General features: G+C 68.2%; 152 protein-coding genes and 1 tRNA gene (2 of these 153 only partly in view). 75 read left to right on the top strand and 78 right to left on the bottom strand.

Features of this window, described 5'->3' with window-relative positions:
- A protein-coding gene (locus KUV67_04655) for a PPC domain-containing protein (GenBank protein MBY6204157.1) crosses the window boundary here: on the bottom strand, positions 1 to 903 show its 5' portion. Its footprint begins 87 nt before the window's first position; 903 of the gene's 990 nt are visible here — the first part of the coding sequence; the start codon lies at positions 901 to 903; the stop codon falls past the left edge of the window.
- 446 nt (positions 904 to 1,349) lie between these two features.
- Here KUV67_04655 and KUV67_04660 point away from each other — a divergent pair, with 446 nt between their 5' ends.
- Both KUV67_04660 and KUV67_04665 read left to right on the top strand, forming a co-directional pair.
- Positions 1,350 to 1,568 (top strand): EF-hand domain-containing protein, encoded by a 219-nt coding sequence (locus KUV67_04660; GenBank protein ID MBY6204158.1) that lies wholly within the window; start codon positions 1,350 to 1,352, stop codon positions 1,566 to 1,568.
- 143 nt (positions 1,569 to 1,711) lie between these two features.
- Positions 1,712 to 2,953, top strand: coding sequence for a GGDEF domain-containing protein (locus KUV67_04665; GenBank protein ID MBY6204159.1), 1,242 nt, complete (start codon positions 1,712 to 1,714; stop codon positions 2,951 to 2,953).
- A 235-nt stretch (positions 2,954 to 3,188) separates the two neighbouring features.
- On the opposite strand, the gene KUV67_04670 is transcribed toward KUV67_04665, so the two are convergent.
- Together KUV67_04670 and KUV67_04675 are read right to left on the bottom strand one after the other, a co-directional pair.
- Positions 3,189 to 4,214, bottom strand: a complete 1,026-nt coding sequence (locus KUV67_04670; GenBank protein ID MBY6204160.1) for a hypothetical protein — start codon at positions 4,212 to 4,214, stop codon at positions 3,189 to 3,191.
- Positions 4,211 to 4,672, bottom strand: coding sequence for a GntR family transcriptional regulator (locus KUV67_04675; protein MBY6204161.1), 462 nt, complete (start codon positions 4,670 to 4,672; stop codon positions 4,211 to 4,213). Before KUV67_04675 ends, KUV67_04670 begins: the two co-directional genes overlap by 4 nt.
- Positions 4,673 to 4,891: 219 nt before the next feature.
- Between KUV67_04675 and KUV67_04680 the strand changes: the two genes are divergently transcribed.
- Positions 4,892 to 7,555: an EAL domain-containing protein gene (locus KUV67_04680; GenBank protein ID MBY6204162.1), complete on the top strand. Its 2,664-nt coding sequence runs from the start codon at positions 4,892 to 4,894 to the stop codon at positions 7,553 to 7,555.
- A 608-nt stretch (positions 7,556 to 8,163) separates the two neighbouring features.
- Here KUV67_04680 and KUV67_04685 read toward each other — a convergent pair.
- The gene (locus KUV67_04685; GenBank protein ID MBY6204163.1) at positions 8,164 to 9,045 is read right to left on the bottom strand and encodes a PhzF family phenazine biosynthesis protein; all 882 of its coding nucleotides are present in this window, start codon (positions 9,043 to 9,045) and stop codon (positions 8,164 to 8,166) included.
- 255 nt (positions 9,046 to 9,300) lie between these two features.
- Between KUV67_04685 and KUV67_04690 the strand changes: the two genes are divergently transcribed.
- From KUV67_04690 to KUV67_04700, 3 genes are all read left to right on the top strand, one after another.
- The gene (locus tag KUV67_04690) at positions 9,301 to 11,193 is read left to right on the top strand and encodes an EAL domain-containing protein (GenBank protein ID MBY6204164.1); all 1,893 of its coding nucleotides are present in this window, start codon (positions 9,301 to 9,303) and stop codon (positions 11,191 to 11,193) included.
- Between the two features lie 55 nt (positions 11,194 to 11,248).
- Positions 11,249 to 11,962 carry a hypothetical protein gene (locus KUV67_04695; GenBank protein MBY6204165.1) on the top strand — a complete coding sequence of 238 codons (714 nt, stop codon included), beginning with the start codon at positions 11,249 to 11,251 and terminating at the stop codon, positions 11,960 to 11,962.
- A 126-nt stretch (positions 11,963 to 12,088) separates the two neighbouring features.
- Positions 12,089 to 14,461, top strand: coding sequence for a tetratricopeptide repeat protein (locus KUV67_04700; GenBank protein MBY6204166.1), 2,373 nt, complete (start codon positions 12,089 to 12,091; stop codon positions 14,459 to 14,461).
- 8 nt (positions 14,462 to 14,469) lie between these two features.
- Here the strand turns inward: KUV67_04700 and KUV67_04705 are convergent, their stop codons facing one another.
- The 6 genes from KUV67_04705 to KUV67_04730 all read right to left on the bottom strand — a co-directional run bounded on the left by KUV67_04705 (position 14,470) and on the right by KUV67_04730 (position 27,958).
- Complete coding sequence (locus KUV67_04705; GenBank protein ID MBY6204167.1) at positions 14,470 to 16,191, bottom strand: NAD-binding protein; 1,722 nt, start codon at positions 16,189 to 16,191, stop codon at positions 14,470 to 14,472.
- Positions 16,192 to 16,210: 19 nt separating this feature from the next.
- The gene (locus tag KUV67_04710; GenBank protein MBY6204168.1) at positions 16,211 to 16,594 is read right to left on the bottom strand and encodes a hypothetical protein; all 384 of its coding nucleotides are present in this window, start codon (positions 16,592 to 16,594) and stop codon (positions 16,211 to 16,213) included.
- Positions 16,595 to 16,655: 61 nt separating this feature from the next.
- On the bottom strand, positions 16,656 to 16,832 hold the full coding sequence (locus tag KUV67_04715) for a hypothetical protein (GenBank protein ID MBY6204169.1): 177 nt from the start codon (positions 16,830 to 16,832) through the stop codon (positions 16,656 to 16,658).
- Between the two features lie 127 nt (positions 16,833 to 16,959).
- The gene (locus KUV67_04720; protein ID MBY6204170.1) at positions 16,960 to 20,019 is read right to left on the bottom strand and encodes a diguanylate cyclase; all 3,060 of its coding nucleotides are present in this window, start codon (positions 20,017 to 20,019) and stop codon (positions 16,960 to 16,962) included.
- A 140-nt stretch (positions 20,020 to 20,159) separates the two neighbouring features.
- A complete protein-coding gene (locus tag KUV67_04725; protein MBY6204171.1) occupies positions 20,160 to 25,439 on the bottom strand; it encodes a VWA domain-containing protein in 5,280 nt (1,759 codons plus the stop codon).
- An 86-nt stretch (positions 25,440 to 25,525) separates the two neighbouring features.
- On the bottom strand, positions 25,526 to 27,958 hold the full coding sequence (locus tag KUV67_04730) for a hypothetical protein (GenBank protein ID MBY6204172.1): 2,433 nt from the start codon (positions 27,956 to 27,958) through the stop codon (positions 25,526 to 25,528).
- Positions 27,959 to 28,133: 175 nt separating this feature from the next.
- On the opposite strand from KUV67_04730, the gene KUV67_04735 reads away from it, so the two are divergent.
- Entirely contained in the window at positions 28,134 to 29,273 is a 1,140-nt protein-coding gene (locus tag KUV67_04735; protein ID MBY6204173.1) for a hemolysin family protein, read from the top strand.
- Positions 29,274 to 29,312: 39 nt separating this feature from the next.
- Here KUV67_04735 and KUV67_04740 read toward each other — a convergent pair whose 3' ends face one another.
- Both KUV67_04740 and KUV67_04745 read right to left on the bottom strand, forming a co-directional pair.
- A complete protein-coding gene (locus KUV67_04740) occupies positions 29,313 to 32,381 on the bottom strand; it encodes an efflux RND transporter permease subunit (GenBank protein ID MBY6204174.1) in 3,069 nt (1,022 codons plus the stop codon).
- Positions 32,378 to 33,472, bottom strand: coding sequence for an efflux RND transporter periplasmic adaptor subunit (locus tag KUV67_04745; GenBank protein MBY6204175.1), 1,095 nt, complete (start codon positions 33,470 to 33,472; stop codon positions 32,378 to 32,380). Before KUV67_04745 ends, KUV67_04740 begins: the two co-directional genes overlap by 4 nt.
- Positions 33,473 to 33,651: 179 nt before the next feature.
- Between KUV67_04745 and KUV67_04750 the strand changes: the two genes are divergently transcribed.
- Positions 33,652 to 34,299, top strand: a complete 648-nt coding sequence (locus KUV67_04750; protein ID MBY6204176.1) for a TetR/AcrR family transcriptional regulator — start codon at positions 33,652 to 33,654, stop codon at positions 34,297 to 34,299.
- 68 nt (positions 34,300 to 34,367) lie between these two features.
- On the opposite strand, the gene KUV67_04755 is transcribed toward KUV67_04750, so the two are convergent.
- Positions 34,368 to 37,577 carry an EAL domain-containing protein gene (locus KUV67_04755; GenBank protein MBY6204177.1) on the bottom strand — a complete coding sequence of 1,070 codons (3,210 nt, stop codon included), beginning with the start codon at positions 37,575 to 37,577 and terminating at the stop codon, positions 34,368 to 34,370.
- Positions 37,578 to 37,761: 184 nt separating this feature from the next.
- On the opposite strand from KUV67_04755, the gene KUV67_04760 reads away from it, so the two are divergent.
- Complete coding sequence (locus KUV67_04760) at positions 37,762 to 39,252, top strand: NAD(P)/FAD-dependent oxidoreductase (protein MBY6204178.1); 1,491 nt, start codon at positions 37,762 to 37,764, stop codon at positions 39,250 to 39,252.
- 50 nt (positions 39,253 to 39,302) lie between these two features.
- Here the strand turns inward: KUV67_04760 and KUV67_04765 are convergent, their stop codons facing one another.
- Together KUV67_04765 and KUV67_04770 are read right to left on the bottom strand one after the other, a co-directional pair.
- Positions 39,303 to 39,749, bottom strand: a complete 447-nt coding sequence (locus KUV67_04765; GenBank protein ID MBY6204179.1) for a hypothetical protein — start codon at positions 39,747 to 39,749, stop codon at positions 39,303 to 39,305.
- A gap of 138 nt (positions 39,750 to 39,887) precedes the next feature.
- On the bottom strand, positions 39,888 to 40,802 hold the full coding sequence (locus KUV67_04770) for a winged helix-turn-helix domain-containing protein (protein ID MBY6204180.1): 915 nt from the start codon (positions 40,800 to 40,802) through the stop codon (positions 39,888 to 39,890).
- Between the two features lie 201 nt (positions 40,803 to 41,003).
- Here KUV67_04770 and KUV67_04775 point away from each other — a divergent pair, with 201 nt between their 5' ends.
- On the top strand, positions 41,004 to 41,552 hold the full coding sequence (locus tag KUV67_04775) for a DUF1543 domain-containing protein (GenBank protein MBY6204181.1): 549 nt from the start codon (positions 41,004 to 41,006) through the stop codon (positions 41,550 to 41,552).
- Between the two features lie 16 nt (positions 41,553 to 41,568).
- On the opposite strand, the gene KUV67_04780 is transcribed toward KUV67_04775, so the two are convergent.
- Positions 41,569 to 42,072: a DUF2165 domain-containing protein gene (locus KUV67_04780; GenBank protein MBY6204182.1), complete on the bottom strand. Its 504-nt coding sequence runs from the start codon at positions 42,070 to 42,072 to the stop codon at positions 41,569 to 41,571.
- 200 nt (positions 42,073 to 42,272) lie between these two features.
- Here KUV67_04780 and KUV67_04785 point away from each other — a divergent pair, with 200 nt between their 5' ends.
- Positions 42,273 to 42,893, top strand: a complete 621-nt coding sequence (locus KUV67_04785; GenBank protein ID MBY6204183.1) for a CIA30 family protein — start codon at positions 42,273 to 42,275, stop codon at positions 42,891 to 42,893.
- Here KUV67_04785 and nei read toward each other — a convergent pair.
- The 4 genes from nei to KUV67_04805 are packed head-to-tail and all read right to left on the bottom strand — an operon-like array spanning position 42,844 to position 45,423.
- On the bottom strand, positions 42,844 to 43,662 hold the full coding sequence (gene nei / locus KUV67_04790) for an endonuclease VIII (protein ID MBY6204184.1): 819 nt from the start codon (positions 43,660 to 43,662) through the stop codon (positions 42,844 to 42,846). The two genes, KUV67_04785 and nei, sit on opposite strands and share 50 nt — an antisense overlap.
- 4 nt (positions 43,663 to 43,666) lie before the next feature.
- Positions 43,667 to 44,083 carry a DUF423 domain-containing protein gene (locus tag KUV67_04795; GenBank protein MBY6204185.1) on the bottom strand — a complete coding sequence of 139 codons (417 nt, stop codon included), beginning with the start codon at positions 44,081 to 44,083 and terminating at the stop codon, positions 43,667 to 43,669.
- 31 nt (positions 44,084 to 44,114) lie between these two features.
- The gene (locus KUV67_04800) at positions 44,115 to 44,546 is read right to left on the bottom strand and encodes a hypothetical protein (protein MBY6204186.1); all 432 of its coding nucleotides are present in this window, start codon (positions 44,544 to 44,546) and stop codon (positions 44,115 to 44,117) included.
- A gap of 16 nt (positions 44,547 to 44,562) precedes the next feature.
- Entirely contained in the window at positions 44,563 to 45,423 is an 861-nt protein-coding gene (locus KUV67_04805; protein MBY6204187.1) for a hypothetical protein, read from the bottom strand.
- A gap of 199 nt (positions 45,424 to 45,622) precedes the next feature.
- Between KUV67_04805 and KUV67_04810 the strand changes: the two genes are divergently transcribed.
- The 3 genes from KUV67_04810 (at position 45,623) to KUV67_04820 (ending at position 52,331) form a co-directional block, all read left to right on the top strand.
- Positions 45,623 to 48,286 (top strand): PD-(D/E)XK nuclease family protein, encoded by a 2,664-nt coding sequence (locus KUV67_04810; protein MBY6204188.1) that lies wholly within the window; start codon positions 45,623 to 45,625, stop codon positions 48,284 to 48,286.
- Positions 48,283 to 51,651, top strand: a complete 3,369-nt coding sequence (locus KUV67_04815) for a UvrD-helicase domain-containing protein (protein MBY6204189.1) — start codon at positions 48,283 to 48,285, stop codon at positions 51,649 to 51,651. Before KUV67_04810 ends, KUV67_04815 begins: the two co-directional genes overlap by 4 nt.
- Before the next feature lie 188 nt (positions 51,652 to 51,839).
- The gene (locus KUV67_04820; GenBank protein MBY6204190.1) at positions 51,840 to 52,331 is read left to right on the top strand and encodes a hypothetical protein; all 492 of its coding nucleotides are present in this window, start codon (positions 51,840 to 51,842) and stop codon (positions 52,329 to 52,331) included.
- A 155-nt stretch (positions 52,332 to 52,486) separates the two neighbouring features.
- Here the strand turns inward: KUV67_04820 and KUV67_04825 are convergent, their stop codons facing one another.
- A complete protein-coding gene (locus KUV67_04825; GenBank protein ID MBY6204191.1) occupies positions 52,487 to 52,969 on the bottom strand; it encodes a DUF427 domain-containing protein in 483 nt (160 codons plus the stop codon).
- A gap of 183 nt (positions 52,970 to 53,152) precedes the next feature.
- Between KUV67_04825 and KUV67_04830 the strand changes: the two genes are divergently transcribed.
- Positions 53,153 to 55,261 (top strand): alpha/beta hydrolase, encoded by a 2,109-nt coding sequence (locus KUV67_04830; protein MBY6204192.1) that lies wholly within the window; start codon positions 53,153 to 53,155, stop codon positions 55,259 to 55,261.
- An 84-nt stretch (positions 55,262 to 55,345) separates the two neighbouring features.
- Here the strand turns inward: KUV67_04830 and KUV67_04835 are convergent, their stop codons facing one another.
- Positions 55,346 to 56,422, bottom strand: a complete 1,077-nt coding sequence (locus tag KUV67_04835; protein MBY6204193.1) for a GGDEF domain-containing protein — start codon at positions 56,420 to 56,422, stop codon at positions 55,346 to 55,348.
- A gap of 179 nt (positions 56,423 to 56,601) precedes the next feature.
- Here KUV67_04835 and KUV67_04840 point away from each other — a divergent pair, with 179 nt between their 5' ends.
- On the top strand, positions 56,602 to 58,857 hold the full coding sequence (locus KUV67_04840) for a M36 family metallopeptidase (GenBank protein MBY6204194.1): 2,256 nt from the start codon (positions 56,602 to 56,604) through the stop codon (positions 58,855 to 58,857).
- A gap of 96 nt (positions 58,858 to 58,953) precedes the next feature.
- Here KUV67_04840 and KUV67_04845 read toward each other — a convergent pair whose 3' ends face one another.
- The gene (locus KUV67_04845) at positions 58,954 to 59,934 is read right to left on the bottom strand and encodes an MBL fold metallo-hydrolase (GenBank protein MBY6204195.1); all 981 of its coding nucleotides are present in this window, start codon (positions 59,932 to 59,934) and stop codon (positions 58,954 to 58,956) included.
- A gap of 210 nt (positions 59,935 to 60,144) precedes the next feature.
- Here KUV67_04845 and KUV67_04850 point away from each other — a divergent pair, with 210 nt between their 5' ends.
- Positions 60,145 to 61,242, top strand: coding sequence for an EAL domain-containing protein (locus KUV67_04850; GenBank protein MBY6204196.1), 1,098 nt, complete (start codon positions 60,145 to 60,147; stop codon positions 61,240 to 61,242).
- 34 nt (positions 61,243 to 61,276) lie between these two features.
- Here the strand turns inward: KUV67_04850 and KUV67_04855 are convergent, their stop codons facing one another.
- Positions 61,277 to 63,547 (bottom strand): protein kinase, encoded by a 2,271-nt coding sequence (locus tag KUV67_04855; GenBank protein ID MBY6204197.1) that lies wholly within the window; start codon positions 63,545 to 63,547, stop codon positions 61,277 to 61,279.
- 352 nt (positions 63,548 to 63,899) lie between these two features.
- Here KUV67_04855 and KUV67_04860 point away from each other — a divergent pair, with 352 nt between their 5' ends.
- Positions 63,900 to 66,191 (top strand): S8 family serine peptidase, encoded by a 2,292-nt coding sequence (locus tag KUV67_04860; GenBank protein MBY6204198.1) that lies wholly within the window; start codon positions 63,900 to 63,902, stop codon positions 66,189 to 66,191.
- 10 nt (positions 66,192 to 66,201) lie between these two features.
- On the top strand, positions 66,202 to 67,905 hold the full coding sequence (gene asnB / locus KUV67_04865; protein MBY6204199.1) for an asparagine synthase B: 1,704 nt from the start codon (positions 66,202 to 66,204) through the stop codon (positions 67,903 to 67,905).
- A gap of 46 nt (positions 67,906 to 67,951) precedes the next feature.
- Here the strand turns inward: asnB and KUV67_04870 are convergent, their stop codons facing one another.
- Together KUV67_04870 and KUV67_04875 are read right to left on the bottom strand one after the other, a co-directional pair.
- Positions 67,952 to 68,515 carry a hypothetical protein gene (locus tag KUV67_04870; protein ID MBY6204200.1) on the bottom strand — a complete coding sequence of 188 codons (564 nt, stop codon included), beginning with the start codon at positions 68,513 to 68,515 and terminating at the stop codon, positions 67,952 to 67,954.
- Positions 68,512 to 69,108 carry a hypothetical protein gene (locus KUV67_04875; protein MBY6204201.1) on the bottom strand — a complete coding sequence of 199 codons (597 nt, stop codon included), beginning with the start codon at positions 69,106 to 69,108 and terminating at the stop codon, positions 68,512 to 68,514. The genes KUV67_04870 and KUV67_04875 overlap by 4 nt, the downstream gene beginning before the upstream one ends.
- A gap of 83 nt (positions 69,109 to 69,191) precedes the next feature.
- Here KUV67_04875 and gltB point away from each other — a divergent pair, with 83 nt between their 5' ends.
- From gltB to KUV67_04895, 4 genes are all read left to right on the top strand, one after another.
- The gene (gltB, locus tag KUV67_04880; protein MBY6204202.1) at positions 69,192 to 73,709 is read left to right on the top strand and encodes a glutamate synthase large subunit; all 4,518 of its coding nucleotides are present in this window, start codon (positions 69,192 to 69,194) and stop codon (positions 73,707 to 73,709) included.
- 784 nt (positions 73,710 to 74,493) lie between these two features.
- Positions 74,494 to 75,933: an FAD-dependent oxidoreductase gene (locus KUV67_04885; GenBank protein MBY6204203.1), complete on the top strand. Its 1,440-nt coding sequence runs from the start codon at positions 74,494 to 74,496 to the stop codon at positions 75,931 to 75,933.
- 235 nt (positions 75,934 to 76,168) lie between these two features.
- Positions 76,169 to 78,163: a tetratricopeptide repeat protein gene (locus KUV67_04890; protein MBY6204204.1), complete on the top strand. Its 1,995-nt coding sequence runs from the start codon at positions 76,169 to 76,171 to the stop codon at positions 78,161 to 78,163.
- Positions 78,160 to 78,594: a hypothetical protein gene (locus KUV67_04895; protein MBY6204205.1), complete on the top strand. Its 435-nt coding sequence runs from the start codon at positions 78,160 to 78,162 to the stop codon at positions 78,592 to 78,594. The genes KUV67_04890 and KUV67_04895 overlap by 4 nt, the downstream gene beginning before the upstream one ends.
- A gap of 24 nt (positions 78,595 to 78,618) precedes the next feature.
- On the opposite strand, the gene KUV67_04900 is transcribed toward KUV67_04895, so the two are convergent.
- The 6 genes from KUV67_04900 to KUV67_04925 form a co-directional block, all read right to left on the bottom strand.
- The gene (locus KUV67_04900; protein ID MBY6204206.1) at positions 78,619 to 79,701 is read right to left on the bottom strand and encodes a hypothetical protein; all 1,083 of its coding nucleotides are present in this window, start codon (positions 79,699 to 79,701) and stop codon (positions 78,619 to 78,621) included.
- Positions 79,702 to 79,791: 90 nt separating this feature from the next.
- Positions 79,792 to 82,110, bottom strand: a complete 2,319-nt coding sequence (locus tag KUV67_04905; GenBank protein ID MBY6204207.1) for a beta-propeller fold lactonase family protein — start codon at positions 82,108 to 82,110, stop codon at positions 79,792 to 79,794.
- 2 nt (positions 82,111 to 82,112) lie between these two features.
- Positions 82,113 to 90,656: a hypothetical protein gene (locus KUV67_04910; GenBank protein ID MBY6204208.1), complete on the bottom strand. Its 8,544-nt coding sequence runs from the start codon at positions 90,654 to 90,656 to the stop codon at positions 82,113 to 82,115.
- Between the two features lie 47 nt (positions 90,657 to 90,703).
- Entirely contained in the window at positions 90,704 to 92,431 is a 1,728-nt protein-coding gene (locus KUV67_04915) for a hypothetical protein (GenBank protein ID MBY6204209.1), read from the bottom strand.
- 4 nt (positions 92,432 to 92,435) lie between these two features.
- Positions 92,436 to 93,443 carry a peptidyl-prolyl cis-trans isomerase gene (locus KUV67_04920; protein ID MBY6204210.1) on the bottom strand — a complete coding sequence of 336 codons (1,008 nt, stop codon included), beginning with the start codon at positions 93,441 to 93,443 and terminating at the stop codon, positions 92,436 to 92,438.
- Positions 93,440 to 107,074, bottom strand: a complete 13,635-nt coding sequence (locus KUV67_04925; GenBank protein MBY6204211.1) for a beta-propeller fold lactonase family protein — start codon at positions 107,072 to 107,074, stop codon at positions 93,440 to 93,442. Before KUV67_04925 ends, KUV67_04920 begins: the two co-directional genes overlap by 4 nt.
- 387 nt (positions 107,075 to 107,461) lie before the next feature.
- Between KUV67_04925 and KUV67_04930 the strand changes: the two genes are divergently transcribed.
- Complete coding sequence (locus KUV67_04930; protein MBY6204212.1) at positions 107,462 to 108,451, top strand: serine/threonine protein kinase; 990 nt, start codon at positions 107,462 to 107,464, stop codon at positions 108,449 to 108,451.
- 18 nt (positions 108,452 to 108,469) lie between these two features.
- Here the strand turns inward: KUV67_04930 and KUV67_04935 are convergent, their stop codons facing one another.
- The 5 genes from KUV67_04935 to KUV67_04955 form a co-directional block, all read right to left on the bottom strand.
- Positions 108,470 to 110,755, bottom strand: coding sequence for an NADP-dependent malic enzyme (locus KUV67_04935; protein ID MBY6204213.1), 2,286 nt, complete (start codon positions 110,753 to 110,755; stop codon positions 108,470 to 108,472).
- A gap of 187 nt (positions 110,756 to 110,942) precedes the next feature.
- Positions 110,943 to 111,965, bottom strand: a complete 1,023-nt coding sequence (locus KUV67_04940; GenBank protein MBY6204214.1) for a fructose-bisphosphate aldolase class I — start codon at positions 111,963 to 111,965, stop codon at positions 110,943 to 110,945.
- A gap of 105 nt (positions 111,966 to 112,070) precedes the next feature.
- Positions 112,071 to 113,816 (bottom strand): hypothetical protein, encoded by a 1,746-nt coding sequence (locus KUV67_04945; GenBank protein MBY6204215.1) that lies wholly within the window; start codon positions 113,814 to 113,816, stop codon positions 112,071 to 112,073.
- Between the two features lie 90 nt (positions 113,817 to 113,906).
- Positions 113,907 to 115,376: a pyruvate kinase gene (gene pyk, locus KUV67_04950; protein MBY6204216.1), complete on the bottom strand. Its 1,470-nt coding sequence runs from the start codon at positions 115,374 to 115,376 to the stop codon at positions 113,907 to 113,909.
- 168 nt (positions 115,377 to 115,544) lie between these two features.
- Complete coding sequence (locus KUV67_04955; protein MBY6204217.1) at positions 115,545 to 117,314, bottom strand: hypothetical protein; 1,770 nt, start codon at positions 117,312 to 117,314, stop codon at positions 115,545 to 115,547.
- 304 nt (positions 117,315 to 117,618) lie between these two features.
- Here KUV67_04955 and KUV67_04960 point away from each other — a divergent pair, with 304 nt between their 5' ends.
- The 3 genes from KUV67_04960 (at position 117,619) to KUV67_04970 (ending at position 122,073) form a co-directional block, all read left to right on the top strand.
- Positions 117,619 to 118,956: a hypothetical protein gene (locus KUV67_04960; protein MBY6204218.1), complete on the top strand. Its 1,338-nt coding sequence runs from the start codon at positions 117,619 to 117,621 to the stop codon at positions 118,954 to 118,956.
- A gap of 107 nt (positions 118,957 to 119,063) precedes the next feature.
- On the top strand, positions 119,064 to 120,005 hold the full coding sequence (locus tag KUV67_04965) for a hypothetical protein (GenBank protein MBY6204219.1): 942 nt from the start codon (positions 119,064 to 119,066) through the stop codon (positions 120,003 to 120,005).
- On the top strand, positions 119,989 to 122,073 hold the full coding sequence (locus tag KUV67_04970) for a protein kinase (protein MBY6204220.1): 2,085 nt from the start codon (positions 119,989 to 119,991) through the stop codon (positions 122,071 to 122,073). Before KUV67_04965 ends, KUV67_04970 begins: the two co-directional genes overlap by 17 nt.
- On the opposite strand, the gene KUV67_04975 is transcribed toward KUV67_04970, so the two are convergent.
- Positions 122,070 to 122,459 (bottom strand): MAPEG family protein, encoded by a 390-nt coding sequence (locus KUV67_04975; GenBank protein ID MBY6204221.1) that lies wholly within the window; start codon positions 122,457 to 122,459, stop codon positions 122,070 to 122,072. The two genes, KUV67_04970 and KUV67_04975, sit on opposite strands and share 4 nt — an antisense overlap.
- Positions 122,460 to 122,565: 106 nt before the next feature.
- On the opposite strand from KUV67_04975, the gene KUV67_04980 reads away from it, so the two are divergent.
- The 8 genes from KUV67_04980 to KUV67_05015 all read left to right on the top strand — a co-directional run bounded on the left by KUV67_04980 (position 122,566) and on the right by KUV67_05015 (position 133,708).
- Positions 122,566 to 123,162 carry a sigma-70 family RNA polymerase sigma factor gene (locus KUV67_04980; protein MBY6204222.1) on the top strand — a complete coding sequence of 199 codons (597 nt, stop codon included), beginning with the start codon at positions 122,566 to 122,568 and terminating at the stop codon, positions 123,160 to 123,162.
- Positions 123,152 to 123,895 (top strand): anti-sigma factor, encoded by a 744-nt coding sequence (locus KUV67_04985; protein MBY6204223.1) that lies wholly within the window; start codon positions 123,152 to 123,154, stop codon positions 123,893 to 123,895. The genes KUV67_04980 and KUV67_04985 overlap by 11 nt, the downstream gene beginning before the upstream one ends.
- 102 nt (positions 123,896 to 123,997) lie before the next feature.
- On the top strand, positions 123,998 to 125,449 hold the full coding sequence (locus tag KUV67_04990; GenBank protein ID MBY6204224.1) for a DUF4331 domain-containing protein: 1,452 nt from the start codon (positions 123,998 to 124,000) through the stop codon (positions 125,447 to 125,449).
- Between the two features lie 71 nt (positions 125,450 to 125,520).
- Complete coding sequence (locus tag KUV67_04995; protein MBY6204225.1) at positions 125,521 to 126,774, top strand: hypothetical protein; 1,254 nt, start codon at positions 125,521 to 125,523, stop codon at positions 126,772 to 126,774.
- A gap of 54 nt (positions 126,775 to 126,828) precedes the next feature.
- Positions 126,829 to 127,944 carry a glutamate 5-kinase gene (gene proB, locus KUV67_05000; protein ID MBY6204226.1) on the top strand — a complete coding sequence of 372 codons (1,116 nt, stop codon included), beginning with the start codon at positions 126,829 to 126,831 and terminating at the stop codon, positions 127,942 to 127,944.
- Positions 127,945 to 128,105: 161 nt separating this feature from the next.
- A complete protein-coding gene (proB, locus tag KUV67_05005; GenBank protein ID MBY6204227.1) occupies positions 128,106 to 129,239 on the top strand; it encodes a glutamate 5-kinase in 1,134 nt (377 codons plus the stop codon).
- On the top strand, positions 129,236 to 130,516 hold the full coding sequence (locus KUV67_05010; GenBank protein MBY6204228.1) for a glutamate-5-semialdehyde dehydrogenase: 1,281 nt from the start codon (positions 129,236 to 129,238) through the stop codon (positions 130,514 to 130,516). Before proB (KUV67_05005) ends, KUV67_05010 begins: the two co-directional genes overlap by 4 nt.
- Positions 130,517 to 130,705: 189 nt before the next feature.
- Positions 130,706 to 133,708, top strand: a complete 3,003-nt coding sequence (locus KUV67_05015; GenBank protein MBY6204229.1) for a diguanylate cyclase — start codon at positions 130,706 to 130,708, stop codon at positions 133,706 to 133,708.
- 31 nt (positions 133,709 to 133,739) lie between these two features.
- Here the strand turns inward: KUV67_05015 and KUV67_05020 are convergent, their stop codons facing one another.
- Positions 133,740 to 134,618: a DMT family transporter gene (locus KUV67_05020; protein ID MBY6204230.1), complete on the bottom strand. Its 879-nt coding sequence runs from the start codon at positions 134,616 to 134,618 to the stop codon at positions 133,740 to 133,742.
- 126 nt (positions 134,619 to 134,744) lie between these two features.
- Positions 134,745 to 135,080 (bottom strand): YegP family protein, encoded by a 336-nt coding sequence (locus tag KUV67_05025; GenBank protein MBY6204231.1) that lies wholly within the window; start codon positions 135,078 to 135,080, stop codon positions 134,745 to 134,747.
- Positions 135,081 to 135,545: 465 nt separating this feature from the next.
- Between KUV67_05025 and KUV67_05030 the strand changes: the two genes are divergently transcribed.
- Positions 135,546 to 136,991, top strand: a complete 1,446-nt coding sequence (locus KUV67_05030) for a beta-lactamase family protein (GenBank protein MBY6204232.1) — start codon at positions 135,546 to 135,548, stop codon at positions 136,989 to 136,991.
- Positions 136,992 to 137,083: 92 nt separating this feature from the next.
- Positions 137,084 to 137,851: a hypothetical protein gene (locus KUV67_05035; GenBank protein MBY6204233.1), complete on the top strand. Its 768-nt coding sequence runs from the start codon at positions 137,084 to 137,086 to the stop codon at positions 137,849 to 137,851.
- 10 nt (positions 137,852 to 137,861) lie between these two features.
- On the opposite strand, the gene KUV67_05040 is transcribed toward KUV67_05035, so the two are convergent.
- The 3 genes from KUV67_05040 to KUV67_05050 all read right to left on the bottom strand — a co-directional run bounded on the left by KUV67_05040 (position 137,862) and on the right by KUV67_05050 (position 142,968).
- Entirely contained in the window at positions 137,862 to 138,197 is a 336-nt protein-coding gene (locus KUV67_05040; protein ID MBY6204234.1) for a hypothetical protein, read from the bottom strand.
- 181 nt (positions 138,198 to 138,378) lie between these two features.
- The gene (locus KUV67_05045) at positions 138,379 to 141,519 is read right to left on the bottom strand and encodes an Ig-like domain-containing protein (protein MBY6204235.1); all 3,141 of its coding nucleotides are present in this window, start codon (positions 141,517 to 141,519) and stop codon (positions 138,379 to 138,381) included.
- 447 nt (positions 141,520 to 141,966) lie between these two features.
- Positions 141,967 to 142,968: a hypothetical protein gene (locus KUV67_05050; GenBank protein MBY6204236.1), complete on the bottom strand. Its 1,002-nt coding sequence runs from the start codon at positions 142,966 to 142,968 to the stop codon at positions 141,967 to 141,969.
- Between the two features lie 126 nt (positions 142,969 to 143,094).
- Between KUV67_05050 and KUV67_05055 the strand changes: the two genes are divergently transcribed.
- A complete protein-coding gene (locus tag KUV67_05055) occupies positions 143,095 to 143,298 on the top strand; it encodes a DUF3185 family protein (protein MBY6204237.1) in 204 nt (67 codons plus the stop codon).
- Between the two features lie 53 nt (positions 143,299 to 143,351).
- On the opposite strand, the gene KUV67_05060 is transcribed toward KUV67_05055, so the two are convergent.
- Both KUV67_05060 and KUV67_05065 read right to left on the bottom strand, forming a co-directional pair.
- Complete coding sequence (locus KUV67_05060) at positions 143,352 to 144,494, bottom strand: hypothetical protein (GenBank protein MBY6204238.1); 1,143 nt, start codon at positions 144,492 to 144,494, stop codon at positions 143,352 to 143,354.
- 25 nt (positions 144,495 to 144,519) lie between these two features.
- On the bottom strand, positions 144,520 to 145,374 hold the full coding sequence (locus KUV67_05065) for a right-handed parallel beta-helix repeat-containing protein (GenBank protein MBY6204239.1): 855 nt from the start codon (positions 145,372 to 145,374) through the stop codon (positions 144,520 to 144,522).
- A gap of 272 nt (positions 145,375 to 145,646) precedes the next feature.
- Here KUV67_05065 and KUV67_05070 point away from each other — a divergent pair, with 272 nt between their 5' ends.
- From KUV67_05070 to KUV67_05080, 3 genes are all read left to right on the top strand, one after another.
- Positions 145,647 to 147,104: a hypothetical protein gene (locus KUV67_05070; protein ID MBY6204240.1), complete on the top strand. Its 1,458-nt coding sequence runs from the start codon at positions 145,647 to 145,649 to the stop codon at positions 147,102 to 147,104.
- A 99-nt stretch (positions 147,105 to 147,203) separates the two neighbouring features.
- Positions 147,204 to 147,728 (top strand): cupin domain-containing protein, encoded by a 525-nt coding sequence (locus KUV67_05075; protein MBY6204241.1) that lies wholly within the window; start codon positions 147,204 to 147,206, stop codon positions 147,726 to 147,728.
- 136 nt (positions 147,729 to 147,864) lie between these two features.
- Positions 147,865 to 148,914, top strand: a complete 1,050-nt coding sequence (locus KUV67_05080; protein ID MBY6204242.1) for a zinc-binding dehydrogenase — start codon at positions 147,865 to 147,867, stop codon at positions 148,912 to 148,914.
- Positions 148,915 to 148,971: 57 nt separating this feature from the next.
- On the opposite strand, the gene KUV67_05085 is transcribed toward KUV67_05080, so the two are convergent.
- Both KUV67_05085 and KUV67_05090 read right to left on the bottom strand, forming a co-directional pair.
- Complete coding sequence (locus KUV67_05085; protein ID MBY6204243.1) at positions 148,972 to 149,766, bottom strand: phosphatase PAP2 family protein; 795 nt, start codon at positions 149,764 to 149,766, stop codon at positions 148,972 to 148,974.
- Between the two features lie 81 nt (positions 149,767 to 149,847).
- Positions 149,848 to 150,864, bottom strand: coding sequence for a metallophosphoesterase (locus KUV67_05090; protein ID MBY6204244.1), 1,017 nt, complete (start codon positions 150,862 to 150,864; stop codon positions 149,848 to 149,850).
- Positions 150,865 to 151,063: 199 nt separating this feature from the next.
- On the opposite strand from KUV67_05090, the gene KUV67_05095 reads away from it, so the two are divergent.
- From KUV67_05095 to KUV67_05105, 3 genes are all read left to right on the top strand, one after another.
- Positions 151,064 to 152,134 (top strand): DUF2183 domain-containing protein, encoded by a 1,071-nt coding sequence (locus KUV67_05095; GenBank protein MBY6204245.1) that lies wholly within the window; start codon positions 151,064 to 151,066, stop codon positions 152,132 to 152,134.
- A 70-nt stretch (positions 152,135 to 152,204) separates the two neighbouring features.
- The gene (locus tag KUV67_05100; GenBank protein MBY6204246.1) at positions 152,205 to 152,411 is read left to right on the top strand and encodes a hypothetical protein; all 207 of its coding nucleotides are present in this window, start codon (positions 152,205 to 152,207) and stop codon (positions 152,409 to 152,411) included.
- The gene (locus KUV67_05105; protein MBY6204247.1) at positions 152,408 to 152,728 is read left to right on the top strand and encodes a hypothetical protein; all 321 of its coding nucleotides are present in this window, start codon (positions 152,408 to 152,410) and stop codon (positions 152,726 to 152,728) included. Before KUV67_05100 ends, KUV67_05105 begins: the two co-directional genes overlap by 4 nt.
- Positions 152,729 to 152,958: 230 nt before the next feature.
- On the opposite strand, the gene KUV67_05110 is transcribed toward KUV67_05105, so the two are convergent.
- Both KUV67_05110 and KUV67_05115 read right to left on the bottom strand, forming a co-directional pair.
- Positions 152,959 to 154,155 (bottom strand): EAL domain-containing response regulator, encoded by a 1,197-nt coding sequence (locus tag KUV67_05110; protein MBY6204248.1) that lies wholly within the window; start codon positions 154,153 to 154,155, stop codon positions 152,959 to 152,961.
- Positions 154,148 to 157,258, bottom strand: a complete 3,111-nt coding sequence (locus KUV67_05115; protein ID MBY6204249.1) for a hypothetical protein — start codon at positions 157,256 to 157,258, stop codon at positions 154,148 to 154,150. The genes KUV67_05110 and KUV67_05115 overlap by 8 nt, the downstream gene beginning before the upstream one ends.
- Before the next feature lie 365 nt (positions 157,259 to 157,623).
- Between KUV67_05115 and KUV67_05120 the strand changes: the two genes are divergently transcribed.
- Positions 157,624 to 158,322 (top strand): hypothetical protein, encoded by a 699-nt coding sequence (locus tag KUV67_05120; GenBank protein ID MBY6204250.1) that lies wholly within the window; start codon positions 157,624 to 157,626, stop codon positions 158,320 to 158,322.
- Between the two features lie 76 nt (positions 158,323 to 158,398).
- On the opposite strand, the gene KUV67_05125 is transcribed toward KUV67_05120, so the two are convergent.
- The 5 genes from KUV67_05125 to KUV67_05145 form a co-directional block, all read right to left on the bottom strand.
- Positions 158,399 to 159,226, bottom strand: coding sequence for a hypothetical protein (locus KUV67_05125; protein ID MBY6204251.1), 828 nt, complete (start codon positions 159,224 to 159,226; stop codon positions 158,399 to 158,401).
- 163 nt (positions 159,227 to 159,389) lie between these two features.
- Entirely contained in the window at positions 159,390 to 159,899 is a 510-nt protein-coding gene (locus tag KUV67_05130) for a peptidylprolyl isomerase (GenBank protein ID MBY6204252.1), read from the bottom strand.
- Between the two features lie 174 nt (positions 159,900 to 160,073).
- The gene (locus KUV67_05135) at positions 160,074 to 161,129 is read right to left on the bottom strand and encodes a hypothetical protein (protein ID MBY6204253.1); all 1,056 of its coding nucleotides are present in this window, start codon (positions 161,127 to 161,129) and stop codon (positions 160,074 to 160,076) included.
- A gap of 4 nt (positions 161,130 to 161,133) precedes the next feature.
- Positions 161,134 to 161,349: a DUF2945 domain-containing protein gene (locus KUV67_05140; protein MBY6204254.1), complete on the bottom strand. Its 216-nt coding sequence runs from the start codon at positions 161,347 to 161,349 to the stop codon at positions 161,134 to 161,136.
- Between the two features lie 36 nt (positions 161,350 to 161,385).
- Positions 161,386 to 162,852 (bottom strand): beta-lactamase family protein, encoded by a 1,467-nt coding sequence (locus KUV67_05145; protein MBY6204255.1) that lies wholly within the window; start codon positions 162,850 to 162,852, stop codon positions 161,386 to 161,388.
- Between the two features lie 292 nt (positions 162,853 to 163,144).
- Here KUV67_05145 and KUV67_05150 point away from each other — a divergent pair, with 292 nt between their 5' ends.
- Genes KUV67_05150 through KUV67_05160 form a run of 3 tightly spaced genes read left to right on the top strand, consistent with a single transcriptional unit; the run spans position 163,145 to position 164,452 of the window.
- Positions 163,145 to 163,477 (top strand): hypothetical protein, encoded by a 333-nt coding sequence (locus KUV67_05150; GenBank protein MBY6204256.1) that lies wholly within the window; start codon positions 163,145 to 163,147, stop codon positions 163,475 to 163,477.
- 11 nt (positions 163,478 to 163,488) lie between these two features.
- On the top strand, positions 163,489 to 164,100 hold the full coding sequence (locus KUV67_05155) for a sigma-70 family RNA polymerase sigma factor (GenBank protein MBY6204257.1): 612 nt from the start codon (positions 163,489 to 163,491) through the stop codon (positions 164,098 to 164,100).
- A complete protein-coding gene (locus tag KUV67_05160) occupies positions 164,081 to 164,452 on the top strand; it encodes a hypothetical protein (GenBank protein MBY6204258.1) in 372 nt (123 codons plus the stop codon). The genes KUV67_05155 and KUV67_05160 overlap by 20 nt, the downstream gene beginning before the upstream one ends.
- A 21-nt stretch (positions 164,453 to 164,473) precedes the next feature.
- Here KUV67_05160 and KUV67_05165 read toward each other — a convergent pair whose 3' ends face one another.
- The gene (locus KUV67_05165; GenBank protein ID MBY6204259.1) at positions 164,474 to 167,017 is read right to left on the bottom strand and encodes an autotransporter domain-containing protein; all 2,544 of its coding nucleotides are present in this window, start codon (positions 167,015 to 167,017) and stop codon (positions 164,474 to 164,476) included.
- A 34-nt stretch (positions 167,018 to 167,051) separates the two neighbouring features.
- Entirely contained in the window at positions 167,052 to 168,563 is a 1,512-nt protein-coding gene (locus tag KUV67_05170) for a caspase family protein (protein ID MBY6204260.1), read from the bottom strand.
- A gap of 202 nt (positions 168,564 to 168,765) precedes the next feature.
- Between KUV67_05170 and KUV67_05175 the strand changes: the two genes are divergently transcribed.
- Positions 168,766 to 169,614, top strand: a complete 849-nt coding sequence (locus KUV67_05175) for a hypothetical protein (GenBank protein MBY6204261.1) — start codon at positions 168,766 to 168,768, stop codon at positions 169,612 to 169,614.
- Between the two features lie 39 nt (positions 169,615 to 169,653).
- On the opposite strand, the gene KUV67_05180 is transcribed toward KUV67_05175, so the two are convergent.
- Positions 169,654 to 171,219 carry a serine/threonine protein kinase gene (locus KUV67_05180; GenBank protein MBY6204262.1) on the bottom strand — a complete coding sequence of 522 codons (1,566 nt, stop codon included), beginning with the start codon at positions 171,217 to 171,219 and terminating at the stop codon, positions 169,654 to 169,656.
- A gap of 151 nt (positions 171,220 to 171,370) precedes the next feature.
- On the opposite strand from KUV67_05180, the gene KUV67_05185 reads away from it, so the two are divergent.
- Both KUV67_05185 and KUV67_05190 read left to right on the top strand, forming a co-directional pair.
- Positions 171,371 to 172,033 carry an HAD family hydrolase gene (locus tag KUV67_05185; protein MBY6204263.1) on the top strand — a complete coding sequence of 221 codons (663 nt, stop codon included), beginning with the start codon at positions 171,371 to 171,373 and terminating at the stop codon, positions 172,031 to 172,033.
- Between the two features lie 423 nt (positions 172,034 to 172,456).
- A complete protein-coding gene (locus KUV67_05190) occupies positions 172,457 to 181,036 on the top strand; it encodes a hypothetical protein (GenBank protein ID MBY6204264.1) in 8,580 nt (2,859 codons plus the stop codon).
- A 242-nt stretch (positions 181,037 to 181,278) separates the two neighbouring features.
- Here the strand turns inward: KUV67_05190 and KUV67_05195 are convergent, their stop codons facing one another.
- Entirely contained in the window at positions 181,279 to 182,259 is a 981-nt protein-coding gene (locus KUV67_05195; GenBank protein ID MBY6204265.1) for a DUF3466 family protein, read from the bottom strand.
- Between the two features lie 562 nt (positions 182,260 to 182,821).
- On the opposite strand from KUV67_05195, the gene putP reads away from it, so the two are divergent.
- A complete protein-coding gene (gene putP, locus KUV67_05200) occupies positions 182,822 to 184,312 on the top strand; it encodes a sodium/proline symporter PutP (protein ID MBY6204266.1) in 1,491 nt (496 codons plus the stop codon).
- 173 nt (positions 184,313 to 184,485) lie between these two features.
- Here the strand turns inward: putP and KUV67_05205 are convergent, their stop codons facing one another.
- Positions 184,486 to 185,406 (bottom strand): M14 family metallocarboxypeptidase, encoded by a 921-nt coding sequence (locus tag KUV67_05205; protein ID MBY6204267.1) that lies wholly within the window; start codon positions 185,404 to 185,406, stop codon positions 184,486 to 184,488.
- 152 nt (positions 185,407 to 185,558) lie between these two features.
- On the bottom strand, positions 185,559 to 186,944 hold the full coding sequence (locus tag KUV67_05210; GenBank protein ID MBY6204268.1) for a hypothetical protein: 1,386 nt from the start codon (positions 186,942 to 186,944) through the stop codon (positions 185,559 to 185,561).
- Between the two features lie 151 nt (positions 186,945 to 187,095).
- Between KUV67_05210 and KUV67_05215 the strand changes: the two genes are divergently transcribed.
- The gene (locus KUV67_05215; GenBank protein ID MBY6204269.1) at positions 187,096 to 187,434 is read left to right on the top strand and encodes a GIY-YIG nuclease family protein; all 339 of its coding nucleotides are present in this window, start codon (positions 187,096 to 187,098) and stop codon (positions 187,432 to 187,434) included.
- 122 nt (positions 187,435 to 187,556) lie between these two features.
- Here the strand turns inward: KUV67_05215 and KUV67_05220 are convergent, their stop codons facing one another.
- Both KUV67_05220 and KUV67_05225 read right to left on the bottom strand, forming a co-directional pair.
- Positions 187,557 to 188,147, bottom strand: a complete 591-nt coding sequence (locus KUV67_05220; GenBank protein ID MBY6204270.1) for a hypothetical protein — start codon at positions 188,145 to 188,147, stop codon at positions 187,557 to 187,559.
- Positions 188,144 to 190,321 (bottom strand): hypothetical protein, encoded by a 2,178-nt coding sequence (locus KUV67_05225; protein ID MBY6204271.1) that lies wholly within the window; start codon positions 190,319 to 190,321, stop codon positions 188,144 to 188,146. Before KUV67_05225 ends, KUV67_05220 begins: the two co-directional genes overlap by 4 nt.
- A 586-nt stretch (positions 190,322 to 190,907) precedes the next feature.
- On the opposite strand from KUV67_05225, the gene KUV67_05230 reads away from it, so the two are divergent.
- Positions 190,908 to 193,718, top strand: a complete 2,811-nt coding sequence (locus tag KUV67_05230; GenBank protein MBY6204272.1) for a DUF2339 domain-containing protein — start codon at positions 190,908 to 190,910, stop codon at positions 193,716 to 193,718.
- Positions 193,719 to 193,791: 73 nt separating this feature from the next.
- Positions 193,792 to 194,649, top strand: a complete 858-nt coding sequence (locus tag KUV67_05235; protein MBY6204273.1) for a DUF4238 domain-containing protein — start codon at positions 193,792 to 193,794, stop codon at positions 194,647 to 194,649.
- Between the two features lie 177 nt (positions 194,650 to 194,826).
- Here the strand turns inward: KUV67_05235 and KUV67_05240 are convergent, their stop codons facing one another.
- The 3 genes from KUV67_05240 to KUV67_05250 form a co-directional block, all read right to left on the bottom strand.
- Positions 194,827 to 196,101, bottom strand: coding sequence for a hypothetical protein (locus tag KUV67_05240; protein MBY6204274.1), 1,275 nt, complete (start codon positions 196,099 to 196,101; stop codon positions 194,827 to 194,829).
- 316 nt (positions 196,102 to 196,417) lie between these two features.
- Positions 196,418 to 197,587 carry a phosphoglycerate kinase gene (locus tag KUV67_05245; protein MBY6204275.1) on the bottom strand — a complete coding sequence of 390 codons (1,170 nt, stop codon included), beginning with the start codon at positions 197,585 to 197,587 and terminating at the stop codon, positions 196,418 to 196,420.
- Positions 197,588 to 197,866: 279 nt separating this feature from the next.
- Positions 197,867 to 198,625 (bottom strand): hypothetical protein, encoded by a 759-nt coding sequence (locus KUV67_05250; GenBank protein ID MBY6204276.1) that lies wholly within the window; start codon positions 198,623 to 198,625, stop codon positions 197,867 to 197,869.
- A 345-nt stretch (positions 198,626 to 198,970) separates the two neighbouring features.
- On the opposite strand from KUV67_05250, the gene KUV67_05255 reads away from it, so the two are divergent.
- A complete protein-coding gene (locus tag KUV67_05255; GenBank protein MBY6204277.1) occupies positions 198,971 to 199,519 on the top strand; it encodes a helix-turn-helix domain-containing protein in 549 nt (182 codons plus the stop codon).
- 568 nt (positions 199,520 to 200,087) lie between these two features.
- Here KUV67_05255 and KUV67_05260 read toward each other — a convergent pair.
- The 3 genes from KUV67_05260 to KUV67_05270 form a co-directional block, all read right to left on the bottom strand.
- Complete coding sequence (locus tag KUV67_05260) at positions 200,088 to 201,107, bottom strand: hypothetical protein (GenBank protein ID MBY6204278.1); 1,020 nt, start codon at positions 201,105 to 201,107, stop codon at positions 200,088 to 200,090.
- 1,115 nt (positions 201,108 to 202,222) lie between these two features.
- Positions 202,223 to 203,230 (bottom strand): type I glyceraldehyde-3-phosphate dehydrogenase, encoded by a 1,008-nt coding sequence (gap, locus tag KUV67_05265; GenBank protein ID MBY6204279.1) that lies wholly within the window; start codon positions 203,228 to 203,230, stop codon positions 202,223 to 202,225.
- A gap of 555 nt (positions 203,231 to 203,785) precedes the next feature.
- Entirely contained in the window at positions 203,786 to 205,156 is a 1,371-nt protein-coding gene (locus KUV67_05270) for a Do family serine endopeptidase (GenBank protein ID MBY6204280.1), read from the bottom strand.
- Between the two features lie 250 nt (positions 205,157 to 205,406).
- Between KUV67_05270 and KUV67_05275 the strand changes: the two genes are divergently transcribed.
- The gene (locus KUV67_05275) at positions 205,407 to 205,967 is read left to right on the top strand and encodes an HNH endonuclease (GenBank protein ID MBY6204281.1); all 561 of its coding nucleotides are present in this window, start codon (positions 205,407 to 205,409) and stop codon (positions 205,965 to 205,967) included.
- Between the two features lie 580 nt (positions 205,968 to 206,547).
- Here the strand turns inward: KUV67_05275 and KUV67_05280 are convergent.
- Positions 206,548 to 207,036: a GNAT family N-acetyltransferase gene (locus tag KUV67_05280; GenBank protein ID MBY6204282.1), complete on the bottom strand. Its 489-nt coding sequence runs from the start codon at positions 207,034 to 207,036 to the stop codon at positions 206,548 to 206,550.
- A gap of 80 nt (positions 207,037 to 207,116) precedes the next feature.
- Here KUV67_05280 and KUV67_05285 point away from each other — a divergent pair.
- Positions 207,117 to 207,193, top strand: a tRNA-Arg gene (locus KUV67_05285).
- Between the two features lie 249 nt (positions 207,194 to 207,442).
- On the opposite strand, the gene KUV67_05290 is transcribed toward KUV67_05285, so the two are convergent.
- Positions 207,443 to 208,957: an NADP-dependent isocitrate dehydrogenase gene (locus tag KUV67_05290; protein ID MBY6204283.1), complete on the bottom strand. Its 1,515-nt coding sequence runs from the start codon at positions 208,955 to 208,957 to the stop codon at positions 207,443 to 207,445.
- Between the two features lie 251 nt (positions 208,958 to 209,208).
- Here KUV67_05290 and KUV67_05295 point away from each other — a divergent pair, with 251 nt between their 5' ends.
- The 6 genes from KUV67_05295 (at position 209,209) to KUV67_05320 (ending at position 214,295) form a co-directional block, all read left to right on the top strand.
- Positions 209,209 to 210,180, top strand: coding sequence for a LysR family transcriptional regulator (locus tag KUV67_05295; GenBank protein ID MBY6204284.1), 972 nt, complete (start codon positions 209,209 to 209,211; stop codon positions 210,178 to 210,180).
- Positions 210,181 to 210,237: 57 nt separating this feature from the next.
- On the top strand, positions 210,238 to 211,338 hold the full coding sequence (locus tag KUV67_05300) for a hypothetical protein (protein MBY6204285.1): 1,101 nt from the start codon (positions 210,238 to 210,240) through the stop codon (positions 211,336 to 211,338).
- Positions 211,339 to 211,437: 99 nt separating this feature from the next.
- The gene (locus KUV67_05305; GenBank protein ID MBY6204286.1) at positions 211,438 to 212,088 is read left to right on the top strand and encodes an RNA polymerase sigma factor; all 651 of its coding nucleotides are present in this window, start codon (positions 211,438 to 211,440) and stop codon (positions 212,086 to 212,088) included.
- Positions 212,085 to 212,459: a hypothetical protein gene (locus KUV67_05310; protein ID MBY6204287.1), complete on the top strand. Its 375-nt coding sequence runs from the start codon at positions 212,085 to 212,087 to the stop codon at positions 212,457 to 212,459. The genes KUV67_05305 and KUV67_05310 overlap by 4 nt, the downstream gene beginning before the upstream one ends.
- On the top strand, positions 212,459 to 213,196 hold the full coding sequence (locus KUV67_05315; GenBank protein MBY6204288.1) for a DUF3106 domain-containing protein: 738 nt from the start codon (positions 212,459 to 212,461) through the stop codon (positions 213,194 to 213,196). Before KUV67_05310 ends, KUV67_05315 begins: the two co-directional genes overlap by 1 nt.
- A 610-nt stretch (positions 213,197 to 213,806) precedes the next feature.
- On the top strand, positions 213,807 to 214,295 hold the full coding sequence (locus tag KUV67_05320) for a hypothetical protein (GenBank protein MBY6204289.1): 489 nt from the start codon (positions 213,807 to 213,809) through the stop codon (positions 214,293 to 214,295).
- Between the two features lie 604 nt (positions 214,296 to 214,899).
- Here KUV67_05320 and KUV67_05325 read toward each other — a convergent pair.
- From KUV67_05325 to KUV67_05345, 5 genes are all read right to left on the bottom strand, one after another.
- Entirely contained in the window at positions 214,900 to 215,460 is a 561-nt protein-coding gene (locus KUV67_05325; GenBank protein ID MBY6204290.1) for a M20/M25/M40 family metallo-hydrolase, read from the bottom strand.
- Between the two features lie 69 nt (positions 215,461 to 215,529).
- Complete coding sequence (locus tag KUV67_05330; protein ID MBY6204291.1) at positions 215,530 to 216,210, bottom strand: amidohydrolase; 681 nt, start codon at positions 216,208 to 216,210, stop codon at positions 215,530 to 215,532.
- 428 nt (positions 216,211 to 216,638) lie between these two features.
- Positions 216,639 to 216,962: a heavy metal-binding domain-containing protein gene (locus tag KUV67_05335; GenBank protein MBY6204292.1), complete on the bottom strand. Its 324-nt coding sequence runs from the start codon at positions 216,960 to 216,962 to the stop codon at positions 216,639 to 216,641.
- Entirely contained in the window at positions 216,962 to 217,213 is a 252-nt protein-coding gene (locus KUV67_05340) for a hypothetical protein (protein MBY6204293.1), read from the bottom strand. The genes KUV67_05335 and KUV67_05340 overlap by 1 nt, the downstream gene beginning before the upstream one ends.
- The gene (locus KUV67_05345; protein ID MBY6204294.1) at positions 217,206 to 217,490 is read right to left on the bottom strand and encodes a hypothetical protein; all 285 of its coding nucleotides are present in this window, start codon (positions 217,488 to 217,490) and stop codon (positions 217,206 to 217,208) included. Before KUV67_05345 ends, KUV67_05340 begins: the two co-directional genes overlap by 8 nt.
- 34 nt (positions 217,491 to 217,524) lie before the next feature.
- On the opposite strand from KUV67_05345, the gene KUV67_05350 reads away from it, so the two are divergent.
- Complete coding sequence (locus tag KUV67_05350) at positions 217,525 to 218,082, top strand: gamma-glutamylcyclotransferase (GenBank protein MBY6204295.1); 558 nt, start codon at positions 217,525 to 217,527, stop codon at positions 218,080 to 218,082.
- A gap of 207 nt (positions 218,083 to 218,289) precedes the next feature.
- Positions 218,290 to 218,973: a glutathione S-transferase gene (locus KUV67_05355; protein ID MBY6204296.1), complete on the top strand. Its 684-nt coding sequence runs from the start codon at positions 218,290 to 218,292 to the stop codon at positions 218,971 to 218,973.
- Between the two features lie 10 nt (positions 218,974 to 218,983).
- On the opposite strand, the gene KUV67_05360 is transcribed toward KUV67_05355, so the two are convergent.
- Positions 218,984 to 220,006 (bottom strand): TIGR00341 family protein, encoded by a 1,023-nt coding sequence (locus tag KUV67_05360; GenBank protein ID MBY6204297.1) that lies wholly within the window; start codon positions 220,004 to 220,006, stop codon positions 218,984 to 218,986.
- Between the two features lie 145 nt (positions 220,007 to 220,151).
- On the opposite strand from KUV67_05360, the gene KUV67_05365 reads away from it, so the two are divergent.
- From KUV67_05365 to KUV67_05400, 8 genes are all read left to right on the top strand, one after another.
- A complete protein-coding gene (locus KUV67_05365) occupies positions 220,152 to 220,973 on the top strand; it encodes an EAL domain-containing protein (protein ID MBY6204298.1) in 822 nt (273 codons plus the stop codon).
- Positions 220,974 to 220,975: 2 nt separating this feature from the next.
- Positions 220,976 to 221,845: a hypothetical protein gene (locus KUV67_05370; protein ID MBY6204299.1), complete on the top strand. Its 870-nt coding sequence runs from the start codon at positions 220,976 to 220,978 to the stop codon at positions 221,843 to 221,845.
- Positions 221,842 to 223,476: a hypothetical protein gene (locus KUV67_05375; protein MBY6204300.1), complete on the top strand. Its 1,635-nt coding sequence runs from the start codon at positions 221,842 to 221,844 to the stop codon at positions 223,474 to 223,476. The genes KUV67_05370 and KUV67_05375 overlap by 4 nt, the downstream gene beginning before the upstream one ends.
- Before the next feature lie 217 nt (positions 223,477 to 223,693).
- Entirely contained in the window at positions 223,694 to 224,467 is a 774-nt protein-coding gene (locus tag KUV67_05380; protein ID MBY6204301.1) for a sulfotransferase family protein, read from the top strand.
- Positions 224,464 to 225,480: a sulfotransferase gene (locus tag KUV67_05385; protein MBY6204302.1), complete on the top strand. Its 1,017-nt coding sequence runs from the start codon at positions 224,464 to 224,466 to the stop codon at positions 225,478 to 225,480. The genes KUV67_05380 and KUV67_05385 overlap by 4 nt, the downstream gene beginning before the upstream one ends.
- 125 nt (positions 225,481 to 225,605) lie before the next feature.
- On the top strand, positions 225,606 to 226,925 hold the full coding sequence (locus KUV67_05390; GenBank protein ID MBY6204303.1) for an EAL domain-containing protein: 1,320 nt from the start codon (positions 225,606 to 225,608) through the stop codon (positions 226,923 to 226,925).
- A 111-nt stretch (positions 226,926 to 227,036) separates the two neighbouring features.
- The gene (locus tag KUV67_05395) at positions 227,037 to 227,519 is read left to right on the top strand and encodes a YajQ family cyclic di-GMP-binding protein (protein ID MBY6204304.1); all 483 of its coding nucleotides are present in this window, start codon (positions 227,037 to 227,039) and stop codon (positions 227,517 to 227,519) included.
- A gap of 11 nt (positions 227,520 to 227,530) precedes the next feature.
- Positions 227,531 to 229,042, top strand: a complete 1,512-nt coding sequence (locus KUV67_05400; GenBank protein MBY6204305.1) for an alkaline phosphatase family protein — start codon at positions 227,531 to 227,533, stop codon at positions 229,040 to 229,042.
- Positions 229,043 to 229,094: 52 nt separating this feature from the next.
- Here the strand turns inward: KUV67_05400 and KUV67_05405 are convergent, their stop codons facing one another.
- A complete protein-coding gene (locus KUV67_05405) occupies positions 229,095 to 229,301 on the bottom strand; it encodes a dodecin family protein (GenBank protein MBY6204306.1) in 207 nt (68 codons plus the stop codon).
- Positions 229,302 to 229,385: 84 nt separating this feature from the next.
- Between KUV67_05405 and mutM the strand changes: the two genes are divergently transcribed.
- Positions 229,386 to 230,201, top strand: a complete 816-nt coding sequence (mutM, locus tag KUV67_05410) for a bifunctional DNA-formamidopyrimidine glycosylase/DNA-(apurinic or apyrimidinic site) lyase (GenBank protein ID MBY6204307.1) — start codon at positions 229,386 to 229,388, stop codon at positions 230,199 to 230,201.
- Between the two features lie 331 nt (positions 230,202 to 230,532).
- On the opposite strand, the gene KUV67_05415 is transcribed toward mutM, so the two are convergent.
- Positions 230,533 to 230,686, bottom strand: partial view of a hypothetical protein gene (locus KUV67_05415; protein MBY6204308.1) — the final stretch only. The gene runs 590 nt beyond the window's last position; the window shows 154 of its 744 coding nt (coding positions 591-744); the start codon falls outside the window, past its right edge — the gene reads right to left on this strand; it ends in the stop codon at positions 230,533 to 230,535.

Raw genomic sequence — 230,686 nt, forward strand, 5'->3', positions numbered from 1 at the left:
CACGATCAGTTCGCTGTTGGTGCCGTCGTTGCCGTCGTCGTTGCGGCCGAGGTTGGTGCCGTCGGGGTTGGAGACGTAGACCACGGTGTCGAAGTCGTCGGACTCCAGGGTCACCGACAGCGTATCGCCGGCTTCGCCGTCGACTTCGTAGACGTCGAACAGCTTGCCGTCGTAGGCGCGCTCGTCGCCGGCGCCCAGGCTGCCGTCGTGCTGGGCGACCTGCTCGCTGTCCAGGCCCTCGACGCTGAACTCGTAGCGGCCTTCGGAGCCGCCGCCGAGGCTGCCGGCGGTGACGGTCACGGTGCCCGCTTCACGGAAGTGGTACTGCAGGCGGCTGTTGTACCCCTCGTCGCCGCCGTCGTCGTCGCTGATCTCGTTGCCGTCGGCGTCGACCAGGGTCAGGTAGGCGTCGAAGTCGTAGGACTTCAGGTCGATGATCACGCGCTGGTCGGCCTCGCCGGTGATCTGGTAGCGATCGCCGCCGCCTCCGGTCAGGCGCCCGGTGACGCTCTCGCCGATGGCCACGTCGGCCGCCGGCGGCAGTTCGCGCACGACCAGGGTGTAGCTGCCGGTCTCGCCCGACGACAGCGGGCGGGCTTCGACGACCACGGTGCCGGCGCTGCTGAAGGTGCGCACGAAGCCGGCGTCCAGGCCGTCGTAGTCGTCGTTGTAGTAGCTCTCGCCGTTCGGCAGCTGGGCGTTGAGCGCGGTATCGACCCCGTCGCCGCGGACGATGACCTCGATGGTCTGCCCGGCCTCGACATCGAAGGCATGCCGATTGGCTTCGTTCGGGGCGCCGGTTTCGAAGGTGCCGTCGACGCTCATGATTTCGGTCTGCGCAAAGGCACTCGCGGAAACCAGCAGGCCGATGGCGGCCAGCGAGGACTTGGAAATTCGGTTCATGGTGTGCTCCCGGTGGTGGACTCCAGCGAAAAGTATACGCCGCCGCCGGTGCCGGCCGAGGCCCGGGTCGACGAGGTCGCCGGCTCCGCCTTTCCCTGTCGTCCAGCACGTGATGCGGGACCCCGGGCCTTTCTTGATCCACACCCGAAGTCACTGGACCCCGAATCGAGTGCGGGGCGACTAAGCAATTTCAACGTCGCCGGACACGCTTCGAGTGCGGGCGACGAAATCTGCAGTTCCGCTGCGTCCCGTCTCGGATGCCGGGACGACAGCAAGACCCTCTGCGCTCCTCACGTTCTCACCGCGTGCCCGCACCCCCCTCGTCGCCCCGCACTCGATGCGGGGTCCAGCGCCTTCCTTTCCAATCGATCAGGGTTCCACCGGTCGCCTGCAGGGCCGCGCCTGTCTGGGTATCATCGATATCCTCACCGCGAGGGAGTGCAGCGATGGATCGCCGGGAACTTGTTCAGGCCCTGTTCGAGGAATTCGACACCAACAACGACGGGGTGATCTCGCGCGCCGAGTTCGTCGACCTGATCGACTGCCTGCTCGGCAAGCACGGGGTGAAGACCCGCAACGAGATCTTCGACGAATTCGACGCGAACCACGACAACGTCATCTCGCGCGACGAACTCACCGACCTGATCATCGAATACGCGATCTGATCGGCCGCGTGACCCCAGGTCGTCCGTCGACGACCGCATACCCGCCTCGAAGCCCCGGAGCCGCCGCGCCGTAGCGAATTGCGGCATGTCCGATCGCTCTCTATACTGGGCTGCGGTTTCAAAGGCCACGAGCCGGAGTACGATTGGACTTCCTGGCCAGCATCGACACCCCTTCGGTCGCAGCCGCGATCTTCCTGATCTCCTTCACCCTGGCGGTCGGGATGACCTCCTTCTGGCAGGTCGGGCGAACGGAACCGGGGTTCGGCTACTGGGTCGCGGCGCAGTGGGCGCTGTCGCTGGGCCTGGTCATGCTGTTCGCGCGCGGCATCGTGGCGTTGCCCGTGTCCGTAGCCTGCGGCAACGGGCTGTTCTTCCTGACCCTGATCCTGGTGCGCATGGGCATCGGGCGCTTCCGCGAGCGGACGATTCCGATCTGGCCCGACGCGTCGATCGCCGCGCTGATCGTGGTCGCCATCACCATCAACGCCGCGAGCGGCGGCCAGATCGAAACCCGCACGGCCCTGATCGGCGCCACCCTGAGCCTGCTTGCACTTCGCTGCGCCAGCGCCCTGCATGGCCTGAGCGGACTGATGCGACCGATCGGCCGGTTCACGCAGCGCGGTCTGCTGCTGGTGAGTTTCCTGATGCTGCTTCGCGGCGTGATCGCGGTGTTCTCGACCCGGGGCGATTACCCGCTGTTCCAGCCGGGCCTGGTCAACACGTCGCTGTTCCTCACCATCGCGGTGGCCAGCGTTGCGCTGCCGTTCGTTCTCGTGGTGCTGAACAACGCGCGCACGATGCAGCAGCTGCACCAGGCCCGGGAAGCCGCCGAAAGCGCCTCCGAGACCGATGCACTGACCGGCCTGATGAACCGGCGTGGCCTGTTCCGGTCGATCCGCGACTTCGATCGGACCCAGCTGATCGGCGTGTGCTTGATCGATCTCGATCATTTCAAGCGGGTCAACGACAACCACGGCCACGACGTTGGCGACCGGGTGCTGATGGAACTGGCCCGCTTGCTGCAGGAAGAGGCGTCCGACTGCCTGATCGCCCGCATGGGCGGCGAAGAGTTCCTGATGGTGGTGCCGGATGCGGATCACAGGAAAACGCTGGAAACCGCCGAGCGGATCCGCGTGGCCATCGCGCAGCGTCTCGGCCCGAAATCCGGTCTGAACACGCTGATCACCACCAGCATCGGCACCTGTTCGGGACCGCGGCTTCGCTTCGACGAGCTGCTGACCAGCGCCGATCTCGCGCTGTACCGGGCCAAGAACGCCGGCCGCGACCGGGCGCTGGGCTCCGCGCCGGGCGACGCCGCCCTCACCCCCAGCGGCCGCCAGGTCCGTTACCGGACCGTTCGTCATCCCGAGCGGTCGAGGAGCTGATCCGGGCTCGAGAGAGCGGATGGGTTCGGCGATCGTTCTTCGCCCGCAAGCGGCCTCCAACAGGTGCTTCGGTCGATGTAGGCGAGGCGACCGTTCGCTCGCAAGCTGACTCCCACAGACTCCCTGTTGTCGTGGCCGTTCGCTCGCACGCTCGCTCCCACAGGCACCCTGCTGTCGTCCCGCACTTGATGCGGGATCCAGCGACGTTGATCGATGAGGGAGTGAAAGCGCCGTCCTAGGGCAGCGCCACCCAGACCAGTGCGCCGGTGGCGGCCAGGATCGCGCCGATGATCCACCACGCGGCGGGCCGCCCGAAGTTCAGGGTGTAGCCGACGCCGAAGCGCTTTTCCAGCCACAGCGCGGGATCGTCGGGGTTGTAGTAGATCAGCCCCAGCTTCCAGGCTGCATCGGGCGAGCGATCGCCGTCGTCGGGTCGACCGGGCCGGGCGAAGCTGCCGGCGCGCCACATCACCACCGGCACGAGCAGCACCGCCAGCGTACAACCCAGGTTGACGGCCACGCCGAGCGCGCCGCCGATCCAGGCCTCGCCGTACAGCACGGCCAGCGCGTTCCACCCGCCGAGCAGGCCCAGGAACAGCATCATCCACAGCACCATCCGGTTGATCGCCTCGACCCGGGAGCGATGTCCGGGAAGGCGGCGGATCAGGAGCCCGAGCGGCATGATCAGGTGCATGAGCGCCAGCGTCGCCAGCATCAGCAGCGGCAGGCCGTAGACCACGGCCGGGTCGATCGGCGCGGACGCGGATTCCGGGCCGACCGGCGCCCCGATCCGGGCGGCCAGCCAGGCCATCGCCGCCACGACCGGAAGGTACGGCACGGCGTGGATCCACAGGGGACGGGGCACGATATCGCGCAACCGATCCGGCGGCATCAGCTCGATCCTCCGCTCGGCGGAACGGTCCCGGCTGTAGGCCATCGCCCGCTGCCGGCAGACAACGAAGACCGCGATCGCACCGAAGCTCACGCCCAGCGAACCGATCGTGCAGGCCACCGCCAGCGCGGGCTCGGGGTCCAGCCACCGCCACAGCGGCGTGATGGCCGCCAGGCTGAGCAGCAGCGCGGCCAGGGTCCCGAAGCGGTAGGTGCGCCGGATCGCCCGTCCGGCCGGAGACTCCGCGAAGCCCGCCGGCACGGTGACGGCGAAGAACGTGCTGCCCCGGCCCAACCGGGGCATGGCCAGCATCAATCCGCCGAGGGCGGTGGGCAGCAGGTAGGCAAAGGCAAGCATCCAGGCGTTCATTCTTCATCTCCTTTTCCGGCCGGCGTCCGTGCCGGCGCGCGTTCCGAAGTGCCGGATCGATCCAGCACCTCGTCGATCCGGTCCTCGAGGTCGGCGCGGTCCAGGCCGCGGGCCTCGTAGCGGGCCAGCAGGTCGTCCAGCGCAGCGCCGAAGCGGCGGGCGAGCCGCTCTCGCTCGCCGACGCCGGGCCGGGGCGCGCGACGCTCGACGACCACCGTGCCGGCGCGGCGCCGGAGTTCGAGCCATCCCTCGGCCTCGAGCTCGCGATACGCCTGCACCACGGTGTTGAAGTGCACCCCGAGGTCGCGGGCCAGTGCGCGCGACGACGGCAGCGCATCGCCGGGGCGAAGGTCGCCGTCGAGCAGGCAGCGGCGCAGCCCGCCGGCGATCTGCTGGACCACGGGCACGGAGCTGTCGAGATCGACCACCAGGGTCGGCGAATTCTTTTGTACGGCCATCGTGTACAAAGAATACGCCGGGCCGACCCGGACGTCAATGTATGCGGCCACCATACAAAGTTCGGCGCCGCGGGGACTGCGACACCGGTCACGGAAACCAGGGCGAATCCGCAGGCGCGCCACAATGCCGGCCGAACGGCGCTGGCATATGGCTCGGTTTCCGTGGCATGCTTCGTGGTTTGCGGCCTCGGCCGCTTCCCGGGGGTTCCCGTTCCGTTCATGAATCTGCCGCGCCGTTCGTCCCTGGCCCTGACGCTGATCGCGCTCGTCGGCGTGACGGCCAGCACGTGGGCGGCCCTCTGGCTCCACGAGTCGGAGCACCGGCGCAATCGCGCCGAGCTCTCGGAGCAGATGGAGCAGATCGCCGGCACCGTCGCCAGCCAGTTCGCCAAGTACGAAACGCTGCTGCTCGCCGGGCGCGCGCTGTTCGCCGGGTCCGACTTCGTGACCCGTCCCGAATGGGCCCTGTTCACAGCGGAAGTCATCTCGGGCCAGGCCCTGCCCGGCCTGCTCGGCCTGGCCTGGGCCCCCTACGTCGACGATCCGATCGGCCTGGACCTGCTCTCCGACCAGCGCGCGGAAGAGGGGCTGGCGCCGCTCGAGGTCCGACCGGAGGGCGAGCGACCGTTCTACTGCCCGATCTTCTACAACGAACCGCTGGAAGACAATTCCTCCTCGATCGGGCGCGACATCTGCGAAGTCGCACCGCTGCACGACGCGCTCCGCCTGACCCGGGAGACCGGTTCGGCCCTGCTGTCGGCGCCGCTGGACTTCCGCACCGAGGACGGCGAATCCACGCTCGCCGGCTACGTGCTGCTGATCTGGGTGTCCGAGAAGTCGGCCAGCCACACGGGCTGGATCGCCGCGTCGATCGCCAACGAAGACCTGTTCGGTGCACCGACGGCCGCGCTGTCCGGCCTGCACTTCGCGGCCACGGACGTCACGGACCGGCCCGAGGTCATCTACGGGGCGACGCCGCCGCCGAACGACGACTGGCTGCATCGCGAAACCCGCGTCGAACGCGAGATTCCGGTGGCCGGCCGGACCTGGCGGCTGGAACTGGTCGAACCCCCGGTCCCCCTCGGCGCGGCGGCGCTGGTGCTGGTCGGCGGGCTCACGCTGACCGGGCTGCTCATCGCCTACCTGCTGGCCCTGTTCCAGACCCGAGGCCGGGCCGAACACCTGGCCCACCGGATGACCGAGAAGCTCAGCGAGAGCGAGCAGCTGCTGGCTTCGATCACCGACAACATCTTCGAGGGCATCTATCGAGGGCGCGCCGAAGAAGGCCTGATCTATGCCAACGAGTCGTTGGCGAAGATGTTCAACTACGACACGCCCGCGGAGATGATCGAACATGCCGGACCGATCCTCTATGCGCGCAGCGAACAGCGCGACGAACTGCTCGAGCTGCTCAAGCGCGACGGCTACTACCGGGACATCGAGGTCGAGTTCGTCCGCTCCGACGGGACGCGGTTCATCGGGGTGAACAATGCCGTGGCCACGCGCGACGACGACGGCAACATCCAGTACTTCGACGGCGCCATCTACGACATCACGGCACGCAAACGGGCCGAGGAACAGGTCCACCGGCTGGCCCACTACGATGCGCTGACCGGCCTGCCCAACCGAGCCATGCTCGACCGGCGGCTACGCCAGGCGATCAACCATGCACGCTCGTCGAAGCAGTCGCTGGCGATGCTGTTCATGGATCTCGACCACTTCAAGACGATCAACGATTCGCTGGGTCACAGCCTGGGGGATCAGCTGCTGGTCCAGGTCGCCAAGCGCCTGGGCGGCGGGCTTCGCAGCGACGACTCGGTCAGCCGCCTCGGCGGCGACGAGTTCCTGATCCTGCTGTCCGACGTCAAGAGCGAAGGCGCTGCACGGGGCGCGCAGCGCATCCTCGGCTTGTTCGCCGAGCCCTTCGACCTGGAGGGCCACGAGCTCCGCGTCACGCCGAGTATCGGCATCTCGATGTTCCCCAACGACGCGATCGACGCCGAGACGTTGATCCGGAACGCGGACGCCGCGATGTACGCCGCCAAGGAGAAGGGCCGGGCGAACTACCAGTTCTTCACGCCGGAGATGAACGACCGCGCGCGCGAGCGCCTGACCCTGGAAAGCGACCTGCGCCAGGCGCTGAAGACGGGGCAGCTGTCGATGCACTACCAGCCGGTCGTGCGGCTGGCCGATCGCCGCATCGTCGGCGCCGAGGCGCTGATGCGCTGGAACCATCCCGAGCACGGCAACATTCCGCCGTCGCGCTTCATTCCCATCGCCGAGCAGAGCGGCCTGATCATCGAGATCGGCGACTGGGCGATCGCCGAGGCCTGCCGCCAGCTGGCCGTATGGATGAAGGAGGGCTTCGAGCCGCTGCCGGTGGCGGTCAACGTCTCGGCCCTGCAGTTCTGGCGCGGCGGCCTCGTCGACCAGGTGCGATCGGCGCTCGACGCGAACGCGCTCGACGCCGAGTGGCTGGAGCTCGAGCTCACCGAAAGCGTGATCATGCGCGACGCCGACACCGCCAGCCGCGTGATCTCCCAGCTCAACGGGCTGGGCGTCGGGCTGTCGATCGACGACTTCGGCACCGGCTATTCCAGCCTGAGTTACCTGAAGAAGTTCTCGATCAGCAAGCTGAAGATCGACCAATCCTTCGTCCAGGATCTCGGCCACGATCCCGACGACGCCGCGATCGTTTCGGCCGTGGTCAGCATGGCCGCGGACCTCGGCCTGCAGGTCGTCGCCGAGGGCGTGGAAACCGAAGACCAGCGCTCGATGCTGATCGCCCGCGACTGCGAACTGGCCCAGGGCTTCCTGTTCGATCGGCCGATGCCGGCCGACGCCTTCAGCGCCCGCCTCCGCGCGGTGGCCACCGAGGCCTGAGCCGGCTCGTACGTCCTGCCGCGGCCCTTCGCTCGCAAGCTCGCTCCCACAGGCGACTGGATCGAGGGCGCCGGATGGCTCTCCGCCCGCGAGCGGTCTGCAACAGGCTGGGTTCCGATTGGAGCCAGAAGCCAGAAGCCTGGAGCCAGGAGCCTGTAGGAGTGAGCTTGCGAGCGAATCGATCCAGTCCGCCCACCCTCCGCCCGCGAGCGGTCTCCAACAGGCTGGGTTCCGATTGGAGCCAGGAGCCAGAAGCCTCGAGCCTGTGGGAGTGAGCTTGCGAGCGAAGGGCCGGGTCAGAAAAGCGTTCGCCCGAAAGCGGCCTCCAACAGGTGCTTCGGTCGGCGTATGTGGGGCGGCGGGGAACTGCGAATACACTGGGCCCTGAGTCAAGCTCAGGGCAACGGGGGAAGCAGGCTCTTTCTCGCTTCGGCTTTTCCTCCGCGTCTTCGCGCCTCTGCGGGAGAACGCTTTTCGCCGTTCCGATTCGAGAACATCGCGTCGAGTGCGGGGCGACGGAGAGAGTCTGCTTGTTCGCCTGCAGGCAAGCTCCCAAAGGCGCCTTGTTCGCGGACTCAGGAGCGACCGGTTCGGTCGTGATGCGGCGCTCAGACCTCGATCGTTCCGTTCATGACCGGCACCGCGTGGCCGCCGACCCGGAGGGCGCGCGGAACGCCGCCGTGGACGGTGAGTCGCACGAAGATGCGGCTCGGCCGGCCCATCACCCGGCCCTGCTCGATCGACCATTCGTGGCGGCCGTCGTCCAGCGCGCCGGCGGCGACGAGGTGGGCCGGCAGACCGGCCGCGGCCGATCCGGTGGCCGGATCCTCGGCCACGCCGATATGCGGCGCGAACATCCTGGCCGAAAACGCCCCGCGCGCCGGGTCGTCGCTGCTCCATGCGAACACGCCGCAGGCGTTCCCCAACGCCAGCGCGTCCCAGGACGACGTATCCAGGCGCGCCGAATCGAGCGCTTCGCGGTCGACCCGGGCATACAGGAAGTCGATGCCGGCACCGGCGAAGCGCGGCCGGTAGGCTTCCCTTGCAACGCTGCCCTCCGCCAGGCCGAGCGCCTGCTCGATCGCGGCCGGATCGGCCGTCCGCTCCAGCAGCCGGGGCCGATTCGGATTCTGGAACTCGGCGTACGGTGCGCCGTTCCGGCTCAGTCGAATCGGGAACCGACCGGCGGCCAGGTCGAGCTGGAGCGCGTTGCCGCCGCCGCGGGCTCGGGCGAGGGCACAGGCCGCACCCACGGTCGGGTGGCCGGCGAAGGGAAGCTCCCCGGTCGGGGTGAAGATGCGGATCCGCGCATCGACCTCGTCGTCGTCCGGCTCGAGCACGAACACGCTTTCCGAATAATCGAACTCGCGGGCGACGCACTGCATCTCCTCGGTCGACAGGGCGTCTGCACCGAACACGACGGCAAGCGGATTTCCGGCAAATCGACGGTCGGTGAATACATCCCAGGTTTCGTACGCAAGTCGGCGCATGGCGATCATCTCTTCCCGGGTTCCGATTCCTCATGGTACTCAAAGGTCGTCGATCCACTCTTGACCCTCGGAAAACGTCCCGGCCTTCCGCGTGCCGTAATGGAATTCACAGGCCTGGCGTATGGTCCTGAAGACCTCGGACCATTGCAACAGGGTCCGCGTCCCCGTCCCCTGCCGAAACGATTCCCGGTGGAGATGCGGCAGTCGAGACCCGGGTGATGGCACCGGTGGTAGATCGCAGTAGAGGGAACGCCCTTGACCGAATCGCCCGACAGCCCCGCGCGAGACCTGCTCGACGCGCTTTCGGATCTCGATGACTCGGGCTGGACGTCCCTGGGCGATGCGTTTCCCGATGGGTATCACCGGCTGATCGACGTGCTCCGCGGCGAGGTGCCCGGCGCGCTCCAGGCGCTCGACGCGCCCGGCGACGCCCGTCCGCATTCGACCCGATCGCTGGACCATGCGCTGCTGCGCTTGCAGGCGATCTACGATGTCCTGCCGGTGGGAATCACGATTCTCGACGAGCACGGCGACATCGTCGACTGCAATCGAACCGCCGAACACCTGCTCGGGATGTCCCGGACCGAACACCTCTCGCGCAACTACGCCGAGGGCTGGGAGATCTACGACCGGGACGGCGCCCGCATGCGCCCGGACGACTACGCCGGAGGAATCGCACTGCGGACCGGGGAGACCGTCCGCGACCAGATCACGCAGGTCGAGACGCCGAAGGGCCGGATCTGGCTGTCCGTGAGCGCGACGCCGATCCGGGCCGGCGGACTGGGCGTGGTCATCGCCTACGCCAATATCACGGACCTGGTCCGTGCGCAGCACCAGATCGAGGCGCTGGCCTTTTTCGATGTCGTTACGGGCCTCGCCAATCGTTCCCTGTTCATGGATGCGCTGCGTCGCGCGGTCGCCGACCGCCGGGCCGGGGCGGCCCCCGATTCTCGATCCGTGGCTGTGGTGCTGATCGACCTGAAGGGCTTCGCGGAGGTCAACGAGGCCAACGACCACTCGATCGGGGACGAGCTCTTGCGCGCCGTAAGCCGCCGGCTGAGCGACGCGCTACCGGCCACCTGCAGCCTGGCGCGGATCTACGCCGACGGCTTTGCCGCCATCGTCGAGGGGCCTCCCGACGCGCTGGCCGATCGTGCGCTTCGGGCCATCCGGCATCCGATCGAGGCCGGGGGACGCACGTTCCGGCTCGACGCACGCGTCGGCATCGCACAGTACCCCGCCGATGGCAACTCCGCGGAACTCCTGCTGAAGAACGCCGAGATCGCGCTCTGGCGCGCCAAGCAGACCGGCCAAGCGGTGCGGTTCTACGACCAGGCACTCGGCGATCGGCTGGCCCGCAAGATCGCTCTTGCCCATCGGCTCCAGCAGGCGCTTCGCGGGGACGGACTGGCCCTGTGCTACCAGCCGCAGTTCGAGCTGGCCGGAGGGCGGCTGGTCGGTGCCGAGGCGCTGCTTCGTTGGACCGATCGCGACTACGGTGTGATCGCGCCCTCGGAGTTCATCGGCATCGCCGAGGACCGCGGCATGATGCCGCAGCTCGGTCGATGGGTGCTCGAGGCCGCCTGCCGCCAGCTGGCGCGATGGGACGAGTCCGGTCTCGAGCTGCCGGGCCGGCTCGGCATCAACGTGTCGCCGCTGCAGCTCGATCGGCCGGAATTCGTCGACGACGTGCTGGGCATCCTCGAACGGATGGGGACCGACCCCGGGCGCATCGAGCTGGAGATCACCGAGAATGCGGTCGCCAGCGACCCCGTACGCGCGGTCGAGGTGCTGAACGCGCTGGCGGAAGCGGGTTTCGCGCTGGCGATCGACGACTTCGGCGTCGGCTACTCCTCGTTGTCCTACCTGCGCCGGTTTCGCCTGGACAAGCTGAAGATCGACCGGTCGTTCATCGCCACGATGACCGAGAACGAAAGCGACCGCGTGATCGTGGAGACGACGATCGCCATGGCACGGAGCCTCGGCCTGGACACCATCGCGGAAGGCGTGGAAACGCGGGAACAGGTCGAGGCGCTGCTGGCGATGGGCTGCAAGGAGGCACAGGGGTTCCTGCTCGGCAAGCCGGTTCCGGCCGACGAGTTCGTGCGGCACTGGCTTTCCGACAGCCGAGCATTGCGAGCTCGCTAGCCTTCCCCGGACCGGCCGTGTTGCGGAACGCAGGGCTTGACTGCATCATCGTCGGATGGACGAGTCCTCCCACCGCACCCCACCGGACGCGTCGGCCGATGCCGGCGGCTCGTCGGACCGGGTTCCCGAACACGTCCACCTGGTTCGTGCCCTGGCCAGCCTGGCGCTGGATTATCTGCGCTGGACCCAGCTGGTGCCGATGCTGTTTTCCTGGACCTTCCTGCTGCTGATGGTCGCGGCGCTGCTGCTGACCAATTTCCAGGACGCGTCGTTCGCGCTGCTGGAACGCGGCATCGGGGTCTACGAGCGCGTGGTCGGCCCGCTCGACCTCGGACCGCCAGGCGCGACGGATGACGGGGCAACGAGTGCCACGGGGGCCGCGCCCGGTGCCGCCGGCGGTGCGGAAGACCGCGATGAAGCCGCACCGGCGATGACGTTCACGGACGAGGACATCCTGCCGGTGGTGCTGCGGGCCTGGGCCCTGCTGGCGCTGGTCGGCTGGCTGTTCGGTGTCCTCCGCTCGATGCTGTTCGGCCCGCGCGAACCGCGCCGGCTCTGGCCGAAGCTGCGGATCGCGCTGTACGTCGCGATCGGCTGTTCCGGCCTGATGTGGATCGCCTACGCGCTGGGCACGAGCACCTTCAACGGCGGCATCGCGGGCTGGGCCCTGCTGTTTACCGGCATCCCGCTCGGGGTCTGGCTGGTCAGCGCCTGGAGCCTGACCTTCGGCCACCTGGTCGGCCGGCTCCAGCGCCACCTGCACGCCTGAGCCGTCGATCGTCGATTGCCGAATGTCGATTGCCGGGCGCCCATCGTCGAGCGAATGACGAATGGCGGTCGGCCGACGACGGTCGCGCCCGTATAATTCCGACCACCGATCCAACGGGATGGTCCAATGGCGGCCGAAGGCAAGGGCTTGATTTCCGAACTGTTCGCGCGCCGCGTGCCGCAGATCCTCGGCGTCTACATCGGCGCCTGCTGGCTGATCGTGGAGATGGGCGAATGGGCCGCCGAGCGGCTCGGAATGGCGCCGGGTCTGGTCGCCTACGTCTTCGTCCTGATGATCGCGCTGCTGCCGAGTGTGGCGGTGCTGGCCTGGAACCACGGCTCACCGGGTCGGGACCGGTCGCCGCGTTTCGAACGCGTCTTCGTCCCGGCCAACCTGGTGTTCGCCGTCATCGGCGTGGTCGCGTTCTTCGGCTACGCACCGCCGGGTGCGCCCGGATCGGCGATCGGTCCGGCCGAGAGCGCCACGGTCGAACGGACCGTGATCGACGAAACCGGCGAGCAGCAGACCTTCACCGTCGCCCGGGAAGGCTTCCATCGCAAGGTCCTGACCTCGTTCTGGACGCTCGAGGACGACCAGGCGGCCCCGGACTGGCGCCAGTACGCCGTTGCGTGGCTGCTCGGCGTCGAGCTCAACCGGGACCCGCTGATCTCGATGTTCACGCCCTACTCCGCCAACGTCGGACGCGCGTACGCCGAGGCCGGCTATGCCGGCGCGGTCGGCGAACCGCGCGCGCTTGCGGTCCGCCAGGCCCAGCGCATCGGCGCACGCTATCTCGTTCGAGGCGCGCTCGCCGACGGCGAGGACGGGGTGCGGCTGACGGCGCAGATCATCGATGCGACGTCGGGGTCGGTGACCGACGAGGTGGAGGCCACCGGCGCGGATGTCATCGAAGCGACCGCGCGGCTGGCCGAGCGCATCGCGCCGCGGGTCACGCCGACGGCGGCCGACGGCGAGCAGCGCTTCACGCGCATCCCGTTGGCCGAAGCCGCTACCGCGTCGACCGAGGCGCTGCAGGCGGCGATGGAGGGCTTCAACGCGCTGCATCTCCGCACCGACTACGAAGCCGCCGAGGCGGGTCTCGGCCGCGCGCTGGAGATCGACCCGACCTTTGCCCTGGCCGCGGTCTGGCTGCACCAGATGCACCGCGCCAACAACAACCTGCCGGCGTCGATCGAAGCGCTGAACCGGGCGATGGACCTCGAGTACAAGCTCGATTCGCAGACCCGGTTCGCGATGAAGGCCAATCGCCACGCGCTGGCCGGCGACTACGCCACCGCCATGCGCGTGCTGGCGATGTGGACCGAAGTCCACCCGGACAGCTTCACGGCCTGGACCACGCTGGCCCAGAACCAGATCACCATGGGCGACGTGGAGGGGGCGGCAGAATCGCTGCGCCAGGCCCGCGCGCTGGATCCGGGCAGCGTGGACGTGCTGCGCCAGATGGCCGTCGTCGAGCAGCTGGCCGGCGACTACCGCGCGGCGGCCGATCGCCTGCGGGCCTACATCGACGAGGCCCCCGACGACGTGGCGGCGCGCATCGAACTGGGCCAGGTACTGACCCGCTCCGGCCAGGCCGACGAGGCGCTGGAGGTGTTCGATACGGCCGCCCTGTTGGCCGACGATCCGGCCATGGCGCGTTTGAATCGCGCGCTGGTGCTGTTGCGCGAGGGCCGCTTCGACGACGCGGGGACGATTCTCGATGCGCTCCAGAACAGCACGGTCGACAGTTCGATCGAGACCGAGGTGCTGAAGGTGCGGTTGGGCATGCTGGCCTCGACCGGCCGCTACACGGCGATGCTGGAGGAGCTGACGGCCAGCGAGGACCGGGTCCGCCGCACGGTGCCGCCGGCCCAGTTCTGGAACACCTGGGCGGAGTTGATGCTGAAGCACCACTACGCGTTCGAGGACTACGCGGCAGCACACGCCACGCTCGATCGCGCCGAGGACGCGCTCGGCGAACCGTTCAATCGCTTTCTCGCCCTGGACCGCATGCAATTGCTGATCGAACAGGGGCGCCCGGTCGACGAGGTCGAGGCCCAGCTGGAACGCCTGCGCTTTTTCGAACAGCAGTTCTCCTTCGGCGGGGTCCTGGCCATCGTCCAATGGGGCAACGCGCTGGCGGCCGCCTATGCCGGAGATACCGAGCGGGCCGTGGAGACCATGCGCGAAGCCCGCGAGCAGTTCCGCGCCTCGGGGCTGTCGCTGAACATGGAAGCGATGGAACACTTCGATCTCGCCCTGGCCGAGCTGTTGATCGCCGACGGCCAACAGGCGGAAGCGCGCCGGCTGCTCGACGACCTGCTGGAGCGCCACCCGGCCTTCGCCTCGGCGCGCTGGGAACGGCTGCAGCTGGCGGTCTCGACGGACCGCGACGCCGCCGCGCGCGAAGACCTGGACGTCCTGCTGGCGCAGTGGTCGGACGGTGATGCCGGGTTCCTGCGCCTCGAGAAGGCGCGGGCGCTGGACGCGACGCTGTAGCCTGCGCCTCAGCCCGCCTGTTCGCCCTGGTCCCGTTTCTGCTGCCGTCGACGCTGCAGCCAGTCCCAGAACCAGCCCTGCAGGATCTCCTCACCGGTCAGCGCGTAGGCCAGCGCCTGGTCGTTCTCCATCAGGTTGATCACGCGCTTCGCGACCCCGGGTCGGCCGGCCAGCAGCAGGCGATCGCCCGATCTAAGCGGCGTGGATTCGTCCGGGAAGACGAGCTGCTCGTCGTCGCGGGCAATCATCAGCACCGAGAGCGGGAGCCGGCGCTCGCGGTTGCCGGGGTCGCGCAACAGCACGCCCACGGGAACCGGTCGGTCGTCGGCCAGCACCCGCGCCACGGCCGGTGCGCGGCGTGCACTGATCCGCCCGGCGGAGATTTCGGGCGGAGCCTGGGTCCCGTGACAGCTCAGGGTTTCCAGGACGGCGCGCGCGAAGCCGTCGTCGGCCTCCAGCAGGTGGTCCAGGAAGTCGCCCATCAGCGACGAGCGGATCCGGCTGAGGATGGTGCCGGCCACCACGGTGCTGGGCTGGCCGATGAAGTCCGGAGCGGCGGCGCGGAACAGCTCGTGGGTCGAGAGTCCGTTCTCGAGCGCGCCGAGGAACAGGTCCTCGTTGAGGGCACGCGCGGTCACGATGATCGACAGGTTGTCCGTGTCGTCCGACGTGGTCGCAAGGATGCCGACCGCATCCTCGATGCCGGCGTCCTGCAGGTCCTCGGCCTGGGTGCCGACCGCGTCGACGAAACCCGGCGGCGGATCCTGCGCATCGGGCGCGATCACCGTGACCTCCATCGCCAGATCCCGAAGTGCGGCGTGCATCGCCCGGCCGGTCCGGCCGAAGCCGCACAGGATCCACCGACCGGCCGGCGGGTGGCGCGTATCGGGAATCCTGGCCCACGGACCCGACGCCAGCCAGTGGTACAGGCGGAACGCATGGGGACGTTCGATGGCGAGCTTCATGCGCCGGACGAACTCGGTCACCGGCTTGATCACGTGATCGGTTTCGAAGGACCGCATGTTGTTCGCGGTCTCCTCGAGGTCGGCACGGGCATGCACCGCCGCCTTGTGATTGAGGAGCTTGGCGGAAATCGCCACCCTGAGGTTGGCGCCGTCGTCGCCGGTCACCGCGAGCACCCCGACGCACCAGCGGCTGCGGATGCCGGCCTCCACCAGGTGGTCCGGCTGCCGGGCATCGGAATGGAACGGAATGACCTCGGCGACGAACTCCTCGATCGACAGCCGCTCGACCTTCTCGGCCTGGTGCTCGATGACGACGACCGGATGGCCCTGGTCGGTCAGGGCGCGGGTCAGCATCCGGCCCGTGTCGCCGTAGCCGCAGACCAGGTAGAAGGGCTCGTCCAGGCCGCGCACCGAGCGCTTGCGCTGGGAATGCTTCAGCGCGCGGGAATAGGCCGGGTCCTGGAGCAGCGACACGATCGATCCGATCGAGAACAGCCACGCGATCACGGTCACGTAGATGCTGACGATCGTCCACATGCGCTGCGCCGGCGAGAAGTCGTAGGGCACCTCGCCGAAGCCGATCGTGCTGCCGGTGTAGCTGACGACGTAGAAGGCCTCGAACAGCGACATGCGCCACGGGTTGCCCTGGTCGTCGACCCCCGGAATCAGGGTGAAGCCGACGGTCGCCAGCGAGTAGGCCGAGATCAGCACGATCAACGGCACCCGCATGCGCCGCAGGAACAGGAACAGGAAGGACTCGTTCATCGCGGACCGGGCGGCGGCTTCAGCGCGCCATGCCCGCGGTCTCGAGCGTCAGCAATACCACCGAAAGCAGGTTGGCCAGCAGGGCGCCGCCCGACAGGGAAACGATCGACGCCATGACGGCCGGAGTCAGCCCATCGGCGGTCATGTGGGCCGCGATCGCCCAGACCAGTGCCGCGACGATCAGCTGCAGGGTGGCGACCAGGCTCGACGCGAGCAGCACCGCCCCCATGTGCGATCGCTCGCCGAACTTCAGCACCGTGGCGATCACGCCCACGATCAGCGCCGCGAAGAGTTCGTAGACGTTGTGATGGTCGGGGTTGTCGATGTCGCCGAGGAAGAACCCGAAGTTCAGGGTCAGGGCCAGCAACACGAAGAAACCGAAGACGACCTTGCTCATGTTCATCGAGCGATCTCCTGCACGCGAGTTCGGGCGTCATTATGCACGGCCCGTGCGTGGCGAGCGTTCAATCGGGCCGAGGCAGGTCGCTGTCCTCGCCGGTCTCTTCGATGACTACGGCTTCGCCGGGAGGGCCGATGGATCGCTCGATGAGAACGCCGATGACGATGCCCCCCGCCACCACGGCGGTTGCGAATGCCAGCGCGCGAACGACATCGAGGAGGGTTTCGTTGCGTCGGGCCATCGTCACTTCGGTGCGCTCGTCGGGTACGGGTCACTGGCCAGCGGCCGTCGCGGACCGCAATGGATGCCTGCGAGGATAGCAGAGCGCTTCGGCGGTTCGCGCGTGGTTTCCCGGCAGGGGCGCGCGGTCAGGTTTCGCTCCAGCGATGCACGCACCAGTGCTCGTCGTCGAGCGCGGCCAGGGCTTCCCGCGTGGCTTCGACGCTGCCGGTGTCGAGCACCCGGCGCTGGACCTCTTCGGATGCCAGGCTGATCCAGCCGTCCCGCCCGGACCGCTTCATCCGGTACAGGCTCGCATCCGCGATTTCCAGCGCGGCTTCCCAGTCGGCCGTGGCTTCATCGCCCATCGGCAGTGTCGACAGTCCGATCGAACAGGTCAGGTGGATCGTCGACCCGTCGGGCAGCTCGAAGGGGTGATCGTGCAGTGCATCCAGCAGCCGCGTTGCGAGCTGCTGCTGGCTGTCGAGCGTCGCGATCGGCGAGACCACGAGAAACTCCTCGCCGCCCCACCGGATGCAATAGTCCGAACTGCGGACCACCGTCTGGAGCAGGTCGGCGAACTCCACGAGCACCGCGTCGCCGGCCGAGTGACCGTGCTCGTCGTTGACCTGCTTGAAGCGGTCGAGGTCGAGCAGTGCGACGCCGGCAGCGCGGGACCGGCCGTCTTCGCGCATGCGGCGCTGGAGATAGGCGATGTGACGCGGCAGCTGGTGGGCGATGAAGCGCCGGTTCTTCAGTCCCGTCAGCGCGTCGGACTCGCTCAGTTCTTCCAGCCTCCGATTGCTCGCATCGAGCTGTTCATTGGCGCGCCGCAGTTCGTCGGTTCGAGACGCCACGATCTGTTCGAGCTGTTTCTGGCGGCGCCGAAGGATCCGGGTTCGTGCCCAGTAGGCGGCCCAGAGCGCGACCAGTACGACCACGGCGACGAGTCCGCGGAACCACGCCTCTTCGTGCACGTAGGGCGGAACGACCAGCGTTAGCGAAGCCGGCTCGGGGCTCCAGACCCCGGCGTTGTTGGTCGCCATCACTTCGAACACGTAGTCGCCGGGCGGCAGGTTGGTGTAGTTGGCCGAGCGGGTCTCCGTGACCTCTCGCCAGTCGTCGTCGAAGCCGTCCAGGCGAACCCGGAACCGCATGCTGTCGGGGTCGCGAAAACTCAGTGCGGTGAAGCGGAACCGCACATCGCGCTCGCCCAGCGGCAGGCTCACGGACGCACCCACCGAATCGTACTGCCGGGTGCGCGTTTCGATGCGCGTGATGTGGACCTCGGGCGGCGTCCGGTTGGGCTCGATCCGGCCCAGCGGAACTTCGATCATCCCGTCGAGCGTCGGCAACCAGAGGCGGTTGTCGATCAACACGCCCTTGGCGGTCCCGGCGCCGTTGCAGCAGCGCGAGTTCTGCGCACCGGCGTGGCGGCTTCCGTTGGACAGCACCATCGAACCGGAGGTCAACGGTGCGTCGCCGGCCGCGAACAGCTCGTCCAGGCGGATCCGGAACAGGCCCTCGTGGCTCGTGCCCCACAGCCAGCCGTCATCGACGACGAGGTAGAACGCGGTGTCCGACGGCAGCCCGCGCGACGGCGGCACGTGGCGCCAGGCGCGGTCGCTCCCGCGGACCAGCAGGCCCTGCTTCAGCGTGCCCGCGATGATCCTTCCTTCACCGACGTCGGCGAGCACCGTGAAGAAGGCACTCTCGGCGACCGGGGGACCGTCGACCGGTCGCGCGCCGGCGTCGTCGAGCCAGAAGAGGCCCCGCTCCGTCGCCGCCCAGAGACCGTCGTCCTCGGCCAACGTGTAGCGCACGCTGAGTCGGTCGAGCGGTTCGATCGGCGGGAGGGCGTGCGGACGGAGATCCCGGAGATGGAACAGGCCCTGCTCCGTGCCGACCCAGACCCTACCCGGCGACGGTTCGCGCAGGCTGTAGACCGTTCCGGTCGCGGGAAAGCCATCGACCGGTCGTGCGCCTTCCGGAGTCAGCACCGCCAGGCCGGCCTCGGTTCCGATCAGCAGATCGCCGCGCGCGGTCTCCAGCAGTGTGTAACTCGAAGGGTTCGGCAAGTCGCCCTCGTCGACGACGGTTCGGAAGCGCCCGTGTTCGAACCGGTCGACGCCGGTCTTCATTCCGATCCAGAGACCGCCGCCTCGAGCCGGCGCCATGGACCAGACGAAGGTGTCGCTGAGCCCCTCGCCCTGGCTCCACTGGTTGTACCAGCCCGGCCAGGCGCGATACAGGCCGTTGGTCGCGCTCCCCATCCAGACATTGCCCTCGTGGTCCTCGGCCAGCGCCAGGATCCACGGGAACCAACCGAGTTCGGCCTCGCCGATCACGTCCCATCGGTCGCCGTCGAGCCGCCGCAGCATGCGGCCGTAGGTGCTGATCCACAGCGTGTCGTGGCGATCGACGTAGAGCCGCGACCCGCCCGGCAGCGGTGCGCCGTCCGGCCCGGTCGCGGCCTCGAAGCGACCCTCCGAGAAGGTCAGCGTCGCCTGGTCGGTCATCACCCAGAGGCGGTCGCGATGCCAGGCCAGCGATTCGATCGGCTGGTCGACGTAGGCCGGCGGCAGCGGCCAGGTCTCGACCGCGGACCCATCGATGATCCGGACCAGCAGGCCCTGGCCGCCTGCGTACAGGTCCTTGCCGGCCGCGGCGACGCTGCGGACCTGGACGCGCGGAAGCAGGTGGCGCGCTTGCCCGTCCTTGTCGAGCAACGGCAAGCCGGGCGCGGCGGCGGCAACGCTGCCGTCGGCGAGCTCGGCGAACCCGTACACCGGCCCGTCGAAGTCCGGTCCGAGGTCGTGGAACCGGTCGTCTTCGAAAACGCTGACGCCGTTGTGGGTCCCGATCCACAACCGGTCACTCGAGTCCAGGAACAAGGCGTGGGTGTAATTGCCCGCAAGGCCGGGCGTGGACCCGGTCACGAAGGTCTCGTAGCGCACCCCGTCGAAGCGGGCCAGGCCGACCTGCGTACCGACCCAGAGATAGCCGTCCGGCCCCTGCTCCAGCGCACTGACGTGACTCTGCGGCAGTCCGTCCTGGATCGACCAGCTGCGCGTTTCCCAGAAGCGGAACGGCTTGTCGTACTGCGCCTGGGCGACGTCGCCGACGACCGCAAGCAGGCACGCGGTCCACAGGCCTCGCCAGCCGGCAGGCAGCATCCAGCGGATGAACGATCGGGGTGCGGCAGTCACCATCCAGTCGCGATGAAACGGTCGTGTCGAGCGTGACAGTACCAGAATGAACCGGCGCTGCGAAGCGCCGGCGACAAGGGTTCGCGACCTGCACCGGGCCTTTTGTTGCAGGGATGTGACGCCGATCGCGCGTCCCGCGATCAGTCGTCCAGCGATACCACGCGTTCGTCGCCCGGCGCCAGCTGCAGGTCGCGCACCCAGCGATCGGTCGCCGCGCGGATACGCACGCTGTACTCCCCCGCCGGCACTTCGACCGGTGCTTCACCGACGAACCCGCGGGCGACCACGTCGCCGGACGCATCGACGACGTCGAAGGGGATTTGCAACGACTGCTGCAGTGCGTCGTCCAGCGCTTCGGCCTCGTCGGCGTCGAGGTACTCCCCGCCGCCGAGCTCGGCCCAGGACCGGAACTCGTTCTTCAGCGCCTCGTCGTCGATGGCGAAGCCGACGATGTTGACGCGCACGTCGACCCCCTGCTCGCCCAGCGCCTCGATCGCCGCGGCCGGATCGCCGTCGCAGGTTTCCTCGCCGTCGGTCAACAGGATCACGAGACGGCGGCCTTCCGCATCGGCCAGGTCGGATGCGACCGCGGCCAGGGAATCGGCGATCGGCGTACGGGCCAGGTTGATCGCCTGGATGCTCGCCACCGTGTCGAGGAACGCGGCCTTGTCCAGCGGCGCCAGCGGGACCTCCAGGTCGGTCCGGCAGCTGCCGGCCTCGCGATGGCCGTATACGCGAAGCGCCAGCGGTATGCCGTCCGGCAGCGCGTTCTGAACCGTGTCCCGGATCGCGGCCCTGGCGATCTCGATCCGGCGCATACCGTTCATTCGCTTCAGCATGCTGCCGGACGCGTCGAGGATGATCCCCACCGCGCCGCGCGCCTCGGGCGCGATGCCGGCCTCGCCGGCCTCGACCGCGATCGTTGCCGGCGACGGGTCCTCGACCGTCTCGAAGGCCACCTCGACCTCGAAATCGACCGGCCGCTTCAACCAGGCCACCGCGCGATCGAAGCCGCGGCTCAGCGCACCGAGCCCGGTGATGTACTCGAAGTGACCGCCGCGGACCCGGGCCCAGTCCTGCATCAGGTCGAGTTCGACATCCGGCTTGCTGCTGAACGCACCCTCGGAGGTCAGCTTCATCGCGAACACCTGCGGCCGACCTTCGCGCAACGCCGGCCACAGCGCGGCCGAGGTGCTGGTCGCCGCGTCGGTCAGCAGCAGCACGGCCTTCTTGCCGGGTCGACCTACCATCTCGCGCGCCGCGACCGCCAGCGTGCCCTCGGCGTCGCTGGAACTGGTTTCCTGCGGGTTCGCGGCCAGCATGCGCATCAGCGGGTACGGGTGTCCCTGCCAGTTGTCGAGCAGCGGGGCGCCCAGACCGAAGGGCAGCAGGTTGACCTCGTCGCGGCCGGGCTTGATCGTCTCGGCGTAGGTCAGCAGTGCGTTGGTGATCGTCGGCAGCCAGGCCGCCACGCTGCCGGACGTGTCCCAGCTGAAGATCACCGAGCGCGGCGGTTCGCGGACCTCGAGAAAATACTCGGCACCCGGCTCGATCCAGGCCTCCCAGCGCGCCTCGACGCCGTCATTGTCCAATGGGTACAGCGCCACGTCGTCGCCGGCCACGTCGATCAGGCGCGGCGCGCCCTCGATCGTCGGCCGGCCGGTCAGGGTCAGCTCCAGGCGATTCTCCGTGCCGGTCGAGGCCAGGCGGTACCACGACGCGTACTCGTCGAGCAGGGCCCGCCCGGGTTCCGGCGACCCCGGCTGCAGGCGGACTGCGGTGGCCCGCGAATCGTTGTCCGGCCGGGTCGCCACCGCCGGCGGCTGCGGCGGATCGGCGGCCTCGAAGGGGCCGACATGTGCATAGTGCCCCCACTCGCCCAGCACGCTTTCGCCCGGCGCTTCGAACACGCGGATGCGGTCCGGGTACCTGACCGAGCGCGATCCCTCGGGCACGTCGAACTCGAACTTGACGTAGCGCGCCCAGCGCGGCGCGTCGAAGGAGAGCTCGACCGGCTGGTCCGCCAGCTCGGCCTCGGCGCCTTCGACCGCGGTCCACGGCCCCAGCGGCGAGCTGGTGGCCACGGCCACCCGGACCGCGACCGGATTGGTGCCGCCAGACACCTCCGCGGCCATCGGCTCGATGGCCACGGCTTCGATGCGTGCGATGCGTGCGTGCTCGAAGCCCACGACCACCGTGGCGACCTCCGCGCTCCGCATCGGCGGCGCTGGCGATTCGTCGTCGGAGGCGAACAGGTGGCGCTCGCCGCCGCTGGCCCGGACCCAGGGGTCGGCCCAGACCAGGTGGCCGCCGTTGACCGGGTCGGCCAGGTCGTAGGGCGCGCCCGGCGGATGCCAGTCGTCGGCGGCGATGACCTTGAACTCGCCGAGCTTGAGTTGCTGCAGCTGGCGCGTGTCGCCGAGGCTGCCGGTGATCGGGATCAAGCGCGCGTAGCGGGCCGGCACGGGTGAATCGAGGACGAAGGCCTGCTCGGCGTTCTGCGCGGCGAGCTCGCCGCGCAGCACCGGTTCGAAGACCTGGCCGTCGAGCGACAGCGCGATCTCGAACTCGCGCAGGATCCGGTTCGGGTGGATGGTCGAGGTCGGGTCGAGCAGGAAGCCCTGCACCGGGACCGGCGCCTCGCCGGCCAGGCGCACGGTCGGCTGCTGGTGCGAGTCCGGACCGTGGGCGCCGGTGCGGATCGAGGTCTCGGTCCAGCGCCCGTAGCGGGTCAGGCCGTCGAACAGGGGATGGAAGTCGTCGAGATCGTCGTCGTCGATGTTCGGGCTGGCCACGACCTCCGCGCCGAAGCGGAGCGCGGCGGCATTGAACCCGCCGCGCAGCGGCTCGTCCAGGTCCCAGTGGAACGCAGGGGCCACGGCCGCCGCGTCGAGGTCGGTCTGCACGGTCGCGATCGCACCGGCGCTGGCGATCCCGTCGAAAGCCCGCACGGACACCTGCACATCGGGGCGCTCGACCGCGTCGGGTGCGATCCCCAGGATGACAGGAAGCTCGGTCGACTCGCCCGCTTCGAGGCGAATCGAGGCCGGCAGCCCGGACAGCGTCCATTGCCGTGCGGTGACGTGATGAGCCAGCCGGAAGGTCGCGGCCGCATCGGACGGATTGCGCACGGTGACCGTGCCGCCGATGCGCTGGGACCAGGGTGAAAAGGCCTGGACCGCGACGTCGTCGATCGCCAGCTCGACCTCGGGCTCCACGCCCGCTTCCGCGGTGGCCAGCGAGGTCAGGTCGATGTCGTAATCCAGGTTGCCGCTGATCTCGAGGCGGTAATCACCGCCGGGCTGCAGTTCGGCACGCTCGACGCCAGCTTCGCGGTCGAAGTCGAAGAGGTTGTCCCCCGACCGATCGCCGTCGTAGAGGCGGACGCGCAGTCCGCTGACCCGCGGCACCGCGATCGGCGTCGGTTCATCGACCGACGGCAGCCGGTACCAGTCGGCACTGGCCCGGGAGTTGCCGACCCGGCCGATCAACCGACCGTCGGCCGGAAACGGTGCGGCCAGGGCCTTCCAGTCGTTGGGCTCCCGGTCGGCGACGCGTTCCAGCCAGTCACCGCGCTCGAGGACCACTCGATACTCTGCATCGGACACCTCGTAGGGCGAAAGGAAGACGCCGTACTCCCCGGGCGGCAGGTAGCCGGTCCATTCCGAAACCGCGCCCGGCTCGCGATTGCGGCGCAGCTCGATGAAGGTCGTGGCATCGTCGCCCGTGGTCAGGCGGGTTCGAATCGTGCCGTCGGCCGGGGGCGAAACGCGCAGGCGCACCTTCTCGTGGCCGAGCAGCGTGAAGCGGTACACGTCGGTGTCGCCGTCCTCGGACAGCAGGCCGAAGTACTCCTGGCCGAAGCGCATCCTGCGCCCATCGGACAGATCGTTGTTCGGCTCGAGCTCCATGCCTTCGGGCGGGGGGCCGAGCGGCTGGACGCGGAGCGTGTAGTCCGCGTCTCCCCCGCTGACGGCGAGCAGGTACTCGCCGGGCAGCAGGAACTGGTTTTCCAACCGCACCCGGGCCTGGCCCGGGGCCGCGCGTTCCTTGGCGATCGTCGCGCCGCCGATCTTCTTCAGGTACAGCTCGTGCAGGCCTTCGCCCTGCATCTGCAGGCGCCAGAGCTGCGGCTCGCCGGTCACGTTGAAGCGCCAGTGATCGGTCTCGTGGCCGTCGAAGCGGCCGCGTCCGAAGCCGCGATCGTGCAGCGGCGCCGGGTGGTCGTGGTGGTCGTTCGGCTCGACTTCCTCGCCGGGCCGGATCGGTCCGAGGTCGGTCCAGGTCAGCTGCCAGTCGACGCCGTCCGGGCCGCTGTCGGACAGGCGCAGCACGTACTCGCCGGGGGCGAAGCCCAGGGCGAACTTTTCCGTGCGCTGCTCGCCCCGGTTGCAGTGCTGCAGCCGCTTCATCGCATGGCGCATCAGGCAGACCTCGATCTTCGACTCGGGCCCGGCTTCGACGGCGAGGTTCCAGCGCTTGCCGGCGGCCTCCTCGTCGACCTCGAAGCGCAGCAGGTCCGTGTCGCTCTCGTCGAAGCGGCCCTGGATCGTCTCGCCGAAGGGAACGGTAGTCGGCTCGCGGTCGTTGGGCTCGGCTTCACGCCCGTCGGTGCTGACCGGCGTGCCGCGCGGCAAGGCGACCCACTGGACGCCGGCCTCGGCCTGTTCGGTGCGGATGCGGTAATCGCCGGCCGGCAGGCTCAGGCCCGGGCGCACCACGGGGCCGGTGCCGTCCGAGGCCAGCGACAGCAGCACTTCGCCGTCCGCGTTCTGCAGTTCGGCGGTCGCCCGATGGCCCAATGCGCTCTGGAAGGTCAACCCCCAGGCCCGCGCGGCCTCGTCCTCGTCCAGGTCGAAGCCGATCCAGGCCTCGCCCTGGGTCCAGACCACCTGCTTGCCGTTCGGCGACATTGCCACCGGGTCCTCGACGCTGTTGTCGTCGTCGAGGACCCGGACCGTGCCGTAGTCGCTCTGCTCGAGCTCGACCGTGTAGGCCCCCTGCCCGTCCGACTGCGACACGCCGAGGATGTAGACCCCGGGCGGCAACAGCACCGCTTCGGCCTGTACGGCGCGCCCCCCGTCGAGCGCATTGAGGGTCAGGGGATTTCCGGGCCGCTCGGAAATCGTTTCCGGAATGCGGCCGCGGCCGTCGGCGACGGCGGTGAAGTCGAAGACATCGAGCTGGGTCAGGGCTCCGGCCCGGCCGGTCAGACGCAGGTTGAAGCGCCGCCCGGCATGGTCCTCGTCGACGATCAGACGATACGCATCCTGGTCCCCGGGCTCGAGCTCGCCCATGATGCGAAGCACGTCCGACCCGTCCGGCAGGGAGATCGTGACGGCCTGCTGGGGGGTGTCGTTGGGTTCTGCGTCGTAGGCGAGACTTGTTGTGGCCTCAAGCGCCGTCGCGCGCAGAAGCATGTGGCCAAGCGCGCATGCAGCGAAAAGCAGGAATGCTGCCGATCGCGCGCCTCGGCCGCGAGCCTTGATTTTTCTCGCCGCGATCTTCATGGCGTTGCAGCCACGAGTTCCGCGCACCGTGGCAGCGTTGATCGAAAACACGCGCGATAAAGAGGCTGCTCAAGAGCTCGGAGAGCGGGCGCGATCAGAGCCCCACCCGCTTGCGCAGCCGCGGCGAGAGTGGCACAGACCGGCTGGTCCGGTCCGATTCCTTCAGTGAACAGGAGCATGATGGCCTCGCACGCAACGATGGCTGCTGGACCGCCCCCACTCATAAAGGCGTTCTGCAACGCGGCAATCGCCAGCTTCGAATTGGCTCGGCAACCGACATTGATCGCCATGACACAGGTGATTCCAACGGTGACCTTGTCGAGCACAACGCGGGCCGGCAGATCAGCAGCGAATATCACACCACCACCCCAACCGTTCGAGGTCACCCCGAGGAGTTCTCCACTGCTTGGATCAAAATCCCACCAGCTCTGACTCTGCCGACCTGCCAAACTGCGGCCGATCAGGACGATACGTGCCTCGCTCAAAACGGCGCCCATCCGCGCACGTGCCGCATCGCTTACTCTGACCGACGACAGCTCGTCAGAACTCCTGATCACCTGAAGTCGCGGAACTTCACCTGAAAGCAATTCCGCCGCAGCGGTTTCACCATTGTCGGTCTGCGCATTGACCCAGCGATCTTCCGCGAGCGACTCCCAGGCACCTGCGGCGAAGGTAGTGGAGCGATCTAAAAGCAATTCACCTGTATGGGAGGCCGAAAAGGAACGTCGTGAGTTCCGGACGATATCAATACCGGCTGGTGACTCCGATTCGGCTGACAGGTTGCGATGTATCAGAATCAACATCGGCTCATCGAAGAAGCTTGCCTTTCCCGACGCGGTTCGGAACTCGGAAAACTCGCCAAAAAGTGTGTTTCCTCCGAGGGCTTGCCAGTTACGGCGCTCCTCTCGTAGCACAGGGATTAGCGCTCCATAAGGTTCATCGGCGGACATCGCCCGGTGCTGGGCAAGAGAGGTTTCGATGAGCCCCAGATGCAGACGTAGCTCACGATCGAGCCTGCGGGCCAGCGCTTGAACTCCGAACATGACAACGGGCTCGATTGATTTGAGCAGGTCTGCCGGTTCAATCGGACTCGTCGGTGCGGAACGGGCGATCCAGCGTTTGGTCGAGTACCCTTCACCCTGATTCGGGATGTCGATGCCAATTTCTAGCCAGACGCTCTCAAGTGCCATCGCCGTCTCAGGTGCTTCATCGCTTGCGGCTCCAAGCCCCATCAACGCCGATACTCCTTCGGCGCCTGCGCCACTTACAGATGCGAAGACTCCGGCCATGTTGGACATCGCAGCGTCGCTGTCCAAAATCAAACCATTCAAGGTGAAACCCTTCGCGCCCGGCGCCAGGGAATCGCCAAAGAACACGACGAAAATCTCGTTGCTGCGACTGTCTTCCGCGCTTTCTTCCTTGATCGGTTCGGAACCGAATGCGCCTTTCGAAACAATGCGGATCGGCATTACGACGTCGAGAAGATTCGCGGCTGGTCGTTCCCAACGGCCGGTCAAATCAACTTCTTCGACGGAGTTCCCGATTCGGCGCTGCGCACGCACCTGAAGCCAGATTCTTTGCTGAAATTCCACAGGAACGCTACTCGCCAGATATTCCTCGGGTTGAATCGACGCGAAGGAACGTGGCTCAACTTCAAAAGCCGGGTGCACCGACCTCCATTCATCGCCAGGACCCATCCGATGCTGCACCCAGAAGTAGTCGCTCGCCTCCATTCGAATACGATCCGGCATCGCGACGGGATCCATCGAGATTCCGCTTGCGGTCAGCGCTCTCGACAGCGAATCCCGAATCTGCGACGCGCGGCCCCGCAGCTCGCTCTCCGCTTCCTCGACTCGAGCACGGCCAGCCGCGACGTCACTCACTCCAGCCAACTCGGCAAGCCGGCGGATCGCTTCGAAGGCGCCCTCACGGAAAACGATCTGTCTTGCTTCAGGGCGTAACATCTGACCAAGCAGGTCATTTACCTGGTGATCATTCAGCGTTCCTCGAACGATGCGGGCCTCTGCTCCCGCGTCGCCGAGGAGCTTGGCCAGCAATACTGCCTGGTCCAGCGCGTTGCCCGCACGAACTGCCAACGTGCCGCGCGGACCGCGCATCAATCCCGGATACTGCTGAAAACGAATTCCGGTGCGGACGAATTCAATCAGACTTTCCGAGTCGAATTCATGGGCAAAAACCAGGTCGCCGACGGCGAGTTCCTCTTTGTAGAGATGATCGTGCACGGAACGCACCCCGCCCATCCAAGTATGCAATTGTTCGACCGCGCTGGACGCGCTGACGGTTTCTGATTCAGCCGGAGCATCCTCAGCAACAGCATTCGAGAAAACGTTTAGCAATATTCCGACAATGCCGCAGAAGATCAGCCTCAAGGAATCGGCGGAGAGCAGGAATCGTCGTTGTACTTTCATGGTCTAGCTCCGGAAAAGGGGGCGGGCTGCCGACTCGGCGGCGAGCCAGGCTGACTTCCACTATCCTCTACTACGCAGTTTGAGCACAAATCACGCAACCTTTGCCTGCACGGGGCGACACGTCGAGTGGTCGACAGGCCTACCCCGCAGCTGACTTTCGAGAGAATCCTCAAGAATGACCCTGCTCGTCTTCTACCTCTTCCTCGCCATCGGCGTGTCGTTCCTGTGCTCGATCCTCGAGGCGGTGCTGCTGTCGATCACGCCGTCGCACATCGCGGTGATGAACGAGCAGGGCCACGGGTCCGGCAAGCTGCTGCGCTCGCTGAAGCGCGAGATCGACCGGCCGCTCTCGGCGATCCTGACGGTCAATACCTTCGCTCACACCTTCGGCGCGGCCGGGGTCGGGGCGCAGGCGCAGGTGGTCTTCGGCCAGGCGTGGCTGAGCGTGATCTCCGCCGTGGTGACGCTGGCGATCCTGATCTTCTCGGAGATCATCCCGAAGACCCTGGGCGCGACGTACTGGAAGCGGCTGGCGCCCTTCACCGCCCACACCTGCCGCTGGCTGATCGTCCTGACCTGGCCGCTGGTGAAGCTGTCGCAGTACATCACCCGCTGGCTGGGCAAGGGCAAGAAGGGACCCACCGTGTCCCGGGAGGAGCTCAGCACCCTGGCCCAGGTCAGCCGCGACGAGGGTGAACTCGACGAGGAAGAGGCCGGCATCTTCGCCAACCTGATCCGCTTCGGCGCGATTCGGGTCGAGGACATCATGACCCCGCGCGTGGTCGTGGCCCGCTTCCAGCAGGACGTCACCCTGGACGACGCGCGCTCCCGCGACGACGGGCTGACCTTCTCGCGCTACCCGGTGTTCGGCACCGACGACGAGGACATCACCGGCTACGTGCTGAAGGCCGACATCATGCAGGCCTTGGCCGACGGCCGCGGCCACCTGCCGCTGAAGGCACTGAAACGCGAGGTGCTGTTCCTGCCGGAGTTCCTGTCCCTGCGCGTGGCGTTCAGCCAGCTGCTGACCGACCAGGAGCACTTCGCGGTCGTGGTCGACGAGTACGGCGGCTTCACCGGGCTGGTCACGATGGAGGACGTGCTCGAGACCCTGCTCGGCATGGAGATCGTCGACGAGAGCGACACCACCGAGAACCTGCGCAAGCTGGCCCGCGAGCGCTGGGTGCGGAGGGCCAGGAAGATGGGCCTGGAACTGCCTCACACGGTGATGGCGAACCGGGACGACGCGACGGAGGGCGGACCGGACGATGCGAAAAAGGACCGCAAGGACGACACCACGACCGACGCCGGCTGAAGGGCGGCGGGCAGAGCGCGCGGCCGGGGATCCCGTCGATCAGGTGCGGCGTTCGGGGCGCATCCACAGGGCGTACAGCGCCGGCACGAACAGCAGCGTGATCGCGGTGCCGACCACGACGCCGCCGATCAGCACGTAGGCCAGCGGCCCCCAGAAGCTGTCGAAGGTCAGCGGCACGAAGGCCAGCGCGGCGGCCAGCGCGGTGAGCACGACCGGCCGGGCGCGCCGGACCGAGGCCTCGACGATCGCTTCGAACGGCACCATGCCCTCGGCCAGGTTGTCGCTGACCTGCTGGGTGAGGATCAGCGTGTTGCGCATCAGGATGCCGGCCAGACCGATCAGCCCCAGCAGGGCGACGAAGCCGAACGGCTGGCCGAACACCAGCAGCGCGAGCACCGCCCCGATCAAGCCCAGGGGCGCGGTGGCCACGACCACGAAGGTGCCCGAGAAGGACCGCATCTGCAGCATGATGAAGATCAGCATCAGCGCGACCATCAGCGGCATCAGCCGGTTGATCGACGCGTCGGCCTTGCCCGACTGCTCCACCGCACCGCCGATATCGAGGCGGTAGCCGTCCGGCAGCGAGGCACGCAGGTCTTCCAGCTCGGCCCAGAGCTCGTTGGTCACGTCGTTCGGCTGGGCGCCGGCGATGTCGGACTGCACCGCGACGAAGGGCTGGCGGTTGTAGCGCTTGATCACCGGCGGCTCGAAGTCGACGACCAGGCGCCCGAGCTGGGCCAGCGGCACCTTGCGCCCGTCCCCGGTCTTCAGCTCCAGGCCCATGGGGTCGACGGGCCCGCCGTCGACCTTGCCCCGGACCCGCAGCTGCACCGTGCGGATGTCCTGGCGGATCGCCCCGACGGCCAGCCCGTGGCTCTGGAACTCGAGCTGCTCGGCGACCTCGCGCGGCGTCAGACCGATCCGGCGCAGGCGCTCGGCGTCCATCTCCAGGAAGGCCACCGGCACGCGCTCGTTCCATTCCAGGTGCGGATCGAGCGTGGCGGGGTGGGCGTCGACGATGTCGCGGACCCGGTAGGCGATCTGCCGCAGGCGGTCCGGGTCGTCGCCGACCACCCGGAACACCACCGGCCAGATCACCGGCGGGCCGAAGAGCAGCTGCGAGACCCGGATGCGCGCCTCCGGGAACTCGCCGTCGGCGATGTGCCGGTTCAGTTCGGCCATGACGCGGTCGCGCGCGTCGTCGTCCTCGGTCACGGCCACGATCTTGGCGAAGGCGGGATCGGGCTGCTCGGGGTTGGCCGAGATGAAGAACCGCGGCGCACCGGCGCCGACCCAGGCCGAGAGCGAGCGCACCTCATCCATGTCCTCGAGCAGCGCCTCGACCCGTTGGGCGGTCGCGTCGGTGTTGCCGATGGCCGACCCCGGCGGAAGGAACACGCTGACCAGCACTTCCGGCCGGTCGGAGCCGGGAAAGAACTGCTTGGCCACGGGGCCGGCCATGCCGGCGACGGCGCCGATCAGCAGGCCCACCGTGGCCACGACCACGATCACCCGGTGCCGCACGCAGGTCTCGACCAGCCGGCGAAGGCTCCGGTAGGTCGGTGCATCGTAGGGGTCCCGCTCGTGTCCGGCCGCCGTTCCGCGCGACAGCAGTGCCGCGCCGAGCCAGGGGGTGAAGGTCACCGCCACCAGCCAGGAAATCAGTAGCGCGAAGGCCAGCACCCAGAAGATGTTGCCGGCGTATTCGCCGACCCCGGACCGGGCGAAGCCGATCGGGACGAAGCCGGCGACCGTGACCAGCGTGCCGAACAGCATCGGCGCGGCCGTGGCCCGCCAGGCGAAGGCCGCGGCGTCGATCCGCTCCAGCCCCTCGGCGATCTTGACCAGCATCATCTCGATGGCGATGATCGCGTCGTCGACCAGCAGGCCCAGGGCAATGATCAGGGCACCCAGCGTGATCCGGTCCAGGTTCATGCTGGCGGCGTGCATCAGCAGGAAGGTCAGGCCCAGGGTCACGGGGATCGCGATACCGACGACCAGGCCGGCGCGGAAGCCGATGGCAAGAAAGCTGACCGCCATGACCACCAGCACCGCGATCAGGAACTTGACCTGGAACAGGTCGACGGCCTGGGCAATCGCGTCGGCCTGGTTGGTCAGCACCGACAGTTCCATCCCCAGCGGCAGCCGGGCGCGCTCGCGCTCGACGAAGGCATCGAGCCGTTCGCCGAGCTCGAGCCCGTTGGCTCCGTCGGCCATGACCACGCCGAGCACCAGCGCGTCCTCGCCGTCGGCACGGACCAGGAAACCCGGCGGATCCTCGTAGCCGTGACGGACCGTGGCGAGGTCGCCGAGCGTGACCACCCGGTCACCGCCGGCCGTCGGCGCGACGATCGGCGCGGCAATGGGAATGGCACGCAGCTCGTCGAGGTCGTCGACCCGGTTGTCGAGCCGAAGATGGACCCGCGGCCCGTCGGTCTCCACCTGGCCGGCCGGCGTCAGCGCGTTCCACGCATTGATCGCGTCGAAGATCTGCGCCGGCGACAGGCCGAGGTTGACCAGGGCGGCGTTGTCGAACTCGACGAACACGCGCTGCGGCCGTTCGCCGATCAAAAGTGCCTTGTTGACGCCCTCGACCCGGGCAAGGCGGTCGCGCACCTCCTCGGCGACCCGCGTCAGGTCGCGCATCGGCAGCCCGGGAGCGGTCAGCGCGAGCAGTTGGAAGTAGACATCGGCGAAGTCGTCGTTGACGATGGGGCCGACGACGCCGGCCGGCAGCCTCGGCTGCTCGTCGCGCATCCGCTTGCGGACCTCGTAGAACAGCCGCGGCAAGTCCTCGCTGGGCGTGTAGTCGTGGAACTCGACCTGCAGGTCGGCTCGCCCGGGGCGGATCGAGGTCTCGATGCGATACAGGTTCTCGACTTCCTGGATGCGCTGCTCCAGCCGGTCGACGACCTGGTCCTGGAGTTCATCGACGGTCGCCCCCGGCCACTCGGCCGAGACGACCAGCACGCGGACGGTGAACGCGGGATCCTCGGCCCGGCCCAGGGCCAGGAACGCGTACACGCCGCCGAGGACCGACAGGAGCAGGAAGAACAGCGTGACCGAGCGCTGCTCCACCGCGATTCGCGACAGGTTGGGGATGCTCACGGGGCGTCGTCGCGATCCAGCGCCCGCACCGGCATGCCCGATTCAAGCAGGTGGGTGCCCAGCGCGATCACTTCGTCGCCGGGCGCCAGGCCGTCGGGCGTCTGGTTGCCAAGGATGCGGGCGTACTCCGTGTCGATATCGACCAGGGTGACCCGCAGCGGTTGGGCGCGGCCGTCTACGATCCGCCAGACCTGCGGCCCGAGGCCGCGTTCATTGATGGCGCCGATCGGCACCCGAAGCATCGGCGCGCTGCGGTCGGGTGAGGCATCGAGACCCAGCTCGACCCGGACCACCGAACCGAGCCGGGGGGATGGATCCGGGTCGACCAGGGCATAGCGCGCCGACCAGGTGCGGGTGGTCGGGTCCGCCGCCCCCGCGACCTCGCGCAGGCGCAGTTCGGCGCCGGCGTCCGGCCCGGTGAGGAGCCGACCCGTTGCCGGTTCACCGACCGCTTCGGGAAGGTCGACGGCGATCTCGCGCGGGCCATCGAGCGCCAGCCGGGCCACCGCTTCGCCGGCTGCGACGACCTGGCCGGCTTCCGCCAGCACGTCGATCACCACGCCGCCTTCGCGCGCGGTCAGGGTCGCGTAGTCCAGCGCGTTCGTCGCCTGTTCCAGCCGGGCCCGGGCCGCCTCGGCCCGTTCCCGGGCAGAGGCTTCGGCCAGTTCGAAGCGCTCGAACGCCTGGGCGCTGATGAACTCCCGTTCGAGCAGGTCCCGGTTGCGCCGCGTCTCGCCGGCGGCGGTCGCCACCTCCGCTTCGGCCGCCTCGAGATCGGCCCGGGCCACCTCGACTGCCTGGGCGAGGTCCCGGGGATCGAGCTCGAACAGCACGTCGCCGGCGGCCACGCGCTGGCCGGCATCGATCAGGCGCCGCTCGATCCGGCCGCTGACCTGGAACGCCAGTGGAAGCTCGTGGCGGGCCCGAACGACGCCGGACAACTGGACGCCCCGACGTTCGGCCGACTCGACCGGTGCCGTGAGCACCCAGCGCGGGGCGGAGTCCCCCGGCGAGGACGACGGCTCACCACACCCGGCCAGCAACAGCGAGAGCGTCACGGCCGCAGCGAACGCACCCGGAATCCAATGCATTGACAGACGCACCGCGGCCACCCAGACTATTTGTGAACGGACCCGTATCGTAATAGAACCGGGCCGCGATGTGTAGACTCGACGCGATGCCCGCGCAGAATCCGGGCGGGCGTTCTCCAGGAGACCGAACCGCATGAGTTCCCCTCGACACGGGCCATCGAACGACCGGCCACGCCGCCATGGCTGACGCCCGTTCGGCCCATCCCGCGCGGACGCGCGGCGTCGGTCGGCCGGTCGACCCGGCCAAGGACCGCGAGATTCTCGCCGCCGGGCGGCGGCTGCTGTTCGGGGTCGGCCCCGAGGCCATCACGATGGAAGCGGTGGCGCGCGAGGCCGGGGTCGCCAAGCCGACGCTGTACCGGCGTTATGCCAACCGCGACGAACTGATCGCCGCGGTAGCCGAAGCCGAGGCGGAGCGGATGGCGGGCCGTTTCGAGGTGGTCCCGGGCAGCATCGACGACCTGCGCTCGGCGCTGGTCGATTTCGGCTGCACCTTGACCGGCTTCCTGCTCAGCGCCGAGCATCTACGCTTCGTCCACGCGCTCGGTGCCTCGGACCGGATGCCTCAATCGACCCGGGACTCGATCTACACCCACGGCCCGCGCGGCACCCACGAGCGGCTTGCCGGCTGGCTGGACACGGTCCGTCGACGCGGCCTGCTCGACTGCCGCGACCCGGTGTTCGCGGCCGAGCAGTTCCTCGGGATGCTGATGGGGCTGGACCTGGTGCGAACGCTGTATCACGTCCCCCTGGTTCGCGATGCACGCGCGACCGAATCCCGGGTCAGCCGGCTGGTCGACGACTTTCTGCGCCTGCACGCGGCCTGACGCGCGCCGACGCTCGCGCCTGCTCATCCGGGAAGGACCACCCGCGCGGGGGCCGCGCCGGGTCGGGCTCAGCTGCGTTCGGCCTGCGCCTCGATCAATCGGCCGAAGTCCTCGGCCGAGCCCGGGCGGCCGAGGTGGTATCCCTGGGCCAGGGGGCAGCCTTCCTCGTCGAGGATCGCCATCTGGGACTCGGCCTCGACGCCTTCGGCGATGACGTCCATGCCCAGCGACTGGCCAAGGCGGACCGCCGAGACCACGAGCTGCAGATCGGCCGGGTTGTTCTCCAGGCCGTGGAGAAAGCGGCGATCGATCTTGAGCGCGTCGAAGGGGTAGTCGCGCAGGTAGCCCAGGGACGAGAATCCGGTGCCGAAATCGTCCATCACCATGCCCACGCCGTTTTCCCGCAGGGTCCGCATGGTGCTCAGCACCGATTCGGCACCGCTGAGCAACACGCCCTCGGTGATCTCCAGGCTGATCGACGATGGGGGCAGCCCGTGTTCGCGGATCGCCGCGAGCAGGTCGTCGGCCAGCGCTTCGTCGCGGAACTGGCGCGGCGAGACGTTGATCGACAAGCGCAGGTCCGTATGGCCCTCGGCGTGCCAGGCGGCCAGCTGGCGCAAGCCGGTCTCGATCACGAACGCGCCGATCCGGTCGATCAGACCCACGTGCTCGGCCAGCGGGATGAACTCCGACGGGGAGACGTCGCCGAGTGCGGGGTGCTCCCACCGAAGCAGCGCCTCGGCCCCGACCACGCGCCGGTCGTTGACCCGGACCACGGGCTGGTAGACCAGCGAGAGTTCGCCGCGACCGAGGGCCGAGCGCAGCGCCTCCTCGATCTCGAGCTGACGCGAGATGTCTTCGTTCATCGCCGCGGTGAAGAACTGGAAGCCGTTGCGGCCCTCGTTCTTGGCGTGGTACATGGCCGTATCGGCGTTCCGCATGAGGTCGTCGGCCGAGTCCCCGTCCTGGGGAGAGACCGCGAGGCCGATGCTGGCGGTGAGCATGATCTCGCGGCCCTCCAGCGAGAACGGGTTGCGAAAGGCGTGCAGCAGCTTCTGGGCCACCGTCGCCACGTTGCGCTCGTTGACGCGGTCGTCGATCAGGATCAGGAATTCGTCGCCTCCGATCCGCGCCACCGTGTCCTCTTCGCGCAGTTCGCCGACGAGCCGCGTGGCGGCCTGCTTGAGAATCCGGTCGCCGACCGCGTGACCGAGCGTGTCGTTGACCTTCTTGAAATGATCCAGGTCCAGGAACAGCACCGCCACCGGGGCGTTGATGCGCCGCGCGTGACGCAGGCTCTGGTTCAGCCGATCGAGCGCCAGCACGCGGTTCGGCAAGCCCGTCAGGCTGTCGTAGTGGGCCAGCCGGAACAGCGCTTCGGCGTCGCGCTTGCGTTCGGTGATGTCTTGGGCAAAGCCTCGCAGCCGGGGCACCGAGTCGTCGCCTTCGTAAAGGTCTGCGTAGACCTTGATCCAGCGCAGTTCGCCGTTGTCGGGCCGGATGATGCGGTGTTCGATGCTGTAGGGCTGGCCGGTCTCGACCGTCTCGCCCAGCGTGGCCTCGACCCGGTCCCGTTCGCCCGGCGGCGTCAGGGCCAGCACGCTGGAGCGGGTCAGCGCACGGTCGCCGACGCCGAAGACCTTTCGCCATTCGTCCGAGGCCTGGAAGCGTTCCGAACCGACTTCCCATTGCCAGCTGCCCAGCCCGGCCAGGGCTTCCGCGTGGCGGCGCAGGGCCTCGCTGGCCCGCAATCGGGTCTCGACCTCGTTGCGATCGATCGCCGCCCCGACCAGGTCGCCCAGCACCTGCAGCAAGGACGCTTCGCGGTCGCTCCAGATCCGCTCGCGACGGACCGAGTCGAACCCAACCAGCCCGATCAGGCGTTCACCCGCCACGACCGGCAGCGTGATCAGCGAACGGATGTCCTCGTCGTCGAAGATCGCCTTCTCTTCGTGCCATTCAGGGCCCAGTTCGGCCACGCTGGAAATCACCACGGCCTCGTGGCGCTTGAGCTGCTCGAGCAGGCGGGGAATGGTGCTCGAGGGCATGTCCTGCAGGTTGTGCATCTCCGGGGAGATGCCGTCGGCGACCCATTCGTGGGTGTTGGTGTAGCGGGCCAGGTCGTCGCTGAAGCGGATCAGGTAGGCCCGGTCGACGTCGCACCATCGCCCGATCCGTTCCAGCGTCTCCGACATCACCCGGTCGAGGCTCGACTGGCTCGACTGGATGAATTCCCTGGACGCATCGACCATCAGGCGCTGCAGGCCGATCGCGTATTCGAGCCGCTGGTTGGCCAGGTGCTGTTCGGTGACGTCCAGCAGCGCGCCGACCAGTCGGTCCCGGCCCTCCTCGTCGCGGATCACGTTGACGTTGTCGCGCAGCCAGACTTCCGTGCCGTCGCGAGCCAGCATCCGGTATTCCATGGTGTGCGAGCGCCGCGCACGCGCTTCGCGCTTGCAATACGACACCACCCAGTCCCGGTCCTCCGGGTGAATGTGATCCGGCCAGAAATCGGGATCGGCCAGCCACTCCTCCGCGGTGAACCCCAGCACGCCCTCGATTTCGGGACTGACGAAATCGAACTCCAGCGTATCGGCGTCGGCCTCCCAGAGGACGGCCGCGGTCGACTCGACCAGCGTGCGATAGATCGCCTGCGAACGAGTCCTTTCTTCGGCTTCGTCCTTCAGCTGGATTCGTCCGCTGATCAGGCGACGCGTGCTGCGCGCCAGGCGGATGCTGACCGCGATCAGCGCGAGGCTGTACAGGGCCAGAGCGAGGAGAATCCAGTCGTCCGACGGCGTATCGGAGGACAGCAGGCGATGCATGAACGGCAGGATCGAGCCGGCCAGGAAGCCGACGGCGACCGGCCAGCTGCCGGCGAGATTGACCACGCCGCCGGCCACCATGCCGGCGATCACGAACAGAAGAAGGCCCTGCTCCGGTCCGGCCTCGGGGCGATACAGCACCCAGGCGGTGCTGCCCCAGACCAGGCCGCCGAGCACGGTGGCGATCGCGAACAGCACCAGCCAGCGGCCCGGACGATGATAGTGATCGCGGGTCCGGCGCAGGGAAAGAAGCAGACCGATGCGAAGGGCGGAGACGCCCAGGAACAGGGCGATCCACGCCAGCAGGGGGCCTTCGGGCCGGATCGGGAAGTGGACCGATGCAAGCAGGGCGACGACCGCGGCGCCGAGGATGACCGACAGCGGCACGCCGTTGAACAGCGCCCGGACCTGCTCCACCCGGATCCGGTGGGCCAGTGAGTGCCGTCGATCCATCTGCTGATCCACCAACGTCGGTCCCCTGCAGCGAACAGAACGGAGCCATCGCGCGGTCCGGTCCGCGCGAATCAAGCCTTCCCAGTCAACCCCAGGGTCAAGGCTAGGGGAAGCGGCCGCAAAAGGCAAACTCCGCGCTCTGCCACACTCTAGACTGCCGGGCAGCCCTCGTTGTGAACTGCCGATGCCTCGATCGAATGCCTCGCACCTCGATGTCGCCGTTCTCGGGGCCGGATTCGGCGGCCTCGGGATGGCCTGCCGGCTGCGCGCCGAGGGGGTCCGGAATTTCCGCGTCTTCGATGCGGCCACGGGCGTCGGCGGCACCTGGTGGGTCAACCGCTACCCCGGCTGCGCCTGCGACGTGCCGGCGCACCTGTACTCGTATTCCTTCGCGCCGAAGCCCGACTGGACCCGCCGCTTCGCGCCCCGGGCGGAGATCCAGGCCTACCTCGAGCAGGTCGCCCGCGACCGCGACCTGGACCCGCACCTCGAACTCGGATGCAGGATCGAGCGCACCCGCTGGGACGAGGGGCAGGGCCTGTGGCGGCTGGACGACGTTCACGGCCGCCGGTGGACCGCCGACGTCGTCGTCTCCGCGCTCGGTGGCCTGTCGCGGCCGCTGCGGCCCGACCTGCCGGGCCTGGACGAGTTCGCCGGGCGGATCCTCCACACCCAGGCCTGGCCGGACCGCCTCGACCTGGCCGGCCGGCGGGTCGCCGTGATCGGCACCGGCGCGACCGCGGCCCAGGTGGTGCCCGAGATCGCGCCCGACGTCGAGCACCTGGACGTCTACCAACGCACGCCGAACTGGATCCTGCCCCGGCCCGACCGGCCGATCCGACCCTGGCAACGCCGGCTCTACCGGCGCGTTCCGCTGCTCCAGAAACTCGTCCGCTTCTCGATCTGGCTCGGCTCGGAACTGCGCGTTCCGGGCCTGGCCTGGTCGACCCGCCTCGCCGCCGGGCACCGGGCGCTGGCGCTCTGGCACCTTCGCCGCCAGGTGCCGGACCCGGAGCTGCGACGCGACCTGACCCCCGACTACGCGATCGGCTGCAAGCGCGTTCTGCGCTCCAGCGACTACTACCCGGCGCTTGTGCGCGACAACGTCGACCTGGTCACCGCGCCGATCCGGCGCGTGGAGCCCGATGGCCTTCGCAGCGCCGACGGCCGGCTGCGGCGCGCCGATACGCTGGTTCTCGCCACCGGCTTCCGCGCCACCGCACCGGTTCCGGGGGGCTTGTTCATCGGCCGCGGCGGCGTCGACCTTGCCGAGACCTGGGCCGACGGGCCGTCCGCCTGGCGGGGGGTGGCCGTCCACGGGTTCCCGAACCTGTTCCTGCTGATGGGCCCGAATACCGCGCTCGGCCATAACTCGGTCGTGCTGATGATCGAGGCCCAGATCGGCTTCGTGATGAAGGCACTGGAGGCGCGCCGCGGCGACGTGCTCGAAGTCCGCGCCGATGCCCAGCGTGAGGACAACGCCCGGCTGCAGCGACGGTTGGCCGGGACGGTCTGGAACTCGGGGGGCTGCAGCAGCTGGTACCGGCACCCGGTGTCCGGGCGCAACGCCACGCTCTGGCCGGGCTTCACCTGGACCTACCGGAATCGGCTGCGCGGATTCCGCCCGGCGGCCTTCGACCGGCGCACACCGGCCGGGCCGCAGGCCGCGAAATGAAAACGCCGGCGCGGGGCGCCGGCGTTGCAGAGGCTCCTGCGACCGCGCACTTACGGCGTGTCGTACACCCGGTGCAGCACGGTCAGGTACCGGGTCGGTTCCCGGTCATCGACGTACTGCTGGAGGATGTGATAACTCTTGCCGGCCTCGACCACCAGTTCGATGGTGTTGTAGTCGGTGTCCCGGCGCGAGCGCGGGTTTCTCCAGTCGAGACCCGGCGGTCGGCGGACCTTCGACCGGACCGTGATCTCGTACCGGCCGGGCTCGAGCCACAGGACATCCCGGTCACCGACGATGTTGCGGCCGTCGATCATGATGAACGTGACCTCGTAGAGCTCGTTGGCCGGGTAGCCGGGAAACCCGACGATCTGCGCGGCGTCGGGGCCGGGCTGGGTCAGCGGAAGCGCCTGGGCCGGCGACGCGGCGATCGCCGCCAGGGCCGCGAACAGCGTGCCCGCCAGCGCGGCGTGGAAGGATGTGCGGAAACGAGTCGTCATGGCGAATCTCCTGTCTGGATGGACGTCGATGGACGTGGAGTCAGAATGCGTCGCGCCTGCGGTGAAGTCGATGGAACGGACCTGAAATTGTCCGGAAATCGGCGTGAACCAGCCTGAAGGGCTTTCGATACAGGCCGTTCAGAATCCTTCGGCACGGAGTTCCGGCCAGCGCGCGACCAGGTCGGCGACCAGCGTCTCGGCCACCGCACCGGCCGACACGGGCGCGCCGGGATCACCGACCGCGGTGCCGGTCCAGACCACCTCACCGCGCGGCAGGCGCAGCAGGCGGGCCTCGATCCGCCAGCCGTCCCGGTCGTTCAGTCGGTCCGGGATCAGGCTGCCCTCGAGCACCAGCGACGCGCCAAGCTCGGCGGCCACGAACTCCGTACGATCGCGGCCGGTCAGCGCATCGCCCATCGACGTCCGGCCGATCAGCACCAGGCCGTCGAGCTCGGCCTGCCAGAGCGCCGCCAGCAGCGTGTCGGCCAGGACCAGGTCGAGGTTGGTCGCATCGACCGCGGGGTCGCCGAGCATCTCGAACGGCACCACGGCCAGCCGGGGCACCGGATCCGCGGCCTCGTCGCGGTCGATCACCCACCACGCGAGCAGCGCCGCCATCCCCAGCACGATCACCAGGGCGGCGGCCCGTCGCCGGCGCCGCCCCATCGGCGGCTCCGACCCGCCCGGGTCCGGCGGCGCCGACCCGCTGGCCGCCGGGCTGGGGTCGGCCGGTTCGGTCCGGGGGTCGGCGTGGAAGCGGTAACCGCGGCGCGGCACGGTCTCGAGCAGCTCATCCGGGGCGCCGGTGGCGCGCAGCGCGTGACGAAGCTCCTTGACCAGCGCGGACAGGCCGGACTCGAAGTCGACGACCCGGTCTTCGCCCCAGACGGCCCGGCACAGGGACTCGCGATCGATCACCTGTCCGGGACGGGCGAGAAAGGCCTCGAGGAGCGTGGCCACCTGCGGCCGGAGCGTCTGTGCGCCGCCCCCGGCGCCTTGCAGCGAACCGTCGGAAGGATCGTATTCGAGCCCTGAAAAGCGAATCTGCGCCATTGCCTCGTGCCTCGCCGGGACGTCCGACGACCATTCTGCCGAACGCGCTGGAGAGAACCATGGAACGAGCCTGAATCTTCCCTGAAACGCCGCGGAAATGCGAACCCGTCATGCCCGACCGCCCGGCCCGCTAGACTTCGCGATCGGACCGGCCGCCGCAGCGCCGGTCGTACCCTGCGAAACCCCAGCCGGAGAGCCCGCATGACCGAACCCGCCCTCTACGCCGTCTGCCTCGGGGGCCGCGCCCCGGGCTGCAACGTCGAACTCCACGACGTGGTATTTGCCGTCGGCAGCTCCCTCGAGGACATCCACGGGCAGTTGCTCGATCGCTGGTTCGGCGAACCCGGCCGGGTGCACGTCGACGCCTGGGCCCGGGTCGACACCGTACCGGGCTACCGGGTCCACCTGCAGCGCGCGCCGTCCGACGGCGGACCGCAGCTCTACTTCGTCAACATCGGCGGCTACGCGCCCGGCGAACTGCTCGAACGCCACGCCTACGCGCTGTATGCCGGCGAATCGGTGGCCGAAGTCAAGGCGAAGGCGAAGGCCGAACTGCTGGCCGGCAGGGACTCGGTGCATCGCGACGACCTCTACGACATCGACGACCTGCTGGCGATCGACCGGGTCGATGGCTGGCACGTGGCCCTGGAAGCCGATCCGGACGCCGGGGCGCCAGAGATCGTCAACGGCTACTTCCCGCTGCCGCGCGCGACGATCGAGGCCTGGAAGCGCGAACGAGGACTCGACTGAGCCCCCGCGCGGGCGATCAGCGATGCGGATCGCTCTCGGGCTGGTTGACGAACAGCAGCACCACCGCCGAGGACACGGCATACATGAATGCCCCCTCCAGCGAGGCCAGCCCGATCTCGGTCTGCCACATCTGGTAGAGCGCACCGCCGAAGGCCATGAACAGGCCGATCCAGAGCAGCAGCGCCAGGCCGCAGCCGAACACTGCCAGCGTCCGTGCCCGGGCGAACTCGGCGACGCCGCCGGCGCGGGCGTTCCACATCTTCACCGCGCCGACGAAGCAGAGCACGCCGATCGCGCTTTCCGTGGCGATGACCAGAGCCAGCGCAAGGCCGACCAGCACCGGTGCCGTGACCGGCGGCAGGACGGGCTCGTCGTAGATCGCCTGGTCAGCCATCGACAGCACATAGCTCACTGCGGCGAACGCTCCGTCGATGTTGACCAGGTTGCTGATCGCGTAGAAGCCGGCCTGCAGGCCCACGGCCAGGACCAGCAGAGTCTTCAGAATACGGATGGCTTGCATGTCTCCCTCCGGCGCCCTGCGCCTTCGAGCCCGCTTCGATCCCGCTGACTGCGCTCCCCGCGCGTCAGCCTAAAGTGCCGCCGAGGCCGCGCGCAAGCTGCGTGGTGCAGCGAGCGCCGGAGGTTCCGGCGACGGACATGCCGTTGACGAACATGTTGTTGACGAACATGTTGTTGACAGACGGGGGGCATGCTGCGCAGATGAGGCACCCGATCCACAACCTGTCCATCCTTCTGATCCTCATCGGAGTCGCCGCCGTGGCCAAGGGCGAGGAACGCCTGCTCGATGATTTCAGCCGCAACGACGGCCGGTCCGCGTTCGGCACGTCCTGGACCGGCTTCACGGACCGTGTCATGGGTGGCCGCTCCGACCTCGCGGCCGGCTACGTGGTGACCGGGACCGGCCCGGCGCTCCGGATGCGCGGCACGGTCCGGCTGGACAACAACGGAGGATTCGTCCAGCTTCGACTGCCGCTGGTGCTGGGCCGTCGGCCGCTGGATGCGTCCGCCTTCGATCGCTTCGTGGTCGAGGCACGGGGCCGGCCGGGCCCCTACTACCTGCACCTGCGCACCCCGCAGACCCGTCGGCCCTGGGCCTACTACCGGGCGCGACTGGATATCGGCACGGACTGGCGGCGGATCGTGGTGCCGCTGAGCGAGTTCGATGGGGTGTCGATCGACCGACCCCTGGACGTGTCCCGCCTGCTCTCGGTGGCGCTGGTGGCCTACGGCGAAGCCTTCGAGGCCGACCTGGTGGTCCGCCGCATCTCGCTCATGGGTCCGGCTGACACGCCGGACAGCGATACAGCCGACGGCCGCTGACCTCGATCTTCTCGACCGCCCCGTCGCAGGCGAAACAGGCCTGGTCCGCGCGCGAGAATACGTAGTGCCGGTAGTCGCGCCGCCTCCAGCCGGCCTTCTTCAGCTGCTCGGCCCGCTCGGGGTCGTTGGTGATGCCGCCGGTCTCGACCGAGCGCCACATCAGCGTGTGCACGGCCTCGGCCAGATCGCGGCGTTGCTCGTCGTCCAGGTCCAACGGTCGGTGCTTCGGCGACAGACAGGCCTCGAACAGGATTTCCGAGCGCAGGTAGTTGCCCACGCCGGCGAGGAAGCCCTGGTCGAGCAGCAGGTGACCGAGCTGCCGGCGGCGGAATTCATCGCGCCCGATCCAGCCGGCGATCCAGTCGACGCCGGCCCCGCTGGACAGGACATCCAGGCCGGCGCGCTCGAGAAACGGGTGCGTCTCGCCGGGGTCGATCCATGCGATCTCGGACGCGCTGTAGAGCAGCGCCGACTTCCGTTCCGTCGACAGCACGAGCCGCAGCTGCCGACCGGTGTCCGGGCGGCGATCCGGGTCGCTGAAGATCCAGCGACCGTAAAGCTGGTTGTGGGTGTAGACCCGCGCGCCGTCGTCGAAGGCAAGCAGCAGCGCCTTGCCCAGGGTCGTGACCTCCGGCGGCGGTCCGCCGACGCGAACTGCCAGCGCGCGATCGACATCGGGAAACGCGCAGGCGGCTTCGGTCAACGGCCGGCGACCGAGCGCACGCTGGATGCGCCGGGCCACGCGGTACATCTCCGGACCCTCGGGCATCGGGTCAGGCGTCGGAGCGGTGGCGCGAAGCGCCGGTGGCCAGCGCGGCCCAGGCCACCGCCAGCCAGGCCAGCATCAAGGTGGTGCCTCCGAACGGGGTCAGGTAGGTCAGCGCTTCGATGTCGGTCAGCGCCGCCGCGTAGATGCTGAAACTGAACAGCACGGTGCCGGCGATGAACAGCCACCCGGCCAGTGCGAGGCGCCGGCCTGGGGGCGAAGCGGAACCGGGCCCGCCGGCCAGCACGACCGCCAGCGCGACGACCAGCGCGGCAAGGGCGCCGACCTGGTGGTAGCGGATCGCGGTCAGGACCCAGCGCCAGGTTTCCCCGTCGAGGCCGGGGCGGAGTACGTGTTCGGCGGCCGCGCCGACGGCGACGGACAGGAACCCGAGAAGCGCAGCGGCAAGCAACAGACGATTCATGGTCGAGCCGGAACAGTGGAGGAGCGGGCGATTATCCGTCGCCGGGGTCACGACCACGCGACGACCCGGAGCGCCGCAGCACGGCACGCAGGGCGACGGCCAGCCAGAGCATCACCGACAGGAGCGGCAGGCTCAGCGTGACCGGCCACCAGGCCTCCGGGGCATCGGAAAAGTTCAGGCGCAGGTTTCCGGCAAGCAGCGCGGACACCGGCAGCCAGCACAGGTTGACCAGCACCAGCAGGCCGGCGACCACCCGCAAACCGCCCGGCGCCAGCACGTCGAAGGCCAGCGCCGGCAGGATCACGAAGCTCGCCGCGGTCGCCAGGGTGCCGAGCGGCAGGTCGAACCCGGGCAGCGACCACTCGAGCCAGCCGGCGCCGGTAGCCAGGCCGGCCAGGGTCAGTGCGACGACCAGCCAGCCTGCGGCGTGCAGCGGAACGCGGTGGGTCCGGGGGCGTTGCATCGTTCGAGGCGCGCGGCTAGCGGAAGCGCGTCCGGAAGATCACGTCGAAGCGCTCTTCGAAGTAGCCCTCGAACTGGTTCAGGACGATTCCGTCGTAGCCCTCGGCGCTGAGGTGGAAGCAGTCGTCGCCGTCGAGCCGCAGCGCCTGGGTCGGGCTGGGCAACGCGGGATCGCCGGGAGGCGCCAGCTGGCCCGGCGGGATGCCGTCGTCCGGGAAGCCGAAGCGCCACTGCATCTGGCCGAGATGGCTGACGTGATGGATCCGGGGATGCGCTGCGGCAAGCCCCGCCATCGCCGCCTCGAAGGTCGTCGAGGCCGAGTTCAGCTCCAGCGGACTCGGCTGGCCCAGGTCGTTCCACAAGGGCTGGCAGACGAACAGGCCGACGATGCCGTCGAGCGTGTCGACGAAATTGGGATAGTCGTAGAAGCTCAGCAGGACCTCGACGTCGGGGCGGGCGTCGAGAATGAACGCGGTCAGCTGCTCGAGGTCGCCATGGACCGCGTCGGTCAGGGCCTGCACCTGGCCGGGCGCCAGCGCGGTGCTCCAGGCGTTCAGGAAATCGTTGCCGCCGAGCGTGACCTGGACGACGTCGACGTCGCTGCGCAACGCCAGCTCGTCGGCGAGCGCCTGCAAGCGGCCCGGCGCGACCCAGTCGGCGGCGGTGGTGCCCGATTCGGTCGTCGCCGCTCCGTAGACCTGCACCGCGCCGAAGCCCAGCGCATCGAAGGCCAGCGCATGGGCCTGGTCGGTCCACTGCTGCTCGGCCCAGCTGTCGCCGATCAGCAGCAGGCCGTCGACGGCCCGCGCCGGAAGCGCGACGATGCCGAGCAGCAGCGCCAGCGTCACGCCGCACGGCCGGTTCCTGATCCAGTCCATCGGTCTCGCCTCGTCCCCGTGCCCGTTGTTCTCCAGCGGATTCATCCTACTCCACCGGCGCGCGCCTTCGCGTGGCGGGCGCTGCGCGTAGCGCGGGGGTGCTCCGGCTCGGCACTCTCGGGTTCTGAGAATCCTTTCGGCATAATCGGCGCTCATGATTTCCCGTCCCGACGCCCGCCCCGGACCGCCCCCGGGCCCATTGGTCCTCACACCGACCTCCCGCCTCGCCCGGGCCGAGCGGAAGCGACTGGCGGCCGAGGCCTCGGCGCGCGGCGAGACCGCCTGGCGGACGCCCGAAGTGCTGAGCATCCCGGCATGGCTGGCCCGGCTCCGCGACGACGCGCTGCTGGTCGGCGCGATCGAGGGCGTGGTGATCGGCGACGACGCGGCACGCGAGATCTGGCGGGAGGCGATCGACAGCGAAGTCTTCATCGGCGAGCCGCGGGTCGTCGAACTGGCCCAGCGCGCCTGGCGCACGGTGCATGAACATTGCCTGGATGCCCCGGAGGACTGGCCGGAGGTGCTGCTGTCCGAAGACGCTCGCGCCTTCCAGCGCTGGGTGCGGCGCTTTCGATCGATCGCCCGCGAACGGGACGTGGTCGACGAATGGACCTTCGCCGCCGCGCTGCCCGGGCTGATCCGGACCCGTGCGCTGCCGCTGCCCGGCGCGGTCCGCCGGGTCGGCTTCGAACTCGAACCGGTGCCGCTGGTCCGGGCCCTGTTCGAGGCAATGGCCGACGCCGGTATCGCGATCGCCGACCCGCACGGGGGCCGCGGCGCCGAGCCGTCCGAAGCCGCGACGCCGACCGTGCGGGCCTATGCCGACGACGACAGCGAGCTGCGCGCCGCAGCCGCCTGGGCTCGATCGCGCCTGGCCGAGCAGCCCGAGGCACGGCTCGGCATCGTCGTGCCCGATCTCGCCGCCCGCCTGGGCGCCGTCGAGCGAATCTTCTCCGCGGTCTTCGACCCTCCAGGCTTCGCCCTGGACGACAGCCGCGAGGACCGGGGCGACGCGGCCTGGCACGTGTCGATGGGGCCCGCACTTTCCGACTGGCCGCTGGTCGCCGATGCACTGCTGGTGCTCGGCCTGGGTCCGAACCGGATCGAGCAACCGCGCGCCGGTCGGCTGCTGCGTTCTCCCTGGCTGATCGATCACGAACTCGAGCAGCGTCCTCGCGCCGAGGCCGAGGCACGGCTGATGCGATGGGCGCCCTACGCCCTGACGACCCATGAACTGGCCTTCGAGCTCAAGGCCGCCGGCGCCGTCCGCCTGGCCGAAGCGCTGGAGCGCTGGCGGGCGACGACGATCGCGCATCGCGATGCGGCCTGGCCATCGGGCTGGACCGAGCGCTTCCAGACCGAACTGAGCGCGCTGGGCTTCGGCCGCGGGCGAGCCCTGAACAGCCGCGAGTTCCAGGTGCTGCAACGCTGGCACGACCTGCTCGAGGCCTTCGCCGCGCTGGACGGAACGGTGGCGGGCCCGCTGTCGCGATCGCAGGCGCTGATGCGGCTGGCCGAGCGCGCCAGGGGCGTGACGTTCCGGGAAGCCGACCCGGGCAGCGCGATCGAGATTCTCGGCGTCCAGGAAGCCCTCGGCGCCCGCTTCGACGCCGCCTGGTTGACCACGCTGGACCGCGACGCATGGCCGGCGGCGGCTCGCCGTGACCCGCTGATTCCGGGTCCGATCCAGCGGGCCGTGCCGTCGAGCACCGCCGAGGGCTGCCGTGCCCGTGCCCGGGCCGAGCTGGCCGGCCTGGCCCGGATCGCACCCGAACTGCACGGCAGCTTCGCCCGCGGCGACGACGAGATTCAGCGCCGCTGTACCCCGCTGCTGGACGCAGACCCGATTCAGGAGACGATCGAGACGACGATCGAGACGACAATCGAGGCGACCGACGAAGCCGGGGCCGCCGCCCCGGTCGAACTCGAGGTCGTCGCCGAAGACCGCAGAGCGCCTCCGCTGGAGCGGGCCGAGATCCGGGGCGGCACCGCGGTCCTGCGTGACCAGTCCGCCTGCCCCTTCCGCGCGCTGGCGGTCCATCGCTGGGGCGCCCTCGACCTGGCGCCGCCACGCCCGGGCCTGGACGCCCGGCTTCGCGGCACGCTGCTGCACCGGGCGCTCGAGGCGTTCTGGCGGAAACTCGAAGACCGAGACGCGCTGCTCGCCCTCGACGCCGCCGATCGCGCCGCGCGAATCGAAGACGCGGCCGCCGCTGCGCTCGACGGCGTGCTGGAGAAGCACCGGCTGACCTTGAGCCGCGCCGGGCGCGCTCTGGAACAGCGCTGCACGGAGCGCCTGCTGGACCGGTGGCTGGACCTCGAGCGCGATCGCGGTCCGTTCGAAGTGATCGCGCGCGAGAAGAAGATCGCCCTGCGCTTCGGTCCGCTGACCCTGTCCGGCACCATCGATCGCATCGACCGGACCCCGGCCGGCCCCCTGCTGATCGACTACAAGACCGGCTCCAGCGGCCGCAACGCCTGGCGCCCGAGCGCCCGGATCGACGATCCGCAGCTGCCGGCCTATGCCCTGAGCATGGACGAGCCACCGGCCGCGCTCGCCTTCGCCCGGCTGCGTCCGGACGATCTCGGCTTCGACGGCCTGGCGCGCAACGATGTCGGCGCGCGCGGCGTGGCCGAGCTCGCCGGTCTCGGCGGGGCGTGGAAAGGCGTCGACGATTTCGATGCCCTGCTCGCCGACTGGAGAACGGCGCTGGATGCGCTGGCCGAGGACTTCGCCGCCGGCGCGGCGACCGTGGACCCGCGCGAGGCCAAGGTCTGCGGCGACTGCCACCTTCACGCCCTGTGCCGCATCCACGAACGCGACCCGCTGGCCGGGAGCGCCGATACGGAGGGCGCCGAATGAGCGATCGCGAACAGCGCCGCCACGCGGTGCGGCCCGACCGGTCGGTGATCGTGCAGGCGCCGGCCGGCTCGGGGAAAACCACGCTGCTGGTCGAGCGCTTCCTGGCCCTGCTCGAGACCGTCGACGCGCCGGAAGAGATCCTGGCGATCACCTTCACCCGCAAGGCGGCGGCGGAGATGAAGCAGCGCATCCTGCGCGTGCTCGAGCCCGGCTTCGCCAGCGACGCACCCCACGAGCGGGGCCTGGTGGCCTGCGCGGAGCGCCTGCGCGACCGGGTCGTCGAGTGGGACCTGCTGGCCAACCCGCAGCGCCTGATGATCCGGACCATCGACTCGTTCAGCCACTACCTGGCGCGCAGCATGCCGGTCGCCAGCCGGCTCGGCCCGGTGCCTGCACCGGCGGAAGATACCCAGCCGCTGTACCGGGAGGCGGCCCGCCGCGTGCTCGACCGGATCGGCGAGAACACGGGAAGGAAGAGCGACTCGGGCGACGAGGGGGACGGACTGGCGGCCGCGCTGGAACGGGTGCTGCTCTGGCGCGACCATCGCACCCAGGACGTCGAAGACCTGCTCGTCGATCTGCTGAAGCGTCGGGAGCAGTGGCTGCGTGCCCTGACCGTGACCGCGCCGGAACGCGACGCACTGGAAGCGGTGCTCGACGGCCTGGTCCGCGAGCGCCTGCACGCGGCGCGCGACGCGCTGGACGACGCCCTCGCCGCCGTCGGCTGCCCGCCCGAGGACCTGGCCGCGCTGCTCGACTTCGCCGCCGGACAGCTGCGCGCCGACGATGGAGCGGGCGGCTTGCGCGAGTGGCCCGGGGGCGGCCTGCCGGACCCCGAGCCGGAGGCCCTTGCCGGCTGGAGAGCGCTGGGCGATGCGCTGCTGACCCAGGCCGGCAGCTGGCGCAAAAGCGTCGACAAGCGCGCCGGCTTCCCGCCGAAAACCGAAGAAAAGGACCGGATGACCGCGCTGCTCGAGGACCTGCGCGAATTCGACGCCGTGGCCGAACGCCTCGATGCGGCGCGCACGCTGCCGCACCCCCGGTACGACGACCGCGAGTGGGCCGTGCTCGAGGCACTGATCCAGGTCCTGCGCCAGGCCGCCGCCGAGCTGGCCGTGGTGTTCGCCGAGCGTGCGCAGACCGACTTCACCGGGCTGTCCGGCGCCGCGCTGACGGCGCTGGGCGACGACGAGGCCGGCTACACGGACCTGGGCTTGTACCTGGACCGGCGGATCCGGCACATCCTGGTCGACGAGTACCAGGACACCAACTGGGCCCAGTTCCACCTGCTGGAGAAACTGACCCACGGCTGGGAACCCGATGACGGCCGCACGCTGTTCCTCGTCGGCGATCCCATGCAGTCGATCTACCGCTTCCGCGAGGCCGAGGTCGGGCTGTTCATGCGCACCCGCGACCGCGGGATCGGCGACCTGGTGCTCGACGACGTCCGCCTGACCCGCAACTTCCGCTCGCGGGCCGAAGTCGTCGACTGGGTGAACGAACGGCTCGGGCCGGTGTTTCCCGATCACGAGGACATCGCTGCCGGCGCGGTGGCCTACGCGCCGTCGGAGGCCGGCCGTGGCGCCGGCGGGCGAGTCGAGCTGCACGCCCTGCCCGACGACGCCGCGGAAGCCGAACGGATCGCCCGCCTGCTGGGCGAGGCGATCGACGCCCACCGTGACGACGCGAACTGGCGCGCCGCGATCATCGTCCGCTCGCGCAACCACCTGCAGGCGATCCTGCCGGCCCTGAAGCGTCACGGCCTGCCGTTCCGCGCGGTGAAGCTCGACCCGCTGATCGCGCGGCCGGTGGTCCAGGACCTGCTGGCGCTGACCCGGGCGATCCGCCTGCCCGCCGACACGGCCGCGCTGCTGGCCGCGCTGCGCGCGCCATGGTGCGGCCTGCGCCTCGCCGACCTCCACCGGCTGGCCGGCGACGGCGCCGACCCGCACGCCGCCGATGCCATCCTCCGCCTGGACGGCGACGCGCGAGCGCGTGCGGAGCGGGTCTACGCGGCCCTGGAGCGGGCTCGGGGCCGGATCGGGCGGCGGCCGCTGCGCGCGCTGGTCGAAGGAACCTGGCTTCGGCTGGGCGGCCCGCACCTGCTGGAACACCCGGACGCCGACCGCGCCGATGCCGCGCAGTACCTGGACCTGCTCGAGAGCGCCGAAGCCGACGGACTCCTCGACGACCTCGGTGCGTTCGAAGAGCGACTCGCGGCCGGCTACACGGCAGGGGCCACCGTCCGAGATCCGGCGGCCGATGGCGTCCGGCTGGAGATCCTGACCATGCACGGGGCCAAGGGCCTGGAGTGGGATCTCGTCGTGCTGCCGCAGCTCGATCGCGGCACCGGCGGCAGCCAGCGCGACCTGCTCTACTGGCTGCCCTTCACCCGGCCCGACGGCGACGAGGCCGTATTGCTGGCGCCCCTGCGCGCGGCCGATCAGCCATCCAACAGTCCGCTGATCGACCTGATCCGGAACGAGCAGCGACAGCGCGAGGACTACGAAAGTCAGCGCCTGCTCTACGTGGCCGCCACTCGCGCCCGCGAGCAGCTGGTCCTGACCACGGCGCTGGATCCGGACCGCAAGGGCGGGCCGAAGCCCGGCCGCGGCACCCTGCTCGAGCGACTCTGGCCGGGGTGCGGGACGGACTTTCTCGACGCACTGGCGGCGGAGGCCGATCCGCCGGCTTCCGCCGCGCCCGGGGTCGCGACACCGGCGGTCCCGGACCTCAGGCGCGCTCCCGAGGGTTGGCGCCCCAGGCGGGACGAGGCGCTGGCCTGGGCGCCGGACCTGCCGCCGCGCGAGCGCGAGGTCGAGATCGAGTTCAACTGGGCCGGCGCAGAAGCCCGTCGGACCGGCCAGGTCCTGCATCGCCTGCTCGAACACGTCGGGCGGATCGGTGTCGAGGCGGTCGTCGACGACGATCGAGACGGATTGATCGCCCGCATCCCGGCGCTGCTGCGGGCGATCGGGACCGGTCCCGAGGCGCTGCCGGCCAGTCGTACGCTCGTCCGCGAGGCCTTCGAGCGTACCCTGGCCAGCGAAACCGGCCGCTGGATTCTCAGCGGCGACCATCCCGAGTCGGCCTGCGAGCTGCCGCTGAGCGGCGTCGTCGACGGCCGCCTGGTCAATGCCGTGATCGATCGCACCTTCGTCGATGGCGACGGCGTCCGCTGGATCATCGACTACAAGTCCGGCTACCACGCCGGCGGCGACCTGGAAGGCTTCCTCGGCGAAGAGGCCGCCCGCTACGACGTCCAGCTCGGCCTGTATCGGCGCTTGTTCGAACAGCTCGGCGAGACCGGGATCCGCACGGCGCTGTACCTGCCGCGGCACGACCGGCTGGTGGAGACGGGCTAGAAACGGGGCGAGGGGCTCGGGGGCAGCGACTCGTAAAACCCGCGGTTTCGGCGCCGGGGTTACTTCTACTTGCCCCTGATCCCTGTTCCCTGTTCACTCGCCCCTCGTCCCTGCCCCGACGTCCCGGTTCAGAAAGCATTCAGCCGTCGCGGGAAACAATGGCGCCTGCAATGAACCGGAGAACCGCGATGATGCGCCGATTCCTGATCTCGATTCCGCTTGCCGGGATGCTGTTCCTGAGCGGTTGTGCAACGACGGCGGGACCGCGCGAGCAGAACGGCGCGGTCCTGGGCGCCGCCCTGGGCGGGCTGTTCGGCGCTGCGGCCAGCTACTCGCGCCACAACGACTACTACCACGGCGGCGACGGCTTCAGTACCGCCGCGATCGTGATCGGCGCGATCGCCGGGGCCGCGATCGGCGGCGCGATCGGACGCAGCATGGACGAGCGCGATTACGCCCACGCGAGCTACGCGATGGAGCATTCGCGCACCGGCCAGCCGACCCGGTGGCACAACCCCGATACCGGCTACGACTACTCGATGACGCCGACCGATACCTACTACGGCGAAACCGGCCCCTGCCGGGAATACGTCATGGAAGCCACGATCGGAGGCCGGCCGGAAACCGTCTACGGCACGGCCTGCCGCCAGGCGGACGGCAGCTGGAAGATCGAGGATTGAGGCTGAAAGGCAGGGGCCAGGGAAGAGGGGTCAGGGACGAGTGAAAACCGGTGCTGACGACGAAGGGTTTTCGCTGTTTCACTAGCCCCTAGGCCCTAGCCCCTCGCCCCTGGTCCCTTTCCCCTTTCCCCTTTCCCCTTCCCGCTGCCGTCCGGTCACCACCCCCGCGTGCCGGGGCCGCCCTTGAACGGCCCCTTGACCCAGCTCAGGATCCAGCCGCCGTAGAAGTCCCCTTCCTGCGGCTGGACGCGCTCGCCGGCCACGAAGCACGCGCTGACCCTGCGGGCGTAGAACGAGACGTGGCCCTCGAGCCGCTGATCGGTCGGGTCCGGGTAGGCCCAGCAGGCATCGTCGATCCGGCCCGTGCGAGTTTCCAGATGCCAGTACCGCGCCTGGCCCTTCCACTCGCAGAACGTCCGCGTGTCGCTCGGAACCAGGCGGTCGAAGTCCACGTCGTCCGGCGGGATATAGAAGCACGGTGGGTGGGAAGTCTCCAGCACGCGAACCGCGTTGCGGGTGTCCGCGAGCACATGGTCGCCGTGTTCGACGCGGATCGGCCAGTCGATCGCCTCGATTCGCGGCGGACGTGGGTAGTCCCAGACGGACTCGGCATCGGGTAGCGGGGGATTCAGGTCCATGCAGGCAGCCTAGGGGGCCGCCGTCGACCCGTCGTCAACAACCCGTCCTCGATATCCCGCCCGAGGCAGCTCGCCGCTGCGGGGCCTGCGCCTCGAACAGGGCGCGCGCCAACCAACGGCACATGTCCTGCGCCGTCCCGGGGGCGATACTCGGGCCTCGACTCTTCCTGCAAGGACCCGCCCATGCATTGCCGGCTCGCGATCCGACGTCTCCTTCTCTCGGCCGTACTGGTCGGGCCCATCTTCGCTCTCGCCCAGGAGGACCTCGCCGAGGCCGCGACCGGGCCCACCGCAACGCCGGCAGCGGCGAGCAGCGATACCGAAGACACCGCGGCACGCGACTTCGAATGGCTGCGCGAACCGGGCTTCGATACGGTCGTCTGCCCGTTCCGCGGTGCGATCGACTACGACCCGGGCCGGATCGAATGCGGCCTGATCCGGGTTCCGGAGAACCGCGAAGTCGACGACAGCCGGACGATCGAACTCCTGTTCGCCCGCATCAAGGCAACCGGCGAGGACAAGGAAGGGGAACCGGTCGAGATCCGCGACGACCCGATCGTCTACCTCACCGGCGGGCCCGGCGTGTCGATCCGCACCTACGTCGATCGCTTCAAGGATCACACGGTGATCCAGCAGCGCGACCTGATCGTGCTCGAACAGCGCGGCATCGCCAACTCGGGCGATTTCTGCCCCTTCTGGGGCGCCCGCAACCGGGCCGACCGGATTCGGCCCGAATTCAAAGACGCGCAGCGCGCGGCCCTGGACGACGCGCGCGAATGCATCGAACGCGCGCGCGGCGCCGGCATCGACCTATCCGGCTACCACACCTTCGAAAACGCCCGCGATGTCCGCGCCCTGCGATTGGCCCTGGGCCTGGACTCGTGGAACGTCTGGGGCATTTCCTACGGCTCCGTGCTCGGCCAGGCGGTGCTGCAGGTCGACCCGGACGGCGTACAGGCCATGGTCATCGACGCGATCGTGCCGCTGGACCTCGAAGCACTGATGCGCCTGCCGCACTGGTACGCACGGCTGCTCGATCGATTCTTCGAGGCCTGTGCCGCGCAGGACGGCTGCGCAGATGCCTATCCGGACCTGGAGGCGCGCTATCGCGACGCGATCGCGACCCTGCTCGAGCGTCCCGTGGAGGTCGACGTTCCGGCCGGCGAGCTGTATCCGGACGGACGCGCCTGGATCTTCCAGGACGTGATCGCCGGCCTGCCGTTCGGCGTTGCCTACGAGCAGAAGACCCACGCGGCGATCCCCGCCCTCATGGACGGCCTGGCCCGCCAGGTCGAGCAGGGCAACGAGGCCTTCTTCCGGGCCATCGCGCTGGCGGCCGACGACGGCATGGGTATCTCGGTGAGCATGGGCATGGCGGCCGGCGTGCGCTGCCTGGACGGCTACTTCGAGAAGAACGCCGCCGAGGCGTCCCGTGACGAAGCCGAGCATCCGCTGCTGAGCGCGGCCTTCGGCGGCGCCGAGTTCCGTCGGGAGGCCGCCGACCTGTGCCGCGAACTCGGCCTGGCACCGCGCGACGCCTCGCAGTACGCGCTCCGCGACACGGATGTGCCGCTGGTGATCGCCAACGGCGCCTGGGACCCCATCACCCCACCACCGCTGGCGCGCTACGTGGCCGAGAAGATGCCGTCGGCGCGCTACGTCGAGTTCCCCCATGCCGGCCACGGCCCGACCCGCTCGATCGAGTGCGCGGGCGGCTTCATGAATGCGTTCTTCGACGATCCCGGCGCCGAACTGGACATGGACTGCGTCGAGGACGGCGAGGAAGCCGCCGAGTACATCACCGCCTACCTCGCCACGGACGCCGCGCAGCACGCCTTGATCCTGGCCGAAACCGACGAGAAGCGCCTGGCCATGCACGCCGGCTGGATCGGTGCATCCCTGGCCGGGACCCTGGTCGGCCTGCTGGTTCTTCCCACGGCATGGGCATCGCGGCGCCTGGACCGGAGGACCGTCGCCCGCGCCGGCCGGTCCCGCCTGTGGACCGGCCTGGCGGCGCTCGCCGCAGTGCTCTTCGTGGCCGGCCTCGGCATCGGCGGCGCGCTGACCGCGAAAACGACCCCGGTCCTGCTCCTGTTCGGGATCGCCGGGCCGGCCCCGTGGACCGCGTGGTTCGGGCCCCTCGCCGCATTGATCGGCCTCTGGGCGCTGGTCTCGGTGATCCTGTACCGGAAGGCGCTACCGCGGGCCACCACGCTCGGCCTGGTGCTGACCGCTTCGGCATCGATCAGTGTCGGCGTGTTCGGGTGGGCCTGGGACTTGTGGCCCTTCTGACGCTTCTCCGATTCAGGGAGCGGAATACCGGTGCCGAGGGCTCGCGCCGGGGGATCCACCCCGGCCGCCCGCTCCCGCCTGCGCCTACTCGCTTCCGAGATTGAGCCGGTCGGTCTTCGGCGAGATCGGAACGGGGCGGACGCCGTCGCCGGCGTCGGCGACCTCGATCCGGTCGCGGCCGGCCTGCTTGGCGCGGTACAGGGCCCGGTCGGCGCGGGAGACCCACGCCGGCCAGTCCTCGCCCGGCTGCAGCATGGCGACACCGGCCGAAAAGCGGAGCACCTCGCCGCCGAAGGCCAGCCGGCCCGAGACCCTGGCATGCAGCCGTTCGACGGCGCGCCGGGCCGAGTCAGCGTCGTCGCCTTCGAGCAGAACCACGAACTCCTCGCCGCCGAAGCGGTAGAAGCCGTCCTCGGCCCGCAGCGTGGCGCGGACCGCGTCGGCGAAGCTCTGCAAGGCTTCGTCGCCGGCTTCGTGACCCTGCTCGTCGTTGATTCGCTTGAAGAAATCCAGGTCGAGCAGGACCAGCGTGAACGGACGCCCGGTGCGCCGGTGGCGCGCGATCGCGGCATTCAGGTCGCGGCGCATCATCCGCCGGTTGCCGGCAAAGGTCAGCGGGTCCTGAAGCGCCAGCAGTTCGAGCTGGTCCTGGTAGCTGGCCAGGCGGTGGGCGAAGATCCATGCGAAGGTCGTGACCAGCAGCGCAGTGACGACATAGGTCACGCCTTCGAGGGTCGACTCGAACAGGCTGGTCTCGATGATCAGGACCGTGGTCAGGATCAGGTTGGCGACCAGCGCGAAGCGACGGGAAGTCAACAGGAAGTTGACCCAGAGCACGACATAGCCCCACAGGATGCCGGTCCGGCCGAACATGGCGGTCGACGCGATGCAGGCCACGACCGTGGCGGCGCAGAAGAAGATGCCGGCGCGGCGGGTCCGGCCGGACTTCAACGCGTAGACCAGGACCAGCAACATGCTGATGACGATCATCAGGTTGACGGTGCCGCCGAAATAGAACCCGAACGCGTAGCGATAGATGACGAAGCCGGTGACCACCAGCGAGGCCAGCAGTCCGAACAGCACGATCATCGAGAACTGGTAGTCCTCGCGGAACTGCTTGCGCACGCGCGACCAGTCGATACGGCGGCTGGATTCGGTCATGGCGTCGAGTCTCCGGACTTCGACCGCTGGGTGAGAAAAGTGTACGCCATCGCCGGCGCCGCTCGATGCGCAGGGGACCGACCGGCCCGGGCCGGTCGCGCCGGACATCGCTTCGTGCCAGAATGGTCGGCGGGGGACGCACCGATTTCCACGATCAATACCCGAGGGATAGCACCGTCATGAATTCGATTCGACACGGCCTGCTGCTGGCCGCGCTGGGGCTCTGCGTTTCCGTCGCCGCTGCGACTTCACCGGAACAACGGGCACTGGTCGCGCTGGCCGAACGGGCCAATGCGCTGGATCTGCGCGCCGGCGATCTCGCCGACGTCCGCATCCGCGATGCCTACACCAGCCGCCACAACGGCATCACCCATGTCTGGCTCCAGCAGTACGTCGACGGGCTTCCGGTGGCGCTGGGCGTGGCCAACGCCAACGTCGGGCGCGAGGGCGACGTCCTCAGCCTGCACAGCCGGATGAGTTCGAACGCGCTCGCGCGCACGGCGCGGCGTTCGCCGACGCTCGACGCGGTCGAAGCCGCGCTTCGCTACGGGCGCGAACGCGGTCTCGACGGCTCGGTTCCGCCGCAGGTCATCGCGCGCTCCAGCGACGAGGACCTGCTTCTGTCGGGCGGATCGCTGGCCGAAGGGGAGATTCCGGCACGCCTGTCGTGGTACGAACACAAGGGCGATCTCCGGCTCGTCTGGGACCTCGCGGTCGACCATCGCGGCCATTCGGACTGGTACAACGCGTTCGTCGACGCGCACAGCGGCGAGATCCTGTTCGCGGTCAACTGGACGCAGGAGGCGAGCTACCGGGTCTTCCCGGAGCCGCTCGAGCACCCCGGCGAAGGTCCGGACCAGGTGGTCGTGGATCCGCACGACCCGGACGCCTCGCCGCTGGCCTGGCACGACGACGGCAGCCAGACCTACACCGACACCCGGGGCAACAACGTCCGCGCGCAGGAAGACACGGATGCCAACAACAGTGGCGGCCGACGGCCGGACGGCGGGGCGGCGCTGGTGTTCGACTTCCCGATCGACCTGACCACCCAGCAGCCGAACGAGTACGAGGAGTTCGCGGTCACCAACCTGTTCTACTGGAACAACCGCATCCACGACGTGCTCTGGCACTTCGGCTTCGACGAGCCGGCCGGCAATTTCCAGGTCGACAACTTCGGCAACGGCGGCCTCGGCAACGACCTGGTCATTGCCGATGCGCAGGACGGCTCGGGCACCAACAACGCCAACTTCTCGACCCCGCCGGACGGTTCGCCGGGCCGGATGCAGATGTTCCGGTTCACCGGGTCCAGCCCGGCCACGCTCACCGTCGACGCGCCGGCCGCGAGCGCCGGTGACTACGTCGCGGCCGCCGCCGGCTTCGGCGCCGCCGTTCTCGATCCGGGCACCAGCGGCACCTTCGAACGGGTCTCGGACGGCTCGGCCATCCCCGACGAAGGCTGCGGCCCGCTGACCGGCTTCACCGCCGGCAACATCGCGCTGGTCCGGCGCGGCAATTGCCAGTTCGGCACCAAGGCGCTGAACGCCGAGAACGCCGGCGCCGCGGCCGTGGTCGTGATCAACAACAACGGTGGGAACGACACGCTGACCATGTCGGCCGGCAACGACGGCGGCCAGGTGACGATTCCCGTGGCGATGATCGGCAACCAGGACGGCGACGCGATCGTGGCCGACCTGGGCGGCACGGTCACCGGACGGCTGTACAACGACAGCGGCGCCGGCCTGGACCGCGACTCCGATCTCGATGCCGGCATCATCGCCCACGAATACGGCCACGGCGTCTCCAACCGCCTGACCGGCGGCCCGTCGGCGGCGTCGTGCCTGTTCGGCAGCCAGCAGGCCGGCGAAGGCTGGAGCGACTTCCTGGCCCTGTGGTTCACCGCCAAGGTCGGCGACTCGGCCGAGGACCTGCGCGGCATGGGCAGCTGGGCGACCTTCCAGGACAACGTGCCCGGCGCAGGCATCCGCCCCTGGCCCTACACGCGCGACATGAGCGCCAACCCCGCGACCTACGAATCGATCGGATCGGTCAGCGTGCCGCACGGCGTCGGTACGGTCTTCAATACCGTGCTGTGGGACCTGTACTGGAACCTGGTCGACAAGTACGGCTTCGACCCCGATTTCATCGACGGCAACGGCGGCAATCACGTCGCGATGCAGCTGGTCCTCGACGGCATGAAGCTGCAGCCCTGCGGTCCGACCTTCCTGGATACGCGCGACGCGATGCTGCTGGCCGACCAGCAGACCTACGGCGGCGCCAACCAGTGCGAGATCTGGCAGGCCTTCGCCCGCCGCGGCATGGGCGTGGACGCCGACGACGGCGGTGGCCCGACGTCGCTGAGCGTCACCAACGGCTTCGAAATGCCGGCGGCGTGCAACGAGAACTTCTTCTCCGACGGGTTCGAAGCATCGCGCTGACGCGCTGACGCGCCGACGAAGATCGACACGGGCGGCCGGTCCGACCGGCCGCCCTGTCGGTTGCGTGGTTCGAAAGTGCGGGTCGCGGGACGCGCGTCAACCGCCCTTCATGCCCCGGACGTTCAGTTCGACCCAGCGTTCGGGGCCGATGAACCCGCCGCCCCAGAAATCGTCGAAGTCCGCCGTCGGCGCTTCGGCCTGGATGGCGTCGAGTTCGAGACCGGCTTCGAGGTGCTGCTGGAGTCGCCGGAGCACGGTGGCCAGCATGTCGCGGTATTCGCGGACCTGCTCGCGCTCCAGCACCGGCCCGCCGTGCCCGGGGATGAACCGGGTCTCGTCGTCCGCCATCGCCAGCATTCGATCGACGGCGTCGACCATGCCGGTCAGGCTGCCGCCGGATCCGTAGTCGATGAACGGGTACATGCCGTAGAACACGATGTCGCCGGTATGGATGACGTTGGCTTCGCGGAGATGAACCACCGCGTCGCCGTCCGTATGGGCACCGGGCAGGTGGATGGCGTGGACCGTGTGTCCGCCGAGATGGAACGTCACTTCGTCGTTGAAGGTCACGACCGGAAGCGCCGCGTCCGGTGCCGGCGGCACGTCCATGTCGAAGAACTCCATGAACTGGCCGGCCGAGAGACGTTCGCGCACGTTGTCGTGGGCCACGATCAGGGAACCGGACTCCGCGAGGTTCTCGTTACCCCCGGTGTGGTCGCCGTGCCAGTGGGTGTTGAAGACGAAGCGCACGGGCGCATCGGTGATGCCGGCAACGGCCGCTCGAATCTTCTCGGTCAGCGGCGCATACTGGTCGTCGATCAGGAACGCCCCCTGCTCACCGACGACCAGTCCCAGGTTGCCGCCCGCGCCTTCGAGCACGTGGACACCGTCCACGATCGCGGTCGCCCGGATCTCGACTTCGGAAAAATCGCGCTGGGCCGCGACCGGTGCCGCCAGCGCGAGCAGCACGGCGAGGGTCGTGACGAGTAGCGGCGCGGACAGGGAACCGGGCCGGCGCATCGGCAAGCCGGCCGGAGGATTCACGGCGCTGGAGCGCCGATGGGAGGGGGTCTTCATGGTCGATCTCCTGGCCTGGGCCATGCTGCACAAAGGTCCAATATAGCCCCTTGCCGGAATTGCGCGAAGATGGAGGTGCGTGCCGGAGCGGTCGAGCCCGGGTGGGCAGAACGACGACCGGGCCGGCGTTCGGCGATGGATGCGAAGTTCTCTCGCGTGCGCGATGGATGTAGTATCGGGCAGGCTGTGCGAAACGATGGTGCTGACTGAATGGCTCGGAGTGTGTATCTCGAAGGCTTCGCCGGCCGAGGCCGGCCGCCCAAGCGCTTCGACCTGGTCTCGTTCCCGGCCGAGATCGGGCGGCACCCCGATTGCGCGATCCAGCTCAACGTGGCGCGCGTGTCGCGCCGCCACGCCAGCATCGAGCGGCTGCGCAACGGGCTCGTGATCCGCGACCTCGGCAGCACCAACGGCACCTTCGTCAACGGCGAGCGAATCAATGCACCGACCCCGATGGGCCACGGCGACGTGGTGCATATCGGCGACCAGGAATTCCGCCTGATCGAGGACGAGGCCGAGGACGGACCCGCGCCCGACGAGGCCACCCGGGTCGGCATCAGCGCCCTGCCGCACGATTTCCCGACCCGCGTCCGCGAGTTCAACGAGCTCCTGGACAAGGAAATGGTCTGCGCATTCCACCAGCCCATCGTCCATGCCGACGGCCGCCTTTTCGCTCATGAACTCCTCGGACGCGCGGTGCACCCGGCCTTCGAGGCCGCTCCCGGACCGATGTTCATGCTGGCCGAAGCGATCGGCGAGCAGGTCCGTCTGAGCGAACTGTTCCGCCGCCGCAGCTTCATGGAAGCCGAGGCACGTGGGCTCGACACACCGCTGTTCTTCAACATCCACCCGGAGGAATGCCGCGACCCGGGGCGGCTGCTCGGCGAGCTGAAGGCGCTCCGGAAGAAGCATCCCGGCCTCGACCTGGTGTTCGAGGTGCACGAAGCCGCGGTCACCGACCTGGACGTCATGGCGCGCATCCGCGAGACCCTCACGGACCTCCGGATCGGCCTGGCCTACGACGACTTCGGCGCCGGCCAGGCACGCCTTCAGGAATTGATCGAAGTACCGCCCGACGTGCTGAAATTCGACATCGCGCTGGTCCAGGGGCTGGAAGGCCCGGAGTCGCCGAAGTACCGGCTTCTCGAATCGCTGAACACGCTGATCCAGGATCTCGGCGCGAAGACCCTGGCCGAGGGCGTGGAAACCGAGCAGCAGGCCGAGGCCTGCCGCGCGATCGGCATCGACTACATCCAGGGCTTCTACTTCGGCCGACCCGAACCGGTGATGCCTTCGTCCGAGGCCTGACCCTCCGTCTCGGGAGGCCGGGCCCGCCCGGGCATCAGCCGGCCGCCGAGGCCGCCCCGGCGCGCAGGGCGCGCAGCCGGGTGATCACATCTCGAACCACGGACCGGGACGCCTCGCGGGCCTTGTCGTCGGCGTTCAGGCCCACGTACTCCAGCCGCTCGCGCAGCATCGGTCCCAGGTTGCGACGCTCGTGCAGCACCACCACCCGCACCTGCAGGTTGGCCAGGTACTGGTAGTCGGTGCGGCCGTAGAAGTTCAGCTCGCGCTCGCCGGCCGGCACCACGTCGGCGAACACCAGGATATCGGCGCCTTCGTCGGAGGCCGCGCGGACGATGTCGGGCAGCGATTCCGCGTAGCTCATGCCGTCCATCAACTGCTCGTCGAGCAGTTCGAAGGACGCCCGGTTCAACGCCCGCTCGAGCTCGTCCTCGATCGCCGAAGCGACCGCCGGGTCGCCGGCTGCCATGACCACGATGCGGGGGGCCGCCGGGTTCCAGGCGCGCGGCCGCTCGTTCCTCGCCGGCGACGTGACGCGCGCCACGGCCTGCTCCGTGTCGAGGGCGGGCGTTTCCAGTTCCGCCGGCGGCTGCTCCGACGCTTCCGCCGCGAACCCTGCATCGCCCGATTCGGCGCGACCGGCCACTGGGTTCATCGACGAGGCGGTCGAAGCCACGACGCGTTCGGTTGACGCCGGAGCCGCGCCATCGGCGCCGACCGCATCGCCGGCATCTGCCGTCGAGCCGCTCGCCGACGGCCGATTCGAAGCGATCGAATCCGCGTCGTCGGACGACGCCTCGCTCGCCGGCTCGACCGCGAAGCGGAAGCCAGCGCCGTCGCTCGATGCAGCGGCATTGTCCACGGCCGAATCGATCGTGGACTCGCCTTCTGAGCCGGAGGCCACGCCGACCGGCTCGGAGGATCCCGTCGCCGCAGCGGCCAGGGCCGCCGAATCATCGGGCCCGGAGGGTTCGGCGTTGCCGGCCCCGGCAGCGGTCACGGACTCGTTCATCGAATCGTCCATCGCGTTGCCCATCGATCCGCTGGCTTCATCGGCCGGACGACCGACCGCCGTCCCCGACGCGGCCAGGCTGCGAGCGTCCGTGCCGCTCGGCTCGGCCTCGATCACCGCTTCCGGACCGTCCTCGCTCCCGCCGAACCAGGCCAGCAGGGGCTTGTCGCTGCCGGCCAGCAGGTACCAGGTCGATGCGGCCGCACCGCTGAGCACCAGCAGGAGGAACAGCGCCGCGACGGCCAGGCCCTTGCGCGAACCGCCCCCGGCAGGGAAGGCTTCCGTGGTCGCCGTCGGCGGCGCGGTGCGGACCGTCGGCGGCCCTCCGCTGCCCTCGCCCGTCCGTGCCGGCATCGGCGTGGTCGCGGCCACGGTCGCGGCGTTCGTCGACGCCTCGTTTTCCGCGGCCGCACGGGTCGCGGTCGGTCCGGTGGTCTCGACCGCGTCGTCGAGGACCACGGTCTTGGCCCAGCGCGGCTCGCGTCCGGCCCGGTAGTCCTCGATGTCGCTGATCAGTTCGTTGCAGTGCTGGTAGCGCAGCTTCGGCCGCTTGGCGATCATCTTGGCGAGGATCTTCTTGATGCCCTCGTCGACGTTGGGGTTCAGTTCCTTGATGTCGGGAATCTTGGCTTCGACCACCTTGGTCATCATCTCGAAGGGACTGTCGGACTTGAACGGGATGTCGCCGGTGAGCATCTCGAACAGCACGACGCCCATGGAGAAGATGTCCGAGCGCTGGTCGACCTCCTGCGACAGGCAGACCTCGGGCGACAGGTAGCTGGGTGTGCCCATGCCGATGCCGGTGGTGGTCAACCGCGTCTCGGCGTTCTCGTCGCGGGCGATGCCGAAGTCGACGACCTTCACGCCGCCGTACTTGGTCAGCATGATGTTTTCGGGCTTGATGTCGCGGTGGACCACGCCCTTGTCGTGGGCGGCAGCGAGGCCGTTGGCGGCTTCCTGTAGGATCTGCAGCGCACGGACCGGCTGCATCTGGCGCTCGCGCTGGATCAGCGCCTTGAGCGAATCGCCCTCGACGTACTCCATGACGAAGTACGGCTGGTCCTCGTGCCGGTCGACCCGGAAGACCTGGACCAGGTTCGGGTGGTTGAGGTCGGCGACCACGCGCGCCTCGCGCATGAACCGTTCGGAAACGGCCTCGTCCTCGAGCAGCTGATTGCCGAGCATCTTGATCGCCACGTAGCGCTGCAGGCTTTCCTCGCGCGCCTTGTAGACGACACCCATGCCTCCGCGTCCCAGTTCGGAGACGATTTCGTACGGTCCGATCTTCTTGGCCATGCCACCCTCCCTTCGGATGGTCGTTCGCCCGGTTCGGGCGTTCGATGATCATACGCCGCTGGACCCCCGGTTTCGAGGCGGGCCCGGCGGCGGTCCGGGGCCCGGAACGGGTCCGCTGCCCGTACGCTTCCGAAGGGGTCGCGTCGACGCGGATTGCCCGTTGTCGTGGTTCCAGTCTCCACGTACGCACTGAACCCCGACTGAACGACACGGGACGACGGAATTCCGGGCCCGGAGACCCTTTCCGGCCGCAGCGACCGGCCCGATGCGCGCAATCGCTCGCGCCGGGCGGCAAGTTTTGCTACCGTTCCCGATGCCGCTTCGAAGGCGGCGTCGACCAAGGTACGAATCCATGCGGAACGTTTTCTTCGCGGCCGGCCTGGCGCTGGTCCTGTCCCCCTACGCGCTCGCGGGCGAGACCTGGCTGCGCATCGACCGCCCGGACGCGTCGCTGCGGGCCGATCTGCCGGCCGCGGCCATCGAGTATCCGGGCTTCGTCTGGCTGCCGGATGACACCGGCGCGTTCCGGCACCAACGTGCCGGCGGGCGGCTGCACGCGGTGGCCGACCCCTTCGCCATGCGGATCGACGGCCAACGGGTCGACCCCCGGCTGGCCTTCGGGCCCGCAGCGCAGGGCGCATGGCGCGGCACCGCGCGAACCGAGGCCGATTTCCGCCTCGTCCAGTTCCAGGGCCCGATCAAGGGCGAGTGGCTGGAGGCCCTGCGCGGGGTCGGCGCCGAGCCGATCCAGTACATCGCGCCGTTCGGCTACATCGTCTGGGCCGACCAGGACGCGGTCGCCCGCGCCGCGACCCTGGCGCGGGTCCGCTTCGCCGGGGAGTTCCCACCGGTGCTGCGCGTGCCGGTGCAGGCCCGCACCGACGCCGACCCGCACCCGTACGCGATGGCGTTGATCCACGCCGGCACCGCCGAGCGCGTGCTGGCCGCCCTGCGCGACGCGGGCGCCCGGACGACCGATGCGGTGCAGCGGATCGACCCGAACCTCGCGACGGTCCAGCTGCACGCGTCGCCCGACCTGTTCGAATCCCTCGGCCGGGTACCCGGCGTGCTGTCGATCCAGCAGATCGGCCAGGACGCCGGTCCGCGCGGCGAGATGAGCCAGCAATCGGTGGTCGGCGGCTGGGACGCCGGACTGCTGATCCAGCCGGGCTACCTCGACTGGCTGACCCCGACCGGCCTGGACGGCAGCGGCGTCACCGTCGGCATCGTCGACGGCGGGATCCTCCAGACCCACCCGGACCTCGTCGACAACATCGTCCCCTGCGTGCCGGGGGGGATGGGCGCGAACAGCTGCAGCGACGCCAGCGACAGCCACGGCACCCACGTGGCCGGCGCGGTGGGCGGCACCGGCGCCTCGGGAACGGTCGATGCGGCCGGCTTCCTGCGCGGCCAGGGCGTGGCGCCCGGCGCGTCGCTGGTCGAACAGCGCTACGGCCCGTTCCTCGGCGGCGGACCCGGCGGCATGGCGCCGAACGGCATGCTGACGATCTATGCCGACTCGGAGGCCAGCGGCGCCCAGCTGACCAACAACTCCTGGGGCCCGACCGGCACACCGCAGGGCTACGACATTCCGACCATGGAGATCGACATGATCAGTCGGGACGCGGACCCGGTCGAGCCGGGTCAGCAGCCGGTGCTGGCGGTCTGGTCGATCATGAACGGCAACGGCGATTCGGGCGGCGCCTGCGCGCCGAGTTCGCTGGGCTCCCCGGACGAGGCCAAGAACCTGTTCGCGGTCGGCTCGACCCGGCTGCAGTTCAGCAACGGCACCCAGGACCTGGATTTCTTCAGCGTCTCGGGCAACAGCGCTCACGGCCCGGCCTGCGACGGCCGCCAGGTACCGCACATCGTCGCCCCCGGCTGCCGGACCGACTCGACCAGCACCGGCGGCTCCGGCTACGGCCTGTCCTGCGGCACGTCGATGGCCTCGCCCGTGGTCTCCGGCAGCGTCGCCCTGTACTGGGAGCACTACCGCAATCTCCATGCGACCGACCCCAGCCCGGCGCTGATCAAGGCGGTGTTCACCGCGGCCGCCACCGACCTGGTCGGCAATCTCGATGCCGACAACGGCACCCTGGGCCACCGGCCCGACCGCAAACAGGGCTGGGGACGGCTGGACCTGGACGCGGTGATCAACCCGCCGCAGTCGGTCGTCACCTTCGACCAGCAGACCGTGTTCGACGCCACCGGCCAGGACTGGAGCATCGTCCTCACCCCCGAGGATCCGGCCGAACCGGTGCGGATGATGCTGGCCTGGACCGACGCGCCCGGACCCGGCACGGGCGGCACGTCGCCCGCCTGGGTCAACGACCTCGACCTGTCGGTGACCGCCTCGGCGGGCGCCTACCTCGGCAACGTGTTCGGCAGCGACGGCTTCTCGGCCACGGGCGGCGGCCCGGACCCGATGAACAACCTCGAAGGCATCCACCTGCGGCCCGACCAGCACAACGGCCAGCCGTTCACGATCGAGGTCCTCGCCGCCAACATCGCCGAGGATGCGCTGGACGTGCACGACCCGCAGTCGCCGCGCCAGGACTTCGCACTGGCCTGCTACAACTGCCTGGCCGAGCTGCCCGAGGACCTGTTCGCGGACGGCTTCGAATCGCCGGCCGGCGCGCCCTGAGCCGACCGCCGTGTGCGCCATCTTCGGCATCCTCGGCCCGATCGACGGCGCCGGCCTGCGCGGCGATGCGCTGGCCCGCTCGAAGCGCCAGCGCCATCGCGGGCCCGACTGGTCCGGGGTCCACGAGGACGACGGCGCGCTGATCTGTCACGAGCGGCTGGCGATCGTCGACCCGCTCAGCGGCGCCCAGCCGCTGTATTCCACGGATCGCGAGCGGGTGCTGGCGGTCAACGGTGAAATCTACAACCATGCCGCGCTGGAAGCCGAGCACGGCCTGGCCGACCGGCTGCAGACCGGCTCCGACTGCGAGGTGATCCTGCCCCTGTCGTGCGTCCTCGACCCGGTCGAGCTGTGCCGGGCGCTGAACGGCATCTACGCGTTCCTGCTGTGGGACCGCCGGCACGACGACGGGCGCGGCCGCTACCTGGTCGCGCGCGATCCGATCGGCGTTATGCCGCTCTACTGGGGTCGCGATGCGGACGGTCGCCGGGTGGTGGCCTCGGAACTCAAGGCCCTGCACGACCTGTGCGAGGACGTCGAGGCGTTCCCGCCGGGCCACGTCTACGACTCGGCGACCGACACGCTGACGCGCTTCTTCGACCCGGCCTGGCGGCACCGCATGCCGACCGCGGGCGACGACGCCCTCGACGATGTGATCGACGGAGAGGACGAGGCGGTCGCCGCGCTGGCGGAAACGCTGGAGGCCGCGGTCACCCGCCAGCTGATGTGCGACGTGCCCTACGGCGCGCTGCTCTCCGGCGGCCTGGATTCGTCGATCATCGCCGCCCTGGCCGCGCGCCACGCCGCACGGCGGATCGAGGCTGCCGAGGCCGAGCCGGCCTGGTTCCCGCGCCTGCACACGTTTTCCGTCGGACTCGAAGGCAGCCCCGACCTCGCCGCCGCGCGCCTCGTCGCCGACCATATCGGCTCGGTCCACCACGGCTTCGAGTACACGCTCCAGGAAGGGCTCGACGCGCTGGTCGACGTGATCGCCCACCTCGAGACCTACGACGTGACGACGATCCGCGCCGCCACGCCGATGTTCCTGATGGCGCGCCGGATCAAGGCCATGGGCATCAAGATGGTGCTGTCCGGCGAGGGCGCCGACGAACTGTTCGGCGGCTACCTCTATTTCCACAAGGCGCCGAACGCACGCGAATTCCACGAAGAGACCGTGCGCAAGGTCGACGCCCTGCACCGCTTCGACTGCCTGCGCGCGAACAAGTCCACTGCCGCCTGGGGCGTCGAGGCCCGCGTGCCGTTCCTCGACAACGAGGTGATCGCCACGGCGATGCGGATCGACCCGGCGCTGAAGATGGTGGGCCCGGGGCGCATGGAGAAGCACCTGCTGCGCCGCGCCTTCGCGCACTTGCTGCCCGAGTCGGTGGCCTGGCGGCAGAAGGAGCAGTTTTCCGACGGGGTCGGCTACGGCTGGATCGATGCCCTGCGCGACCACGCCGAACAGCGCGTGGCCGACGCGGAGCTGGCCGACGCGGCGGCGCGCTTCCCGATCAACCCGCCGGCAACGAAGGAGGCCTGCCTGTACCGGTCGATCTTCGCCGAACTCTATCCGTCCGACGCCGCCGCCCGCACGGTACCCGGCGGCAAGTCGATCGCCTGCTCGTCGGAAGCCGCGCTGGCCTGGGACCCGGAGTTCGCGAACCGCGCCGACCCGTCGGGCCGGTCGGTGGCAGGGGTTCACCGCGGAGAGTGATCGCCGTCGCTGCCGGCAGCCTGCCCGGCAAGGCGATCGCACGGCTTCAGGAACCCGCGTGCTTCCTGTGCCGCCATCTCGCAAGGCCGCCCCGGAGCGGCACGCCGATCAGCAGCAACGCCATCGGCACGAAGATCCACGGGTTCAGCGAGGAGTCGGGTTGGAGCGCAGCCCACAGCATCCAGGCACCCCCGCCACCGAACACCAGGAGCCCGAGAAAAACGAGTTCGGGCTCGCGCTCGGCCGCCTGCTTCGCACGCCATTCGTCGAGTCCGGACGACGCGCGATCGACCAGTTCGAGATGGTTCGCATGGCGAGCGACCCAGATGGCGTCCAGCCCGGCAACCACCAGTGAGTTGACGAGAACGAAAGCGAACGCGTACAGCGCCTCGACCGCATCCGGCGACCCGAGATGCGGAGCGAAAACGACCGTCAGCAGCAGCGCGAAGCACCCGAGTCTGGCCCACTCGAGCGCCTGGCGCGATTCCACCAGCCGCTCCCAATTCCCGGTCACGCGATAGACGGGGCCGAACGGCAGGCTCGGCTCGACGACGCGCAGGTCCTCGATCATCGACCGGGTCCTGCGCCCGGTGATCGCCGGGCGACTCATGCCGAACACTCCCGGTTCGAGCGCTCGTTCTCGCGGCGGGCGCGGCGCTGGCCGACGCGCAGGTGGACGAGGGCCTGGACCGCGAACAGCGCGGCCAGCGGACCGAAGACCCGCGGATACGCGCCGAACGGCCCCAACGCGATCGCCACGAACAGGATCGCGCTGAACGAGGCCAGCGCGGCCTGGAGACGAAGCTGGCCCGGCGTCCCCGGCCCGGCTGCGGCATCGAGGCGATCCGCCGCGCCGACCGATCGCCAGGCGACCGGGTTCGATTCACCGCGGTGCCGGGCGACCCAGGCCGCAGCGACGCCCCATCGCAGCGCCAGCAGCAGGCCCACGCAGCCCCAGAACAGGACCGGCGCTTCGAACAGCACGAAGCCCTCGCGCCCGGCCGAGACCACTGCGGCCGTGATCAGGATCAGGACACCGGCACCCACCGTCGCAGCCAGCTGCCACAGCGCAAGGTGGCGGAGCCTCCGGTCACGATCCGTCCTCGATGGCGCGGCGAACACCGGGCCGAACGCACCCATCGGTAGCAACAGCCGGTCGGTCTCGCCCGCTCCGGAACGGCACCCGCTCGCAGTCTCGTTCATGAAAGGAATCCCCATTCCCATACGCCATCTTCAGGATAGCCAGACCGGGCGCGAGGCTCAAGGGGGCGCGCCGCGCCATGACGATGGATTCCCTCGAGGGCTTCGGAATTGGCTATGCTGAACGGCCTCCATACGCCGGAGTACGGTCGTTGGCCACGCTGTACCACCCCGACTTCGAGCACGACGCCTGCGGCTTCGGCCTGATCGCCAGGCTCGACGGCCGCGCCGAGCACCGCACGGTCGCCGACGCGGTCCGGGCCCTCGACCGGCTGACCCATCGTGGGGCGGTCGCACCCGACGGGCGGACCGGCGACGGCTGCGGACTGCTGGTCGGGCTGCCGGAGCGCTTCCTGCGCGCGATCGCGGCCGAGAACGGCCTGGACCTGACCGAGCGCTTCACCGCCGGCCAGGTGTTCCTCGACCGCGACGCCGGGCGGGCGGCCGACCAACGAGCGCGCCTCGAACAGCGACTTTCCGAGCAGGGGCTGCCGGTGCTCGGCTGGCGCGTCGTGCCGACCGACCCCGCCCAGCTCGGTGAACGCGCCCGGGCGAGCTGCCCGCGGATCGAGCAGGTGTTCGTCGCCTCGCCCGGCGAACTGGACCCGACGGACTTCGATCGACGACTGTTCCTCGCCCGCCGTCGGCTCGAGGCCGAGACCGGTCCGGAAGACTCGTTCTACGTCGCCTCGCTGTCGGCGGCCACCCTGTCCTACAAGGGCATGGTCATGCCCGCCTGGTTGCCGGCCTTCTTCCCGGACCTGGCCGACCCGCGCTTCGAATCCAGCGTCGCCCTGTTCCACCAGCGCTTCTCGACCAACACCCTGCCTCGCTGGCGCCTGGCCCAACCGTTCCGGATGCTGGCCCACAACGGCGAGATCAACACGATCCGCGGCAACCGCAACTGGGCCCGGGCCCGGCGACACCTGCTGGCCTCGCCGCGGCTGCCGGAGATCGCCGAACTGGATCCGCCGGTCGACCTGCACGGCTCGGATTCGTCGTCGCTGGACCAGATGCTCGAGCTGCTGGTCGCCGGCGGCATGCCGCTACCGCAGGCGCTGCGGATCCTGGTGCCGCCGGCCTGGCAGACCGCCGACAACCTCGACGCCGACAAGCGCGCCTTCCACGAGTTCTTCGCCTTCCACCAGGAGCCCTGGGACGGTCCGGCCGGGCTGGTCATCACCGACGGCCGCTGGGCGGTCTGCGGCCTGGACCGCAACGGCCTGCGCCCCGCGCGCTGGACCCGAACCACAGACGAACGTCTGATCGTCGCGTCCGAGACCGGGGTGGTCGACGTGCCGATCGACGAAGTCGTCGCTCGGGGCCGCCTCGGCCCCGGTGAGCTGCTGGCCGCCGACCTCGCGACGGGCGAACTGCACGACGCCGCGGCAATCGACGAGCGGCTCAAGGCGCTTCACCCGTGGCAGGCCTGGCTGAAGTCCGGCGTGCGCTACCTCGACTCCGAGCTGGTCGACGTTCACATGGCCGCCGAACCCTTCGATGACGCCACCCTGGCCACCTATCAGAAGATGTTCAACCTTTCGCGGGAGGAACGGCGCGAAGTCGTCCAGGTGCTCGCCGAGACCCAGGCCGAGGCGGTCGGCTCGATGGGCGACGACACGCCGATGCCGGTGCTGTCGACCCGCATCCGCTCGCTCTACGACAGCTGCCGCCAGCAGTTCGCGCAGGTGACGAACCCGCCGATCGATTCGCTGCGCGAGAACATCGTGATGTCGCTGGAAACGGGCCTGGGCCGCAAGGGCAACGTGTTCGAGCCGAACGAAACGATGGCCGAGCGCGTGGTGTTGAACTCGCCGGTGCTGTCGCAGCGCAAGCTTCGCCAGCTCGTCAACACGCCGCAGTTCGGCCTGCCCTCGGTGCTGCTCGACCTGTGCGTCGCCGAGGACACGCCGCTGGAGCAGGCGCTGGACGACCTGTGCCGGCAGGCCTCGGAGGCGGTGCGCGACGGCAAGCTTCTGCTGATCCTGTCGGACCGCTACCTCGAGGACGGCAAGCTGCCGGTCCATGCGCTGCTGGCCACCGGCGCGGTCCACCACCACCTGCTGGTCACCGGCCAACGGCCGGACTGCAACCTGATCGTCGAGACCGGCACCGCCCGCGACCCGCACCACTTCGCCTGCCTGATCGGCTTCGGCGCCACCGCGGTCTATCCCTACCTGGTCTACCAGACACTCCAGGCCATGGTGACCTCGGGCGAGATCGAGCACCCGCGCGACCGCGCGCTCCAGCTCGGCCGATCCTACCGCCGCGGCATCCGCAAGGGCCTGTACAAGATCCTGTCGAAGATGGGGATTTCGACCATCGGTTCCTACCGCGGCGCCCAGTTGTTCGAACTGGTCGGGCTCGCCGACGAGGTGGTCGATACCTGTTTCCCGGGCGCGGTCTCACGGCTCGGAGGCGCCACCTTCAACGACCTGTGGGAGGACCAGAAGGCGCTGGCCCGCTGGGCGCGCGATCGCCGGATGCCGATTGAGCACGGGGGCCTGTACCGCTACGTCCACGGCGGCGAATACCACGCCTGGAACCCGGACGTGGTCACCGCCCTGCGCACCGCCGCACGCACCGGGCGGCGCGAGGACTATCGCCGCTACGCCGCCCTGGTCGACCGGCGCGAACCGGCGATGTTGCGCGATCTTCTTCGATTGACCAGCGATATAGATCCGATCTCCGTCGATCAGGTCGAATCGGTCGAATCCATTGTCAAGCGCTTCGATTCCGCCGGAATGAGTCTGGGTGCCCTGTCGCCGGAAGCCCACGAGGCGCTGGCGATCGCGATGAACCGGCTCGGCGCGCGCTCCAATTCCGGCGAGGGCGGCGAGGATCCGGTGCGCTACGGCACGGAGAAAGCATCGAAGATCAAGCAGGTCGCTTCGGGCCGCTTCGGGGTGACGCCCGACTACCTCGTCTCGGCCGAGGTCATCCAGATCAAGATCGCCCAGGGCGCCAAGCCCGGCGAAGGCGGCCAACTGCCCGGCCACAAGGTCGACGACCTGATCGCCAGGCTGCGCTTCGCCACCCCCGGCGTCGGCCTGATCTCGCCGCCGCCGCACCACGACATCTACTCGATCGAGGACCTGGCCCAGCTGATCTACGACCTCAAGGAAGTCAACCCGCAGGCCCTGGTCTCGGTCAAGCTGGTCGCCGAGCCCGGGGTCGGGACGATCGCCGCCGGCGTGGTCAAGGCCTATGCGGACCTGATCACCGTTTCCGGCTACGACGGCGGCACCGGCGCCAGCCCGCTGACTTCGGTGAAGTACGCCGGCGCACCGTGGGAAACGGGCCTGGCCGAGGTGCGCCAGGTGCTGCGCGCGAACGGCCTCCGGGGGCAGGTACGGATCCAGGCCGACGGCGGCCTGAAGACCGGGCTGGACGTGCTCAAGGCCGCGGCCCTCGGCGCCGAGAGCTTCGGCTTCGGCACGGCGCCGATGATCGCGCTGGGCTGCAAGTACCTGCGCATCTGCCACCTGAACAACTGCGCGACCGGCGTGGCGACGCAGAACCGGGTGCTGCGCGAGCAGCATTTCGTCGGCCTGCCCGACATGGTCGTCAACTATTTCCTGGGCGTGGCCCAGGACGTGCGCGAGGGCCTGGCGGCGCTGGGCCTTCGATCGCTCGACGCGCTGATCGGGCGGACCGGGTTTCTCGAGCGGATCGACGGGCTGACCGAGCGGCAGAACCGGCTGGACCTGCAGCCGCTGCTCGACGATGACGGCGTCCCCGACGCGGTCGAGCGGTTCTGCACCGTCGATCGCAATCCGCCCCACGACCCGGGCCGGCTGGCCGCGCGGATCGCCGACGACACCGCGGAAGCCGTGGCCTCCGGCGAAGGCGGCGAATTCCACTACTCGATCCGCAACCACGATCGTTCGATCGGCGCGCGGCTGTCCGGGGCCATCGCCCGTGCGCACGGTCCCGACGGCCTGCGCGACGCGCCCTTGACGCTGAAGCTCGACGGGACCGCCGGGCAGAGCCTCGGCGCGTTCAACGCCGCCGGGCTGCACATCGAACTGATCGGAGAGGCCAACGACTATGTCGGCAAGGGCATGGCCGGCGGCCGCATCGTACTGCGACCGCCGAACGGCATCCGCTATCGAGCCGCCGACACGCCGATCCTGGGCAACACCTGCCTGTACGGCGCGACCGGCGGCGCACTGTTCGCGGCCGGAACCGCCGGCGAACGCTTCGCCGTCCGCAACTCCGGCGCCGTCGCGGTGGTCGAGGGCGCAGGCGATCACGCCTGCGAATACATGACCGGCGGCGTGGCCGTGGTTCTCGGCCGAACGGGCATCAACTTCGGCGCCGGCATGACCGGCGGCTTCGCCTACGTCCTCGACCTGGACCGCGGTTTCGTCGACCGTTACAACCACGAACTGATCGACATCCATCACATCGCGCCGGAAACCATGGAAAGCCACGTCCACCACCTCCGGGGCCTGGTCCAGCGGCACCACGAGCACACCGGCAGCGCCTGGGCGGCCGAGATCCTCGACGACTTCCGCCGGATGCTGCCGAAGGTCTGGCTGGTCACGCCGAAGGCGACCGACCTCGAGAAACTGATCCGCGGCCTGCGGGAGGCGGCATGATGGTCGGGGATGGATTGTCGAAGGGGTTCGACGCTTCGTCTTGTCGTGCTCGCGCGGCGCGCGGCCAGCGCGCAAGCGAGCATCACGCGGCGTCGAGATCGCAGGCAGCAACTTCAAAAGCGTTTCGCGCGCCTGCTTCGCAGGCTTCCGCGAGGTACTTTTGTGGCGTCAAAAGTACCCAAAACCGCTGCGCGAACATCGCCGCCGGGGCTACGCCCCGGTGCCCTGCGATGCTCGGTGCGAGCGGGGCCAAAAGAACTCGCTGCGCTCGGACAGCTTTTGGCCTCTTTCCGCTCGCCCCTGCGCTTCTCGGCGGCGCTGACGGCGGGGAACGTCAAGAGCCGACCCGCGCCGGATTCGAAGGCTTGTCTCTTCCCGTCGCCCCGGGCTTGAACCGGGGCCCGGCGACTTCGATCGAAACCCGGAACGTCACTGGACCCCGGCGCTCGGGCCGGGGCGAGGGGTTGGAGGAGGCGATGGATCCTTTCTGCCTGGAAGGCGCCGAGACTCGCAGGTCCGCGCGGAACGAGGGATTCCGCATGTCTGAGCGAAAGGAGCGTAGCGACTGCAGCGAGTTCGGAATCCCCCGCGCGGACCGAGAATCGAGGGAACCCGCGCAGCGGGCGCCTTCCCGGCACGAGCATTTTTGGTTCCTTTTGTTGCGACAAAAGGGACTCGCATCAGCTCGCGCAGCGAGCGGCGAAATGGGGTTGATGCCGCGCCATGCCATTCGCAAAAGCGGTCGTGCGCCCGCTGCGCAACGAGGAGAAGAGGAAGCAACCCGATGAGCAAACCATCGCACCTCCACTTCCTCGAAACCCCCCGCCAGGACCCGAAGGAAACCCCGGTGCCGATCCGGGTCCGCGACTGGAACGAGATCTACGGCCAGTACGACCCGGCCGGGGCCGCCGACCAGTCGGCGCGCTGCATCAATTGCGGCAATCCGTACTGCGAATGGGAATGCCCGGTGCACAACTACATCCCGGACTGGCTGCGGCTGGTCCGGCAGGGCCGCCTGTTCGAAGCGGCCGAGCTCTCGCACCGGACCAATTCGCTGCCTGAGATCTGCGGCCGGATCTGCCCGCAGGACCGGCTCTGCGAGGGCGCCTGCACGCTCAATGACGGGCTCGGTGCGGTGACCATCGGCTCGATCGAGAAGTACATCACCGACGAGGCCTTGAAACAGGGCTGGCGGCCGGACCTCTCGCAGGTGGTTGCGACCGGCCGGCGCGTGGCGATCGTCGGCGCCGGGCCGGCCGGGTTGGCCTGTGCCGACGTGCTGGTCCGCAACGGGATCGAAGCGGTGGTGTTCGACCGCAACGCCCGGATCGGCGGCCTGCTGACCTGGGGCATTCCGCCCTTCAAGCTCGACAAGGACGTAGTCGAGACCCGGCGCGAGGTGCTCGAGGGGATGGGCGTGTCCTTCCGCCTCGGCACGGAAGTCGGCCGCGACGTCGATCCGGACGATCTGCTGGCCGAGTTCGACGCGGTCTTTCTCGGCCTGGGCACCTATCGCTACGTCACCGGCGGGTTTCCCGGCGAGGACCTCGACGGCGTGGTCGAGTCGCTGCCCTTCCTGATCGGCAACGTGCACCGGGTCCTCGGCTCCAGCGACGAGCGCTTTCCCTACGTCGATGTCCGGGGCAAGCGCGTGGTCGTGCTCGGCGGCGGCGATACGGCGATGGACTGCGTGCGCACGTCCATTCGCCAGGGTGCGTTCTCGGTGACCTGCGTCTATCGGCGCGACGAAGCCAACATGCCCGGCAGCCGCCGCGAGGTGAAGAACGCGCGCGACGAGGGCGTGGAATTCCTGTTCAACCGGCAGCCGGTCGCGATCCGCGGCAGCAACGCGGTGGAGGGCGTGGCGCTCGTCGAAACCGCGCTGGGTACACCGGACGCCGGCGGGCGACGCCGGCCCGAAGCGGTGCCGGACAGCGAGCATGCCCTACCCGCCGATGTCGTCATCGTGGCCTTCGGCTTCCGCCCGGACCCCCGCGACTGGATGACCGGAGCCGGCATCGCCGTCCATGCCGATGGACGGGTCCGGGTCGGCGATCCGGCCGGGGGCGGACCGGCCCTTCCGTTCCAGACCTCGCACCCGCGCGTGTTTGCCGGCGGCGACATGGTCCGCGGCGCGGACCTGGTGGTCACCGCGGTGTTCGAGGGACGTGAGGCGGCGGCGTCCATCGTGCGCTCCTTCGATCGCGACGGGCAGGCGCGCTAGGACCCGCCCCCGGGGGGCGCGGATCGACCGTGCGCGGAGCCTGCCGCAACCCGTTCGGCTAAGCGCCCGATACCGTCGAACGGATCACGCTCCGACGCCGCGACCATGATGGATTGCGCAAATCAGGATGTATACTCGATCCATCGGGTCGTTGATCCGCACCTCCCGGGGGTTCGGATCGGGTCGCGAAGCCGTTTGCGGCCGCCCGGGACCGGTGAACGGACACGACTTCCGAATGCGCCAGCGAACCCTTCCGCTTCAGTGGTGGTTGTACGAGCTTCGCCGGCGTCACGTGTTCCGCGTCACCGGCGGCTACGTGGTCGCCTTCTGGGTCGTGCTGCAGGTGGCCGACGTGGTACTTCCCGCGCTCCAGGCGCCGGCCTGGTCCATGCCCCTGTTGATCGCGCTCGGCATCGCCGGCATCCCGGTCGCCGCCGTGGCGAGCTACGTCTGGGACATCACGCCCGACGGCGTCCGGCGGACCGATGAATTCACCGGAGCCCACGAAAGTCCGCCCAGCGTCGCTCCGCGCTGGATCGACTACCTGATCATCGCCGCCTTGCTGGTGGTGCTCGCGTTCGTCCTGTTCAACCGGCCCTCGCCGGCACCGCTGACGCTCGGCAACTCGGTCGCCATCCTGCCGTTCAACGACCTCAGCGAAGACCAGGCGAATCGGCACCTGGCCGACGGGATCGCCGAGGCGGTGATGGACCGCCTGACCCGGGCGCCCGACATCGTCGTCGCTGCACGGACATCGTCCTATGCGATGCGCGATTCCGAGCTCGACGCGCGCGAGATCGCGCAACGGCTGGACGTCGACGCACTGCTGGAAGGCAGCATCCAGCGCGCCGACGGCCGCATCCGGATCAACGCGCGCCTGATCGACGGCCGGCGCGGCAACCAGGTGTGGAGCCAGCGCTACGATGCACCGGTCGCCGAGGTCTTCGAGGTCCAGGACGAGATCTCGCAGGCCATTGCCGAAGTCATGCAGGTGCAGCTGCTGACCATCGGCGGCTCCGCGCTCGAAACCGAGAGCACGGAAGCCTACGACCTCTACCTGCGCGCTCGCAGCGATCTTCGGGTGGCAAGCACCGACGAGGCGATCGTGCGCGCGATCGATCGCTTCGAACGAGCCATCGCGCTGGACCCGGAATTCGCCCCCGCTGCGGCCGGATTGTGCCGGGCGCTCTGGGAGCGCTACGAGTGGACCCGCGATCCGGACACGGTGCAGCCCGCCACCGAGCAGTGCGAGGCGACCCGGGCGGCGTTTCCCGACAGCGTCGAGACCCGGATCGCACTCGGTGAGCTACGGCTCGGCACCGGTCGACCGGCCGAGGCCGAGCGCTCGTTCCGCGATGCGCTGGACCGGGAACCGAACAACGCCGAGGCCCGTTTCGGGCTGGCCCGGGCGCTGCGCGACCAGGGCCGGCTGCTCGAGGGCGAGGAGGCAATCCGCGCGGCGATCGCGCTGGACCCTGCCTACTGGCGATTCCGTCGGGAGCTGGGCATCAACAAGACCTACCAGGGCGAGCTGGCCGAGGCGATCGAGTCGCTGACGGTCGCGGCCCGGCTGGAGCCCGATTCGCCGGAGACCCTGTACAGCCTCGGTGCGGCCCATTTCCTGAACGAGGACTTCCTGCTTGCCGGCGATGCCTTCGAGCGCTCGATCCGCATCGAGCCCAATGCCCGCGCCTACGCGAACGCCGGCACGAACTACTTCATCGGACGCGAATTCAGCCGGGCCGAGGCGATGTTCCGGCGAGCGACCGAACTGGCACCGGACGACTATCGATGGACCGGGTTCCTGGCCTGGGCCCTGAGCGAGCAGGGTGACCGGGACGACGAGGCGGCCCGGTGGCACCGGGCCACGGTCGAGGCCGCGGCGGACCGGCTGGTGGTGAACCCGGCCGACGACGAAGCCATGGCCGCCCGGGCGCTCCACCTCGCCGCACTGGGCGAGCGCGAGGCCGCCCAGCTTGCGCTCGGCGGCCTGCCGGCCGTCGACGAGATGAACGACAACGCCCTGGTCGAGACGGCCTTCGCCTACCTCTACCTCGATCGGACCGAACAGTCGGCCGAGCTGTTCCGGACCGCGCTCGATCGCGGGGTCCCGCTGTTCCTGTTCGAGAACGAACCCCGACTCGACGGCGCCTGGGACGACCCGGTCTTCGCCGCCATCATCCGCTCGGGATCGGACCCGAGCTCCACTCCCGAGGAGAAGTCATCATGAGCCGATCGATTCCCCCCCGCTGTGCGTCGGCCGCAGTCGCCGTGAGCGCCCTGCTGCTGCTTGGCGGCTGCGCGCTGTTCCAGCCCGGACTCGTCAACTGTCCCGGCGCCTGCAGCATCGACCTCGACTTCCCGGCCGACCCGGGCAGACCGCCGGAAACGCCGAATCCCTATGTTCGGGTCGACGCCGGTGAGCAGGTCGAATTCCGCTCTTCCCAGGATGCGATCGTCGTGTTTCCCAAGGACACACCCTTCGTCGACGGCAGCGGCGATCCGGTCTACTGGTTCAAGTTCACCGGCTCGACCACGCTGACGGTCCGGAACGACCGGTCCACGACCTGCGTCTACGGAAACGGATGCAAGTACATGGTCATCGACGCGGCCAACGAGGATCGGCCGGTCCTCGACCCCTACATCATCATCGACCGCTAGCCGGGCCGGTCCGATGGCGGGGGGCTAGCGCCCCCGGTAATGATCCAGCGGCGGCTCGTCGCCGTGGCGCGCCCGGCGCTGCCGGCGGCTGGCCGAGTCCTCGAACTGGACTTCCAGGGTCAGGATGAAACGCAGGTCGGAGCGGCGCTCGCCGCGCTGCTCGTCGTAGGGCCAGGCGTATTCCGGCTGCAGCTCGTAGAACAGCCAGTCGCGCAGGAACGAGCGGCGGAAGCGGAAGTTCACGAAGATTTCCTCGGCCCGGAACTCCGGCCGGGTGTAGCCGAAGGCCCCGAGCTCGCTGCGAATGGCGGTGCGCCGGTTGAGCTGTCGGAAGCCGATCAGGCCGGATCGCCAGTCGACGCCGTCGGACGCCTCGGAAAAGGTCCCTCGACCGGTCAGGCGGACCAGCGTCAGGCGGTCGGGCAGCCACTCCCAGTCCGCCCGGGAAATCGTGCCGAAGCCGTCCTCGCGCTCCCAGAACGCGGTCTGCGTGAAGCGCGCGAGCGTGTTGTCGGTCAGGCCCCAGGTATGGCGTCCGCGACCCCGGATCCGGGGATTCAGGCCGCTGGTATTGACCTTGACCGTCCCATCCAGGTCGAACTGCGTCTGGCCCGTTTCCGACAGCAGGAACCGCAGCCCCAGGCGGGTCTGCTCGTCTTCGTTTCCGCGCAGGTCGTCGAAGCCCTCGTCGCCGTCGACCGAGTCGGTACTGCTGACCAGCAGACGGACGCGATCCGAAATGCGCGGGAGCGAGAGATTCGCCGAGACCCGGATGTCGTGCTCCAGGCCTTCACTGTCGTCCCAGATCAGCGAGTTTCGAATGCGGAAGAAGCTGCCGACGGGGGTTTCCTCGGCCGCGCGCGACGAACCGAAGAAGCCGTCGAACCAGGCGGCAGGTTCACACAGCTTGCGGCTGAGGTAGGCGTGGGTCTGGTCGAGCCAGCTTTCCGGCCGGTCCTGCGCATCGCGGCAGGACATTTCGGTGATCTCCTCGATCTCCTCGCGGCGATCATCGGGATCGCGCTCGGGCGAGTCCTCGTCGGCGGCCGCCGGTCCGGCCAGTTGCGCGGTCAGGACCGCGAACAACAACCACCTGGAAACACGCATGGAAACAGGACGCTCCGTACGACAACCCAGAGCGGAGCATAGCGTAAAGCGGAGGCCTGCCGCGCCCCGCGGCGCGGCAGGCGCGCGGGATCAGGGGTCTTCCATACCGTCGAAGAACACGATGTCCAGCGAGATCCGGCTCAGGACGAGCAACGCGTTGTCCTCGTTGGCGACGACGTACAGGAATTCGTTGTCCGCGCTGGCGTCGACGTCCGTCGGCCCGGCCATGTGCAGTACGCTGCCCTGGTCATCGAACAGCGTCTGGCGAACGACCAGGTCGCCCGGTTGCAGGCCGTCCTCTTCTTCCGTCAGGCGGCGGAAGATCGTCAGGCTGTCGTCTGCGAATCCGGTGACGAACACTTCGAGACCGTCCGGCGACATCGCCAGGCCCTGCGGCCCGCCCAGGCCCGGCACCTCCGGCACCTGCTTGGCGATGACCCGGCGCAGCGTCAACGCGCCGGCCGCGTCGCGGTCGAACACGGTCACCGCGTTGTCGTTCTCCGCGGTCACGTAGAGCTGGTCGCCGTCCGGGCTGATCACCAGGTCGAACGCGCCGTCCAGCCCGGTGATGCCGGCCAGGCCGTCGCGCAGGGCGGTCACGTAGTTCAAACGGCCGTGATCCGGACTGCCGAGGGCGGTATCGCGCTCGAACACCTGGACCGCGTCGCCGAAGCGCGATGCGACATAGACCTGCTCCCCGTCGGGCGACTCGACGATGCCCGAGGGCCGGCTCATCGCTTCGACGACGCCCCCGGCGTCGTCGGGATCGTCGACCCCGCTCACCTCGGCCTCGAGGAAACTCAGGCCGCCCGTGACCCCGTCGCGGGCGAACACCGCGATGCCGTTGGCGTCGGCGCCGGCGGCATAGACGTGATGGCCGTCGGCCGAGACCAGCAATCGACGGACGCCGGCCAGGCCGGCGTTGGCCTGGGACGCCGACGGTGTGCTCATCTGCCCGTCGACCTGGTTCTCGACGAAGCTCAGGGCGCCGCTGCCGGCATCGCGCGCGAACACCGCCACCGCGTTATCTGTGCGCGAGGCCACATACACCGACTCACCGTCCGGGCTGACGCGAACATCCAGCGGGCCGCCAAGCAGCACCTCCTCGAAGCCCGGCGTGCTCGTCGAATACTGGGTGCCCAGCGTGAGTTGCCCGCTGAACTCGTTGCGAACGAACAGCAGCACCGTGTCGAGCGCCTCGCTCACCACGTAGGCGTGCTGGCCATCCGGGGACAGCGCCAGCGCCGTCGGGTCGGCCAGGCCGGTCACGTCCTGCTGGTTGACCACCGATTGCTCGACCTGCACCGCAGGACGGAACGCCCGGTCGATGATCAGGCCAAGGCCGCGGTCGTCGTCGATGAGCAGGTTGAACGGATTGTCGAAGGTCAGGAAGAAGCTCCTCGGCGGCAGGGCATTCGGCGCGTTCAGCACCGGCACCTGGATGACCGCCTCGAGATCGCCCGCCGGGATCGTGATCGAGCCGCTGACCGGCGTGTAGTCCACGCCCGGCACCGCGTTCAGGGGCACGGTCTGGTAGTCGACGCGGGCCTCGAAGTCCGAGTTCTTCGACAGCCTCGGGCGGAACACCGCCGCGGCGGTCTGGCCGGCGGCCGGTTCGATCACCGTGACGTCGGCGATCTGCAACGTCGGCACATCGTCGTCGTCGATCAGGGTCGCGAAGGCCTGGGGACGCGTCGGCACACCGTTCTGCACGCCCACCACGTCGAGGATGAAGCGCTCCGTGTCCTCGATGCGCGTGTCGCCGCAGACCACCACACCGATCTGGGCCTCGGTCTGGCCGGGGCTGATCACCAGCTGCCGGTTGGATTCGCTCAGGTAGTCGGTCACGCCGTCCGCGCAGTCGACGCCGCCGGTCGCGGTATCGTCCAGGGTCTGCCAGAACAGCACCACGTCGTTGCCGTCGGTGGTGTTCAGGGTGACGTCGAACACCGCGGTCTTGGTCCCGGCGTTGCCTTCGAACAGGGTCTGGTCGGAGATCGAAAGGCTGGGCCCGGTGCCGAGATTCTGCGGATCGATATCCAGCCGCACGGCGGTTCCCTCGTCGCCGACCGTGGTCTCGGCGGCCAGTTCACCGGCAATGTAGATCTGGATCGGGTCGCCCGGGCGGGCACGGCCCTCGACCCGCGGATCGACGGCGTCCATCGGGATGCGCAACGCGTACTGGTCGCCGAGCCGCTGGTCGCGACCGAGCTCGTAGCGGACCAGGACCTCGCCGGTCGCGATCAGGTGCAGCTCGATCAGGTTGCCCGGCGCCGCCGGATTGCCGTAGAGCGAGGCGTTGCCGTAGATCACGTGGTCGGGCGCATCGATTCGCGCGTCGGCCGGCGTGACCAGCAGGGGCGTCGCGAGCGCGGTCGTCAGGATCGCTTTCAGGATCGTCGATTTCATGATCACAGCCCCGAGTAGGCGTAGGTCTTGAAGAAGATCAGGATGTCGCTGACACCCTGCCCGTCGCGCTCGTTCGAGCCCGGAACGAGCTGGCCGTTGATGAACGTTTCCAGCCCTTCCTCCGGATCGGCCAGGAACGTGCCGCCCGGAATGATCAGCAACCAGCGGCGGTTCCATACAGAGCGTCCGACCAGCCGGCTGTCGGCGACCACCTGCGAGTCGTCGAACGGCTCGGTGAAGTGGTAGGCCGGGAAGCGGCCGTAGCGGCGGATGTCGGTCGGCGAGCCGGAAATGTTGTCGACGATCGGCAGCCAGTCGAAGCGTTCCAGGTCCTGCTGACCGACCGGGAACGGGATCGGGATCACCTGGTCGACCACCTGCCACTCGCGGGTCCGGAAATCGTCCGCGGACGGCGCGCGAAGCACGTCGGCGCCGGACGGGAACAGGTAGATCCGCGGCGTCTGGGCCAGCGGCAGGTCGGCGTAGTCGCCGAACCAGGTGCCGACGGAACGGATCCGGGTCGCGAACTGGCTGGAGTCGTAGCTCGAATCCCCCGAGCCCAGCTCCCAGCCGAAGAAGTTCAGGCCGAAGGTGACGTTGGTCGTGAACTCGAGCACCAGGGCGGGCTGCGGCCCGGCCGACTGCGGCGCGAAGGGGCGCGCGTACTGGCGGAACTCGGGCACGGTCCACAGGTCGTCGACCCGCGCTTCCTCGAGCTTCCTCCGCCACAGGGCATCGCCCTCCGGTCCGTCCGGGATCCGGAACAGTTCGCGACGGAGGGAGAAGCGATTGGTCTCGACCTGCGGGTTGTTGAAGCCCATCTGGCCCTTGAGCACATCGAAGTTCAGCTGCAGCTGGGCGATCGAGTCGGCCAGGCCCGGCGTGCCGGGCATCGGCTCACCGCCGATCAGCTGGCCCAGGTTGCGCTGGCGCACGATGTCGGTCAGGAACTGCTGACCGGCCTGGTTGTCGGTGCCCAGCAGGTTGGTCTCGTAGTCGTAGGCGGCCGCGGCCAGGTACACGTAGCGTGCGGCCAGGTCGAAAGCGGCCCGGTACTTCTGCAGCGCGTCGTTGCGGAAGATCCGGAACGCCAGGTCCTGGTAGCGGTATTCCTGGATCTCCGCCGCGCCCTCGCGACGGAAGGTCAGCAGGCTGTCGTAGGCGCGCAATCCTTCCGCGAGGGTCGCCTGGTAATCGCCGACCAGCTGCTTGATCGCCTCGACCCGGGCGAAGACTTCGGCGCGCGCCAGCGGCTCCTTGCGGATCAGCTCGTCGATCACGCCCTTGGTGTTGAACAGGTCGAGATTGGTGTCGTTGATCTGCGTGCGGATGCCGGACAGCTGTTCGACGTCTTCCTTCGAGGCGTCGGTCGCGCTGGCGGCAATGCTCAGGCCGTCGGCGACCGATTCCAGGGTGAACGCGGCGACGTCGCCGGTCAGACGCAGCGGGCAGGCCGCGGCCTTGGCCGCATCGGTGCCGACGGCGAGACCGCCGATGAACAGGGTCGGGATGCACTCCGCGGTATTCGATGCGAAGCGGTTCAGGAATGCCGCCGCCCGGTTGGCCACGGTTGCCACCCCGTTCATGGTCTCCGTGGCGATCGTCAGGTCGCGCAGCGTGCCCCGCGTGTCGTTGGCGATGTTGAGATTGCCCTGCGCGATGTCGAAGGTCGCCTGGACCGTGTCGATCTGTGCCTCGATCTCCAGCCTCAGCTGGTCGTACTCCAGCATGGCCTGGCGCAGCGCGATCCGCGCCTGCAGCATCTGCTGCAGGATCTGCTGCAGACGTCCCGGGGCGCGCCGCTGGCCGGTCCAGCTCTCGGGCTTGGTGAACCACAGGCCGATGTCCGGCGACTCGATCGTGGTGTATTCGACCTCGAGACTGTCGGCCCCGGAGATATCGAGCTCGCCCAGCGCGCAGCCGGCGGCGAAGGCGTCGAATTCGCAGGGGACCCCTTCGTTGCTGACGTTCGGCGTTCCCGGCGGGGCCGGCGCCATGTCGAAGAAGTTGATGCCGTTCGCGGCCGGCTGGTACACGCCGGTGAACTGCTTGACGCGCGCGATGTTGCGGTTCTCGAGGCCGCCGTCGAAGTCGAACAGCGTGCCGGCCAGTTGCGGCACGTCGACGTACATGTAGTGATACAGGTCCGGTCCGTTGTAGCCGGCCGGGTACACACCGCCGGGACCGATGTCGTCGGCGTAGGGGTAGCCGAAGATCTCGATCAGCTGGTTCGAGAAATCGGACTCCTGCCCGCTCGCGGCACGCGCGAGGTCGTCGACCTCGTTCTGGTTGCGCCGCATCTGGTTGGTGAGCTGGTTGGCGTAGTCCCAGACGTTGACCGCGTTCTCCAGCGCGGCCAGCGCGCGATCGGCCACCTGCTCGAACTGGGTCTTGTTCTGTCGATCCAGCACCGAGGGATCGATGTCGAAGGGCACGACGCCGGTCGCGAGACCCAGCGGGTTGAGGCCGGCGTCGGCTTCGTCGACCTGGCCTTGCACGGCCTGGTAGTTGGTCGCGATCTCGCCGAGTTCACGGATGGTCGTCCGGTCGATGCGCTCGATTCCGACCGCCGACGGGTCGTCCTCCTCGCTCGGCAGGATGGAATTCGCGGTCACCCAGTCGAAGTACGCGCCCATGCCGGCGCGGCGGCCCCATTCGGACAGGCCCCAGGCCCGCTCGGCATTGGTGTCCGTATAGCCCTGGTACTGGCCGGCCGGATCGTCGACGTAGCGCGACCGATAGGTCAGGTCGACCAGCTCGGCGCCGGCCTTGGCCTTGGCGGCCGCGGTCTTGGCGAACTGCCGCTCGTCCTCGTAGTCGACGTTGATCGCCACGCCCGCGACCAGCAACGACTCGATGCGAGGATCCCAGGTGTAGAACGGGTGACGCAGCAGGTCGTAATAGATCTTGTTCGCCGTCAGGTAGTGCCCCCAGGCGTCGCCGTGGCCCTGCGGGAACATGATCCGGGCGTCGAACTCGTCGATGACGCCGTCGAAGTTCTGGTCCGAGATGTTGTAGCTCTGCTGGTAGGCGACCTCGCCGTCGCCCTGGGTGAAGTTCCAGAACAGGCGGTTGTAGACCGGCGACGCGGTGACGGGACCGTTCGTGGTGTCGCGACCGCGCAGCAGGACCAGTTCCTCGTCGAGCAGGGAAGCGAGCTGGTTCTGGAAGTTGTAGATGCTCGGCGCCAGCGAGAAGCTGCCGTCATTGGTCGTGATGCCGATGGTCGGGTCCTGCGCGTCGGCGTAGGCCTCGTTGCCGAGCAGCGTGTAGAACTCGACCAGGCGCGAGGCGACCAGCAGGATCGCGTTGTTGGCCGGCCCGTAGTTGACCGGCGGCGTGCCGTCGACGGACAGCTGGAGCGCACGGCGCATCACCGTGGTGTAGGCCTCGATCAGGCCGATCGAGTTGAGGTTGTCCGGATCGTTGTTCAACGCGATCGGGCCCTCGTAGCGCTCGCCGAGCTGGATCAGCATGCTGGCGAAGTTGTTGGTCGCCGCCTGGGCGAAGTTCTGCACCCGGGCTTCGAAGGGATTCAGGCGACCCAGAACGCGCTTGACCCAACCCTCGGCCAGCTGGGCCAGCGGCTCGGCAGCGGTCCCGCCGGGGCTGCCGGACCACAGGCTCCACTCGGTCTGGTTCTCGCAGCCCGGCAGGCCGCGGTAGCGGGCCAGGTACCAGTTGTCCGAGAGCGTCTGGATGTTCGCGCCCTGGATGGAGATTTCCACCGCGCCCTGCGGGTCGTCGACGGGGAACTGGATCCAGCCGTTGAGCTGACCGGTCTCGGGCACCGGTACCTCGGTCGGCGGGCTGCCGGTGACGTCGGGGGCGAAGAACCACTCGAACTCCAGCGCATCGGGATCGCCGCCGAAGTCGCCGCTGTGGCGCAGCACGAGCTGCTCGTCGAAGATGTTCTCCGGCGCCAGGACGTTGACCTGGCCGAGATACGGAGCCGGCCCGATCTGCGGCGGTCCCTCGGAGAACAGGCAGCCGACCTCGATCACTTCGAGGCTGACCGGCAGCGGCGCCAGCGCGGGGTCGTTGTTGAAGGCCACGGTCATCAGGCCGCTGCCCTGGGCGGCGCCGGCGGTCAGCGCCGGGTTGACGCCGCTGGCCTGGAACGGCACGAGCACGCCGTTGCCGGCCGGGTCGTCGTAGCCGATCAGCACGTCGCCCGCGTTGACCGCGCGCGACTGCTCGCAGACGCGGTTGCGGTCGATGTCCAGGCGCGAGATCAGGCAGATCTGCTCGATCCGCTGCGGGTTGCGCGAGAGGCGGAACAGCGCTTCGACGGCCTGGTCCCAGGTGCAGCCGGAGCCCGGCGTCAGGCAGTCGTTGGTGTAGGCCTGGGCTTCGAAGCCGTCGCCGCCGTCGAGGGTCTTCAGGATCTGTCGGTCGCGGCGCGACAGGACGTTGAGCAGCAGGAAGGGCTCGCCGGCACCGGTCTCGTCGAACAGGCCGGTGAGGATCAGGCGCTTGTTGATCGGGTCGTAGCGCAGGCGGTCGCGGATCGACACGGGCAGCTTGATCTCGCCGTCGAGCGAGCCGACGATGGCTTCGCTGCCGTCGGACTGGAATTCCTTGGCAACGTTGGACGGGATGGCCGGCAGATAGACGATGCGCGGGTTCAGCGGGTCGATCAGCTGGGCCAGCGTATTCGAAGGCAGCGGGTTGACCGTGGTTTCCTGGATCTGGTCGTAGACGACTTCGACGGCCGCCTGGTTGTAGATGTCCGGCAGGCCGCGCTTCGGCGTCAGCAGCGTTTCGCCGGCGGTGAGCAACGGCCGCTCTTCCGGCCAGCTGATCTCGTAGGTCACGCTGATCGGATCGCGCGACGACGGCGTGCCGCCCTGGTCGGCGGGCAGGCGGGCCAGCCAAGGCACGCAGGCCTGGCCGACAATGTCGTTGACGTCGTTGTTGTCCAGGTCCGAGAAGAACCCGGGCTGCGCGGGGTAGTAGTACTGCACCGCGCCGGTGCCGGCGGACTTGGCCCAGAGCTGGGCCGAGTAGTCCTGGAAGAACGGCGGCGGCGGCTGCTCACCGGCGGCCTGGCCCTCGACGAAGGTCTCGGGGCAGTTCGGCAGCAAGCGGACCGGGTACGGCGGCGACACGGTGGTCGCGGCCGTGCCGTTGAAGCGGAATTCCGAGAAGCCGGCACCGGTGGCGTCGACGCGGAACACCCGGAAGCGCCACTCGAGCAGCGACTCGTCGAAGAACTTGTACAGCACGTACGGGTCGGAGGCCGCGGCCTGGTCGCTCTCCAGGTTGGCGCCGAAATCGGAGCGCAGCGCAAACGCCGCGTTGACGCCGCTGCCGATCGCCGACGGGGCCATGAAGGCATGTTCGTCGTTCGGGTTGTAGCCGGGCTGCGCGCGTTCGTTCTGGATGTAGATCCGTCCGGAGGGATAGAGCAGCGGGTCCAGCGGCTGCTGGCCCAGCACTTCGCTACCGAGCTGGCTGGCGATGATGATCCGCTCGGGATCGAAGGGCCAGCGCGGTTGGTAGCGGACGGTCTTGGCCGGCCAGTACACACCCTTGGCGTTGGCGCGATACCAGGCCACGGCCAGCTCGCGGCCGGCGTCCTGCGGACGCGAACGACTGACGCGGTTGACGGGGATGATCGGACCGGTACGGCCGGTCCGGTTGTAGGCCGCGTCCGGCCCGAAGCCGTCGTAGTAGGCCAGTTCGTTGACCACGAAACCGTTGCGGTTCGGCTCGTTGTGGAACGGGTCGGTGATCGGCTGGCCGATCTCGGCATCGACGCCGTCGATGAACAGCGGAACCGCCTGATACGGCAAGGTGCGAACGACCTCGACCACGGTCGGGTATTGCAGCGGATCGATCGTCGGCCCATTGACGTAGACGATCGACGCGGTCCCGGACTGGGTGGCCGAGAACTGCCCGGCATTGTTGCTCGGGTTGCTCGACCCGGAGGCCGGCGAGACGACCTCGAGCACCTTGTAGTCGCCCGTCGCCGGCTCGGCCTCGACCGGCGCACCGACCACGTGGACCTGGAAGCAATCGCTGGTCACGATGTCGCTGCACGGCTCGGGCGGCCAGGCGATCGCACCGAGGCTGACCACGCGGGCGTCGCTGCCCGGCGGCTGGCCCTGGATGCGCCAGTGGACCTCGATCGAACCGAAGGGCTGCAGCGGGATCAGGCGCGCGTCCTGGCCCTGGGCGCGGGTCCAGGAGAAGATCTTGTTGCCGATGGCGTCGAAGGACACGCCGTCGACGAAGAAGTCCGGGGGCAAGGCGACGTTGTCGACCAGCGCATTGGGCGGCGGCGTCAGCGGCGTCCCGGCGAACCAGGCCTGCTCCTGGAAGAATCGCCCGTCCGTGCCGAGGTTGACCGCAAAGCCGTCCGACTCCTGCTGCGCGACCAGGCTGTCGACGGGACCAAAGCGCGCGACCGACTCGAAGCGACCCGCGACGTAGAGGGTCGAGAAGCCGTCGGTCGAGATGTCCAGGCCGGCATCGCTGCCGCTGCCGCCGGCATAAGCGGGAATGCCGAAGTTCGGATCGCTGTCGTCGTCGTTGACCTCGCCGCCGCCGGTCGCCCAGCGCAGCGGGGTCCCGCTGGGCGGATAGCTGACGATGAAGGCATCGCTGCTCGGATTGCCGCTGGCATCGAGGGTCGAGTTCAGCCCGCTATCGACCGTGAAGTCGATCCGGTCGGTGAATTGACCGGTGGCGTAGATGTTGCCGGTGGCATCGACGGTCAGGCCTTCGCCGCTGCCGCCGTCGGCGGTCTGCGCCCAGGCACAGCCCAGATCGTTGAAGCGCAGCGACGCGACGTACATGCCGCTGCCGGTCAGCGTTCCGCAGGCGCCGAGGACCGGCGAGCCCGAGCGGGTGCCGGTGATCACCACGCGGTCGTTGGCCTGGTCGATCACCATGTCGCCGATCGTCAGGCCCAGCGTCAGGTCGTTGGAGGTATCGAAGGTCGGGCCGGACTCGCTCAGGACGTCGTTGACCGGCAGCAGGAAGGGCTGGCCCAGGGGCACGGTCTGGACGCGCACGTCGTCGACGTGCCACCACGGAACGCCCGCGTCGTCGTACTGGTAGTTGATGCTGCTGCAGCTGCTGGTCGTGGACGTGACGATGCCGTTCCAGATCGTCTGGGTCGTCGTGCAGCTGTACGAATAGGACGGCACCGTGCCGCCGCCGCCGTTGAAGTAGAAGCGCAGCCGGAATCCGGGGTGGAACGCGTCCGGGTCATCGAGCACGAACGCGTTCTCGTCCTGGAAATCGAAGCGCTGGCCCGCGGCGCCGATCGCCGGCAGACGGTTGCCGAGGCGGATCCAGTCCCCGAAGCGGTCCAGGTACTGGACCTCGAACCACTGGCTGCTGAAATAGGGGGCGTAGGAATAGACGGCGCCGGCGTCGTAGTCGACGGAGGTCGTGGTGGTACGGACGATGCAGGTAAAGATGATGCAGGGCACGCTGACGTCCGAGGTGGACGTGACCACGCTGAAATCGCTCGGGTAGTTGGCGCCGCGGTAGGCATCCAGCTCGATGATCAGCGATTGCGCCGTGCTCGTATCGACGATCTCCGAGAACGCGGAGACCGCGTTCTGGCGCAGACCGAGCATCCGCGAACCGCTGAGCACGTTGTCGGGATCACCGCGGGTGATGGCATCGTAGGGGAAGGTGTTGTCTGAGCGGGTCCAGCCGCTCGGCAACGAGGTACCCGACGTACTGTTGAAGTCCCGATTGATCACGGTCTGCAAACCGCCGACGACCTGCGATCCTGCCAGGATCACCTGGTTCTGGTCGTTGACCGCGAGCTCCGTGACCTCTTCGAAGCCGGTGGCGTTGCTGCCGCGGTCGGCGGCATAGACCGTCGCGCCGTTGCTGGCATCGAAGCGCGCGAGGTAGAGATCGGAGCGGCCCGGGAAGCAGTCGCCACGAGACAGGGAGACGACCGTGCCGCCCGCATCCTGGCCGAACGAGGCGTTGCACTCGTAGACGCCCCCGACGAGAACCGACTCGGGCACCGGCGGAAACACACCGGAGTCGCCGGGAAGGGCCAGGACGCTCGTGGCGCCCTCGATGCCGGTACCGGTGATCGCGCGGGACCACTTCCAGAGGCCCTGGCTGTCGATCTTGGCAACGTAGCCGTCGACCAGGCCGGCCGGCCCGAGCGTGCCGCCGCCGACGCCGATCGTTCCGGTGAACGTGCCGACCACGTAGGCCGCGTTGGCCGCGTCGAGCGACAGATCGACGACCTCGTCCTGCAGTGGGCCGCCGAGCGATTCGATCCAGAGCACGTCGCCGGCCTGGCTGATCCTCGCGACATAGACATCCTGGAGCCCCTCGCTGACGACGTTGCCGCCGGCGGTTTCCAGCGTGCCGCTGAAGTGACCCGCGACGAACACGTCGCCACTGGCCGAGGCCTCGACCACGACGACTTCGTCGAAGCCCAGGGACCCGAACGCGACCGGCCACTCGGCGTGGCTCGTGCTGGGTAGGGCCGCCGCGAGCGCAACGACGCCGGCAGCTGCCAGGGCCCGGATCGGAGTGTTGGAGTGCGGATTGCTCATGCCAGGGGTCCTCGAACGGCGGTGTCGTTGCTCATAGGAGTCTCGGCTCACTGATTGAGCACCGGCACGGCGGAGATGCGCCGCAGCCGGAACTCGCCGGATGTGAAGATGGTGTTCTTGTGCAGGCCGGTGATCGATTCCTCGAATTCCCCGCCCACCAGCGTCTGACCCCAGCCCGGCGGCGTGCTGCCGGTCGGATCCTCGACCAGGAAGTTGAGGCGCATTTCGCGAACCACCTGGTAGGCCTCGATGCGGGGGTTCAGGAACTGGGCGTCCTTGTTGTCGTGGTCCGGGTGGTACCGGTGCAGGAACGGGTTGGTCGGCAGGTCGGACTCGATCACCAGCGTGGTGGTGATCTGGTTGCCGGGCCCGAACTCGCCGTCGAACAACAGGCTGTCGGACGGGAAGTCGTAGGCCACGGTGCTGAAGCGCTGGCCGACCGATCGCCCGCCCCGGTTCACCGCGCCCGTGTACAGGCCGATCAGCGCGGGATCGGTGATCAGTACGTAGCGGCCCGGCTCGTCGACCTCGAGCATCGAGGGATCTTCGTCGCTGGGAATCAGCGTGCCCTCTTCCCACATCTGGATCACGTCCTTGAGCAGTCGGACCTGGCCGCTGCTGTCGACGTGGATCAGGAATCGCTGGGTGAAGGTCTGCGGTGCATCCGTGGGCGTCACGCCGCCGAGCTGCGATTCGCTGACCGCATCCACTTCCACCTCGCCGATCCAGAGGCCGGCCAGGCTCGGCGCGCCGCTGCCCTTCGCGTCGCGCACGGGCGCGACGAAGGGCTGCAGCGTGTTGCCGCCCACGTGCAGGAACATGCGCTCGCCGAACTCGTCGGTGATCTCGAGAATCTCCTCCATCCGGCTCGCGGTGAACTCGCGCCGTACGGCACCGAGGGTCAGGAAGACGTCCTCGCGCCCGTCGGCGGTCAGCGGCAGCACGGACGGCAGGAACGGCCAGCCGACCTCGCCCGTGTCCGGGTCCTCGTTGCGGAACGACAGCGGCATGCCGACCCCGCCGACCCGGCGAACGAGGAACGACCCGGGCAGGTCGCTGCGGTTGCGGACCACGATGCGGATCTCGTCGAGCGCGGCGGCGAATTCCATCGATTCGCCCTGGTCGAGCACCACGTCGAGACGCCCCTGGTAGCGCGAATTGCCCCGGGTGAAGATCCAGTAGGCTTCGCCGGACTCGATCACCGTCGCCGCCGGATCGACCGGCTGCCAGCGGCCGTCGTCGTCGAGCTGGTAGATCGGCTGGCCCGCGTGATTGCCGGAGTTGGAGAAGAACTCGGCGAAGGTCGGCGGATCGACGTCGGCGACCGGCAGCCCGGTCAGCGTGAAGGAATCGGTCTGCCAGCGCAGGGGGACCAGGACCGGACGACCGACCAGGTCGATCTGGTGCGACTGGCTGCCCTCGATATGGACCAGGTACGCGGTGTTCGCGTTGATCCGGAACAGGTTGGTCAGGAAGGCTTCGGGCCGCGGTTCCGGGAACCAGGCGAACCAGCCCTCGATGTTTTCCAGGCCGTCGGCCGGGTCCTCGACGAAGCGCGCTTCCGCCCCGGTCGGCAGCCAGCGCCAGACGCTGGCGACCGGGATATCGGCGAACACCGTGGCCATGCGGTTGTCCTGCGGCTCGATCTCGACGTGGATGGCGTTCCATCCCGGCTCGAGCGTGAGGGTCTGGGTACGCGTGGCCACCTGGGCGACCGCGGCGGTGCCTGCAACGAGCAGGGCCAGCGCGACGAGGGTCTTCATTCTCACGGACATGGCTTCAGTTTCCTTCGGACCCGGAGCCGGGCCGGCTCGGCGGTCGTGGGGTTTCGGGTTCGCGGACCGGCTCGCCGGTGGCCTCGAGCAGTTCGCGACCGCGCGCATTGAGTTCGATCGATGCCGCGGCCAGGACCTCCTCGCGGAAGTCGCGCTCGACGTTGCGGAAGCGATCGCGCAGCAGCCGTTGGCGAATGCCGTCGGACAGTTCGTCCAGCGGCCGGGTGCGCTCGGGCTCGAAGTCGACGAGGCGGACGATGTACAGCCCTTCTTCGTCTTCGACGATGTCCGAGATGGCGCCTTCTTCGGTCATGGCATTGACCGTCTCGACCACCACCTGCGGGTGGCTGTAGCGCGACGGGTCGCCCTCGCCGACCCAGCCCAGCACGCCGCCGCGGTAGCGGCTGGCCTGGTGGGCGGAATGCTCGCGCGCCAGGTTGCCGAAGCCCGGCATGGATTCGGGCAGCGCCTGCGCTTCGCCGAGCACGTCCTCGGCGGTCGCGCGCACCCGGTCACGGGTCTCCTCGCTGGCTCCGGCGCCGAGCTCGAAGTGGATCATCGCCACGCGGCGGCGTGCCGGAACCGTGTACTCGTCGGCGTGCTCGGCGTAGAACGCCTCGATCTGCTCGGGCGTGATGTCCGCGGACTCCTGGCGAGGCCGCAGCTCGGCCTGGAGCAGCTGATTGATCAGGATCTGGTCCAGCGAGCGGCGCACCTCGGGCCGGTCATCGATGGCCGTTTCCTCGGCCCGCTCGACCAGGGCACGGCGATACAACAGCTGATCCATCAGGGCCTGGCGCTGCTCGGCGCTCTCGAACATCCCGGGCCGCGCCCCGGCGCGCATGCGAACTTCCGATTCCCAGTCGCCGCGGGTCACGTACTCGTCGCCGACCCGGGCCACCCAGTCGTCCGGCGGCGCCTCGATCTCGTCGGCATCGACGACAAGGCGCAGCAGGTAGCCGAGCACGACGCCCAGCAACAGCACTCCGGCGATGGAAAGTGCTCGACTCATCGCGCCGCCTCCTCACAGGCCCGCCAGGCCAATGGCGGCACCGGACCGGCCCCGTCGATCGCGGCGCGCTCGAGCGCGCGGATCGGTGCCCGGAGCCCCGACGTGCCGGCGATGTCCCGGCCGCCGACCGCCACCTCGACACGACGCCCATCGATGCTCAGGCGGAGCGGATCGCCGGCCGCGCCGGCCAGGCGCCAGTCGCCCGCGCGCAGATCGCGCAGATCGCGCGTAGCGAGGCGGAACCAGGCGTCCCGGCCGCGCACGGTGCGATGCAGATCGAACAGCACCGAACCGTCGAGGGCGCGACCGGTGAATACGGCCGAATCGAGCACGCGGTCTCCGGAGGCCAGGGCCAGGTCGACCTGGATGCAGCCGTGTTCGGCCGGCGGCAGCGCGAGTTTCGCCGCCGGGGTTCGGACCGGGCTTTCGAAACCGTCCTCGAACATCACCAGCCGGACTTCGTCGTCGTCGACGGCCAGGTTGTTGGCCGGGTTGATGTCGGCGCTCGGCGGCGACGACTCGGCCAGCGCGCTGATGACGACCGACTGCGGCACCGACAGGTCCAGGGCCGGGTCGACGGTGGCGACCAGCGTGTAGGTCACGCGACCGCCCGACGGGATGTCGGCGACATCCGTGATCGAACCGCTCCCGGACGCGGTGCAGGCGGCGGAGCCGTCGGCCACACACGTCCAGGTCGCGCCGAGCAGCTCGACGGGGACGCCGGCCGAAACGTCGACCACCGGCGCGTCCACCGAGCCGTAGTTTCGGATGTCGAGGGTCCAGGTCGCGACCTCGTCCGGCGACAGCCAGGTCCGGCCGTTGTCGAGTTCGACCACGAGGTCGACGCCGGACAGCAGCTCGGTGCTGGTCGAATCCGAGTTATCGGCCAGGTTCAGGTCCTCGCCGCTGGTCGAGACCAAGCCATCGATCACGAGCGTTCCGGGCGCCGGCGGCAGACCGGTGAAGGCCAGCGAAACGGTGCGCACCTCGCCCGGAGCGAGCGGCGCCTGCTGACAGGTCACCGTATCGCCGGTCGGCTGCACGCAGCCGCCGCTGGCCAGCGTGAGGTTGGCCGAGGCATCCAGGTCCAGGACCACGTCCGGTGCCACCGAGGGGCCCACGTTCGACAGCGTGGCGACCAGCGGGAAGTCGAAGGGACTGCCCGGGTCGAACGGATCGAGCGGATCGTCGAGCGTCAGCGCGATGTCCGAGCGGATCACGATCGGGTCGGTCACCGACGCACCGTCGTTGCCCGGTACGGGGTCGGTCGCCGGGGCCTGGACCGTGGCCGCCGCCGTATTGACGAGGCTGCCCGTGGCGTCCGGTGCCAGGTCGCCGCCCACGGTCAGCTCGATCGAGCTGCCCGGCGGCATGGTGATCGTGACGTCCGGATTGCCGGCGCCGGACGGCGGACAGGTCGCGCCGTCGAAACCGGTGCAGGTCCAAACCGTCGCGGTCAGCACCGCCGGCAGCGTATCGGACACCTGCACATCGGCCTGGCTCGGGCCGCCGTTGAAGACCGCGACCAGGTAGCTGACCGGCAGACCGGCCACGACCGGATCGGTCAGCGTGTCCTTGGTCGTCGAGACGTCGGCCTCGGCGCGGACGGTGGTGATCCACTCGGCGCGCTGGTCTCCGGGCGTCGGATCGGTCGCTCCGGCCTCGGGGGTCAGCAGTACGACGTTGATGAGGTCGCCGATGAAGGCCGGGTCGATCATCGCCTGCAGGGTGATGTCGAGCTGACCGCCGACCAGGACGTCGGCCGTGAAGTCCGGCGCGGTCGTGCCCGAAGCCGGACAGGTCGAGCCCAGCGTGGGCGTGCAGGTCCAGTCGAAACCGGACAGTTCGGCCGGCGCGAGGTCGGCGACCTGGATGCCCAGGGCGTCGCTCGGACCGGCATTGGTCACGGCGATCGAATACGTGATCACGGTACCGGCCACGGCGTCCACCGGTCCGGTCTTGGTCACGCCGATGTCCGAGACCACGGTGATCGGTCCGCTGACGGTCGAGCTGTTGTTGCCCGGGTCGGGGTCCGTGCCGCTGCCCGGAGCCACGTCCACCGTGTTCTCCAGGGTGCCGCGCGCCGACGGATGGACCGTGGCCGTGAAGTCGTAGTCGGAGCGGCCGCCGACGCCGAGATCGACGGTCGTGACCAGCTCGTCCGCCGTGCCCTCGGTGGCCGCGCAGCGCGACAGGGCGAGCTCGTCGAAGCGCAGGAGGTCGGGTCCGTCCCCGCCGACGAGCAGATGCTTCAACGGCGCGTTCTGCAGCAGCGCGGCCGGCACACCGCCACCGATCGGCTGGGTGAACCAGAACTCGAGCGAGCCGTCCGCCCAGTCGCGGCGCAGCACGTGGATGACCGGGCTGCCGAGCTCGGTCGCCAGCAGGTAGGCGCGCGAGCCGGCGGCGTCGACGGCCATCGCGATCGCGTCCGCCGTCCCGCCGTCCGGATCGAACAGGCCGTCGTAGGCCAGGCTGCCGTCCTCGGCGCGGGCGAAGATCGCGATGCCGGCGTCGGTCAGCACATAGAGGTGCGTATCGCCGGGCGCTGCGGACAGGTCCCGGGTCCCGGTCATGTCGGGCACCCCGCCGCCGGCGCGCAGCACCTGCTCGAAGGTCAGCACACCGGTGTCCTGGTTGATCGAGAACCTCGATACGGCATCCGAATCTTCGGCCACCGCGTACAGGTCGGAACCGAGGATGGCCGGATGGAGTGCCGATACGCCGCGGATGACGTCGAACTCCGGCACGATCGTGCCGATGCCGTCGGCGACGCGTTCGACGAAGGTCAGTTCACCGGTGGTCTCGTCGCGCTGGAACACGGCGATCGCGTTGGATTCGGAACCGGCGACGAACACGAAACGCTCGTCGGGCGACAGGGCGACGGACCGCGCGCCGCGCAGGCCGGGAATGCTGCTCCCGCCCGGCGGACTCTCGGTGGTCTGCGACTGGATGTACTCCAGTGGATCGCCGACGTCTTCGCGGGCGAACACCACCACGCTGTCACCGGTCTCGCCCGTCGCGTAGACGTGCAGTCCACCCGATGCCGCGACCACGTCGGATGCACCGGCGAGCCCGGTCACCTCGAGGTCGGGCTGACCTCCGTCCTGCGGGAAGACGTCGCCTTCGCGGATCACGAGCGGCGCGCCGGGCGCTCCGCTCGCATCGAGCGGGAAGGCCAGCAGCGCATCGCTGTCGGCGCTGGTGGCGTAGAGCCAGCTGCGCTCGGGATCGATGGCCAGCGACGAGATCGACTCGGAAGCCGGGTAGAGCGCGGGCGCCGACAGCGGGGCGTTGGCGTCACAGGTCCAGCTGCCGCTGCCCGTGAGAATGCCGTCGGGGTCGACCGGGAAGATCGGCGGCCGGTCCGTGACGAGCGCCCCGGCGGCGTCGCTGAGTCCTGCGTTGGTGACCTCGATCGACCAGTCGACCGGCAGACCGGCGACGATCGGGGCGGTCTCGAGAAGCTTCACGGTCGCCAGGTCCGGCGCCGGCTCCAGCAGGTCCGAGTCCGTCGCGCTGTTGTCGGACGGGTCCAGCTCCTGGCTGGCACTCGGGTTCTCGACGGTCACCGTGTAGTCCAGCGTGCCCGTGGCGTTGGGCTGGATCGTGCCTTCGATACGGTAGGCAAGCTGGCCGCCGGCGACGAGATCGACCTGCTGACGGCCGAGGTCGCCGGTCCCGGCAAGCGGGCAACGCGAGCCGCGTTCGCGGGCCCAGCTGCCGATCTCGGCGGTCGTTTCCGTGCCGAAGGTATGCAGATGGCGCAGCGCGGGCCCCAGGGCCAGGGCGGACACGCCGCCGAGCACGGCATGGTCGGCAACAAGGTAGCGCTCGACGACCACCGGCGATTCGCCGAACAGGTTGAGCAGGAGCAACTCGTCGATGCCGGTCACGTAGAGCCGCGCACGGTCCGGGTCGAAGGCCATCCGGCCCGGCGCCACGAACGACTCGCCCAGGACCGTCGCATCGATGGTGCCGATCGCACTCGGCAGGCGACGGTCGACGTCGTCGACGGTCACGTCGCGGAATTCGAAGCGGGTGATCCGGTCGCCGGTCGCGGAGGCGACCAGCAGCTCGTCGTCGGCTTCGATCAGGTCGCTCGCGCCGAGAAGGCCGTCCTCGAACGCCCCGCCGAGCAGGTCGTCGTTGAACAGGATGCCGACGAAGGTCAGGGCCCCCGTGGCCGGATTGCGATCGAAGGTCGTCAGCGACTGGTTGGCGTCGGCGGTGACCATCAACAGCGACGCGTCTTCGGCGAAGCCGATGTCGGTGATGCCGTTCAGGCCGTCGATGCCGTCGACGCCCTGGGCGAACACGGCAGCCTGGCTCAGCGCGCCGTCGACGCCGCTGATGCCGAAGACCGCGATCGCGTTGTCCTGGGCGCCGGCCGCATACAGCCAGTTGCCGTCCGGCGAGACCAGCAGCCGGTTGACGCCGCCCAGGCCTTCGACGCCGCCCAGGCCGTCGAACCAGGCGTTCTCGAACTCGAGTTCGCCGGTGGACGTATCGCGGGAGAACAGTGCGATGGCGTCCGAGCTCGCCCCGGCCACGTACAGGAACCGGCCGCCGCCGGTCAGCACGACGTCAGCCGCACCCTGCAGGCCGGCGATGCCGTCGGCGCCGTCGGCGTAGACCTCGTCCGGCGTCAGCGAGCCGGTCAGCGGGTCGCGCCGGAAGGCCTCGACGGAAGCCCCCGCGGCGACATAGGCCCAGCGGCCGTCCGCGGAGATCGCCATCGCCGTCGGCAACGAGATCGTATCGGCCTCCAGCGGCGCGTCCAGCGTGCCCGGCGACGGCGTGGCCACACAGCTCCAGACCGTATCGAACATCGCCGGCGGGAAGTCGTCGTCGACGAACACGCCGCGCACGGACGACGGGCCGAGGTTGGACACGACGACGTCGTAGGCGACCGGCGCACCCGGGATTGCACGGTCCGGGTCGTCGATGCCGTTGTCGACCGTGACCACCAGGTTGGCAGCCGGCGACAGCACCGTGTCGTCGTCGGTCGCGCTGTTGTTGGATAGGTCCGGGTCCTGGACACCCAGCGCGGTGATCGTCGCGGTGTTCACCAGGCGACCGGTCGCCTCGGCAGAGATCGTGCCCTCGGCCCGGATCGTGGCCCGGCCACCGACCGGCAGCGAAACCTCGGCGTCGACATCGCCGCTGAACGGGCCGAACAGGCAGCCGGCCATGGTGCCGCCGTCCGCCGAGCAGGTCCAGGTGACCGAATCGAAGCCGTCCGGGAACGGATCCTGCACGCGGGCCTGCGGCACGTTGCTCGGACCGAGGTTCTCGACCACGATCTGGTACACGACGGTGGTGCCCGGGGCGACGCCGCCGAGGCCGTCGATCAGGATCTGCTGGAAGCCGATGCCGGCCGGCGTCGCGTCTCGCTGCAGCGCCAGGACCGCACCGCGTCCGGAGCCGGCGGTGTAGAGGTGCCGTCCGTCGGGCGTCGCGAACAGGCCCGTCGCACCCTCCAGACCGAACACCGACCCGCCGGTCAGCGGGGCCGGATCGCCGTTGGCGAGAAGGCCGGCGAAGTCCAGCGCACCTTCGAGTGCCGGATCGGCATCGTCGCCGACGTCGAAGCGGACCACGGCCTCGGCGGCCGCGCCGGAGGCGAACAGGCTCGCCCCCGCGTCGTCGAGCAGCAGGCGGCGGGCGCCGGTCAGGCCTGTAGTGCCCGAGGTCCCGTCCTGCTTGAAGTCGCGGAAGGTCAGTTCACCGGTGGCCGGATCCCGGCTGAAGCGCGCGATCGTGCCCGTGGCCTGGCCGAGCGCGTAGACGATATTGCCGTCAGCGCTGATCGCCAGGTCGCGGATGCCTTCGAGGCCGGCCACGCCGCCCACGTTCTGCGTGTAGTGCGTGACGTACTCGATCAGCCCGTAGCCGGCGCTCGCCGGCAGGCGGTTGCGCTCGAACACCGCCAGCGTGTCGTTCTCGGCGCCCGCCACGTAGACATGACGTCCGTCCGCGGAAACGACCAGCGCGGTCGCCTCGCCGATCCCGGTCACGCCGCCGACGCCGTTCTGCTCGAACTCGAGGAAGGTCAGATGGCCGAATTCGGGCAGGCTGTCGTCGAACTGCCGCTCGAACACGGCGACGGCGTTGGCGAACGCGCCGGTGACGTAGACGTGTGCATCGTCCGGGCTCAGGGCGAGCGCGCTGGCGCCGGAGATGCCGCTGACGCCGTCGATGCCGTTGCGGGCCACGTCGGCGAAGGTCAGCGTCCCATCGTCGTCGGACCGGTCGAAGGTCGTGATCGCGTTGTCGACGGGGCTGACCGCATAGACCTGCGCACCGTCGGCGGATACCGCCAGATCGACCACGCCGCTGATGCCTTCGTTGCCCCCCTCGCCGGATCGCAGCGCCTGCAGGAAGGAAAGGTCGCCGTCGCAGAGTTCCTGCGGCGGAGTGGGCGGGCAATCGCCGCCCGGGTCGAGATTGCGGGCGAACACGCCGATGGCGTTGTCGTCGGGTGCGGCGGTGTAGACGTTCAGGTCCGTTCCGGCCAGGCCCAGGGCGCCGGCCAGGCCGTCGAGTTCGCGCTCGCCGTCGTCCTTGGTGATCGCCAGATCGGCGATGGTCGAAACCACGTTGGATTCGGTCGAGGTCTGGACCGGGTTGTCCGGATCGCGCGCGGCGTTCAGCGTGGCGACGTTATCGACCACGCCGGTGGTGCCGCCGGCCACTTCGACCTCGATCGTGAAGATCACCGTGCCGCCGGCGCCGATGTTGAAGCCTTCGCCGTCCAGTTCGCCGGAGCCGCTGGCCGGGCAGAAGGAATCGGAGGTGCGCTGGAAGCGAGCGATCGCGCCCTGCGCGGTGCCGGCCACGAAGACCTGGTCGAGCAGTGGGTCGGCGACCACGCCGGTCGCACCGCCCAGGCCGGTGACTTCGTTGCCCTCGTTGCCGCGCAGGCCGCCGAAGGTCAATGAGCCGTCGTTGTCGTCACGGATGAACCAGGCCACGCTGCTGCCGACCGCGGAGGTGGCGTAGACGTGGACCCCGTCCAGCGAGACCGCGAGCTGGCCGACGCCGCTCAGGCCGTTGACGCCGGCCACGCCCTGCTCGACCGCGGAGCGGAAGGTGAGCTCGCCGTCGGTGCCGCCGCCGCTCGTGTCGCGCTCGAGCACCAGGATTCGATTGGAATTGGTCGCCGCGACGTACAGGAAGCGTCCGTCGCTGTCCATGGCCAGGTCCGCCGCACCGTCGAGCGCCACGCCCAGGTCGAGCTCGTCGTAGCTTCGCCGCCAGGTCAGCGCGCCGCCGGCAGAGCGGTCGAACAGCGCGACGCTGCCGGAAGTCGGCGAAACCGCGTAGAGGTGGTCGCCGCGGACCAGCAGCGACGTCACGTCCTCGAGGCCGTCGACACCGCCGACGCCTTGCTGGACCGACGAATCGTGGGTCAGGAGCCCGGTGACCGGATCGCGATCGAACACCGCGATGGCGTTGTCGTTGGCCCCGGCGACGTAGAGGGTCGGCTGACCGGGAGAATCGCCCAGCACGAGGTCGACGGCCTGGTTCAGGCCCGTGAACCCGGTGACCGGATTGGTGCTGGGATCCCCGGCCAGCGCCAGCACGGGCGCGCCCGAGCCGTCGTCGGAAATCGAGAACACGGTGATGCTGTCGGACACGCGGCTGGCGACATAGAGGAACGCGCCGTCGGCGCTCACCGCGACGGCCTGGGCGCCGTCGAGCGAATCGACCGGGGTTCCGCCGAGCATGTCGCCGCTGGCCACGCGGAACTGACTCAGGAGTTCGCCGGTGACCGGATCGCGCTCGAAGATCGAGACCGAATCGTCGAGCACGCTGCTCGCGACCAGCCAGAGCCCGGGCGAGCCGGGCACCAGGGCCAGCCGGCTGACGCCGTTCAAGCCGTCGAAGGGTCCGCCCGTATCGTCGCCCGGGTCGCCCGGGTCGCCGATGTCGAGGTCGAACTCGGCCTCGAGGAACGACAGCGAACCGGAACCGGTCGCCTCGCAGGTCCAGGTCGCGGAGCCGGCAACGAAGGCGGGATTGGAATCGAGCAGGTCGCTGACGGTCAGCGGGAAGCCTGCCTCGTCGACCAGGCTGGACGGCCCGGCGTTCTGGATCTCGATCCGGTAGGTCGCGGTCTCCCCGGCGACCAGGGAAACCTGCTCCGAGGTCTTTTCGATCGAAAGCGACCCTTCCGGCACCAGCGTGGTGGTTTCCGTGTCGCAGAAGTCGGCGCCGCCGGTGCAGCTGCCCGGGTTGTTCGCGGTGAAGTTCGGCGGGAGGCTCACCGAAACGGTGTTGACCAGCGGCTCGGTCGCCCCGGGACGGACGATCCCGGTCGCGCGGTACTCGATCGACCCTCCCCGACCGATGTCCACCACGTCCTCGATCACGCCGCTTCCGCCTGCCGTGCACAGGGAGCCGGTGCCGAGCCGGAAGCTGGCCACCGCCCCTTCACCGAAGCCCGCGGTATAGACCCAGCGGGAGTCGCGGGTCAGCGCAAGCGCGCGGACCTGGCGCAGCCCGTCGACGCCGTTGACGCCGTCGCGCCGGGTCTCGACCGCACTGGCGAAGCCGTAGCGCGAACTGAAGGTGTTGAGGTCGCGGTCGAAGACCACCACCGCGTTGGAGAATTCGGCCGCCACGTAGATCCGCTTGCCGTCGGCGCTGACGCGGACGTCGCGCGGTCCGTTCATGAACTCGGGCCCGTCGTCGACGCCGGACTCGATCAGCTGGACCGGCTGGACCTGGCCGAACGCACTGCTGGTGCTGTCCAGGACCCGACGCAGCACGGCCAGGGAGTTGCTGTTCTGGCCGACCACGTAGACGTGGCGCCCGGCATGTTCGCCGGAACCGCCGGGGATCTCGACGGCCATCGGACGATCGCCGATGCCGCTGACGACCGACTGGACGAACGCCAGCGCGCCCTCGTCGGCGCCCGCCGCGGTCTCGCGATCGAACACCACCAGCGCATTGCCGACCGTGCTGACCGCCATCAATTGCGAACCGTCGGGCGCGATGGCCAGATCGCGCACGCCGTTCAGACCGACGACGCCGTCGGTGCCGGACACGACCCGGCGCTGCCAGGTCAGCGAGCCGTCCGCCTCGCGCTCGAACTGGGCGATCGACGATTCGAAGGACCCGGCCACGTAGAGATGCGACGAGGTCGGATCCATGACCATGCCCTGGGCGCCGGACAGGCCGTCCACGAGGCCGCCGCCGTCGACCTGGACCTCGACGAAGGTCAGCTCGCCGTAGTCCGGGGATTCGGGATCCGCGTCGCGCTTGAAGACCGCGACGCTGTTGGCCTGCTCGCTGGACACGAACACGCTTCGGCCATCGGGGCTGACCAGCACCCGGCGCGGCTGGACCAGGCCCGAGATCGTTGCGCCGACGTCGTCGAGACCACCCTCCTCGTAGCGCTGGGCGAATTGCAGGTGCATGCCGAGGCTGTCGTCGTCCAGGCCCAGACGGGGGAAGCGATCGAAGCGGATCAGCGAATTGTCGGGCAGGCTGACCGCATAGACGTGGTTGGCGTCGGCCACCGCGATGTCGTTCGGCGCCTGGAGCCCGGACACGTCGGCGTCCGTGTTGCGCTCCTGCTCGACGAAGGCGAACAGGGGGTCTGGGGCACGGCGCGAGTAGACCGTCAGCGGCGGGTTGGTCGCCGGCGGCACGGCGATCGGATCATCGGCCCCTGCGGCGATCAGAAGGTGTCGGCCGTCCGGCGCATGGACCAGGTCGGCGGCCTCGCGGAGTCCGCCGTTGACGCCGGTGGAGGGCTGATCGACGACATCGATTTCCTGGAAGACCAGATCACCGGAGCCGGGGTCGCGGCGGAAGGTATAGAGGGCGGACTCGTCGGCGCTGACACCGGACAGGTGCTCGCCATCGGGCGCGATCGAGATCGCCCCCGGGCCGAGCAGCGGGTCCGTCACGCCCCCCGGCAGCGTCATGTCGCCGGCATCGAACACGAACCGTGCCGACAGCGCCGGGTCGTCCATTGCATCGAGGTAGTCGACGACCACCAGGCGGCCCGCACCGCCACTGCTCGATCGCGCCACCAGCTGCGCCAGGTCGGGCGCCATGGCCATGCCGAACAGGGCATCGCCGTCGCTGAGCATCGAAACGGCCGTGAGGCGGCCCGCCGGTACGCCGGGCTGTGCATCGTCGATGGTGTACATGCGCAGCTCGTCGCCGCCGGCGAACAGGAACGCTTCGGCGGCATCGACCGCCAGGTCCCGCACGTTGGCCGGCACCTCCGCGGTGCGGGCGGAATCGAACACGGGCAGCGACGACACCGGGTCGCGGGAGAAGATCGTGATGATCGGGTCGCTGTTGCCGGGGGTCGCCTCGGGATCGGGGTTGCCGAGACCCGCGACGTAGACCCGATCGCCGGTCACCGCCAGCCCGGTCGGGTCGGTCGGAAGATCCGCCGAGACCGCGCCGAGGAACGTCAACTCGCCGAAGGTCGGCGCCACCGGATCGGTGACCCGGGAGAAGGCCGCCAGCGAAGCGCCGTCGACGGCGTCGTGGGACAGCACGTAGAGCACGCGTCCGAGCGGGTCGAGCACCAGGTCGAGCGGGCCGTTCATTCCGGTGACCACGCCGCCGGCATCCCCGCCGTCGTCGATACCGTCGGTTTCGGTCTCGATCAGCGTGACGTTGCCGTAGCCCGCACCCGGGGTGGCCGTTCTGTCGTAGGCGAAGACGCTGTCGGGCTCGGTGCCGATCACGTAGATGTGCCGTCCGTCGCCGCTGACGACGACCGCGTCGCCGGCCGTGTCCGGCGCGCCGGCGGTCTGCAGCGGTTCGATGTCACCCGGCACCGGCGTGGTGGCCTGGCAACTCCAGGTCAGGCTGTCGATGGGCAGCGGGAAGACGTCGGAGACCTCGGCCCCGAACACGTCGTCGGAAGCGTCGGTGTTGCTGACGGTGATGACGTACTCGATTTCCTCGCCGGGCGCGACCGGACCGCCGCCGACCACGCGCTTGTCGACGATCAGTTCGGCTTCGCCGATCAGGCTGGTGGTGACCGAATCGGCGGTCACCACGCCGTTCTCGTTGGTGGCCTGGGCCGTATTGGTGATGGGGCCGCTGGGCGCTGCGATCGTATCGACCGTGATGTCGAAGGCAACGCTATCGCCGGTGGCGAGGTCGAACGTGGCGCTGAGCGCGCCGCTGCCGTCGGCATCCGCGGCGGTGCAGGGAATGATCGGCGGATCGGTCTCGGCGCGCTGGCACCACTGTGCGGTGGCGGTGTCGAGGTTCGGGTGGTCGAGCGGGTCGGCGACGACCACGTCCGATCCGTAGCTCGGGCCGGTGTTGGTGACGACGACGGTGTAGGTCAGCGTGAACGGTCCGGTGCCGGTCGGCGCCGCGACCGACTTCTCGACCGTGAGGTTGGCCTGGCGGACCAGGTCCGTGTCGTCGTCCGTATCGGTGTTGTTGGCCGGCTGCGGATCGTTCAGGCCGGCCGGCAGGGTCAGCGATGCGGTGTTGTCCAGCGTGCCCGACGCGCGCGGGTCGATCCGGCCGGTCACGGTGAACTCGACCCGGCTCTGGCCCGGCAGATCGACCGCGTTGGCGATCACGTCCTCGAACTCCGGCGAGGTCGGCGTACCCACGCCGCAGTTGCTGCTGTTGCTGTTGCAGCACGCGCCGTCGAACGCCCGACACTGCCAGGAGATGCTGCCGGGAACGAAGCCGGCGCTGACCAGCGACGGATCCGAAAGAAAACCGGGTTCGTCGAACAGCGGCAGGGTGTCGTTGACGACCACGCCGTTGGCCGACACGAAGCCGGTGTTGTCGACCACGATCGTGTAGCTGATCTCGTTGCCGGAAACCGCGGCGGTGAGGCCGTCGTCCTTGCTGATCGCGAGGTCGCTGCTCTCGTCGATGGTCACGGTGACCGAGTCGGAATCCGCGCCGCCGCCGCTCGTGAATTCGCTGACGACCGGTGCGGTGCCGGTTGCACCGAGGGCCACGGAGGCGGTGTTGGACACGGATCCGGAATCGCCCGCACGGACGCTGGCGACGAGCGTGGTGGTGCTTCCGGCCTTGAGCACGATCGGGAGATTGGATATGTCGCCCCCGAGCACCAGCGGCGGCGTCGGGCAGTTTCCAGCGGTGTAGTCGCCAACCACGCCGTTGTCGTCGGCACACACGGTCCAGCACGGATCTTCCGGGTTGGCGCAGGACGTTCCTCCGTCCAGCTTGGTGTCGTCGAAGTCGTCGGTCAGCAGGATGCCTTGCTCACCGCTGCCGTCGATCGGGTCCGGGCCGACGTCGCTGGGCCCCAGGTTCGCGATCTCGATGTCGTAGGTGAACGAGTCGTCGGGGTTGACGACCGGAGCGCTGGCGGTCTTGGTCACCTGGATGTCGGCCCGCCGGTCGACAGCCAGGGTCAGGGTGTCGTTGTCGTTCGACGACGTCGGGTCGGTCTCTCCCGCGCCGGCCGTGATGAACGGGACGATGTCGAGGGCGTCGCGCGCCCCGGAGTCGAAGTCCATCGTGGCGTCGAACGTGGCGCTCGCGCCGGCGGCCAGATCGACCGAGACGGTCGACTCCGCAATGGTGCCCGACGACGGCGTGCAGGCCGCCGCAGGCGTACAGCTCCAGGTGACCGCGGACACGGCGCTGGACCAGGCCAGCGACAGGGTCGCGTCGCTGGCGTCCGACGGTCCGGCGTTGGCGAGGGTGTAGGAGATCGCGGTGCCGGCCGTGCCGGGGATGAACTCGGTCGGCATGCCGACCGCGGGGAAGGCCACGGATAGATCCGCCTGGCCATCGCGAGCCAGATCGACGCCGCTGCTGTGGTCGCCGCTGTCCGGGTCGTTCAGCGCGGCGGGTACGGAGACGTTGGCCGTGTTGGTGATCGGGTCGGTCTGCAGGTCGGACGCGAAGGCCGCGGTGATCTGGTAGGTGGCATTTCCGCCGGCCGGTAGCGCCAGGGTTTCGTTGAGGTTGCCGGAGCCGGAGTTGCTCGGGCAGTTCGCCGCCGGCGAACAGGTCCAGCCGGTGAAGGTCACGCCGGTCGGCGCCGAGTCGGTCAGGACGATGCCCGACGCGTCGCTGGGCCCGGTGTTGTTGACCGAAACCTGGTACGTGCTCGACGCACCCGGCGTGTAGGTGCTGCCGGTCGAGGTCTTGCTGACGGAAATGTCGGCCACGCGCTGCAGCGGGCTGCTGACCTGCGGCGAGGACGACTGTGCGGCGACGCTGCTGGTGATCGTTGCGGTGATGACCAGCGGGTCGATGGCCATGCTCGATGCGTAGGTGACATCGAGATCGAAGGTCAGCGAGCCCCCGGCGGCGATCTCGAGACCGGTCTCGTTCAGGTCGTTGCCCGTCTGGTTGGTCCCGCAGACGCTGCCCGTGCCCACCGGCGTGCAGGCGAGCGTGTCGAGCGTGACGCCGGCCGGGAAGTTGGTCGAGACGTCGACATCGCTCTCGGCCACGTCGCCGACGTTCTGGACCACGATCTGGTAACTCGCGCTGTTCCCGGGCGTGTAGTTCGCCGGCCCGTTGAAGCTCGAGTTCAGATCGATCTGCGCGTGCAGCGAGGTCGAAGCGAGGAGGGCTGCACCGACGGCCAGGAGGCCGGTCAGCGCAGGACGGAAACACTTCAGGATTTGACGGTTCAACGCACCAGTCTCCCTCGGTCCGAGTGCTTGCGCGACGGAGTGCCTCCGACGCTCGACTGCCGGGTCTCCATCCCGGCGTCGCACCGCTGATCGCGACGCGGTGATTCGGAACACTCAGCCAGGACGGCGGCCGCGGTGGCGGACTTCGCTCGAGTGGGCGTTTCGATTCACGTTCGCTTCGGTCGTGCGCCCCGCGCTGATCTGCAAGGCTCCCCTCGCGCGGCATCGCTCGACTCGAAGCGGAGGGTTAAGCTACCAGAACATTCCAGAAAAATCACCCCATACTGTGATGTTTTTCACACTTTTACACCAGGAAGCTCCGTTCTCCGCGTTTCCCGCACGCACGAAGGACGCCGAACGACCCGCGCCTCCGACCCGGAGAATCCGATGACCGACACCGCCCTGCACCCGTTCGAATCGCTGACGCCAGACTGCGTTCTCGACGCCGCCGAGGCCGCCGGCCTGGTCACCGACGGACGCCTGCTCGCGCTCAACAGCTACGAGAACCGGGTCTGGCAGATCGGGCTGGAGGACACCACCCCCGTGGTCGGCAAGTTCTACCGGCCCGGTCGGTGGAGCGACGACGCGATCCTCGAAGAACATGCGTTCAGCGCCGAACTCGCCGATGCCGGACTCTCGGTCGTCGCCCCACTCTCCTTCGACGGCCGGACCCTGCTCGAACACGCGGGGTTCCGCTACGCGCTGTTCCCACGCCAGGGCGGACACGCGCCGGAACCGGAGCACGAAGACACGCTCAAGGCCATCGGCCGGGCCCTGGGTCGAATGCACACGGTCGGCCGGGCGCGCGCGTTCGACCATCGGGAAACCCTCAGCCCCGCCGCGCTGGGCCGGGAGCCGCGCGACTGGCTGCTGGAGAATCGGTGGATTCCGATGCACCTGGAGTCGGCGTTCAGGTCATTGACCGACGATGCGCTGGCCCACGTCGAAGCCGCCTGGGCCCGGATCGGCGAGATCCGTTCGATTCGCCTCCATGGCGACTGCCATCCGGGCAACATTCTCTGGAGAGACCAGCCCCACTTCGTCGACCTCGACGACTGCCGCACGGGTCCGGCGGTGCAGGACCTCTGGATGCTGATCTCGGGCGATCGCGAGGCGCGCGAGCGCCAGTGGAGCTGGCTGCTCGACGAGTATTCGACCTTCTGCGATTTCGACCCCCGCGAGCTGGCCCTGGTCGAGCCCTTGCGGGTCCTCCGGATGATCCACTACCAGGCCTGGCTGGCCCGCCGCTGGGACGACCCGGCCTTTCCGATGGCGTTCCCGTGGTTCGAGGACGACCGCCACTGGGAGACGGTGATCGATCAGCTTCGCGAACAGCTGTCCGAACTCCAGGAGCCGGCGGTGACCTGGCACCGCTAGCGTCGCTGGCCGGGCCCGTCAGTCGTCGCGCGCAGCGGCCTCCATCTGCGCATCGAACACCGCGATCGCGGTCATGTTGACCACGCGCCGGACCGTTGCCGAGGGCGTCAGCACGTGGGCCGGACGACCGGCGCCCATCAGGATCGGGCCGACGTTGACGCCCTTGCCGATCACCCGGGCCATGTTGAAGGCGATGTGAGCCGCATCCTGGTCCGGCATGACGAACAGGTTGGCCGGGCCCTTGAGCATCGAGTTGGGAAAGATGCGCTCGCGGATGTTCGGCATCAGGGCCGCATCGGCACGCATTTCGCCCTCGACCTCGAGGTCCGGGGCGCGCTCGCGCACCAGGTTGAGCGCGCGACGCATCTTGGACGCCTGCTCGTTGACGTGACTGCCGAAGGACGAGTGGGACAGCAGCGCGACCTTGGGCGTGATGCCGAACATCCGGACCTTCTCGGCGGCCATCAGCGTGAGGTCCGCGATCTGCTCGGCGGTCGGATCCGGGTTGACGTGCGTGTCGCAGACGAAGTAGGTGCCGGATTCATTGGTCATCGCCGACAGTGCGCCCATGGTCTGGCAGTCCGAGCGCATGCCCAGCACCTCGGTGACGTACTTCAGCTTCTTGTGGTACTGGCCGACCACGCCGCAGATCAGCGCGTCGGCCTCGTTGCGATAGACCATGATCGCGGCGATCACCGTGTTGCGCGTGCGCACGATCGCCTTGGCCGAGTCCGGGGTCACGCCGCGGCGCTCGGTGATCCGGTGGAAGGTCTGCCAGTAGTCCTTGAAGCGCGGATCCGATTCCGGGTTGACCAGCTCGAAGTGTTCACCGGCCCGGATCCGCAGTCCGGCCCGCTCGATGCGCATGTCGACCACCGCGGGCCGGCCGACCAGGATCGGCAGCGCCAGGCCATCGTCGACGATGGTCTGGACCGCGCGCAGCACGGTCTCTTCCTCGCCCTCGGCGAACACCACGCGTTTCGGGTCCTTGCGCGCGGCGTCGAAGACCGGCTTCATCAGCAGCCCGGTGCGGAACACGTACTGCATCAGGCGCTCGCGATAGGCCTCGAGGTCCTCGATCGGCCGGGTCGCCGCCCCGGACTCCATCGCCGCCTTCGCCACCGCCGGCGCCAGCTGGACCAGCAGCCGGGGATCGAAGGGCTGTGGAATCAGGTAGTCCGGACCGAACTTGGTCGCAGCCCCGCCGTAGGCCGCGGCGGACACGTCGCTGGCCTCCATGCGAGCCAGTTCGGCGATCGCGTGGACGCAGGCCATCTTCATCTCGTCGTTGATCACGGTCGCGCCGACGTCGAGCGCGCCGCGGAAGATGTACGGGAAGCACAGGACGTTGTTGACCTGGTTCGGAAAGTCCGAGCGTCCGGTCGCGATCAGCGCGTCCGGGCGCGCCTCGCGCGCCACGTCGGGCATGATTTCGGGGACCGGATTGGCCAGGGCCAGGATGATCGGTTTCTTCGCCATCCGCTCGACCATGGCCGGCTTGAGCACGCCCGGCGCCGACACGCCGAGAAAGATATCGGCCTTGTCGATCACCTCGTCGAGGGTGCGTGCATCGGTCTCGATCGCGTAGCCGGCCTTGCGGTCGTCCATGTCGGCCTCGCGACCGACGTAGACCACGCCCTCGCGGTCGCAGACGGTTACGTTTTCCTTCTTCAACCCCATGGTGACCAGCAGGTCGAGGCAGGCCATCCCGGCCGCGCCGGCCCCGGACGCCACCAACCGGACCTTTTCGATCTTCTTGCCGACCAGGTGCAGGCCGTTGATGATGGCGGCTGCGGTGATGATCGCGGTGCCGTGCTGGTCGTCGTGGAACACCGGGATGTTCATCCGCTCCTTCAGCGCCTCCTCGACCTTGAAGCACTCCGGGGCCTTGATGTCCTCGAGATTGACGCCGCCGAAGGTGGGTTCGAGGCTGGCGATGATGTCGATCAGCTTGTCCGGGTCCTGCTCGTCGATCTCGATGTCGAACACGTCGATGTCGGCGAACTTCTTGAACAGCACGCCCTTGCCTTCCATCACCGGCTTGGCCGCCAGCGGCCCGATGTTGCCGAGACCGAGCACCGCGGTCCCGTTGGAAATCACCGCGACGAGATTGCCCCGCGCCGTGACCTCTCGCGCGGTCAGGGGATCGTCGACGATCTCGTGGCAGGCCGCGGCGACCCCCGGCGAATAGGCCAGCGCCAGGTCCTTGGCGGTGGTCAGCGCCTTGGTCGGCACCACCTTGATCTTGCCCGGCGTGGGCTGGCGGTGGTATTCGAGGGCCTGTTCGTTGAGTTTGTCGGTCATGGGGCTTGGGTCTAGGGGAAAGGGCCTAGGGGAAAGGGACTAGGGGAAAGGGACTAGTGCAGATGGACCACGGACCAGGAAAAGGGGCGAGTGGATGCCGGAGCCAGGGACAGACGGGAGCATGGGACCGGGGCGGGGTTCGTTTTCACTAGCCCCTGACCCCTAGTCCCTGGCGCCTCCTCACCGGTCAGCCTTCGTCGGCCTCGTTCCACTCGCCCAGCGCAGCCAGGCCGTTCATGCGTGCGCGGTGGTGCAGGATCTTCTGCGCGCTGGCCCGCTTGGCCTTCGGGTCGGAGGCCCATTCCTTGAGTGCGGCGGCCTGCAGCGCGCGGCCGTAGGAGAACGACAGCGGCCACGGGAGGTCGCCGAGATTGTTCATCGCGTTCAGATGCGCCGTGGCTTCGACGTCGCCCTGGCCGCCGGACAGGAACACGATGCCGGCGGTCGACGCCGGCACCGAGTTCAGCAGGCAGTCCACCGTCGCCTCGGCGACCTCGTCCACGTTGGCGCGGTTGTCCGCGTCGCTGCCGGAAATGACCATCGAGGCCTTCAGCACGGTCCCCTCGAGCAGCACGTTGTGCTCGTAGAGCTGCGCGAACAGGGTCTTCAGGGTCGCCTCGGTGACGTCGAAGCTGGTGTCGAGGTCGTGGCCACCGTCCATCAGGACCTCCGGCTCGACGATCGGCACCAGACCGGCTTCCTGGCAGAGCGCGGCGTAGCGTGCCAGGGCGTGGGCATTGGCTTCGATGCAGGTGCGCGAGGGAATGTCGTCGCCGATCGTGATCACCGCCCGCCACTTGCAGAACTTCGCGCCGAGCTCGACGTACTCGGCCAGGCGCTCGCGCAGCCCGTCCAGCCCCTCCGTGACCTTCTCGTCGTCGAAACCGGCCAGCGGCTTGGCGCCCGTATCGACCTTGATTCCCGGGAGGATGCCGGCCTGATTCATCACCTCGACCAGCGGCGTGCCGTCGGCCATCTTCTGGCGGATCGTCTCGTCGTACAGGATCGCGCCTGAAATGTAGTCTCCGAGACCCTCGGTGGTCAGCAGCATCGAGCGGTAGTCGAGGCGGTGCGCTTCCGTGTTCTCGACGCCGACCGACTTGAGCCGCTTGGCGATCGTGCCGGTGGATTCATCGATGGCCAGGATGCCCTTGCCCGGGGCGACCATGGCCTGGGCGGTGGTAACGAGTTGTTCGAGATGGTCGGTCATGAATGGCTCCTGAAGACGGCAGAAAGCTGCAGCTGCGGCGATCCGGCCGCAGCCAACGGGAATCCGACGTATTGTACTGGAACCGACGCGCCACCCGCCCGGCGATCAGGGCACGAAACCCGCCTCGAGGCCGTCGCTGAACAGGGCGTCGGGATCACGGACCAGCAGCCGCAGCGGTGCCGAGACTTCACGCGTGGCCATGCTCGTCGTATCGCGCAGCAGCGCGGTGACGGTCAGCGGGTGATCTCCCGGAGGCAGGTCGGAGCCGAGATCGAGCTCCAGCGTGAACAGCCCATCGACGTCCGGCCCGACGCCGAACGGCAGCCCGCCGCCGAAGAAATTCTGGTAGCTGTCGATCACCGGACCGTAGCCGCAGCCCGCGGGCTCGGGTTCCGCGTAGGGCCCGAGACCATCGATGAAGATGCCGGCGCCGATCGATCCTTCCTCGTAGTGCGGCACGCCGCAACCGGCGTCCGGAGCATCGATCACACCTCCGCTGGCCCGGGCCAGTCCGACCAGGGAATCCTCGGTCAGGTCCGGCGACAGGTCGCCGACCAGGACGAAGCCGGAACGCGCCACCCCGGAAAACGAGCGGAACTCCATGCCCGCCGTCTGCCCCGTGACGTCGACCGAGTCCACGATCTCGTCGGGGCCGAGGCCCTGGGCCCAACCGGTGAACTCCTGGTAGATGCCCGCTTCGACCACGCGCACGGGTGCGAACAGGGTCAGGTGGCTGGCCAGCGAGTACGCCGGCGCGGGCGTGCCGTTCCAGTAGGCGGTGTAGGCGGCCCGGAACGCTTCGCGGAAGTCGATGGTCGCTTCGACGAATTCGCCGGCATCCATGTGCTGGCGGCCTTGTTCGAGCAGTGGGAGTGACGCGGCCCCGCCGTCGAACCCGACGCTGGACTGGTAGACGAAGTAGACCGCGGCCACTTCACCGAGGCTGGCCAGGGTTTCCGCGATCGCCAGCCGGAACTGCCGGATCTCGTCGTCGGCCGACTGGCCGCCCCGGTCTTCGCGCTGGATCGTCGGAACTTCGGCCAGCCCGGCGAGGATCAGTGGATAGATGCCGTCGACCGCCGTGGTCGGATCGACCGGCTGGGGCGGCTGCAGCGGGCCCCGGGCGCACTCGATCGCCACGTTGGCCGACTGCACCGAGTTGTCCGAAATCACGATGCTGCCGCCTCCCCCACTACCCGCCAGCTGGAACTGGTTCGCACCGAGGTTCAGTTTCTTCGCCTCGATCTTGCCGAGGTCCTCGACGCCGCTGCCCAGCCACTTGAACAGCGCACCGGAGAGCGCGCCCGCGACGCCGCCGGCCACTTTCGCCGCCAGTGCGGCACCCGCCGCGGCGCCCGGCCCGGACGGCGCGAGCACGGTTGCGACCGTGATGCCCACCGCGATCCCCGCGCCCGTCGCGAGCACGGTTTCGAAATTGTTGAGCATGTCGCTTTCGGCCAATCGGGCGTTGACGAAGATGAAGTCGCCCTCGTCGCATTCGACCGTGCGAAGCTGCTGGGCCAGCCCCAACCCGCCGAGTTGGGCGTTCGAGGCATCCCAGTTGTGATCGATCTCCATGGTGGTCGTTTTCTGGGTCAGCACGTCTCGCTCTTCGTCGAGGTGGACCCATTCGACGGTCAGCGAGATCTCGGCATTCCCGTCGAGACCGTCGTCCTCGTCGTTGACCAGCAGCAGTCCGTCCGCGTCGCCGCGGACTTCCCAGTCCTGGCCAGCCCGTGGTTCGGCCCCGACGGCGAGCACCAGAACGAGGGGAACCAGGAGCGCAGCGGCCCGGGTGGCGGCAGCCCTTCGAGGCGGCAGTGACGAGGCGATCTCCGAATAACCGGTCATGGCGTTCCTCCTGGTGGGGTCCCGCTGGCCGGACCGACCGGCCTCCACCCAGGAGATGCGCCAACGGCAAGAGAATCCTGCCAACGCCGTTCAGAGATTCTCGAACTCGCCCTGGACCTCGCCGTCGTCGCCGACCTCTCCGGCGGTCACGATCTTCATCGTGTTGGTCCCGCCCTCCAGGCCCATCTCGTCGCCCAGGGTCAGGATCACGCGGTCGCCGGGATCGATCAGGCCGGCCCGCAACACGTGCTCGACGGCCTCGCGGCCGGCGACCGCGCCCTCGGACTCCTCCGAAGCGAAGAACAGCGGCTGGACGTGCTGGTAGAGGCGCATCCTTCGCAGGCTGGCGCGGTTCGGCGACAGCGCGATGATCGGCACCGGCGAGCGCACCCGGCTCAGCCAGCGCGCGGTCGAGCCGGACTCGGTCAGCGCGACCAGCGCCCGCACGGGAACGTTCGCGGCCAGGATGCTGGCCGCCATCGCGATCGCCTGGTCCGTGCGCTCGGGCTTCACGTTCAGGCGCCGCTGGGGGAGCATGGCCTGGACGTGGCGCTCGGCCCCCTCGCAGATCCTGGCCATGGCTTCGATCACGCGCGCCGGGTGGCGGCCGACCGCGGTCTCGGCCGACAGCATCACCGCATCGGTGCCGTCGATCACGGCATTGGCCACGTCCAGCACCTCGGCGCGGGTCGGTACGGGGCTCTCGACCATCGACTGCATCATCTGCGTGGCGGTGATCACCGGGCGGTTGTGCTCGAGCGAGCAGGCGATGATCCGCTTCTGCAGACCCGGCAGTTCGGCCTCGCCGATCTCCACGCCGAGATCGCCGCGGGCGACCAGCACCGCGTCCGAGGCCTCGATCACCGCGTCGAGGTTTTCGATCGCCTCCGTGCGCTCGATCTTCGAGACGATGTGCGCTTCGCCGCCGGCGCGGCGCAGCAGGGTCCGGGCCTGCTCGATGTCCTCGGCCGACCGCGGGAAGGACACGGCCAGGTAGTCGACCTGCCAGTCGGCGGCACGGCGGATGTCGGCTTCGTCGGCCTCGGACACGCCGGGCAGCGACAGGCCGCCGCCGCGCAGGTTCAGCCCCTTGCGGTCGTAGAGCCGCCCGGCGGTCTGCACCTCGCAGTGGATTCGCGTGTCCTCGACGCCGACGACGCGCATCGCGATCAGCCCGTCGTCGAGCAGCAGCTCCGAGCCCGGCTCGACATCGCCGGGCAGCCCCAGATAGACCACGCCGACCCCGGTTTCGTCGCCCGGCGGGGGCGGGTCCTCGGCGATCAGGGTGAACGACTGGCCCTTTTCCAGCTCGACCGAGCCGTCCCGGAACCGGTCGATCCGGATCTTCGGCCCGGCCAGGTCGGCCAGGACGGCGACGTCCGTATCCAGTTCGCGCGCCGCGGCGCGAACCATCCGGATGCGGCGGCCGTGGGTCTCCGCGTCGCCGTGCGAGAAATTGATCCGGACCACGTCGCAGCCGGCGCGGATCAGCGCTTCGAGGGCTTGCGGATCGTCGGTGGCGGGGCCCAGCGTGGCCACGATCTTGGTGCGTCGATTCATGGCCGCAGTCTACCGAATGCCGCCGCCGTTGCTGCGATGCATGTGGACCCGCAGGCCGCACGCGGGCGTGGCAAGACGCCGGACCGCAAGGCACGACGCTCCGGCGGGCCGGGGCGTCGTGCCTTGCAATCGACAGGCCGCACTCGGCGCCGGTCGATCAGCGCCGATTCAGTCGAAGGCCGAATCCCAGGACCGCGGGTTTCCGTGCTCATCGACGACCCGCGAGGTCGTGCCCTCCGGCAGCACCTGCAGGGTCTTGAGCATCTCGATCACCGAGTCCTTGTCGTAGTCGTCCAGCGCGGCCCAGGCGGTGTAGGCATCCATGGCTTCCCCGCGGTGCGCATTGATCGCCTGGCGCATGGTCGAATAGAGGCCGTGGTGGAAGTACGGCGGCTCGTTGGCCGCGCCCCAGAGGCGCTTGGTCAGGAACTCGCAGTTGCCGCCGTGGAACTCGTCGGACCCGCCGGGGAAATGCATGTTCAGCGTCTCGCAATTGGGGTCGTCGGGCCCGGAGGTGATGTCGTGCACCTTCATGTCGGTGAATGCGGGCACCCAGGTCGAGTCGGTCTGCGGGTCGACCGCCAGGCGCGGCGGATCCAGGCGCGGGTCGTTGAGATCCATGACCCAGTCGGGCGCATCACCCGGCTGCAGGTTGCCGTCGGGGTTGTACGGATTCGGTTCGACGAAGTTCCAGCCGCCGTCGGTCAGCGGCAGCGCCGGCACATGGCAGCCGCCGCAGCCGATGTCCATGAAGACCTGCTCGCCGTTCGACACGGCGGCTTCGATCGCCGGATGGCGCGGGATCACGCGACCGGGGACCGCGAGCTGGGCCTGCCAGGCCGCGGTCGCCGTGATGTCGGCGACGCTCAGGTTGTTGTCGAATCCGTCGCCGTCGTGGTCGCCTTCTCCGAAGCGCTCGGCGGCCTGCATCCCGTGGTGGTGATTCATCGCGTTGTTGGTGAACTGGCGCAGGGAAACCACCGCAGACGCCTGGTGGAAGGGACGGATGATCAGGTTGGGCGGCGAATCCGGGCCGGCCGAGGCCACGCTCGGCGGCACCAACCCCTCGACGCCGGAGGTGTCCCAGCTGCCGTCGGCTGCGCGAGCCAGCGTGCCGAACGAGACGCCCTTGCTGATCAGGTCGGCCGATCCGCCGGCCGGGATGTCGTCGCGGATGGCCTGCAGGTCCGCGGTCATCTGGCGGGCCAGCATCTCGATATAGCCCGAGCCGAACATGCCCAGCGTGGCGCGCGAGTTCGCGATCGTGTCGAGACCGACCGCATCGCCGCGTTCGTCGAAGGCGCCGCGGGTCGAGAACCCGGTCTCGCCCTCATCGAGCGCATTGAAGGTCGCGAAGTCGAAGCGCTGGCCGAGGACGAACACGTTGGTGACGAAATCGCCGCCGCCGCCCGAGCGCGGGATGTTGTGGCACGCGCCGCAGGACCCGGCATCCGGGGCCGAAATGCGGTTCATGTTGCGCGGGAAGTGCAGCGGCGAATCGGGGTCGGCCAGCGGCGCACCGGTGCCGGTCAGACCGGGCCGTCCGCCGCCCTCCTGCGCCGTGAAGACCGCGTCGAACAGCAGGCCGCCGTGGGCGATCACCATCTCGAGCGGGAGCATGAACTCCTCGCCGTCTTCCAGGTTGCGCGGCACGGCAACCTCCCGTCCGATGACCGGGTCGGGATCGAAGGAGCATTCCGGCCGATCGATGCCGATCATGCCGAGCACGATGCACAGCGACTGATCGATCGTCGTGCCGGACTGCGCGGCCAGTGGCGAGGTGCCAAGCCCGGCGGCCAGCGCGACCGAACAGGCCGCGGCGGTGAACCCGCCCCGACGCGATGGCGCAGCGAGTGGCTCGGTGCCGTGCTTTCGAGCGTCGTCGGCGGATCCGACGGGTTGACGTGCGCCGGACGCGGCGCGATCGCGGTTCTTCATCGAGATTCGACTCCCTTTGTGATGCGGTTCCGGGCGGAAGTTCGCTTTTGCCGCCCCCCTCATGATTCCGACCCATTCACCGCTTCGGCACTTCGAATCCAGGCTCCCGGCGTGCATTGACGGCATCGATCGATTCGGTAGGCGCAGTCTATTCCGATCCACGATCCGGACGCAAGAACGCGTGACGGGCGTCACGCTTCCGCTCGTCTCGATGGCCGCGGTGAGGCGTCGCCGGTGTGGATGGCCGTGTGACACGGAGTCCGTTACAGTAGCCACGGTACACAATCGAGCAAGGGGCAGAACCGTGAACCCGATCCTGAAAGCTTCCGCCGCCGGCGGACTTGCACTGTTCGGCGCGGCCGGTCCGGCCGTCGGCCAGAACGACGGCGGCTGGCAGGCCGACCTCGACTTCGAAGTCAAGGCGCACTACCGCGACAGCGACGACAACCGCTTCCCGGTCAATTTCCCCTTCACGCCGACGATGTTGCCCCCGGGCGAAACGGAGGGATCGTTGCGCACGGTGGAGCCGGGCGGACACTTCGAGGTCTCGGTACTGAGCCTGATCACCGATCTTCGCTACGGGGATTCCTTCGTCGGCCGCGCCAAGGTCGATTTCTTCGATCGCTACGACCGCAATCCGACGTCCGGCGACCGCCGGGTGGATATCGACGAACTCTGGCTGCAGTGGGGGTCGGACGCGCCTCCGGCCGTGGTGCCCGCCGAACCGTCGGGCTTCGTCCGCGTCGGCAAGTTCGCGAAGTTCGAGCGCCAGGACGACCGCCACCTCGAGAGTTACGGCCTGGTCTCGACCGCCTTCAATCGCTTCGAGGACATCGGCATCGCCGGCGGCCTGGACATCGGGCGAAACCTCTACCTTAAGGCCTCGATCACGCAGGGCAATCCGCTGTTCTTCCGCGATCCCAACGCGCTGGCCGGCGACAACGGCACCGACGCGTTCCTGGTGCCGAATCCCGAACCGAACCTGAACAGCGGCATCCCGATCTTCTACGACGCCGAGATCGAGGGGCTGGATACGGGCACGGGCCCGGAGTACGGCCTGGCCGCGGGCTACCGCTGGGCCGACGAGACCGGCCAACGCGCCTTCGACGTGATGGCCTTTGCCTACCAGCGCGAGCTGGAGGACTCGGTTTCCCTCGAAGGCACCTTCTACGGCGCGGACCTCGACTTCCTGCGCGGTCCGGGCAACGCCTTTCCGTATCCCGGCCTGGCCGGCGACGACAAGAACGAATGGGGCATCAACGCTCGTGCCTACATCGGCGACATCTCCATGTTCGGCCAGTTCGTCGACCAGGAAGCCGCGTCGCTGGGACGCCGCGGCCTCGAGCTCGAAGCCGCGTGGCGTATCGAGCTGCCGCTGGTCTGGGCCTGGGACGGGCGCCAGCTGTTCTCGCATGTCCAGCCGGCGATCCGCTACTCGCGCCTGGACAACGATTTCGCCAATCCCGAGATCACGCCTTTTCCCAGCGGCAACTGGGACTGGCGCAAGTGGGACATCGGCGTTCGCCTGCAGGTCCTGCCGGGGCTGGACCTGACCGCCGAATACGCCGACAACGAATTCGAGACCGCGTCCGGGGACGGCAGCAACGACGAGTTTCTCGTGACCCTGCGGTGGCGCATATGAGCGCCCGGACAGCGGATCGTCCGACGCGGCGTTCCCGGCCGCGTACGCCCCGACCGACCGCGACCTGTGCGCTTCTCGTCGGGGTGATCGCCATCTCCGGGTGTGCGATGCGCGAACCCGTTCCGGAGCCGGCGCCCGAGCCGGCACCGGCGACAGCGCCGACCGCCGCGCCGCCCGTTCCTTCGACGCCGACGGAATCTTCGCCACAGCCGACCCCCGAGCCCGAACCGACCCCCGAGCCCCAACCGACCCCCGAGCCGGAGCCGACCCCCGAGCCCGAACCCGCCGCGCAGCCCGAACGTACACCGGCGCCCGAGCGCGACCCGGCTCCCGAGCCGGCACCGACAGCCGACCCGACGGACGATGCGACGAGCGCCCCGGAAACCGACGCGACTGCGCCGATTACGACGCCGCCGGTCGAGCCACCGACCGCGGCCGACGCACGTCGCGCCCTCCAGGGCCGCATCGCGCTGTCCGATGGCGATGCCGTGGTTTCGGAGACCGTCGTTTACTTCGTACCCGACCGGATGCCCGCCGATGCGCCGTCCACGCCGGACTCGAGCTTCGAGATCGCGACCGAAGACAAGCAGTTCCGGCCGCTGGTGCTCGCCGTGCCGAGAGGCAGCGAATTGCGCTTCCCCAACCGCGACCCGATCCTGCACAACGTGTTCTCCGTGTCGCCGGGCAACGCCTTCGACCTCGGCGTCTACGGACCCGGCTCCGAGCCGGCCACAACGATGGACGCCACCGGCGCGGTGAACGTGTACTGCAACGTGCACCACGACATGCATGCCCACGTCCTGGTGCTGGACTCCCCGTGGTTCGTCCGCGCGTCCGACGACGGCCGCTTCGAGCTGACCGACCTTCCCCCGGGACCCGGCGTGCTGCACGTCTGGCACCGCCAGGCAGAAGCGTGGTCGATGGCCATCGAGGACGGTCCGATCGACCCGGTCGCGATCGAGCTCCGAATCGTCCGGCCGCAGATACCGGCCCACCTCGACAAGAGCGGCCAGTCCTACCAGCGGAGGGATCGTGACCCCTACCGCTGATTCCGCGCGAGGACTCTCGCTGGGCGCACGGCTGTTCCTCGCCTTCGGCCTGGTGCTGGCCCTGGCCGTCGGCGGCGCGATGCTGGTCAACGTGTGGCTGGTCCGCGACATCGCCACCGACGAAGTGCGCAGCTCGCTGGCCAGCAGCCAGTCGGTACAGCGCTACTTCCGCGAGCTTCGCGCCCGGCAGCTCGAACTGATCGCCGAACTGATCGCGTCGGACCCCTACTTCGGCAGCTACGTCGGCGAGGCGATCTCGTCGCCCGACGCCGAGCTGGCGGCACGCTCCGTCGGCGACCTGCTGCAGCAGTCGCGCAACGAGTTCGATCTCGACGTCGCGATGGTGCTCGACGTCGAGGGCGGCATTCTCGCCCGGACCGATCGCGCTGCCGTGGCCGGCCAGAACGTCGCCGACAACCCGCTGGTCGAACGTGCCCGCCGTTCCCTGGCTCCCGCCATCGGGCTGTGGTCCGGCGACCAGGCGCTGTACCAGGCCACCGTGCTGCCGATCGCCCGCGCCCGGACCGTGGTCGGGTTCCTCGTCGCCGGGATCGCGATCGACGACGAGCTGGCCAACGACGTCAAGCGGATCAGCGGCGCCGACGTGGCCTACCTCGTCGACGGCAATCCGCCCCGCGTCCTGGCCACGACCCTCGACGTGGCATCGACCGATCGCCTGGTCGCCGAACTGTCCCGGGCCGAGGCCGGTTCCGAAGACGGCCTGGAGATCGAGATCGGCGGCGACCGCTGGATCCTGCAGCGTGCGCCGCTGCGCGACGACGAGGGCGAGGACTACGGCTCGGCAGTCGCGCTGACCTCGCTCGACCAGGAGCTGGCCGCGTACCAGGAAATCCCGCTGCTCGTGCTGATCACCGGCCTGGTCGCCATCGCCCTTGCCCTGCTCCTGTCCTACCTGATCGCGCAGCGAATCCTGCGACCCGTCCGACGCCTGACCGCAGCGGCCGAAGCCGCGGCCGACGGCGACTACCGCCGCGACGTCGACACGGGCAGCCGTGACGAAATCGGCCGCTTGTCGCGTGCCTTTTCCAGCCTGCTGAGCACCCTGCGCGAGAAGCAGGACATGGAGGATTACATGGTCGACATGGTGCGGCACGCGCCGCACCGCGATATCGATTCGACCCGCAGTTCGCGCGTCGACACGGACGCTCCGACGGTCGACTTCGAGAACATCGACAACGACACGCCGATCCAGGACACGCAGCCGAACACGCCCGCCGCATTCAACCGGGCCGGCGTCGAACGCAAGCTCGGCCGACGCTACCGACTGCTCTCGGAGATCGGCAGCGGGGCGATGGGCGTGGTCTACCGGGCGGAAGACCGCGATCTCGACGAAGTGGTCGCGATCAAGATGCTCAAGTCGGGTTCGGTGACCGACGAGCGCCTGGAGCAGCTCAAGGGCGAGCTGAAGCTGGCCCGACGGATCACCCACCCCAACGTGCTGCGGACCTATGACTTCGGCATGGCCGAGGATGCGCCGTTCATCTCCATGGAATACGTCGACGGCCTGACCCTGCGCGAACTGCTTTCACGCCGGGGCCGCTTGCCCTACGGCGCCGCGCTACGGATCGCTCGCCAGCTCTGCGCGGGCCTGGAGGCGGTGCACGAGGTCGGCGTCCTGCATCGCGACATCAAGCCGGGCAACATCATCCTCGAGCCGCGCGGCAACGCCAAGCTCATGGACTTCGGCATCGCCCAGCAGAACCGGGCTGCCATCGATCCGCAGGACTACGACCTGGTGACGGGCACGCCCGAGTATCTTTCGCCCGAGCAGCTGACCGGGAAGCCGCCGAGCGTGCGGTCCGACATCTACGCGCTGGGCGTGGTGTTCGAGGAGCTGTTCACCGGCGGCATGCCGTTCAAGGGCACCAACTCGATGCAGGCCGCGGCCGCCCGTCTGGACATGGACCCGATCCCGCCGTCGCACCACTGGCCCTCGATCCCTCCGGAGCTGGACGCCATCATCCTGCGCTGCCTGGCGCGAGACCCCGACGAGCGCTACCCGGATGCGGAGAGCCTGTACAAGGACCTGGCCACGCTTCGAAGCTAGAACAGCGCCAGCACCATCAGGCCGACCGATGCACCGAACCCGACCACCCACGCGATGCTGCGCAGCGCGTGGAGATCGGCGAGATAGCAGGCCGTGTAGACCACGCGGGCGATGACGAAGGCCAGCGCCAGGCCGGTCAACCACGAACCCGTCGCCCCGGACAGCAGGGCCAGGAGCACGCCGGCGGCGAACACCGGGAAGGCCTCGATCATGTTCTGGTGCGAGGCCAGTGCGCGGGCACCGAAGCCCGTCAGGCGCGCCTGCTGCTGGCGCGGGTTGCGATTGTCGTAGCCGCGTCCCTCCTTCGACATCGCCCATGCGAGCGGAACCTTGGTCAGAACGATCATCAGCGCGGCGGCGATCAGGCAGTACACGGCAACGGTCATCGGAGAATTCCTTCGGCTCGACGTAGCGCAGGACTCTAGCACCTGCCTTCACCCCTCGCTCGAACGACCGCGTTACGCTCCCCCGACGAAATCGCGGGCCTGGTATTTGACGATTCCACCATCACGATCCGAACGGGACGGCGACATCGAGGGCCTGCTGCACCGGATTGCCGCGCGCGACCGCGGGGCGTTCGAGGCCCTTTACGGCGCTACCGCCGGTCGTATACTCGCCATCGTCCTCCGGCTCGTGCGCGATCGCGCCAGCGCCGAAGACGTACTTCAGAACGTGTTCGTCAAGGTCTGGAATCGATCGGATCGTTTCGACGCCCGGCGCGGCGACGGCATGGCGTGGCTGGCGACGATGGCGCGAAACGAGGGTATCGACTGGTTGCGCAAGCATCGTCGCGACGCACCCTCGGCGCACGACCCCGACGAGTTGACCGCCGGGGCACCGAGCCCGCTGGCCGCCGCCGACCGCGCGGCCAGCCGCAGCGCCTTGACCGAGTGCCTGACCGCGCTTCCCGAGGTCCAGCGCTCGTGCATCCGCCTTGCCTTTCTCGAAGGCCTGACCCACGGCGACCTGGCAGCTCGACTGGCCGCGCCGCTGGGAACGGTAAAGGCACGCATCCGCCGCGGCATGGCACGACTGAAGCGTTGCCTGGAGGGCACCGTGGACGGCAATGGAGGCGCCGATGAAGCTTGACGCCGAAACCCGAAGCCGGATCGCCGCCGAATACGCCCTCGGCACCTTGCGCGGCGGCGCACGCCGGCGCTTCGAGGCGATGATGCGCGACGACGCGGACCTGTGCGCCGAAGCCCGGGCGTGGCACGAGCGCCTGCTCGCGTTGTACGCCGAGCTCCCCGACGAGGTGCCGTCCGCGGCGTCGTGGACACGAATCCTGGCCCGCACCGGCCTGCTCGACAACGCACCGACCGGGCCCCGAGTCGGGCTCTGGAACCGCCTTGGCCTGTGGCGCGCGGCGACGGCATCCCTGGCCACGCTCCTGGTCGCCGTTCTCGTGCTGCCCCGCCCCGATACGGACCGGGTTCCGACCGGCGATCCGGTGTCCGACCAGGTGACCGTGCCGACCGGCGAAACGCCGCGTACGCTCGTCCTCGTGCTCAGCGACGAAGATGCCCGGGCCGGCTGGGTGATGACCGCCGAACGCGGCGATCTCGCCGCTCGACCGGTCCGCGAGCTGGCCGCGCTGGACGACCGTTCCTACCAGCTGTGGCTGATTCCGCCGGGCGAGTCGCCGCGCTCCGTCGGCCTGATCGATCCGCAGCGCTCGAGCGCGTTCGAATTGCCGACGGAGCTGGAGACGCTGCTGGCGCCCGGCACCACGCTGGCCGTGTCGCTCGAACCGCTGGGCGGTTCACCCACCGGCCAGCCGACCGGTCCGGTGCTGTTCAGCGGACAGGTGCTCGAACTGTAGGAAAAAAATATGTCCCGGGTGCATCCAGATCCGCACCCGCTTCGTAAGGCTTCGTGAACGCCCCGCATTCGGGGCGCCTCTCCCAACACGGAGCACCATCTAATGAACCATCCCATCCTCAAGCTCGGTGCCGCGTTCGGCCTGGCGGCCGCCCTCGCCTTGCCGAACGCCGCCTCGGCGGCCGACCACCTCGATTCGCCGCTGGTCCGCAACGATCCGGCCGCCGACATCAACGACCTGTTCGCCTTCATCAACCCGAACGACGCCGATGAGCTGATCCTGGCCCAGACCGTCGTCCCGGCCGCCGGCGTGGGCGCCCGTTTCTCGGACGCGGTCGAATACAGCTTCCACATCGACAACGGCATGGGCTCGATCGAGCTCACCTGCACCTTCTCCGGCAACGGAGCGCGCGTGGCCTGCACCGGCCCTGACGGACTGGCTGCAGCCGGCCCGATCAACCAGACCCACGGCGGCACCGGAATGCGCGTGCACGCCGGGCGCTTCGACGACCCCTTCTTCTTCGATCTCGTCGCCTACATGGAGACGGTCGACACGTTGATGCCGCAGTTCACGATGCCGGGCGACGACTTCTTCGCCGACCTCGGCACGCTGGCGATCGTAGTCGGCATCGAATCCGACCGGGTCTCCGCTGCGGGCGAGGCGCCCGTTCTGAAGGTCTTCTCGACCACCACCCGCACCGCCGGCACCGGCATCCAGTCCGGCTTCAGCGGCTCCTGGTTCCAGCCGGAAAACAGCGGTCACGGGGTGACCGTGCAGGTGCTCGAAGGCACTTCGCCCTCGGCCGCCGATCGCCTCTATGCGATCTGGAACGTCTACGACAACGAAGGCAATCAGGCCTGGGTCTACGGCGTCGGCGAGATCGACGGGAATGCGTCGACGTTCGAGGCATTCATCACCGCCAACGGCGCGTTCCCGCCCCTGTTCGGTGGCGGCCAGCCCGACGTCCGGCCCTGGGGAACGTTGACGCTGCGCTTCGACTCCTGCTCCGCCGGCGAGCTCGAGTACTCGACCAACGCCAGCGGCTTCAACGCGATCGGCACGATCGAGCTGACCCGCCTGACGTCGATCAAGGACCAGGACTGTGCACTGCTGACCGGCGGAGCCATCGACCGGATGGGCCGGCCGGCGATCAACACGGCGCTGATCGACCTGCTCCAGGACACGGGACTGACCGATGTCTACAACAGCACCCACGATCCGATGGACTGGGGCCAGTTCACCGGCGAAATCCAGGCCAATCTCGAAGCCCTGGATACGCTGGACGGTGAAACCGGCAACGCCTTGCTGCCAGCCGCCGACCTCGCGGGCGTTCTCGTCGACGACCGCCTGGTCATCGATGTCTCGGTGCCGGCCTGCGACGCCTACCTCGCGGTCGAACTCGGCGTGGCCGGCCAGTGCGGCGGCCGGACGCTGTCGCGCGACGTCATCGACGACACGCTGGGCGCCACGGTCGGACCGGGCGTCAGCGACAACGTCGGCTTCAGCAGCCCGATCCGCAATGACTTCCCGTTCCTCGGCGAACCCGGCTCGTAAGGTTTGCCCACGCCCAACTTCGCGCGCCGGTGCCGCCGGCGCGCTTTCCCTTCGTCTCCAGGAGATGGACCATGCAATCTGCCTTATCGAAACGTCTCTACGCCGCGCTGGCCCTCTTGATCCTCGGCGCTGTTCCCGCTTCGTTCCTGCTCCATGCCGACGGCGCCAAGGCCAGCCCCGAGGCGCGGGCCGTCGTCGAGGCGTCCGGCGAAGCGGCGCACCCGGCCTACCCCTCGACGGTTCGCCAGCAGCCAACCACCTCGGGCGAGGTGTACCGCGCCAACCTGGATGCGCGCATCGATTCGCTGACCGCCCGCCATGCCGCGGATCCCGGCGGACCGGCCTCGGCAACGCTGGCCGCACTTCATTTCCACCGCTTCAAGGTGATCGGGCGCGTCGATGACCTCGACCGCGCACTGGCGATCGGCAACCAGCGTCTCGAAGTCGATCCCGACGATGGACGGGCCCGCCGGGTGCGGGCGCACATCCTGGCCGGAATGCACCGCTTCGATGATGCACGAAGCGATCTCGAGCACGGCGATCGCCCGTCGGACGGTCTGCAGCTGCAGATCGCGCTGGCGACGGGCAACTATGCCGCGATCCGGAGCGAGTTCGACGCGATCCTGCAGCCGACTGACGATTTCTACCGCACGGTGCTGCGCGGCAACCTCGCCATGCTGAACGGCCGCCTCGATACGGCCAGCGTCCTGTTCCTGCGTGCCCAGCAGATGTACGACGACAGCAACCCGTACCCGCTGGCCTGGCTGCACACCCAGCAGGGCATCGCGCTGCTGAGATCCGGAGACTGCACGAACGCAAGCCGCTTCTTCGCCGCCGCCGTCGATCGACTGCCGGACTATTATCTCGCCGTCGAGCACCTGGCCGAATGCGAGCGACGACTGGGGGACATCAGTTCGGCCCGGAAGCGCTACCGCAAGGTCATCGCGCAGACCGGCCAGCCCGAGTTCATCGGCGCCCTCGCCGACCTCGAGCGGGATGCCGGCCACGGCGAGCTCGCCGATCAGCTCGACGCCCGCGCCGAACGGGAGTGGAACCGCCTCCTTCAACGCCACTCGCTGACCTTCGGCGACCACGCCGTCGACTTCTTCCTCGAGCGCGGCCAGCCCGAGCGGGCCCTGGTCCTGGCGCGGGAGATGCTCGAACGTCGACGGGACGTGCTCAGCCTGGCCCTGCACGCCCGCATCGCATTCGAGAACGATTCTGCAGAAGAGGGCTGCCGTTCGATCGCCGCGATCGAGGCGACGGGCCTGACGCCCCCCGAGCGTTCCGAGCTCGAGCCGCTGGTCGCTCGCTGCAGCGGCTGACGGGCCGGCGCGCGCACGGTCGATCCCGGCATCCCGTGCCGTAGACTCCGAGGGATGGATACAGGCCTCCTGAACGGTGGCGGGACGCTCGTCGTCAAGGTTGGTTCGTCGACGCTGATCGACGAACGCGGCCGTGTCCGGGAGCGGTGGATGGGCGCATTGACCGAGCGCCTTGCAGCCCGGACGGGGCCCGTCGTGATCGTCTCCTCCGGCGCGATCGGCCTGGGCCGGGTCGCGTTGGGCATCGAGGGTCGCCCCGGCTCGCTCGCCGAGGCGCAGGCCGCCGCGGCCGTCGGGCAGATCGAACTCGCCCGCCGATGGCGCGAGGCCTGGGAGCAGTGGGGCCGGACCGCCGCCCAGGTGCTGCTCACGCTCGGCGATCTCGAGGACCGGGGGCGCTTCCTCAATGCGCGCGACACGCTCGAAACCCTGCTGGCCCGGGGCGTGGTTCCGATCGTCAACGAGAACGACACGGTGGCCACTTCCGAAATCCGCTTCGGCGACAACGACCGGCTGGCCGCCCGGACCGCGCAGCTGGTCGGTGCGGACCTGCTGGTCCTGCTCAGCGACGTGGCCGGGCTGTTCGACGCCGATCCCCGCACCACCCCGGAGGCGCGTCGCATCATCGAGGTCGACCGGATCGACGACCGCATCGAGACGCTGGCCGGGCCGGCGGGCTCCACCGGCTTCGGTACCGGGGGCATGGTGACCAAGCTGGCCGCGGCGCGAATCGCGACCGAGGCGGGATGTCCCGTACTGCTGACGCTGGGCCGGACCGACGATCCGTTCGGCGAGGTCGAAACCGGCCGTGCAGGGACCTGGTTCCACCCGGTCGACCGGCCACTGAACCGGCGCAAGCAGTGGCTGCGCGGTCTGCAGAATCACGCCGGGACCTTGCTCATCGATACCGGCGCCGCCGAGGCGCTGGCGCGCGGTGCAAGCCTGCTGGCCAGCGGGCTGGTCTCGGTCGAGGGCCGCTTCGAGCGCGGCGCGCTGGTCCGGGTCACCACCGGCGCTACGGTGATCGCCCAGGGCCTGACGGCCTACGCGTCGAGCGACCTCGAGCGCATCCGGGGCCGGCAGAGCAGGGAGTTCGCCCGTCTCCTCGGCCATGCGGGACGCGGCCCGATCGTGCATCGCGACGACCTGGTGCTGTTCGCCGCCAGCTGAGGCCGCGGCGCACCCGAAGCCACCGACGACGGGCCCGGGTCCATCGGTCCGGAGACCGGGCCCGGCCCGATCTCGCCGCCCGCCCTTGAAAAACCGGACCCGCCCCTCAATGCCTTACGGTTGGCCGCATTCCTGCTGTACGCAGTACCCCTTCCAACACCATGAATCACGAGCTCATCAAGAATGGCTCCGGTACGCTGGTGGTCAAGATCGGTTCGTCGATCCTGATCGACGACGACGGACGAGCCCGCCAGTCCTGGATGACCGGGCTGGTCGAACAGCTGGCCCGTCGCCCCGGTCCGGTGGTCATCGTGTCCTCGGGCACGATCGGCCTCGGACGCGAGGCGCTCGGCCTGGACGGACGACCCGGCTCGCTGGCCGAAGCCCAGGCCGCCGCCGCGATCGGCCAGATCGACCTCGCGCACACCTGGAGGACCGCCTGGGCGAAATCGGGCCGCAAGGCCGCCCAGGTGCTGCTCACGCTGGGCGACCTGGAAGACCGGAAACGCTACCTGAATGCCCGCGACACGCTCGAGACGCTGCTCGAGCGCGGCATCGTGCCGATCGTCAACGAGAACGACACGGTGGCAACCGGTGAGATCCGCTTCGGTGACAACGACCGGCTGGCGGCACGCACGGCTCAGCTGGTCGATGCCGAACTGCTGGTACTGCTCAGCGATGTCGACGGCCTCTACGACGCCGATCCGCGCACGTGCGAAGCGGCGCGCCGGATTCCCGAGGTGCCCGTCATCGATGCCTCGATCGAGGAGCTGGCCGGTGCCGCCTCGACGACGGGCTTCGGTACCGGCGGCATGGTGTCGAAGATTTCCGCGGCGCGGATCGCAACCGCAGCGGGCTGCCCGGTCCTCCTGTGCAGCGGTCACGGCGAGGGCGACCCGTTCGAGCCCGTGGCGAACGACCGCGCGGGCACCTGGTTCCACGCCGCCGAACGACCGCTGGTGCAGCGGAAGCAATGGCTCCGCGGCCTGCAGCTGCATGACGGCGCCCTGCATGTCGACGCGGGTGCCGTGGCCGCGCTGGAAGACGGCGCCAGCCTGCTGGCCAGCGGAATCATCCGGCACGAAGGCGAGTTCGACCGCGGCGCCCCGATCCGAATCGAAGGGCCCGCCGGCCTGGTCGGCCAGGGCCTGAGCGGCTACTCCTCGGACGAGATCGAAACCATCCGCGGCGAGCACAGTGATCGGATCGAGTCGATCCTCGGCTACGCCGGCCGCGGCGCGGTCGTCCACCGCGACGACCTCGTGCTCTATCAACTGGACGAATCCCAGGAATGAATTCAATGGCAACAGAAACCACTCCGTCTCCCGAAGACATCATTCACCGCATGGGCCCGGCTGCGCGCGACGCCGCGCGACAGCTCGCCGGCTCGAGCCGCGAAGCCCGCGACGAAGCACTTCGCTCGGCCGCGGCGTCCATTCGAGAACAGGTGGCCGAGCTGCTCGAAGCCAACGCGCGCGATCTCGAGGCCGCGAAGCAGCGCGGCCTCGGCGGTGCGATGCTGGACCGGCTCACGCTGGACGGGGATCGCGTCGAAGCAATCGCCGCAGGACTCGAATCGGTCGCCGAGCTGAACGATCCGGTCGGCCGTGAACTGGCCCGCTGGCAGCCTTCGAACGGGCTGGACATCGCTCGCGTCGCGGTGCCGATCGGCGTCATCGGCGTCATCTACGAGAGCCGGCCGAACGTGACCGCCGATGCCGCTGCCCTGTGCGTGAAGTCCGGCAATGCGGTCATCCTGCGCGGGGGCAGCGAAGCCGTTCACAGCAACCGGGCCATCTACCGCGTGCTGGCCGATGCGCTCGAGGCCTCGGCGCTGCCGGCCGCGGCAGTCCAGATGGTGCCGGACCAGGATCGTGCGCTGGTCGGCGCCCTGCTCCAGGCGCACGAATACGTCGACGTGATCGTTCCGCGTGGCGGCAAGGGTCTGGTCGAGCGTGTCCAGAGCGACGCCCGCGTTCCGGTGTTCGCTCACCTCGACGGCAACAACCACCTGTACTGGCACGGATCGGCCGACCCGACCATGGCGATCGACGTGATCGCGAACGCCAAGCTGCGGCGACCGGGCATCTGCGGCGCGCTGGAGACCCTGCTGGTCGACGCCGGCGCGGTCGAGCACCTGCCCCGGTTGGTCGATGCCCTGGCCGATCGCGACTGTGAAGTGCGGGGCGACGATCGTGCCCGTGCCGCCGACTCGCGCATCTTTGAAGCCAGGGCCGAGGACTGGGACACGGAGTACCTGGACAAGGTGCTGGCGATCGCCGTGGTCGATGACCCCGCCGCGGCCATGGACCATATCCAGCGCCACGGTTCACGGCATACGGACGGCATCCTGGCCGGCGACGGCGCGGTGGCCGAAGCGTTCCTGGCCCGGGTGGACTCGGCGATCGTCATGCACAATGCCTCGACCCAGTTCGCCGACGGCGGCGAGTTCGGCTTCGGTGCCGAGATCGGCATCGCCACCGGCCGGCTGCACGCGCGCGGCCCGGTCGGCCTGGAGCAGCTCACGACCTTCAAATACCTCGTGCGGGGATCGGGCCAGACGCGGCCCTGACCGCGTTTCGAACCGCCGGGCACCGTCAGCGGCGCCCGGCATCGCATCTCGAAGGCGCCCCGTCGTAGACTGTGGGCAGACCGTCCTCGAGGTGCCGATTCCTTGGGTCCCCGTCGCGCGGCCTCGCGCCCGACCACTGCTCCGCCCATCGCCCCGATCGGCGTCCTGCCGACGGCGCGCCTCGTTTGCGTGCTGCTGGTGCTGGCCCTCGGTCCAGGGCCGGCGAACGCGCGCACCGACCCTTCGCCGACCGCGCCGCTCGACGTCACCGACATCTCGCCGCCGTCGTTCGAAAGCTTCACCGGCAAGGACGGCCTGTCCGAGGAGATCTGGAGCACCGTCGGCTTCGATGCGGACGGATTCGCCTGGGCCGGGTCGGCCTCGGCGCTGGCGTGGTTCGACGGCTACCGATGGCACGACGCGGAGTTCGATGCAGCGCGCAGCCTGGTTCGCGACCTGGCCCGGACGCCCGACGGCACCTTGTGGGCCATCTTCGAACGCGAGGGCCTGGCCAGCTTCGATGGTCATCGCTGGGCCCTGAGCGGCATCGAGGGCTATCACTACGGTTTTTCCTCGTATCGCCGGCCGGATGGACAGACCGTCCACTATGTCGGCCAGAACGACCGCGTCCTGCGTTGGGTCGGTGGCGAATGGCGCCTCGACCCGGGCCGCATTCCCGGCCCGCCGGGCCGGGCGATCGGCATTGCCCGAACGGAAACGCTGTTCGGCGAACCGCGCGAGTGGCTGGCCGTGGCGCCGGGCCGCCTGCTCTGGCGTCCGGCCGACGAAGAAGGCGCGGACTGGCGTCGGCATCCGACCGACGAGTTCGGCCTCGACCTGGCCCTGTTCACCGACCTGGTCCGGAGCGACGACCGGGGACGCGAGGAGCTCTGGGTCCTGACCTACGGATCGGGCATCGCGAGGCTGACCGAGGGCGGAATCGACCGCTGGCGGGCGGCGGACGGATCGCTGCCGACCGAGGCGATCTATTCCGCCGTGCCGACCCGGGACGCGAACGGTCGACGCACGCTGTGGATCGCCTCCCGCGCCGGGCTGCTGCAGCTGACCGGCGACGCGCTCCAGGTGCACGGACGGTCCGACGGCCTCCCCTCCAACGCCGTGCGATCGGTCACGCTGCAGCCCGACCAGGACGGCAGCCCGGTGCTCTGGATGGCGACCGAGGGTGGGGTCGTTCGCACGCACCTCCAGCCGAGCCCCTGGCAGGTGGTGTCCCGCCTGGGCGAGGCCGACAACGGCATCTTCGGGGTGCTGCTCGACGCCGATGACCGCGGCCGACAACGGGTCTGGTTCGGCAGCGCCCGCGACGGCCTGGTGAGGCTGTCGGCGGAGGGCGAGACCCGCTGGCCCGCGGCGACCGGCAAAGGCCTGCTGCGCGGGATCACCGCGCTGTTCCAACTCGACCTCGACCCGTCCGCGCCCGACCGGATGCTGATCTCGACCGACGCCGGAGCGCTGATCGAAATCCTGCCCGACGACCGCTTCGTCGCCCTCGACGCGCCGTTCCTGGATGCCGGAACGCCGGCCATCTCGGCGCTGGTTCGCCAGGGACCGGAGGGCCCCGAGGCCTGGTTCGGGACCCGGGGCGGCGGTCTGTGGCGATGGCGAAACGACCGGTGGAAGCAGGTCGCGTCACCCCGGCCGCCGGTCAACCTGTGGGGCCTGACCGAGCAGGTCACCGACGACGGCAGCACGTTTCTCTGGATGGCCAGCGATCGCGGAATCGCCCGTTGGGATGGCCGGTCACTGGACTTCCTGGCCGCGTCGGTCGAGGCGGCGGACGGCGGCTATCGCGATCTCGAGCTGGTCCGGCACGACGGAGGTCTCGAGCTCTGGGCCTCCAGCTTGCGGCAGGGCGTGGTGCGCTTCGCGGTCGACGACCCGGCCACGATGGTCCGGATCGAAGACAACGCGATTCCGCCGCCGCCCGACCCGACGGTCTACAGCGTGTTGCAGGATTCGGCAGGGCGCATCTACGTCTGCACCAACAACGGCGTCCAGCTGTTGATGCCGACCACCAGCGGACGCTACGCGGAACGGGTCTTCCGCCGGTCGGACGGATTGGTCCATGACGAATGCAACACGGGGTCCCAGGCCGTCGATGCGTTCGATCGCTACTGGGTCGGCACCCTCGCCGGTCTCGGCGTGTTCGATCCGGCGCTCGCGGTTCGGATCGGCGCCGTGCAACGGCATCCGCTGGTCCTCACCGGCGCGAGCGCCGACGGCACCGCGGTCGCCCTCCGCGGCGCCGATCGGATCCGCGTGCCCGCCGGCACCCGCCGCCTGAGCGTCGACTACGTCCAGCGCACCAACCGTCGCGAATCCGAAAGTCGCTATCGCAGCGAGCTGGTCGGCTACGATCCGGCACCCCTGGAATGGACGAGCGAGGCCGGCCGCCGGTTCGGCCGACTCCCGCCGGGCGAACACCGGCTCGTCGTCCAGGCCCGGGACTTTGCCGACGTCGAGGCGAAGCCGCTGGAGCTCACGGTGGCCGTCGAGCCGCTTTGGTGGCAGCGGACCGTCGTCCGATCGGCTGCGGCGCTGCTGATCGTTGCGCTGGCCGCGATCGGGGTGATGGCCTACAACCGGAGCCTTCGTCACCGACAGGACCAGCTGCAGCGCCAGGTCGACAAGCGGACCGCCGAACTGAACGCGCTGAATACCCGGCTGACCGAACTTTCCTATCGCGATCCGCTCACCGGCCTCGCCAATCGCCGCAGTCTGACCGCCGATGCCTTCGAGATCCTCGAGGACGCCGCCCGGCGTGGCGCGCCCGTCGGCGTCGCGCTTCTCGACATCGACGGTTTCAAACCCTACAACGATCGGCACGGCCACCTGGCCGGCGACAGCGCGCTGCAGGTCGTCGCGCAGCTGCTGCGCGAAGGCGTGCGTAGCGGTGATCGCGTCGCACGCTTCGGCGGAGAGGAGTTCGTCTGCCTGCTGCCGGGTGCCGACGCCGATGCAACGAAGCGGATCGCCGACAACCTTCGCACCGAGATCCAGCGACGTACGCCCGAGGCGCTCGGCACCTCGGGGGTGACGATCAGCGCCGGCATCGTGTCGGCGATCCCGAAGGGTGCCGACGCGCTGCCCGGCCTGCTCCATCGCGCCGACCTCGCGCTCTACGAAGCCAAGCGAGCGGGGCGGAACCGGGTCGTCGATTCCGATCGCTGAGGGACCGCCGGACCCGGCGATGCCGGCGACGTCAGGCTCGGCGCGCCAGCCCGATCACGCCGGCAAGCACGACGGCGAAACCGCACCATTGCAGGAGGGTCAGGGACACGTCCAGCATCCATGCCTCCCCCGCCAGGGTGAGTACCGGGGCAAGAGCGATCAGGCTGGCGGCGATCGAGGCCCGGGTCCGGTCGAAGACCTGGTAGAGAGCGATCGCGAAGATCGCCATGCCGAGACCGGCCACGGCCAGCGTGGGCGCCGCCAGTCGAACCGTTTCGACCAGTCGAGCGTCGAACCAGGGCAGCGCCAGCAGAAGCACGCAGAAGCCGCCGACGACCCGACCCGCCGCGACCGTTTCCGGTCGGCGATCGTCCAGCGCCTTCTTGGCGATGACGTCGGCCAGGCCGATCAACGGCAGCGTGCCGAGGAGCAGCCAGAACGGCCAACCCAGTCCGATGCCGTCGCCGCCACCCTCGACGTTCATCAATGCCAGTCCGCCACAGACCAGCACGATCAAGCCGCGCGTGATCCACGACGGCCGCTCGCCGAGGAGCAGCCAAGCCGCGGCCGCGGTCGCCACCGGGTAGGCCGACTGGAACAGCGCGCGATTGGATGCGCTGGTCGCCGTCATCGCAAGCAGGCCCATCAGCGGAACCGCGCCCGACCCGAGCGCACCGACGGCGAGGACCGCCAATGCGGACCGCCGATCGAGGTCCAGCAGGCGCCCGCCGTGGCCACGAGCGATCACCCAGGCGAGCACCAGGCCGGCCGCGACGCCCGTGGTGAGCACGGCGACCGCGACCGGCGTGCCACCGGCCTCGAGGGCAAGCTTCTTGGCCAGCGGAACCGCGCCGAGCGCACCCACCGCAAGGCAGGTCCAGGCAAGGAAGCGGGAAGAGATGGCGCTCAAGATGTGCTCGGTGCAACGGCGAGCCGATCGCTCCGGCCCGCCGGCGCGCGATCGGAGCGGTAAGCGTGGGACTGCGCCGAGAACCGCGCCCGTCGGACGGGAACGCGGTCCCGGCGCAACAGACGGTCAGGCCGTCTGGTCGTCGATCGTGGCGCCGGCCGACGACGTGGCCACGCTCTTCATGCCGTTGCGGCAGCCCGACTCGGACGAGTAGGTCTGGCTCGTGCCGATGACCTGGCCATTGGTCGCCTTCAGCCGGAAGGTCCACTTGCCCGACGGCGTCTGGTGGCACTCGAAGCGATCGGGGTTCTGCGAGTTCTTCTTGACCGACTCGACGCCGTTCATGCAGCTCGGCTTCTTCGCGTACCCCTCGCTGCCGAGAATGTTCTGGCCGTTTCCGGCCTTGAGTCGAAAGCGGAACTCGCCGGCCTTGTCCTTGTAGATCTCGAATTTTCCAGCCATGGTGTCTCCCTGATTCGTCGATGGATTGTGTGGGTCGCGATCGTGCGTCGACGCAGTCGGCGCCCTGCCACGATACGCTGTCACGCGGTCCGGTATGCCGGCACCGGTGACGGCGGCATGACAGGCCGACGCGGCGCTTCACTCACGATCGTTCGCCTGGCCCGATCCTCGAGAGCGGTCTGCTTGCTCGTTACCGTCGAGAAACGATCGTGACGGTACGACCGTACAGACGCGATCATGAATGCGGGATCAAGCATAGCCCGGCGCGATACGACGGACAAGGCGGACCCCGAGGTCCGACCACGCATCGGCGATGCACCTCGGCGGCAGGAGTCCGAACCGGCTCGCGGAGCGCACGCCTCGGTGCCGCGACCTTGGCCGTGGATTGCTGTCCGCAATTCGTTGCGACCCTTTCCCTTGCTCACGCGTCCTGTGCACTGGAGCCCTCACCTCGAGCACACTGCCATGCGCATTCTTCACAACACACGGGTTGTCTTTGCCTTCGTCTGCCTGTCGTTCGCCGGTTCGCTGGCCCATGCCGCCGACCTGCCCGACACGCCGGCCGCCCAGCGCCTGAACGAACTGATCGGCCTGATGGCCAATGCGACGCCCGATCGAGTGGCCGACTACGTGGGAAGGCATTACACCGACGAGTACGCGGGCTTCCTGCCGATCGACCGGCGAATCGCGAGCTTCATGGACTGGCATCGCCGCGGCGGCATGCAGGTCGTCGAAGTGCTCGAAAGCCGGCCGGAGAGGATCGACGTGATCACGAAGCAGGCAGCGACCGGAGAGCGCTGGATGCTCGGCGTTCAGGTCGAGGCCGAGGAACCGCATCGCGTCGAGCGGATGATGGTCGGGCGCGCCCCGATGCCCGCGATCGAACGGCCCCTGTCCGAACGCGAGGTTGCCGAGCGCTGGCTGGCCTATGTCGGAGAGCTGGCCGAGCGGGACCTGTTCTCCGGCGCAGTGTTGATCGCACACGACGGCACCGTCCTCGGCCAGGCGGCCTGGGGCCTGGCCAACCGCGACTTCGACGCGCCGAATACCGTTCATACCCGCTTCAACCTCGGCTCCATGAACAAGACCTGGACCGCGGTCGCCATTGGGCAACTGGTCGAAGCCGGCAAGCTGGCCTTCGATGATCCCCTGTCGAAGTTCATCGACTATCCGAGTGCCGAAGCGGCATCGGAGATCCGCATCGAGCACCTGCTCACCCACACCTCCGGCCTGGGTAGCTACTTCACCGAGGACTACGACCGCACCGCGCGCAAGACCCTGCGTACCGTCGACGACTTCCTCGCCCTGTCGGCCGGCCAGGCCCCCGCCTTCGAGCCCGGTACGGACTGGCAGTACTCCAATACCGGCATGATGGTGCTGGGCAAGGTGATCGAGGTCGTCAGCGGAGAAAACTACTTCGATTACATTCAGCACCATGTCCTGGACCCGGCCGGCATGGATCGATCCGGCTGCTTCGAACTGGACCGCGTCAACGACAACCTGGCCGTCGGCTACGCCGAGCGCTGGAGCCGGGACGGGGCCGAGGTCGTCAACAACGTGTTCGACCACGTCGTTCGCGGCGGCCCGGCCGGCGGCTGCTACTCCACGGTCGGCGACCTCTTCCGCTTCGCGAACGCGCTCACCGATGGGACACTGGTTTCGCCGGCCATGGCCGAGACGCTGACGACCGGCAAGCCCGAGATCGGCTCCCCGGACTACGGCTACGGCTTCGGCATCCACCCGGGCCGCGCCCTGTACGGCCACTCCGGCGGATTCATCGGCATCAGCGCCAATCTCGACATCACGGTCGATCCCGCCGGCTGGGTGGTGGTCGTGCTGGCCAATACGGAGACCAGCCGTGCACCGACGCTCAAGGCGCGACAGTTGATCGGCGTGCGCGAGTCGGAATAGACCGGACCCGGCTGGAAATCGAACGGCGACTGGCGCATGATGACGGCGGCCCGCGGGAGGCGGGCCGCCTGTCCTTCGAGGGAAGATTCACCATGAGCCTGCCGTCCGAACTGGCCGGGACTCCGGTCGCGGAACATGCTGCACCGCGCGGAATCCAGGTCTACCGCAACCTGCACCTCTGGCTCGCCACCGGGCTGGCCATCACGCTCGTGGGCTTCGCCCCGACCTACTTCCTGAACCTTCGCGACGCGACCTGGTTCCAGCACCTGCACGGCCTGTCGGCCACCCTATGGATGGGCCTGCTGGTGGTGCAACCCTGGTTGGCGACGCGCGGCCGGCTGAAGCGGCACCGCAGCTTCGGCATCGTCGCGCTGGTGCTGGCCGGCATGGTCGTCGCCTCGGGCCTGGCCGTGCTGCCGTTCAACATCGAGAACGCGATCGAAGCCACGAGCAGCCCCTTCGCGCCGGCAACCTTCCTCTACGGCGTGACCTTCGTCGACCTGCTGACCATCCTGGGCTTCCTGGTCGCGGTGCTGATGGCCACCCTCTCGATCCGCAGTCTCGACGACCACGTCCTCTGGATGGCCTCGACCCTGTTCTGGGTGCTGATGCCGGCGCTGGCCCGCCTGTTGACCTTCGGCCTGCTGGTCACCGTCGGTCCGGGCGACTGGACGCTGGTCGACACGGTGTTCTGGACGGCGTTCCCGATTCTCGGCCTGCTGGTCTACCTCATGGTTCGCATCCGGCGTGCGCATCCGGCCCTGGTGCTTGCCGCGGTCGGAAACCTCGGCGCCCTGTTCGTCGAGCCGATCGGCAACAGCGAATCCTGGCGTGCGCTGTGCAACGCCGTGTTCCTGTAGCCCAACGCCGTTAGTCGAACACCTGCCAGGCCAGCGCATAGGCCGCGAACAGCGTGCCGGCCAGGACCACGGTGGAGATCACCGCGCCGGCCACCACGACCGGCAGCGTGCGGTAGTCCTCGCGCCTGGCGAAGGCCCGATCCATGACCACGGTCGACAGCACGATGCCGCCGAACCCGCCGACCACGGCGCCGCCGATCCCCGCGAGCGCCATCGTCGCGGCCAGGCGGGCCGGGAACCAGACCGCCGGCCGGCGGAAGAACACGCCGTAGACCATCCCCAGCAGCCAGAAGCCGAGGAAGGCCACGAAGAAGACCAGCAGGAAGAACAGTGCAATCTGTGGCAAGAGACGAGCTTCGGGATCAGGGACCGACCCCGATTATGGCAAGCATCGCGGAACGGCAGCGCGTCGGCCGGCGCTCGGGAATCCCGCGCCGTCCGCGCAAGGCCCGCGCCCGCACCCGCGTTGCGCAGGAAATCCCGGTCGGGCCCCGGGGGACCCGACCGCGTCGACCGCGCTTCGCCGATCAGTTCGACTCGAAGCCGTCGGCGAACAGCAACTCCGCGATGATCGACAGCTGGATCACGAAGGAATCGTGGTCCGAGACGCCCAGGCTCTCCTCGCCGACCGGCGGCGTATCGTTGTAGACCTCGGGCGCATCGGCGCTGCCCCGCGTGTAGGCCATGGCCAGGAAGTGCGGAGCGGCCGCCCGGCTGTACAGCGCGTGGTCCAGCGCCTGCGCCGTGCCCTGGAACACGAAGCTGTAGCGCTGCTGGGGCGGCAGGGACAGGGTCGCGTTCTCCAGCGCCGGCGACGGGATCGGCGGGGCCCAGAAGTCGTTGTCGGCATCGACCGCGGTCCCCGCGATCTGGCCGGTGAGGTCGACGTAGCCGTCGCTGAACTCGTAGGCGTTGAAGTCGCCGAGCACGATCAGCGGCGTCTCCGGCTGGGCCGTCTGCAGGTCCTGGACCATCTGGCCGATCGACTGGCCCTGCTCCAGGCGCTTGGTCCGGATGCGGGTCGCCTCCGAGCCGTCGATGCCGCCCAGGGAGCGGTTGTGCACCGCCAGCAGGTTGACGTCGAGCGTGTCCGGTCCATCGGTGAAACGAACCTGCAGCAGCAGCGGCGGCCGGTCGTGCAGCAGCGAGCCGTCGAAGCTGAGAATCTCGTTCTCGCCGAGCTGGTCCACGTTCAGCACCGTGACGTCGTCGCGGACGAGGTAGCCGACGTCGATTCCGCCGACGTCGTTGCCCTCGATCAGCTCGGCCGAATAGACCAGCGACGGATCGAGCGCGGCGATCTCGGCCGCCAGGTCCTGCAGCACGCCCGCGCTCTCGACCTCCTGGAAGGCGATCACCGCCGGTGCGCTCATCGTGTTGACGATGTGATCGGCGAAGCGATCCAGGCGCTCGGCATAGACCGCCGGGTCCACGATCGGGTCGTCGGTGCCCGGGTCGTCGACGTCGTCGAACAGGCGCAGCACGTTGATCGAGCCGATCGCCACCTCGCCGGCCGCGGGCGGCGCGACGGTGCCCGGCAGCGTCGGTTCGTCGAGGATGTTCAGCACCGACGGCCACAGTTCGTAGTCGCCGAAGCTGAAGGCCAGGACGCCCTCGGCCTGGACCCGGGTGCCGCCGAACAGGGCCAGCTCGGGCAGGCCGAGCGCGGCCGGGCTGATCTCGAAGACTTCCGGGTTGCCGTCCCAGGTCGGCAGGCCCGGCTGTCCAGGGAACTCGATGCCCGGCTCGCGCAGGTTGCGCAGGCCGCCGGCCTTGACCGAGACCTCCGCCAGCGGTTCGCTGCCGAACTCCTGGTTGCCCGAACCGATGATGCCCTCGGGCATCGACACGCGCATGCCTTCGTAGCACTCGAACTCGATCGCACACGACGGCGCCATGCGGTTCGGCGACGGCACGCTGGCGTCGAAGGTCACCGGCGTCGGCAGCGGACCGGTGCCGACCACGGTCACGGTCGGGTTGTTGGTGAATTCGGTGAACTCGAAGAACTCCACCACCTCGCCTGTGACGTCGACGAGATCACCGATCGCGACCGTCGGTGCCGTGTTGGTGAACACGAAGATGCCGTCGGAGGTATCGACGTCGCCGTCGGCCCGCGCATCCGGCGTCTGCATGAAGAAGCCGTCGGCCGTCACGGCCGTGACCACGTTGCCCTCGGTGGTCACGACCTGGCCGTCGAAGGCCGAGGCTGCGCCGGACCCCTGGATCTCGTGGATCTCCAGCGCACCGAGTTCGGTCCGGAACGCCCAGTCGACGTCGGCGACCATCGGGTCGCCGGCGGCGTTGGTCACCTCACTCGCGATCACGGCGGCGAAGCATTCCACGTTCAGCGGCAGGTCGCTGTCGGGCGTGATCACCAGCTGGGTGACGCCGGTCTGGGGCAGGCCGGAGAACGGGACTGCACCGGCCCCGCAGTCAAGCGTGACCGCGGCGCCGGTTGCGTCGACGGTGCGATCGAAGTCGATCGTCAGCGACGTGCCCACCGGCACCGCCGTGGCGCCGTCGGTGGGATCGACCGCGGTCACGCTCGGCGGGATACGGCCCGCGCAGTTGTTGGGCTGACCCGGCGTGCCGTCGTCGGGCGAGGACTGCATGCCCACCCAGGCGCCGGTCTCGTCGGGGCAGAGGAACGCGCCGGCAACGTCGGGACGATTGAACAGGTTGTCGCTGTAGACCTGGACCGCATTGCCGTTCAGGCTGAAGGCCACGTCGCTGGCGCCCGCCGCCCAGGGCGTCGCGTCCAGCATGCCGTCGTTGTCCGTATCGAGGTCGTCGTTGACCGCACCGGTGAACCCCTGGACCAGGAAGTAGGTGACGGAATCGGCATCTCCGTTCCAATTGAACGTCTGCTCGACTTCCGACCCGTCGACTCCGTAGCCGGCAAAGAGACCGAAGCCGCCACCGAGCCAGTAGCCGTCCGCCTGGATGCTGTTGCTCAGGTCGAAGTGACGGATAACGCTGCCGCCCAGATCGATCACGATGAAGTCGAAATCGCTGAGGTCCGTGCCCGGCTCGCCGACGATCTCGATGAACTGGTTGGTCACGTCGATCTCGTTGAACAGCGGGAGCACCGTCGGCGCGACGAGCGTCTGGCCCCCATTGACCGCGCCCGGGCTGTCGGCCGCCGGCGCCTGCCAGGCGAAGTCGGCATAGCTCGAGCCGGAACCGGTCAGCTGCAGCGACTCGCCGATCTGGGTACCGCCGTCCTCGGCCACGCCGATATCGACCGAAGTCTGGCCCGAGGCCGGCCCGCTGGTCGCCGTGAAGCTGCCCTCGTAGCTCAGGAACTGGACGACCGCAGCGCCATCGACCAGCGCGAGGCCGTCGGGTCCGCCGTTCTGGATGCCCGAGATCGCCTTGTCGTAGATCGTGAAGCCGGGAACCGAGGTGGCCGTGAACGTGTCGAGCGTGTGGGTGGCATAGTCCGTGCCGTTGCTGCCGTTGTAGAGCACCACCGACAGGTTCGCCGGCGCGGTCGCCACGCTGTCGGCCACCACCACCTCGACGAACTCGCCGACGTCACCGCCGCCGTTGTCGTAGTGGAATTCGTTGATCCACAGGTCCTGCGCCAGCGCAGGTACGGAAAGCAGAGCGGCGAGGACCGCGGCAACCGATGCCGCGGCGAATTTCCTGGTGATTTGGCCCGTCACGGGGGTCCCTCTCGTGTGGTTGGCGTGGGGTCAGCAGCGAGGGAGTCTAGCCCGACTTTGTTGCGCGCGGGTTACCCGTTAACGGGGCATCCGGTCGACCCGGGAAGCTCCGGCGCCCCGCACGCCTTCCCTGTCTCCCGGCGCAAAGGCGGGTTTGCGGCGAGACGACGCGCCTTCCATCCCGGCCGCGCGCCGGGTTCCAGCGTGTAGCCCATCCCGTCGTCCCGGCCTTGAGCCGGGATCCAGTGACTTCGAGTTTCGCGTAGTCCTTGCCCGGCCCACGAAACGGCCGGGCCGGGATCAGAACATCGACGGCCCACGGGCCGAGCCCGGGGCGACGGTGTTACGTCCAGCCGGAATTCTCGTGCTCGACATCGGACGGACGCCAGGCAAGGGGGTCGATAAGGGGCTGGATGCCCTCCGATCGTCCCGCGCGTCGGCGGCACATCACTCCGGCTTGCGGAACTTCAGCGTCATCCGGTTCGACTCGCCGATCGCCTCCATTTCGGCGCGCGCCTCGGTGCCTTCTTCCGTGGTGCCCAGGCTCGGCGCCAGCCGCCAGACGATGTCCTCGGCGGTGGGCTTGTCGGCGGGATTGGCGTTGATGTCGCTCTCGGCCTCGAGCTCGAAGCCGGCGGCCTCGGCCTGGGCGATGACGAACGACGGCTTGAGGTAGCCGGCCTCGCCGCTGGCCCAGGCCGCCGGCATGTCCTCGCCGGCCGCGTGCTGAACCACGCCCATCACCCCGCCCGGCTTGAGCACCGCAAAGGCATCGGCGAAGGCCTGGTCGAGGTAATCGTCGATGCCCTCGTTCTGGAATCGCGCCATGTTGTGCAGCGCGCGGATGTAGAGCACCGCGTCGGCCGTGCCTCGCAGGTCCTCGGGGAGATCGCCCATCCAGTACGCCCGGACCGTGGCGCAGTCGTCTTCGCACCAGCCGCCCGCCTGGGCCGGGAACGCCTCGGCCCAGCCGGCCAGTTCGGCCAGGAACTCTTCCGTGGCGAACTCGAACTGCTCGAACAGGGTGATCGGGTAGTTGGCACCGATCAGCGTGCCGTCCGCGCCCAGGTACGGCAACAGGATGCGGGTGTACCAGCCACCGCCGGGCAGGGCCTCGACCACCGTCATGCCCGGCTCGATGCCGAAGAACTCCAGCGTCTCCTGCGGGTTCCGGGCGTCGTAGCGCGCGCGGACCTCCTCGGGCTGGTCGGCGAGGATCGCCGCCAGGCGTCCGCCGGCCTCGTCGGTCGTGGAGCCGTTTGCCATGCCGTCGTCGTCCATGGCTTCGGCGGTCGTCGACTCACCGGCCGTCGGTTCATCGGCCGTCGCCGCATCCATCGGTGCCGGTTCCGGCGCGGAGGACGCGGACCCGGAATCGTCGCCGGAACCGCAGCCGGCGAGCAGGAGGGAAAGGAGTGCAAGGGGAAGCAGGGTTCGGTTGGACATCATGGTGAAGCTCCCATCAGGAATGCAGGTCGCTGATTATCCGAGCGCACCCGCAGCAGTGCAAGCGAGCGGAAACCCTCGATTTCTGGGGTATGCTCGAACCAGGAGTCGGACCCGGAGGACCGAAGGATGCCGAAGAGCAAGCTGCTGGGGTGGATCCTGCTGGCCTGTGGCGCATGGCTGCTCTGGCAGGGCCAATTGGTGGCCGACCGGACCGATGGGACCTGGTTCAGCCAGGTGATGACCGGCACCGTCAGCGACCAGGCGCTGCTCTACTGGGTGGCCGGCATCGTGCTGGGGATCGCCGGGGTCATGATGGTCCGGCGTCGCTGATCGGGCTCGAATCCTTCTCGACCTGCCAGCGCAGCGGCTCGATCGACCGACCTTCAGTCCTCGAAGCCGTCGGCGAAGATGAAGTCCTCGTCGTCGATGATCGTCACGGTGATGACGCTGGGACTTCCGAGGGCTGCGCCGTTGGTCGGGTTCGACAGGGCCACGGTGAAGGTCTCGTCGCCCTCCAGCAGCGCGTCGTCGATCGGAACCACGACGACCCCGAAGCTGGTGTCGCCGTCGGCGAAGTTCAGCGTCCCGCTGCCGGCGTTGTAGTCCACGCCCTCGGTCGCCGTCCCCGACGACGAGGCCCAGTCGACGTCGACCGCCCCGTCGCTGCCGCCGACCCGCTCGACGTCCAGGGAAATCGATCCGGCGTCCTCGAGCACCGAAACCTCCGACTCCACCCAGCGGATCGTGCCAGGGAACACCCTGCGCTCCGCGGCGAGCGCATCGAGGTCGGCCGGACCCCAGCTTGCATCCAGTGCGGCCGGGTCGAAGGCCAGCACCTGGAACGAACCCGGGCCGCCGGGGATGACCTCGACCACCTGGTCGTCGGACGCGGTCAGGTCGCCGTAGTCGACCTCGGTGGTGGTGCTGATCAGGTAGCGTCCGTCCTCGAGCAGGTGCAACGCATCGATGTCGACTCCGAAGTTGTCGACGCGGTACAGCGAGAACCCGCTGCCCGGATCCCAGCCTATCAGGTCGCCGGGACGATAGGTCGCGCCGCCGAAGTCCGCGGTCACGTCGATCGAGAACACGATCAGGCAGCTGTCGGGGTCCCGGCTGACCGCGTCGATGTCGACGCCGTCGGGGATGCCTTCGGCAATGCCGTCGAGCACGATGCTGCCGAGATCATTGACGATGTCGGCCGGCCGCACGACCAGGCCGCCGAGGTCGGTGGTGATGTCGACGCTGAACAGGCGAGGCCCGCAACCGTCGGACAGGTCGTGATAGGCGTCGATGTCCGCGGGGCCGAGGTCACCGAGGTAGTTCGAACCGTCGGCGAAGCCCTCGTCGAGGTCGTAGTCGAGAACCCCATGGTCGCTCAGGAACAGCGTGCCGCCGTCGCCCGGAAACGTGGTCTCGATGTCGGCCGAGAAGTGGATGACCTGCAGCGGTGTCGCGGACTGCGCGCAGACCCCGCCGGCCAACAGGAAGATGAAAAGGCCGCTCGCGATCTTCATTGAAGAATGCATCGGTGAGCGTTCCATGCCCGTCTCCTCAGCAAGCCGCGTTGCCACAGCGGTTGATATCGACTTGCAGTGCCGCGCCCGAGATCTCGCCGGCGGTGTTGCCGTCGATCAGGTTTCGGCCGTAGATGGGTCGGCCGCCGAACTCCACACCGAATCCGACGTTGTCGTTGACCAGGCTGTCGAGCAGCGAGCAGCTGAAACACCGCACGCCGTTGCCGCCGTTGTCGATGACCTGGCTGGAGATGATCTGGCTGTCGGGGTTGGTGAACAGACCGTAGTTCGCATTGCCCACGGCAATCGAATCGCGGACGATGCCCTTGACGAAGAAGCCGTTCGATCCGTTGCGACGCGCGACGCAGCGCATGTAGAGGCTGTCCCCGTTGGGATCCGCGAATCCCGTACCCCCGTTCTGCTCCGCCGAGACGTCACTGACTCTGCAGTTGTTGGCGCAACTGATCGCGGACCTCCCCATGCCGCGGATCATGCCGTTGTGAATCCGGACGTGGGCGTTCGAATTGGAATTGGTGTTGATCCCGTCGCCGGTCCCGCCGGCGGGAGAACAGCTCGTTACCGGATTACCGGTGCAACTCACCGGGCCGAGGATCGCAAAGCCGTTCATGTCGATGGTCACGTCCAGCGCCGGTGAGCCACCCACGTTGCCGATATCGATCGCGGTCCGGTTCTGGGGCGTCGACAGTCCGCGAACATCCAGATCGCTGGTCAGGCGAAAGCTGCCGGACAGATTGATCGTCACCGGGAATCCAGGGGAGTCGCCCGGAAAGCAGCCCGCCAGCGCGCAGGCCTGATTGATTTCCCGAACCCCGTCCACGGCCATCGCCGACCCGGGAAGCAGAAGCAGAAGTGCCAGCAGTCGTTTGAACATGGCCCAGCCCTCATCGACAGAATTGCAGTGTGTACGCTTGAAACGAAAACCGCGCGTAAATCACGCCACGCAAACGAAAGCGGCCATTGACCGGGCTTCCGGGCGACCAGGTCCGGTCGCAAGGCGCACCCCTGGCCGGCCAGGACTGGCCCGCTCCTGCCGATGCGCGCCCCATCACACGGCCTGCCCGTCGCAGCGCCGGGCCCCGCAGATTCCGCCAATCCGTTCCTTGCGGCATACTCCAGCATCGCACCCGTCCCCGGACCGCTCCCGTGCACCGACGACCGACCGCACTCCTGACCTTCGCGTTTCTCCTGTGCCTGTCGCCCAGTGCCGGTGCGATCGGCGCCGAGATGATCGAAGGCCGGGTGGACGTGCTCTGGGGCGACCCGCCGCCCGGATCGGGCGCGCCCTCGCAGGTGATCCTGACCCTGACCGACGACCACGGCGGAATCGTGGAATTCGGCGTCAGCGAACAGCTCGCGGCACTCAACGGCGGCTTCCTGGCCTGGAACGGACGCCGCGTGCGAGTCCATCTCGCCGCGCCGGCGGCCTCGATCGACGGCTCGCATCGGACCGTCCGCCGCGCCCTGGCGCTGACCCTGCTCGAAGACCGCTCCGGCGCACGGGGCGGCGTGGTCGGCTCGCAGCCGTGGGTGTCGATCCTGTGCAAGTTCGCCGACATCCCCGACGAACCGCGCGACCGGACCTATTTCCAGGACATGTACGCCAACGCGTTCGGCGGCCTCGACGACTACTGGCGCAAGCAGTCCTACGGCACGATCGATATCGTCGGCAGCACCGCCGTCGACTGGGTCGACCTGCCCCAGCCGCAGGGTTTCTACGTGCCCGATCCGGGCAACGGCTCGAACTCCAACCGCAACGCGCTGTTCAACGACTGCACCGCGGCGGCCGACCCTTTCGTGGACTATTCCAACGGCGGAACCGGCGGGTTCTCCGGCATCAACCAGATGTTCAACGCCGAGCTCGACTGCTGTGCCTGGGGCGGCGGCCGCTTCGCCACGCTCGACGGCGTGACCAAGAGCTGGCGGGTGACCTGGGAACCGCCGTGGGCCTATGCCCAGAGCGGCGTGATCGCGCACGAGATGGGGCACGGCTTCGGCCTGCCCCACGCCAACAACTTCGACAACGACGGCAACCCCTACGACAGCCCCTGGGACGTGATGAGCTCGGCGACCGGCAACGCGGTCGACGATCCGACCTTCGGCCGTCTCGGCAAGCACCACACCGCGTTCCACAAGGACATCCTGGGCTGGTTCGCGGCGAGCGAAGTGCTCGAGGTGCTGCCCGACTCCAGCGTTACCGTGATCGTCGACGCCATGACCGTGCCGTCGACCGCGAACCTGCGGATGATCCGCGTCCCGATCCTGGGCACGGACGACTGGTACACGGTCGAGGCGCGCGCGCTCGACGGCTACGACGGCAACCTGCCCGGCAACGCGGTGATCATCTCGCACGTCGATACGAGCCGCTCGGAACCGGCCTGGGCGGTCGATACCGCCGATCCACCGGCGAACTACGGAGCCAACGAAGGCACCATGTTCCGGGTCGGCGAGACCTTCGTCTCTCCCGATGGCCGGATCAGCATCGCGATCGATTCGGCCACCGTCGACGGCTTCGAGATCACCGTGACCTCCGTCCTCCCCGAACTGCTGTTCGAGGACGGCTTCGAGAGCAACCGCCAGCCTCTGCGTCTGCCGACCCGCTAGCAGCGCCGCGAAGCGAGCCGCGCCGCAGGGCCGGCTCGGTTCATTCCCGTTTCACGCACGTCCGCGATGGTGGAGAACCTTTCCAGCAGCGAAGCAGCCATGAGCGATCGGCCGAGCGGCATCGACAGCGAGAACGCCCCGCACAACCTGGACGCCGACGGCAAGGACGTCGACGGCGCACCGAAACGCGACGTGCGCGAGGCCGATTTCGCCGCCGAGGCGCATGGCTTCACCGGCTTCGAACGAGCCGGTCGAGGGTCGGACTACCGCGACGACCGGGGCGGCGACTCGGAGGACGCATCGAGGGCGCCGCGGATCCTGCGCCGGGCCGATATCGAGCCGGGCCCGGTCGGCGATCGCCAACTGGCCCAGGGCGAGCGCGTCGGGCTCCGGCTCTGGCAAGACCACGCCACCGACGACGAGACGGACCGCAGCCGGCCCTACGAAATCGCCGGCTACGTCATTGCCGGCGAAATCCTGGTCGTGATCGACGGTTCGCCGCACACGCTGGTCGAGGGCGACTCCTTCGTGATTCCTGCCGACACGCGGCACCGGTTCCGCATCCATCAGCCGGCGACGGTCATCGAGGCAACCTCGCCGCCCGCGCCGGACGCGCTGGGCTGAGACCGACCCCGGCGGCGAGCCGAGCGCCACGCCCGACGACGAACCGACCTTGCTGATCGCTCTCGCGTCCGGCCGAACGCACCCGGCATGGCGCCGTCCTGCACAATGAGGCAGGCCCCGTGGATCCTCTTCGCCGATGCACCGCATCCTGATTCGCAGGCCGGGAGGCTACGACGCGCTGGAGTTCGTCGAAGCGCCCGACCCGGTACCCGGACCGAACGAGGTCGTGATCGACGTCGCCGCCGCCGGCGTCAACTACGCCGACAGCATCGTCCGCATGGGCCTGTACGAATCGGCGAAGAAGCTCCACGGCTACCCGATCACGCCCGGCTTCGAAGTCGCCGGCACGATCGCCGCCGTCGGTGACGGGGTGGACGACTGGGCGATCGGAGATGCGGTGATCGGTCTGACCCTGTTCAACGGCTACACCAGCCGACTGAAGCTCGGCGTCGACGGCGTGTTCGCCAAGCCGGCCAGGCTGACCATGGCCGAATCCGCGACCCTGCCGACCGTGTTCCTGACCGCGTGGTGGATGATCCACCGCCAGCTTCATCCGAGGCCCGGCGAGACCTGGCTGGTCCATTCCGCCGCTGGCGGCGTCGGCTCCGCGGTGCTTCAACTGGGACGGCTTGCCGGTGCGCGCACCGTCGGCGTGGTCGGCGGCACGCACAAGATCGACCATGCCCTCGACATGGGCGCGGACGCGGTGATCGACGCCTCGAAAGAAGATCTTTGGCCCCGCGCCGAATCGCTGGCGCCCGACGGCTACGACGCCGTCTTCGATGCCAACGGGGTGAAGACGCTCAAGGCCAGCTACGAACACCTGGCGCCGACCGGCCGCCTGCTGGTCTACGGCTTCGCCTCGATGCTTCCGCGAAACGGCCGCCTTGACTGGCTGAAGCTCGCGCGCGACTGGCTGAAGACCCCTCGCTTCAACCCGCTGCACATGACCAAGTCCAACAGGAGCGTGCTGGCCGCCAACCTGAGTTTCCTGCAGTCGCACGCACCGAGTCTGCGCGAAGGCATGGCGTGGCTGCTCGAGCGCTTCGGGACCGGCGACCTGCGTCCGCTCCCCGTCGAGACCTGGCCCCTGGACGAGGCCGCCGAAGCCCAGCGCCGGATCGAGTCGGGCCGCACGATCGGCAAGCTGGCGCTGATTCCCGATGGGCGTCCCGCGGAGCCTTGAACCGGGCGTGGCCCAACCCGTCGGAACCGCCGGGCTCTCGCACGCCGCCGAAAACGCTCACTCGTCGCTGGCGGTCAGGCGATCCTGTTCGATCGGGTCGTTCGATTCGTCCCCCTTGCCGGTCAGGGCACGATGCCGCTGGAGCCAGCGGATCACCGTCCAGCAAAGCAACGCCCAGGCCGCACCCATCATCCATCCGCCCAGCACATCCGTTGGCCAGTGCACGCCGACGTGCACGCGGCTCACCCCGACCATCACCGTCAGCAGCAGCGCGACGACCAGCGGATAGACGACCTGGCGCTTCCGCTCGGCCATCTCGGCCACCAGGGCGCCCAGGGTCAGGTAGGTCACCGCCGCCAGCATCGAGTGTCCGCTCGGAAAGCTCGAGGTCAACGTATGCGACAGGTGGGGGACGAGGTCGGGTCGCGGCCGGTCGAAGAGTTCCTTGAGCAACAGGCTGACGATCACGCCGCCGATGACGGAGATCGCAACGATCGAGGCGTCCTTCCAGCGCTGGTTGAGCCCCAGGTAGCCGAACACGGCCAGTGCGACCAGCGTGAGGATCGTGTTGCCGCCCAGCGCGGTCGCGTCGCGGCCGATCTCCTCGACCCACTCCGGTCCGATCGGCGTGCCGTCGTCCTCGTGCAGCATCAGGAACAGCCGCTCGTCCATCTTCCGGGTTTCGCCCTCGGTCACCTGGTCGGCCAGGCCGATGAAGCCCAGCACGAGCAGCGAGAAGACCAGCAGCGCGATCAGCAATCGGGCCTGTTCCCGGCTGATGTGGTCCGAAAGCCACGCGCGGAGGTCTTCGATCGGCCGCACCGATGCGTCGAGCAGTTGTTTGTTCACCATGTCCGGAGGGTTCCTTTCTTCGAAATCGATGGCGCTGCGGCCCGGTCCGGCCGCGCGAAAATCGTCTGTACCAGCAACCGATCAGGGCTCGCCGTCCCCTTCGTCGGGCGTTCCCGGGTCATCACCGCTATCGCCCTCGGGACCATGGGCCGGCACGTCGCCGACGGCACGCTCGAGGCGAAAGACCGTCAACTCCGGCCGGCACCGGAAGCGGGCCGGGATCGACGAGAACCCGATGCCCCGGTTCACGTAGATGCGGTTCCCCGTCGCACCGACGCCCTGCTCGCCCCAGCCGTCGGCCAGGACCTCGCGCTCCTTGGTGATGTCCAGCCAGCTGGTCGACCGGGTGAACGGAATGCGCAGCTGGCCGCCGTGGGTGTGGGCGCTCAGCGTCAGCGATCCGGCGTAGGCGGGCAGATCGCGGAAGCCCAGCGGATTGTGCATCAGGACCACGCGTGGCTCGGCGTCGGGGAGCTGCGCCAGCGCATCCCTCGAGCGGCTCCGGCCGGCCCATTCCGATCCGATGCCGACGACGTGCAGCGGCGCGCCGCCGCGCCGGGAGGGCATCGGCCGGGCTTCGTTCTCGAGCACCTCGATGCCGACGTCCTCGAGCCGGGCGGCCAGCTCGCCCGCCGCGCCTTCATCGAGCTCGCTGTCCCGGAACATCAGGGAATAGTCGTGGTTGCCGAACACCGCATAGGTCGGGATGCCGGCCTCGGCCAGCGGACGGACGAGCTCCACCGCGCGTTCGATGCGATCCGGGCTCTCGCCGTAGATGAAATCGCCGGCGATCAGCACCGCGGCGGGACCGAGTTCGATCGCCTTCCGCACGGCCTTGCGCACCATGCCGTCATTGTCCAGCCACATGCCGACCTGCAGGTCGGCCATCAGCACGAGGGTCTCCCCTTCCCAGGACGGCGGCAGGTTCCGGACTTCGGCGGTCTCCGTTCGAACGTCGAGCAGGAAGCGCGGCTCGATGATCACGCCCCAGGCGACCAGCCCGCACAGCGTCAGGACGACCAGGCCGCCGGTCGACAGGCCGATTCCCTTCAGGATGCTGCGTCGGCGTCCACTACTCTCGCGGTCTGCGTCGTTCATCGTCGCGTCGCGGTCTCGGAAGGATCGATCGGGCAATGTAGCGAACCCGACCCGGCCACGCAAACCGGCGGGCGTCCTGATGACGCGCGGCCCGTGACCGCGGACCGAGGCCCGACGCCACCGACACCTTCCCTCCGCGCGCGGCTTGGTATGGTCGGTTGCGCGCTTCAGAAGGGACCCGACCCATGATCGTCCGGCCATGACCATGATCAAGAAGCTGCTGCGTGTGATTGCCCGCCCGATCCGGCGCGGCAGCGAGCACAAGGGGCGAATGATCCAGCCCTACCGCGGCTACGGCTCCAGCCATCGCCTGGCCCTGGTGGGCCGCGTGTTCCGGCAGCCCGGGCGGGCGTCCGTCGCGCCCCAGGGTCGCTTCCTGCGGGACCTGCTGCGCTTCGTCCGCCGCCTGTTCCGGCGGGGAGCGAGTGACCAGGAGGTCGTGCTCGCCGTCGGTGACCGCGAGTTCCGGACCACGACCGACAAGTACGGCTATTTCGGCTTTCGCGTCGAAGAGGCGCAGGGCCTGCCGCTTTCCGAAGGCCTGAACGAGGTCCGGCTTTGCCTGGCGGACGACGCGGACATCTGCGCCGATGTGGAGATCTACGTGGCGCCGCGCCGCGCCGGGTTCGTCGTCATCAGCGACATCGACGACACCGTGATGTACACCGGCGTGGCCAACAAGCTGAAGATGATCTGGCGATTGTTCGCCACCGGCGCGGAATCGCGCGAAGCCTTCCCCGGGGTCGGCGACTTCTACCGTGCCCTGCATGCCGGACCGGACGGCCAGCAGGACAACCCGATGCTGTACGTGTCGCGCGCGCCCTGGAGCATCTACGAGATGCTCGAGGCCTTCTTCCAGCGACACGACATCCCGGTCGGCCCGGTGCTGTTCCTGCGCGACTGGGGCCTGACCGTGCAACGGCCGCTGCCGCGACGTGCGGTCGACCACAAGCGCGATGTCATCGAGGACATGCTCGACTTGTACGACGATCTCCCGTTCGTGCTGATCGGCGACAGCGGCCAGCACGACCCGGAGGTCTACCTCGACATCGTCGAGCGCCATCCCGGCCGCGTCACGGCGGTCTATATCCGCGACGTGACCGGCTCCTCCACCCGCGCCGGCGAGATCGAGCAGTTGGCGGAAGCCGCGAAACGCGCCGACTGCGCCCTGCTGCTCAGCGACAACACCGACGACATGATCGAGCATGCGCGCAGAACGGGACTGATCGGGGAATCGAACCGGGAATTGAATCGGGAATCGATCCGGTAGCCACGCCGGATGGACTCCGGGCGCGTTTGCGTATTTGGGTGAAGTACGCGCGCAATCCGGGAGCATCGCCATGCCGAAGGAGTACAAGTACGACGGCGTCCTTGTCGACGCCCGGAGCTCGTTCGACGCCCTGCCGATCGAGATCGAGGTCCGCAGCGGCGGCAAACCCCTGGTCCTCGGGCTCTTCCTCGCGGCCCTGGTCGGCCTGCTGGCCTGGACCATCAACGATGTCGTTCCCGCCGGCGTGTTCGGCGATGCGGGGGCGATGGCCGAGTGAGCGTGGCTCTGCGGGCGCCGGAATCGCCGCTGCTCGTCCGGTTGTTCATCATTCTCGGTGGGGTCATGACCGTGCTCGGCGTCCTCACCATGCAGTTCGGCCTGGCCGCGGGAGGACTGGTGTTCGCCGGCTTCGGCCTGCTCATGCAGTTCCTCGGCAAGGCCAATCCCCGCCGACTGACGATCGCCGACGGCACGCTCAGTCACGTCGCGCCCCACCAGAAGCAACGCAACTTCGAGGTCGACCTGGCCGCGATCGAAGGCATCGAACTGCGGGACCGCGAAGGGAAGCGCGCCCACCCCACGGGCGAACGCTGAAGCTGCAGGGCAAGCGGCTGCACATTTCGTCCGACCAGGGCGATTTCACCGCCGGCGCCGGGCTGAATGCCGAAGCGCTCGAGTGGCTGCGCGCCTACCTTCTGGACGCCGCGAAGAAGGCCTGAACGTCGTCGTGGCCGACCGCCGGCCGCGGCCCGTCGCGCCGCCGGAGCCCCGGGTGGTCGACGACTTGTTCTACTTAGCGGAGTCCGGATGCCGGGCCGCGAAGCTCACCGGGATCGCGAGGTGCCGCGCAGCCAGTCGAGGACTTCTTCGCCGGGCATCGGGGCAGCCACGAGGTAGCCCTGCGCCTGGTCGCACCCGATCTCGTTCAGATAGTCCAGGGTCGCTTCGTCCTCGACCCCCTCGGCGACCACCCGCAGCCCGAGACTGCGGCCCAGGTCCACGGTCGACTTGATGATCGCCTGGCTGTCGCGGGACTCCAGCGCGGGGACGACGAAGGACTTGTCGATCTTGATCTCGTCGAAGGGCAGTCTCGACAACTGCGCCATCGAGGAATAGCCCGTCCCGAAATCATCGATCGCCACGTGGAAGCCCTTCATGCGCAGCCGCGTCAGTAGCGCGAGGGCCTGCTTCGCATCCTCCATCGCAGCGGTTTCGGTCAGCTCCAGCGTGATCAGCTGCGGCTCGATTCCGCATTCGCTGCACAGGCCCCACACGTCCTCGACGAAATCCGCGCTCCTGAGTGCCGCCGCCGACAGGTTCACCGCAACCGTGTAGGGGTCGCCGGACCGGGCCGCCGACCGGTTCAGCGCATCCAGCCAGCAGAACGCCTCCCTCAGCACCTGCTGCGTCATTTCGCCCATCAGGCCGGCCTGTTCCAGGGCCGGGACGAACGCATCCGGGGCGATGATCCCGTGCTCGGGATGGTGCCAGCGCGCCAACGCTTCGAAGCCCCTCACTTCACGGTTCCGGCACCGGAACTTCGGTTGGTAGACGAGCCGGATCTGCTGCTCGGCGACCGCATTGCGGAGGTCGGCATCCGACCACTCCCGGCCCTCGGAGTCCTCCGATGACACCGACGGCCCATGCGGGGTCGAGCGATGGAGCAGTTCCTTGAGTCTCGACAACGCAAAGGGTTTCGGCAGGGTACCGACAACGCGCAGCCCATGTTCCACCGCCGCGCGGCGCGCCGCGTCCAGTACCCGACTGCCCACGCCGCTGCTGATGATGATCCCGGCATCGAACCCCTCCTCGGCAAGGCGGTGGATCACCTCCACCCCGTCCACCCGGGGCATGACCAGGTCGAGGCAGACGATGTCCGGCGACCACTCCCGGATCGTCCCGAAGAAGGCTTCGGCGTCCTGCGCGACGCGCGGTTGCGCACCGAGCGATTCGAGCATGAAGCCGAGCGCCTCGGCCGCTCCGGCATCGTCGTCGAGGATGAGCACGCGGCGCTCAGGCATCGTCGTTCTCCTGGCTCGGGTCCGATCCCCGGCGCGACACGGGCAGACAGACATGGACTGCGGTCCCCGCTCCGGGACGCGATCGAACATCGACATATCCGCCGGCATCCTGCACGATGCCGTGGATCACGGACAAGCCCAGGCCGGTTCCCAGGCCGGCCGGCTTGGTGGTGAAGAACGGCTCGAAGATGCGCGCTCGCGTCGCGGCATCCATGCCCGTGCCGGTGTCCTCGATCACGATGCAGGCGAAGCGCTGCCCGCGCTGGTGGGTGGCCGAACCCGCCGTGTCCTCCAGGCTCCGGCGCGCCAGCTTCAGGTGGATCGTTCCGCCCTGCTGCATGGCGTCCCTCGCGTTGATGACCAGGTTCAGCACGATCTGCTGAACGTGCACCGGGTCGATGAAGCACTCGCCCACGGACTCCTGGATGTCCACCGTCATGTCGATCGTATCGGGAAGCAGCGGCCGCAGGAGGTTCTTCAGGCTCGACAGCTCGGCGGACAGGTCCACCCATTGCGGCTCGGCCGACTGCTGCCGTCCGAACGCAAGAAGCTGCCGGGTCAGGCCCGCGCCGCGCGCAGCCGCGCGGCTGACGCTGTCGGCGTACTTCCGCAGACCACTGTTCTCGGGAAGGGAGGCGAGCAGCACGTCCGTGCTCCCGCTGATCGCGGCGAGGATGTTGTTGAAGTCGTGGGCGATCCCGCTCGACAGCATGCCGATGGCCTCGATCTTCTGCGCCTGCTGCCGACGTTCGCGGATCCGCGCGCGCCGCCGCGATTCGTAGGTCAGTACGAGGCCCAGGAGCAGCGCGGACACCAGCCCGATGGCCGACCAGAACCAGGGACTCTCGTAGTACATCCAGTCGACCGAGAGCTGCATGGAACGAACCCCGGACCAGGGTCCGTTCGACTCGCGGACCTGGAGCTCGAATTCGAACTCGCCCGGCGGCAACTGGCGATAGAGGGCCTCCCTGTCCCCGCCGGCACGGTACCAGTCGGGGTCGTAACCGACGAGTCGATAGCGGAATTCCAGCTTCTCCGGATTCCGGAAGGTCGGCGCCGTATAGGCGATTTCCGTCAGGCCCGGGTTCGGCGGCAGTTCGACGCGCGAGACGCTGGGCACGCGGGTCGCGTCCACTATCACGGCGGTGATGACGGGCCGCGGCGGCGCCGGAAGCGCCTCCGCCAGGGAGGTCGGATCGAAGATCGCGACCCCGTCGGAGGTCGGGTACCAGTGGCGCCCCTGCAAGTCGCGCATCACCGTGGGACGGAAGCCGCCGTTGGTCTCGGCCCGCGGCATGCCGTCGGATTCGTCGAAATGCCGGTACCGGATCGGAACGTCTTCGCCGCCGACGAATCGCTCCAGGTCCTCCCGGACGACCCGGGTCACGCCCAGGTTGCTGCTCAACCACAGTCCGCCATCGCCATCGGTGAGCACGGAAAAGAACTGGCTGGTCGGCAGCCCGTCCTCCTGGGTCACCCGCACCTCCCGTTCGCCGTCCCAGTGCACGAGGCCGGCGGCGGTCGCGATCCACAACCCGCCCCGTCCATCGTCCGTCAGATCGAAGGCGAGCCTGCTTTCCAGGGCGCTCCGCTCCGGGATGCCATCGACCAGGCGGAAGAGACCGCCGCCGTCGGAACTGATCCAGAGCGTGCCCGCGGCATCGCGGAAGAAGTTGACCACCGGTCCGCCGTAGGACCCGCTGGCTGGCGATACGGTTTCCAGGCTGCCGGCCTCCAGCCTTGCCACGCCGTCGATCGTGCCGATCCAGAGCGTGTCGCCCTCGCGCAGGATCGAGGGAATCGTCGTATGGGGAAGTTCGTCAGAGTAGGATTCAACGACGCGTCCCGAGCGGATCAGATCGAGCCCGCCGCGGGTCCCCACCCAGATTCCGCCGTTCGAACTGCTGGCCAGGGTCAGGACCCGGTCGTCCGACAGGCCGTCGGCGGTTCCGAACACGGTCGATTCACCGCTCGCCCAGCGCACCACGCCGCCGCCGAAGGTCCCGATCCAGACCGCTCCGTCCGGTGCCTGGATGATCGGCAGGACCGGCGCCGCGGGCAAGCCCTGCTCGGCGGTCAGGGGCACGGCGGCCCCTTTGCTCAGCTGGACGATGCCCGAGCTGCCGGTCGCCAGCCAGATGCTGCCCTCGCGGTCCTGCATCACGTCCTGCACCATCCCGATCGTCAGGCCCTCGCTGGCATCGAGCATCTGGAACGCGTCGCCGCACAGGCGGCCCAACCCGGCACCGGCCGTGCCGACCCAGATCCGACCCTCGTCGTCCTCCATGATGTCCTTGATGAAATCGTCCGAAAGCCCTTCTTCGGGACCGAAGCGGCTCACCTCGCCGGCGTGGTAGCGGAACAGCCCTTCCCGGGAGCCGATCCACAGCTCGCCGCCCGACGACTGCAGGAGGGTCTCGACGTAGATGCCCGCCAACGACTCCGGCAGCGCCGCATCGTGGACCGTTCCCTGGTGGTAGTACTGGATCCGTTCGTCCTCCATCCCGATCCAGAACCCGCCCTCGGTGCGCGCCGCCACCGCGGTCACGGTGGAGCCCGCCAGGCCGGACGAGGTGTCGATGCGGGTCGGCGACTCGCCGGCGAGCTCGACGAGGCCACGGTCGAGGATCGAGATCCAGGCCTCGCCGTTCGAGCCGATCACGATGCCGGATTCCTGGATGTAGCCCGAATCGATGTCGGGCAACCGTTCGAGCCGGCCGTCGAAGGCAGCGAACACCCCCGCCGTGCCGGTGCCGATCAGCATCCGGCCCTGGTCGTCCAGGGCCAGGCTCGTGATGAACTCCGGCGCCGGCGTCGCGGCCCGGGCCATGTCCACGTGCTCGAAGGACACTCCGTCAAACCGCGTCAGGCCGGCCTCGGTCCCGATCCAGAGAAAGCCCTCGTCGTCCTGCTCGAGCGCATAGACCGAATTCAGCGGCAGGCCGTCCTCCTGCTGCCAGTACGAGACCCGATACTGGCTCAGGTGTCGATCGCACTCCGACGCCTCCGCCGCGTGGCCCGGCGGGCTGAGGAGCATCAGCGCCACCAGGCACAAGAGCGGACCTCGTCCCCTTCCGGGCATGTCGCTTCGGAATGAAGTCATGCTCGTACACCCTCCCTGGCGAGGGGAACCGCTTCAAGGACGATTCGGCGTTCCGAGCGGGGCCCTCGCTTCGTCTCCGCGATCCAAACAGCCTCGCGGCCGCTGTTCCCGTGTCGCCGATTCCGGCCTGGCCGGCGTCCCGTGACGCAGCGAAGAGTATAAACGGCGCGTTTCGATCGGCGGGGCCGGGCCCCGGGCCTGCGGTGGTTCGGCCCGGGATCCGGCCGAGGCTTCGCCGTGAGGGAGCCGACTCTGCGCGAACGGGCGGTCGTCGGCGAGCCGGGCGCGGATGGTAGATTGAGCGGGACGCGGTCATCGAACACCCGTCACCGCCTGACGAGCTCTCGAACCCTCCGGAGACCACCATGCCGACCCCTGTGTCCCACTACCGCATTTTTCTCGCTGTATTGGCCGTTGCTGCCCTCGGCGCCTGCTCCTTCGGCCAGCCGACGCTGCAGGAGACGCGCGAACTCGAACTCAGCGTGGATCCCGGCAGCACGCTGGTCATCGAGGCCGGCGCCGGGCCCCTGACCGTGACGGGCGACGACGGCGACGCGATCCGCGTCGAGGCCGGCATCTACCAGCGCTCGGCCAACGACGACTACCGGCTGGTGCTGGAGGTCGACGGCGACGACGGAGCGCGACTGGTTGCCGAGGCGGCGTCGAACCTGTTCGGCAGCAGCGACTACATCGACCTGTCGATCCGCGTGCCCCGCACCATGCGGCTGCGGATCGACGACGGCTCCGGCAGCATCCGGATTTCGTCGATCGACGGCGATGTCGAGATCGAGGACGGCTCGGGCAGCATCACGGCCGAAGGACTCGGTGGCGACATCCTCGTCGAGGACGGCTCCGGGTCGATCTCCATCGAGGGCGTGGCCGGCGACGTGACCATCGACGACGGTTCGGGGAGCATCGATGTCCGCGACGTGGGCGGCACCGTGACGGTCAGCGACGGCAGCGGTGGCATCGACGTGCGCGACGCCGGCGACTTCGAACTGCTGGACGACGGCAGCGGTGGCGTCGAGCTCCGCGGAATCCGCAGCCGGCGCGAGGACCGCTGACGCCGACGCCCGGTGAACGAACGCCGGTCCGACGGACCGCTTCGCCGAGCGAGCGGACGTCCGCCCTCGGCTCGACTCAGGCCGCGGCGCGCGACGGTACCCGCCGTGGCGTTCCCGCCTTCGGCATGGACCAACCCACCCACGCCGCGATCACGCCGAGCGCGAAGCCCGTGCCGATGGTCCACCCTGCCGGCAGCGTGGCATACCAGGCGAATACCGCACGGAAGGTCTCGCTGTAGGTGCCGTAGTACATCGTCACCGCCTGCAGGATCATCAGCACAGCGGCGACCAGGAAGGGCACGCCACCCCGCCGATCGCGCAGGTACATGACCAGCGAGAACGCGATCGCCATGGCCATCGCCAGAACGATCGCGTCGAGGATGCGCTGCGGAAAGTCGCTGGACGTGAAGACCAGGAACGGCAGGTGCTCGAGCAGGATGCGGCTGAACGGCGACTCGAACAGCACCAGCGCCGTGGTCAGCATGTAGCCTGCGTGCAGCCGGACCGACCGCCGATGGCGCAGACCCTGGACGTAGAGCACCAGGTAGGCGAGGACCGCGAAGATCATCGACAGGCCGAAGCTCGGCGCGAGGAACCGGGCGCTGGCGTCGTCGGCCGCCACGAACCGTCCGGCGGCCACGTTGATGATCATCACGAAGCCGACGATCAGGAACGGGAACAGGGCCAGGCTCGCGGTGCCGACGAGGCGGTGCAAGCGGCGCCGGCGCCCGTGGATGCTCCAGTGCTGCAGCATCAGCAGCAGCACCCAGGTCGTCGCCGTGAACGCATGGACGTGAAACGCCAGCGGCACGTCGGTGATCGGTCGCCAGTATGTCCCCCAGAAACCGACGACGATCGTCAGCAGGACGAAGACCAGGAAATACTGCGCGTGACGGTACGGCATGGTGCGGCTCCCTCGCGCCCCTCCCCGACCGCGATCATACGTCCCGAAGCTCGCCGCGCGCCAGTGCAGCCCGGCGGCGGTCGACCGTTCGGCGATCGGAGTCCGAACGCCTTGCTCGTTCCGCGATCGGCCTCGAGCCGAAGCGTGCAACGAACCGCCGGAGTCAGAGCTCCCGGCAGTCCGCCAGGATCACCGGCTGCTTCGTCTCGCCGCTGCGGCTGCCCTGTTCCTCCATGGCCTGGACCACGTCCATGCCCTCGACCACCTTGCCGAACACGACGTGCTTGCCGTCGAGCCAGGGCGTGGCGGCCACGGTGATGAAGAACTGCGAGCCGTTGGTGTTCGGCCCCGCGTTGGCCATCGACAGCAGTCCCGCTTCCGTGTGCCTGATCTCGAAATTCTCGTCCGGGAACCGGTCACCGTAGACCGACTTGCCGCCGGTGCCGTTGCCGCGGGTGAAGTCTCCGCCCTGGATCATGAAGCCGGGGATGATGCGATGGAACGGGCTGCCGGCGTAGGTCATCCCCTCGCCCTTCTCGCCGGTGCACAGCGCGCGGAAGTTCTCGGCGGTCTTCGGCACGACATCGGCGAAGAGTTCGAACACGATGGTGCCGGCGTCTTCGTCGCCGATCTTCACGTCCAGGGCAACCCTGGGGTTTTCCGATGCGGTCATTGGCTGTTCCTTCCTGAGTGAATTCGGGGATCCGGCATTCGGGGCTCCGGGGTCGCACCCGGGGCGCGACGTCCGGATTCCGGTCGCCGGGCGACGAGCGGACCGATGCCGTAGGTCGGGTAGTGTACTTCGCGAGTCCACCCGGGCCGGGGCCCGTTGAGCAACCCCTAATCCTCAGCCTGCCGCGCCGAGGAATGCCATCAGCCGCGCTTCGCTCAGCAGCAGTTCGCGCGGCTTGTCCTCGGGGGCTTCGGGCGGCGGCCAGCGCTCGTTCTCGAACGCTTCGAGAATGGCCGGGTGGATGTAGAACTTGCGGCAGGTCGCGGGGCGATTGCGCAGCGCCTCGGCCACCTTCTTCACCGCCGCCACGACCTGCGACGCCCGTTCGCGCTCGCCCTCGGCCGGGGTTTCGTCGGCCAGCGCCTCGAGCGCGTGCACGCTGCCGCGCCAGGTGCGCAGGGTCTTCGCCGTCGCCCAGTCGGCGCCGATCGTGTCCTTCAGGAAATCGTTGATGTCCTGCGAGGCGATCTGCGCCGGCTCGCCGTCGGCACTCCGATACTGGAACAGGGTCTGGCCGTCCAACTCCTCGCAGTGCGACAGGACTTCGGCGAGCTTGCGGCTGGTGAAGTCCACGGATGATGCCTTCCCGCCCTTGGCGACGAAGTCGAACTCGATCCTGCTGCCGTGGATCGCCGCGTGCTTCTGCTGCAGCGTGGTCACGCCGTAGGTCTCGTTCTCGCGCGTGTAGTGGACATTGCCCACCCGGAGCCCGGTGAGGTCGATCACCCGGACCGCGGCGGCAATCACCAGATCGCGGCTGGGCGGCGTGTCCGGATCGTGATCGCCGAGGAGCCGGGCCACCTTTCGCCGCAACGCCGGCAGGCGCGACCCGAACTCGACCAGGTGCTCGAACTTGGTCGTGTTGCGGTGGGCCTGCCAGACCGGATGGTAGCGGTACTGCTTCCGGCCGCGATCGTCGCGGCCGGTGGCCTGGAGGTGCGCGTTCGCCAGCGGCGCCAGCCACACGTCGCGGTAGGCTGGCGGAACCGCCAGCACCTCGAAGCGGCGGAGGTGATCCTCGTCCTCGACCTTCCGCCCCTCCGCATCGACGTAGTAGAACCCTCGACCGGCACCTTTCCGGGTGTAGCCCGGCGTGTCGTCGCGCAGATGAACGATCCGGGACACCGGCAGGTCGTCGAATCCTTGCAGCGGAGGGCGTTTTCTCGCCATGCACTCAGTCGTCGACGCGTTCGACCTCGCTGGCCGACTTCAGGACGCGCTGGCCGTCGTCCTGGCGGATCAGGTAGGCCGGCTCGTCCTTGCTGGCGTCGCGCTTGACCTCGTTGCCGTCGATGGTCCGCGAGACCGGCTCGTGGAACACCTCCTGGACCACACCGCTCGCCCGTCCATCGCCCCACCGCCAACCGACCTTGCTGCCTTCACGAATCATCGTCCGATCTCCTTGGCTCGTTCGAGCCTCCGGAGCCTAGCCCTGCGGCGTGAAACGGCGCGACGTCGCCGATCCGATGTCCTGCAGGCCAGTCAGCCACGCCCGTGCGGCGCGATCGTCGAAGCGGTCGACCAGGCGCAGGCCGTCGCCGTCGTCGATCAACAACTGCTCGACCAGCCGCTGCACCTGCTCGGGCTCGATCCGACCTTCATGCAGGGCGTGGACGTAGGGGCCGACCGCCTCGGAGGCCGCAGCCCGATCGGCGGCGGGAAGCGGCGAGGACTGGACCAGCACCGTATCGACCGCATGCAGCAGCGTGGCCAGGAAACTCGGCGAGCGGGCAATGCCGCGGCTCATCGGCTCCAGCGCCTGGGGCGGCAGGTGGGCCAGGTAGCGCCAGACCAGGCGATCCGAGCTCTCGACGATGGCATCGCCGTGTTCGAGCGCCGCCCGAACGAGCGGCCGGACCAGCAGCGCGCCGTTGGAACTGCCGGTGAGGATCACCAGTCCGTCGCCGCGGTCCGGATCGATCACGGCATAGGTGCGCACGCCAGGTTCGCGGCCGTCGTGCATCAGGACCTGCGCGTTACCCAGGGGAATCAGTTTCCAGCCCAGGCCGAACAACTCTGCCGGGTCCTCGTGCAGCGCCTGCGGCGTGCGCATTGCCTGGAACAGCTCCGGGGACAGTCCGGCGCCACCGGCGACCCAGGCGAGGAACCGCGCGTAGTCGCCCACCGTGGTCATCAGGTGGGCCGCGGCGTTCGGGCCGCGTCGCTCGAGGTGGGTCTCGATCGGCTCGCCGGCCTCGTCGAAGCCCCGCGCCACCTTGTCACCGATGTCGTCGGACCAGCCCATGGAGGAGCTGCGCATGCCGGCGGGTTCGAACACCTGCTCGGCGGTGAGGGTGCGGATCGACGCGCCGGTCGCCTGCTCGATCGGCCGGCGCAGGTACTCGAACCCCTCGCCCGAGTACTCGTGCCGCGCACCCGGCGCGAACAGGAATCGGAGCGGCTCGCCGCGCCGCCAGTTGGGCAGGCCGGATTGGTGGCTCAGGAGGATGCGTGGCGTCAGGTCCGCGTGGCGGGGATCCTCGGCCACGTCCGGGTCGACCCAGAGCGCTTCCAGCGATTGATCGAGCGCAAGCACGTCGTCCTCGACCAGCCCAAGCACGGTTGCGGCGAAGACCGGCTTGGTCAGGCTCGCGGCGTTGAACACCGTATCGGTGGTCATCGAATGTCCCGGCGCGCGCTGCCCGAACGCGGCCTGCCAGGCCACGCGACCGCTCTCGATCCGCGCGATCGCAAGGCCCGGCACGCGCGTCCGTTCCATCAAGGCCGGGACCAGGCGCTCGAGATCGGCCGGTGCCGTGGCATCGTCCCGCGGTGCGGCCTGGAGCCGGGAGAGGCCGGCAACGGCGATCAGGCCGATCAGCAGGCCCGCCGACAGGGCAAACAGCAGGCCGCCCTTCGCGGCGGCCGGATTCGTCTTGGTTTTCGGGGTCATGGGCATTGGGGCTCCTCGGTTATTGTTCGGGTCGTCCTTCCGCCTGCGTCGATCGCTACCCGGCGGATCGCGATCGGAAGTAGGCTCTGGTGGAATGGATACACCGCCGCGCGATCCGGTTGCATTCCGGAGACGCCAGCGGGAAGTGCAGGTCGTGACGCGCACGTCCTGGTGTGCACCCCGAGCCCTGCGCATCGGAACTCCGTCGACCCGATCCGATGCAACCGGACGGCGGGCGGCTGTATCCAACCTTTCAAGAATCCCCAATCCAATCCCGAATCCGGAGACCCCCATGTTCGACATCATTGCATTGCTGATTCCCATCGTCGGATTCGTCTGCCTGGTCGCCATCGTTCGCGCGGTGATCGACGGTCGGGTCAAGCGCCGCCTGGCCGAGATGCAGGCCAGCGAGGGGATGGTCCGGGAACTTGTGCGGGCCGACCTGATCAAGCGTCGTCACGAGCTGCTCAAGTGGGGCCTGCTGCTGGGCGCGATCGGCCTGGCCCTGGTCGGGATCGAACTGCTCGGCCTCGGCAGCGAGAACCCGGGCACCTATGGTCTGCTGATGGGTGCTGCCGGGGCGGGACTGCTCGTCAGCCGGGTCCTCCAGGGCCGCGATGGCTGAGCGCCGCGCGGGTGATCGACAAGGACGACAGGTCTGCCCGGGACCGCGCGCTGATCGAGGCCGTGCGCACCGGCCGGCCGGGCGCCTTCGCCGCCCTGGTCGAGCAGCACCAGCGCCTGGTCTGGCACCTGGTGTACCGGATGGTGCAGCACCCCGAGGACTGTCGCGAGCTCTGCCAGGAGGTCTTTCTGCGCGTGCACCGGAAGCTCGACCAGTTCCGCCACGACAGCACCCTGGGCACGTGGATCGGCCGGATCGCCTTCACCATCGCGGCCCGCCACCTGCAGCGCAAGCGCCTGCCGCTGGTCGAACCGGACAACGAGAGCGACTTGCCGGCAGAGGCGGCGCCCGACGACTTCGACCTGGCCGCCGCCTGTGCCGACCGGGAGCTGCTCGACCACCTGCACGCCGCGATGGATTCGCTGCCGCCGGTGCCGAGAACCGTATTGACCCTGTACTACCTGGACGAACTGAGCGTGGCCGAGGTGGCCGCCATCATGGACCGGCCGGAAGGGACCGTGAAGAACCTGCTGTTCCGCGCTCGCAGTCGCCTGCGCTCGATCTTCCAGGACCGGACGGGGCCGACCGAAATCGGAGAAGGACATGACCCGAGACAAGCTTGACCACGGACCGGACGGCGACCGCTTCGACGCGCTGCTGCGTCATTCGATCCGGACCGCCCCGATGCCCGAACCGCCGCCCGACTTCGCCCGGAGAATGGAAGGCCTGGTCACCGATCGAGCCGAGGATGCGCGCGTCGAGGCCTGGCTGACCCGACTTTCGCTGTGGAGCCTGGCGCTCGCCACCTTCGGCCTGGCGCTGTATCAGGCCGGGCCGATCACCGGCGTGCTCGACCGATTGCTCGGCGGCGCACCCTGGCCGATGCTGCTGGTGATCGCGGTGATCCTGTCCGCGGTCAAGCTGCTGGAGTTCGCGCCGCCGTTCGAGCGTCGGTCGCACCGAGGCGGCGCTTGAGCGGTCGAACCGACCGCTTCGTCAGAACGGCTTGTCCCACCGGATGCCGATCGTGAAGGCGTCCTTCGAGAAGTCGTCGTAGGCGCTGTAGAAATTGTAGGAGAAGAAGCCCGAGAACCCCATCGGGAACTGCGCCGACAGGTTGAAGCTGGCGTCGAAGAACGCGTCGTCGCGGGCCTGAACGTCGATCGAGATCGGATCGCTGACCAGCGTGGCCTCATCGAAGGGATTGTTGATCAGGCGCAGGGCGATGTTCTCGTTCTCGTCCTCGGTTTCCATCACGTAGCTGACCCGCAGGCCGGGAATCAGCACCCCGAAATCGGTGTTGATGACGTAGTCGACCTGGGCACCGGCGGAAACACGGAAGCTCTCGATGTCGCGGTCGCCGACCCGGAAATTCCACGCCTCGGACCCCGCGAGCGAGGCCTCGGTGTAGCCGTCGATGCTGCCGTCGATGTAGGTCACCGACGCGACGGGACCGAAGCGCCAGCCGCCGCGGTTCCAGGTGTAGCCGGTGTTCAGGCCGACGAACAGCTGGTCGCCGTCCGTGTCGGCTTCGTGGACCGACGTGAACCGGCCGCCGAGGTCCGTGTACGACACGTTGCGCTCGAGGTCGAAGTCCGATTTTCCGTAGCTGACCAGGCCGTCGAGGAACCAGCGCTCGCTGATCTGCCAACCGGCGTAGAGCGACAGCGCCCACTGGTCCACGTCGGTCTCGCCGCGGTCGCCGTCGTGGTCGATGCCGACCTTGCCGTAGGACACGGAGCCGCCGGCGATGACGTCGTCGGTGAAGCGATAGTCGGCGCCCAGCAGCAGGTTCCAGCTATCGAAGTCGTAGCCGTTCTCGAACGCGTCGCCGTCGCGCTCGCCGAGGTCGATGTCGCCCTGCAGGAACACGCCCAGCTTGCCGAAATCGCCGAAGGGCTCCTCTTCCGAGGCGCCCATGCCGATCAGCCCGTCGAAGGCCGACTGCAGCGCGGCGGACGGCACGATCTGGTCGTTCACCCGGATGTTCAGCCCCGACACGGACGCGCCCCGGCCGCCGCCGTTGCGGCGCTCGTGCAGCCGGTTGCGCACGTGGCGGAACTGGGACCGGGTGAGCTCCACCGTGTAGTCCCGCAGCGCCGGGAGCTGGGACGTCAGCGCCTGGTCGAGGGCGTTCGCGGCCTGTTCATCGGTGGTATCGCGGTCCTTCAGGGCCGAACAGGCCTCGCGCAGGTCCTGCTGGGGGGGCGTGAGGTTGCCCGCGTCGCCCTCGGCGACCAGCATCGGACAGATCTCGTCGAGGCGCGCGCCGAGCTCGCGCTGGGGATCGCTCAGCCCCGGCAGCTCGGACAGGTCGTTGTCGAAGCGCTGCGTCTCCGAACAACCGGTCGCATCGACGGGCGCGCCGGCGGGCGTGCCGGGGCACTGGTCGATGGCGTCGTTGATGCCGTCGGCGTCTTCATCGAGCTGCGTGGCGCTGCAACCGTCGGCATCCACCGCTTCGCCGGCGGGCGTGTTCGGGCACTGGTCGAGTGAATCGCTGACGCCGTCGCCGTCGTCATCGAGCTGCGACGCACTGCAGCCGTTCGCATCCACCGGCTCGCCGGCCGGGGTGCCGGGACACTGGTCGACGTCGTTGGCGACCCCGTCCCCGTCGTCGTCCTGTTGCGAAGCCGGACAGCCATCGGCATCGACCTGCGTGCCCGGCGGCGTGTCCGGACACTGGTCGCGGTCGTTGGTGACCCCGTCGCCGTCGTCGTCGAGCTGGGAGGGCGCGCAGCCATTGGCGTCGACCTGCGCACCGGGTGGCGTGTCCGGGCACTGGTCCACGCCGTTGCCGACCCCGTCGCCGTCGTCGTCGACCTGCGACGGGCCGCAGCCGGCGGCATCCACCGGTTCACCGGCAGGCGTGTTCGGACAGGCGTCGGCGGCATCGATCACGCCGTCGCCGTCGGCGTCGCTCTCGAAGTTCGCTCGAACGGCCGTGTCGCCGGCCAGGTTCACCGTGCAGTCACCGGTGCCGAAACAGCCACCGCCCGCCCAGCCGGTGAATACCGAGGTGGGGCCGGGCTCCGCGAAGAGCGTGACCGCGCTGCCCGTCGGATAGATCTCGCTGCAGTCGCCGGGGCAGGAAATCCCGGGCAGATCGCTCTGGACGCTGCCGGTGCCGCCACCGGTGACGTTCACGCTCAGGCTGGCGTTGGCCGAGCTGAAATTGGCGGTCACCGACTGGATCGCCGGGGTCCCCATGTCGCCGTCGACAACCACGGTGCAGTCGGGGTCGATGCCGACCGGGGCGCATTCGCCGCCCCAGCCGATGAAGTCCTGGCCGGGCTGGGGGTTGGCGGTCAGGAAGACCGTGATCGTGCCGGTGCCCGAATCGAACTGGCAGGTGCCACCGTTCCGGGTGCAGTTTATGCCGAAATTCGCGTCCGTCACGACCCCGTCGCCGAACACGGTGATCTCGAGCACGTTGGCGCGGGCTTCGCCGGCGAACAGCAGGATCAGAACGCACAGGGCGAGGGCGATGAGCCGTCGCAGGCCCCGATGGCTTCGTTCCACGGCCAACGCATCGTTCATCGTGACTCCCTCCGGGGTCCGGGTCTCCGTCCGTTCAGCTCTGCCGCACGAAGAAGAAATCGCCGACCTCGTCGCCGGCGCGCTTGATGGCCTTGAACTGCGGGTTCAGCTCCGGCTGGCGCTCTTCCAGTTCATCGAGCACCTGAAGGAACAGGGCGGGCGCGGTGAGCACGGCGTCGTTGCCCTCGAGGACCGCGATCAGCGCATCGGCGAACACGGACTGGTCGAGCTTGCCCACTTCCTGCAGCGGGAAATCCATGCCCGATGTCATCAGCAGGCGCGAGCGGTTCGGAAAGCGCAGCTGGACGTAGGCCTCGCTCTGCAGGTTCGCCATGTCGGTGGCGAGCAGGAACGCCGGGTTGTCGGCCAGCAGGCCGGCATAGGACGAATCCGCGACCACGATGATGCGCTTGGCCTTCAGCCGCGCGAGGTGGCCACTGACCTGCTCGGTGGGTACCCAGAACGTGTCGTTGGGCGCGGGCTCGGCATTGACCGGCAGCCAGTAGCCCGTGTCGTATACCCCGCTCTCGCGGCGGTTGCCGTGGCCGGAATAGTAGATCAGCAGGTTGTCGTTCTCGTCGAGCTCGTCGTTGAGCTGATTGAGCGCCCGCAGCAGCCCCGCGTCGTCACTGTTGGGCAGCAGTCGCACGTTGAAGCCGTAGCGCCGCTCCAGCACCCCGGCCAAACGCTGGGCGTCGCTGACCGGCGTTTCGAGATCGTCCAGCAGGTCGTAGTCGGCGTTGCCGATCACCAGCGCGTAGTAGCGGCCGAAGTTGCGGCCGGCGGCGCTGACCTCTACGGGCGGGCTCGTCCGCTCGCGGCCCGCATCGACGGCCGCAGCGACCGCCTCGCTCGCGGTCTCGGCGGCGGGCGTCGGACCGGTGGCCTCAGCGGAATCGGCGGGCTCGGCACGAACGACGGCCTCGCGGACCCGCTCCGAGCGCCCCTGCGCCCGGCCGCGCGCCTCCGCCTCGGCGACGGCCATCTCCATGGCGATTCCGGCCGCCGTATCGGCAGCGCGTCGCTCGGCCTCGAGGGTCCGGGCGTTCTCCTCGGCCTGCCGCAGCAAGGCCCGGGTCGCATCGCTCTCGCGCACCAGCGCATCATCGCTCACGCCCCAGGCGCGGCGGTACAGGTTGAGCGCTTGAACCTTGTCCTGTTCCACGCCCCGGCCCGTTTCGTACAGGGTGCCGAGATTGAACAGCGCGGTCTTGTGGCCCTGCTCCGCGGCCCGTCCGTACCACAGCGCCGCGACCTCGAAATTGGGTTCGGTGCCCAGCCCCTGCTCGAAGATCTCGCCCACCGTGTTCTGGGCGTCCGCGTCGCCGTCCTCGGCCGCCGGCAGCCAGATCCTCAGCGCGGTCTTGTAGTCGGCGCGGTCGTAGGCGACGTATTCACCGCCGCGCACGCGGCAGTCGATGGCGGTGGTCCGCACCGGCCGGCGCGGGGTCATGTAGGTCCGGTTGCCGAGCTGCCGGAGCTGGCCGGGCAGCAGGCAGTCGACGATGTAGAGATCGGCGACGCGCGCGTCTTCGGGAATCTCCACGCGCGGGGACTGCGGAGCGGCGCAGGCGGCAAGAAGCAGGGTGGCGGAGGCGGCAAGAAGCAGCGGCGGCGCGGCGATTCGTCGCCGCCGGACCGATCCTCGCCCGTCCCGCCGGGACCGGCTGGATCGCGGCGAGGTCGTGGAAACGCTCGAACGGTATATGCTCCGTTTCATGCTGCGCCCCGCGGAATCGTGTCCGTAGATGGCCGAATATAGGCCAAAACCCCCGCGACGACAAATCGCCGCAGGCGCGCTGATCGTCCTGGTGCTCTCGCTTTCCGGTTGTGCATCCATCGACGCGCTGGACCGGGCGACGGCCAGCGGCGAACTCGAGCGCACCCGGATCGCCGCGGGCGGATTCGAACTGGCGCTGATCGGGCGGCCGCTGCCCGAGCGCGTCGATGTCGGAACCGGGAGGCTGGTCGTCTACCTCGGCAGCGACGGCCGGCCCTGGCGCGACCGGCGGCCGGCCGCCGACCCCACGGGCCGCCGCGCGCTGGCGCTGGACCTGATGCGCCGGGACCCGCGGCCCGCCGTGTACCTCGGTCGCCCCTGCTACCACGGAACCGCCGACGCCCCGCCGTGCACGTCCCGCCTGTGGACCTCGGGCCGGTACTCGACGACCGTGGTCGACGCACTGGCCGCGGGGCTCCGGGCGCTGATCGCGCGCCACGAGCCGAGCGAGCTGACCCTGGTCGGCTACAGCGGCGGCGGCACGCTCGCGGTGCTGGCGGCATCGAACCTTTCGGCGGAGATCGACGTCGAAGTGATCACGATCGCCGCCAATCTCGACCCGGCGGCCTGGACCGCGTTTCACGGCCTGCTGCCGCTTTCGGCGTCGTTGAATCCCGTCGAAGCGGTGCCCTCGCCGGCGCGGTTTCGCCAGCTGCACCTCGTCGGCACGGCGGACCTGCGCGTACCGGTGCAGACGATCCGACGCTACCGCGAGCGGCAGCCCGATGCGAAGGTGCTGGAGGTCGAGGGCTTCGACCACGTCTGCTGCTGGGTGCGCGACTGGCCGACGATCCTCGCCGAGATCGCCACGCGGTGACCGGCGTCCGCAGCGGCCGGCTCGGTGCGGGCCGTCCGCTCAGCCCGCCGGCTCGGCCTCGAGTTCGTTCTCCAACCGTTCCCGCAGCGCCATCAGGCCCGGGTGGTTGGCAAGGTATTCGTTCTCCCCGTAGCCGTCGATCATGGTCAGCAGGTACTGCTTCTGCCGCGCATGCTCGAGCGTCGGCGCCATTTCGATCAACCGCTCGGCCAGCAGGTCCAGGCCCTTCTCGGCGTCCGCATTGCGCGGGTGCAGGGCGTAGGCGGCGAGGAAGTAGCGGGATGCTCCGTCCCAGTCCTGGATCTCGGCCGACTGGCGGCCCAGCTCGAGGTTGCGGGTGATCTGCTGCTGTCGTTCCAGCGGCAGCTGGGCGAAGGGCACGGCGGGCCCTTCGGGACGCGTTGCCTGCCACGCGAAGTAGCCCGAGCTCAGGGCCAGCGCGACGACCGCCGCGATCAGCAGGCGGTTGCGCCGCGTCTTGCCGCTGAACTGTTTCAGGAACAGCTCGGCCGACGCGATCCGGTCCTTGCGCTCGAACTGGAGCGCGCCGGCGATCGCCTTCCACTGGTGGCGTTTGACATTGCGCAGGGGCTCCGGGGTCATCCCGGCGTTCATCGCCTCCACCGCGTGCTTGCCGTCGAAGGGGTGCTTGCCGGAAAACAGGATGTAGGCGGTCAGGCCGAGCGCGTAGACGTCGTCGGCCGGGTGCGGTTCGTTGCCGCCCTGGAGCATCTCCAGCGACGCGTAGCCCAGCGTCAACGCGCCGAGCTCGCCGGCGTCGAAGCTGTCCTTCTCGACCGCCGAGTCGACGATGCGGGCGATGCCGAAATCGAGGATCTTCACCCGTCCGTCGGTGGTCACGAACACGTTGTCGGGCTTGAAGTCCGAATGCACCACGCCGAACTTGTGGGCATAGGCCAGCCCGGCGGCCATTTCCTTGACCATCCGCTCGGGGCTGGGCCTTCTGCCTTCGGCGTAGTCGATCTCCTTCCAGCCCGACAGCGGGGCGCCCTGGAGCAGCTCCATGGTCATGAAGACCCGGTCGCCGTCGCGATCGAAGTCGTACACGGTCACGACGTTCGGGTGGGCCAGCTGCTGGGACTTCTTGGCCTCGCGCTGCAGGCTGATCAGCGCCTTCGGGTGACGCGAGAACTCTTCGCCGAGAATCTTGATCGCCACCCAGGGGTTGTCGTCCTGGGCCTCGACCTTGCGCAGGTCGCGCGCCTTGTACACCTGCCCCATGCCGCCACGACCGAGGCGCTCTTCCAGGATGAAGCGCTGCTTCAGCGCCATCGCCCCGGCCGGAATCGGCGCGGTGATGCGCTGGCGCGGCACCCCGTTGCCCGGTTCCCGCCGATCCACCACGGTGGCATCGTCGCGATCCGTGGCGTTATCGATGGATGCGCCGTCGTCCATGACCGTCGCGTCAGGATCGACGGGCTCGCCGTCGTCGAGCGCGCTTCGATCGCCCATCACCTCGGTGCGGTCCGGGTCGGCCCGCTCACCGATGACTTCGGTCCGGCCGTCCTCGGGCCGGTCGCCGTCCGGCGCGTCCGGGCCCTTGAAGACCTCCGTGCGGTCCTTGTCGTCGTTCGACGGGCTCATGAGCCACTCTTATGACACAAATCCGCGAAGCGCTCAATTCGGCTCGGCATCCGCGACATCGTCGCCGCTTCGACAATCTTGCCCGCAACTCCCGGTTGCGCGGGCCGCCCCCCACGCCGGCTCCCACGCCCATCCACTAGAATGCCGCCGCATGCGCAATCTGACCCGACACATCCCGGCAGGCACCGAAACGGTCGTCTTCGACTGGAACGGGACCTTGCTGAACGACATCGACTACTGCCTGTCGATCACCAACGCGATGCTGGAAGAGCACGCCCTTCCGCAACTGACGCGATCACGCTATCGGGACATCTTCGGCTTTCCCGTGCAGGACTACTACCGGAGGCTGGGTTTCGATTTCACCGAGCACCCGTTCCCCGACCTGGCCGCCCGCTGGATGCGCACCTACACCGCCGAGGTGACGTCCCGGGCCGACCTCTTCGACCAGACGGAAGCGCTGATCGCGGACCTGAAGAACGGCGGCTATCGGCTCGTCATCCTGACGGCCGCGATCGAATCGGACGTGCACGACCTCCTCGCCCACCACGGCCTCGACCAGGCCTTCGACGAGGTGTTCGGCCTCGACCACTGCGAGGCCAGCAGCAAGGTCGAGCGCGGTCGGCAGATGGTCGAAGCCCTGGGACTGGACACCCGAAGCACGCTGCTGATCGGCGATACGGACCACGACCACGAAGTCGGGCAGGACCTGGGCGTGCCGACCCTGCTGCTCGCCGACGGCCACCAGAGCTACGACCGGCTACGCCGGCTCGACTGCAGCGTACTTCCGACGCGGTACCAGGGTCCCGGACGCTAGGCGCCCCCCTTCGTCGCGCCATTCCCTCGCGGAAAGGGCCGGGTCGATCGAACCCACGACGTTGCATGCGAACCAACGTCGACATCGACCGGCCCGCACACGATCGCGGATCAGCGGATCGCGATTCTGGGCCTCGCTGGAACGCTCTGGACCACCCCCCTATACTGATCCGAGACAGGGGCTGAGCAATGGGCGTTGGAGGGAAGGGTCATGTCGTATCGACACGCTGTGGTCGTGTGTTCGTTTTTCGTTGTTCTCGTGCTCTCCGCATTCGATGCGTACGCGCAATCTCCCGCTCGGGGGGTAGAGCATCCGGGCTTCGTGCAATTGAGCGAGCAGCCGCGGCCCTCTCGCCCGGCCTCCGATCCGGGATCCCCCGGCCTGCCGTCTTCCGCCCTCAGCCGCGCCGGTTGGGAAGACGTCGTGACGATCGACCTGCCACCGGGAATCGACGGGACCGCGCCCCGAGTCGCATTGCGCACCGATCACCGGATTCGCGACGGGATTCTCGGCAGCGGCTGGCGCCTGGAAGCCACGTCGGTGATTCGTCGACGGGCTGCATCCGGTGGCGTCGCCGGAAATACCGAACACGACCTTTTCGAGCTCGATGGGCGCAAGCTGGTCCGCGTTGACGGAATCTTCCGTCTGCTCCGCGGCCAGGAGCCTCCCCTGCTGTTCGAGCCCGAGACCGTCGATGGCTCGATCCTTCGTTATTTCCCGGAGGAGAACGTCTGGCGACAGAAGCGGGATGGCTGGACCTGGACCTACGGCAGCACATCGGAAACCGGTGCACGCGCAACGATCGCCGCTGCCTCCGACGGCTTCCCGGGCTCACCCGACGGGCCCGTTCGCGTCGTCGATGCAATCGATTCCGACGGCATCCTTGCGCCGTCGCGCCTGCCGGTCCTTCCATGCAGTGATGAGCGACCGTGGTGCAGGACGCTGGCGTGGCACCTGTCGAAGGTCGAGGACCCGCGCGGCAACGCGATCATCTACGACTATCGCTTTGCCGCGATTCCGAACGGCCTCTATCCGGGCTACGCGCTCGATGGCGCCGGTCACCACCTGCTCGACCGGATCACCTGGGGTGACGGGCGTTGGGAACTGGAGTTCGACTATCGGCAGCGCCCCGATCTCCAATTGGCCTACGACACGGGGCGGGCAAGACTTCTCAGCCATCGCCTGACGGAACTGACGGCCCGCCGGATCGGCGGAAGCGAATACTCCGTTTATCGATTCGCCTACAAGGACGAAGGCGGCGCTGCCTGCGGCGGTGGAGATTTCGATCCCCAGGGCGTCGAGGCCGAAGACCTGGTCGATCGTCCCCTGCAGACCCTGGTTCGCCGGATCAGCCGCGTGGGCGCTTCGGGCAGGCCCGGCGCCGGAATCGAACGCACGCTGCGCTGTCTCGAAACCGAAGCCGGCGGTTTTGCCTGGAGCGAGCCGGACGACGCCAGTGATGCCTTCGTGCTCGACCTTTCCGGCGACGTTCCCGCCGAGTCGGTCGTTCCGATTCCGATCCAGCTCGACGGCGACGGCATCACCGATCTGCTGGTGATGGTCGTCGAACCGGAGGGCCTGGCCTCGCAGACCCCTGTCGTGAACTACCACGCCTTCATAGCAACGCCCGGCGGCGAGCAGCCCTTCACCCGCGACCACCCGGTCGCCGAGGCATGGCAGTCGAGACTCTCCGACGACCTCGGCAGCGATCACTTCACCAAGGGCCGCGGCTGGGCGGTCGTCGACATCGACCTCGACGGCTGGAACGATCTGATCTACGAAACGGAGGACCGCAGTGTACTGCTCGCCCGCTATCGCCCCGAGCGCACGGGCTTCGTGGTCAATGCGATCGACCTCCCGGCCTGTGCCCTCCGCTTCGGCGAGATCGCCGACGTCGACGGGGATGGCTACGCGGACCTGGTTCGTCGTCCGCACCTCGGCTCGGACCGGTGCGGGGCCCGTCCGAAGACGCGCTGGCGACGCAACCTCGGACGTTTTCCGTTCTTCGACGGCGACGACCCGGAAGGTGGCCCACGGGTGCTCGATACACCGGAAGACCGGATCCTTGCCGAAATCGGCAACGTCGAGCCGCCCGATCTCGGCAACGGCCGCGATGCCGCCGTCTTCATCGCGTCGCAGAGCCGGCTGTTCGATATCAATTCCGACGGCCTGATCGACCTGATCTACGCGTTCCATCCTCGATGGATCGATACCGAGGGCACGCCGCTGTGCGAAGAAGACAACGTCTGCGGCTGGATCACCGATGGCGACGACGATCCCTACTCGCGGATCTTCTGGGGTGACGGCCGCGGCGGCTTCGTTGATTCGGGCCTGGCAGCCGGCGCTCCATTGCTCGACTACCAGCCGAGCGTTCTGGACATGGACGGAACGCCGCAGGACGCGCGTCAGGTCGGCCGCTTCGTTTCGATGCTCGACCTCGACCGTAGCGGACGTCCCGAGCTGCTGGCGACCACGCAGGGCGCGTTCGTCGGCGGTCACGTCTGGCGCGGCCTCCGCGAGGGCTACGGCAGCACGAGCGTTGCAGGGGGCGTCGCGGACGCGCGCGGCCTCGACCGTCGCTTCACCCTGCCGTTCGAGCGAAACCCCGATCGCGGCGACAGCTGCGAGACCTCGTCCACGATTCCGACCTTCGGTGACTTCGACGGCGACGGCTTCGTCGATGTGCTCACCTTCTATCTCGGCCAGGAATTCCTAGATGGCTGCGAGGACTGGTGCGCACTGCTCAACACCAGCGAGCGCACGGTCAGCCGCGGCCGGATCACCTCCAGCGACGGCAGCTGGGGCGGGCGGACCGAGCTCGAGTGGGGCTTCAGCGCCGACCGCAGCTGGGTCCTCGTCGACGAGGAACGCTTCGAGTTTCCGCTGAACGTCGAGGTACTGCAGGCCCTCGACGGCGCCGCCGGACGGATCGAGCGCCAGTATTTCGCCGGAGCGATGGAGCGCGGCGGCTTTCGAGGATTCGGCCTGGTCGAACAGCGGCTGGCCAGCGGCGAGGTCGAGCGCCTCGCCTTCGCGACCAGCCCGATTCTGGCCGGCAAACCCCTGTATCGCGCGAAAGTGCGGGTCGACGACAGTCTCGAACAGCTGTCCGTCTACGCCTGGGGTCATCCCGTGTCCGACGACGAACTCTCCGATCTCGCCCCGGGCGCGAATCCATCGAGCTGGCAGCTCGATACCGCGGCCCCGTTCCTCAACCCGCTGCGACGCCGCTGCGAGTACGTCCTCGAACGCAACCCCGGCGGCAGCTTGCCCGGCACGTCCCCACCGACGATCGAAGCGCTCATCGAGTATTGCTACGCGGGTGGGGACGAGGTCGCGCCCTCTCATGACCAGCTGCTCGCAGCGGCCGGCATCTACCGGCCGGAAAGTGCGTACTGGCCCTCGTCGTCGCTGGTCGACGCGGTCTGGCAGCGCAACCCCGCTGCGTCCCCGAACCATGTCGTCCTCGATCGCGCCCGCGACCCGGCCCGCGGGGTCGAAGAAGAGTGGCAGTACCCCGAGCTGCATCGCTGGAAGGGTGCGTTCCGCGTTCCGCTCCTGATCACCGACGTGCCGGACCAGGTGCTCCTGCCGCCGGGCATCGGGCCCCAGGACGCCGACGACATCGTGGTCGGCCTCCCGGCCACCGACCCGGCCGGCTTCAGCGCCTGGACCGAAGACCGCAGTCACGTCGCTGGATCCGACCGGCCGTCCCGTATTCACCTTCACCGCGACGTACGCACGACCGACGACGACCTGGTGGTCGAACAGGCCTGGACTCCGGTCTCGCTCCCATGGCCGATGCCGCTGGGACACCCGAACCGACAGCTCCGGCTGGTCGAACGCGTGACCACCGATGCCGCCGGCACCGTGCTCGAACGCGTCGAGCGCAGCGACTTCGATCCGGCCGGCTTCGACGACGCAAGAATGGTCACGCGATGTGGCCTGGGTGGTACCAGCTGCCGGGTCGAGCACTACACCTGGCATCCGCACGGCGACCTCGCCTCGCACGTACGCGCCGACGGCACCGAAACCCTCTGGCTCGACGGGGGTTGGTGCGAAGCCGAGACCGAGGTCGATCCCTTGGGCCGGGAGCGGGAGATCGTGTTCAGCGAACTCTGCCTGCCCGCGAGCGAGACCACCGCCACGCTCGCCGTCAGCTTCGAGCACGACGCGCAGAACCGGCTCTACCGGCGGACAGCGTCCCCGCTCGGCGGCGAACTCGATGCCACCGTCGAGCTTCGCCAGCAGGACACGTTCCCCAGCGGAGAGACCGGCGCCGAGGCCCGCACCGGCCGATTGGCGCTCGCCCGCCTCCAGCGCGAAACGATGCGCCTTGAACGAAGCTACCTGGACGCATTCGGCCGCACGGTGCGGGTCGAGACCTGTGAGGCGACTCCTTCGTCGGCGATCGAGCCCGAGGTCGCGGCCGATCTTGACTGCGTTGCCGGGACCGAGCGCGTCGCCAGCTGGACCGGCTGGAGCCGGGCCGGTCGGCCCGTGGCCCGCGCGGGCGCCCATTTCGTCGACGAAACCGTTCCCGCCATCTTCGAAGCCCGCGATGGCTACGGGCGCGTGATCTTCGTCCGTCGCCCGGCGCACGTTGCGCGGGACCGGGAGCGCTGGCTCGACACCCTGGTCTGGCACGGCGCGGGGCGAACGACGCTGAAGGATCCGCTGGGACGCATCCACGTCGACGAAGTGTCGACCCTGGCAACGGTGCGGACCCTCGGCGGCGACGAGATCGAGCGCGAGACCTACGACGCGCGCGGCCTGCTCACCTCCGCCGTCGGCCGGGATGGAATCGAGACGCTCTACGACTACGACGACCTCCGCAACCTGGCCGCCACGCGCCTTGCGGCAACCGCCGAGTGCATCGAATCCGACGGCGGCAGCGCAGCCTGTACCTACGAGCGGACCTTCGAGTACGACGCGCTCGACCGCTTGATCGCCACCACCGAGGCCGACGGCGTCCGCCTCGAGATCGAGCGCGACGCGATCGGACGGCCCGTCGCCCGCACCCTGGTCGATACGGACGGCGTTCGGCTCCAGCTCACTTCCGTGGACCACGAAACCACGGAGGACGGCCACCACCGGATCGTCGAGACGGAAGAGACCGGCGCCTCGGTCATCCGGCGCTTCGACGGCCTCGGCCGCCAGATCGAGGAGGATCGAGGCTACGGCGTCACGGTCGAGCTGGCGCTCCAGGACGGCGGCCGGGTCGTGCAGGAAACGATCACCGACGGCGATCTCGAACGCGTCTACGAGCGGGAATGGGATGTGCACGGTCACCTCGTCCGGGAGACGGCGCCGGGCAACCTGACGACCACCTTCGAACGCGACGGCGCGGGTCGCACGCTCTCGGTCAGCGACCCGGCCGGTTCACTGACCCTCTTCGCCTACGATTTCGCCGGCCACCATCGGAGCACGCGGCGCGTGTCGCGGCGCGGCGACTGGCTGCTCGAACGTTTCGACCTCGATGCCGGCGGACGCCTGGTTCGCGAACAGCGCGAGGGTGTCGTCTACGAGCATCGCTACGACCGCTACGACCGCCGGCGCGAGACGACGGCCGGCGACCCGGCGGTCTGGATCGAAACCTACGAGTACGACGCATCGAGTGATCGCCTGGCGCGAACCGAGCGACGCCGGCCGAACCAGGCGACGGGCTCGGCGACCACCTTCGGTTACGACGCGTGGGGCCGCCGGATCGAGACCACCGACGCGCTCGGCGGCACGAAACGCGCGGCGTACGATCGCGTCGGACGAATCCGTCGCACGACCGACGAAGAAGGGTACGAGCGGGAACTGGCCTATGACGCGCGCGGCCGGGTCACCCGGGCCGAGCTCGCCGGCAGCGACGCCCTGACCACCGCCTACCGCACGGCCCCGTCCTACGTCTATCGTCACGACGGAAGCACGGTGCCGCACGTGCGGATCGAGGAACGCCGGGACGCGGCGGATCATCGGACCGTACGCGTTTTCGACGCCGAAGGACGTCCGCTGGCCGTCACCTTCGCCGACGGCAGCATCCGCGAGCAGACCTATGTCGGCGATCGACCCGCGCTCGAACACTGGCTCGACGCGGACGGTACCGTGCTCCAGAGCCTCCGTTACGCGTACGACGATGCGGGCCGTCACGTCGAGCGCTTCGGACCGGCGGCCCCGGAAGACCTCGCCGACCCCTTCGATCCAGCAACCTTCGCCGGCTATCGGATCACGCGTGAGCTCGACGCAGCCGGCCGGCTGGTCGCGGTCGAGATCGCCGGGGATCGCACCGAGTGGACCTACGACCCGGTCGACGGTCTGAAGACCTCGGAGACCTGGGGCGGGGTCGAGAAAGTCTTCGAGCGAACCGCGCTGGTTCGCGATCCCGATGCGTTTCCGCGCGTGCTCGGCGAAACCCACTACTCGCAGACCGAAGACGCCGAACGCACGGTCACCTATCGCTACGACTCGGTCGCCCGCCTGACCGGCGTGGCCTGGGACAACGGTACGGACACGGAGGAAAGCCTGCTCCTGAACCTCGGCATCTGGGGACGCGCCGGCCGGACCGTGCGTCGCGTCAACGGGGTCGACCAGGTGGTGCAGAACTGGCAATGGGATGCGCTGGGTCGCCCGCTCCAGCGAAGCACCGAAGTGCTCGGCGATCCGGCCGGGACCACGCGCTGGCGCTGGCTGGCCAATGGCGTGCTCGCAGCCCGATCGCTGCCCGATGGCACCGAGCTCGTCCACGATTACGGCCCGGCGTTCGACTACGAACTCGATCGCATCGTCGACGACATGGGATCCGAACTCGTCCGGATCGCGGCGCGGGATGAACGCGGCCTGCCGACCCGGGTCGAGCTCGCCACCAGCCGGGTCGAGTTGGGCTGGGACGCGATGCGCCGGCTCACCCGGGAGCGGCGAAGCACCCTCGGCGGATCCCTGCAAGCGGGCTGGCGTGGCGAGTACGACGGCCTCGGTCGCTTGCAACGGCAGGCACAGCGCACCTCGAGCGGATCGTCGTCGACACGCTTCGTCTACGACGACGTCGGCCGGCTCTCGGGCGAGGAGCGCGACAGCGACCAAGTGCTCTACGAGACCGACCCGGCAGGGCGTCGGACCCGCACCGAGGGCCAGCTGACGAGTCTCGACCCGGCGCTGACGATTGCCTACGACCCCGAGTATCCGGCTCGCGCCATCGAGGTCAGCGATGCCGAAGGACGGGCGACCCTGGACTACGACCCCTGGGCGGCGCAGATCAGCGATCAGCACGGCAACCGGCTGGAACGCTCGGCCAGCGGCGCATTGCGCGAGATCGTCACCGCCGATGGCGAGCGTGCGCTGCTGCTGCGCGACGCCGGCGGCGTACCGGTGGCGATCGAACAGCCGAACGGCCGGCGGGACCTGGTCTGGGGGCTCGATGCCGGCGATCGCCCCGTGCAGGTGCAGGCCGCGACCGGACAGGTCCTCACCTACCTCCAGGCCGAAGGCATTCCCCTCGGCCTGCTCGAGGGCACCGCGTTCACCGGCCAGATGACCGGCAATCGGGGCAGCGTGCTCTGGCAGGAAGGCACCGAAGTGCCGGTCATGACTGCCTTCGGACAAGGCGCCGAGGCGGCCGACGGCGACCGCTTCGTGTACCACGCGCTCGACCTTCTTCCAGGCACCGGTCTCCAGCTCGCACGGCACCGCGCCTACGATCCGCAGACCGGTCGCTTTCTCAGCCCCGATCCGCTCGGACTCGACGGAAGCCCCCACCGCTATCTCTACGCGGCGGGCGACCCGGTCAATCACTTCGACCCGATGGGGCTCCAGAGCTGCCTGACGCGCACGCCCTTCTCCGCGCCCGATTTCGAATTCGACCTGCCCGACCCGATGGAACCGCGCATCGTCCTGGGACCGAGCGGAGGTCCCGCCAGCCCCTTCGGCCCCGGCGTCGCGGTGAGCTTCGTCAACCAGGCGGCCGGCGACGTCACCTTCCAGGACGCGGTCAACAAGATCTACAGCCACTGGTTGGAGACCGGCGAGATGCACGCCGAGGTCGTGACCGACCCGGACCACGTCCATGCCGATACGGACACGGACGCGGGGGCCGGGGACAACCGGGGCATGACCAGCGACCGCCACTCGACGTCGTCGGGCTTCCCCCGGATTCCGTGCATCGCCATCTGCGGCACCCCGGCCTATGACGTGGCCATGGACGTCGGGACCATTCTGGAAGTGACGGACCCGGACACCGTGTCCGAGCCCACCGCGAGCGAGCCCACCAGCCAGAATACCCCGACGGGCGAGGCGACCTCGCCGAATGGCACGGGAGGCGTTGCCCAGCAGGGACCCGGCGCCGGCTGGGTCCTGCTCGATATCGGTTCGGACTTCATTCCGATTCCGGGTGCCTCCAGCGCCAAGGAGATCGGCAACATGGCCGCGGGTCGCAACCTGATCACCGGCGAGGCCTATTCGACCTCCGACTACGTGATCGGCGTCGTCTCGGTCGGCGCGGATGTCGTCACCATGGGCACTGCGGGCGGCGTGGTCGGCGGCGTGCTCAAGGGCGGCCGGCACGTATCACGCAACGCGAGCCGACTCCTGAAACAGCTGCCGAACACGCCGGGTGGATACATCTATGTCCTGCGCAACCCGAGACTCGGCGAAGGCTACGTGGGGATGACCCGGAACAGTGGAGGCCTGCGCGGCAGGCTTTCCAGCTCCAGCCACCGGAAGGCAAGGCACCTGCTCGACCAACCGGGAACCACCGTGGAGTGGTTCGAGGTCCAGAGCCCGTACGGCCTCGGCGAGGCGCGCCGGAACCTGCGCTTCGGCACGCGCGAGTGGTTCGCGAACGACCGCCGCTGGCGCAACACGCTGGAACGCGTCGAGCAGGAGACGCTCGACTATGTACGCCAGCACGAGAACCACCTGAACTGGTTGAACCATCCCGGTGCAGAACGCTCGCCCTTCAAGCTGCCGATGCTCGAGGATTTCTGGGACTACTACATCCGGTACACCGGGGGTGCACAGTGAGCCCCCGATCGCCGGGGCCCCGGCCGGGTTCGACTGCAAGAACGCTTTCGCAGGTCGACTCCGGACCGCGAAACGGAAGTGCACCGGAACCCGCGTGAAATTCCGGCGGTGCGGATCGAGTTCGACAGGCACCCGTGTCGCAATGCCCGTTTTCGTGAACCGCAAGAACAACGCCCCGGATAGCCGGGGCGTCGAAGGTGCGGCCGGTCGGTGACCGGCGCGAGTGAGTCGATCCGGGTGGATCAGTTCGGCGTGGCAACGAAACTCTGCGGATCGCCGTCCGCGTCGTTGTACTGGCCGACCACCACACCCTTGTTCGAGATCGACTGCGCGAACGTGGCCGTTCCGCCGGGGAACACGAGCCGCTCGTCGGGGCCGATGACGATGTCCTGGCACTGGCCCGGGCCGATGTCGGTCACGAAGCCCTCGATCGTGCCCGTGTCCGTGTTCAGGAAGAAGCCGGCGACGGTGCCGCTATCGGTGATGCCCCGGGCACGCGACGTCGGGCTGCCGTTGACGGTGAAGAACTGCACGTCGCCGTCCGTGTCGCGCAGCCACGCGTAACTGACGAAGCCGCCGGGCGGGGCGCCCGGGTTGCAGGGATCGTTTTCCGAGAAGAAGAACGAGCTGCCGACGATCTCGCCGCGGGCGTTGATCCCCTGGGCAATCGTGAAGAAGCCGTCGGGAACGAGCGCCGTGAACTCGTCGCTGCGCGGGTCGTAGAGGTAGCCCGCGGGAAACGGCTGGCCGAAGAGCGGCTCGAAGCGATCGTAGATGCCGACGATCAGCCCGCGGCTGTTGATCGCCCGCGCCGAGGTGTTGCCGACCGAATCCGGATGATCGAACACCGTGGCATTGCCTCGCTTGTCCAGCAACAACCCGCTCGAGACACCGGCCGTGAATACGTTCCCCACCAGGCTGCCGCGGTTGGAGATGGCCAGGACGCTGGTGTCGTCGAAGCCGGCGACCGGGTCGACCAGCGTCACGGTGCCCTTCTTCGTGTCGTAGGTGAACGGAACGCTGCCGCCCGGGCCGCCGAAGATGAACGCGGTACCGGCTGAGATTCCGCTGTTGTTGATCCCGAAGGTCTGCGAACCGTCGGTGCCGGGCACGTCGATGCCGGCGTAGTCGTAGCTGTCCTGGGCGCTGACGGCACAGGGCAGGGCGCATGCGCCGAGAACGGCCGCGGCCAGGAGACCGCGTGAAAGAGTGTGGATGCTCATGATGTCGATTCCTGTTGTTGTTGGTGACGAGTCCTCGTTCGCCGCCGCCGCGCTGTCCCTGGTGCCAACACGCATAGCGTGACAAACGTCACAAAAGTGTACTCCTGTCGTGAATTGTCGCGCAACCGGGACGCCGCCAGGCTTGCGCGCCCTCGAGGCGGGCCTCCGGCGGCACCGGACGGCGCACCGCACGGCGGGCATCCGGCCCTGCACGGGGCACGATTCGGCGACTGATGAGAGGGAATTCGCGGTGTCGTGCAGGCGCGTTCCGGGGCCGTCCCGGACGCGCCCGTGAGCAGGCACCCCGGGGGATTTGTTAGGCTTTCCGCCTCGAATCGAAGGGGAACGCGCACGCGGGCGCCTGGATGCAGTGCGTCCACGGTGCGGCGTTGCGTTTCGGAACGCGGTTCGAACGTCCGCCACTCCTGACCGTACGGATGGCACGGCTCGACGGCGCGGCTTGCCGCGGCCGGTCGATGCAAGCGTTCCTGCCGGCAGCCGGCGTACGACCCGGTTCGCGCGCGTTCCCACCTCGAACATCACCTGAACACTGGAGAAGAGAGTGGCTATCGGTATCTGGATCAGTCTCATCGGGTATTTCGCGCTGATGATCGCGATCGGCGTCTACGCGATGCGGAAGTCGACCTCGTCGTCCGAGGAATACATGCTGGGCGGGCGGAACCTCAGCCCGAAGGTCGCGGCCCTGTCGGCCGGGGCCTCGGACATGAGCGGCTGGCTGCTGCTGGGCCTGCCCGGCGCGCTGTTCGTCGCCGGCCTGGGCGCGGGCTGGATCGGTATCGGGCTGCTGGTCGGGGCGCTGTTCAACTGGATCCTGGTCGCGCCGCGCCTTCGCGAACAGACCGTCCACTACGGCAATGCGATCACCATCCCGTCGTTCCTGGCCAACCGCTTCCCGACGAAAGCCCTGTCCCTGCGCACCGTGTCGGCGATCGTCATCGTCATCTTCTTCACGGTCTACACCGCGTCGGGCCTGGTGGCCGGCGGCAAGCTGTTCGAAAGCGCGTTCGCCGGAATCTTCAACATGGGCGGCATGAGCGACTACTCGATGGGCATCGTCATCACGCTCGGCATCGTCCTGGTCTACACGGTGGTCGGCGGCTTCCTGGCCGTCAGCATGACCGACTTCGTCCAGGGCTGCATCATGATGCTGGCGCTGGTCATCATGCCGGCGGTGGTGCTGTTCGGCGAAGGCGGCGGCGGCTTCGCCCAGGCCTCGCAGACGCTGAACGAAGTGGACCCGACCTTCCTCTCGTGGACCGAGGGGCTGACCCTGGTCGGCTGGCTGTCCGCCGTGACCTGGGGGCTGGGCTACTTCGGCCAACCGCACATCATCGTGCGCTTCATGGCGATCCGCACGCTGGAGGAAGTCCCCACCGCGCGCAATATCGGCATGGGCTGGATGACGATCTCGCTGATCGGCGCCCTGTCGCTGGGCGTGTTCGGCCGCGCCTACGCGGTACGGAACGGCATGACCGTCGACGACCCGGAAACCATCTTCATCCTGCTGTCCGACCTGCTGTTCCACCCGCTGGTCACCGGCTTCCTCTACGCCGCCCTGCTGGCGGCCGTGATGAGCACGATCTCCAGCCAGCTGCTGGTCTCGTCCTCGTCGCTGACCGAGGACTTCTATCGCCTGTTCCTGCGCAAGGAAGCCAGCGAGAAGGAGTGCGTGAGCGTCGGCCGGGTCAGCGTCGTGCTCGTGGGCCTTGTCGCCGCGGTGATCGCGTCCGACCCCGACTCGCAGGTGCTTTCGCTGGTCAGCAACGCCTGGGCCGGCTTCGGTGCCGCCTTCGGTCCGTTGATCCTCCTGTCGCTGATGTGGCCGCGCACGAACGGCGCGGGCGCACTCGCCGGCATGATCACCGGTGCCGCCACCGTCATGACCTGGATCGCCCTGGGCTGGAACAGTTCCTTCCTGGGCGGCCCCGGCGTCTACGAGATCATCCCCGGCTTCATCCTGGCCTGGATCGCGATCATGGTCGTGAGCTCGGTGACCTCGGACGCGGGGGAGCATCGGCCGATCACGAACTGAGCGGCGACCTGAGCAGCGACCTGATCGACGTCGCTTTCAGTACGATCAATGCACAAGGGCTCCCTCGGGAGCCCTTTTTTCGAGTAAGCGAGAAGAATGGGCGTCGGCGTTCTTTTGCTCGGTGCTCTTCAAAACCTCATCGTCGAGGCGGCGCCCGACGATCGGGCACGCCGTCAGCCCGCTGTCAGCGCGTATTCGATACCACCACGGACCGCGGCCACCTGTGCGCGGTTGCACTGCTCGGGCGTTGCCCGTTCGCTGTCCGGATAGACCTCGGTCGTCGTCGCGAATCGCGCATCCGTCATGCCCGCGCACAGCCCCAGCTTCCTGTACGGGAGGAGGATCACGCCGGGTGAAACCACCTCGGAACCGATGATCTCTCCATTCTCGTCTGCTGGCGCGATGTGCGTGACCCTGGAAACGGCTTCGATGATTGCGCTCTGGAAAGCAAGCTCGGGCTGTTCGCTGTTGCCGACCGTGTAGAACCCGTCCGGGATGCTGCCGGGCTCGAAGCGCTTGCCGTCACGCGCGGCGAGTGCTGGCCGGAACTCCGACTCGTCCGTATCCGTGGTTTCGTGGAGATCGATATGCACCAGGATCTGCTCGCTGAATCGGGCGATGAACCGCATCAGCGCTGCCGCCTCCTGTGCGGGGCTGTCCGCCACAAATGACCGATTGGGATCGACGGCATCGGCGTTCCAACGATGGATACGCTCATAACCCCATGGGCTGACGCACGGTGCGATCAGCAGGTTGACTCGACCCTCGAACTCGGCGGCCTCCTCGAGCGCGAAGAGCAGTGCACCATGCACCCCGGACGTCTCGTAGCCGTGGACGCCCCCGGTCACCAGGACCGTCGGTCGATCCTGCGACCATTGCCGACTCTTGAGTGCACGTAATGGGTAGCGATCCGGACCATAAATCAGCTCGCCGTAGGAACACACATCAAAACGGCCCTCCAGAGCGTGGACTTTGCCGAGCACCTCCTGCTCGTAGCTTCGCTTGACCGATTGGCGCGATAGCCACTGAGCGCGTTCTTCATTGCTCCAGGCTCGGCCCGGTTGTCCGATCGGATACATCATGTTGCTTTCCATTCCTGTTGAAAGGCCGAGCGATTTCGGTTGCGATTGCGATAGCAGGTGCGATTGCGATGGTCCATCGCAAGGACCTGCGAGCACTTTAGCAGCGGACGAATGTACTGACCCATCCGCTCGACCACGCGGCCCACGTCTCCACAGCTTTCCAGCTACTCCTCGCGTTCGACTTCCGCACTCCACAGCGCCGGGGGCAGCGGAATCTCGGCCCAGTCGCCACGGCGATCATCGAGCAGCGCGACGCGTAGCCCGCGACCGTCGGGCGTAAGCTCGATGGGCTGGTTCTCGTCACGGAGGTCGGGCGGCAGTCGCTCGATCAGGGCATCGGCGCGTTCGCCGCTGCCGGCCTGCGTGCGCATCCACGCCAGGCTCCGCAGCTGCCGAAGCCTTGCGTCGAAGTCCAGCATGCGGTCGGCGTAGGCGCCGTAGACCGCACCGCTGCCCAGACCGGTCATCGTGCAGCCCAGGAAATTGCCGACGCAATCCCAGCGCAGGAGCACCTCGCTGCGTGAATCGGGCCAGTCATGGTCCGGTCGCCCAGGCACCTCGGGCCGGCAGTACGGGGCGAGCTGCTCGGCCGCGAGGGCCACGGTCGATTCGGGGTCGTAGACCAGCCGACCCAGCACGCGGCCGGGCCACGAATCGGCCTGCATGACCGCTTCGGTCTGCCCGAAGAGGCCCTGCTGCACCCGGAACTCGCCGCGCAGCGCGTGGCACAGGCGCAGATCCCGGTCGGCGATCGACGCAAGCGCTGTGTTGCATGCCTCGGGGAGCGGCCGATCCACGGGCCATTCCGCCAGCATCTCGGCCAGCAGCTCACCGTAGGCGCGGCCGGCGTAGGCGATGCCGACCATCGCGCCGATCACCAGGTCCGTGTTCAGGGTCAGCTGGCGCCAGACGGCGAGGTCGCGGCAGGTTTCGGCCACGGCCTGGTGTTCGTTGCCCTGGACGAATTCCAGCGCGTGCGCCGTCATCGGCAATGGCCCGTGCACGAAGGCCGGCATCGGTGCCATCAGCTTCGCCGGCATGGCATTGCGCAGCACCTCGAAGTCACGAAGACGCTGGATGCGCGCCAGCAGCCCCTCGTTTCGCGCCAGGGCCTGCGCCGTGGCCTCGGGTGCGGCCCGCACCTGCGCCAGGCAGCCCGTCTCTCCGTCCGTCCGGCAGAACGAGTCACGATCTTCCTGCGACGGCGACAGGTTTGGATAGTCGTCGCGTCGCCAAGCCGTATCCTCACGAAGGACATCACCGGGCGCCTCGTCCGCAGCCCAGTCCTCCGGCCAGCCGGCCACCTTCGCCACATCGGCCCGCAGAACGGCGTCGATCTCGTCGAGGGGAACGTCCCGTTCCAGCGTCCAGAGCAAGCCGTAGGCATCGGGACCATCGGGCAGCTCATCCTGCTGCATCAGCTCGACCGCCGCGCGCTGCTCCGCACCCGGCGTGGTCAGGCGCGAGAGGACGATCAGCAAAAGCGTCAGCGCGACCAGCACAAGAAGCACGAGGCCGGCGTTGCGCAGGATCCGAACGGGTTTCTTCATGGTGAGTCTTCTTGGATGCTGGAAGGTGAATGCCGAAGCGTGAATGCCGAAGCGTGAATGCCAAAAGATGAATGCCAGGTGCCGGTCTCAGGATAGCCAATCCTCGGCGGTCCAGCAGGATCTCCGCAGGCCCGTCCAGTAAGATCGGCGAATGGACGATGGATTGCCCGAGACCACGTGGTGGATCTACGTGCTGGACTGCGATGGACGGCTCTATACTGGCGTCACCACCGACCCCGAACGGCGCTTGCAGGAGCATCGCGACGGACGCTCCCGGGCTGCGCGATTCACCCGCGGATCGGCGTCCATCGAGCTGCGCTACGCCGTCGCCGTGGGCGGACGGTCACTGGCGCTGCGGGCCGAGTACCGGCTCAAGCGGCTGTCGCGTTCCGAGAAACTGATGCTGTGCGCACAATCCCCTTCCACCGCCGAGCTGCTCGAGCGACTTGCCTTGCGCGCTGATCGTCGACAGGACCCGGGAGGAATCTGACTCCCGCCATGGCCTACAGTACTGTTTTTACGTGCTTTTAACAGTGGGTGTCTCCGTTATCGGTAGTCGGCAAGGCACGTTTGGTCTCCCACATGGGGCGTGGCCGAACTTCGCGGGCACGATCAGGCTGCGCGACGCTTGGCACTACCGGCGGCGACCAGGATCAAGAATCCCAAGACCAGGAACATCTGCGCGAGGAGAGAAAGCGCGGGGACTGGTACTGCCTCCGGAAGTGCGGGCAAGAAGGTGATTTCGAAGCTCGCTTCATCATCGCTGGGATCCGGATCTGTGAAGCTTGATAAGTAACGAATTTCTAGGGTTTCATTGTCATCCACAATACTCAAGGCCCTCAGCGTGAACTGACAGTCAAGAGTCTGATTCACCAACAGCGGCGATATTTGCCAGACAATTCCGTAGTCAGAAAGATCAACGCCTCTGCCTTGCGCAACAGTGAGCCCAGGGCAGTCGATATCAAACGGAAATGAAAAATTACGGATAAGGCCGGTGGCGCCAATGACCAAGAGATCAGCGTCAGCCGGGCCCTCATTTGTTGAGAGAAAGCTAACCCGAATTTCTTCGCCTGGACGGATTGTGACTCCATCGACCTCGCCGTTTGCGACAATGCCCAGCGCAAGGTCTGTATCACCGCCCGAATATGCAGCTATTGGCATGCCGCTGAGCAAGATCATTGCGGCAAAGATACATGCCTTCATTGTTCAAAGCTCGACGCAAAAATAATCTCTGGTCGATCCCGGTACGCAGCAATTACCGGGGCAGTCAGGACAAATGCTTTAGCATTTTCTCGGACATTTGGAATTCCGGCTGGAAACCCATTGCACTGAGCGCACACAATATCGGCATTTGAATAGAGTAGGGGCTGAGTGCACGGCGGCGAACCACCCCCGCACCATAGTGGCCAATTAGCAGTCATTACAGTTGTGAATGCCCCTCCCGACGTCGCATCGCTGTAATGACCGAATGCGTATGGATAGGACACCTGCCCGGGAGGGTCTCCAGGATTAGCCGGCGACTCTTCCGGGTTATGCTCGCCGCCAAGGTTGTGCCCGAACTCATGCACGTCAATGTTCTGCCCGATCTGGTTGCTATAGATATTCACGGAGAATGCTGCGAAGGAGGAATCCCCCAGTTGAATGCCTCTCGGGATATTCGCGTATCCAGAAAACCCGGCTCCGCTTCCTATCGTCATTGTTACCAGATCAGCACCAAGTTGATCGCGCAGCGCCTGCACGAACAAATCCCCCTGCAGCCAAACCAAGTCGTCAAAAGTATTGCCCGAGTCATCATAATCAAGCCTATCGGCGTATATTAGATTTAGCTCAGCATCAACTTGACTTTCATTGAGAGCGAAGTTTGTTGTATTGAGCCTTGCTTGGGCAAAGAGCTGCAACTGATCGCTAATTATTTGCGCCCCCCCCGATTGCTGCTCTAGTGCATCACAACTTTGCGAAAGAATGAGGTCGCAAGCTTGATTGCTCGCCAAGAACGCGACATCAATGCTTGCGGAACCCCCTCCAGTGGATTGCCCGCCAGTCGCCTCACCTTCGATAAAGCCTGGAGCCTCAGGCTGCGAATTGAGCTCTACGCCGCAACCAGCATAGGGCTCGCTCGGAACGCTCAACGAATGCCCCGTGGCGCCAGGTGTTACTACAAAATTCTGAGCTTCAGTAACAATCGTTGCATAAATCTTGGACCCTGAGCCGGTGATGACAATCGACTCGAATCGTCCAGGCAAATGACCTTCCCATAGCCAGTCCCCATTCTGATCCTCGAAATGACTCCTCGTAGCAACAACCTCTCCAATATTTGGCAGAGTTAAAGACAGTTCCGGCAAGTTGTGTCTTAGAAACTCAATGTTGGGGCTGATCGCATAGGACTCTTTGAATCCATCTGCAGGAACGCTCGCTGACAGGGAAGATCCCCACGCCGGAGGAGAGGGCGCAATCTCGCTAAGCGTGAGACCATCTTCTTCATTCCCGAAGACCTTGAATGCACGCCCGTTTGCAATCACCTCACCCATGACAACGCCGCGCTCACTAGTGACGTGCATCGCAACCCCGCTTCCCTCTCCAGCCCATGAGAACGACTTTGCAACCTCAGCGCGAGGGTCTGGAACCAACTCTCCACTACAATCCAATCGCTCAACAAAACCGTCGCCTGCATCGAACTTTGACAGAAACACCTGCAAGGGAACTGTCTCTCCCGGCAAACTTAGCTCAACTTCCTCCGGTCGGTTTGCTAGTGTGACCAGGAAATTCGAAATCCGATGCTCAGCAACGAAGGGGGCAGGTGCAAATGTCGAAGGCCCAGTTAGATCGATTCTCACGATTTCTGATGGGCTTGGCGCATAAGCGGAACTATCGGCCAATGCTATGTGTCCTGACTTAAAGCTTTCGGAAGCCGATGCCACTTCCGACCCCCATTTATCGACGGCCAAGAAGGAACATTCCGCAGGAGTCAGTGCCACAACACCTGTGGCACCTTCGATTGTCTTGAAATTAAGGCTGCCAAGAATGCCGGGAGGAAGGCCGGATAAAGACGGGTCGACAGCCAAAACTCTCACAAAGTCATCGTTTGGAGCGGGGAGCCGCCGGCACACTTTAAGTACACCTCCCGTGCTTGTTGCATCGCCCTCTTCCTCGACAGAATTGCCACAAAAGTCGATTGAATCAAGATCAACTCGAGTTTGATCGAATTGCAAGTCGAACTGCAATCCCACGACGTCTTCTACATTGCTCAAATGCAAGCCGACACTTGCATTTCCATCGATTTCTATCGCCGTGCCCACGGTCAAGATCTCATTTTCAGCCACGACGCGGTCGGCGGACATTAACCACCAGATCGCAATATAGAGCAAGAAATATTTCATCGAATTACGCCTACGTTAAAGCCCCAGCCCGATAGTATTTGAAGACGGCCAGTTGTCAACCGTGAAGGCGACTCAGGTGCTGCACCGTGCGTCTCTTAGCACTTCACCGGAGACAACACCTACTGGACATATATGGTCGCCTTCGCCCGGTCAAGCCTGATTTTTCGCCTTCTGGTCCGTTCAGCGCCGAGCGAGACTGACCTCCGTCAGGCGGAAGGTCGCGTGTCCTGATTGTCCGACGAAGAAAGAGGATCTGCTGACATGTATTCGGGCCCTCGATGGAGCGCTTTCATTCGCTCCGGCCCAACATGAATTTAGAGATGACCCCGGGGCGTATACACCCATTCGGTTTTTCACCTTTGTTCAGTACCAGGCTCTCCCGGGGCCGATGACCTTTGTCCTCATCGGTGCTGCAGACTCCGGAATTCGATCTGTGGGTGTCCGCGATTCCCCAGGCGTTTCCCCCACGCGATTCTCTCGAGGATTCAAGCACGCAGATGAATTGTTTCCTGGATGCAAGCCCCGAGATTGACAAAATTCAGCCCCTAGACCATGGTCCCAGCCAGGTCTCGGGGAAGAACACTGCATGGAATCCGTGGTCGCGCTGTTCCTGCTGGGCTGCCTGGCGCTGGTCGTCGGCGGCATTCTTGGGCTGGTGGCCTTCGCCAGGACCAACACGCTTCGGCGAGAGCTGCAGGATCTGAAGGCGCGCGTCGCGTACCTGGCGCGAGAGCGATCCGACCGACGAGACGAAGGTGCCGAACGGGACGCGCCGGAACCGCGCACCGAGCCGACGCCCGACACTCGCCGGGACACACCCCCCGCACCGCCACCGGCCCGGCCGGCCGAACCTGCTCCTGCCAGCCCGGCCACCATGGCGTCGGATACCAAGCAGCCGACCACGCAGTCTCCCAAGATCGAGCAGCCCGGCGAAGCCGCTTCGGACCCCCGCCCGACACCCCCAGCGCCGCCCGCCCCACCCGCCTCGACGCTCGTCCTCGACCCCTGGCCGTTCTTCAAGGCGCTGCAGCGCAACTGGATGGCCTGGCTGGGCGGGCTCTCGATCGCGCTGGCCGGCATCTTCCTGGCTCGCTACGCCATCGAGCAGGGCCTGCTCAGCCCGGGCTTGCGGATTGCGCTGGGGATCGGAGCCGGCGTGGCGCTGCATGCCGGTGCCGCGTGGCTGCAGACGAAGAGCGGCAGCTACCCGTCGCTGGCGGCCATGGCCGGCGGCGGCAGCATCACCCTGTTCGCCACCCTGCTGGCCGCCTTGCACTACTACCATATGTTCAGCCCGACGCTGGTGTTCGTGGTGCTGGCGCTGGTCGCCCTGGCCACCATGTGGCTGGCCGTGTCGCACGGCCCCCTGCTGGCCATCATCGGCATGCTCGGCGCCTACGCCGTGCCGATCCTCGTCTCGACCGGCAGCGGCAATATGTTCGCCGCGTTGATCTACGCCCTGATCATCACCGCGTCGGTGCTGCTGCTCGCGCGCGTGGTGCGCATCGGCTGGCTGTGGTGGGGCGCGGTCGCCGGCGCGCTGGGCTGGTGGCTGCTTTCGCTGGACAGCAGCCAGGTCGACGGCATGCGCGGGCTCTACCTGGCCGCGCTGGCCTACCTGCTGCTGGCGATCTGCCCGTACAACTGGCGCCTGCTGAAGACGCATCCGGGTGGCGTCTGGCTGCCGAGGCGCTTCAAGCGTTCCGCGAAGGACGGAACGGAAATCCAGTCAGACGAATCGCAGTCCAACAAGAATGAGGCCGACGACGAGACCTGTCCACCGATCTGGGAGCGCGGGATGCCGGCGGTCCTGCTTGCCATCGCCCTGGCGCAGCTCGGCTCCGTGCTGCACAGCGGTTGGTTGCAATACTGGCCGGCGTTCTTGGCCCTGCCCGCCCTGCTGCTGTTCGTCGCCCTGCGCCAGCCGCGCCTGCTGGCCGTGGTCTGGACCCTGCTGCTGGGCACCTGGGTCTGCATCGTTTCGCTGTACACGACCATGCCCAACCTCGACCTCGGGCGGATCAACGAGCCGGTCAACACCTACGGCGCGCTGTTCCTCTCCCTGGCCAGCCTGGCCTTGCTCCACCTGCTGGCCGCGCTCTGGGCCGTGCGGCACGGTCGTCAACGCGCGTGGTGGGCCTCGGTGCTGGCCATGACGCCGGTGCTGTCCTGCCTGTGTGCGTACCTGGCCGCAAGCGAGGCCACCCGCCCGCTCTACTGGACGCTCCTGTTCGCCGGCGTCGCCGCGGTGCAGATGGCCGTCGCGGTCATCGCCACGAATCGAGCTACCAAGCGGTCATCCGACCGGGACGGCGCGCGCTGGATCGGCATCTGGCACTTCATCGCCGGGCACAGCGGCTATGCGCTGGCGGTCGCGGTGGCCTTCGAGGCCGCCACGCTGACCCTTGCCCTGGCCGCGCAGGTGCTGTCGCTGGCCTGGTTGATCCGCCGCTTCGAGGTTCCGGCGATCGGCTGGCTGTTGAAGCTGGTCGTGGCGGTCGTCGTGGTGCGCCTGACGGTGAATCCCTGGCTCGCCGACTACCCGGACCTGTGGCACTGGCCGCTGTGGACCTACGGCGGCGCGACCCTGTTGTGCTGGGCAGCCAGCCGGCAGTTGATCGACCATTCCAGGCTGCGCGAGTGGACCGAGATCGCCGCCCTGCACCTGTTCGTGCTGACCATCTGGGCCGAGGCACGCTACCTGCTGCACGACGGCCGGATCCTGTTCGCCGAATACAGCTTCGCCGAGGCCACGCTCAACATCGGCCTGGCCGGGGCCCTGAGCCTGGTCTACCACCAGCGCGCCCGAATCAGCGACCGCCTGGCCCGCTGGTACCGCGGCTATTCCCTGGCGCTGCTGGCCATTGCATTGCTCAACTACCTGGGCATCCTGCGCAGCCTGCTGGACAGCGACCGCTGGGCCGTCGACGCCATCGGTGCGGAGCCCGTCTTCAACCTGCTGACGCTTGCGCTGGGCCTGCCCATCGTGCTCGGAGTTCTGTTCGCCCGCTTCTATGAGAGCGCGAAGAAGCCGGCGGCCTTGTTCATTGGAATTGCCGGCTTCGTCTTCGTGTCGTTCCAGGTGCGCCACCTCTGGCAAGGCACCGTCTCACTCCAGACCAGCACGCCGGCCGGCGAGCTGTACACCTACTCCGTGGTCTGGCTGCTGATGGCCGTGGGCGCGATGCTGCTGGCCGGCATGCGACAATGGCCCAGCCTCTATCGCGGCGGCCTGGTCCTGCTCGCGGTCGTGATCCTGAAGATCTTCCTCATCGACCTGTCCGACCTGGACGGCCTGCTTCGCGTGGCCTCGTTCATGGGCCTGGGGCTGGCGCTGGTGGGGATATCGTTCCTGCACCAGCGGATCAAGCCGGGGGCGGGGGCCGCGAATCTATAAGCCTGTCCCTAGAAAGTTGCAGAGCGAGACATCACGAATTAGCCGTGAATTTTCAAGACCTTGGACAATCGCCATGAGCAAAAAGGCAGCCCCTAAACAACAACATTGGGTTCCGAAGTTCTACCTAAAACACTTTGCCATTTCTCAAACTAGAGGGACGAAATCGCCGAAAGTGTGCGTCATTGACAAGAGTGGTCAAATCCCCGAGCCGAGGGCGATGTCAGTGAACACGCTCTGCAGCCAGAAGCACCTCTATACCCCTTTTGATGAAGAGGGAAATAGAGACATGTCCCTAGAGAACGAGTTTTCGGCAATGGAAGCCGAGGCCGCCGACTACTGGCCCAGCCTAGCAGACGGGAACTTTGCCCTAGATGACAATGAGGAAAAAAATAAAGTGTCAGACTTTCTAGCGGCTTTACACTTAAGAAATAAGCGCCTATTTGATCTCCAGAGTAGCCTTATGGCAGACCGAGACAGACTATTTGGAGGCGCAATCGCAACAGGAGAAGATGGCTCCAAGCGATTTATTGAACCGTTCGAGAAAACGCCTGATCCTACGGACCCTGGACGATTTTTCGCAGAGTCGACTCGGCAGGGGATAGCTAGAATCTCCAAGCGCCTCAGCTCTTTCAGATGGACTATTCTTCGAGCTAGAGGTGATCAAATACTCACTTCAGATATACCCATTACATTTTTTGATGATCACGGGAAAGCCACCGGGCCAGGAAAAAACAGAGTCAATGCAATTTTTCCGATAGCGCCGTCAAGCATTCTTTTTCTGAAAGACAAAGAAGGACAGGATCAAGTTGCTCCTAAGGTCGATAGCGAGACTTTAGGGCTATTCAATAGATTTACATATGAGAATGCTTCTCGATTTGTCATCTCAAGCGCCGACCCGAAGCATTTCGACTCTGGAACTTCTGACACTTAAGCAGATAAATCAATCCGTGCCAGATAAGCACATAATGCGGACCGGCTCCAAAGTAAGTGTCGAGCATCACCCGTCCACCAGCAAAGGCACTCGCCTTGATGACGCCTTAGTGCGCCAAACAGTGGATGCCCAAACTGCCCAAGATAAATTTAACAAACGCGAAAAAATTCGCCATTGTTAAGACCGAACAGCAGCGCCGGAGAACCAATCAGACGGCGTCGATTGGTCGTAGAGCGAGATAGTCTCGATTTCTGATATTGGAATTACCTTTGCCCAGTCAACGATGCTGAAGCTTTCTGGCGCTTCATTTGCAGACAGCAGTTGATCATAATCATCAAGTTCTGACTTGATATCCTCATCCGCCAGATCTTCTCCCAGCAGACGTCTTTTTTCCCTAGTAGTAGCACCATACGCTAATGCCAAGCGCTGCCGCCATCTAATTAGCTGCCAGACTGCAAACGAGAAATAGTCAAGCCTTGATGTGAATTGCAACGTGTATAAAGAACGGGCAGCAGAAAAGGCCGGGACTAGCTCCAAAGACTGCCCTTGCCAATCTGTACTTGCCGGAGGCATGCGGAAAATTAGGCCGGCATAGACTTTTCTACTCTTCAAACAAACAAGCACCATGTGTTGTCGTTCAAATGCTTCGATCGCAACTTTCTGTATTGGGCTGCCACTTCTCTTCACCCACTCACAATATGCCAGCTGATTCAAGTTCGGAGCAGACTCTTCAGATAAAAGGGACGGGTAGCTATTATGCAAATAGCGCTTGAGATTGATACTACGCCAGCACTTAAGAAACTGTCGAAATGAATTTCGCTTCGAAAGAAGATTGATGCCTGATAAGTATCTGACAATCTGATCGCTCAGACTGATCAAGCGTGAAGTAAGAGTCGCTCGGAGAATAGGCAACGAGTTTTCCGCAGCAGCAAAGGCAATCCACAGTGAAGCGAGCAAAACTGAGAAAACCAAGGCTAATATCAAAAGAGCCAGCACGTCATTAGATGCACCAGCCCATACAGACACAAAGCCAACCGATGAAACCTCTGCAATAAAATGCTCGGAGAAAAGAAAAAGGATAAAAAGTAGAGCGGTTAAGAAAAGCAGAACGCCTGCCCCGATTTTTAGCTTGACAAATCTTGTGCGAAGCCAAAGGGAAACGGTAAGTATGGCGTATACGAATACCGCGCCGATGATGGCGGCAAACACTTGCGCCGTGGACTGACCAGGAAGGCTTTCCAAGACCCCCCAAAACACCGAATCTCTTAATTTCGGCCTTAGCCACCACCCAAACAAAGCAAATACCGCGCCAGTAGAAGACGCCAAGAAAAACAAGCGCTGCCCCTCGGCAGAAGCGCATACAAATCTTGTACGTAGGTACGCTGCGTTAAAAAGAAAACCCAGAAGCAGGAATGGCAGCGCCTGCAACACCGCCCCAGCAGTTGCAGTCATAAAAGGCCCCGGGAGTTAGCCCGCCTTTTTTCGTGTTTTCTTTATCACTTCGTATGCGCGACGAGCGTCCGCCCGTGAAACACGAACACTATCAATATCCATCTCAAGTGCTCCCCAAAAGGAGATCTTGTCTTTTCGTGAAGAACTCACGCTGCCAGCCCGATATTTTCGGACAACTGCAGGCAAGTCTGAATCTCTTGTTGCGGGCTTTTTGATTGCGGTAGCCATTAACTTGATCCCCACATATATGCATGTAATTGCATAAAGAGCGTAGTTTTTTTCGAACCCCAAGGCTCATTAATATATCACATGAAGCTTAGCGTTCGTTTAAGACCCTCAACGCAGGCAGCTCATTTCCTTCCACGTACTCCAGAAAAGCCCCACCCGCCGTCGAGATGTAGTCGACCTTGTCGGCCACGTGGTACTTCTCGATCGCCGCGATCGTGTCGCCGCCACCGGCCAGGGTGAAGCCCGGGCAGCTGGCAACGGCGTGGGCGATCGCCTGGGTGCCGGAGTGGAAAGCTTCGAACTCGAACACGCCCACCGGGCCGTTCCAGATGACGGTGCCGGCGCCCTTGATGATTTCGGCCAGGCGGCCGGCGGTTTCGGGGCCGATGTCGAGGATCATTTCGTCGGCGTGGATCTTGGACACGTCGCGCAGGGACGCGTGGGCGTCCTGGTGGAAGCGCTCGGCGGTCAGCACGTCGGTGGGCAGCGGGATGGATGCGCCCTTCTCGTCCGCCTTCTTCATCAGCGCCTTCGCGGTATCGACGAGGTCCGGCTCGTGCAGCGAGCTACCGATGCGGTAGCCGGCCGCGGCCAGGAAGGTGTTGGCGATGCCGCCGCCGACGATCAGCTGGTCGACCTTCTCGATCAGCGCCTCCAGCACCTGCAGCTTGCCGGAGACCTTGGCGCCGCCGACAATGGCCACGAGCGGCCGGGCCGGGTCGGCCAGCGCCTTGTCGAGCGCGGAAACCTCGGCGGCCAGCAGCGGGCCGGCGCAGGCGACCTTGCTATGCCGGATCACGCCCTCGGTCGAGGCCTGGGCGCGGTGGGCGGTGGCGAAGGCGTCCATGCAGAACACGTCGCACAGCGCGGCCATCTTCTCGGCCAGCGTGTCGTCGTTGTCCTTCTCGCCCTTCAGGAAGCGGACGTTCTCGAGCAGCACCAGCCGGCCGGGCTCGACGTCGACGCCGTCGATCCAGTCGGTGACCAGCTCGACGGGCTGGCCGAGGAGTTGGGTCAACTTTTCGGCGACGGACCTCAGGCTGAATTCTTCGCTCGGCTCGCCCTCGGTGGGGCGGCCCAGGTGCGACATCACCATCACCGCCGCGCCGGCGTCCAGCGCCTGCTTGAAGGTCGGCAGCGAGGCCTGGATGCGCGCATCGCTGGACACGTGGCCGTTGCGGATCGGCACGTTCAGATCGGCGCGGATCAGCACGCGCTTGCCGAAGAGGTCGAGTTGGTCGAGGGTCTTCATGGTCACTTTCTGCTCAATTCGGATCGATTACGAAATCGCCGCCCGCGGGGAGCGGCTCGAAACGGGGTGCAACGCCTTGGGGCCAAGGTTGCCAGATTCGGGGCGGCAGTGCCAGCGGCCGGGGCAGAGCTGTTCGAGAGCTGGTGGCTTCGGGCTTCAGAGGATCAACGCGAAGGGGCGAAGAAGGCGAAGGAAAAGCTGGAAAATGGAACACCAAAGACACTGGGCCCCAGATCGAGTTCGGGACGACGGAAATAGTCGGCGGTGTCGATGGGGAGACGGTGGCTAGCGGCCCAGTTGGGTGTCGACCCAGGCTTGCTGAATTGGCGGGCACTCGTAGACGAACGGTTCGTCTGGGTCGAAGCCGTTTTGCGGCGGGCGGCCGAGACGGTCGACGCTGGGAAGGATTTCCCGGAGGACCGCGACCCGCTCCCGATCAGCGAGCGGCAGGCGGTCGATGATCCGGAACAGGTAGTTGCGGCCGCAGCGGGAGGCGGTCCAGAAGTCCAGTGCCAGATCGCGCAGGTGCCGATCGCTGGAAAACAGGTGGGCGGCCAGAACCTGGTGGTCGGGCGGCGGGAAATCGACCCGCGATTCCGCGGGCTCGCCCAGAAGACGAACAATGTGCTGCGTTGCGGGCCAATCCTTGCTTCCGAGCTGGCAAAAGCTCACGACGATCCTTCCCTCGTCGCTCCGGCGGCGGGCCGTGACCAGGTGACGCTCTCCGACCGACCACCCGACACCGCAGGACGCTTCTGCAATCACGCTCCGCAGTTGGACCGTGGCCGCGACCTCGCCTTGCCAGACGTGTTCGACACGCAATGTGTAGAAGACAGGTTCCCTGCTGGATCTGATACATCCGGGCCCTTCGCATTGATTCGGGACTTCCCGACCAATGACAACGCCGGAGAACACGAATTCGTAGTCGTTTAGAAGCGCCTGGCGAGACGGAAGAGGCCCGACGGCACAGCTGCAGGCCCAGCCAATCGCCGGAGCGACAAGAAGGAAAAATAGAACGAGCTGTTTGATCCGAATATTTCGCATCGAGAAACCTCTGCCCACGCCGGAGGCCAGCCTAGGTCGGCTGTGGTTTCGAGTCAACGGATGATGGCTCGCCCGGCGGAGCCGGCCTCCCAGAGTTCAATCCGGCAAATCTGCTGTTCTCTTCGCGCCTTTGCGTCTTCGCGCTCCTCATCTAGAGATCGAAACCAAAGACACTGGGCCCCAGATCAGGTCTGGGGCGACGGCTGTACAGGCGCTTTCAAGATCCCAAGTGGTTGAAATTGCTGCGCTGTCCGGCGCGTTTCGGGTAGATTGCAGGTTGGTGTCGTGTTCAATCGGCCGCTCCGGGCCGAGGATGGTGGCGCCTCGAATGCGACAGGAAGCGCGATGATCGTTCGCAAGCTACGTCTCCGGAAGGGCTGGTCGCAGGACCAGCTGGCCGAACTGGCCGATGTCTCGGTCCGCACGATCCAGCGGATCGAGCGCGGGCACGCGCCGAGCCTGGAGACGGCCAATGCGTTGGCCGCGGTGTTCGAGGTGGATGTGACCACGTTTCTTCCCACCCCCGAACCGGAGCACGACGCCATGACCGACCCCGACCGCCACACCGCCGAAGGCAGCTCGACCCAAAGCAGTTCGACCGACAGCAGCACCACCGAACCCCCGAAGCGCGAGCACCTGGAGGCCGACGAGGCCGAGGCGCTGGAATACGCCCAGAACGTCTCGGCCTTCTACACCGGCGTGCTCAGCCTGGTGATCCTGGCGGCGGTCTTCTTCACCGCCTTCGGCTTCGACGAACCGGTCCTCTGGGTGATCTTCGGCGGCATCGTCATCGGCCTGGGCATCCAGGGGCTGGCGGCCTACGAGATCATCCGTTTTCCGTTCCAGAACCTCGAGAAGAAGCTCGCCGAGAAGAAGCTGGGGCGAAAGCTCTGAGGGTTGGGCCTGGGCGTGGGTCCGGGCCGCTTCTTCTAGATGAATAGCGCAAAGACGCGAAGGCGCGAAGGTGCGAAGAGAAACGCTACAGCACGGACGTGTGAAAGTTACTGGGCCCCGGGTCAAGCCCGGGGCGACAGGGGTTGAGCACATTAAGGGTTCAGATCCTGTCGTCCCGCACCTGATGCGGGACCCAGTGTCTTTGTCGTTTTCAGAAAATCGCTTTTCTCTTAGCGCCTTTGCGTCTTCGCGCTACTCATCTTAAGAACAGAACCAAAGACACTGGGTCCCAAATGGAGTTTGGGACGACGGCGGGATGAACGTCGCTGGGCCCCGAACCGAGTGGCGAAGTTCGAGCTCGCTGAGCTGCCAAGCAGCGAGGCAATCGGGTGCAGGACGAGGGGCGGTCTCCGACCTGCCCCTGGAAGGTGACCTCAAGTTCCCTCGGCCATTCCAGTTCGAACACGGGCCGAACGACATCACGGACGATCAAGACGAAACAGAAACGGCGCCCGGTCCGGGCGCCGTCTTGCAGTCACTCGCGGTCTGCTCTGGTTACCGATTCAGCTCATGACCGCGAGCAGCTGATCTGCATGTCTCCATTGGGGAGCTCTCTCCACGTGCACCCCCCGCCAGGTCGCTCTGAAAGGCCCACGGCCCGGATGAAGTCGATAATCGCATCACGCACATCCTGGCCGGCGAACACATAGTCCCCGACGATCGTAGCGACAAGAACCGGGTTCAAGGTCGAATCGACGTCGATGTCGATCGTATTTCCGTCCTCGTCGACCAGATGCACATCCGACCACGAACCGTCCGGATGGTAGACCGCGTTGATGTTCGAGCCATCGGGGTACTGCACCCGGATGGACAGGGGCACCACCCGAATGGTCTCGTTCGCGCCCGACTGACCGCTGATCACCTCGAGAATATTGACTCCGGCACTCGCTCCAACGGATTCGCGCGTCGGGATCATTCCAGCTGCGTGGATGGACGCCGTGACCCCGAAGAAGAAGGAGTTCCCCAACCGACCGTTCCTGATCGCGAAGATCGCGGACGGATAGGCCGGCACTCCTGCATACGCATTCACCGTTGCCGCATCCAGCGTCGCAAACGTAAATTGCGATTTTTCGAGAGCGTCGCGGAACGCGTTCTGCTCCTGCGGCGTAAGCTGCGCTTCGATTACGTGGGTCATCCTCACCAGGCCGGTACCGAAATCCTCCAGGGTCGAAAATCGGTTGAATTTCCGGGTCTGCAGGGACTCTGGATTCGAAACGAAAACCAGCCCGTCACCCCCGCTGGTGTTCACCGCCTCGACCTGGAAGTCGTTGGTCTCCTGGCACTCCGTGCAGATTTTCCACCAAGCTGGATCGGCGAACGAGGAACTCGTCCAGAGCAAGAGCAGAATGAACAGCGAGTTGAGTGGTAAATTTCTGATTGACACAAAAGCCTCCCTACCATTAGTGAAATCTTCAACCAAGACCTTCGCCTCATCGCTGAGCACCAGGTCGCCAACACATGGATAGAATTCAGCCCCAGAAGCGCCAACTCTCCCGAGGAACTGAACCTGCGAAGTTATTTTCCACATTTGGCATCGCAAAGTCAGTAGGAAAACGACCCGAGTTCCTGTAGGAAATCTCCTGATGCCCAATGCCGATTCAAGCGGACGCTCGCAACGCCTTTTTGTTCAGAACGACGGAGACTGGTTGAACGAACACCCGGAAGTCGCTGGGTCCCGCATCAGGTGCGGGACGACGGGAAGGGGTGGCCGAAGGGACCGTGGCTAGGGCGCGGAACGAGTTGCAGCCGGGAGTACGGCGACCCCACAGCGCCACTGCCCCCTCGCCCCGGGCGGAGCGAAGCGACGGCCTGTACTGAACTCGATTCAGTAACCGGGGTCCAGTGACTTTCCAGCACGCGCTGTTCTTTGCGTTTTTTTTGCTCCTTCTCCGCTTCGCGCCCATCATCTAAGGGACCGAAACTAAAGTCGCTGGGTCCCGGCTCTTCGCTGCGCTACGGCCGGGATGACGGAGAAAGGGGAAGTCGCTGGGTGCCGGATCGGGATCGGGACGACGGAACCTCGGTGGCGCCCCCTCCCCGTCGCCCCGGGCGGAGCGAAGCGACGGCCTGTGCTGAACTCGATTCAGCAACCCGGGGTCCAGTGACTTTTCTGGCCCTCTCGTTCGGTTTTCTCTTCGCGCCTTTGCGTCTTCGCGCCCATCATCTAATGAACAGAACCAAAGACACTAGGTCCCAAACCGAGCGGCATCATCGCGAGCTCGCTGAGCTGCGAAGTAGCGATGCCATCGAGTTTGGGACGACGGCGGGTGGAAGTCACTGGATCCCGGGTCAAGCGCGGGATGATAGAACGTGGGGTGCGGGACGGCGGCGGAGGGGAAGTCGCTGGGTCCCGGCTCTTCGGCCGGGATGACAGAGATTGTGGCAGTTCCCTCCCGTATGCTTTTCCTCTGCGGCTCCACGTCTCTGCGAGAGAACGCTCTTGGGGTTCCGCCTTATCAAGTCCTTCGGTTCTCTTTGCGTTTCTTCGCCTCTTCGCGCCTTCGCGTTAATCCTCTAAAGATCGAAACCAAAGACACTGGATCCCAGATCAAGTCCGGGATGACAGGAAAAAAGGCAGACGCCCGGAACGAAAACGGCCCGGACTATGCCGGGCCGTTTCGGAACTTGCGCTGAACTGCTCGATCAGTTCGTCTTCGAGATTGCGAGCGCGGTGTCGAGCATGCGGTTCGAGAAGCCCCACTCGTTGTCGTACCAGCTGAGCACCTTGACCAGCTTGCCGCTGACCTTGGTGAGCGTGGCGTCGAAGACCGAGGAGTGCGGGTTGTGGTTGAAGTCGACGGAGACCAGCGGGTCGACGTTGTAGCCCAGGATGCCCTTGAGCTCGCCCTCGGCCGCGGCCTTGACGGTTTCGTTGACTTCCTCGACGGTGGTCTCGCGGCTGGCCACGAAGCTCAGGTCGACGACCGAGACATTGATCGTCGGCACGCGCATGGCGAAGCCGTCGAGGCGGCCGTCGAGCTCCGGCAGGACCAGGCCGACGGCGGCGGCCGCGCCGGTCTTGGTCGGGATCTGGCTCATGGTCGCGGAGCGGGCGCGGCGCAGGTCCTTGTGGAAGACGTCGGTCAGCACCTGGTCGTTGGTGTAGGCGTGGATCGTCGTCATCAGGCCGGTCTCGAGGCCGATCTTCTCGTGCAGCGGCTTGACCAGCGGGGCCAGGCAGTTGGTGGTGCAGCTGGCGTTGGAGACGACGTCGTCGCCGTCCTTGAGAATGCCGTGGTTCACCCCGTAGACGATCGTCGGCAGGTCCTTGCCGGCCGGGGCGGAGATCACGACCTTGCGCGCGCCCGCCTGCAGGTGGGCCGAGGCCTTGTCCTTGCTGGCGAAGAAGCCGGTCGATTCCAGCACCACGTCGACGCCCATCTCGCCCCAGGGCAGCTTGCTCGGGTCGCGCTCGGCCAGCACCTTGATCCGGTCGCCGTTGACCACCAGCGCGTCGCCTTCGACCTTGACCTCGGCGTTGAACGGGCCGTGCGCGGTGTCGTAGCGGGTCAGGTGGGCATTCGTCTCGGCGTCGCCCAGGTCGTTGATCGCGACGATCTGGATCTCGTCGGTGCGGCCCGACTCGTAGAGTGCGCGCAGCACGTTGCGGCCGATGCGGCCGTAGCCGTTGATGGCAACCTTGATGGTCATTGGGGGTCTCCGGGAAGCGGTAAGTGAGGAATCCGGCGTAGCATTTTACCGGCTCGGGGGCGGCCGGGTGGCCCCGGGGCCGGACTGCGGCTGGCGGATGCCGGCGTCGGGGTACGGATCTTGCGTCGGAGGCGGCGAACGCAGCTTCAAACGCGTTTTCTCGCAGAGACGCCGGGGCGCGGAGGAAAGGCGGAAACCCGGACCCGTAAAATCGCTGGATCCCGGCTCAAGGCCGGGACGACGGGGGCGGGGAAGACACTGGGTCCCAAACCGAGCGGCATCATCGCGAGCTCGCTGAGCTGCGAAGCAGCGATGCCATCGAGTTTGGGACGACGGCGGGGTGGAAGTCGCTGGATCCCGCATCAAGTGCGGGACGACGGGGATGAAGCCTGTGGGAGCCTGCCTGCAGGCGAATGGACTGTCCTGCGCAAAGTTCGCGGGCAAGGCCCGCTCCCACAGACAGGTTGTTTCCCGCTTTCGCCTTCCCTCTGCGCCTTCGCGTCTTCGCGAGAGAACGCTTTTCGCCTTTCGCTTTCCGGCTCTACTGCGCCAGGCTCATTCGCCGTCGAACACGACCAGGTAGGCCACGCCCCGGCGGCGGATTTCCAGGGCGAGTTCCTCGTCGCGGCCGATCGGGAACATTCGCCGGAATTCGCCGAGGTTGCGGACCACTTCGCGATTCACGGCGACGATCAGGTCGCCTTCGCGCAGGCCGGCGCGCCAGGCCGGGGTGTTGCGGCGGACGTCCTCGACGACCACGCCGCGCACGCGGACACGCTCGGGCACGCGGACCAGCGCCACGCCGTCGAGGCGGTCGTCGAGGCGCTGGCCGGAGATGCGCGCGTCCAGGTCCTCGACGATGGCCAGGCGCGTGCTGCGCTCGCGGCCGTTGCGCCAGAAGTCCAGCACCACTGTGCGGCCCACGCCCAGCAGGCCCTCGACGTTGCGCAGCACCTGCACGGAACCGATCGGACGCTGGTCCAGGCGCACGATCACGTCGCCGGGCTCCAGGCCGGCCTCGTCGGCGGCCGAGTCCTCGTCGACCCGGGTGACGACCACGCCGGTCACGTCGTCGGCATCGAGCGCCTCGCGCAGTTCGCTGGTGAAGTCCTGCACCTCGACGCCCAGGCTGCCGCGCCGCACCTCGCCGTATTCGATCAGCTGCTCCATCACGTACTCGGCGGTGCTGGCGGGGATGGCGAAGCCGATGCCCACGTTGCCGCCCGAGGGCGTGAAGATCGCGGTGTTGATGCCGACCAGCTCGCCTCGGAGGTTGATCAGCGCGCCGCCGGAATTGCCCGGGTTGATCGAGGCGTCGGTCTGGATGAAGTTCTGGTATTCGAGCCCGCGCAGGCCGCTGCGGCCGAGCGCGGAAACGATGCCCGAGGTCACGGTCTGGCCCAGGCCGAAGGGGTTGCCGACGGCGACCACGAAATCGCCGACGCGCAGCTGGTCGGAGTCGAACAGAGGCAGCTCGGACAGGTCGTCGGCCTCGACCCGCACCACGGCCAGGTCCGTGTCCTTGTCGGCGCCGATGAACTCGGCACGTAGTTCGCGGCCGTCGTTCAGGGTCACGGTGATGTCGTCGGCGTCGTCGATGACGTGGTTGTTGGTCAGGATCAACCCGGCCTCGGCATCCACGACCACGCCCGAGCCGAGCGACCGCTGAACCCGTTCGCGCGGCACGCTGGGCATGTCGAAGAAGCGGCGGAAGAAGGGGTCGTTGAACAGGCGGCTCTGGCGCACCTGGACCCGCGTGGCCGTCGAGATATTGACCACCGCGGGGGTGACCTCGTCGAGGATCGGCGCCAGCGACGGCAGGGGCTCGCCGTCCACGGCGGCCGGCAGCGCAGCGCGCGCGGGCAGGCCGAACAGCACCAGTAGCAGGGCGGAAAGCAGGGCCGGCAGGCGGGCGTTGGAATGCATGTCGGGTCGGTCCTCGCGGATGGGTTCGTCTACGGCTCGAATCGGCAGCCTGCGTCCTTGGATACGGTCGGGCGCTTCGAGTTTCAACGAATCGTCATCGAACGGGGCTTGCAAATGTCCGCGGAATAAGGCAAATATAGCCACAGGCTTGTTCACGGTGCCACAACATGTGGTGGACACACGGAACGTTAGGCCCAAGATGTTGAACCTCACGCAACAGGTTCTGAGGACCGACGTCGCGGGCATGCCGCTGGAGTGGATCGGCTATCAGGATGCGGTCAAGCTGATCTGTCTCGAGCAGGTGAGCTATGCGCTCGGCTCGGTGCTGTACAAGCTCCACGGCGGCATCAACGCCATCACCGGCCGCCGCACCGAGATCCCGGTCAACGCCATCCTCGCCACCCACGGCGCCCACCCCGCCGGCAAGAACTTCTACCACCGCTACACCCCGCCGCTTTCGAACCGCGCGCTGTTCCGCCGCGACCAGAACCTCTGCCTGTACTGCGGCGACAAGTTTCCCGACTTCATGCTCTCGCGCGATCACGTGAAGCCGCTGGCCCAGAAGGGCGAGGACACCTGGGCCAATGTCGTGACCGCGTGCAAGCGCTGCAACAACCACAAGGGCTCGCTGACACCGGAGCAGGCCGGGATGCAGCTGCTGGCCATCCCCTTCGTACCGACCCACGCCGAGTACGTCTACCTGCAGGGCCGCCGCATCCTGGCCGACCAGATGGACTTCCTCGTCCAGCATTTCCCCCGCAACAGCGTCCTGCGCCGCCGGCTCGAGGGCGGCGAAGCGCTGCTGGCCTGAAGCCGGAACCGGAGAGGCGAAAGGCGAAAGGCAATTTCTCGCAGAGGCGCGGACCCGCAGGGGAAAAACCTGAAGCCAGAAACAGATCGTCTGTGGGAGCGGGCCTTGCCCGCGAACGTTGCTCAGGGCAATCCAATCGCCTGCAGGCAGGCTCCCACAGGCTTCATACCCGTCGTCCCGAACTCGATTTGGGACCCAGTGTCTTTCAACCGACGTCGTCCAAATCTCGATGGCCTCGCTGCTTCGCAGCTCAGCGAGCTCGCGATGATGCCGCTCGGTTTAGGACCCGGTGACTTCCACCCCGCCGTCGTCCCAAACTGGATTTGGGACCCAGTGACTTCCTCCCCGCCGTCGTCCCAAACTTGATTTGGGACCCAGTGTCTTTGGTTTTGATCTTCCACTGATGGACGCGAAGCCGCGAAGAGAACGGAGAGATTCGGTGGAAAAGAAAAGTCGCTGGGCCCCGGCTCGGGGGCCGGGGCGACGAGACGGGGGGGGGATGACCCGCCCGTTGGAGGGCGCTTGCGCGTGAAGCTCTGGATCCGGCGATCGACCCTCGCGCGGCCCCGGCGGACCGGCGCTATCCGGCCAGCCGATCCAGCGCCGCCTGGTCGAGGCGGTAGACGGTCCATTCGGACTGCGGGCGGGCGCCGAGCGATCGATAGAAGTCGATGGCGGTGCGGTTCCAGTCGAGCACGCTCCACTCCATCCGCGCGCAACCGCGTTCGTGGGCGATGCCGACCAGGTGGAGCAGCAGCGCCTTGCCGATGCCCTCGCCGCGCAGGGCCTCGCGCACGAACAGGTCCTCCAGGTAGAGCCCCGGCTTGCCGGTCCAGGTCGAGTAGTTGTGGAAGAACAGGGCGAAGCCGGCCGGCTCGCCCGCGTGTTCGGCGATGACCGCCTCGGCCTTCGGATCGGCTCCGAACAGGCCGTCGTGCAGCAGGTCGGGCGTGGCCTTGGCGGCGTCCGGCTCCTTCTCGTAGACGGCCAGCTCGCGGATCAATTCCAGCAGCAGCCCGATGTCGGCGGGGGTCGCGGCCCTCAGGGTGGTCGTTTGGGTGTCGGACATGGCAGGAGCGCTCGGCGGGTCGAGCCGGCAGGATATCGCACGTGGACCTCGGTCCGATCTCGGGTACAATACGCGGCTACGCGCCTGTAGCTCAGCTGGATAGAGTGCTGCCCTCCGAAGGCAGAGGTCGCAGGTTCGACTCCTGCCAGGCGCGCCAGACCCTGCAAGGCCACCGCCGGGCTTCCCGCGGTGGCCTTTTTCGTTCTCCGATGCCGTTTGCTCCCGCGCATCCGGCGCCGCTACCCGGTGGCAGGCCTGTGGGAGTGAGCTTGCGAGCGAATCGATTCAACACCCCCTGGGCCCAGTCCCTTGGGCCTGTGTGTGCCTGCCTGCAGGCGAGGGCTCTGGCGACATTCTCGGCATTCGCTCGCAAGCTCGCTCCCACAGGGGAATCTGGCCGCTGTGCCTACTCCCCCTGGCCCATCGAGTAACCACGTTCGCCGTCGAAGGTGTAGAGGTTCTCGGTCTTGATGAAGTCCAGGCCGGCGGCTTCGAACTTCGCCAGCAGGTCGAGGATCTCGCGGTGGCCCACGCCGTCGCCGTCCGGCGTGCGGAAGCGGCAGCGCCAGTGGTCCGTGCAGCGCGTTTCGGGAATGCCGTCCGGGTAGACCTTGACCCCGCGATTGGTGACGATCACCAGATCGAACGCGGTGCCTTCGGCCAGCGTTTCGAGCCGACGACCGAGCACGTCCGGGTTGCGGTCGTTGGTGTCCCAGTCCAGGAACACGTCGACGCCGTGCAGCACCTTGTCGGGGCGTGCCTCCGCGCGCGGCCAGCTGTCCTCGGCCCGCGGCAGCGCGCCCTGCGTGGCGCCCTTCCCTTTCCGCACGTCGCCGTCGGGACGCGTGCCGAGTCGGTCGATCACCGCCTCGCCGAACGCCCGGGTGCCGAGCTTGCGCCGGCTGCGGCCTTCGCGGTACAGGTCGGCGGTGTGCAGGCCGTCGGCCAGGGTGGCCAGCCATGCGTTGTGGATGGTCTCGGCGGTCGAGGTGTCGCCGAGGTAGCGCAGCATCTCGATCGCGGCCAGCAGCAGGCCCGACGGGTTGGCGACGTCCTGGCCGGCGATGTCCGGCGCCGAACCGTGCACGGCCTCGAACATCGCGAAGCCCTCGCCGATGTTGGCCGAACCGCCGAGGCCCACGGAGCCGGTGATCTGCGCGGCGACGTCGGAGACGATGTCGCCGTAGAGGTTCGGCGCGACGACCACGTCGAACATCTCCGGCCGGTCGGCCAGCAGGGCGGTGCCGATGTCGATGATCATGTGCTTCGCGTCGATACCGGGATAGTCGGCGGCGATCCGGTCGAAGGTGCGATGGAACAGACCATCGGTGACCTTCATGATGTTGTCCTTGGTCAGGCAGTGGACCGTGTCGCGACCCTGCGACTTCGCCAGCTCGAAGGCATAGCGGATCAGCCGCTCGCTGCCCGGTTCGGAAATCAGCTTGAGGCACTGGGTGACTTCCGGCGTCTGGCGGTGCTCGATGCCGGCGTAGGTGTCTTCCTCGTTCTCGCGAACGATCACCAGGTCCATGTCCGGGTGCCGCGTGTCGACCCAGGGGTGCCAGGCGCGGCAGGGGCGGACGTTGGCGAACAGGCCCAGCGCCTTGCGCAGGGTCACGTTCAGGCTCTTGTAGCCGCCGCCCTGGGGCGTGGTGATCGGCCCCTTCAGCAGCACGCGATGCTCGCGGATGGCGTCCCAGGCGTCCTGCGGAATGCCCGAGGTCACGCCGTCGAGGAAGCACTGCTCCCCGACCGTGATCGGCTGGAACGCGACGCGCGCACCGGCCGCGTCGAGCACGGCGCACACCGCCGCGGTGATCTCGGGCCCGATGCCGTCGCCCTCGGCCAGGGCGACCGGGATGCGCTCGGCGTTGGTGCCCGGGGCGCGGGTGGCCCGGGACTCGCTCATGCGTGCTGACATGGAATGATCCTCTGGTTCGTAGCGGAGCCTGGTTCGATGCACCGGTTCGATGCGCTCGTTCGATGCGCTCGTTCGATGCGCTCGTTCGATGCAACCGTCCGCGTGATCCGTCCCTTGTAGCCGAGCCGACCCGAACGCAGGCTGAACGGGCCGGGATTCTAGGAAATGGGGAATGTAGGGTAAAGTGAAGATGTTTTCCCCTATGCATAGATTTTTATCTATGTTCGATCGCACCTGCCGGGAGGCCCGCCGTGCGCGTCACGTTCCACCAGCTGCACATCCTGCGCACCGTCGCCGAGCAGGGTTCGATCGCCGCGGCCGCGCGCAAGCTTCACCTGACCGCGCCGACCCTGTCGGTCCAGCTGCGCCAGTTGACCGAGCAGTTGGGGTTGCCGCTGTACCAGGTGGTCGGCCGCAAGCTCCGGCTCACCGGCGCCGGCCGGGACGCGGTCGAAGCGGCGCGCCGGATCGACGACGAACTGCGACGGCTGGAGCAACGGCTCGCCGCGCGGGGCGGCATCGAGCGCGGCCGGCTCCGGATCGCGGCGGTATCGACCGCCGAGTACATGCTTCCCGGCCTGCTGGGCAGGTTCCGCCAGGCCCATCCCGGCATCGAGGCCAGCCTGCGCATCCTGCCTCGCGACCGGCTGCTCGAGCGGCTGGACCAGGGCCTGGACGACGGCTACCTGATGACCCGGCCGCCGACCGATCGCGACGTGCGCACCGAGCGAATCGGCGCCAACCCCCTGGTGATGATCGCCGCACCGGACCACCCGTGGACGCGCCGCCGGCGAATCGACTTCCGCGACGTCGCGGGCGCCCGCTTCGTGGTCCGCGAGCAGGGCTCGGGCACGCGCCTGTGGACCGAGGAATGGCTGGCCCGCTTCGAGGCCGAACTCGCGCCCGAACTCGAACTGGGCAGCAACGAGGCGATCAAGCACGCCGTTCGTGCCGGCCACGGCCTGGCCGTGATCTCCCTGCATGCGGTCCGCCTCGAACTCGAGGCCGGCCTCCTGGCGCTTCCCGCGGTCCCGCATTTTCCGGCGCCGGTGCACTGGCACCTGGTCCAGCGCAGCGACACGGCCGCCACGCCCGCCGCCGAGGCCTTCCGGTCCCACCTGCGCACCGAAATGCCGGCCCTGGACGAGGAACTCCGCGCCCTGCTCGTCGAGCACCTGGGCCGGACCACGGTCGATCGCCAGAACCTGTTCGGATCCGAATAGCGCCTTGCCAACCGGTATAGTGGCTCCAGGGACGCCAATGAACCGGAGGGACACCGCATGAAGACCGACTTCGTACTTTCGCTCGGCCTTGCCACGAGCATCGCAATGGGGCTGGCCAGCAGCGGTGCAGTCGCCCAGAGCCCGACCGACCTGGAGGCCGCCGGCCTCGAGCACGCCACGCCCTCGACCACGCCGAATGAACCCGCGGTGCGCGGTGCCCAGCGCGGCACGCTGCTCGACCAGGGCGTATTGCTGGTGCCCGAGTCGACCAACGACCGCGTGATGGCCTTCGACCCGTTCGACGGCACGCTGATCGATGCCGACTTCATCCCGGCCGACCCGACCAACCTGTCGACCCCGATCGAGGTGTTGCTGAACGACGCCCAGGACACCTTCCTGGTCAGCGACCAGCTCGAGGACGGCGTGTTCGCCTACGACCTGACCGGTGCACCGCTGGGCCTGTTCGCGCCGGCCGGCGGCATCGACAACTCGATCCTCGACAACGTGCGCGGGATGGAGATCGACCCGGCCAACGGCAATCTGCTGGTCTCGACAGCCAGCGGCGCCAACGCCGACGCGATCGCCGAGTTCGATCCGGCGGGCAACTCGATCGGCAACCGCGTCGCTCCCGCCGCCGGCGGCATGGACAGCCCCTTCGACGTGCTGATCGAGGGCTCGACGATCTTCGCGCCCTCGATCACCAGCGACGCGATCCACGAGTTCGACCTGGCCGGCAGCTACCTCGGCGATTTCGCCCCGGTCGACACCTTTCCCGAGCAGATGGCACCGCGCGCCGGCGGCGGCTACTTCGTTGCCAACTTCAGCGGCGGCCAGGAAGGCATCATCGAGTTCGACGCCGCCGGCACGGTGCTGAACGTGCTCGACGACCCGACGCTGGGCGGCTACCGCGGCGTGTACGAACTGGGCAACGGCAACCTGCTGGTCACCAACGGCGGCGGCGTGCACGAGATGGACCGCACCGGCACCCTGGTCGAGACCGAGATCGGGAGCGTCAGCGCACGCTTCATCAGCTTCGTCCAGCGCGGCCAGGTGCTGCCGGAAGCCACCGAGGTGCCGACCTTGAGCCGCGCAGGCCTGCTGGCGATGCTGGCGCTGGTCGCCGGCCTCGGCGTGCTGGTGCTCCGCCGCGCCGGCTGAGCCGGACCGCATGAGCGACTCTGCGCGCGCGCCCGGCCCTGCCGGGCGCGTTCGGTTTCGGGCCGCGTCAACCCCGGCCGCGTCAACCAATCCGGCCCGATGAGCGTTGACGACCGCATGAACAACGAACTCGCACTGGCCGACGGGGCGTCGATGGCGGGCGAGCGCGCGGCAACGCCCACCGATGATGCGAACGCGGAGGCACACTCGGGGGTTCAGTCGCTGGACGCCTTCCTGCACGAGGTCCAGGCGCGTGCGGTCGTCATCGCCCGGCTGGCGCTGGGCAACGAGGCCGACGCGCTGGACGCGGTGCAGGACGCGATGATCGCCTTCGTCCGCCGCTATTCCGATCGCCCCGCCGAGGAACGCCGACCGCTGTTCCATCGGATCCTCGACAACCGGATCATCGACGTCCACCGGACCCGCACGCGACGCGGCAAGTGGTGGTGGTCGAGCAGGAAGGTCGACGAGGACGGCGACACGCTGGATCCCGTCGACCGCGCCACGGCCGATCCGGCGGTGGCGCCGAGCCCGGAGGCGCACGCGGTGCACGAACAGTTCGCCGGGCGGCTCGATCGAGCCCTGGCCGCACTGCCGCATCGCCAGCGCCAGGTGTTCCTGCTGCGCGCCTGGGAGGGCCTGGACGTGCGTGAGACCGCCGAAGCGCTCGGCGTGACGGCAGGATCGATCAAGACGCATTATTTCCGCGCGCAGGCGAAACTGCGCGAACTGCTGGAGAACGAGCAATGAACGACCGTCCGCGACACGCCGATGACTGGACCGATTCGATCCGGACGAGCCTGGACCGGGAGGCCGCCGACGTGGCCGATCGGCACGCGGATCGACTGGCCGCGGCGCACCAGGCCGCGCTCCGGGCTCGCCCGCAAGCCCCGTCGGCCGCCCGGGCGCGATGGACCACGATGCTACCGATCGCGGCCAGCGTCGCGGTCGTCGCCCTGGCCGCCGTGCTGCTGAGCTCGAGCCCGGATCGTCCGGCGCCGATGCCGGAAACCACCGACCTCGAATTGCTGGCATCCGACGAGTTCGAACTGCTCGGCGACGATCTCGAGTTCTACGCCTGGCTGGCGACCCAGGACGCCGGCGAGCCGGAGCAGTCGTGATGAAGACAAGGACGATTTCCCGCCCCCGCGTGACCACTCGACGCGCCGATCCAGCGCCCGAGGTCCGGCTCCTGGCGCGACTCGGCGCCGGGCTGATGCTGGCTGCCTTCGTGGCCACGATCGTGCTTGCATCGCCGCTGGCTTCGGCGCAGGAGTGGAAGGACCTGGATGAAGGCCAGCAGGCGCTGCTCGCGCCGTGGTCGGACCGCTGGAACGACCTGCCCGACGAGAAGAAGGCCGAACTGCTGGACAACGCCGAACGCTGGGCCTCGATGACGTCGGAAGAGCGCGACGCGGTCCGCCGGCGACTCGAGCGCTGGCAGGCGATGAGCCCGGAAGAGCGGGAGCAGGCGCGCGAGCGCGCCGAGCGGCTTCGCGCGATGGGGCCGGAGCAGCAGCAGCGCCTGCGCGAGGCCCGGCGACGCCTGGAATCGCTTCCGCCGGAGCAGCGCGCGGCCCTGCGCGATCGCTGGGAGCGCATGGACGCCGAGCAGCGGCGAGCCTTTCTCCTCGGCATGCAGGCCGAACGGCGCGCCGGCGAACGACAGTGGCAGCGCCTCCTCACCGCCGGCGAGCGGCTCGAGTTGCGCGACCTCTGGGAATCGCTGGACCGGCGCGACCGTCGTCGCCTGATGCTGCGCATGCGCGACCTCGGCGATCCGGAACGCGCCGCCCTGGCGCGCGCCCTGATCAACGCCGATCCCGACGAGCGCGCCGCGCTGATCCGCGGCGAATGAGCCCCGCCCTTCGCGAGCGAGGCTCGCTCCTACAGGCGATAGGTCTGCCGTTGCAGTCTCTCATCGCCATTCGCCCGCAAGCAGCCTCCAACAGGCAGACGATCATCCACCCCGTCGCCCCGGCCTTGAGCCGGGGCCCAGCGACTTTCCCTTGCTGCAAGGCTCTTCGCTATTCTCTTCGCGCCTTCGCGCTCATCGTCCAGTGAACGTCACCCAAAGACACTGGGTCCCGAACCGAGCGGAATCATCGCGAGCTCGCTGAGCTGCGAAGCAGCGATGCCATCAAGTTTGGGACGACGGTGACGGAAGCAGTTCCTGCGGGAGGGCGCTCGCGCGCGAACCCGCCGCCGGATTCCCACACCCTGTAGGAGCCTGCCTTGCAGGCGAAAGGTTCAGCGAATTCCCGCCCTTCGCGAGCGAGGCTAGCTCCTACAGGTAGGAGCTGCCGCTTGCGCGCGAACCCCGCCGCAGACCGGAGCGATGAACCGGATCCCCCACCCCTGCCTGTCAACCGATCGGCTCGACCCCGCGTTGATGCAGGTGACGCGGTTGCCCCCGCGTCGAAGCACCCAACCGGATGACCACCAAACCAACGCACAAGGAGTTTCCGATGAACCGCTTTTCCCGACCGATGCTGCTCGCCTTCCTTCTCGCTGTCGCCGCCAATGCGCAGGCGGCCGTCGACGTTCAGCGCGACGTGACCCTGACCGACGACGCCGGCGGCACGCTGGTGATCACGACCCAGGGCACGCTGGAGATCGGCGGCAGCGAGAGCCTGACCACCGCCGAATTCGACGGCTTCCAGCCGAACGCCGACGGCCGCACGATCAACGGCCAGATGGTCCGAAGCCGCTACCGCGATCTCGATGAACTGGTCACGACCTACGACGGCCTGCTCGAGTCCGAGAGCACCGACGCCGACGGCAACCCGGTGATCAACACGCTGGTGCTGGAGAACCTCCAGGTCCGGCGCGACGGCGACGGCCCGGAGTTCAGTGGCCAGGTGACCTGGAACGGCGAGACCGTGGATGCGGCCGAGCTGCCGCCGCAGGCGATCTACATCCTGCGCCGCGCGCTGCGCTTCTTCCGCTTCGCCTGAGTGTCTTCAGGAGACCGCGAAACGACGGGCGCCCTCGGGCGCCCGTTCTGCTTTTGTCACCATAAGGCGGCCGAGAAACAAGGGGTTGTTCGGACGAGAACAAAAAGGGGTTTTCTCGCAGAGGCGCAAAGCCGCAGAGAACTGCAATTACATTAATCAATCGCCGGTACCGTGAATCGAAACGCCAATCGGCACCGACCCCCTCCGCGCCTGGAGCCTTTCGTTTCCAGGACTTTCCTCCGCGTTTCTGCGTCTCTGCGAGATAGCGCTTTTCCGTTCTGGCTTGATTCTGCTGCTCTTCGCGGTTCTTCGCCCCTCCGCGCCGTTGCATGCATCCCCTAAAAAGGCGAAAACAAAGACACTGGGTCCCAAATCAAGTTTGGGACGACGGGCAGAGGGCCTGTGGGAGGCTGCCTGCAGGCGAACGAGCTACCTAGGGTGAAGTTCGCGGACAAGGTCGCTTCCTACAGACAATCCCCTTCTCGCCTTCGCTTTTCCTCTGCGACTTCGCGTCCCTGCGAGAAAAACGCTTTTCCAATTCGCCCCGAAGCCTGAAAGGGCGACCTGCACGAGCCTGACAGCCCCCCCGACATCCGGTGACAGCTCAGTCTTCGGCGGCCAGCATGTAGTCGATGGCCAGGTTGGCCAGGGCGCGGACGCCGGTCTTCATCGCCGATTCCTCGATCTGGAAATCGGGCGTATGGTGCGGCGCGACTTCGTTGGGCGCGAGGTGACTCGGCGCGCCGCCGATCATCAGGAACAGGCCCGGCACCTCCCGCGCGTAGAAGGAAAAGTCCTCGGCACCGGTGATGGCGTCGACGACGCGAACCCGGTCGCCGCCGACCCGGTCGAGCGTCGGCCGCATGGCCTCGGTCAGCGCCGGGTCGTTGACGGTCACCGGATAGCCGCGCTCGATGTCGACCTCGGCGGTGGCCCCGAAACTCAGCGCGATGTGTTCGACGGTGCGACGGATGTCGGCGTGGATCTTCTCCTGCATGCCCGTGTCCAGCGTGCGGATCGTGCCGATGAGTTCGGCCGACTCGGGGATGATGTTGTTGCGAACGCCGGCCCGGACGCGACCGACGGAGATCACCGCCGCTTCGTTGGTCAGCTCGGTCTGTCGGCTGACGATCAGGTTCAGGCCGATCACCACCTGCGCGGCCACGGCGATCGGGTCGACCCCGGTCCACGGCGTCGACCCGTGGGTCTGCTTCCCGTTGATCGTGATCGTGAACTAGTCGGAGGCGGCCAGCATGCCGCCGGGCCGGTAGCCGATCATGCCGGCCGGCGCGGGCGACCAGATGTGCTGGCCGAACACCACCTCGATGTCCGGATCGTTCATCACGCCTTCGGCCACCATCAACTCGGCACCGCCCTCCTCACCGGGCGGCGTGCCCTCCTCGGCCGGCTGGAAGATGAACTTGATCGTGCCGGGCAGCTCTTCGCGGCGCGCCGCCATCATCTCGGCCACACCCATCAGCATGGCCATGTGGGTGTCATGGCCGCAGGCATGCGACACCGGCACCTCCTCGCCGAGGTACTCGCCGGTCACGTCGGGCGAAAACGGCAGACCGACCCGCGACGGCACGGGCAGCCCGTCCATGTCGGCGCGCAATCCGACGACCGGGCCCGGCTGTCCGCCGCGCAGCACCCCGACCACGCCGGTGTGGGCAACGCCGGTGGTGACCTCCATGTCCAGCTCGCGCAGGAACTCGGCGATGTAGGCAGACGTCTCGAATTCCCGGTTCGACAGCTCGGGGTTGCGGTGGAAGTGGCGACGCCACTCGACAACGTCGTCGTAGAGCCGCTCGGTCTCGGCGTCGATGTACGCGTGCCAGTCGTCGGCATCGGCAGCAAGCGCGTGGCTCGCGAGGACCAGCAGTGAGAGCGTAAGCAGGGACGGGAGTCGACGCATGGGAATCCTTTCCGGAACGAGAAACCAGGCGGCATTGTGGGGCACGGGAGTTTCTGCGGCAACTTGGCGTGACCGGGTGCCGGGGCCGTTACTCGCAGATGAGGGGCGCGAAGAGGAGAAGGAGCGAAGGGCGCAAGATGATCTTCGCTGGAAACCCGAAAAGCGTTTTCTCGCAGAGGCGCAGAGCCGCAGAGAAAGCCCGATGAGAAAGCGATCGGTCAAACCCTTTAACGAGTGAACGGGACAATACTAGCTTCGAACGGCGTCCTCGAACCGCATTCGATTCGAAGTACTCTGCGTCTCCGCGTCTCTGCGAGAGAACTGCCTTTCTTGCATTCAACTGCTTTCTGCAGTTCTTGCGTTCTTCGCTCCTTCTCCGCTTCGCGCCCATCGTCGAATGGCCGGGGCCGGGATCAACGATCGAAACCCTACTCCTTCGGCCGGAGCTTGACGGCGGTGCCGTAGGCGACGAGTTCGGCCGAGCCGGCGCCGATCTGGGCGGTGATGAAGCGGATGCCGACCACGGCGTCGGCGCCGCTGGCTTCGGCCTGTTCGATCATCCGATTGGTCGCCTCGTTGCGCGCTTCGGTCATCAGTTCGCTGTACTCGCTGATCTCGCCGCCGACCAGGTTGCGCAGCGCGGCGACGATGTCGCGGCCCAGGTGCTTGGCGCGGACCGTGTTGCCGCGGACGAGGCCGACGGCCCGTTCGATCGAGCGGCCGGGAACGGTTTCGGTGGTCACCAGGATCATCAGGGGTCTCCGTCGTCGGTGCCGGTGTGTTCACGAAGGGAATCGGGGTCGGCGTTGATCCGGTCGTGGACCACGGTCGCGAGCACGACCAGCAGTCCGGCACCGGCCACGCCCAGGCCGATGCGGATCGGCAGGGGCAGGTCGAGCAGCAGCGGCCACAGTTGGCGCAGCGGCTCGACGAACCAGCTGGCGACCAGCAGGCCGCCGATCACCATCATCAGGAAGCCGGTGATCCGCAGGACGTCAGTCATCGCCGCCTCGTACCCGGTCGTCGAGCAGGTCGCCCTCGCGCCGCGCCGCCGCGCGGCGCTCGAGCACCAGCGAGGCCATCAGGAGCGCGAAGCCGCCCAGCGCGATCGAGCTGCCGATCGTCAGCTGGGGCGGCCAGTCGAGACGGCGAAGGAGCTGCCAGGCCCCGGTGTAGAACGCGTAGGCCGCGACGAAAGCCAGGCCGCCGCGCCACAGGACCAACCCGGCAACCTGCCACCGTTCGGCGCTTCGACCCGGGGCCGTGCTGCGTTCGCTCATGTCCGGATCGTACCAGCGGTGCTAGCCTGCGCCAATGCATGGCACAGTCAGCGACACGGACGGCGACCGCGCCTGGGTGTTCGGCTACGGATCCTTGATCTACAAGGTGGACTTTCCGATCCTCGACCGGGCCGAGGCGCGCATCGACGGCTGGGCGCGCCGCTTCTGGCAGGGGTCCCACGACCACCGCGGCACGCCCGAATCGCCGGGCCGCGTGCTGACGCTGGTCCGATCGCCCGGCACTCGGTGCCGCGGCGTGGCCTACCGGGTGTCTCACGAGGTGTTCGACCATCTCGACCACCGGGAGAAGAACGGCTATGCCCGCTACCGACTTCCGATGGAGATGCTCGACCACGAGGTTTCGACCACGGAGGGGGTGATCTATGTGGCCGAGGAAGGCAATCCCGCGTGGCTCGGCCCTGCGCCGATCGACGAGATGGCCCGACACATCGCCACCTCGGAAGGCCCGTCCGGCCCCAACGCCGACTATCTCCACCGCCTCGCCGACGCCTTGCGCGAACGCGACGAAGTCGATGAACACGTCTTCGAGCTGGACCGACGCGTCAGGGCACTTCGGGGCGAATCCGCCTAAGGGGGTCCGCCAAACCCTTCGCCCGCAAGCGGCCTCCAACAGGCAGATGGTGACCTGCCCCGTCGCCCCGGCCTTGAGCCGGGGTCCAGCGACTTTCTTCTTCGGTTTGCTGCCTGTCTCTTCGCGCCTTCGCGTCTTCGCGTCTTCGCGCCCGTCATCTCAGGGGCAGGCACCTATACTGATCGGAACGCCCATCGGAGCCGTGCCATGATCACCGTCCACCACCTCGAAGACTCGCGCTCCCAGCGCGTGCTGTGGCTGCTGGAAGAGCTGAACACCGAGTACGAGATCCACTACTACGAGCGCGACCCCGAAACCCGGCTCGCGCCGCCGGAATTGAAGGACGTTCACCCGCTCGGCAAGTCGCCGGTGATCGTCGACGGCGACCGGACCATCGCCGAGTCGGCGGTGATCGTCGAGTACCTGGCCCGCACCTACGGCAACGGCGAGTGGGCGCCGACGATCGACGACCCGGGCTACTGGAACTTCAATTACTGGCTGCACTACGCCGAGGCGTCGCTGATGCCGCCGCTGCTGCTCAAGCTGGTCTTCTCCCGCCTGCGCGAGCCGCCGGTGCCGTTCCTGATCCGGCCGATCAGCAGCAAGATCGCCGACCAGGTCGACAACACGTTCACCGACCCGCAGATCGAAACCCATTTCAGCTGGGTCAACGAGTACCTGACCGACCACGAATGGTTCTCCGGCGAGGCGATCGGGGCCGCGGACATCCAGATGAGCTTTCCGCTCGAAGCCGCCCGATCGCGCACGGTCCGCCAGGGCCAGTACCCGCAGGTCGATGCGTGGCTGAAGCGAATCCATGCACGACCGGCCTATCGACGAGCGCTGGAGGCCGGCGGCGAGTATGCCTACGGCCCGAATCTCGACGACTGAGCGATCCGGCTCAGCCCCGGTTGTAGACCACCAGGCCGACGACCAGCAGCACCAGCGCGCCGACCCAGAAGCCCATGCCCCACCAGGCCGCGCGCTGGGCCCGGCGCTTTTCCCACCAGGTGCGCGGCGTGATGCCACGCGCCAGGAACACGGTGATGCCGGCGAGGTTCACGGAGGCGACGTTGACGCTGTAGAGCAGCATCGCGCCCGACGCACCTCGCCATTCACCGGCCCCGGCCAGCAGCGCGATCACCAGCAGCGGAGGCAGCAGGGCGACCGCGACCATGACCCCGACCAGCGCGCCCGAGACACCGCTGGTGATCGCCAGCGCACCGGCGGCGCCGGCGGCCAGCGCCAGCAGCAGGTCGAGTTCGTCGACCGATGTTCTCGACGCGATCTCCGGAACGGTCGAATCGACCGGCAGCATCCAGCCCAGCGCCACGCCGAGGACCATCGCGATCGCGACGCCGGACATGCCCGTCTTGACGGCGGTCCAGGCCATCCGCCAGTCGGCCAGCGTGGCCGCCAGGGCCAGCGCCATGTTCGGCGCGAGCAGCGGCGCGATGACCATGGCGCCGACCACCACCGCGACGTTGCCGCGCACCAGACCGATCGCGGCGACGATGCTCGACAGCACCACCATGAACACGTACTGCCGGTTGAAGCGCGCATCGCGCTCGACCCGCTCGACCAGCTCGAAGCGGCTGACCCGGTCCGAGTCCTCGTCCTTGCCCTTGCCCTTCGTTTCTTCGACCTCGCCGTTCTCGTCCTTGACCGGCTTGGGCAGCATGGCATCGACGTTTCCGACCACCGCGCGCACTACCGGCCCCTTGCCGCCGTCGTCGCCGTCGCATAGCGGCTCCAGCGCCTCGAGCAGGTCCTCGACGTGCTTGCCCTCGAGCACCACCCGGACCACCGATCGCTCGGGATGCTCCAGCGTCCACCAGTCGTGAACCTCGGCATTGCCGACCTTTTTCCTGACCGCGTCGAGGTGCTCCTTCGGCGCGACGATCTCGATCCAGCGCATGGCCATGCTCGGGGACTCCGGCAGAACGGGTGGACGGAGCATCGCACAGCGGACGCAGCCGGAACAGTCGGCAGGCGCGGCCTCCGGAAAATTTGCATTTTTTATTACAAAACCCTTGACACCGCAATTTTTGCAAAATAATATGCAAATCATGGCTCGCCCCCTCCACGTCCTGCAGACCGTTTCTCCGGCGACCGGCTCGCCCCGGCCGATGGTTGGGCCGGTTGCCGAGACAATTGCCGAGCCCATTGCCCGGGCACGACTCGCGCCATCGTCGGTGCCCCCGCTGGCGGCCCAGGCCATCGTCACGCTGGCGCCGGGCCGCCATCCGGCCTGGGTCGAGTACCTCTACCGCCCGCACGGCGGCACGCCGGTCCTGGACGCGGTCCGTGCGGCCTACGCCGCGCGGGGCCATCGTTTCGATCTCGAGGTGATCGACGCGGCGCTGGGCCAGTCCGCCCGGCTCCGGCCGACGACGCGGATCGCGATCAACGTGCATCCGGTCTCGCTGCGGCAGCCCGGCTTCGTCGAGGCCGTGCTCGAGCGCGCCCGACGCCACCATGTCGATCCCGCGCGCCTGGTCCTGGAACTGGTCGAGTTCGACGGCGCGATCGACCTCGGTGCCAGCCACGAGGCGCTCGAGGCGCTGAAGCGGGCGGGCTGCGCGATCGCCCTGGACGACTTCGGTCCCGGCGCGCCGAACTTCGACGTGCTGGCCGCGGGCCTCGTCGACTGGATCAAGCTGGACCGCAGCCTGTGTGCGCACGTCGATCGCCGGGACGGCGCACGCCGGGTGCTGGCCGGCCTGGTCGCGATGGTGCGCCATGCCGGGCCGGGGCTGGTGGCCGAGGGCGTCGAGCGACCGACCCAGATGCGGACCCTGCGCGAGCTCGGCGTGGTCTGCCAGCAGGGCTACCTGTTCAACCGGCCGACGCGCACGCTCGCGCTCCAGACCTCCCGGAGCACGCACTGACCATGGACGCCCGAACCGGACCCGCCACCACCCTCGATGCGCTCGCCCGCGCGGCGATCCGCATCTTCCGTCCGCTGGTCCGCATCCTCCTGCGCCACAACGTGTCCTACAAGACCTGCGCGGACTGGCTGCGCTGGTGCTACGCCGATGTCGCCTACCGCGAGTTCCGGCTGCCGGACCGGAAGCCGACCAAGTCGCGGGTCGCGGTACTGACCGGCCTGACCCGGGTCGACGTCAACCAGCTGCTGGCCACGCCGGCGCCCGACCAGGTGCCCCAGCAGGAGCAGTACCACCGCGCGGCCCTGGTGCTTTCGGGCTGGGCGCACGACCCCGAGTTCCGCGCCGACGGCAAGCCGCTCCCGGCGCTGCCCTTCGAAGCCGACGGCGACGCACCGAGCTTCTCGCGACTGGTCGCCCGGCACAGCGGCGGCGCGCCGGCACGCGCGGTCCTCGACGAACTCGAACGCAACGGCGCGGTAAAGCTCGGCGACGCGCAGTTCGACGACGATCGAACTGTTCGCCTGGTCCGGACGCGTTACATCAGCCGCGCCGACGAAGCCGACCTGCAGACCTGCGAGATCTTCGGCATGGCCTGCGGCGACCTGATCGAGACGATTGCGCACAACTGGCAGCCCGATCGATCGGACAAGCGCCTGCAGCTGGTGGTCTACAACCGCAACATCCATCCCGAGCTGGTCGCAGAGGCGCGCGAGCGCATCGAGACCGCCAGCCGCGCGCTGGCCGAGCAGGTCGACGAGTGGCTCTACCAGTACGAACAGCAGTCCCGCGAACTGGACGGTGCCGATCAAGCGCGCCCCACCCGGCTCGGCCTGGGCCTGTATTCGATTCTTCCCCCCCGAACCGAACGATGACTGACCCCGAGGAGTTTCCGATGAACCATCTCTCCACCCCACGCACTGCACGCCCCCGTCGCCTCGCTGCGGCGATGGGCATCGCACTCGCCGGCCTCGCAGGGCCCGCGGCGGCCGTCGAAGTCACCGGCAGCTTCTCGGGCTGGTGGGACCAGCCGGAGCAGCAGAACCACGGAATGATCGTGACCATCGCCGGCGCATTGACCGGCACGAAGACCGGCGCCATCTACTGGGCGATCTACGACGACCAGGGCAACCCCACCTGGTTGTTCGCCCAGGGCGACATCGTCGGCAACACGATCGACGCAACCGTCTACGAGGTCGAAGGCATCGACTTCAACGACCCGCCCGGAACCAACCCGGACCCGGTCTCGGAGATCGGCACGATGCAGGTCACCTTCGACGACTGCAACACCGGTACGGTGGACTTCGAGACCATCCGCGTCATCGTCGGCACCGGCGGCTTCCCGATCCAGCGGATCACCAACCAGCCCGGTGCGCCGTGCAGCGGCGGAATCGGCGACGACATCCCGCCCGGCACGCTCCCCGAGGAATTCGACATCGCGTTGATCGCAACCGGCGCCATTGCCGGGGCCAGCGGGGACGCGGACTTCGAGGCGCGCCCCGGCCGCGTTGACTTTTCCGTCGAGATCGAGGATGTGCCGCTGGGCGACTACACGCTCGAAGTCGGCGGCGTCGCGCGCGGAACGATCACCGTGGTCTCGACCGCCGGCGGACCGGAGGGCGAGATCGAGTTCCGCTCGCCGGCCGAGCCCGGCAAGATCCTGCTCGACTTCGACCCGCGCGGCCAGGACATCGACGTGCTCGACGGCGCCACGGTGATCCTGTCGAACACGGCTCCGGCCAACGGCACGGTCCCGGGCACCGGCGGCGGAAGCGGCGGCACGCCCCCGCCGTTCGGCAACAGCGAAGTCGAGATCGACCTGGCCAACCTGGGCGTGTACCCCGCCGGCGATGCCGACGCGGAGTTCGAGCAGCGGCCGGACCGGGTCGACTTCGACGTCGAAGTCGAGGACGTGCCGGTCGGCGCCTACGCCCTGTTCGTGGGCGGCGTCGAACGAGGCACGATCCAGGTCGTCGACCTGGGCGCGGGCCGGACCGAGGGTGAGCTGGAGTTCCGCCACCCGGTCGAGGCCGGCAAGCTGCCGCTGGACTTCGATCCGCGCGGCGAACTCATCGAGATCAACGAGGGCGCCACCGTGCTGTTCAGCTCCGACTTCCCCGACGCAGGCGGCGGTGGGGGTGGCGGTGGCGGTGGCGGCGGTGGTGGCGGCACGCCCGACGGAGAGATTCGCCGCGACCTGAACAATCTCGGCGTGTTCCCCGCCGGCGACGGCGAGGCCCGCTGGCGCGCCGACGATGGCGAGATCGACTTCGACGTCGAGATCGAGGATGTCCCGATCGGCCCGTACACCCTGCGCGTCGGCGGAACGGTACGCGGCACGATCCAGGTCGTGGATACGGGCGCCGGCATCGAAGGCGAGATCGAGTTCACCACCGGCAGCCCCGACCCCGACGAACTGCCGCTGGACTTCGACCCGCGCGGTCAGCTGATCGAAGTGCTCGACGGATCGACGGTGATCTTCAACCTCGATTTCCCGACCGGCTGAGCCCCGGCCCGACGGCGCGTCCCGCGCCGCATCGCAACCGGCCCCGTCCACCGGGGCCGGTCCTGCGTCCGGGCCTCGGGCCGCACCCGAAGGAGTACGGTCCACGGATCGCCAACCGTCCCTTCGACCTCGACCCGCTCACGCGGAAGGCACCGGCACGGCGTTCTGCTACCCTTCCCGGCCGTACCGTTCCAGGCGGCGCCGCCGCCCAGCTTCCTTGATCATCAGTCACCGCCATCGCTTCATCTTCCTGCACTGCCGCAAGGTGGCCGGTAGCTCGATCGCCGCAGCGCTCGCGCCGCACCTGGGGCCCGACGACCTGCACCTCGGCACCTGGCCGGAGGCGCTGGCGGCCGGCATCGCGCCCAACCGCCGGGCCCGGCGCGACCTGCTGCATCCGGCCGCGGCGATCAGCTATCTCGGCCGACTGCTGCGCAAGCCCGGACGGATCGCCCAGCCGCGGCATCGCGTGGCCGCGCTCAACGGTGCCCAGCGAATGAAGTACCGGGCCGCCCTGGGCGCCTCGCCCGAACATGCCCATGCGCGGCGCGTGCGCGATTTCGACCCCGACGCCTGGCGCGACTACTTCAAGTTCGCATTCGTGCGCAATCCCTACGACCGTGCGGTCTCCGATTTCCACTGGCGTACCCGCAAGACCGGCCGCACGGACCTGCAGTTCGACGACTTCCTCGCCCGCATGCAGGCCCGCGACTTCACCGACGGGGTCGTGCCCCGCCATTTCGACAACTGGCCGATCTACACCATCGACGACCGGATCGCCGTGGACTTCGTCGGACGCTTCGAATCCCTGGCCGAGGACCTGGCCGAAGTCTTCGACCGGATCGGCCTGCCGGCGCCGACGCTGCCGCACGCCAAGCGGTCGAAGCCGCGTCGACCGACGTCGGCCTGGTACGGCGATATCCAGCGCGCCCGGGTCGAAGCGCTGTTCGGGCGCGAAATCCACCACTTCGACTACGCATTTCCGACATGAGCGAAGCGCTCGATGGCAACGATGTGCCGCTGCCGGACTTCTTCATCGTCGGCGCGCCGAAGTGCGGTACCACGTCGATGGCCCGCTACCTGACCGCGCACCCGGAGCTTTTCGTCCTGCGCGGCGAACCTCATTTCTTCGGCAGCGACATCGACTACAACCGGCCTCGGCTGACGCCGCGCCAGTACCGCGCCCTGTGCCGATCGGCCGGTCGGCAGCGGGTCGGCGACCGTTCGACCTGGTACCTGTACTCCGAACGCGCCGCCGACGAGATCCACCGGGCCCGTCCCGACGCGCGCATCATCGCGATGCTCCGCGACCCGGCCGAGATGATCCACTCGCTGCATGCCCATCACGTGCAGCGTGGGCGCCGCGACGACTGTGTCGACCTGGCCGACGCACTGGCTCGGGAACCGAAACGGCGCCGGGGTCTCGCCGTACCGGCAACGGCACGATTTCCCGAAAGCCTGCTGTACACGTCGATCCCGCGGTATGCCGAACAGCTCGAGCGGTACATCCGTCGCTTCGGACGCGAGCGCGTCCACGTCGTCGTGTTCGACGACCTCAAGAGCGACCCCGCCGCGGTCCATCGCCGCGTGCTTGATTTTCTCGGCGCAGCACCCGGTCCGGCGATCGACTACCGCATCCACAATCGCGCCGGCCCTGCGCCGGACGACTGGCTGCACCGCGCCTGGAAGCGCAGCACCCTGCGCTACCGGGTCAGAAGCGTGGTGCCGGAGGGACTCTACGGCTGGCTTCGGAGACATCGCCCGGGCGGAAGCGTCCGGCCACACTCCGCACCGAAGGTCGCACCGCTCGAGGCTCGGCTGCGCGCCGAGCTCGATGCCCGCTTCCTTCCGGAGGTCCTGCGTCTCGAGAAGCTGCTCGACCGTCCCTTGCCGGGATGGGCGCGGACCGCGAGGCGGCCTCACGGCCGCGCGCCGGCGACCGCCCGCGCATCGCTGCCTGGAAATACCGCGACGGCGACCGGGAGACGCGAAGTCGTCGGCTGACGCAGGCCGATGATCCGCGTATACTTTTTCCCAGTCCGTTCAGGGAGGGCGGTCAGGGTGGAGTGCCGGATAACGTGTCGACAGGCACGCGCCGCGCACGAGACCGCATTCCAACGAGGATCCGCATGAGCGATTCCGAAGCCAGCAATGCCGGCACCCTGCTCGAAGGGGGCGACCTTCCCGAAGGCCTTGCGCGCGTGGTCAGCGCGTCGACCCTGATCGGCGAACTCGACAAGCGATGCAAGGCGGCCCGCGCCGGCGGCGCGAGCAGCTACCCGCCCGGGGTCGCCTGGCTGGTGCTCGACGAAACCCACAGCCATCGCAACCAGGTGGGCTTCACCGGCCTGGACAAGCTGATGCGCGCGATCCACGACCGGGTGCGGGCACAGCTCGAACCCAGCGACGTCACGGCCCGCTTCGGCCTCAACTCCATCGCCGTCCTGCTCGACGCGGTGGGCGGCGACCGCGACTTCGCGAAGCAGGCCGCGACGCTCCTGCGCGCGATTTCGAGCAACCTGTTCGAGTTCGGCGAGCAGGCGATCGCCGCAACGGTCAGCTTCGCGGCCCGGCCCGCCAACGAACAGCTGCGGCTCGCTGAGGCCAACCTGGTCAGCGTCGCGCGCATGGCCGAGAAGCTTACCGAGGCCGGCGGCAACCGCAGCGAGATCGCCGGCGCCGAAGGAGCCGAGGACGGCGGTGCGCCGGGCACGATGCTGGGGCAGCTGACCAAGGCGCTGCGCGACGACAGCCTGCGCGTCGTGTTCCAGCCGCTGCTGGCCACCTCCGGACCGGACGCGGACCGCTACCAGGTCCTGCCCCGCCTGCTCGGCAGCGACGGCAGCCTGATCCCGGCCGCCCGGTTCATTCCCGTCGCCGCCGCACGCGGCGTTCTCCCGGCGCTGGACCAGTGGATGATCGCCCAGACCATTTCGCGCATCCGCAACCACCTCGAGGCCGAGGAACCCACGCCGACCTACTTCATGAACCAGTCCCCGGCGCTGGTCGACGATGCCAAGTTCTTCGACTGGTTCGCCCGGGAAATCGGCACGCTCGACGAGGCGGACCGGGCCATCGTGTTCGAGTTCAACGTCATCGAGCTCAAGTCCAGGATCCGCGAAGCGCGCGACGTGCTGGAACGGATCCGCTCGCTCGGCGTCGGCGTATCGTTGACCAACATCGACGAGAAGATTCCCGAAGCCGTGCTGCTGAAACACATTCCCTGCGACTTCCTGCGGATGCGGGCCGACTTCGCCCGGCGGATGCTGGCCGACGAAGGCCTGACCGCGCGCTTCGAGAAGTTCATCGGCGCGGCTCACCAGGCGGGTCGGAAGCTGGTGGTGCCGATGCTCGAGGACGCCGAAGAGGTCTCGCGCATCTGGCAGATGGACGTGGACCTGATTCAGGGCAACTTCATCCAGCAGCCCAGCGAAACCGAGTCCAGCTGAGCGAAGGGATCGCGCAGCTCGGCGACGGCACCGGTTGCCGCGCCCGGTCCGCGCCGGCGTGCCGCCTCACTCGGTAGAATACGGGCCCGATTCCCGACCCGGAAAGCGCCCATGCCCTCGTTCGACACCGTCTCCGAACTCGATGCCCACGAAGTCGCCAACGCCGTCGACCAGGCCAACCGCGAAGTGCAGAACCGCTTCGACTTCAAGGGCACCGATTCGCACTTCGAGCACGAGGAGAACACCATCCGCCTGGTCTCGGAATCCGACTTTCAGGTCCAGCAGATGCTCGACATCCTCTACGCCAAGCTGTCCAAGCGCGGGATCGACCTGAAGGCGGTCGAAGCCGGCGATCCGGAGGCCTCCGGCAAGACCGTGCAGCAGACCGTGACGCTGAAGCAGGGCATCGACGCCGAGCTCGCGAAGAAGCTCGTCAAGCAGGTCAAGCAATCCAAGCTGAAGGTCCAGGCCGCGATCCAGGGCGACAAGGTGCGGGTCAGCGGCAAGAAGCGCGACGACCTGCAAGCGGCCATCGCCCTGCTTCGCGAAGCCGACGCCGATCGCCCGCTGCAGTTCGAGAACTTCCGCGACTGATGGGCGATTCGATGTCCCCGCCGCGCGCCGAGCGTCCGCGGCGGCTGTTCGCTACGCTGCTCCTGCTGCTGGTGGCCGCTTCGATCGCGACCTGCGCGGTGATCGATCGCCGCGTCGACCTGGACGACACGCCGCCGCTGATACTGATCTCGATCGACGGCTTCCGCCACGACTACCTCGAGCGGGTCGAGCTTCCGGCACTGGAGCGACTGGCCGGCAACGGCCTTCGCGCCGACGGCCTGGTCCACATCTTCCCGACCAAGACCTTCGCGACCCACTATGCGCTGGCGACCGGACTGTTCGCCGAGAACTCCGGCGTGGTGGCCAACCGCATGTGGGACCCGGAGCGCGAGTCGACCTTCTCGTTGGGCAACCGCGACGCGGTCGGCGACGGCTTCTGGTACGACGGCGAGCCGATCTGGAACACGGTCGAGAAGGCCGGACGGATCGCGTCGCCGAACACCTGGCCGGGTGGCGCGGCGCAGATCGGCGGCATGCGACCGACGATCGTGCGCATGTACGACGGCAGCGTGCCCCACGACGAGCGCGTCGATACGGTGCTGGAGTGGCTCGACCTGCCGCTGGACCAGCGTCCCCTGTTCTCGACCCTGTACTTTTCCATCGTGGACTCGACCGGCCACGACCACGGCCCTGACGCGCCGGAGGTCGTCGACGCCATGATCGAGGTCGACCGCGCGATCGGACGCCTGATCGACGGACTGGAACAGCGCGGCATGCTCGACGAGGTCCACCTGCTGGTGACCTCGGACCACGGCATGGAGCCGATCGACGCGAAGCGCTACATCCTGCTCGACGACCACGTTCCCCTCGAGCGCGTGCGCGCGTCGGACTGGGGACCGGCGGCCCAGCTCTGGACCATGGAGGGCGGCCCCACCGCCGACGAGATCGTCGCCGCATTGGCCGATGTGCCGCAGGTCACCGCCTGGAAGAAGGGGGAGGCCCCGGCACGCTATCGCTTCGACGACCACAAGCGCGTGCCGGACGTGACCGTCGAGGCGGACCTGGGCTGGATGATCTCCAACCGGGACTACTACCGCACGCTGCTCGAACAGGGCGGGCCGGCCGGCATGCACGGCTGGGACCCGGCCTGGCACTCGATGCACGGCATCTTCATCGCCCACGGGCCGGCGTTCGCCGCCGGAAGCCGGCTGCCGGCGATCCGCTCAGTGGACATCTACTCGCTGATGACGGCGCTGATGAACGTCCCGCCGGCCGAGACCGACGGCAGTCTGCAGGCCTTCGAGCCCTTGCTGACGTCGAATGCGCCGACGACCGTGATCGATTCGGCCTGGGACTGCGACGACCGGCGCTTCACCGTGCGCTCGGCCCAGGGCATCGCGTCCTTGCGCAGCCAGGGAAGGGTGTTCGCGCTACCGCGCACGGCCAGTGCATCGGGAGAGCGTTACGCGGAACCGGGCGTGGAATTCTGGAGCCAGGGCGATGCGGCGCGCATCGAGATGGACGGCGAACGCTGGACCGACTGTCGGCGCGTCCGATTCTGAGCGAGGTCGATGGGAACACCGGGCGCCGGAGGCCGGCACCCGGCGATCCGGATCAGTCGTCGAGAACGAAGGTCACCTTGAGCGTGACGCGGTAGGCCTTGATCTTGCCGTCACCTCCACACTCGACCTTCATGCCTTCCACCCACGCGCCCTTGACGTTCTTGAGGGTCTTGTTCGCGCGATCGATGCCTTCTTCGACCGCGTCCTCGAAACTCTTCGGCGACGAAGCGATGATTTCGGTTACGCGTGCAACGCTCATAGGTCCTCCAGTACTTTGTCTTGGTCGGCCGAGCCATTCTCGCCCGGCCATTGACCGTACGCCCTGACTCCGAGGATTGCAAACATGCCCGAACTACCGGAGGTCGAGACCACCCGCCGCGGCCTGGCGCCGCTCGTCGAAGGCCGCACGATCGAGCGCGTGGAGGTCCGGTTCCCGATGCTGCGCTGGCCCGTGGCCGATGAAGTGTCGTCGCTGGCCGGCCGCGAGGTGGTCGCGCTGGAGCGTCGGGCAAAGTGGCTCCTGTGGCGTTTCGAACACGGCACGCTGCTGTGGCACCTGGGCATGTCGGGCTCGTTCCGCGGCTGGGACCGCCCGCCGCCTCCCGGACCGCACGATCACATCGACCTGGCGATCCGCGACGGTCGAACGATCCGCTACACGGACCCGCGCCGCTTCGGCGCCGCGCTGTGGCAGCCGGGCGACGATCCCTTCGTCCACCCGCGATTGGCCGCGCTGGGTCCCGAGCCGCTGTCGGAGGAGTTCGACGGCGACTGCCTGTGGCGCGCGAGCCGCGGCCGGCGCGGCGCGGTGAAGACCTTCATCATGGACAACGCCGTGGTCGTCGGCGTCGGCAACATCTACGCCACCGAGGCCCTGTTCGACGCCGGCATCCATCCGAAGCGCGCCGCCGGTCGCGTCGGTCGGGCGCGCTATGCCCGACTCGCCGCCACCATCCGGGCCACCCTGGATCGTGCGATCGAGGTCGGCGGCACGTCGCTCCGCGACTTCACGGTCGGCGACGGTACGCCGGGCTACTTCGGCCAGGAACTCCAGGTCTACGGCAAGGCAGGCGAACCCTGCCCGACGTGCGGTCGCGCACTGAAGAGCGCGCTGGTCGGCCAGCGCACCACCGTCTGGTGTGCAAGCTGTCAGCGGTGATCGTGGCTGTGCTCTTGCACAGGATGCATTCAGGATCGGGCATTCGCTCGCAAGCTCGCTCCCACAGGGGAGCCCGCGGGCAGGCCGGGAGGCGACCCGGGGTATTGCTTGTAGGAGTGAGCTTGCGAGCGAATGTCCGATCCTCCCCTTCGGCCACAGGGCCCCCTCCTGTGGGAGTGAGCTTGCGAGCGAACCCCCGACCCGCCTCCTTCGGCCACAAGGGCCCTCCTGTAGGAGTGAGCTTGCGAGCGAACCCCCGATCCACCCCCCTTCGGCCAAGAACCCCCTCCTGTAGGAGTGAGCTTGCGAGCGAACCCCCGACCCGCCTCCTTCAAGGAACCGCCCCGGAAGTTCGACCGGAACTCGCGGACAGTCCGACCGACTCGCAACCACAGGCGGTCGGAGCGCAGCAGGCGTATTGACTCTCGCCGGCGCAAGCGGCGTGACATCGCCCGGCCTCGCCGGATGGGCCGGTCGATGTCCCC

This window comes from Halomonas denitrificans, assembly GCA_019800895.1.
Taxonomy (GTDB): Bacteria; Pseudomonadota; Gammaproteobacteria; order Xanthomonadales; family Wenzhouxiangellaceae.

Bases quoted from the DNA above. Each gene is read 5' to 3' on its own strand.
- KUV67_04660 (MBY6204158.1), top strand. From the start codon at position 1,350: ATGGATCGCCGGGAACTTGTTCAGGCCCTGTTCGAGGAATTCGACACC.
- KUV67_04670 (MBY6204160.1), bottom strand. From the start codon at position 4,214: ATGAACGCCTGGATGCTTGCCTTTGCCTACCTGCTGCCCACCGCCCTC.
- KUV67_04675 (MBY6204161.1), bottom strand. From the start codon at position 4,672: ATGGCCGTACAAAAGAATTCGCCGACCCTGGTGGTCGATCTCGACAGC.
- KUV67_04680 (MBY6204162.1), top strand. From the start codon at position 4,892: ATGAATCTGCCGCGCCGTTCGTCCCTGGCCCTGACGCTGATCGCGCTC.
- KUV67_04685 (MBY6204163.1), bottom strand. From the start codon at position 9,045: ATGCGCCGACTTGCGTACGAAACCTGGGATGTATTCACCGACCGTCGA.
- KUV67_04695 (MBY6204165.1), top strand. From the start codon at position 11,249: ATGGACGAGTCCTCCCACCGCACCCCACCGGACGCGTCGGCCGATGCC.
- KUV67_04700 (MBY6204166.1), top strand. From the start codon at position 12,089: ATGGCGGCCGAAGGCAAGGGCTTGATTTCCGAACTGTTCGCGCGCCGC.
- KUV67_04705 (MBY6204167.1), bottom strand. From the start codon at position 16,191: ATGAACGAGTCCTTCCTGTTCCTGTTCCTGCGGCGCATGCGGGTGCCG.
- KUV67_04710 (MBY6204168.1), bottom strand. From the start codon at position 16,594: ATGAACATGAGCAAGGTCGTCTTCGGTTTCTTCGTGTTGCTGGCCCTG.
- KUV67_04715 (MBY6204169.1), bottom strand. From the start codon at position 16,832: ATGGCCCGACGCAACGAAACCCTCCTCGATGTCGTTCGCGCGCTGGCA.
- KUV67_04725 (MBY6204171.1), bottom strand. From the start codon at position 25,439: ATGCTTCTGCGCGCGACGGCGCTTGAGGCCACAACAAGTCTCGCCTAC.
- KUV67_04730 (MBY6204172.1), bottom strand. From the start codon at position 27,958: ATGAAAGTACAACGACGATTCCTGCTCTCCGCCGATTCCTTGAGGCTG.
- KUV67_04735 (MBY6204173.1), top strand. From the start codon at position 28,134: ATGACCCTGCTCGTCTTCTACCTCTTCCTCGCCATCGGCGTGTCGTTC.
- KUV67_04745 (MBY6204175.1), bottom strand. From the start codon at position 33,472: ATGCATTGGATTCCGGGTGCGTTCGCTGCGGCCGTGACGCTCTCGCTG.
- KUV67_04750 (MBY6204176.1), top strand. From the start codon at position 33,652: ATGGCTGACGCCCGTTCGGCCCATCCCGCGCGGACGCGCGGCGTCGGT.
- KUV67_04755 (MBY6204177.1), bottom strand. From the start codon at position 37,577: ATGGATCGACGGCACTCACTGGCCCACCGGATCCGGGTGGAGCAGGTC.
- KUV67_04760 (MBY6204178.1), top strand. From the start codon at position 37,762: ATGCCTCGATCGAATGCCTCGCACCTCGATGTCGCCGTTCTCGGGGCC.
- KUV67_04765 (MBY6204179.1), bottom strand. From the start codon at position 39,749: ATGACGACTCGTTTCCGCACATCCTTCCACGCCGCGCTGGCGGGCACG.
- KUV67_04770 (MBY6204180.1), bottom strand. From the start codon at position 40,802: ATGGCGCAGATTCGCTTTTCAGGGCTCGAATACGATCCTTCCGACGGT.
- KUV67_04775 (MBY6204181.1), top strand. From the start codon at position 41,004: ATGACCGAACCCGCCCTCTACGCCGTCTGCCTCGGGGGCCGCGCCCCG.
- KUV67_04780 (MBY6204182.1), bottom strand. From the start codon at position 42,072: ATGCAAGCCATCCGTATTCTGAAGACTCTGCTGGTCCTGGCCGTGGGC.
- KUV67_04785 (MBY6204183.1), top strand. From the start codon at position 42,273: ATGAGGCACCCGATCCACAACCTGTCCATCCTTCTGATCCTCATCGGA.
- nei (MBY6204184.1), bottom strand. From the start codon at position 43,662: ATGCCCGAGGGTCCGGAGATGTACCGCGTGGCCCGGCGCATCCAGCGT.
- KUV67_04795 (MBY6204185.1), bottom strand. From the start codon at position 44,083: ATGAATCGTCTGTTGCTTGCCGCTGCGCTTCTCGGGTTCCTGTCCGTC.
- KUV67_04800 (MBY6204186.1), bottom strand. From the start codon at position 44,546: ATGCAACGCCCCCGGACCCACCGCGTTCCGCTGCACGCCGCAGGCTGG.
- KUV67_04805 (MBY6204187.1), bottom strand. From the start codon at position 45,423: ATGGACTGGATCAGGAACCGGCCGTGCGGCGTGACGCTGGCGCTGCTG.
- KUV67_04815 (MBY6204189.1), top strand. From the start codon at position 48,283: ATGAGCGATCGCGAACAGCGCCGCCACGCGGTGCGGCCCGACCGGTCG.
- KUV67_04820 (MBY6204190.1), top strand. From the start codon at position 51,840: ATGATGCGCCGATTCCTGATCTCGATTCCGCTTGCCGGGATGCTGTTC.
- KUV67_04825 (MBY6204191.1), bottom strand. From the start codon at position 52,969: ATGGACCTGAATCCCCCGCTACCCGATGCCGAGTCCGTCTGGGACTAC.
- KUV67_04830 (MBY6204192.1), top strand. From the start codon at position 53,153: ATGCATTGCCGGCTCGCGATCCGACGTCTCCTTCTCTCGGCCGTACTG.
- KUV67_04835 (MBY6204193.1), bottom strand. From the start codon at position 56,422: ATGACCGAATCCAGCCGCCGTATCGACTGGTCGCGCGTGCGCAAGCAG.
- KUV67_04840 (MBY6204194.1), top strand. From the start codon at position 56,602: ATGAATTCGATTCGACACGGCCTGCTGCTGGCCGCGCTGGGGCTCTGC.
- KUV67_04845 (MBY6204195.1), bottom strand. From the start codon at position 59,934: ATGAAGACCCCCTCCCATCGGCGCTCCAGCGCCGTGAATCCTCCGGCC.
- KUV67_04850 (MBY6204196.1), top strand. From the start codon at position 60,145: ATGGCTCGGAGTGTGTATCTCGAAGGCTTCGCCGGCCGAGGCCGGCCG.
- KUV67_04855 (MBY6204197.1), bottom strand. From the start codon at position 63,547: ATGGCCAAGAAGATCGGACCGTACGAAATCGTCTCCGAACTGGGACGC.
- KUV67_04860 (MBY6204198.1), top strand. From the start codon at position 63,900: ATGCGGAACGTTTTCTTCGCGGCCGGCCTGGCGCTGGTCCTGTCCCCC.
- KUV67_04870 (MBY6204200.1), bottom strand. From the start codon at position 68,515: ATGAGTCGCCCGGCGATCACCGGGCGCAGGACCCGGTCGATGATCGAG.
- KUV67_04875 (MBY6204201.1), bottom strand. From the start codon at position 69,108: ATGAACGAGACTGCGAGCGGGTGCCGTTCCGGAGCGGGCGAGACCGAC.
- gltB (MBY6204202.1), top strand. From the start codon at position 69,192: ATGGATTCCCTCGAGGGCTTCGGAATTGGCTATGCTGAACGGCCTCCA.
- KUV67_04885 (MBY6204203.1), top strand. From the start codon at position 74,494: ATGAGCAAACCATCGCACCTCCACTTCCTCGAAACCCCCCGCCAGGAC.
- KUV67_04890 (MBY6204204.1), top strand. From the start codon at position 76,169: ATGCGCCAGCGAACCCTTCCGCTTCAGTGGTGGTTGTACGAGCTTCGC.
- KUV67_04895 (MBY6204205.1), top strand. From the start codon at position 78,160: ATGAGCCGATCGATTCCCCCCCGCTGTGCGTCGGCCGCAGTCGCCGTG.
- KUV67_04900 (MBY6204206.1), bottom strand. From the start codon at position 79,701: ATGCGTGTTTCCAGGTGGTTGTTGTTCGCGGTCCTGACCGCGCAACTG.
- KUV67_04905 (MBY6204207.1), bottom strand. From the start codon at position 82,110: ATGAAATCGACGATCCTGAAAGCGATCCTGACGACCGCGCTCGCGACG.
- KUV67_04910 (MBY6204208.1), bottom strand. From the start codon at position 90,656: ATGAGCAATCCGCACTCCAACACTCCGATCCGGGCCCTGGCAGCTGCC.
- KUV67_04915 (MBY6204209.1), bottom strand. From the start codon at position 92,431: ATGTCCGTGAGAATGAAGACCCTCGTCGCGCTGGCCCTGCTCGTTGCA.
- KUV67_04920 (MBY6204210.1), bottom strand. From the start codon at position 93,443: ATGAGTCGAGCACTTTCCATCGCCGGAGTGCTGTTGCTGGGCGTCGTG.
- KUV67_04930 (MBY6204212.1), top strand. From the start codon at position 107,462: ATGACCGACACCGCCCTGCACCCGTTCGAATCGCTGACGCCAGACTGC.
- KUV67_04935 (MBY6204213.1), bottom strand. From the start codon at position 110,755: ATGACCGACAAACTCAACGAACAGGCCCTCGAATACCACCGCCAGCCC.
- KUV67_04940 (MBY6204214.1), bottom strand. From the start codon at position 111,965: ATGACCGACCATCTCGAACAACTCGTTACCACCGCCCAGGCCATGGTC.
- KUV67_04945 (MBY6204215.1), bottom strand. From the start codon at position 113,816: ATGACCGGTTATTCGGAGATCGCCTCGTCACTGCCGCCTCGAAGGGCT.
- pyk (MBY6204216.1), bottom strand. From the start codon at position 115,376: ATGAATCGACGCACCAAGATCGTGGCCACGCTGGGCCCCGCCACCGAC.
- KUV67_04955 (MBY6204217.1), bottom strand. From the start codon at position 117,314: ATGAAGAACCGCGATCGCGCCGCGTCCGGCGCACGTCAACCCGTCGGA.
- KUV67_04965 (MBY6204219.1), top strand. From the start codon at position 119,064: ATGCGCGAACCCGTTCCGGAGCCGGCGCCCGAGCCGGCACCGGCGACA.
- KUV67_04975 (MBY6204221.1), bottom strand. From the start codon at position 122,459: ATGACCGTTGCCGTGTACTGCCTGATCGCCGCCGCGCTGATGATCGTT.
- KUV67_04985 (MBY6204223.1), top strand. From the start codon at position 123,152: ATGAAGCTTGACGCCGAAACCCGAAGCCGGATCGCCGCCGAATACGCC.
- KUV67_04990 (MBY6204224.1), top strand. From the start codon at position 123,998: ATGAACCATCCCATCCTCAAGCTCGGTGCCGCGTTCGGCCTGGCGGCC.
- KUV67_04995 (MBY6204225.1), top strand. From the start codon at position 125,521: ATGCAATCTGCCTTATCGAAACGTCTCTACGCCGCGCTGGCCCTCTTG.
- proB (MBY6204226.1), top strand. From the start codon at position 126,829: ATGGATACAGGCCTCCTGAACGGTGGCGGGACGCTCGTCGTCAAGGTT.
- proB (MBY6204227.1), top strand. From the start codon at position 128,106: ATGAATCACGAGCTCATCAAGAATGGCTCCGGTACGCTGGTGGTCAAG.
- KUV67_05010 (MBY6204228.1), top strand. From the start codon at position 129,236: ATGAATTCAATGGCAACAGAAACCACTCCGTCTCCCGAAGACATCATT.
- KUV67_05025 (MBY6204231.1), bottom strand. From the start codon at position 135,080: ATGGCTGGAAAATTCGAGATCTACAAGGACAAGGCCGGCGAGTTCCGC.
- KUV67_05030 (MBY6204232.1), top strand. From the start codon at position 135,546: ATGCGCATTCTTCACAACACACGGGTTGTCTTTGCCTTCGTCTGCCTG.
- KUV67_05035 (MBY6204233.1), top strand. From the start codon at position 137,084: ATGAGCCTGCCGTCCGAACTGGCCGGGACTCCGGTCGCGGAACATGCT.
- KUV67_05050 (MBY6204236.1), bottom strand. From the start codon at position 142,968: ATGATGTCCAACCGAACCCTGCTTCCCCTTGCACTCCTTTCCCTCCTG.
- KUV67_05055 (MBY6204237.1), top strand. From the start codon at position 143,095: ATGCCGAAGAGCAAGCTGCTGGGGTGGATCCTGCTGGCCTGTGGCGCA.
- KUV67_05060 (MBY6204238.1), bottom strand. From the start codon at position 144,494: ATGCATTCTTCAATGAAGATCGCGAGCGGCCTTTTCATCTTCCTGTTG.
- KUV67_05065 (MBY6204239.1), bottom strand. From the start codon at position 145,374: ATGTTCAAACGACTGCTGGCACTTCTGCTTCTGCTTCCCGGGTCGGCG.
- KUV67_05075 (MBY6204241.1), top strand. From the start codon at position 147,204: ATGAGCGATCGGCCGAGCGGCATCGACAGCGAGAACGCCCCGCACAAC.
- KUV67_05080 (MBY6204242.1), top strand. From the start codon at position 147,865: ATGCACCGCATCCTGATTCGCAGGCCGGGAGGCTACGACGCGCTGGAG.
- KUV67_05085 (MBY6204243.1), bottom strand. From the start codon at position 149,766: ATGGTGAACAAACAACTGCTCGACGCATCGGTGCGGCCGATCGAAGAC.
- KUV67_05090 (MBY6204244.1), bottom strand. From the start codon at position 150,864: ATGAACGACGCAGACCGCGAGAGTAGTGGACGCCGACGCAGCATCCTG.
- KUV67_05095 (MBY6204245.1), top strand. From the start codon at position 151,064: ATGACCATGATCAAGAAGCTGCTGCGTGTGATTGCCCGCCCGATCCGG.
- KUV67_05100 (MBY6204246.1), top strand. From the start codon at position 152,205: ATGCCGAAGGAGTACAAGTACGACGGCGTCCTTGTCGACGCCCGGAGC.
- KUV67_05110 (MBY6204248.1), bottom strand. From the start codon at position 154,155: ATGCCTGAGCGCCGCGTGCTCATCCTCGACGACGATGCCGGAGCGGCC.
- KUV67_05115 (MBY6204249.1), bottom strand. From the start codon at position 157,258: ATGACTTCATTCCGAAGCGACATGCCCGGAAGGGGACGAGGTCCGCTC.
- KUV67_05120 (MBY6204250.1), top strand. From the start codon at position 157,624: ATGCCGACCCCTGTGTCCCACTACCGCATTTTTCTCGCTGTATTGGCC.
- KUV67_05125 (MBY6204251.1), bottom strand. From the start codon at position 159,226: ATGCCGTACCGTCACGCGCAGTATTTCCTGGTCTTCGTCCTGCTGACG.
- KUV67_05130 (MBY6204252.1), bottom strand. From the start codon at position 159,899: ATGACCGCATCGGAAAACCCCAGGGTTGCCCTGGACGTGAAGATCGGC.
- KUV67_05135 (MBY6204253.1), bottom strand. From the start codon at position 161,129: ATGGCGAGAAAACGCCCTCCGCTGCAAGGATTCGACGACCTGCCGGTG.
- KUV67_05140 (MBY6204254.1), bottom strand. From the start codon at position 161,349: ATGATTCGTGAAGGCAGCAAGGTCGGTTGGCGGTGGGGCGATGGACGG.
- KUV67_05145 (MBY6204255.1), bottom strand. From the start codon at position 162,852: ATGACCCCGAAAACCAAGACGAATCCGGCCGCCGCGAAGGGCGGCCTG.
- KUV67_05150 (MBY6204256.1), top strand. From the start codon at position 163,145: ATGTTCGACATCATTGCATTGCTGATTCCCATCGTCGGATTCGTCTGC.
- KUV67_05160 (MBY6204258.1), top strand. From the start codon at position 164,081: ATGACCCGAGACAAGCTTGACCACGGACCGGACGGCGACCGCTTCGAC.
- KUV67_05165 (MBY6204259.1), bottom strand. From the start codon at position 167,017: ATGAACGATGCGTTGGCCGTGGAACGAAGCCATCGGGGCCTGCGACGG.
- KUV67_05175 (MBY6204261.1), top strand. From the start codon at position 168,766: ATGGCCGAATATAGGCCAAAACCCCCGCGACGACAAATCGCCGCAGGC.
- KUV67_05180 (MBY6204262.1), bottom strand. From the start codon at position 171,219: ATGAGCCCGTCGAACGACGACAAGGACCGCACGGAGGTCTTCAAGGGC.
- KUV67_05185 (MBY6204263.1), top strand. From the start codon at position 171,371: ATGCGCAATCTGACCCGACACATCCCGGCAGGCACCGAAACGGTCGTC.
- KUV67_05195 (MBY6204265.1), bottom strand. From the start codon at position 182,259: ATGAGCATCCACACTCTTTCACGCGGTCTCCTGGCCGCGGCCGTTCTC.
- KUV67_05205 (MBY6204267.1), bottom strand. From the start codon at position 185,406: ATGGAAAGCAACATGATGTATCCGATCGGACAACCGGGCCGAGCCTGG.
- KUV67_05210 (MBY6204268.1), bottom strand. From the start codon at position 186,944: ATGAAGAAACCCGTTCGGATCCTGCGCAACGCCGGCCTCGTGCTTCTT.
- KUV67_05215 (MBY6204269.1), top strand. From the start codon at position 187,096: ATGGACGATGGATTGCCCGAGACCACGTGGTGGATCTACGTGCTGGAC.
- KUV67_05220 (MBY6204270.1), bottom strand. From the start codon at position 188,147: ATGAAGGCATGTATCTTTGCCGCAATGATCTTGCTCAGCGGCATGCCA.
- KUV67_05225 (MBY6204271.1), bottom strand. From the start codon at position 190,321: ATGAAATATTTCTTGCTCTATATTGCGATCTGGTGGTTAATGTCCGCC.
- KUV67_05230 (MBY6204272.1), top strand. From the start codon at position 190,908: ATGGAATCCGTGGTCGCGCTGTTCCTGCTGGGCTGCCTGGCGCTGGTC.
- KUV67_05235 (MBY6204273.1), top strand. From the start codon at position 193,792: ATGAGCAAAAAGGCAGCCCCTAAACAACAACATTGGGTTCCGAAGTTC.
- KUV67_05240 (MBY6204274.1), bottom strand. From the start codon at position 196,101: ATGACTGCAACTGCTGGGGCGGTGTTGCAGGCGCTGCCATTCCTGCTT.
- KUV67_05250 (MBY6204276.1), bottom strand. From the start codon at position 198,625: ATGCGAAATATTCGGATCAAACAGCTCGTTCTATTTTTCCTTCTTGTC.
- KUV67_05255 (MBY6204277.1), top strand. From the start codon at position 198,971: ATGATCGTTCGCAAGCTACGTCTCCGGAAGGGCTGGTCGCAGGACCAG.
- KUV67_05260 (MBY6204278.1), bottom strand. From the start codon at position 201,107: ATGTGGAAAATAACTTCGCAGGTTCAGTTCCTCGGGAGAGTTGGCGCT.
- gap (MBY6204279.1), bottom strand. From the start codon at position 203,230: ATGACCATCAAGGTTGCCATCAACGGCTACGGCCGCATCGGCCGCAAC.
- KUV67_05270 (MBY6204280.1), bottom strand. From the start codon at position 205,156: ATGCATTCCAACGCCCGCCTGCCGGCCCTGCTTTCCGCCCTGCTACTG.
- KUV67_05280 (MBY6204282.1), bottom strand. From the start codon at position 207,036: ATGTCCGACACCCAAACGACCACCCTGAGGGCCGCGACCCCCGCCGAC.
- KUV67_05290 (MBY6204283.1), bottom strand. From the start codon at position 208,957: ATGTCAGCACGCATGAGCGAGTCCCGGGCCACCCGCGCCCCGGGCACC.
- KUV67_05300 (MBY6204285.1), top strand. From the start codon at position 210,238: ATGAAGACCGACTTCGTACTTTCGCTCGGCCTTGCCACGAGCATCGCA.
- KUV67_05305 (MBY6204286.1), top strand. From the start codon at position 211,438: ATGAGCGTTGACGACCGCATGAACAACGAACTCGCACTGGCCGACGGG.
- KUV67_05310 (MBY6204287.1), top strand. From the start codon at position 212,085: ATGAACGACCGTCCGCGACACGCCGATGACTGGACCGATTCGATCCGG.
- KUV67_05315 (MBY6204288.1), top strand. From the start codon at position 212,459: ATGAAGACAAGGACGATTTCCCGCCCCCGCGTGACCACTCGACGCGCC.
- KUV67_05320 (MBY6204289.1), top strand. From the start codon at position 213,807: ATGAACCGCTTTTCCCGACCGATGCTGCTCGCCTTCCTTCTCGCTGTC.
- KUV67_05330 (MBY6204291.1), bottom strand. From the start codon at position 216,210: ATGCGTCGACTCCCGTCCCTGCTTACGCTCTCACTGCTGGTCCTCGCG.
- KUV67_05335 (MBY6204292.1), bottom strand. From the start codon at position 216,962: ATGATCCTGGTGACCACCGAAACCGTTCCCGGCCGCTCGATCGAACGG.
- KUV67_05340 (MBY6204293.1), bottom strand. From the start codon at position 217,213: ATGACTGACGTCCTGCGGATCACCGGCTTCCTGATGATGGTGATCGGC.
- KUV67_05345 (MBY6204294.1), bottom strand. From the start codon at position 217,490: ATGAGCGAACGCAGCACGGCCCCGGGTCGAAGCGCCGAACGGTGGCAG.
- KUV67_05350 (MBY6204295.1), top strand. From the start codon at position 217,525: ATGCATGGCACAGTCAGCGACACGGACGGCGACCGCGCCTGGGTGTTC.
- KUV67_05355 (MBY6204296.1), top strand. From the start codon at position 218,290: ATGATCACCGTCCACCACCTCGAAGACTCGCGCTCCCAGCGCGTGCTG.
- KUV67_05360 (MBY6204297.1), bottom strand. From the start codon at position 220,006: ATGGCCATGCGCTGGATCGAGATCGTCGCGCCGAAGGAGCACCTCGAC.
- KUV67_05365 (MBY6204298.1), top strand. From the start codon at position 220,152: ATGGCTCGCCCCCTCCACGTCCTGCAGACCGTTTCTCCGGCGACCGGC.
- KUV67_05370 (MBY6204299.1), top strand. From the start codon at position 220,976: ATGGACGCCCGAACCGGACCCGCCACCACCCTCGATGCGCTCGCCCGC.
- KUV67_05375 (MBY6204300.1), top strand. From the start codon at position 221,842: ATGACTGACCCCGAGGAGTTTCCGATGAACCATCTCTCCACCCCACGC.
- KUV67_05385 (MBY6204302.1), top strand. From the start codon at position 224,464: ATGAGCGAAGCGCTCGATGGCAACGATGTGCCGCTGCCGGACTTCTTC.
- KUV67_05390 (MBY6204303.1), top strand. From the start codon at position 225,606: ATGAGCGATTCCGAAGCCAGCAATGCCGGCACCCTGCTCGAAGGGGGC.
- KUV67_05395 (MBY6204304.1), top strand. From the start codon at position 227,037: ATGCCCTCGTTCGACACCGTCTCCGAACTCGATGCCCACGAAGTCGCC.
- KUV67_05400 (MBY6204305.1), top strand. From the start codon at position 227,531: ATGTCCCCGCCGCGCGCCGAGCGTCCGCGGCGGCTGTTCGCTACGCTG.
- KUV67_05405 (MBY6204306.1), bottom strand. From the start codon at position 229,301: ATGAGCGTTGCACGCGTAACCGAAATCATCGCTTCGTCGCCGAAGAGT.
- mutM (MBY6204307.1), top strand. From the start codon at position 229,386: ATGCCCGAACTACCGGAGGTCGAGACCACCCGCCGCGGCCTGGCGCCG.